The organism is Mesorhizobium sp. M0663 (assembly GCF_040320585.1).
In the GTDB taxonomy this organism is placed as follows: Bacteria; Pseudomonadota; Alphaproteobacteria; order Rhizobiales; family Rhizobiaceae; genus Mesorhizobium.
This window is the reverse complement of the sequence record NZ_JAMYPX010000002.1, coordinates 1-230,686: the sequence shown is the minus strand read 5'-3', so window position 1 is coordinate 230,686 and position 230,686 is coordinate 1. Positions and strand designations below refer to the sequence as shown.

Annotated in this window: 196 protein-coding genes, 13 pseudogenes and 1 riboswitch (1 of these 210 cut by a window edge); of the genes and pseudogenes, 80 read left to right on the top strand and 129 right to left on the bottom strand. The window is 60.9% G+C overall.

All coding sequences use genetic code 11. The annotated features are described in order from the left end of the window. Nucleotides 1–798: the beginning of an ABC transporter substrate-binding protein gene (locus NKI54_RS04325; protein WP_352690759.1), read on the bottom strand. 876 nt of this gene lie to the left of the window's left edge; the window shows 798 of its 1,674 coding nt (coding positions 1–798); its start codon is at nucleotides 796–798; its stop codon lies beyond the left edge, outside the window. A 299-nt stretch (nucleotides 799–1,097) separates the two neighbouring features. Here NKI54_RS04325 and NKI54_RS04320 point away from each other — a divergent pair, with 299 nt between their 5' ends. The 8 genes from NKI54_RS04320 to NKI54_RS04285 all read left to right on the top strand — a co-directional run bounded on the left by NKI54_RS04320 (nucleotide 1,098) and on the right by NKI54_RS04285 (nucleotide 11,503). Then, entirely contained in the window at nucleotides 1,098–1,823 is a 726-nt protein-coding gene (locus NKI54_RS04320) for a LuxR family transcriptional regulator (RefSeq protein ID WP_245274646.1), read from the top strand. A gap of 173 nt (nucleotides 1,824–1,996) precedes the next feature. Then, nucleotides 1,997–2,896 carry a proline iminopeptidase-family hydrolase gene (locus NKI54_RS04315; protein WP_023675634.1) on the top strand — a complete coding sequence of 300 codons (900 nt, stop codon included), beginning with the start codon at nucleotides 1,997–1,999 and terminating at the stop codon, nucleotides 2,894–2,896. A 485-nt stretch (nucleotides 2,897–3,381) separates the two neighbouring features. Next, nucleotides 3,382–3,630: a hypothetical protein gene (locus NKI54_RS04310; protein ID WP_156937305.1), complete on the top strand. Its 249-nt coding sequence runs from the start codon at nucleotides 3,382–3,384 to the stop codon at nucleotides 3,628–3,630. A 253-nt stretch (nucleotides 3,631–3,883) separates the two neighbouring features. Then, nucleotides 3,884–6,622, top strand: coding sequence for a non-ribosomal peptide synthetase (locus NKI54_RS04305; RefSeq protein WP_023675632.1), 2,739 nt, complete (start codon nucleotides 3,884–3,886; stop codon nucleotides 6,620–6,622). Then, nucleotides 6,619–7,602, top strand: a complete 984-nt coding sequence (nadE, locus tag NKI54_RS04300) for an NAD(+) synthase (RefSeq protein ID WP_352569191.1) — start codon at nucleotides 6,619–6,621, stop codon at nucleotides 7,600–7,602. The genes NKI54_RS04305 and nadE overlap by 4 nt, the downstream gene beginning before the upstream one ends. Before the next feature lie 3 nt (nucleotides 7,603–7,605). Continuing rightward, the gene (asnB, locus tag NKI54_RS04295) at nucleotides 7,606–9,627 is read left to right on the top strand and encodes an asparagine synthase (glutamine-hydrolyzing) (RefSeq protein WP_023675630.1); all 2,022 of its coding nucleotides are present in this window, start codon (nucleotides 7,606–7,608) and stop codon (nucleotides 9,625–9,627) included. Next, nucleotides 9,624–11,180, top strand: a complete 1,557-nt coding sequence (locus NKI54_RS04290) for a class I adenylate-forming enzyme family protein (RefSeq protein ID WP_352569014.1) — start codon at nucleotides 9,624–9,626, stop codon at nucleotides 11,178–11,180. The genes asnB (NKI54_RS04295) and NKI54_RS04290 overlap by 4 nt, the downstream gene beginning before the upstream one ends. Before the next feature lie 56 nt (nucleotides 11,181–11,236). Next, complete coding sequence (locus NKI54_RS04285) at nucleotides 11,237–11,503, top strand: acyl carrier protein (RefSeq protein ID WP_023675628.1); 267 nt, start codon at nucleotides 11,237–11,239, stop codon at nucleotides 11,501–11,503. Between the two features lie 99 nt (nucleotides 11,504–11,602). Here NKI54_RS04285 and NKI54_RS04280 read toward each other — a convergent pair whose 3' ends face one another. Continuing rightward, on the bottom strand, nucleotides 11,603–12,295 hold the full coding sequence (locus NKI54_RS04280) for a N5-glutamine methyltransferase family protein (protein ID WP_023675627.1): 693 nt from the start codon (nucleotides 12,293–12,295) through the stop codon (nucleotides 11,603–11,605). A gap of 404 nt (nucleotides 12,296–12,699) precedes the next feature. Here NKI54_RS04280 and NKI54_RS04275 point away from each other — a divergent pair, with 404 nt between their 5' ends. Beyond that, nucleotides 12,700–14,451 (top strand): type I secretion system permease/ATPase, encoded by a 1,752-nt coding sequence (locus tag NKI54_RS04275; protein ID WP_352635881.1) that lies wholly within the window; start codon nucleotides 12,700–12,702, stop codon nucleotides 14,449–14,451. A gap of 242 nt (nucleotides 14,452–14,693) precedes the next feature. Further along, nucleotides 14,694–15,992, top strand: a complete 1,299-nt coding sequence (locus tag NKI54_RS04270) for an HlyD family type I secretion periplasmic adaptor subunit (protein WP_352455326.1) — start codon at nucleotides 14,694–14,696, stop codon at nucleotides 15,990–15,992. A 24-nt stretch (nucleotides 15,993–16,016) separates the two neighbouring features. Here NKI54_RS04270 and NKI54_RS04265 read toward each other — a convergent pair whose 3' ends face one another. From NKI54_RS04265 to NKI54_RS04245, 5 genes are all read right to left on the bottom strand, one after another. Continuing rightward, nucleotides 16,017–17,279 (bottom strand): polysaccharide biosynthesis/export family protein, encoded by a 1,263-nt coding sequence (locus NKI54_RS04265; protein WP_352455325.1) that lies wholly within the window; start codon nucleotides 17,277–17,279, stop codon nucleotides 16,017–16,019. 81 nt (nucleotides 17,280–17,360) lie between these two features. Further along, a complete protein-coding gene (locus NKI54_RS04260) occupies nucleotides 17,361–18,365 on the bottom strand; it encodes an SDR family NAD(P)-dependent oxidoreductase (RefSeq protein ID WP_352635879.1) in 1,005 nt (334 codons plus the stop codon). 74 nt (nucleotides 18,366–18,439) lie between these two features. Beyond that, nucleotides 18,440–19,114 carry a sugar transferase gene (locus NKI54_RS04255; protein ID WP_023675621.1) on the bottom strand — a complete coding sequence of 225 codons (675 nt, stop codon included), beginning with the start codon at nucleotides 19,112–19,114 and terminating at the stop codon, nucleotides 18,440–18,442. After that, nucleotides 19,111–20,247 carry a DegT/DnrJ/EryC1/StrS family aminotransferase gene (locus NKI54_RS04250; protein ID WP_023675620.1) on the bottom strand — a complete coding sequence of 379 codons (1,137 nt, stop codon included), beginning with the start codon at nucleotides 20,245–20,247 and terminating at the stop codon, nucleotides 19,111–19,113. The genes NKI54_RS04255 and NKI54_RS04250 overlap by 4 nt, the downstream gene beginning before the upstream one ends. Before the next feature lie 47 nt (nucleotides 20,248–20,294). After that, on the bottom strand, nucleotides 20,295–21,017 hold the full coding sequence (locus tag NKI54_RS04245; RefSeq protein ID WP_023675619.1) for a nucleotidyltransferase family protein: 723 nt from the start codon (nucleotides 21,015–21,017) through the stop codon (nucleotides 20,295–20,297). 511 nt (nucleotides 21,018–21,528) lie between these two features. On the opposite strand from NKI54_RS04245, the gene NKI54_RS04240 reads away from it, so the two are divergent. Beyond that, the gene (locus tag NKI54_RS04240; RefSeq protein WP_023675618.1) at nucleotides 21,529–22,206 is read left to right on the top strand and encodes a LuxR C-terminal-related transcriptional regulator; all 678 of its coding nucleotides are present in this window, start codon (nucleotides 21,529–21,531) and stop codon (nucleotides 22,204–22,206) included. Nucleotides 22,207–22,389: 183 nt separating this feature from the next. Here NKI54_RS04240 and NKI54_RS04235 read toward each other — a convergent pair whose 3' ends face one another. Then, nucleotides 22,390–24,129: a PAS domain S-box protein gene (locus NKI54_RS04235; RefSeq protein WP_023675617.1), complete on the bottom strand. Its 1,740-nt coding sequence runs from the start codon at nucleotides 24,127–24,129 to the stop codon at nucleotides 22,390–22,392. Between the two features lie 286 nt (nucleotides 24,130–24,415). Between NKI54_RS04235 and NKI54_RS04230 the strand changes: the two genes are divergently transcribed. Continuing rightward, nucleotides 24,416–25,126, top strand: a complete 711-nt coding sequence (locus NKI54_RS04230) for a helix-turn-helix transcriptional regulator (RefSeq protein ID WP_023675616.1) — start codon at nucleotides 24,416–24,418, stop codon at nucleotides 25,124–25,126. Between the two features lie 245 nt (nucleotides 25,127–25,371). After that, nucleotides 25,372–26,484, top strand: coding sequence for an NAD-dependent epimerase (locus NKI54_RS04225; protein ID WP_352576395.1), 1,113 nt, complete (start codon nucleotides 25,372–25,374; stop codon nucleotides 26,482–26,484). A gap of 149 nt (nucleotides 26,485–26,633) precedes the next feature. On the opposite strand, the gene NKI54_RS04220 is transcribed toward NKI54_RS04225, so the two are convergent. The 8 genes from NKI54_RS04220 to NKI54_RS04185 all read right to left on the bottom strand — a co-directional run bounded on the left by NKI54_RS04220 (nucleotide 26,634) and on the right by NKI54_RS04185 (nucleotide 37,851). Continuing rightward, nucleotides 26,634–28,145, bottom strand: coding sequence for a lipopolysaccharide biosynthesis protein (locus NKI54_RS04220; protein ID WP_352635876.1), 1,512 nt, complete (start codon nucleotides 28,143–28,145; stop codon nucleotides 26,634–26,636). 62 nt (nucleotides 28,146–28,207) lie between these two features. Further along, complete coding sequence (locus tag NKI54_RS04215; protein WP_352635874.1) at nucleotides 28,208–30,424, bottom strand: GumC family protein; 2,217 nt, start codon at nucleotides 30,422–30,424, stop codon at nucleotides 28,208–28,210. Nucleotide 30,425: 1 nt separating this feature from the next. Then, the gene (asnB, locus tag NKI54_RS04210; protein WP_023675612.1) at nucleotides 30,426–32,423 is read right to left on the bottom strand and encodes an asparagine synthase (glutamine-hydrolyzing); all 1,998 of its coding nucleotides are present in this window, start codon (nucleotides 32,421–32,423) and stop codon (nucleotides 30,426–30,428) included. Between the two features lie 4 nt (nucleotides 32,424–32,427). Continuing rightward, the gene (locus tag NKI54_RS04205) at nucleotides 32,428–33,684 is read right to left on the bottom strand and encodes an O-antigen ligase family protein (RefSeq protein ID WP_023675611.1); all 1,257 of its coding nucleotides are present in this window, start codon (nucleotides 33,682–33,684) and stop codon (nucleotides 32,428–32,430) included. Further along, nucleotides 33,681–34,904 carry a glycosyltransferase family 4 protein gene (locus NKI54_RS04200; protein ID WP_023675610.1) on the bottom strand — a complete coding sequence of 408 codons (1,224 nt, stop codon included), beginning with the start codon at nucleotides 34,902–34,904 and terminating at the stop codon, nucleotides 33,681–33,683. Before NKI54_RS04200 ends, NKI54_RS04205 begins: the two co-directional genes overlap by 4 nt. A 337-nt stretch (nucleotides 34,905–35,241) precedes the next feature. Further along, nucleotides 35,242–35,475: a Trm112 family protein gene (locus tag NKI54_RS04195; protein WP_023675609.1), complete on the bottom strand. Its 234-nt coding sequence runs from the start codon at nucleotides 35,473–35,475 to the stop codon at nucleotides 35,242–35,244. A 292-nt stretch (nucleotides 35,476–35,767) separates the two neighbouring features. After that, a complete protein-coding gene (locus NKI54_RS04190) occupies nucleotides 35,768–37,051 on the bottom strand; it encodes a hypothetical protein (RefSeq protein WP_352635871.1) in 1,284 nt (427 codons plus the stop codon). 89 nt (nucleotides 37,052–37,140) lie between these two features. Next, the gene (locus tag NKI54_RS04185; protein ID WP_023675607.1) at nucleotides 37,141–37,851 is read right to left on the bottom strand and encodes an AAA family ATPase; all 711 of its coding nucleotides are present in this window, start codon (nucleotides 37,849–37,851) and stop codon (nucleotides 37,141–37,143) included. A gap of 425 nt (nucleotides 37,852–38,276) precedes the next feature. Here NKI54_RS04185 and NKI54_RS04180 point away from each other — a divergent pair, with 425 nt between their 5' ends. From NKI54_RS04180 to NKI54_RS04170, 3 genes are all read left to right on the top strand, one after another. Next, nucleotides 38,277–39,098 (top strand): class I SAM-dependent methyltransferase, encoded by an 822-nt coding sequence (locus tag NKI54_RS04180; RefSeq protein ID WP_084640985.1) that lies wholly within the window; start codon nucleotides 38,277–38,279, stop codon nucleotides 39,096–39,098. Nucleotides 39,099–39,192: 94 nt separating this feature from the next. Beyond that, nucleotides 39,193–40,302, top strand: coding sequence for an acyltransferase family protein (locus tag NKI54_RS04175; RefSeq protein WP_352455315.1), 1,110 nt, complete (start codon nucleotides 39,193–39,195; stop codon nucleotides 40,300–40,302). Between the two features lie 664 nt (nucleotides 40,303–40,966). Then, on the top strand, nucleotides 40,967–42,790 hold the full coding sequence (locus tag NKI54_RS04170) for a calcium-binding protein (RefSeq protein WP_352690758.1): 1,824 nt from the start codon (nucleotides 40,967–40,969) through the stop codon (nucleotides 42,788–42,790). A 160-nt stretch (nucleotides 42,791–42,950) separates the two neighbouring features. On the opposite strand, the gene NKI54_RS04165 is transcribed toward NKI54_RS04170, so the two are convergent. Then, a complete protein-coding gene (locus tag NKI54_RS04165) occupies nucleotides 42,951–43,934 on the bottom strand; it encodes an aldo/keto reductase (RefSeq protein WP_352637696.1) in 984 nt (327 codons plus the stop codon). 10 nt (nucleotides 43,935–43,944) lie between these two features. Then, on the bottom strand, nucleotides 43,945–44,100 hold the full coding sequence (locus tag NKI54_RS04160; protein WP_156937304.1) for a YjiS-like domain-containing protein: 156 nt from the start codon (nucleotides 44,098–44,100) through the stop codon (nucleotides 43,945–43,947). 231 nt (nucleotides 44,101–44,331) lie between these two features. Between NKI54_RS04160 and NKI54_RS04155 the strand changes: the two genes are divergently transcribed. Beyond that, complete coding sequence (locus NKI54_RS04155) at nucleotides 44,332–45,201, top strand: LysR family transcriptional regulator (RefSeq protein WP_352637694.1); 870 nt, start codon at nucleotides 44,332–44,334, stop codon at nucleotides 45,199–45,201. A gap of 161 nt (nucleotides 45,202–45,362) precedes the next feature. Here the strand turns inward: NKI54_RS04155 and NKI54_RS04150 are convergent, their stop codons facing one another. The 7 genes from NKI54_RS04150 to NKI54_RS04120 form a co-directional block, all read right to left on the bottom strand. Next, nucleotides 45,363–46,172 (bottom strand): MBL fold metallo-hydrolase, encoded by an 810-nt coding sequence (locus NKI54_RS04150; RefSeq protein WP_023679475.1) that lies wholly within the window; start codon nucleotides 46,170–46,172, stop codon nucleotides 45,363–45,365. Nucleotides 46,173–46,356: 184 nt separating this feature from the next. Then, nucleotides 46,357–46,548, bottom strand: coding sequence for a YdeI/OmpD-associated family protein (locus tag NKI54_RS04145; RefSeq protein WP_352690977.1), 192 nt, complete (start codon nucleotides 46,546–46,548; stop codon nucleotides 46,357–46,359). A gap of 70 nt (nucleotides 46,549–46,618) precedes the next feature. After that, nucleotides 46,619–47,413, bottom strand: a complete 795-nt coding sequence (locus NKI54_RS04140; RefSeq protein ID WP_352623095.1) for a helix-turn-helix domain-containing protein — start codon at nucleotides 47,411–47,413, stop codon at nucleotides 46,619–46,621. A gap of 75 nt (nucleotides 47,414–47,488) precedes the next feature. Continuing rightward, nucleotides 47,489–47,833 (bottom strand): hypothetical protein, encoded by a 345-nt coding sequence (locus NKI54_RS04135; RefSeq protein ID WP_023679472.1) that lies wholly within the window; start codon nucleotides 47,831–47,833, stop codon nucleotides 47,489–47,491. 145 nt (nucleotides 47,834–47,978) lie between these two features. Beyond that, on the bottom strand, nucleotides 47,979–48,749 hold the full coding sequence (locus NKI54_RS04130; RefSeq protein WP_352578217.1) for a type 1 glutamine amidotransferase domain-containing protein: 771 nt from the start codon (nucleotides 48,747–48,749) through the stop codon (nucleotides 47,979–47,981). Next, a complete protein-coding gene (locus tag NKI54_RS04125; protein ID WP_352637691.1) occupies nucleotides 48,746–50,245 on the bottom strand; it encodes an aldehyde dehydrogenase family protein in 1,500 nt (499 codons plus the stop codon). Before NKI54_RS04125 ends, NKI54_RS04130 begins: the two co-directional genes overlap by 4 nt. Continuing rightward, the gene (locus NKI54_RS04120; RefSeq protein ID WP_352578215.1) at nucleotides 50,238–50,882 is read right to left on the bottom strand and encodes an NADPH-dependent F420 reductase; all 645 of its coding nucleotides are present in this window, start codon (nucleotides 50,880–50,882) and stop codon (nucleotides 50,238–50,240) included. Before NKI54_RS04120 ends, NKI54_RS04125 begins: the two co-directional genes overlap by 8 nt. A gap of 381 nt (nucleotides 50,883–51,263) precedes the next feature. Beyond that, nucleotides 51,264–51,379, top strand: a riboswitch (guanidine-I (ykkC/yxkD leader). A 101-nt stretch (nucleotides 51,380–51,480) separates the two neighbouring features. On the opposite strand from NKI54_RS04120, the gene NKI54_RS04115 reads away from it, so the two are divergent. The 6 genes from NKI54_RS04115 to NKI54_RS04090 are packed head-to-tail and all read left to right on the top strand — an operon-like array spanning nucleotide 51,481 to nucleotide 56,670. Next, nucleotides 51,481–52,545 (top strand): putative urea ABC transporter substrate-binding protein, encoded by a 1,065-nt coding sequence (locus tag NKI54_RS04115; RefSeq protein ID WP_023679467.1) that lies wholly within the window; start codon nucleotides 51,481–51,483, stop codon nucleotides 52,543–52,545. Between the two features lie 38 nt (nucleotides 52,546–52,583). After that, a complete protein-coding gene (locus NKI54_RS04110; RefSeq protein WP_352637699.1) occupies nucleotides 52,584–53,462 on the top strand; it encodes an ABC transporter permease in 879 nt (292 codons plus the stop codon). Then, complete coding sequence (locus NKI54_RS04105) at nucleotides 53,459–54,268, top strand: ATP-binding cassette domain-containing protein (RefSeq protein WP_023679465.1); 810 nt, start codon at nucleotides 53,459–53,461, stop codon at nucleotides 54,266–54,268. The genes NKI54_RS04110 and NKI54_RS04105 overlap by 4 nt, the downstream gene beginning before the upstream one ends. Nucleotides 54,269–54,278: 10 nt before the next feature. Continuing rightward, on the top strand, nucleotides 54,279–55,487 hold the full coding sequence (locus tag NKI54_RS04100) for an agmatinase family protein (protein WP_023679464.1): 1,209 nt from the start codon (nucleotides 54,279–54,281) through the stop codon (nucleotides 55,485–55,487). A gap of 2 nt (nucleotides 55,488–55,489) precedes the next feature. Then, the gene (locus NKI54_RS04095; protein ID WP_023679463.1) at nucleotides 55,490–56,029 is read left to right on the top strand and encodes a hypothetical protein; all 540 of its coding nucleotides are present in this window, start codon (nucleotides 55,490–55,492) and stop codon (nucleotides 56,027–56,029) included. A 47-nt stretch (nucleotides 56,030–56,076) separates the two neighbouring features. Continuing rightward, entirely contained in the window at nucleotides 56,077–56,670 is a 594-nt protein-coding gene (locus NKI54_RS04090; protein ID WP_352637687.1) for a HupE/UreJ family protein, read from the top strand. Between the two features lie 873 nt (nucleotides 56,671–57,543). On the opposite strand, the gene msuE is transcribed toward NKI54_RS04090, so the two are convergent. From msuE to NKI54_RS04060, 6 genes are all read right to left on the bottom strand, one after another. After that, complete coding sequence (gene msuE / locus NKI54_RS04085; protein ID WP_352637685.1) at nucleotides 57,544–58,134, bottom strand: FMN reductase; 591 nt, start codon at nucleotides 58,132–58,134, stop codon at nucleotides 57,544–57,546. Nucleotides 58,135–58,206: 72 nt separating this feature from the next. Further along, the gene (locus tag NKI54_RS04080) at nucleotides 58,207–59,262 is read right to left on the bottom strand and encodes an aldo/keto reductase (protein WP_352623097.1); all 1,056 of its coding nucleotides are present in this window, start codon (nucleotides 59,260–59,262) and stop codon (nucleotides 58,207–58,209) included. Between the two features lie 20 nt (nucleotides 59,263–59,282). Beyond that, nucleotides 59,283–60,230: an ABC transporter ATP-binding protein gene (locus tag NKI54_RS04075; RefSeq protein WP_352637683.1), complete on the bottom strand. Its 948-nt coding sequence runs from the start codon at nucleotides 60,228–60,230 to the stop codon at nucleotides 59,283–59,285. After that, on the bottom strand, nucleotides 60,208–61,206 hold the full coding sequence (locus NKI54_RS04070; protein WP_352690757.1) for an ABC transporter ATP-binding protein: 999 nt from the start codon (nucleotides 61,204–61,206) through the stop codon (nucleotides 60,208–60,210). Before NKI54_RS04070 ends, NKI54_RS04075 begins: the two co-directional genes overlap by 23 nt. A gap of 2 nt (nucleotides 61,207–61,208) precedes the next feature. After that, complete coding sequence (locus NKI54_RS04065; protein WP_352690756.1) at nucleotides 61,209–62,207, bottom strand: ABC transporter permease; 999 nt, start codon at nucleotides 62,205–62,207, stop codon at nucleotides 61,209–61,211. Then, complete coding sequence (locus tag NKI54_RS04060) at nucleotides 62,207–63,193, bottom strand: ABC transporter permease (protein ID WP_352637677.1); 987 nt, start codon at nucleotides 63,191–63,193, stop codon at nucleotides 62,207–62,209. Before NKI54_RS04060 ends, NKI54_RS04065 begins: the two co-directional genes overlap by 1 nt. A 315-nt stretch (nucleotides 63,194–63,508) precedes the next feature. Between NKI54_RS04060 and NKI54_RS04055 the strand changes: the two genes are divergently transcribed. The 5 genes from NKI54_RS04055 to NKI54_RS04035 are packed head-to-tail and all read left to right on the top strand — an operon-like array spanning nucleotide 63,509 to nucleotide 69,915. Then, complete coding sequence (locus NKI54_RS04055; RefSeq protein ID WP_352637675.1) at nucleotides 63,509–65,119, top strand: ABC transporter substrate-binding protein; 1,611 nt, start codon at nucleotides 63,509–63,511, stop codon at nucleotides 65,117–65,119. A 59-nt stretch (nucleotides 65,120–65,178) separates the two neighbouring features. Continuing rightward, a complete protein-coding gene (locus tag NKI54_RS04050; RefSeq protein WP_352621992.1) occupies nucleotides 65,179–66,363 on the top strand; it encodes an LLM class flavin-dependent oxidoreductase in 1,185 nt (394 codons plus the stop codon). Between the two features lie 9 nt (nucleotides 66,364–66,372). Next, complete coding sequence (locus tag NKI54_RS04045; protein WP_352621994.1) at nucleotides 66,373–67,410, top strand: ABC transporter substrate-binding protein; 1,038 nt, start codon at nucleotides 66,373–66,375, stop codon at nucleotides 67,408–67,410. Nucleotides 67,411–67,426: 16 nt separating this feature from the next. After that, nucleotides 67,427–68,647 carry an acyl-CoA dehydrogenase family protein gene (locus NKI54_RS04040; RefSeq protein ID WP_352637672.1) on the top strand — a complete coding sequence of 407 codons (1,221 nt, stop codon included), beginning with the start codon at nucleotides 67,427–67,429 and terminating at the stop codon, nucleotides 68,645–68,647. A 5-nt stretch (nucleotides 68,648–68,652) separates the two neighbouring features. After that, nucleotides 68,653–69,915 carry an FAD-dependent oxidoreductase gene (locus tag NKI54_RS04035; protein ID WP_352637670.1) on the top strand — a complete coding sequence of 421 codons (1,263 nt, stop codon included), beginning with the start codon at nucleotides 68,653–68,655 and terminating at the stop codon, nucleotides 69,913–69,915. A 35-nt stretch (nucleotides 69,916–69,950) separates the two neighbouring features. Here NKI54_RS04035 and NKI54_RS04030 read toward each other — a convergent pair whose 3' ends face one another. Together NKI54_RS04030 and NKI54_RS04025 are read right to left on the bottom strand one after the other, a co-directional pair. Further along, complete coding sequence (locus NKI54_RS04030) at nucleotides 69,951–71,042, bottom strand: rhodanese-like domain-containing protein (RefSeq protein WP_352619559.1); 1,092 nt, start codon at nucleotides 71,040–71,042, stop codon at nucleotides 69,951–69,953. Further along, nucleotides 71,039–72,400: an LLM class flavin-dependent oxidoreductase gene (locus NKI54_RS04025; RefSeq protein WP_352622123.1), complete on the bottom strand. Its 1,362-nt coding sequence runs from the start codon at nucleotides 72,398–72,400 to the stop codon at nucleotides 71,039–71,041. The genes NKI54_RS04030 and NKI54_RS04025 overlap by 4 nt, the downstream gene beginning before the upstream one ends. 181 nt (nucleotides 72,401–72,581) lie before the next feature. Between NKI54_RS04025 and NKI54_RS04020 the strand changes: the two genes are divergently transcribed. Beyond that, complete coding sequence (locus NKI54_RS04020; protein ID WP_352637668.1) at nucleotides 72,582–74,006, top strand: FAD/NAD(P)-binding protein; 1,425 nt, start codon at nucleotides 72,582–72,584, stop codon at nucleotides 74,004–74,006. 79 nt (nucleotides 74,007–74,085) lie between these two features. Here NKI54_RS04020 and NKI54_RS04015 read toward each other — a convergent pair whose 3' ends face one another. Both NKI54_RS04015 and NKI54_RS04010 read right to left on the bottom strand, forming a co-directional pair. After that, nucleotides 74,086–75,681, bottom strand: coding sequence for an ABC transporter substrate-binding protein (locus NKI54_RS04015; RefSeq protein ID WP_352622002.1), 1,596 nt, complete (start codon nucleotides 75,679–75,681; stop codon nucleotides 74,086–74,088). Between the two features lie 97 nt (nucleotides 75,682–75,778). Beyond that, nucleotides 75,779–77,374 (bottom strand): ABC transporter substrate-binding protein, encoded by a 1,596-nt coding sequence (locus tag NKI54_RS04010; RefSeq protein ID WP_023679442.1) that lies wholly within the window; start codon nucleotides 77,372–77,374, stop codon nucleotides 75,779–75,781. Between the two features lie 342 nt (nucleotides 77,375–77,716). Here NKI54_RS04010 and gcvA point away from each other — a divergent pair, with 342 nt between their 5' ends. Next, nucleotides 77,717–78,727 (top strand): transcriptional regulator GcvA, encoded by a 1,011-nt coding sequence (gcvA, locus tag NKI54_RS04005; protein WP_023679440.1) that lies wholly within the window; start codon nucleotides 77,717–77,719, stop codon nucleotides 78,725–78,727. A 35-nt stretch (nucleotides 78,728–78,762) separates the two neighbouring features. Here the strand turns inward: gcvA and NKI54_RS04000 are convergent, their stop codons facing one another. The 18 genes from NKI54_RS04000 to metH all read right to left on the bottom strand — a co-directional run bounded on the left by NKI54_RS04000 (nucleotide 78,763) and on the right by metH (nucleotide 102,369). Further along, nucleotides 78,763–79,623, bottom strand: coding sequence for an NADPH-dependent oxidoreductase (locus tag NKI54_RS04000; protein ID WP_023679439.1), 861 nt, complete (start codon nucleotides 79,621–79,623; stop codon nucleotides 78,763–78,765). 69 nt (nucleotides 79,624–79,692) lie between these two features. Further along, nucleotides 79,693–80,769 (bottom strand): LLM class flavin-dependent oxidoreductase, encoded by a 1,077-nt coding sequence (locus tag NKI54_RS03995; protein WP_023679438.1) that lies wholly within the window; start codon nucleotides 80,767–80,769, stop codon nucleotides 79,693–79,695. Between the two features lie 74 nt (nucleotides 80,770–80,843). After that, nucleotides 80,844–82,199, bottom strand: coding sequence for an LLM class flavin-dependent oxidoreductase (locus NKI54_RS03990; RefSeq protein WP_023679437.1), 1,356 nt, complete (start codon nucleotides 82,197–82,199; stop codon nucleotides 80,844–80,846). Further along, entirely contained in the window at nucleotides 82,196–83,377 is a 1,182-nt protein-coding gene (locus NKI54_RS03985) for an acyl-CoA dehydrogenase family protein (protein ID WP_352637664.1), read from the bottom strand. The genes NKI54_RS03990 and NKI54_RS03985 overlap by 4 nt, the downstream gene beginning before the upstream one ends. Before the next feature lie 4 nt (nucleotides 83,378–83,381). Next, a complete protein-coding gene (locus tag NKI54_RS03980) occupies nucleotides 83,382–83,723 on the bottom strand; it encodes a DUF3088 domain-containing protein (protein ID WP_352637662.1) in 342 nt (113 codons plus the stop codon). Nucleotides 83,724–83,730: 7 nt separating this feature from the next. Further along, the gene (locus NKI54_RS03975; protein WP_352637661.1) at nucleotides 83,731–85,086 is read right to left on the bottom strand and encodes an LLM class flavin-dependent oxidoreductase; all 1,356 of its coding nucleotides are present in this window, start codon (nucleotides 85,084–85,086) and stop codon (nucleotides 83,731–83,733) included. Between the two features lie 13 nt (nucleotides 85,087–85,099). Next, on the bottom strand, nucleotides 85,100–86,275 hold the full coding sequence (locus NKI54_RS03970) for an acyl-CoA dehydrogenase family protein (protein ID WP_352637659.1): 1,176 nt from the start codon (nucleotides 86,273–86,275) through the stop codon (nucleotides 85,100–85,102). Nucleotides 86,276–86,299: 24 nt separating this feature from the next. After that, entirely contained in the window at nucleotides 86,300–87,739 is a 1,440-nt protein-coding gene (locus NKI54_RS03965; protein WP_352637657.1) for an NAD(P)-binding domain-containing protein, read from the bottom strand. Nucleotides 87,740–88,616: 877 nt separating this feature from the next. After that, nucleotides 88,617–88,871: a hypothetical protein gene (locus NKI54_RS03960; protein ID WP_352690754.1), complete on the bottom strand. Its 255-nt coding sequence runs from the start codon at nucleotides 88,869–88,871 to the stop codon at nucleotides 88,617–88,619. 549 nt (nucleotides 88,872–89,420) lie between these two features. After that, complete coding sequence (locus NKI54_RS03955; protein ID WP_352637655.1) at nucleotides 89,421–90,128, bottom strand: GntR family transcriptional regulator; 708 nt, start codon at nucleotides 90,126–90,128, stop codon at nucleotides 89,421–89,423. A gap of 106 nt (nucleotides 90,129–90,234) precedes the next feature. After that, nucleotides 90,235–91,014, bottom strand: coding sequence for an aspartate/glutamate racemase family protein (locus NKI54_RS03950; RefSeq protein WP_352637653.1), 780 nt, complete (start codon nucleotides 91,012–91,014; stop codon nucleotides 90,235–90,237). 11 nt (nucleotides 91,015–91,025) lie between these two features. After that, on the bottom strand, nucleotides 91,026–91,748 hold the full coding sequence (locus tag NKI54_RS03945; RefSeq protein WP_023679427.1) for an ABC transporter ATP-binding protein: 723 nt from the start codon (nucleotides 91,746–91,748) through the stop codon (nucleotides 91,026–91,028). Further along, the gene (locus NKI54_RS03940; RefSeq protein WP_352690751.1) at nucleotides 91,745–92,524 is read right to left on the bottom strand and encodes an ABC transporter ATP-binding protein; all 780 of its coding nucleotides are present in this window, start codon (nucleotides 92,522–92,524) and stop codon (nucleotides 91,745–91,747) included. Before NKI54_RS03940 ends, NKI54_RS03945 begins: the two co-directional genes overlap by 4 nt. Nucleotides 92,525–92,527: 3 nt before the next feature. Next, entirely contained in the window at nucleotides 92,528–93,502 is a 975-nt protein-coding gene (locus NKI54_RS03935) for a branched-chain amino acid ABC transporter permease (protein WP_023679425.1), read from the bottom strand. 7 nt (nucleotides 93,503–93,509) lie between these two features. After that, a complete protein-coding gene (locus NKI54_RS03930) occupies nucleotides 93,510–94,376 on the bottom strand; it encodes a branched-chain amino acid ABC transporter permease (protein WP_023679424.1) in 867 nt (288 codons plus the stop codon). Nucleotides 94,377–94,459: 83 nt separating this feature from the next. Next, nucleotides 94,460–95,662 (bottom strand): ABC transporter substrate-binding protein, encoded by a 1,203-nt coding sequence (locus tag NKI54_RS03925; RefSeq protein WP_023679423.1) that lies wholly within the window; start codon nucleotides 95,660–95,662, stop codon nucleotides 94,460–94,462. 640 nt (nucleotides 95,663–96,302) lie between these two features. Further along, the gene (locus NKI54_RS03920) at nucleotides 96,303–97,829 is read right to left on the bottom strand and encodes an FAD-dependent oxidoreductase (protein WP_031212556.1); all 1,527 of its coding nucleotides are present in this window, start codon (nucleotides 97,827–97,829) and stop codon (nucleotides 96,303–96,305) included. A 730-nt stretch (nucleotides 97,830–98,559) separates the two neighbouring features. Next, nucleotides 98,560–102,369: a methionine synthase gene (gene metH, locus NKI54_RS03915; protein WP_036239289.1), complete on the bottom strand. Its 3,810-nt coding sequence runs from the start codon at nucleotides 102,367–102,369 to the stop codon at nucleotides 98,560–98,562. 856 nt (nucleotides 102,370–103,225) lie between these two features. Between metH and NKI54_RS03910 the strand changes: the two genes are divergently transcribed. The 6 genes from NKI54_RS03910 (at nucleotide 103,226) to NKI54_RS03885 (ending at nucleotide 109,702) form a co-directional block, all read left to right on the top strand. Continuing rightward, entirely contained in the window at nucleotides 103,226–104,110 is an 885-nt protein-coding gene (locus NKI54_RS03910) for a sugar phosphate isomerase/epimerase family protein (RefSeq protein ID WP_023679418.1), read from the top strand. 251 nt (nucleotides 104,111–104,361) lie between these two features. Next, nucleotides 104,362–105,594 (top strand): ROK family transcriptional regulator, encoded by a 1,233-nt coding sequence (locus NKI54_RS03905; RefSeq protein ID WP_352637647.1) that lies wholly within the window; start codon nucleotides 104,362–104,364, stop codon nucleotides 105,592–105,594. 258 nt (nucleotides 105,595–105,852) lie between these two features. Continuing rightward, nucleotides 105,853–106,854 carry a tagatose kinase gene (locus NKI54_RS03900; protein WP_352637646.1) on the top strand — a complete coding sequence of 334 codons (1,002 nt, stop codon included), beginning with the start codon at nucleotides 105,853–105,855 and terminating at the stop codon, nucleotides 106,852–106,854. Then, on the top strand, nucleotides 106,851–108,164 hold the full coding sequence (locus tag NKI54_RS03895) for a D-tagatose-bisphosphate aldolase, class II, non-catalytic subunit (RefSeq protein ID WP_352690749.1): 1,314 nt from the start codon (nucleotides 106,851–106,853) through the stop codon (nucleotides 108,162–108,164). The genes NKI54_RS03900 and NKI54_RS03895 overlap by 4 nt, the downstream gene beginning before the upstream one ends. Then, nucleotides 108,161–108,889: an SDR family oxidoreductase gene (locus tag NKI54_RS03890; RefSeq protein WP_023679413.1), complete on the top strand. Its 729-nt coding sequence runs from the start codon at nucleotides 108,161–108,163 to the stop codon at nucleotides 108,887–108,889. The genes NKI54_RS03895 and NKI54_RS03890 overlap by 4 nt, the downstream gene beginning before the upstream one ends. A gap of 39 nt (nucleotides 108,890–108,928) precedes the next feature. Continuing rightward, complete coding sequence (locus NKI54_RS03885) at nucleotides 108,929–109,702, top strand: SDR family NAD(P)-dependent oxidoreductase (protein WP_023679412.1); 774 nt, start codon at nucleotides 108,929–108,931, stop codon at nucleotides 109,700–109,702. A 583-nt stretch (nucleotides 109,703–110,285) separates the two neighbouring features. On the opposite strand, the gene NKI54_RS03880 is transcribed toward NKI54_RS03885, so the two are convergent. The 6 genes from NKI54_RS03880 to NKI54_RS03855 are packed head-to-tail and all read right to left on the bottom strand — an operon-like array spanning nucleotide 110,286 to nucleotide 115,553. Then, on the bottom strand, nucleotides 110,286–111,323 hold the full coding sequence (locus tag NKI54_RS03880; RefSeq protein ID WP_352637643.1) for an ROK family protein: 1,038 nt from the start codon (nucleotides 111,321–111,323) through the stop codon (nucleotides 110,286–110,288). Beyond that, nucleotides 111,323–112,045, bottom strand: a complete 723-nt coding sequence (locus tag NKI54_RS03875; RefSeq protein WP_352524746.1) for a ribulose-phosphate 3-epimerase — start codon at nucleotides 112,043–112,045, stop codon at nucleotides 111,323–111,325. The genes NKI54_RS03880 and NKI54_RS03875 overlap by 1 nt, the downstream gene beginning before the upstream one ends. Next, entirely contained in the window at nucleotides 112,042–112,875 is an 834-nt protein-coding gene (locus NKI54_RS03870; RefSeq protein WP_023680303.1) for an alpha/beta fold hydrolase, read from the bottom strand. Before NKI54_RS03870 ends, NKI54_RS03875 begins: the two co-directional genes overlap by 4 nt. Beyond that, nucleotides 112,875–113,693 carry a sugar phosphate isomerase/epimerase family protein gene (locus tag NKI54_RS03865; protein ID WP_352457864.1) on the bottom strand — a complete coding sequence of 273 codons (819 nt, stop codon included), beginning with the start codon at nucleotides 113,691–113,693 and terminating at the stop codon, nucleotides 112,875–112,877. Before NKI54_RS03865 ends, NKI54_RS03870 begins: the two co-directional genes overlap by 1 nt. Then, a complete protein-coding gene (locus NKI54_RS03860) occupies nucleotides 113,693–114,769 on the bottom strand; it encodes a Gfo/Idh/MocA family protein (protein WP_352457863.1) in 1,077 nt (358 codons plus the stop codon). Before NKI54_RS03860 ends, NKI54_RS03865 begins: the two co-directional genes overlap by 1 nt. A 10-nt stretch (nucleotides 114,770–114,779) precedes the next feature. Then, the gene (locus tag NKI54_RS03855) at nucleotides 114,780–115,553 is read right to left on the bottom strand and encodes a sugar phosphate isomerase/epimerase family protein (protein WP_352690975.1); all 774 of its coding nucleotides are present in this window, start codon (nucleotides 115,551–115,553) and stop codon (nucleotides 114,780–114,782) included. A 495-nt stretch (nucleotides 115,554–116,048) separates the two neighbouring features. Here NKI54_RS03855 and NKI54_RS03850 point away from each other — a divergent pair, with 495 nt between their 5' ends. Both NKI54_RS03850 and NKI54_RS03845 read left to right on the top strand, forming a co-directional pair. After that, entirely contained in the window at nucleotides 116,049–117,197 is a 1,149-nt protein-coding gene (locus NKI54_RS03850; RefSeq protein ID WP_352637590.1) for a Gfo/Idh/MocA family protein, read from the top strand. 16 nt (nucleotides 117,198–117,213) lie between these two features. Further along, nucleotides 117,214–118,188, top strand: coding sequence for an alpha/beta hydrolase (locus NKI54_RS03845; RefSeq protein WP_352637588.1), 975 nt, complete (start codon nucleotides 117,214–117,216; stop codon nucleotides 118,186–118,188). On the opposite strand, the gene NKI54_RS03840 is transcribed toward NKI54_RS03845, so the two are convergent. Then, nucleotides 118,169–119,170 (bottom strand): LacI family DNA-binding transcriptional regulator, encoded by a 1,002-nt coding sequence (locus NKI54_RS03840; protein ID WP_352637592.1) that lies wholly within the window; start codon nucleotides 119,168–119,170, stop codon nucleotides 118,169–118,171. The two genes, NKI54_RS03845 and NKI54_RS03840, sit on opposite strands and share 20 nt — an antisense overlap. Nucleotides 119,171–119,679: 509 nt before the next feature. After that, nucleotides 119,680–120,441, bottom strand: a complete 762-nt coding sequence (locus NKI54_RS03835; RefSeq protein WP_023680295.1) for a DeoR/GlpR family DNA-binding transcription regulator — start codon at nucleotides 120,439–120,441, stop codon at nucleotides 119,680–119,682. A 230-nt stretch (nucleotides 120,442–120,671) separates the two neighbouring features. Between NKI54_RS03835 and NKI54_RS03830 the strand changes: the two genes are divergently transcribed. The 7 genes from NKI54_RS03830 to NKI54_RS03800 all read left to right on the top strand — a co-directional run bounded on the left by NKI54_RS03830 (nucleotide 120,672) and on the right by NKI54_RS03800 (nucleotide 128,128). After that, nucleotides 120,672–121,472 carry a beta/alpha barrel domain-containing protein gene (locus NKI54_RS03830; RefSeq protein WP_352457857.1) on the top strand — a complete coding sequence of 267 codons (801 nt, stop codon included), beginning with the start codon at nucleotides 120,672–120,674 and terminating at the stop codon, nucleotides 121,470–121,472. Nucleotides 121,473–121,475: 3 nt separating this feature from the next. Then, nucleotides 121,476–122,414: a PfkB family carbohydrate kinase gene (locus NKI54_RS03825; RefSeq protein ID WP_352637587.1), complete on the top strand. Its 939-nt coding sequence runs from the start codon at nucleotides 121,476–121,478 to the stop codon at nucleotides 122,412–122,414. A gap of 148 nt (nucleotides 122,415–122,562) precedes the next feature. After that, a complete protein-coding gene (locus NKI54_RS03820; protein WP_352457855.1) occupies nucleotides 122,563–123,708 on the top strand; it encodes an ABC transporter ATP-binding protein in 1,146 nt (381 codons plus the stop codon). A gap of 624 nt (nucleotides 123,709–124,332) precedes the next feature. Next, nucleotides 124,333–125,586, top strand: coding sequence for an ABC transporter substrate-binding protein (locus NKI54_RS03815; protein WP_352637586.1), 1,254 nt, complete (start codon nucleotides 124,333–124,335; stop codon nucleotides 125,584–125,586). A 140-nt stretch (nucleotides 125,587–125,726) separates the two neighbouring features. Then, nucleotides 125,727–126,623: a carbohydrate ABC transporter permease gene (locus tag NKI54_RS03810; protein ID WP_502898200.1), complete on the top strand. Its 897-nt coding sequence runs from the start codon at nucleotides 125,727–125,729 to the stop codon at nucleotides 126,621–126,623. 6 nt (nucleotides 126,624–126,629) lie between these two features. After that, nucleotides 126,630–127,475, top strand: a complete 846-nt coding sequence (locus tag NKI54_RS03805; RefSeq protein WP_352524729.1) for a carbohydrate ABC transporter permease — start codon at nucleotides 126,630–126,632, stop codon at nucleotides 127,473–127,475. 446 nt (nucleotides 127,476–127,921) lie between these two features. Further along, the gene (locus tag NKI54_RS03800; protein WP_023680287.1) at nucleotides 127,922–128,128 is read left to right on the top strand and encodes a hypothetical protein; all 207 of its coding nucleotides are present in this window, start codon (nucleotides 127,922–127,924) and stop codon (nucleotides 128,126–128,128) included. 79 nt (nucleotides 128,129–128,207) lie between these two features. Here NKI54_RS03800 and NKI54_RS03795 read toward each other — a convergent pair whose 3' ends face one another. The 4 genes from NKI54_RS03795 to NKI54_RS03780 form a co-directional block, all read right to left on the bottom strand. Next, on the bottom strand, nucleotides 128,208–128,963 hold the full coding sequence (locus NKI54_RS03795; RefSeq protein ID WP_023680286.1) for an ATP-binding cassette domain-containing protein: 756 nt from the start codon (nucleotides 128,961–128,963) through the stop codon (nucleotides 128,208–128,210). Beyond that, nucleotides 128,956–130,017: an ABC transporter permease subunit gene (locus NKI54_RS03790; protein WP_023680285.1), complete on the bottom strand. Its 1,062-nt coding sequence runs from the start codon at nucleotides 130,015–130,017 to the stop codon at nucleotides 128,956–128,958. Before NKI54_RS03790 ends, NKI54_RS03795 begins: the two co-directional genes overlap by 8 nt. A gap of 100 nt (nucleotides 130,018–130,117) precedes the next feature. Then, on the bottom strand, nucleotides 130,118–131,095 hold the full coding sequence (locus NKI54_RS03785) for an ABC transporter substrate-binding protein (RefSeq protein WP_352457851.1): 978 nt from the start codon (nucleotides 131,093–131,095) through the stop codon (nucleotides 130,118–130,120). A gap of 497 nt (nucleotides 131,096–131,592) precedes the next feature. After that, nucleotides 131,593–132,498 (bottom strand): sugar-binding transcriptional regulator, encoded by a 906-nt coding sequence (locus NKI54_RS03780; protein ID WP_352637583.1) that lies wholly within the window; start codon nucleotides 132,496–132,498, stop codon nucleotides 131,593–131,595. A 282-nt stretch (nucleotides 132,499–132,780) separates the two neighbouring features. On the opposite strand from NKI54_RS03780, the gene NKI54_RS03775 reads away from it, so the two are divergent. Together NKI54_RS03775 and NKI54_RS03770 are read left to right on the top strand one after the other, a co-directional pair. Next, nucleotides 132,781–133,686, top strand: a complete 906-nt coding sequence (locus NKI54_RS03775; RefSeq protein WP_352637582.1) for a tagatose-bisphosphate aldolase — start codon at nucleotides 132,781–132,783, stop codon at nucleotides 133,684–133,686. Nucleotides 133,687–133,722: 36 nt separating this feature from the next. After that, complete coding sequence (locus NKI54_RS03770; protein WP_352637581.1) at nucleotides 133,723–135,198, top strand: ROK family protein; 1,476 nt, start codon at nucleotides 133,723–133,725, stop codon at nucleotides 135,196–135,198. An 84-nt stretch (nucleotides 135,199–135,282) separates the two neighbouring features. Here the strand turns inward: NKI54_RS03770 and NKI54_RS03765 are convergent. Further along, nucleotides 135,283–135,363 (bottom strand): annotated as a pseudogene (locus NKI54_RS03765) (short-chain dehydrogenase); the annotation flags it as partial. 131 nt (nucleotides 135,364–135,494) lie between these two features. Here NKI54_RS03765 and NKI54_RS03760 point away from each other — a divergent pair. Beyond that, nucleotides 135,495–136,463 (top strand): oxygenase MpaB family protein, encoded by a 969-nt coding sequence (locus tag NKI54_RS03760; RefSeq protein WP_352648452.1) that lies wholly within the window; start codon nucleotides 135,495–135,497, stop codon nucleotides 136,461–136,463. Between the two features lie 119 nt (nucleotides 136,464–136,582). Here NKI54_RS03760 and NKI54_RS36470 read toward each other — a convergent pair whose 3' ends face one another. The 3 genes from NKI54_RS36470 to NKI54_RS03745 all read right to left on the bottom strand — a co-directional run bounded on the left by NKI54_RS36470 (nucleotide 136,583) and on the right by NKI54_RS03745 (nucleotide 138,601). Continuing rightward, the gene (locus NKI54_RS36470; RefSeq protein WP_502894702.1) at nucleotides 136,583–136,705 is read right to left on the bottom strand and encodes a hypothetical protein; all 123 of its coding nucleotides are present in this window, start codon (nucleotides 136,703–136,705) and stop codon (nucleotides 136,583–136,585) included. A gap of 380 nt (nucleotides 136,706–137,085) precedes the next feature. Continuing rightward, a complete protein-coding gene (locus NKI54_RS03750; RefSeq protein ID WP_352648450.1) occupies nucleotides 137,086–137,865 on the bottom strand; it encodes an SDR family NAD(P)-dependent oxidoreductase in 780 nt (259 codons plus the stop codon). Beyond that, nucleotides 137,852–138,601, bottom strand: a complete 750-nt coding sequence (locus tag NKI54_RS03745; protein ID WP_352690745.1) for a GntR family transcriptional regulator — start codon at nucleotides 138,599–138,601, stop codon at nucleotides 137,852–137,854. Before NKI54_RS03745 ends, NKI54_RS03750 begins: the two co-directional genes overlap by 14 nt. Before the next feature lie 149 nt (nucleotides 138,602–138,750). Between NKI54_RS03745 and NKI54_RS03740 the strand changes: the two genes are divergently transcribed. The 6 genes and pseudogenes from NKI54_RS03740 (at nucleotide 138,751) to NKI54_RS03715 (ending at nucleotide 144,681) form a co-directional block, all read left to right on the top strand. After that, entirely contained in the window at nucleotides 138,751–139,776 is a 1,026-nt protein-coding gene (locus tag NKI54_RS03740; RefSeq protein ID WP_023680812.1) for a sugar ABC transporter substrate-binding protein, read from the top strand. A gap of 132 nt (nucleotides 139,777–139,908) precedes the next feature. Continuing rightward, a complete protein-coding gene (locus NKI54_RS03735; RefSeq protein WP_352637577.1) occupies nucleotides 139,909–140,949 on the top strand; it encodes an ABC transporter permease in 1,041 nt (346 codons plus the stop codon). Continuing rightward, on the top strand, nucleotides 140,946–141,917 hold the full coding sequence (locus NKI54_RS03730) for an ABC transporter permease (protein WP_352637575.1): 972 nt from the start codon (nucleotides 140,946–140,948) through the stop codon (nucleotides 141,915–141,917). Before NKI54_RS03735 ends, NKI54_RS03730 begins: the two co-directional genes overlap by 4 nt. A 1-nt stretch (nucleotide 141,918) precedes the next feature. Beyond that, nucleotides 141,919–143,439 (top strand): sugar ABC transporter ATP-binding protein, encoded by a 1,521-nt coding sequence (locus NKI54_RS03725; protein ID WP_352457841.1) that lies wholly within the window; start codon nucleotides 141,919–141,921, stop codon nucleotides 143,437–143,439. A 67-nt stretch (nucleotides 143,440–143,506) separates the two neighbouring features. Continuing rightward, nucleotides 143,507–144,016 (top strand): annotated as a pseudogene (locus NKI54_RS03720) (transposase); the annotation flags it as partial. 401 nt (nucleotides 144,017–144,417) lie between these two features. After that, nucleotides 144,418–144,681, top strand: coding sequence for a helix-turn-helix transcriptional regulator (locus NKI54_RS03715; RefSeq protein WP_036239966.1), 264 nt, complete (start codon nucleotides 144,418–144,420; stop codon nucleotides 144,679–144,681). A 300-nt stretch (nucleotides 144,682–144,981) separates the two neighbouring features. On the opposite strand, the gene NKI54_RS03710 is transcribed toward NKI54_RS03715, so the two are convergent. Beyond that, nucleotides 144,982–146,283, bottom strand: a complete 1,302-nt coding sequence (locus NKI54_RS03710; RefSeq protein WP_352690744.1) for a DUF3363 domain-containing protein — start codon at nucleotides 146,281–146,283, stop codon at nucleotides 144,982–144,984. Then, a complete protein-coding gene (locus NKI54_RS03705; protein ID WP_352690743.1) occupies nucleotides 146,265–147,095 on the bottom strand; it encodes a relaxase/mobilization nuclease domain-containing protein in 831 nt (276 codons plus the stop codon). The genes NKI54_RS03710 and NKI54_RS03705 overlap by 19 nt, the downstream gene beginning before the upstream one ends. A gap of 528 nt (nucleotides 147,096–147,623) precedes the next feature. On the opposite strand from NKI54_RS03705, the gene NKI54_RS03700 reads away from it, so the two are divergent. Next, complete coding sequence (locus NKI54_RS03700) at nucleotides 147,624–147,986, top strand: hypothetical protein (protein WP_352690741.1); 363 nt, start codon at nucleotides 147,624–147,626, stop codon at nucleotides 147,984–147,986. On the opposite strand, the gene NKI54_RS36465 is transcribed toward NKI54_RS03700, so the two are convergent. Continuing rightward, a complete protein-coding gene (locus tag NKI54_RS36465; RefSeq protein ID WP_245274834.1) occupies nucleotides 147,983–148,384 on the bottom strand; it encodes a hypothetical protein in 402 nt (133 codons plus the stop codon). The two genes, NKI54_RS03700 and NKI54_RS36465, sit on opposite strands and share 4 nt — an antisense overlap. Between NKI54_RS36465 and NKI54_RS03690 the strand changes: the two genes are divergently transcribed. Then, a complete protein-coding gene (locus tag NKI54_RS03690; RefSeq protein ID WP_245274835.1) occupies nucleotides 148,383–148,553 on the top strand; it encodes a hypothetical protein in 171 nt (56 codons plus the stop codon). The genes NKI54_RS36465 and NKI54_RS03690 overlap by 2 nt on opposite strands. A 449-nt stretch (nucleotides 148,554–149,002) precedes the next feature. Next, a complete protein-coding gene (locus NKI54_RS03685) occupies nucleotides 149,003–149,536 on the top strand; it encodes a Ros/MucR family transcriptional regulator (RefSeq protein ID WP_023680033.1) in 534 nt (177 codons plus the stop codon). Nucleotides 149,537–149,618: 82 nt separating this feature from the next. On the opposite strand, the gene NKI54_RS03680 is transcribed toward NKI54_RS03685, so the two are convergent. From NKI54_RS03680 to NKI54_RS03670, 3 genes and pseudogenes are all read right to left on the bottom strand, one after another. After that, nucleotides 149,619–149,930, bottom strand: coding sequence for a DUF736 domain-containing protein (locus NKI54_RS03680; protein WP_023680034.1), 312 nt, complete (start codon nucleotides 149,928–149,930; stop codon nucleotides 149,619–149,621). 141 nt (nucleotides 149,931–150,071) lie between these two features. Further along, nucleotides 150,072–150,398, bottom strand: a complete 327-nt coding sequence (locus NKI54_RS03675) for a DUF736 domain-containing protein (RefSeq protein WP_352637565.1) — start codon at nucleotides 150,396–150,398, stop codon at nucleotides 150,072–150,074. Between the two features lie 552 nt (nucleotides 150,399–150,950). Further along, a pseudogene (locus NKI54_RS03670) lies at nucleotides 150,951–151,715 on the bottom strand (IS110 family RNA-guided transposase); the annotation flags it as partial. Between the two features lie 38 nt (nucleotides 151,716–151,753). Between NKI54_RS03670 and NKI54_RS36460 the strand changes: the two are divergent. Next, nucleotides 151,754–152,024 (top strand): annotated as a pseudogene (locus tag NKI54_RS36460) (IS110 family transposase); the annotation flags it as partial. A gap of 236 nt (nucleotides 152,025–152,260) precedes the next feature. Next, the gene (locus NKI54_RS03665) at nucleotides 152,261–152,482 is read left to right on the top strand and encodes a hypothetical protein (protein ID WP_023680037.1); all 222 of its coding nucleotides are present in this window, start codon (nucleotides 152,261–152,263) and stop codon (nucleotides 152,480–152,482) included. A gap of 95 nt (nucleotides 152,483–152,577) precedes the next feature. Here the strand turns inward: NKI54_RS03665 and NKI54_RS03660 are convergent, their stop codons facing one another. The 7 genes and pseudogenes from NKI54_RS03660 to NKI54_RS03630 form a co-directional block, all read right to left on the bottom strand. Then, the gene (locus NKI54_RS03660) at nucleotides 152,578–153,048 is read right to left on the bottom strand and encodes a hypothetical protein (RefSeq protein WP_352690740.1); all 471 of its coding nucleotides are present in this window, start codon (nucleotides 153,046–153,048) and stop codon (nucleotides 152,578–152,580) included. A gap of 733 nt (nucleotides 153,049–153,781) precedes the next feature. Further along, nucleotides 153,782–154,378 (bottom strand): 2-hydroxychromene-2-carboxylate isomerase, encoded by a 597-nt coding sequence (locus NKI54_RS03655; protein WP_352637562.1) that lies wholly within the window; start codon nucleotides 154,376–154,378, stop codon nucleotides 153,782–153,784. A gap of 76 nt (nucleotides 154,379–154,454) precedes the next feature. Continuing rightward, the gene (locus NKI54_RS03650) at nucleotides 154,455–156,938 is read right to left on the bottom strand and encodes an ATP-binding protein (RefSeq protein ID WP_352637560.1); all 2,484 of its coding nucleotides are present in this window, start codon (nucleotides 156,936–156,938) and stop codon (nucleotides 154,455–154,457) included. A 169-nt stretch (nucleotides 156,939–157,107) separates the two neighbouring features. After that, a pseudogene (locus tag NKI54_RS03645) lies at nucleotides 157,108–157,524 on the bottom strand (adenylate/guanylate cyclase domain-containing protein); the annotation flags it as partial. Between the two features lie 149 nt (nucleotides 157,525–157,673). Beyond that, nucleotides 157,674–157,832, bottom strand: a pseudogene (locus NKI54_RS03640) (SAM domain-containing protein); the annotation flags it as partial. Between the two features lie 147 nt (nucleotides 157,833–157,979). After that, nucleotides 157,980–158,459: a c-type cytochrome gene (locus NKI54_RS03635; protein WP_352457996.1), complete on the bottom strand. Its 480-nt coding sequence runs from the start codon at nucleotides 158,457–158,459 to the stop codon at nucleotides 157,980–157,982. Nucleotides 158,460–158,514: 55 nt separating this feature from the next. Continuing rightward, nucleotides 158,515–158,970: pseudogene (locus NKI54_RS03630) on the bottom strand (IS1 family transposase); the annotation flags it as partial. Between the two features lie 293 nt (nucleotides 158,971–159,263). Between NKI54_RS03630 and NKI54_RS03625 the strand changes: the two are divergent. The 3 genes from NKI54_RS03625 (at nucleotide 159,264) to NKI54_RS03615 (ending at nucleotide 161,020) form a co-directional block, all read left to right on the top strand. After that, nucleotides 159,264–159,515, top strand: a complete 252-nt coding sequence (locus NKI54_RS03625; protein ID WP_031212899.1) for a hypothetical protein — start codon at nucleotides 159,264–159,266, stop codon at nucleotides 159,513–159,515. Between the two features lie 66 nt (nucleotides 159,516–159,581). Beyond that, nucleotides 159,582–159,833 (top strand): helix-turn-helix domain-containing protein, encoded by a 252-nt coding sequence (locus tag NKI54_RS03620; protein WP_023680045.1) that lies wholly within the window; start codon nucleotides 159,582–159,584, stop codon nucleotides 159,831–159,833. Then, nucleotides 159,833–161,020: a tyrosine-type recombinase/integrase gene (locus tag NKI54_RS03615; RefSeq protein WP_352637557.1), complete on the top strand. Its 1,188-nt coding sequence runs from the start codon at nucleotides 159,833–159,835 to the stop codon at nucleotides 161,018–161,020. Before NKI54_RS03620 ends, NKI54_RS03615 begins: the two co-directional genes overlap by 1 nt. Nucleotides 161,021–161,731: 711 nt before the next feature. On the opposite strand, the gene NKI54_RS03610 is transcribed toward NKI54_RS03615, so the two are convergent. The 6 genes from NKI54_RS03610 to NKI54_RS03585 all read right to left on the bottom strand — a co-directional run bounded on the left by NKI54_RS03610 (nucleotide 161,732) and on the right by NKI54_RS03585 (nucleotide 168,379). Further along, on the bottom strand, nucleotides 161,732–163,933 hold the full coding sequence (locus NKI54_RS03610) for a xanthine dehydrogenase family protein molybdopterin-binding subunit (RefSeq protein ID WP_352690738.1): 2,202 nt from the start codon (nucleotides 163,931–163,933) through the stop codon (nucleotides 161,732–161,734). A gap of 3 nt (nucleotides 163,934–163,936) precedes the next feature. Next, nucleotides 163,937–164,395 (bottom strand): (2Fe-2S)-binding protein, encoded by a 459-nt coding sequence (locus NKI54_RS03605; protein WP_352467057.1) that lies wholly within the window; start codon nucleotides 164,393–164,395, stop codon nucleotides 163,937–163,939. A gap of 237 nt (nucleotides 164,396–164,632) precedes the next feature. Further along, a complete protein-coding gene (locus NKI54_RS03600) occupies nucleotides 164,633–164,929 on the bottom strand; it encodes a DUF4917 family protein (RefSeq protein WP_245278578.1) in 297 nt (98 codons plus the stop codon). 675 nt (nucleotides 164,930–165,604) lie between these two features. Beyond that, nucleotides 165,605–167,020, bottom strand: coding sequence for a mannose-1-phosphate guanylyltransferase/mannose-6-phosphate isomerase (locus NKI54_RS03595; protein ID WP_352682189.1), 1,416 nt, complete (start codon nucleotides 167,018–167,020; stop codon nucleotides 165,605–165,607). Between the two features lie 55 nt (nucleotides 167,021–167,075). Beyond that, nucleotides 167,076–167,237 carry a hypothetical protein gene (locus tag NKI54_RS03590; protein WP_352479197.1) on the bottom strand — a complete coding sequence of 54 codons (162 nt, stop codon included), beginning with the start codon at nucleotides 167,235–167,237 and terminating at the stop codon, nucleotides 167,076–167,078. Nucleotides 167,238–167,389: 152 nt separating this feature from the next. After that, complete coding sequence (locus NKI54_RS03585) at nucleotides 167,390–168,379, bottom strand: nodulation protein NodZ (RefSeq protein ID WP_352530898.1); 990 nt, start codon at nucleotides 168,377–168,379, stop codon at nucleotides 167,390–167,392. A gap of 796 nt (nucleotides 168,380–169,175) precedes the next feature. Between NKI54_RS03585 and NKI54_RS03580 the strand changes: the two genes are divergently transcribed. The 3 genes and pseudogenes from NKI54_RS03580 to gmd all read left to right on the top strand — a co-directional run bounded on the left by NKI54_RS03580 (nucleotide 169,176) and on the right by gmd (nucleotide 171,537). Beyond that, nucleotides 169,176–169,304, top strand: a complete 129-nt coding sequence (locus NKI54_RS03580) for a hypothetical protein (protein ID WP_352449730.1) — start codon at nucleotides 169,176–169,178, stop codon at nucleotides 169,302–169,304. Nucleotides 169,305–170,018: 714 nt separating this feature from the next. Beyond that, nucleotides 170,019–170,335: pseudogene (locus tag NKI54_RS03575) on the top strand (nodulation factor ABC transporter ATP-binding protein NodI); the annotation flags it as partial. Nucleotides 170,336–170,466: 131 nt separating this feature from the next. After that, the gene (gene gmd, locus NKI54_RS03570) at nucleotides 170,467–171,537 is read left to right on the top strand and encodes a GDP-mannose 4,6-dehydratase (RefSeq protein WP_023718702.1); all 1,071 of its coding nucleotides are present in this window, start codon (nucleotides 170,467–170,469) and stop codon (nucleotides 171,535–171,537) included. 124 nt (nucleotides 171,538–171,661) lie between these two features. On the opposite strand, the pseudogene NKI54_RS03565 reads toward gmd, so the two are convergent. Then, nucleotides 171,662–171,940: pseudogene (locus NKI54_RS03565) on the bottom strand (integrase core domain-containing protein); the annotation flags it as partial. Between the two features lie 922 nt (nucleotides 171,941–172,862). Between NKI54_RS03565 and NKI54_RS03560 the strand changes: the two are divergent. From NKI54_RS03560 to NKI54_RS03540, 5 genes are all read left to right on the top strand, one after another. Further along, nucleotides 172,863–173,135 carry a hypothetical protein gene (locus NKI54_RS03560; RefSeq protein ID WP_023680062.1) on the top strand — a complete coding sequence of 91 codons (273 nt, stop codon included), beginning with the start codon at nucleotides 172,863–172,865 and terminating at the stop codon, nucleotides 173,133–173,135. A gap of 123 nt (nucleotides 173,136–173,258) precedes the next feature. After that, nucleotides 173,259–173,957 carry a thermonuclease family protein gene (locus NKI54_RS03555; protein WP_352449731.1) on the top strand — a complete coding sequence of 233 codons (699 nt, stop codon included), beginning with the start codon at nucleotides 173,259–173,261 and terminating at the stop codon, nucleotides 173,955–173,957. Nucleotides 173,958–174,876: 919 nt separating this feature from the next. Further along, nucleotides 174,877–175,992, top strand: a complete 1,116-nt coding sequence (locus tag NKI54_RS03550) for an ABC-three component system protein (RefSeq protein WP_352690735.1) — start codon at nucleotides 174,877–174,879, stop codon at nucleotides 175,990–175,992. 1 nt (nucleotide 175,993) lies between these two features. Next, a complete protein-coding gene (locus tag NKI54_RS03545; protein WP_352449733.1) occupies nucleotides 175,994–176,479 on the top strand; it encodes a three component ABC system middle component in 486 nt (161 codons plus the stop codon). Continuing rightward, nucleotides 176,479–178,416 (top strand): DUF3732 domain-containing protein, encoded by a 1,938-nt coding sequence (locus NKI54_RS03540; protein WP_352541483.1) that lies wholly within the window; start codon nucleotides 176,479–176,481, stop codon nucleotides 178,414–178,416. The genes NKI54_RS03545 and NKI54_RS03540 overlap by 1 nt, the downstream gene beginning before the upstream one ends. A gap of 426 nt (nucleotides 178,417–178,842) precedes the next feature. On the opposite strand, the gene NKI54_RS03535 is transcribed toward NKI54_RS03540, so the two are convergent. From NKI54_RS03535 to trbB, 13 genes are all read right to left on the bottom strand, one after another. After that, nucleotides 178,843–180,549 (bottom strand): patatin-like phospholipase domain-containing protein, encoded by a 1,707-nt coding sequence (locus NKI54_RS03535; protein ID WP_352690733.1) that lies wholly within the window; start codon nucleotides 180,547–180,549, stop codon nucleotides 178,843–178,845. Nucleotides 180,550–180,561: 12 nt separating this feature from the next. Further along, nucleotides 180,562–181,533 carry an HNH endonuclease family protein gene (locus NKI54_RS03530; RefSeq protein ID WP_352449736.1) on the bottom strand — a complete coding sequence of 324 codons (972 nt, stop codon included), beginning with the start codon at nucleotides 181,531–181,533 and terminating at the stop codon, nucleotides 180,562–180,564. Then, nucleotides 181,533–183,563, bottom strand: a complete 2,031-nt coding sequence (locus NKI54_RS03525) for an AAA family ATPase (RefSeq protein ID WP_352690732.1) — start codon at nucleotides 183,561–183,563, stop codon at nucleotides 181,533–181,535. The genes NKI54_RS03530 and NKI54_RS03525 overlap by 1 nt, the downstream gene beginning before the upstream one ends. A gap of 797 nt (nucleotides 183,564–184,360) precedes the next feature. Continuing rightward, the gene (locus NKI54_RS03520) at nucleotides 184,361–184,633 is read right to left on the bottom strand and encodes a DUF2274 domain-containing protein (protein ID WP_352690730.1); all 273 of its coding nucleotides are present in this window, start codon (nucleotides 184,631–184,633) and stop codon (nucleotides 184,361–184,363) included. Nucleotides 184,634–184,644: 11 nt separating this feature from the next. Next, nucleotides 184,645–185,862, bottom strand: coding sequence for a TraB/TrbI/VirB10 family type IV secretion system protein (locus NKI54_RS03515; RefSeq protein WP_352690973.1), 1,218 nt, complete (start codon nucleotides 185,860–185,862; stop codon nucleotides 184,645–184,647). 10 nt (nucleotides 185,863–185,872) lie between these two features. Beyond that, a complete protein-coding gene (gene trbG, locus NKI54_RS03510) occupies nucleotides 185,873–186,901 on the bottom strand; it encodes a P-type conjugative transfer protein TrbG (protein ID WP_352690729.1) in 1,029 nt (342 codons plus the stop codon). Beyond that, nucleotides 186,891–187,622 (bottom strand): conjugal transfer protein TrbF, encoded by a 732-nt coding sequence (gene trbF / locus NKI54_RS03505; protein WP_352690727.1) that lies wholly within the window; start codon nucleotides 187,620–187,622, stop codon nucleotides 186,891–186,893. The genes trbG and trbF overlap by 11 nt, the downstream gene beginning before the upstream one ends. Beyond that, entirely contained in the window at nucleotides 187,623–188,945 is a 1,323-nt protein-coding gene (gene trbL, locus NKI54_RS03500; RefSeq protein ID WP_352622085.1) for a P-type conjugative transfer protein TrbL, read from the bottom strand. A 36-nt stretch (nucleotides 188,946–188,981) separates the two neighbouring features. Next, complete coding sequence (trbJ, locus tag NKI54_RS03495) at nucleotides 188,982–189,707, bottom strand: P-type conjugative transfer protein TrbJ (protein WP_352690725.1); 726 nt, start codon at nucleotides 189,705–189,707, stop codon at nucleotides 188,982–188,984. Then, the gene (trbE, locus tag NKI54_RS03490) at nucleotides 189,704–192,154 is read right to left on the bottom strand and encodes a conjugal transfer protein TrbE (protein ID WP_352690724.1); all 2,451 of its coding nucleotides are present in this window, start codon (nucleotides 192,152–192,154) and stop codon (nucleotides 189,704–189,706) included. Before trbE ends, trbJ begins: the two co-directional genes overlap by 4 nt. After that, complete coding sequence (locus tag NKI54_RS03485; protein ID WP_352578197.1) at nucleotides 192,148–192,420, bottom strand: VirB3 family type IV secretion system protein; 273 nt, start codon at nucleotides 192,418–192,420, stop codon at nucleotides 192,148–192,150. The genes trbE and NKI54_RS03485 overlap by 7 nt, the downstream gene beginning before the upstream one ends. Next, entirely contained in the window at nucleotides 192,420–192,728 is a 309-nt protein-coding gene (locus tag NKI54_RS03480) for a TrbC/VirB2 family type IV secretion system protein (protein ID WP_352622092.1), read from the bottom strand. The genes NKI54_RS03485 and NKI54_RS03480 overlap by 1 nt, the downstream gene beginning before the upstream one ends. Before the next feature lie 11 nt (nucleotides 192,729–192,739). Further along, entirely contained in the window at nucleotides 192,740–193,708 is a 969-nt protein-coding gene (gene trbB / locus NKI54_RS03475) for a P-type conjugative transfer ATPase TrbB (RefSeq protein ID WP_352690722.1), read from the bottom strand. Nucleotides 193,709–193,764: 56 nt separating this feature from the next. Between trbB and NKI54_RS03470 the strand changes: the two genes are divergently transcribed. Further along, on the top strand, nucleotides 193,765–194,136 hold the full coding sequence (locus tag NKI54_RS03470; RefSeq protein WP_352622096.1) for a hypothetical protein: 372 nt from the start codon (nucleotides 193,765–193,767) through the stop codon (nucleotides 194,134–194,136). 102 nt (nucleotides 194,137–194,238) lie between these two features. Here the strand turns inward: NKI54_RS03470 and NKI54_RS03465 are convergent, their stop codons facing one another. Both NKI54_RS03465 and NKI54_RS03460 read right to left on the bottom strand, forming a co-directional pair. After that, nucleotides 194,239–196,269 carry a conjugal transfer protein TraG gene (locus NKI54_RS03465; protein WP_352641434.1) on the bottom strand — a complete coding sequence of 677 codons (2,031 nt, stop codon included), beginning with the start codon at nucleotides 196,267–196,269 and terminating at the stop codon, nucleotides 194,239–194,241. Nucleotides 196,270–196,599: 330 nt separating this feature from the next. Then, on the bottom strand, nucleotides 196,600–196,794 hold the full coding sequence (locus NKI54_RS03460) for a hypothetical protein (protein ID WP_352690720.1): 195 nt from the start codon (nucleotides 196,792–196,794) through the stop codon (nucleotides 196,600–196,602). A gap of 61 nt (nucleotides 196,795–196,855) precedes the next feature. On the opposite strand from NKI54_RS03460, the gene NKI54_RS03455 reads away from it, so the two are divergent. Then, a complete protein-coding gene (locus NKI54_RS03455) occupies nucleotides 196,856–197,134 on the top strand; it encodes a hypothetical protein (protein WP_352690718.1) in 279 nt (92 codons plus the stop codon). Nucleotides 197,135–197,161: 27 nt separating this feature from the next. After that, nucleotides 197,162–197,668, top strand: a complete 507-nt coding sequence (locus NKI54_RS03450; RefSeq protein ID WP_352690717.1) for a flavin reductase family protein — start codon at nucleotides 197,162–197,164, stop codon at nucleotides 197,666–197,668. A 193-nt stretch (nucleotides 197,669–197,861) separates the two neighbouring features. Here the strand turns inward: NKI54_RS03450 and NKI54_RS03445 are convergent. After that, a pseudogene (locus NKI54_RS03445) lies at nucleotides 197,862–198,743 on the bottom strand (ISNCY family transposase); the annotation flags it as partial. Between the two features lie 651 nt (nucleotides 198,744–199,394). Here NKI54_RS03445 and NKI54_RS03440 point away from each other — a divergent pair. Next, nucleotides 199,395–199,622 (top strand): annotated as a pseudogene (locus NKI54_RS03440) (DDE-type integrase/transposase/recombinase); the annotation flags it as partial. A gap of 117 nt (nucleotides 199,623–199,739) precedes the next feature. Here the strand turns inward: NKI54_RS03440 and NKI54_RS03435 are convergent. The 10 genes and pseudogenes from NKI54_RS03435 to NKI54_RS03390 form a co-directional block, all read right to left on the bottom strand. After that, nucleotides 199,740–200,558, bottom strand: a complete 819-nt coding sequence (locus NKI54_RS03435; RefSeq protein ID WP_352578190.1) for an aldo/keto reductase — start codon at nucleotides 200,556–200,558, stop codon at nucleotides 199,740–199,742. Between the two features lie 182 nt (nucleotides 200,559–200,740). Further along, complete coding sequence (locus NKI54_RS03430; protein ID WP_352690715.1) at nucleotides 200,741–201,052, bottom strand: hypothetical protein; 312 nt, start codon at nucleotides 201,050–201,052, stop codon at nucleotides 200,741–200,743. A gap of 543 nt (nucleotides 201,053–201,595) precedes the next feature. Next, nucleotides 201,596–202,738, bottom strand: a complete 1,143-nt coding sequence (gene wecB, locus NKI54_RS03425; protein ID WP_352690714.1) for a non-hydrolyzing UDP-N-acetylglucosamine 2-epimerase — start codon at nucleotides 202,736–202,738, stop codon at nucleotides 201,596–201,598. Between the two features lie 723 nt (nucleotides 202,739–203,461). Beyond that, a pseudogene (locus tag NKI54_RS03420) lies at nucleotides 203,462–203,940 on the bottom strand (NAD(P)/FAD-dependent oxidoreductase); the annotation flags it as partial. 16 nt (nucleotides 203,941–203,956) lie between these two features. Next, entirely contained in the window at nucleotides 203,957–204,889 is a 933-nt protein-coding gene (locus NKI54_RS03415) for an electron transfer flavoprotein subunit alpha/FixB family protein (RefSeq protein WP_352496366.1), read from the bottom strand. Nucleotides 204,890–204,911: 22 nt separating this feature from the next. After that, nucleotides 204,912–205,676, bottom strand: a complete 765-nt coding sequence (locus NKI54_RS03410; protein WP_352496365.1) for an electron transfer flavoprotein subunit beta/FixA family protein — start codon at nucleotides 205,674–205,676, stop codon at nucleotides 204,912–204,914. A 19-nt stretch (nucleotides 205,677–205,695) separates the two neighbouring features. Continuing rightward, nucleotides 205,696–206,553 (bottom strand): sugar phosphate isomerase/epimerase family protein, encoded by an 858-nt coding sequence (locus tag NKI54_RS03405; RefSeq protein WP_352690713.1) that lies wholly within the window; start codon nucleotides 206,551–206,553, stop codon nucleotides 205,696–205,698. Nucleotides 206,554–206,556: 3 nt separating this feature from the next. Then, nucleotides 206,557–207,705 (bottom strand): dihydrodipicolinate synthase family protein, encoded by a 1,149-nt coding sequence (locus tag NKI54_RS03400; protein ID WP_352690711.1) that lies wholly within the window; start codon nucleotides 207,703–207,705, stop codon nucleotides 206,557–206,559. An 8-nt stretch (nucleotides 207,706–207,713) separates the two neighbouring features. Then, nucleotides 207,714–208,493 carry a 3-ketoacyl-ACP reductase gene (locus tag NKI54_RS03395; protein ID WP_352690710.1) on the bottom strand — a complete coding sequence of 260 codons (780 nt, stop codon included), beginning with the start codon at nucleotides 208,491–208,493 and terminating at the stop codon, nucleotides 207,714–207,716. Beyond that, a complete protein-coding gene (locus NKI54_RS03390) occupies nucleotides 208,490–209,632 on the bottom strand; it encodes an acyl-CoA dehydrogenase family protein (RefSeq protein ID WP_352642349.1) in 1,143 nt (380 codons plus the stop codon). The genes NKI54_RS03395 and NKI54_RS03390 overlap by 4 nt, the downstream gene beginning before the upstream one ends. 156 nt (nucleotides 209,633–209,788) lie before the next feature. On the opposite strand from NKI54_RS03390, the gene NKI54_RS03385 reads away from it, so the two are divergent. Then, nucleotides 209,789–210,805, top strand: a complete 1,017-nt coding sequence (locus NKI54_RS03385) for an aldo/keto reductase (RefSeq protein WP_352578185.1) — start codon at nucleotides 209,789–209,791, stop codon at nucleotides 210,803–210,805. 42 nt (nucleotides 210,806–210,847) lie between these two features. Here the strand turns inward: NKI54_RS03385 and NKI54_RS03380 are convergent, their stop codons facing one another. The 3 genes from NKI54_RS03380 to NKI54_RS03370 are packed head-to-tail and all read right to left on the bottom strand — an operon-like array spanning nucleotide 210,848 to nucleotide 214,489. Further along, entirely contained in the window at nucleotides 210,848–212,107 is a 1,260-nt protein-coding gene (locus NKI54_RS03380) for a glycerate kinase type-2 family protein (protein WP_352642352.1), read from the bottom strand. 40 nt (nucleotides 212,108–212,147) lie between these two features. Further along, nucleotides 212,148–212,921 carry an enoyl-CoA hydratase/isomerase family protein gene (locus NKI54_RS03375; protein ID WP_352690709.1) on the bottom strand — a complete coding sequence of 258 codons (774 nt, stop codon included), beginning with the start codon at nucleotides 212,919–212,921 and terminating at the stop codon, nucleotides 212,148–212,150. Beyond that, a complete protein-coding gene (locus tag NKI54_RS03370; protein ID WP_352690707.1) occupies nucleotides 212,918–214,489 on the bottom strand; it encodes an acyl CoA:acetate/3-ketoacid CoA transferase in 1,572 nt (523 codons plus the stop codon). Before NKI54_RS03370 ends, NKI54_RS03375 begins: the two co-directional genes overlap by 4 nt. A 138-nt stretch (nucleotides 214,490–214,627) precedes the next feature. On the opposite strand from NKI54_RS03370, the gene NKI54_RS03365 reads away from it, so the two are divergent. Further along, the gene (locus NKI54_RS03365; RefSeq protein WP_352496356.1) at nucleotides 214,628–215,446 is read left to right on the top strand and encodes an aldo/keto reductase; all 819 of its coding nucleotides are present in this window, start codon (nucleotides 214,628–214,630) and stop codon (nucleotides 215,444–215,446) included. Between the two features lie 51 nt (nucleotides 215,447–215,497). Here NKI54_RS03365 and NKI54_RS03360 read toward each other — a convergent pair whose 3' ends face one another. The 7 genes from NKI54_RS03360 to NKI54_RS03330 all read right to left on the bottom strand — a co-directional run bounded on the left by NKI54_RS03360 (nucleotide 215,498) and on the right by NKI54_RS03330 (nucleotide 224,329). Continuing rightward, nucleotides 215,498–217,150, bottom strand: coding sequence for a GMC family oxidoreductase (locus tag NKI54_RS03360; protein WP_352642356.1), 1,653 nt, complete (start codon nucleotides 217,148–217,150; stop codon nucleotides 215,498–215,500). After that, nucleotides 217,150–218,646: an aldehyde dehydrogenase family protein gene (locus tag NKI54_RS03355; protein ID WP_352690705.1), complete on the bottom strand. Its 1,497-nt coding sequence runs from the start codon at nucleotides 218,644–218,646 to the stop codon at nucleotides 217,150–217,152. Before NKI54_RS03355 ends, NKI54_RS03360 begins: the two co-directional genes overlap by 1 nt. 24 nt (nucleotides 218,647–218,670) lie before the next feature. Further along, entirely contained in the window at nucleotides 218,671–219,705 is a 1,035-nt protein-coding gene (locus NKI54_RS03350) for a zinc-dependent alcohol dehydrogenase (protein WP_352642358.1), read from the bottom strand. A 10-nt stretch (nucleotides 219,706–219,715) separates the two neighbouring features. Next, complete coding sequence (locus tag NKI54_RS03345; RefSeq protein WP_352496352.1) at nucleotides 219,716–220,657, bottom strand: ABC transporter permease; 942 nt, start codon at nucleotides 220,655–220,657, stop codon at nucleotides 219,716–219,718. Nucleotides 220,658–220,665: 8 nt separating this feature from the next. After that, nucleotides 220,666–222,171 (bottom strand): sugar ABC transporter ATP-binding protein, encoded by a 1,506-nt coding sequence (locus NKI54_RS03340; RefSeq protein ID WP_352690704.1) that lies wholly within the window; start codon nucleotides 222,169–222,171, stop codon nucleotides 220,666–220,668. An 8-nt stretch (nucleotides 222,172–222,179) separates the two neighbouring features. Further along, on the bottom strand, nucleotides 222,180–223,145 hold the full coding sequence (locus NKI54_RS03335) for an ABC transporter permease (RefSeq protein WP_352496350.1): 966 nt from the start codon (nucleotides 223,143–223,145) through the stop codon (nucleotides 222,180–222,182). Between the two features lie 68 nt (nucleotides 223,146–223,213). After that, the gene (locus tag NKI54_RS03330; protein ID WP_352578179.1) at nucleotides 223,214–224,329 is read right to left on the bottom strand and encodes a sugar ABC transporter substrate-binding protein; all 1,116 of its coding nucleotides are present in this window, start codon (nucleotides 224,327–224,329) and stop codon (nucleotides 223,214–223,216) included. A gap of 267 nt (nucleotides 224,330–224,596) precedes the next feature. Here NKI54_RS03330 and NKI54_RS03325 point away from each other — a divergent pair, with 267 nt between their 5' ends. Next, nucleotides 224,597–225,250, top strand: coding sequence for a TetR/AcrR family transcriptional regulator (locus tag NKI54_RS03325; protein ID WP_352517369.1), 654 nt, complete (start codon nucleotides 224,597–224,599; stop codon nucleotides 225,248–225,250). Nucleotides 225,251–225,603: 353 nt separating this feature from the next. Here NKI54_RS03325 and NKI54_RS03320 read toward each other — a convergent pair. Beyond that, nucleotides 225,604–226,027 (bottom strand): annotated as a pseudogene (locus tag NKI54_RS03320) (ArdC-like ssDNA-binding domain-containing protein); the annotation flags it as partial. Between NKI54_RS03320 and NKI54_RS36455 the strand changes: the two are divergent. Continuing rightward, nucleotides 225,917–226,189, top strand: coding sequence for a hypothetical protein (locus NKI54_RS36455; protein ID WP_502898203.1), 273 nt, complete (start codon nucleotides 225,917–225,919; stop codon nucleotides 226,187–226,189). The pseudogene NKI54_RS03320 and the gene NKI54_RS36455 overlap by 111 nt on opposite strands. Before the next feature lie 873 nt (nucleotides 226,190–227,062). On the opposite strand, the gene NKI54_RS03315 is transcribed toward NKI54_RS36455, so the two are convergent. Together NKI54_RS03315 and NKI54_RS03310 are read right to left on the bottom strand one after the other, a co-directional pair. Beyond that, on the bottom strand, nucleotides 227,063–227,311 hold the full coding sequence (locus NKI54_RS03315; protein WP_352578178.1) for a DUF982 domain-containing protein: 249 nt from the start codon (nucleotides 227,309–227,311) through the stop codon (nucleotides 227,063–227,065). 64 nt (nucleotides 227,312–227,375) lie between these two features. Next, nucleotides 227,376–227,711 carry a DUF982 domain-containing protein gene (locus tag NKI54_RS03310; RefSeq protein WP_352690703.1) on the bottom strand — a complete coding sequence of 112 codons (336 nt, stop codon included), beginning with the start codon at nucleotides 227,709–227,711 and terminating at the stop codon, nucleotides 227,376–227,378. Between the two features lie 892 nt (nucleotides 227,712–228,603). On the opposite strand from NKI54_RS03310, the gene NKI54_RS03305 reads away from it, so the two are divergent. Continuing rightward, complete coding sequence (locus tag NKI54_RS03305; RefSeq protein ID WP_352578176.1) at nucleotides 228,604–229,188, top strand: hypothetical protein; 585 nt, start codon at nucleotides 228,604–228,606, stop codon at nucleotides 229,186–229,188. Here NKI54_RS03305 and NKI54_RS03300 read toward each other — a convergent pair. Beyond that, the gene (locus NKI54_RS03300) at nucleotides 229,072–229,368 is read right to left on the bottom strand and encodes a hypothetical protein (protein ID WP_352690701.1); all 297 of its coding nucleotides are present in this window, start codon (nucleotides 229,366–229,368) and stop codon (nucleotides 229,072–229,074) included. The genes NKI54_RS03305 and NKI54_RS03300 overlap by 117 nt on opposite strands. 1,164 nt (nucleotides 229,369–230,532) lie before the next feature. On the opposite strand from NKI54_RS03300, the gene NKI54_RS03295 reads away from it, so the two are divergent. Further along, the coding region (locus tag NKI54_RS03295) for a co-chaperone GroES (protein WP_352690971.1) at nucleotides 230,533–230,686 on the top strand (154 nt) is incomplete at its 3' end.

Here is a 230,686-nt window from a genome sequence, read left to right as displayed (position 1 = left end):
CGCCGTCACCGCCGCCTCGTCGGTAAGGCCGAATTCATAGTCGATCTCGTCCGGATATCCGGCCGGCTGCGCTTCCTTGCTCCATTCCTTGAAGTGAGGATTGCGCACAATCTTCATTAGCTTGTTGGGGTCGTAGCTGGCGATCATGTACGGTCCGGTACCCGGGATCGGATCGGTGCCGGCGTCCTTCAGCGGCGCGCTTGCCGGCAGGATCGACGCGTGTGGAACGGCCAGCTTCTGCAGGAACTCGGCATCCGGCTGGACCAGGTTGAAGGTAATGCTTCCGGCCGCATCGTCGACCGACAGGCCACCTTCGAGGGTGCATGCAGCGGGGGCCTTCAAGCAGGCATCCGCGCCGACGATGCCTTTGTAGAAGGTCCCGGCCGTCGGCCCGCTGATCTTGAAGATGCGTTGGAACGAAGCCACCACGTCCTTCGTGGTGACATCCGAGCCATCCGCGAATTTGATGCCCTTGCGCAGCTTGAAGACGTAGGTCTTGCCGCCGTTCTCGACCTGAGGGAGGCTTTCCGCCAGGTCCGCGACGACTTCGAAGCCGGTCTTGTCCCCGGCCTTCTTGTAGGTCACCAGGCCATCGTAGAGGACATAATTGATCTGGAAATACTGCAGCGTGTAGTTGATGTGCGGATCGGCGGTGCCTGCCGCGGCATTGGCCAGCAGTCGGAGTGTGCCGCCTGGCTTGCCCTCGGTGGCCAAGGCACTGCTTGCCGGCGACATCATGGTCACGCCGAGCAGAGCCAGGCAGGGTATCAACGCTGCAAATGCTTTTTGGGGTCGCATATTTATTCCCTCATGGAGGCGTGTCGGCTTTTGCCGCGCTGAACCCGATCGATCGACCATTGCGCGGCTGAAACAGTCTGGGTTTGCGAACGGTGTCCGCTACTTGGCCCAATCACAAAAGACTACGGCGAGCGAAGCCGGACGGGATAGCTATTAAGATAGATAGGGTCGGACAGGCTTACCCCCGCCTATTTGTTGAGCAGCCGGCCGACATGGCTATTTGACAAGCAATCATCAGCGGGTAAGCTTGCCCGATGCAAAGCCTTCCAGGCGATCTAGAGAGCCGGTTCCAAACCGGAATGAGCATCGACGCTGCCATGGCGGTGGCAACGGAGGTGCTGGAGCCCATCGGTTTCACCGCGTTCATCTACGACTATACGCCCGTGCCGGTCAGTCACAAGGGCGAGCTTATCACGCCCTCGTTGATGGCTCTGCGCAACGTGCCGCGCGACATGCAGGATCTCTGGTGCAAGGGCGGATATTATCAGCTTGACCCGGTGCAGGAGGCCGCGCTCACCGTATCGAGACCGTTTCTCTGGTCGCACAGCGGCGTTCAGAGCACCGTCATGCAGCGCGTGCTCCAGTCCAAGCACGATCCTGTGGTCAGCTATTTGCTTGACACCAGGATGACCTGCGGCGTCACCGTACCCATTCGCCTTGCCGGCGGCGATCTCGCCACCTTCACCGCGATCCGTGCCGATCCGGAGGCCGGGTTCGAGCTCGAAGCCAGACCCTTGATCGCCGAGATCGGAGATCTGGGTCATCTGCTGCATGACTCCGCCTACGCCGGTTTCGACGCCGGAATCCGCACCTGCCAACATGTCCATCTGACGTCGCGCGAACGTCAGTGCCTGCGCCTGGCCGCTGCCGGACTGACGGCCAAGCAGGTCGCGCGTGAGATTGGCCGCGCGGTGCCTACCGCAACGCTGCACCTCAACGCGGCGACGCGAAAGCTTGGCGCGCGCAACCGCTTCCATGCCATCGCGCTCGCCGCCCATTACCGGCTGCTCGAACCGGAGCATTGAGGCTCGCGACCTGCGGGGGATCGGCCTTGCCTCGGGCAAACCCATAACCGGCGAACCTATAAAAAGTGCTAGCTGTAAATGCGCTGGGCCGCTTAGTACCGTCGGCCGCAAACAAGGCTTGGGAGGGGTGCACCAAAGTGGCTCCTGCCGCGCCATGATGCGGAGCTTGGACTGTGACGGCACATGCGATCACCGAAGGATTTAGCGACTACAAGGGCTATCGCACCTGGTACCGTGTGACCGGGGACCTCGGGTCGGGCAAGCTGCCCCTGGTCGTCGCTCATGGTGGACCGGGCTGCACCCACGACTATGTGGACTCATTCAAGGAGCTTGCCGGAACCGGGCGAGCCGTCATCCACTACGATCAGATCGGCAACGGCAAATCGACCCATCTGCCGGACAAGGGCGGCGACTTCTGGACCGTCGATTTCTTCCTGGGCGAACTCGATGCGTTGCTCGCCCATCTCAGCATTGCCGGCCATTATGCCCTGCTCGGCCAGTCCTGGGGCGGCATACTCTCGGCCGAGCACGCCGTGCGCCGCCCTGAGGGGCTCAAGGCATTGATCCTGGCCAATTCGCTGGCCTCGATGGCGCTGTGGGTGGAAGGAGCCCGGCAATTGCGCACCGAGTTGCCAGCCGATGTGCAAAGTGCGCTCGACCGGCACGAAGCGGCGGGAACCACCGATCACCCCGAATATGTTGCGGCGACGAAGGCTTTCTACGACCGTCATGTCTGTCGCGTCGTTCCGATGCCGCCAGAGGTCGCCCGGACATTTGCGGCAATCGAGGAAGATCCGACCGTCTATCACACCATGAACGGTCCCAATGAGTTCCACGTCATCGGCACGATGCGGAATTGGACCATCGTCGACCGCCTGCATCGGATCGAGGCGCCGACCCTGGTTTTCCGCGGCTTCTACGACGAAGCGACCGAGGCCTGCGTCCAGCCCTTTCTGGATCTTATCCCGTACGTTGAAGGCCTGGTCTTCCCGAATTCCAGCCACATGCCGCATGTGGAGGAAAAGTACGACTGCCTCAGCGCCGTCGGGCGCTTCCTGGCCAAATACGATTGACGTTCCAGCGCCAGGTCTTCTGTTCCAACGGATCGTCGACACGACGCAGTCGCGTGAGGCAGGTTCAGAAAACCTCGAACCGTCCCATTTCTCTGCCGACGCACATTGCTATGCCTCGGTGATGGCGACGCCACGCTATGTGGATGTCCCGCAAAGGCCTGCAGGGTCGTCCGATGAGGCCAAATCACGGGCAGAATGCCAGATCACGGACAGCATAAAGGAGCCCATTCGAGCGCCTTTTCCATTGCCCGCGGAGGCAGGGGCCTAACGTTGCGGCGCAGATTGGCATGTCGCCGGCATGGCCGCAATCAGCCTGCCCTCCCCTGAACTGGCATCCCGTCGCTGAAAAACCTGACGGATACGGAGGACCAAGTTGCCGGTGGGTACGGAAAGTATCGGACCCAAAGTTTCGCCAAGCAGTTGCAACCGAATTCATTAGCCGGCGTTAAAGTGCGGGTGATCTAGCGGGGCATGGGGAGGCTTTCATGCAGACGTATCTCGTCGAGCGTATGGACGGCGACGATGTTATCTCGGTGCGCGTTGTCAACGCGCCGAGTCCGTTCAGAGCCGCAGCTATGATGACGGGCGGGCGTATTACCTTCCGAACGTGGGAAAAGGATTGGATCCGCGTGACCGACGAAAATCGGGGACAGATCTATGCCTATTGTTTCGTCCCCGGCAGCTATTCCGACACCGAAGCATCGCCGGTGTCGTCCGGAAGAACCACCGAATAGGCAATATGCCTGAATAGCGGCAATTCCATCTTCGACCCCACCTTGGTCTTCGAGCCCGCCTTGGCATGTGTCCGTGTCATGCGCACCACAACAGCCAGCGAGCCCGGCATGATTGGCTCGGCCGGCGGCTTGCGAAACAGGCGAAGTGACTAACCAAGCGCCCTTGAGGGAAGATCAGGGCATCATCAGAATGATCGATGAAAAGATTGGGGCGGGGGGCGATAAGTGACCCTAATCTTAGCGTAGGCAACTCATGTCTTCGGCATATTTGGGATCAGAAGTCGCGGATCAGGATCTAGCGGTGGATTGTCAGACAACGACCTCCGATAATTGGTCCAGTGTCCCACAATACGCACTGGATCAGGGTGGTCCCGTACTGCGCCCATTTCAAAGATTGGGCGTCGATTTTACCAACATTGCGGCCTTCGATCACCTGAGAAATGTCGTCCGCCAGTACCCCGACAAGCTTGCAATCAGCGACGGCGCCAATCGTCTGACCTATTCCCAGCTCCTCCGGTCAGTCGAGACGCTGTCCCACCAGATCGCGGCGACCGTCCCAGACGGACAGGCGATAGGGATTCTTCAGGCCAACTCGGCCTGGTATCCCATTGCCATGCTGGCAAGCATGACGGCTGGGCGGCCTTCGGTGCCACTCAACGCGCGAGATCCTAGCTCGCGTATCCTTGAAATCGTGGCCGGGGCGCGGCTCTCAGCTGTCCTGGGCGAGGGCAATGTCCGACCCGATGGATTGCCCCACCTGGTCAGTTGGATCGATGTGTCGACCAGTGCGGCCTCGCAGGCTGGGCAAGTGCCTCGTTCTTATTCCGTCTCGGTCGATGCGCCCGCCATCGTGCTTTATACGTCAGGGAGTACGGGCCGGCCCAAAGGCATCGTTAACAGCCAGCGCAGCTTGCTGTGCCGGGTCCAGCAATATGTCGATGCGTGCCACATCAACTCGGATGATGTTTTCCTGCCATTGACCGGACCCGCCACAATCGCCGGGTGCCGGGAGATTCTTGCTGCTCTTCTCACCGGCGCCACCTTGCATCTGGTCGAAGTCGAAGCGGTCGGCCTGCGCGCCGTTCAACGCCTGGTGCGATCCGAAGACGTGACAATCACCTATCTGGTGCCGGCACTGCTTCGCGCGCTTATGGCAGACGGACCTGCAGAAGCGTTCCATTCACTCAGAGTCGCCCGGATCGGTGGCGAGAAGGTGCCCTGGACCGACATCGCCCTGCTGCGCAAGGCCGTCTCCGATACGTGCCTTATCCAGATCGGTTACTCGTCAACCGAGACCACCGGCTCGCAATGGTTCCTGCCGCGAGACTGGCCAGAGCATGGAGATTCGGTTCCAGTTGGCTGGCTGCTGCCTGGAATCACCTTCGCAATTGTCGACGAAGCGGGCCGCCGCGTTCAACCGGGCCGCAGCGGAGAGCTTCTGATCAGGAGCCCGTATGTCTTGCTTGGCCATTGGGAGGACGGGGCGGTTGTGCCGGCAACATCAGACCCGCACGATCCAGGCCTTCGGATTTTCGCGACAGGTGACCTCGTTCGACTTGATGATCAAGGCCTACTGCACATCGTCGGTCGCAAGGGGCGCCAGGTAAAAATCAACGGTCGACGCGTCGAGCCAGCCGAACTCGAACGGGTGCTGCGTTGTGCACCCTCTGTCGCGGATGCCGTGGCAATCGTGACGGCCGCGAATGAGCTTGTCGCCTTTGCTGTTCCTCGGCGCTCGGCCGAAGCGACCTTTTCGGACGAGCTTCGCCAGCTTGTCAGGACCAATCTGCCGCCGCCGCTGCGTCCCTTGCGGTTGCACACGATCGCCGAGATTCCGCGTCTGCCGAGCGGCAAAGTCGACATCACGACACTTGCAGAGATGGATCTTTCAGCCAGAGAGACAGCGGCGACCGCGCGTCCGCTCGAGCCGCGAGGCAAGCTGACCGCGCAGCAGGTTGTCCAGCGGGCATGGACCAGCATTCTCAATACGCGCGTGGCGGCAGGACGCTGGGATGACGCCGGAGGAGATTCGCTGAAGCTGCTGCACTGCGTCATGGAAATCGAAAGCGCCATCGGGCAGGAACTCGGCCTTGAGGCCTTCACCGTCGGGATGAGCCTGGAGCAAATGGTCAAGGCGGTCGTGTCCGCCCAGGCAGGCGATCAAAGCGCGCGCGCCCAGAAGCACGACCCTCCCATTCTTTTTCTGTTCCCGGGGTCCGTCGGCTATGGCCCGAGCCTTGCAGCCTTTGCAGCAGCGATGGGCAAGGTGACCCGCGTTGCCCCGATCAGGTATCCGGCCCTGGCTATGATACTGCGCGGACAAGACAGCCTCGCCGATATGGCCGACGCCGCCGTCGACCAGATCCGCCGCGCCCAACCCTCGGGCCATGTACGACTTCTCGGCCATTCGCTCGGCGGCGCTGTTGCCTTCGAAGTTGCGGCGCGGCTGCTGGCAGCGGGGCGAACCGTAAAGTTCCTCGGCATCCTCGACACCAGCCTCGTCGGGGAGCGAAGCGCCCGCTGGGAGACGTTTACGCGCACATTCAATCGAATCCGAACCAACCGCGTGTCCGCTTACCGGATGGCATGCCGCGCCCTCGCGAAAGTCGCCGTGGCAATGAAGCGCGAGGCACAACTGGTCCAGTTTCTCGACCGCTTCGCTCAAGGACAGTTCAACGCGACGAGCTTTAGAACCAAACTGGAACTGCAAGAGGTTTTGCGCGCGCAAGCCTTCTTCCAGTGGGTGGCCGAGCCAAAGCCGGCTCTGCCGATCACAGGCACCCTGTTCCGCTGTGCTCGACCCGGAATGCCTCTGGCAATCGGCTGGGATAGCGTCTTCGCCCATCTGGACGTGATTCCGATCGTCGGCAGCCACATCGATCTGGTTGTAGAGCCTCACCTTACCACCAATCGTCCCCTTATCGAGAAAGCGGTGGCGAAAACCTATTCGCCAATCGAGTCTCGCAAACTGGAGTACAAGCCATCGACCTGATCTCAACATTCGGCAAAGACGCCCTGGTGCTCGACGCTGGCGCGGAAGTCGATCGCATCGTCCAGATCTTGCGCCAGCAGGTCTTCGGCACGCTGCGACGTCGAGGGGTGGTTGTCGGCCTCTCAGGCGGCATCGACAGCTCCGTCGTTGCGGCGTTGTGTGTTCGCGCCTTTGGGAAAGGCAAGGTCCTCGGGATATTCATGCCGGAGCGCCATTCCTCCGGCGACTCACTGAGGCTCGGCCGCATTGTCGCCGCACACCTTGGTATCGAAACGATCCTGGAGGATATAACGCCGGCCCTGGAAGCGGTCGGCGCCTATAGACGGCAGACCGAAGCAATCCAGACCGTCGTTCCCGAATATGGGGACAGCTGGAAATGCAAGCTGGTGCTCGCCTCGGTTCTCGAGAGCAACGGTCTCAACATCACGCGCCTCACGGTTCAGGACCCCGAGGGCAGGACCGACACGGTGCGCCTGCCGTCGGCAGCCTATCTGCAGATCGTCGCTGCAACCAACTACAAGCAGCGCCTGCGCAAGATGACCGAATACTACCATGCCGACCGCCTCAACTACGCGGTAGCGGGCACGCCGAACCGCCTGGAGTACGACCAGGGCTTCTTCGTCAAGCAGGGCGACGGAATTGCCGACCTGATGCCAATCGTCCACCTCTACAAGACCCAGGTCTACCAGTTGGCCGAATATCTTGGGGTGGAGGAAGAGGTCCGGCGCAGACCGCCCACCACAGACACCTTCTCGATGGCGCAGAGTCAGGAGGAGTTCTACTTCGCGCTTCCTTATTATCTGATGGATCTGTGCCTCTACGGCTTGAACCATGGGATCGCCGACGAAGACGTCGCCGAGGCAACCGGCCTCACCGTGATGCAGGTCCAGAAGGTTTTCAAGGATATCGACAGCAAGCGGCGCGCCGCACGTTATCTTCACGCGCGGCCGTTGGTGTCCTCTTCAATGGGCGAGGGCTAGGCGATGTGCGGCATCGCCGGAATTGTGTCGCTGAGCGCCGCAGCGGCGCCCCCTTCCCGCGATGCGCTGATACGCATGGCGGGCGCGCTGGCGCATCGCGGCCCGGACGAACGCGGCCTTTACCGGGACAGACGTGCGGGATTGGCGCATGCCCGCCTGTCCGTCATCGATCTCGCAAGCGGCCAGCAGCCACTCGCCGGCGCGGGCGACACAATGTGGATCGTCTTCAACGGCGAAATCTTCAATTACGTCGAGCTGCGACAAGACCTGGTCGCGCTCGGTTATCGCTTTCGCACACGCAGCGACACCGAGGTCATCGTCCATGCCTATCATGCCTGGGGCGAGGCCGCCTTCGAGCGAATGAATGGGCAGTGGGCAGTCGCCATCTGGGACTCCGTGGCAGGTCGTCTCGTCTTGTCGCGGGATCGGTTCGGCATCTGCCCGCTGCACTTTTGCGAGCATGGCGGACGGCTTTATTTCGCCAGCGAGGTGAAGGCCATTTTCGCGGCCGATGCGGATATACCCCGCGCCTTCGATCCAGCCGGCATCGATCAGACTTTCACACTCTGGACTGTCGCGCCGCCACAAGGCGTGTTTGGAGGAGTAAGCGAACTCACGCCGGGGCATGTCCGCATTTATGACAGCGGCGTCGTCCGGGAGCGGGCTTTTTGGAAGCCTGACTATCCAGAGGTTGACGGACCCGGCGATGATGAATTCACCGGCTCGCTTGATGACGCGGTGGAGGAAGTGCGCAGCGCCCTGGAAGCCGCGACGGCGCTCAGGATAGTACGCGCCGACGTGCCGGTCGGCTGCTATTTGTCCGGCGGGCTCGACAGCTCGCTGGTCGCCACGCTGGGGAGACGCTTCGCGGGCGAGCGCTTCCAGACTTTCTCGCTGCGTTTTGCCGACGCCGAGTATGATGAGACGCATTTCCAGCGCCTGGTTGCCGGCGTGGCCGGCAGTGACCATCATGAGGTGGTTGTTTCGCGCAGCGATATCGCTGGCATCTTCCCTGAGGTGATCTACCACACCGAGCGGCCAATCCTCAGGACCGCGCCGGCGCCGCTGTTCCTGCTCTCGAGACTGGTGCGCCAGCACGGCATCAAGGTCGTGCTGACCGGCGAAGGGGCCGACGAAATGTTCGCCGGCTACGATTTGTTCCGCGAGGGCAAGGTCCGCCGCTTCTGGGGACGCCAGCCCGCCTCGACGCGACGCTCGCGGCTGCTGGAGCGCCTCTATCCCTATCTCAGCCGCTCGCCGGTGCAGCAGCAGGCGATGGCACGCCAGTTCTTCGGGCGCGACATCCACGCCTGTGACGCGCCTGGTTTTGCGCATGGCACGCGCTGGCGTACCACAAGCGCCATCAAGCGGCTGTTTTCGGCAGACATGCGCGCCCAAACGGAGCGCCGCAACGCCGTGTCCGAGCTGCTTGCCCGCCTGCCGCCGGAGTTTTCGCGATGGGGCTCTCTTGCGCAGGACCAGTATATAGAGATTCAGACGCTGATGTCGGGATACCTGCTTTCCTCACAAGGGGACAGAATGCTGATGGCTCATTCCGTCGAGGGGCGCTTCCCGTTCCTCGATCATGAACTCGTGAGACTCGCGAATTCGCTTCCTGCCGCCTACAAGCTGCGCGTGCTCGATGAAAAGCATGTGCTGAAGCGCGTAGCGCAACCGATCGTGCCGTCGGAAATCGTCACCCGCAAGAAGCAGCCTTACCGGGCCCCCAACGCGCTCTGCTTTGTCGCAGATGGCGCTCCGGCCTACATTCGCGAAGCACTTTCGGAGGCGGCGCTGCGCGAAGCGAACGTCTTCGATCCCAAGTCGGTTACCCGGCTCCTGAACAAGTGCCAGGCCAGCGCCGGCGACGGCGACCTGTCCAACTCCGACAATATGGCGCTTGTCGGGGTGCTGTCGACGCAGCTTCTTCATCGGCAATTTATCGCGAGCCTTCCAAGTGGGGCTCGCACGCTCAAGCTCAGCATCGATATCGACCGCGAACACCGCGAAGAGGTGCTCGCATGATGCATGGCGCCGTACCGCTCCTGCATGACTATCTCACCCACTCTGCCAGCCGGCTCGGCGAGAAGGTGGCCCTGGTGTGCGGCAATCAACGTGTCACTTATGGCGATCTCGATATGCGTTCGAACGCCATAGCGCACCATTTGACCGATGCCGGAATTGCGCGTGGCGATCGCGTGGTGGTCTTCGCCGACAACACTGTCGAGGCCGTCATTGCGTTCTGGGCGGTGCTCAAGGCCAACGCCGTGGTGTGCATCGTCAATCCGCTCACCAAAAGCGACAAGCTTGATTATCTGCTCAACGATTGCCGCCCGACGGCACTGATCACCGACAAACACCTGCACTCGATTTTCAGGGAGCCGGCGCGGAATTGCCCATCGTTGCGCCGCATGATCGTCTCCGGGCCGATCGAACACAGCGACCTGCAAGAATTGCCGCATGCTGTGCGCTGGGACGCCGCGGTCGCGGCAGCCCGCAGCACGCCGCCCTCGCGCCGCTGCATCGACATCGATCTCGCTGCGATCATTTATACATCCGGCTCGACGGGCGAGCCCAAGGGGGTGATGCTGACGCATCGAAACATGATCGCCGCGTGCGCCTCGATTTCCTCATACCTGGCGCTTGCCGAAGACGAGGTGATCCTCAATGTCCTGCCGCTCGCCTTCGACTACGGTCTTTACCAGATGATCATGGCATTCGGCGCGGGCGCCCGGCTGGTGCTTGAGCGCTCGTTCGCCTTCCCGGCGCAGATCCTTGGGCTGATCAAGCAAGAAAGGGTGACGGGTTTTCCCGGCGTACCGACCATCTTCGCCGCACTCGGGGAGCTCAGGTCTCTCAGGGATCAGGATTTTTCGAGTATTCGCTACGTCACGAACACTGCGGCCGCCCTGCCGCTCAAGCACATTCTCCTGCTGCAGGAGCTGTTTTCTGGCGCCCGCATCTATTCGATGTACGGCCTTACCGAATGCAAGCGCTGCACCTACCTGCCGCCGGAGGATCTGGAGCGAAAGCCGTCGAGCGTCGGGATCGCCATCCCCAATACGGAAATGTGGATTGTCGACGAGCATGACAGGCGGGTCGGCCCCGGCATCGTTGGTCAGCTCGTCATCCGCGGAGCGACGGTGATGAAGGGCTATTGGGGCAAGCCGGAGGCGACAGCCAGGAAGCTCAAGCCTGGCCCGCTGCCGGGTGAGCAGGTCCTATACACCGGCGACTACTGCCGGATGGACGCCGAGGGCTATCTCTACTTCGTCGGTCGCGGCGACGAGATCATAAAATCGCGCGGAGAGAAGATAGCGCCGAAGGAGGTGGAAAACGTGTTGATGAACATTGCGGGCGTACGGGAAGCCGCGGTCATCGGCGTTCCGGACGAGCTGCTCGGGCAAGCAGTGAAGGCATTTGTCGTGATGGAGCAGGGAAGCATGATCGGTGAAAAGCAGTTGCAGAAAGAGTGCCAGAGACGGCTGGAAAACTTCATGGTTCCGAAGTCCATCGTCATCGTACCCAGTCTGCCGATGACCGACACGGGTAAGCTCAAAAAAACGGCCCTGTCATGAGTCGGTACCAGGGCGAAGTTGATCAGCATTCATCTTTTGTACCGGAGGCGAAATCAATGTTATCTACCAAGGATAGAACCGATACCTGCAGCGAACAAATTCGCGCTTTCCTGGCTTCGAATTTCTATATAGCCGATCCCGAGAGCCTGGAGAGCGACACCTCGCTACTCGACCAGGGCATCGTGGACTCGACGGGTGTGCTCGAGGTTATCGGCTTCATCGAGGAGACCTTCGGCATCACGGTCGAAGACAGCGAGCTGCTGCCGGAGAATCTCGATTCCATCGAGGGAATTGCGCAATACGTCATGCGCAAGAGAAACTGACGCAAGAGAAACTGATCGCCGAAATCTCGCGCAACTCTGTTTCAACTTCCCGGCCGTTTCTAGCCGCGACAGCGCGTCTACCTGCCGCGGCTGCGATGCTTACGCCTGCGCCCTCGTATGTCCCACAACCACCCTGCCCTCACCGGCCTGGTTGGTGACTGCCCGGATACTCGAATAGGCCTTGGAACGCTCGAGCAAACTCATGACCTGCCGGTCCTGGCCAAGCCCCACCTCGAAAAGCAGGATGCCTCCGCGCCGCAAATAGCGCGGCGCCTCCTTGAGCACCCGCATGTGGATGCTCAGGCCGTAGGGGCCGGCTGCGAATGCTTCACGCGGCTCGAGCTCGACCAGATGCGAACGGTCGCCCTCGAGCCGTTTTTCCGAAATGTAGGGCGGGTTGCAAACGATCACGTCGATCGTGCCATCGAGCTCCAAGCCTGAGAAGGCGCTGAACAAGTCGCCCTGAAGCACCGTTACCCGGTCCTCGATTTCAAGATGGGTGACGTTGCGGCGCGCGACCTCCACGCATCCGTCGGTAAGATCGCTTGCCCACACGCGCGCGGTGGGAGCGTGGTGCGCGATGGCGCACGCCAGATTGCCCGCCCCACAGCACATGTCGACAACGCGAGGCACCGGCAGGTTCAGTTGGCTCAGGACATCGAGAGCGGCCTTGCCGAGCAGTTCCGTTTCCGGCCGAGGAACAAGCGCACCGGGCGAGACCAGCAACTGCAATCCCATGAAGGTGCTGCGCCCCCTGCCGTAGGCATCGGCAACGTTGATCTCTTCGCTCACGACACTCGCCTCCCGATTTAGCCGGCGTTGGTGGCCGACAATTGCGTACCGATGAAGTGTATCTCAAAACCGTTTAACTCTCGATCGACAAAATCAAAACCGATCCCTCCCCAGACGCTTTGAAGCCTTGATGCTACAAAGATGACCATAAGCTTCTGCGCCGTGTCATGATTAGGAATATCTCCTTACCCGACCCGGTTATCCCCAGCCTGGCGAGCCAGTTGCCGAATTCTCAGCCTGGCGTCACGATTTTGCTACATTTTAATCAAAGAAGGCACGTATGTAAGCAATTCGTAATGTTCAGCAGCGGGGCGGGGCTGCTGCTTCCCGGAAGGTTAAAGTTTGTCCCTCATCGAAAGAATCGACGAGATTGCGCGGCAATTTCGCGTCAACGAGCGCACATCATGAAGTCGACCAAAGGGCGCTCGCTCGATCTCCGCTCCGCAATGTTCGGCTGTGTGCACGGCCTCGTCGGCGTAGGCATTTTCTCGGCATTGATAAATATCCTCGCCTTGACCGGCTCCGTCTACATGCTCCAGGTCTATGACCGCGTGCTGCCTTCGCAGAGCGTGCCGACTCTTGTCGGATTTACAGTCGGGATGCTGGGACTTTACGCGGCCTATGGGCTCCTCGATTTCGTGAGGCTTCGCCTGTTGGTCCGCATCGGCAGCCGCCTGCATAGAAATCTGCAGCAAAAAGCGTTCGCAGCCTCGCTTTCCCTGCCCCTCGTCGCCGGGCCGGATGCGAACCGGGTACACCCGCTTCGTGATCTGGACCAGCTACGTGGCTTTCTTTCCGGGCTCGGGCCGACAGTCTTATTCGACGCTCCCTGGATACCATTTTATATGGTGGTCATCTATCTGCTGCACCCCGCGCTTGGCGTGCTGGCAACGCTCGGCGCATGTGCCGTTGTGTTTTTGACGGTGGTTGCCGAGATCATCGGCCGCAAACCTGCGGCTCGTGCATCTGAGACACTCGTAGCGCAGCGGCTTCTGGCCGACTCCGGCCGCCGCAACGCAGAGGTTGTTCAGGCGATGGGCCTTTCCGCCCCGCTTAGCCGGCGCTGGAACGAGATCAGTCATCTTTATCTGAAGAACCAGGAACGGCTCTCCGACGTCGTCGGCGCAGCAAGCTCACTGTCGAAGACGCTCCGAATGGCCCTGCAATCATGTGTGCTAGGGCTTGGTGCCTATCTTGTGATCGGCGGCGAGGCCTCGCCTGGCGTGATCATTGCATCGTCCATATTGCTGGGCCGCTCGCTGGCGCCGGTCGATGTGGCGATCGCAAACTGGAGAGGGTTTCTGGCAACCCGCAAAAGCTATACCGAACTGTCGGCAGCCCTGGATGCTTTTGATAGCCAGCAAGAGCCAATGGAACTGCCCGGCCCGAAGGCTGAGCTTGCGGTCGAGGAATTGACCGTCGCGCCACCAAGCCTGCAGAAGCCCACCATCTTCAATGTAAGCTTCCGCTTGGCGAGAGGCGCAGGGTTGGCGGTCGTCGGCCCGAGCGGCTCCGGCAAGACCACGCTCGTGCGCGCTTTGGTCGGGGCATGGAAGCCGCTTCGTGGCACGGTAAGATTGGACGGCGCCTCGCTCGATCAGTGGAATTCAGAACTGCTCGGCATTCATATTGGCTACCTTCCGCAGGACGTTGAGCTGTTCGACGGGACGATCGCCGACAACATTTCGAGGTTCGGCGGCAAGCGCGACGCAAAAGGCGTGCTGGCAGCTGCCAAGGCTGCGGGCGTGGACAAGATGATCATGCGTCTTCCGCAGGGTTTTCAAACACGCATCGGAGAAGGCGGCGCGGCCCTTTCGGCTGGGCAGAGGCAGCTCGTCGGGCTTGCCAGGGCACTTTACGGCGATCCATTCCTCGTCGTTCTTGACGAACCAAATTCCAATCTGGATGCAGACGGTGATGCTGCTTTGGCCGGCGCAATCCTGGCAGTGCGTCAGCGCGGCGGTATCGTGATCGTCGTTGCGCATCGCCCCTCCGCTCTCGTCAACATCGATCAGGTACTCGTCCTGTCGAACGGGATGCTCCATTCGTTCGGCTCGCGCGAAGACGTTCTGGCAAATGTGATCCGGCCCTTCCCGCGCCCGGACAAGCCAAACATTGTCGTTCCGCTGCAGCACGGTGCAAGCGGGCATGCGTGAGGTATTGCTTAGTGTCTAACGTGACCATGTCGTCATATGCTGCGGTTGGCGGCGAAGGCCAGCCGACCGGGGAGAAGCCGGAGCCGGATGGGATTCGAGCCAATCTACCCTGGGGTACTCTGGTCCGGAGCCTAGCAGCACATTGTCGTTCCGCCGCACAAAGGTGCAGCCGGACATATGCGAGGTATCGCTCTGCTGTTGCCGTGTCGTCATACGTCGCAGCCGGTGGCGAAAGCCGTTCGTTGGAGACGAAGCCAGAGCCGGATGGCATCCGGGCCAATCTGCTCTTGGGCCTGGCAACCAGCTTGCTGTTGATCTTTGGCGGAGGGCTCTGGTTGGGATTGACCAAGATTGCCGGCGCGGTGATTGCGCCCGCAACCGTGGTGGTCGAAAGCAACATTAAAAAAGTCCAGCATCAAACCGGCGGCACCATCGGCGGAATCTTCGCGCAGGACGGCGATCATGTGAAGGCCGGCGATGTGTTGGTCAGGCTGGACAACACATTGACCCGAGCAAACCTGCAGATAATCACCGAGGACCTCAATCGCGCCACCATTCGTCTGGCCCGACTGGAGGCCGAGCGCCAGGGTCTGCCGGAAATGCAGATCCCGCCCGACCTTCGCGCTCAAATGGGCGACCCGCAAGTGGTGGCACTTGTCAGTGGCGAGCGTGCCTTGTTTGAAAGCCGTGCTGCGGCGCTGGCTGGCCAGAAGGCACAATTACAAAGCCGCGCGAAGCAGCTGGAACGTCAGATCGATGGCCTCAAATCGCAGCAGTCTGCAACGGACGAGTCTCTGGATCTGCTGACCAAGAACCTTGCGGATGTCGCATCTCTCTACGCAAAGAAGTTGGTGTCCAAGGAGAGGTTGAGCAATGTCAGCCTGGACAAGACCCGGGCTCGCGGCGAATCGGGACGCCTTGTCGCAGCGATAGCAGAGGTACAAGCTCACATCAGTGAAACGGACCTGCAGGTGCTTCAGCTCGACGAACAAATGCGGAGCGACGTGACCAACGAACTTCGCGAAACGGAAGCCAAGCAGACCGAGCTCAGTGAGCGCAAGGTGGTGGCCGAAGACGAACTCAGCAGGACAGACATTCGTGCCCCGCAATCGGGCACAGTACAAGAATCCTCGGTCCATACCGTAGGAGGCGTGATTGGCGCAGGAGAGGTGCTCATGATGATTGTGCCCGATTCCGACAACCTTGTCGTCGACGCTTCCATTCCTCCGTCGCGTATCGATGAGATTCATCCCGGACAGCAGGTGTCGATCCGCTTTCCAGCGTTCGACGCCGGCACCACACCTGCTTGCGAAGGCTCGGTCAAGCGCGTCTCAGCGGATCTGATCAAGGATCAGCAACGCCAGCTTTCCTTTTTTTCGGCGCGCATCGACGTCGAGAATGAAGCGACGTGCCTGACAGGAGAGAAAATACTCAAACCGGGCATGCCCGCCGAAGTCCACATAAGAACCGACGAGCGCAGTGTCTGGTCCTACTTGATGAAGCCCCTTACCGACCAGTTTTCCAGGGCCTTCAGGCAGTAAAGCGGTTGCGAAACGCGCCCCGATCTATCGGGTCGCCGCATTTTCGAGAGCGCTGCTGAATCTGACCTCGATCGTGTCTCCCGGCATGACCTCGGTGTCTTCTTGGGCAAGCTGTTTTCGCCATTCTTCGCCGACCTTGCGAATGATCGTGACCTCGGCCTGGACCTTTTCGCCGGCAACCGGCAACGGCAGTGCGGCAGCTCCCGTGGGCTGCAACTTTTGGCTGGCGGCGCGAAGCCTTGCGCTAACGTCGGCAAGGCGCACGTTGGTATCCTTCAACTCGATCAGCAGACCCATCCTTCTTTGGTTGTCATTGCGTTCGTGCTGTCTGGCAAAATCGTCCTGCTGACGTCGTGCTCTCATAAGCTCAACCGACGTTTCGAGTGCCCGGCTGGAAGAGAGAACCAAAGCGCGCCGAACGTCGGCGAGCCGGTTGTTGGTGAGATTTCCGGACTCAAACGCTTTCCTTACGCGCGCCAGATCGTCTTCGTCCGCCTTCACCCCATCCGCTTCGGCCTGCTCGCGTTTGAGCAAGGTCTCGGTTTGTGCGGCGGCATCCTTGCCGCTTTTATCCAGAAAGCCCTGCTCTTGCTGGAAGTTGTCCAACGAGAGCTTCAGCCCTTCCGCTTCAGCCTGCGCGATCGCCGACGCAAAACTTGCCGGCAAGGGAGATCCTTGTGGTGGCTGCATGTCGAAAGTCGGTTTGTCCTGAAGTTCGGCGCGGATGCGGGCGCTATGAAAATAATCTCTCGTATATTCCCCCCAAAGCGACTCGTAATCGCGCCGCAGATCCACCGGATCTGGGCCAACCTGGTTTGCCCGGGACCGCAAAAGGCTGAAACCGCCTGACACCGCAATCGCCTGCCGCACGGTCATCAGCGGGCGGTAGGCCTGCTGTCCGGGAGTGAGCACGTCGCCGGTCACATAGATCGGTCTGTACTCCGCAACCACAGCGGTCACGTCTGTCGGCTTGATGACGATCATTTGCTCCCGCCCATCAGGCAGACGCTGGTGGAATATCTTGGTCGGCAAGATCGTCTGCATGCGCGTTTGCAGTTCAGCCGGAGTTAAGCCGCCCACCGAAACCATACCGACTTCGGGAAGCGCGATCGTGCCGTCCATCTGGACCACCGCACGTTGCGTTCGCTCCGGGATGGAGGCAATTCCAATCTCGACGGTGTCGCCGGCAGAAAGTCGATAGGCGACCCGCGGTTCCGCTGCAGCAGCCGTATCCATGGCAGCCAGCATGCCGAGCACGACAATAAGGATTCGATCAACGAGGACCATGGGCGACAATCTCCTTCTGGCTCGAATCCGGCGATACCGCGGCCGCAATCAACAGCGGAGCCAATCCTCCCGGGCGAAAGCTCATGTCATGTAACCCATTTCGTGTCGCACCCGGCCTTCGCTGAGGCGCCCTTGCCACCATCCGATGGTCCGCTCCAAGCCTTCGCGCAGGCTGGTCTGGGCACGCCATCCAGTCTTGCTTTCGAGGAGCGAAGAATCGGCCAGCAAGGCACGCACCTCGGAATTCTGCGGCCGCAGGCGGCGCTCGTCGCGGTGAATTGGTTTCTTGCAGCCACTCAACTCGATCACCAGATCCAATATGTCCGAGATCGTCACAGCGCGCTGGCTTCCGGCGTTGTAGGCATGGCCAAATTCGAGCTCGGCCGAACCTGCGGTCAAAAACGCCGCCGCGGTGTCTTCCACGAAAGTAAGATCGCGGATCGGGCTTGTGTCTCCCACCATGATCGCCGGGCATTTTTTGTCGAGAGCCTGGCGTATAATGGTCGGTACGATGGCCCGCTCACTCTGGCGCGGGCCGTACGTATTGAAGGGCCGCATGATGACCACGGGGATGTCGAACGATCTGGCGTAGGACTCCGCCATCATGTCCGCGCCGATCTTGGATGCCGAATATGGTGACTGTCCCTGCAACGGGTGGGATTCGCTGATAGGCATTGTCAGCGCGGTGCCGTAAACCTCGCTTGTCGAAGTGTGCACTACACGCTCCGTCTCCCATTGGCGCGCCGCTTCGAGAACGTTGACCGTGCCCAGGATGTTGGTCTCCACATAGGACTGGGCAGCGGCATACGAATACGGGATAGCTATCAGTGCGGCGAGATGAAACACGACCGCCTGGCCACGCACGATCCGGTTAAGGAACGCGCTGTCGCGAACATCGCCGCGGACGAGATTCAACTGGCGTCGTATGGTGTCGGGCAAATCGTCCAGCCAGCCGTGGCTGTCGAAGGAATTGTAGAGTGCCAGCGCGGTGACGTCGGCGCCGCCGCGGACGAGTGCTTCGGTGAGATGAGAACCGATGAACCCGTCGGCACCCGTAACCAGAACTTTCCTGCCCTTGTATGCCATGACCCAAGCGTTCCCCCTATGACGTGAGGCACTGACTTTGCAAATCCACGAGAGCGCGGATGTCCCACCTGCTCTCAAGGTCCAATCGGCGGCGGCGAAACCACGCCAAGCACCGCCAGCAAGCCGCGCACCATCCACACAACATCGGAGCCGATCGTGCGCTGCGGATAATAGGAAAGGTCGAGCCTGGCTTTGGCAGGAAACAGAACCTGGCGATAGAACAGTAGCGGGTCCACCGATCGCGGATAGAAACGGGCTTCATGCCGGAAGAGAACCTGGGCTGGACCCAGCAAGCCTGGCTTGTATTGTAAAACGTCTTCGAAGCCCCCGCGAAAACAATCGGCGAAGGCAAGGCTCTCCGGGCGTGGCCCGATGATTGCCATCTCGCCTCTGAAGACGTTCCAAAGCTGTGGCAGTTCGTCGAACTTGGTGACGGCGAGGAACCGTCCTATCGGCGTCATGCGGCTGTCATCGGCCATGGTCAGAGCCAAGCCACCGGGGTCGCATTGAACGCTGAACTTGCGGAACTTGTACATGCGGAATGGGCGAGCACCGGCCCCGACGCGGGTCTGTGTGAAGAAGATGGGCCGCCCGCCTTCCAGCAGCAGCGCCACGGCAATCAGCAGCATCAGCGGGGCGAAGACGATCGCCGCGGCTGCAGCAATGACGAGATCGATTGCTCGTCTCGCAGACCCATGGGCGGCGCTCGAGACGTTAGACCGGTGAATGGCTAGGTCCAGGGCATTCATGCGGCTGTTCCTGTCTGAGCGCAATTATTGACCGCCGCGGCAAGAGCGACGACTACCGATTCGACCAATGGCGCGGTGATCTGCGGATGCAGCGGTACAGTCAGTTCGCGCTGCGCGAAATCTTCAGTGCGCGGTAAGTGAGTACCGGGAATGAGCTCACGATAGAGCGTCATCTGGTGCACCGGCGGGTAGTGGATAGTGGTTTGTATCCCTTGCCCGCGCAGTGCGTCGATGACGTCTTGCCTGTCGGCGTAACGTGGCAAAAGGATAGGCATGATGTGGTAGGCCGACGTCCGCGGCTCGTGGAACGGGATGGTCACGGCCGGGCAATGCTTCGCTATGAGACGGCGATACAGCATGACCAGGATACGCCTGATCTCATTCCACTCCTGCAGATTTTGCAGCTGGACCAGTCCGATCGCAGCCCGCAATTCATCCATGCGATAGTTGAATCCGAGCATGGTGACATCATACTGAGGGGTGCGGCTGTTCAGCCTTTGACGTGTCCCGGTGGTCATCCCATGTCCACGCGCCTGGCGGATTGTCTCGAGCAGACCGGCATCCCTGGCGATCACAGCCCCGCCTTCCGCCGTGGTCATGTTCTTGTTGCCGTAGAAGCTGAAGGCGGCTGCGGCACCAAATGTCCCCACCTCCTTCAAGCCCGGCGCATGCGCCGCGTCCTCGACGATGTGCAGCCCCCGGGCACGGGCGAGCCTCTGCCATTGTTCCCGATCGGCGAGGTAGCCGGCGAAATGAACGAGAATGATTGCCTTGGTGCGGGCCGTGCATTTCGCTTCGGCTTCCACGATCGACATCAGCGGCACGTCGGCTGACTCGATGTCGACGAAAACCGGCGTCGCACCGACATAGAGGACCGCATTTGCGGTCGCCACGAACGTCAAGGATGGCACCAGCACCTCGTCGCCCGGTCCGATGCCAAGTGCGTGCAAAATGAGATGAAGCGCTGCGGTGCAAGAACTGACCGCGACGCAATCCTCCGCATCATGAACGTCGGCAAAAGCTTGTTCGAAGGCTCGTACCTGCTCCCCCATGGTCAGCCAGCCGCTGTCGATGACCTTGGTCAAAGCAGTCTTCTCCGGCACACCCAAGATCGGGGCACTGACCAAGAGCATCACAACCTCCTAGACTGATAACTGTGGGAACCGGGCTCGTGACTTCATCATGCAGCCGTCGCAGTGACCTCGATCGAGGCCGACTGGTCTTCCCAGGAAATGGTCTGTGCGTTCTGAAAATCGTCGACGCGCCCGATATCGAGCCAGAGACCCTCATGTTTGTACACGTGCACCGTTGTGCCGTTCTGCATCATCTGCAGCATCAGGTCGTCGAACCCAAAGGGTATGCCGGATGGGATAAACTGCAGAACATCCGGGTTCATGCAGTAAATTCCCATGCTGACCAGATGCGAAAGCGTCGGCTTCTCGCGAAAGACCTGCACGGTATTGTCGACTTCGTCGATGACGCCGAAATCCATCTTGATCAGGCGACAGGCTGTTGCGATCGTCACTGGATCGGTGTGCTTACGGTGCGCTGCTACAAATCGACTAAGGCTTAGATCCGTGAGGACATCGCCATTGAGAACGATGAATGGCTCCGTCAGTTCATCCCTGATCAAAGACAGTGGCCCGATGGTGCCAAGCGGCTCCATCTCCTGCGTATATCGAATTTTCAGGTTCCACTGCGAGCCATCTCCACACACGGTGCGGATCAAGTGGCCGAGATATCCGGTTGTAATATAAACTTCCTGAATGCCGTTGCGTCGCAACCATTTCAGAAGCATCTCGAGAACCGGCCGTGCGCCGATCGGCATGAGCGGCTTCGGCAAGACCGAAGTGAAGGGGCGGAGGCGTGTTCCCATTCCTCCACATTGAATAACCGCTTTCATCCTGGTCCTCCCTTGTTCATTCGGCCTGAACGCTATCGTCACGGGCCGGCTATCCTGCCCTGGTCAGCACCCGGGAAACGCGTTCTTGTCCCCTCAGAAGAACCGGTGAGATTTCCCGTAGAAGACCGGTGAGATTTCTCCACTGTCCCCTGATCCGGACATTGCATCTGGATGGTATGTGGCCGTCAGGGTGGATGTCGTCGTGCATTCGAATGGTAACAATTCAGCCGTTTTGCTGTTCTATATCTTTAGACCTATAGCACTGCTGAACGACCGGCCGGTCTGTCAGCTGTCCAAAAGGTCAGAACGTATGTTCGACGACGTTCGGCGGGTTTCGCTCACAAGGGGCAAAAAAAGAGGAGCGTTTCCCGTCATTTAAGATTATATTAGAAATCTGGCGTTTGCGGTGTTGGGGGTGCCGCAGCGTCGGCTGGATGAATCGACGAGATGATGGCCACGACTTTCAGGCCATTACCGTTCAATCCATTCAGATAGGCGTTGGGGTAGTTCAATGTATCGAATCGTCATCGCCGACGATCACGGCTTGTATCGTCGCGGCTTGCGATTGGCACTGACCGCAGGCATTCCAGGTGTGGAGATCTTTGAAGCGTCCTGTTTCGACGCGGTGCTCAGTTTGCTGGCAGAGCAGTCGTTCGTGGATCTTGCGATCCTGGATCTGAATATGCCGGGCCTGTTCAATCAAGAAGTGCTCGGCGGGATCCTGTCTGCCTATCCGGACACGCGATTTGCGATCGTTTCCGGAAACGATTCACGCTCGGAAATACTCACGGCTCTGTCGATCGGGCTTCACGGCTACATCGTAAAATCGCAGACGGACGAAGAGGTTGTTTTGGCCGTCAATGAAATCCTCTCCGGCCGCATCTATGTTCCTGCACTTCTGTCACGCCCGGGAGCGACGCAAACAACCCACGCGCATACCCATTCCGACGACAAAGGCCCACAGAGGCGTACCGCTGGCGTCAACCTTGGCAGGCTGACTTCGAGGCAAAAGGAAGTCCTCAAGCTGATGGCGGAAGGCTATTCAAACAAGGAAATTGCGCGCGATCTGGAAATCGCAGAGGCGACCACGAAAATCCACGCTGCTGCCGTTCTGCGTGAATTGGGGGTACGCAATCGGACCGAGGCTGCCGTTATGCTGAAGACTTGGCTTTCGAGACATGCCAGCTAGAGCGCCGCGCGTCCTTTTGGACGTGCAAACGGCGTCCCAAGACTCCTCATGCATTTTACTGCATATCCCAAAGCCGCGGCGCAGCTTTGGGCCGACGACATTCTTGGAAGGAACCCTGCGCATCTCAAAGGCCGCTCAGCGCGACCCGCCTTTAGATATCTGCTTTCCGATTGGAGCACTGCACTACAATCCGATTTCCTTGCGTGACAGCCGCAGCGAATACCGCAACCCTTGGTCCGATATTTCCAGCCTGGGAGAGTGACCGACAAGCGGCGCTCCATCCACTCCGATTATCATGGAACCGAAGCCATGACGGACTACGCTTGAGGTCCTACGCCGCCCCGATTCCACCCACTCGAACACGATATCGCTGCCTGTTTCTTCAGGTGCGAACGTCCAGCTTACGTCGATCCGGCCTTTTGGATCGGCAAGCGCTCCATATTTCATGGAATTGGTGGCAAGCTCGTGAACGATCATTGCAAAACTCTCGGCGGCGCCTCCCGACATCGCCACGGAAGGACCGCTGACCGATATCGCACGTGTTCCAATATATGGGTGCAATTCTTGCGCAACGAGATCGTTTATCGCCCCCGATACGCTGCCGTTGCGTGAAAGAAGCAGATGGGTTGCCTCGAGCGCGCGTATCCGGTCGATCAGCATTTCCTTGTATTTGGCGACGTTGTTTCCGGGAACATCGACCATTTTCACGAGCGCCGTGATCACCGCGAAAACGTTGCCGAATCTGTGACGCTGTTCGAGCATGATGCGCTCCCGCTTCTTTGCCGCGGCGCGCAGCAGCGTGGTTTGTCGTCTCTCGCTCAGGTCGGCAGCCACTCCAAGCCGCTGTCCACCATCATCATGTCTTTCCTCCCTTCCGCGCAGCGCAACCCAGCGGATATGTCCGTCCGGTCGGCGGACGCGTATCTCAACATCGTAATTCGTGACCGATGGTGCGGCCTTTCTCGATGCCGCCAGCTTTGGCCAGTCCGCCGGATGAACGACAGCTGACAGCTCCTCCAAACTGCGGCTATTGGCCTGGGCCAGGCCGAGAATGTCCCAGAACGTGTCCGAGCCCGTGACTATCCCGCCTTTAAGGTCTATGCGCCACGTGGCCAAGCGTCCAGCAGACAGAGCGAGGTCCAGCCATTCCTTCTGGGCCCGAAGCGCTTCGTGAACAGCGCGTCGTTCCGAAATATCGTCGACCACCACGAAGATGCTCTCCGAGAGGCCACCCTCGGGCACGGACGAAGAAAGCGTTAGCCTGGCCCAGAATGCCGTACCGTCCTTTCGTGACAGACGCACCTCCGAAACGAACGAAGAAATGTCATTGCCCAGCCTCGCCAGCAATTGCGCCAAGGTATCCCGGTCGTTCGGATGGGCGAGCGTATCGAGCTGCAGTTGGGCAAGCTCCTCCTCCTTGTACCCGGTCATCTCACAAAGGCGTCTGTTGGACTGCAGCAACTCACCTTTCTTGTTGGTGTTCGCGAATCCCATGGCAGCACGTTCGAAGGCCCAACGATAGCGGCTTTCGGTCGCCTCGACGGCAGCGAGCCTGGCCTCCGCGACTTCCAGCAACTCACGCAAGTCCTGCCGCAGACGATGGAAGGTCATGGCAATCACGCCACCCGAAACCAGAAGCAGGATTGCGCGTGCCCAATCTCCACTTGAAATCTGATCGTGTCCTCGTGCCCACAGCCCGACAGCCACCATCAGAATGGTCGCAGCGAGCGCCGGTACGCGGTCTTCGAGATAGGCGATAATAATAATAGCCGGAATAAATTCCAGAAAACTGGCGCCTTGCCCAATATAGGCTGACGATTTTATTTCAAATATCAGTGTGGCAGCTAACACCGATGCAGAGGCAATATGAGTTAGCAATCTGCCCGACGGGTTCGAATTCGACCTGCGCGACTGCGAGCTCATGGACACAGACTACAACCTTCTGACTAGCCCGTCGAGACTAGAGCAAAAAACGTACAGCTTAGTACCACTGCCGGATTGCCATACCGCTATCATAGCGCGCATTTTATCGGACGCAGCGGGGCCTAAGAGCTGCCTTAGAACTGTCGGATCATATTAAGTTTTCAAGGTGGTGATGAACGTATTATCCGTCAGCGCATAGAAGACTAGAATCCAGCTACACATAGAAGACTACATGAATCCCGAATACTTATTTCGGGCGTGTGAAACTTTGGGTTAGGGGTAGAAAATGAATCTGATCGATAGACAGGTCGATGCTTCTTCGAGCAATCGGTACATTGTTACGAGGACCAAGTATGATTTTGAAGCGCGGAATACGCGGCCCTCTTCTGGTCACCTTCCCGATCGCGCATCGGATCCATTGGACGCAAGGTTCGCCGAACCAAAAGGCCGCAGTCTGGAATCCATAACCGGCGTGCTTGATCGCATTGGCTGTGGCTATCTCGTGCTGAATCGCGAAAGAAAAGTAGTCGAGTGGAACGCAGCCGCCCAAACCACGCTTGAGCGCCAGGGCGAAGCGGCCGACACGGCGAGCGGACTTACGGCCGCCCTAAGGCGGCTGATCGCGAATGTTCCGGGCCAATTCCTGCCGGGCTCGTTGTCTTGGGTGGTGATCCGCAGCAGGGGCGACCGACCGGTGATACTGAACGAGAACGGCGTTATCGCTCCCGACGGAACGAGCATTGTGGCGCTGCTGGATCGCGACAACAGGTCGGGGCCAAATCCTCGGACGCTGCAAAGAATGTTTGGCTTGACGAGCGCAGAAACGCACCTCGCCTTGCGCTTGGCCCAGGGCGACGCACCTTTGGAGATCGCTCGCAGCTGGCGTCTCAGCCGCACCACGATCCGTTCCCAGCTTGCCTCGCTGTTCGCCAAGACCGAAACAAAACGCCAGGCGGAACTGGTGGCCCTTCTTGGGCGTATTTCGGTCCTGCCGTAAGGCCGGCCACTTAGATCCAATCGCCGGACGTCGGCAGCCGCCCGGGATTCAAACTGCGCAAGCTGGTGTGTCATGACTTGGCAGGTCGTGCACCGCATTGCGCACTCCACTAGGTTCGATGCGCCAGCGTAAATATCGGAAGCCGCAATCCCGGACCGGCTATTCGGTACTGTCGAACGGATTTCGAAAGGCGACAAGTGGACAACGATCTATGCAGCGATTCTGTCCTTGCCGCAGCGGAGAAGATGGAAATCGCTCGATCCCGTTCGGACCGCGCGGTGAAGAAACTTGCACGGACAGGACCGATCGTCGTCACCGGCGCCGCAGGCTTCATTGGTTTTCACGTGGCCTCACGGCTTTTGCGTCTTGGTGTCAAAGTCGTGGGCGTCGACAATTTCACGCCCTATTACGATCTGCGGCTCAAGGAAGCGCGGTTTGCACGCCTCTGTAGCGAGGCGAAGTTCACGCCGGTACGAATGGATCTGGCGGATGCCGCGCGCGTTCAGTTGCTGTTTTCAAACGTTCGCCCCTCACACCTTGTCCATCTCGCGGCTCAGGCCGGCGTGCGTCATTCACTTGTTGACCCGCACGCCTATGTGCAATCGAATATAGTGGCGTTTCTCAACGTCCTTGAGGGCTGCCGGCATCATGGCGTCGGTCATCTCGTCTACGCCTCTTCGAGCTCCGTCTACGGCTTGAATCGAACCATACCGTTTTCCGAAAATCACGGCGCCGATCATCCCGTCAGCTTCTACGCCGCCACCAAGCGTTCGAATGAATTCATGGCGCATTCATACAGCCATTTGTTCGGCCTGCCCGTGACCGGACTGCGCTTCTTCACCGTTTATGGCCCTTGGGGCAGGCCCGACATGGCCGTCTACTTGTTCACGCGCGCGATCGTCGAGAGCAAACCAATTGAAGTAGCCAATGCCGGCCGCGTGTGGCGAGATTTCACCTATATCGACGATATCGCTGAGGGCGTGGTTCGAGCACTTGCTACACCGCCGCAGCCGGATCCGAATTGGGACCCTTGCACCGCCGACCCTGCCACAAGTTCCGCGCCGTATCGCGTCTACAATATCGGCAACGACCGGCCCGAGGAGATCAACCGGCTGATTTCGATCATCGAGACCGCTCTTGGCAGCCGGGCAGTTCGCGTGGATGTGCCGTTGCCGCCTGGCGACGTTCTGGAGACGCGCGCCGACGTCAGCGATCTTCGCCAGGCCGTCGGCTTCGCCCCGGCAACACCGCTAGAGGACGGAGTGCGACGCTTTGTCGAATGGTACCGGGACTTTCATGGAACGGATGCCGCGGCCAGCGTACGGCAACAGACGTTGGTGAATGAGGCCACCGTGTAGGCCGCGGGCCCTGTCGGGCGATGATCTGCCTCTCGGCGCGTAACGCGTCGGCCACAAAGCCGCACTCGCCAGCCTCTATCCGACACAACCCTGGACTCGAAATTCCTGAACGCTGATGCCGTCGCGTATCGGGGCGCGACGGTCTCAAATCAGCGCAGGAACCAATGTCGCCGCTGGCCTTCGACTGCGTGTGTTCTGAACGATGTTAGCGCAAAGATCAGCCCAGGGATAATTTTCAGCCGTTTGCTGATGTAGATCGACATCGCCACATTCCAAATCGCCAACGCAAGCGCGAGGCCCACTGCGGCGCCCGGCGCGCCGTAGAGCGCAATTCCTGTGGCACAGCCTGTGATACTGGCCGCAGCGCCGACGATCATGGTTGCGGCTGCCGCCCATTCGTTTCCGGTCATCATCAAGAGGAGCATCTGGGGTCCGCACAGCGCGACAAAGACATATCCGAGAATGAGTATCCGCGCGACGGGTGCCGCGGTACTGAAATCCCCGCCGAACCAGTTCAACAGAGGTTCAATAATCGCAAGCATCGGGATGGCCATCGTTAGAGCCCCACCAGAGGAAAGTAGGGCGGCCCGTGAAAACAGCTGCTGCAGAGCCAGCCGATCGCCTCGGGCATGAAGGGCAGCCGCTGTCGGCGCAAACATCGTAGAGACGGCAACCAGGGAAAGGCTCACAAGCAAGGCGACGTTCAATCCCAATGCGAAAATGCCTGCTTCGCGAATGTGATGCGTCCAGCCCAGCACCATGACTCCGGCCCGGCTGATGAAAACATCGAGCCCAGCCATGAGCATCATTGGCGGAACCGCGGACCACCATTCCCGCGACTCGTCGCCTGGCTGAACCTGCCGCAAGCCAGGCGGCTGAAATTTTGTCGCCATGACGAACACCAGGCCGACCGTGATGGCTGAACTTGCCAGCACCGCCTGCATCACCAAGGGTGCGTTGGGGGTCCATGATCCGGATAAGCCCGCCATTCCCAGCAACGTCAACAAGAGGCCGTCGCGCACTATGCGTTCCGGCAGGAGGGCCGAGACACCGCCGCCGAAAGCACGAACAAGTGTTGCGCCCAAAGCGTAGGCGGTGACCAAAGGCACTGCTGCCATGCCTAGCAGCTGGCTGATTTGAAGCTCCTTGTGAGAAGGATCTGAAAAGAAAAAGATCAAGGCGGCGCCAACGATGCCGAATAGTGTCGCCGCCGCCAGCGACCTCTGCAGAGCAAACCTGATTACGCCGTGTACCAGGTCAAGCCGCCCTTTGGCACTGTAGGCGGAGACGAAACGCAACAAGGATACATGGAAACCAAGCGTTGCAAGATAGGCAAGCACCGAGGTCCAGGCCAGAACATAGGAGTAGATGCCATAGCTGGTGGAGCCAACGATGCGCGCAATCAATAACTGCGCCAAGCTGGTCAAGCCCGCACCCCCGATATAGACCAAAAGAGCGAAGATGCTGGCATAGCCGAGACCCCGGCCCGTGTCCTCCTTGTGCGGCAAAACCATATTCGTTGGAGCAACGGAGGCCGCAGGGAAGCGGGCGAGCTTCGGATCGCTGAAATCGTCGATGTCTTTTGCGCCGGCGTCGCGCATTTCATCGCCTTGATCGCCTTTGGCCGCGGACCCTGCTCCGGACTGCGAGATCGTCGACATTATCTTCCGCTCGACAGGCCGAATGCCGTGGCGGTCGTTACGCGGAATCCCGCATGTGACACTCATGATGTTCTCTCGAGCAAGAGATCCGCGCTGTCCCCAAACCGGTAGCCGGCGTGTTTCCTAAGATTGACCTGCGTGAGAACGCTGCCTACGGGGACCTGAGCCGTCTCGTCCTCCGTCAGCAACTGCAGAACACCACGCGCGATGCTGCGACGCGTCCTGGCCCAGCGAACAGCGAAAAGAACCGCGTCAGCCCAGCCCGTCAGTAGCCTGGCCTCAGGTCCTCCAAGTCCCAGCGGTCCATTTATGATGACGATGCTGTACATCGAGCGCAGCTCATCTGTGACCAGGGACCCGTCGATCATGGACAGTTGCGGCAGCAGATCCTCGGATGGTGCGAGTGCCATGAAGTCGATTCCAATTTCAGGCATTCCCGTGACCGCGTCGTGCAGCGGACAACGGTCGCTCATATAGTCTCCAAAGGATTTATGCGGCTTGAACGCACCGAATTCGTTCAGAAACTCGTTCGTGAGGCGGGCGCCCGTGCCGTCAAGATCGAGAAAAAGCACTCGTCCCCCAAGTCGGGTAGCTGCCAAGGCGAGGCTCCATGCGAGCTCGGTCTTGCCATCATGCCGGACGCTGGACGTGACGAGGATGACGTGCGACGCACGGCCTCTCGCTTTGTTGAGAGCCACGGTGACAAGGAGAGAAGTGACGGCTCGGCTGTAGCTGCAGTTTTGCTGGCCGAGAACCAGCTGCTGTAGTCGTTTCGCGTGTATCGTGGGCGCTTCCGGTATCAGCCCCAGGCACGGAACCCTGAGCGCGGCTTCAGCTTCGGCCCCGCCGCGCAAGGTCTGATTGAGACGGCTGCGGACCAAGACGAAGACCCCGCCAATGAGGCCAAACACGATCATGCCGGGCGGAATAAGAAAGATGGGCGGCAGTGTTTTTGGATTCGTTGGCGGCCATGCCGCTGAAAGGATCGAGACCCCGGGCAAGGGAGTTGCGATGCGCTGCACCAGATCCTGTTGTTGGGTGAGAAGCTGGTTGTATCGCTGCGTCAGGATGCTGACCTGCGGCTCGAGCGCACGCAAGCCGGAAAGCCGGCCGGCTGTGTCGGCCACCACCGCATCGAGCACATTCTTACGGCCCTCCAGAGCAGCGATCTGGGCACGGTAGATGTTCCCCTCCGCCGCAATGCGAGCAGTGCCTTGTTCGATCTCGCCGTTGATCGCAGTGCTAAGGCCCGCATCCGCATTGTCGTTGGCTTGGCGGGCCGCCATGTCGGCCAATACCGGAGACCCGATCGCTTCGGCGAGCGCCGCCACCGATGCTCCTCCCTCTCGCAAAGCCTCGATGTGCTGAAGGCGAGATTCCGTCGCTGAGAGATCCGCTTTCGACAAGGATATCTGCTGACTAAGTTCGGCTGTCTCCTTGGCAGCGTTATCCGCCGCACCTTGATCGACCGCGCCGTGGCTCAGTCGATACTTTTCCAGGCGGTCGGTCGCTTTCGCCAGGTTGCTTTGTACGACCGGCAGGCTGGCGACGATCGAGGCGAGTTCCAGCCTGTCTGACGCCCTGCGCTTCTGTGCGAGATCGTCGATGTATACTTGGACGAACGTATTGGCCACCAGGGCGGCTCGCGCCGGATCGTCGTCGGTGAAGCCGACGGTGATCACCCTTGATCTCAGTTCCTGTCCAACCCTCATGCCCTTCCGCAATGCCTTGAGTTCGGCTGCATCGGCCGCCTCCGGCCCGCCCTGCGGCCAAATCCTTTCTAGCAGACCAGCTGCGAAGGTGCGTATGTTCTGCAGGTTGCCGCCTACCGGGGCGGCGCGGGAATTTCCGACATCACCTTGCTCAGCAATGTTGCCGATCTTTGTCTCGCGTAGGGCTGCCACCAGGCGACGCAGATGCCCCTGCGAAGAGAGCATGGTTAAGTGGTCATCAATGCTCGCATCCAGCATCTCCTGAGCAGAATCCGCACCTCCGGGAGCCGCGTTCCTGCCAGGAGCATCGACAATCACCTGTGCGGTCGCCTCGAACAGGACAGGACGCACAAAACCCGCAAGCCCAGCCAACACTCCGCCCAAAATCACCATTGCAAGCAGGAACCATTTTCTCCTCGCGATGGTAATGAGGAGTTGATGGAAGGGGGTCTGCGCGTCGACCTGTTCGCGCAGGAATGGCCTCATGCGCGGATTGATCTCGCGCGTCGGCACGTGCATTTCAGTGGCGCGCGGAAGGTGAATTCGGCTGACTATGGAACCTTCCATCTCATACTCCTGTCAGTTCGAGCGCTGTGGACATGCCCGTTGCCGGCCCGGCGGACCGCCCGGCCTCGTTGCGCCAGGCCTGGAACATCAACGCGGGCCACAAATCGCGAGAATGATCCTGTCTTCCGTCAAGATGGTCGCGCCAGCAGGTTTCGACCTTCGCAAAGTCGAAGATCCCATCTCCGGAGAGGCGTATATCGGCGACTAGATCGCTGGCCCAGATGCGCAACGGGCCGCTCAGCCAGACTGCTATGGGAACATCGAAACCCTGCTTCGGCCGGTCGATCAGCCGTTGCGGAACATAGCGGCTAAGCAGCTGACGAAGAAGCCACTTGCCTTTGCCATTGCGGACCTTCGCATGTGCCGGCAGCCGCCAGGCGAATTCGACAACCCGATGGTCGAGAAGCGGGCACCGGCCTTCGAGGCTATTGGCCATGCTGGCGCGGTCCAACTTCACCAATATATCGTCGGGCAGGTAACCGGCCATGTCGTCGTACAAGAGACGGGACAGCAGGCCATCAAGCCGGGGGGACCCTTGAATTGATGTGGGCGGCGTGTGGAGTGCGAGGCTCCCGGTCGATGCTCCGGTCAGCCGTCGATGCAATTCGTCCTCATCTGGCGCAGCGAGCAGCCGAGCGAGGCGATGCAGCCGGTCGCTCCGCAGCGCGTGCCGTCCACTCGCCGAAAGCGGCAGCTTGCCGACGAAATCGTGACGCGCCGCACGGGCCAGCAATCCGACCCCTGCAGCAAGCGCGTGACGCAGCGGCGACGGCAGCGCATGCTGTCGTTTCAACCGCGCAGCCATGAAATGACGAGCGTAACCGGCGAAGCATTCATCGCCACCGTCGCCTGATAGCGCCACCGTAACGTGCTGGCGAGCGAGCCGCGCCACGAGCAAAGTCGGTATCTGCGATTCATCGGCGAACGGCTCATCCCAGATCCGCGGCAGTTCCGGAATGACTTCACGCGCAGCGGCTGCTGAAAGGTGGAGTTCAGTATGATCGGTGCCCAGGTGCCGCGCGACCTCCGCCGCGTGGGGAGCCTCATCAAACCCGCCTTCTCCGAAAGCGATCGTGAATGTGCGCACCGGTTTTGGCGATTGGGCCTGCATCAGCGCCACAACCGTGGAGCTGTCGAGGCCACCAGACAGAAAGGCACCCAGCGGCACATCGGCTATCATGCGTTCCCGGACGGCAAGTCGAAGCAGATCGTCGAGTCCATCGGTCAGTTCTTCGTCGGTACCGGCGATTGGATTCTGTCGACCGTTCGCGGCGATTTCAGACAGCGACCACCAGTGTCGGGCGCGTTGCGAAAGGGATGCGGCGCTGCGCGCCTCGGCAAAATCCGCCGCCGTCACAGACAGGACCGAGCCCGGAGGTAGCTTGAACACGCCTCGCCAGATGCAACAGTTTCCCGGTACCCATCCTTTCGAAAGCATTGTCGCGGCCGCGTCGAGATCGAGCTCCTGACAGAAACCTGGAAAACGATGGATTGCCTTCAACTCGGAGGCAAAAACGAGCGCATCGCGCGTTGCAGCAACATAGAGCGGCTTCTTGCCCATTCGGTCGCGGGCGAGATGGAGGGTCCTGGTCTTTAGATCCCACAATCCAAATGCGAACATGCCAGCGAAGCGCGTGAGTGCGGTGTCGAGACCCCAGCTCTCGATTGCGCACAGCATCACTTCGGTATCGCTGGCGCCACGGAACCGATGGCCAGCGTCTTCAAGCTCGCGGCGCAGATCGCGGAAATTGTAGATCTCGCCGTTGAAGGTAATGGCATATCGGCCACTTGCCGAATGCATCGGCTGGCGTCCTGCTTCCGATAGGTCGACTATAGCCAAACGTCGGTGGCCGAAGGCAATGCCGGCTTCGCGATTGATCCAGAAGCCTTCGCCATCAGGCCCACGATGACGAAGGGCCGTCGTCATCTGGCCAATTGCCCTGAGCGGTTTGATGTTGGCGGCATCGGGTGCAAGGAGAATTCCGGTAATCCCACACATGCCATCACCTCAGGTCGCTAGAGGTTGCCGAAATCGTTCGCGGCGTTCCGGCAACAAGGCAAATGGTAAGCGCAAACCACACGATTGGATGGCGGATGATCAGATGTGGCATTCCGAAGATGACGATCGACACCACCAGCACGAACAGGGCATCGAGCTTCGCACGCCATGCGCATAAAGCCGCCGCGCCGACAATCCAGGCCAGGGCCAGGACCGCAACCAAACCACCTTGAGTGTACAGATCGAGAATCGTGTTGTGAGCCTCGAAAGGCCGGGGCAGAAATTGGCTGTAGGAAATGGGCGGGCGCTCCAGATGCGGGCCAGGACCAAGGCCCAGGGATCCTGACGTTAGGCCCTTGCCCAATGCATCTCCCCAGAGATGGATTCGAAGTGCAGCGGTTTCGGCGGTCGCTTCGCCGCCCTTGTCCTTGGTAAGACTCAAGGCGAACTGTTCGACGCTGCCCACCTCCGTGACGATGTAAGGCGTCATCGACATGGCCAACGGAAGGAAGCCAATCATCAGCAGGAGGGTAACTTGCCGGGACAGGCTGACCTTGCCGTCACCGGCTGCGAGCCATGTCCGAACCCGCAGCCCAAGAAATATCAGGCCGACCAGGACCGTCGTGTAAAGATAGGTATCACTCTTCGTCAGCCTTCCGACATAGATGATCAGGATAAGGCTGCTGAGCCCGGCCAACCTCGCCCACGGCTTGCTTGTAGTCGTCGCAAGATGCAAGGCGAGCGGACCAAGGAGTGCGCAATAGAGCGCGAGCTGGTTGGGGTTCTCGGACCAGCCTCGGAAGCGATCCCAGTACCAGGGATCGACGCCGGATTGGTGGATCCAACCCCATCCAAGTGCCAGCTGAACAATAAAGCATGCATTCGCAATCGCGACCACCCACCAGGCAGCACTGCGCAGACGGCGATCCGCGTCGGGCTCCGCGGCGGCCAGGCAGGTGACGCAGATCAGCAGCAGGTAGGCTACCCCATCGTGCATCACCACCGACAGATACAGTACCGTGGTCAGGTAGCCAACGATGGTGCCAATACCCAGAGCGAGCGTGATGATCAGCCAGAAGCCCGCAACACGGATCAGGGCGGGCCTGACTACCAAGTGACCGCCGGCGAGCACCCGCCCGATCGACAGCATGATCCAAAGCGCGAGAAACAATTCGCCATAGCCGAAGGGCAAGCCCGGAACTGAGAGCTGCGCCGCATACGACATGGCCACGCCGCAGGCCAGGATCGCGTCCCGGATCATCGGCGCGCTCCACCCGATCCGCGGTTTGCAGCAGGCTCTTCAAGCAACACCGGCGATGCCGGTCGAGCGAAGCCGCCCTGGGATTTGGCACTAAGGACATTGTCGTAGAGATCGCAATATTGCTCGACCACCCAGGGCAGCGAGAACTGCGTCCGGACGAGCTCGACAGAGCGAGCGCCCATGGTCCGTCCTTTCCGGCGGTCGGACAGGACCTCTATAATTCGAGAGGCAAGGCCGTTCGCATCGTGCGGGGGGACGAGATGGCCGTTCCATCCGTCCTCGACCACCTCATTGCAACCAGGCATCATCGAGGCGACGATAGGCAATCCCGCGAGCCCTGCCTCCAGCAGGACGCGCGGAATCCCTTCTCGGTATTGTGTTGGAAAGGCGAACAGATCGGCCATGCCAAGAAGGGCAGGAACGTCGCGTCGTGGACCCAAGGCGATGACATGCGGCACATGTCGATCGATCTCAGCCTTGTCCACTGCAAATGGGCCCTCGGATTCCAATGGGCCGACAAGCACGAAACGGGCATTGGGCCTTTCCGACAGGATGCGAGGGACTGCCTTGAGGAGTGTCGGGATGCCTTTCTGGCGCGTTAGCCGGCCGACAAAAATTACGATCTCGGCGGATTGGAGCCCAAGCTCTTCGCGCATTTTCATCGCCGACGGGGCAAGATGCCTTGCCATGGCGAACGCATCGACGTCGATTCCAGAACTGCGGATCACTCGTCCGCTGCCGCGTCCGATCAGTCGGTAGCGTTCAAAGAATGCCTGATCGTCCCGATTCTGGAACACCGTAGCCGCCGTCCATAACGACGAAAGCCATTGCAGTCCGCAAAAGATTGGGCGCAGGGCAAGGGCGCGCGGTTCCAGGGACGAGAACGTCCAGCCCAGACCGTTGATAGTGCGCACGACTGGAACGCTTCCGCGCACCGCAAGTGGCGTCACCAGGTTGGGCTTGGTGTCGAAGCTTTGGATAATGTCCGGCCGGAGTTCCGCCATCAGCTTTCGAATGGTTCTGATGGCGGCCCATTCTCCGCTGCTGCTGGAAAATCGGTCGAAACCGTAGCTGCGATGCGGAATGCCATGCCGCAGGAATGCGGCTTCACCGCCGCTCGACACCGCAGTAACACGGAATCCCTTCTCTCGCAGCGACATCAAGAACGGAATTCGCAGGGCATGATCCTCGCCTCCGACACACACCAGATGCGGATTCATCCTGCGTCTCCTGACCGTTCGCTGTAGCCCGATCGCGCGAAGTGGCCGGCCCTTGAATTTGCTTTCATGGTGTTGGTTTCGCTACCCATCTCGCCCAGGTCACGGTAGGGGCAGGTCTTGCCACTGTCCTCGTCTGTTTAAATGACGCAAACCCTGTCCCGGCAGCGGGCCGCCGTACCCAGCCGGTTCAGGTCGCCGCGCGTTGCATCAAAGAGGTCGGCACTGCCCGGGTGCCGAGCGCAGAGTGGTCCGCAGACAAACGGCTCGCGCTCCGCGGCACACTTTCCTGTCATTGCTGGCTGTCGTCGGAAAGCCGCCTACTTTAGCGCGGCTCCCATCATCGTCTGGATGCGCGAAGTTTGACCACGCGGGAGGTGATCGTCCGTGCCTCCGAGGCTAGCAGGATTGGAATGCCGTCGCGAACCGGATAGGCAAGTCCTGCGCTCTTCGAAACGAGTTCATCGCGATCCGAATCCCAGGCAAGTGAGCCCTTGGTCATTGGGCATACCAACCATTCTAACAACTCAGGGTTGAAAGAGGCATTCTCTTCGGCTCGCTTATCCGTATCCATCTGCTATTCCTTTCTCGGCCGTGACATCAACAGTGAGCTCCGGCGCGAGCGCCCTTGGCGATACAAGCCGTCACCCGACGTCATCGCTGTAATTCGTAGGATTCCGGCAAGTGTCATAAGCCTTGCAAACTGCACAATCACGCTAGGTGCAGGCTTGGCCACTGTCGTCGTCCGTTTGAATGAATCGACATCGAACGGAGCCGTATGGCGGCGAAGTTGAACGTGAGGCGTTAAAAGCGTGAATGGAGCAAGCACGATCGGCCATATCGCCATAGGCGACCGGAAGGTTTTGTTATTGAAGACCGCTCGCGGCTAATGCTCTCGAGCCGGTGTCTGATCCTTCCGGCCAGTCAATACGGGCGACGAAATCGTAAACCGGGCCGCCGGGTACTCCCCAATTGCTTGACCAGATCACCTGTGAACCGTCCGGGGACGGCGAGGCGTGGGTCTCACTCCAGTAGTCGAATGGAACGTTCTTCGTCTGCACAATGCGCCGGACCTCTCCGCTGCCGTCGATGCGCAACGCGATGACTTCCCGCGCATACGGCGCCCAAGCCGGATATTTCGATACTTCGTCCGGATTGCCCGAATAGGTAAGGAACACCCAACCGGGCCTGTCCAGCGACCTGAGCGATGCATGCTGTGCTTCACCATATCTCATGAGCGAGGTGACTTTCCCATCTGACAGCCTTCGCTTGATCACCTGGTATATGTCTGGATCGGACTTACTGATCCCCACATAGATTTCGCTGCCGTCGGCATCGACGGTCATGTCGCCATGGCCAGGCCGATGATGCTCAGTCCATTTCTGGCGCAGAACGCCGTCAACAGAAAAGATGAGCGTCTGTTCAGTGTCGTCTTTCAGGTTCTGAATGCATAAGATGTTGACGCCCAGCGGCGAGATTGAGCAGGCGCCGTTGGCTCCGACAAGCTGTGCGAGATCGATTTCCGGAAATTTCCGCCGCTGTCTGAGATCGTAGGCAAAGACGACCGCTTTGCCGTCCCGGCGAACCGCGCGTACGGCAATACGGCTGCCATCACGGCTTGGATTACCTTTGTATGGCCCGAACTGGAGATTGCTACTGTCAGTCGAAACAAACAGGACCTCCTCATGATTGGTGCGTGGCGCCCAGGTCGAGATTTTCCGACCACCGACGCAGATCATCAGGTCGGGATCGTGAGGATGCCATTCGCATTCGGTCGATCGATCACGGCGAAAAAGCGGGGCGTAGGTGCGCCCATCCAGGAAGCATAAGCCGCCGCAGCCGTTGCTGATGACAAGAAGGCTCTGATCCGAATTCCAGGCCTGGGCGCTCGAATAGCGGTGGCTGCAATATTTGCTCCCGCATGCGATGCCGGCGCCGAGGATTCCGGGTTTGGTTATTCGGGTGAAAGTTGTGCCAAATGCCGCATCCTTCGCGGCGTGCAGGTAATCCGGCAGGTCCATGGCTACCGGCGCGACGAACTTTGTCGATGCGACGTCCTCTCCACTCACCGCCCCGTGGATAACTATGGATATCGCGCTGACAGCAGCTAACGTCAACGCCAAGGCAGTCTGGTAGCGAGAAAAGCGCATGTCATGTCAACTCGCGCGGTTTCTTTTCAATAATTCGATTTTCCATATTATTGGATATCTTCTTGTCGACGCTTCAAAACCGCATCTCTCTAAGCTTCAACTCTTTTAAATTTCGCCCGCGCCGCGCCGAACTTGTCGATTACTCCACGCGCTATCATTTCTGTGGCAGCTGTGAGCCCGTTCGAATCTAAACTTTCGACGCAAGTTGTTGGCACGGGAAACGATCCAAGTTGTTCCCCAATGAGATTAACGTGGTCAATATGATCAAGACTGCTCTGCAGATCGACTTCGAGGAACTTCTGAATGATACCGAGGTTACGCCGGCGTTCCTTCAGACGGACCTCTAGAATTTCCCTTGGCGCCTGCAATCGGACAAGCAGATCCGGTTTGGGTAGAAGCTCGAGCGCGCGCGACACCCTTTCACGATCCGTTACGCCGCTGAACAAAACCAGTGAACATACGAATTGCACCATACCCTGGTCAAAAATTGAGATCGTGTCATTGGACGCTATTGCCGCGCGCCAAGCTTGAAGAAGAGCTTCAAGATGCCAGTTCAGGCGAGCCGCCCACAGCTCATTCTTGGGTGGAAGAATCTTAAGCACTTCTGCACCGAGAGAACGCTGTCCGATCCACTTTGAATGCAAGCCGGAGACCAGTTTGAAGGCGGCCCTTCTAACCGGATGTCGGCGGTCACCGGTCTGCAAAACAACACAGTAGCCCTGAGCTCGCAAAACGTGCACCAGCTCGGACGCTAACGTCGTCTTACCAGCACCGGACGGCCCAAATAGCTCCAAGATCATCTTTCAATCCAGACTGAGGGAAGCCTACTGGCAGTGACGTCATGTCCATTTGCTGAAGCGAACGCCCATCTCTTCCTGGGATGTCTAGCCGACGAGCCAGGAATCCGCGCCATCCGTATGAATGACGGTGTGGTCACGTTAGGATATCGACGGACGCCAAAATCGTGAACGGAAGGAGTGCGTTTCGGTGACTATCCTTCCGGATTGCCTACCGTCCGTTTACCGTTCCGTCTCCGAAAGGGATGTGCAGTAGCCCTATTCCCCAGCACACTTCCGCGCGGGCGCGGCAGTCATGAGTTCGGCATGTCTCATCCGTTCGAGGGATGCGAGACACCCAGCCTTCTGGAAACCTTCTCTGTGATGGACGCAGCCAACTGGCCGTTTATCCCCTCTATCGCCAATAGGGCAGCTTGGTCGGCTATCCAATGAACGTGTCGGACAAAAATCTTCGATCTCATCTGCAGGAGAAATCGTATGAAAGCAGGCATATGAGCGAGAACCTCGAGCCACATCAGACGGCAGCGGCAAATACGGCTATACCTGCCAATTACAACGCCAAGGTCGCGGCAGTCGCGGCCTATGAGCTCCCGACAAAACAGAGATATCAAGATCCGAGTTTTGCGAGCTGGTACCTGAACGGCTATGCAGGCCGGTTGAAGCTGTCCACCGTTGCGTCATACGTCATTGCGCGACGGGAGCAACGCTGCATCGCCAAGGCGCTGGAGAGGTGCAGCCCGCCTCCATCTCAGGTGCTCGATATCCCATGCGGAACCGGGAAGCTGGCCGGCGTGCTGGGCCAGCATAATTGTCGGGTGCTGGCTGCAGACATTTCAATGGAAATGATGGCCTTGGCTAAATCAGCATATGAAGGTCAATCCGGATTTCGGGGATTCATCCGATGTGACGTGACGCAGCTGCCGTTCGCCGACGAAAGCTTTGATACGGTGGTCTGCCTTCGCCTCATTCACCTTATCCCGCCACATCTCAGGCGCGACATTATCATTGAGCTCGCGCGCGTTGCCAGCCGTCGCCTGATCGTATCCTACGGCCTTGGCACCCGCCTCCAGAGAATACGGCTAAGGCTGCGGAAGTTGATCACCGGAAGGATGTCGGCGCCTCATCCCGTCAATCTCACCGTTGCACGACAGGATTTCGCGGCGGCGGGGCTCAAGCTGGTACGCTCTTTTAGCGTCCTGCGGTTCCTGTCCTGCGAGCAGCTGTTCGTACTTGAGAAGGTAAAGGCTTGACCTGCCGCCGGTTTGCAGTCTTCGCGTTAGCACTGGTATTGCGGATCAGGCCGCTGATGGTTGTCAAAAGCTGAAACGGCTGCGGGAGGTAGCTGTGGAACCGGCAGGCAAGGCCATTCCGGCGCGCATGGCATCACTCGACCTGCTGCGCCTAGCTGCAGCCCTCGCGGTCGTGCTCTTTCACTATCTTTTTGGCGGCGCGATCGCGGGCAATCTCGACGTGGAATATCCTGCCGCAGCACCTTACGCCATCTACGGCTATCTCGGCGTCAATCTGTTTTTCCTGATCAGCGGTTTCGTCATCGCGTGGTCGGCCGAAGGTCGAACCTGGCAGGAATTCGCGGTCGCCCGCTTCGCCCGGCTTTATCCCGGATTCCTCGTCTGCATGACCGCGACGTTTGTTGTTCTCGTCGTCGCCAAAGATCAGCGTTTTCCGACCGATGTTCCAACCTATGTAGCCAATCTTTCCATGTTCGCCCGCCTCTTCGGCAGGCCGTCCATGGATGGCGTCTACTGGTCGATCATGCTCGAGATCCTGTTTTACGGCTGGGTTGCAGTGCTGATCTTTGCCGGCGCCTTTCAGCGCTGGAAAATACCCATCGCGGCCATCTGGCTCGCAATTTCGGCAACCAACGAGTTCTTCTTTGGGAACCCGGTGATACGCATTCTCTTCATTACAAACTATGCGCCTTTGTTTGCCGCCGGCATCCTCGCGGAAGACATCGTTGCAAGGGGCCGTTCACCGGCTGCGTTTCTGTTTCTTGCCGTCGCGTTCCTGGTGTCTTGCCAGACCGCAATGTTCTCTCATAACTGGATGCAGGAGCACTTTGGCGCAGCCATTTCGTATCCTGCTCTCTTCACCGCCAACATGGTGGTCTACGGAGTCTTCGCTGGCGCGATATTGCTCCGCTCCGTGATTGCTCCATCCAAGGCTATCATGATGCTCGGAGGGTTGACTTATCCGCTGTATCTTTTGCACCAGTATATCGGCTACATTTCGCTTAACGCGCTGGCGCCTCATGTCGGCAAGAACGCCGCATTCTTCGTCGTGTTGGCCGGGGTCCTCCTTGCCTCTTTTATCGTCTGGCGCTTCATCGAGACGCCGGTACGCAAGCCGCTCGTCCGCGCCCTGGTGTCTGGGATATATCGCCTTGCACCAGCCTCGCGGCCAATCCGGCCAACCTCTTCCGCGCGAACGTCATGATCAGGAGCTTTCGGCGGATGCCGCAGAAGATGTTTGAGTCCAACCGTCGCCTCGCGGAAAAGGCAACTGGGTAGCCCCACGACGCCTGCACAAGCGAATACATGATCTGTGGGTCAATCCGCAGGCGAGCAGCAGGCCGGCGATCAGGCGAGACAGCACCGGGGTTCCTTCCAAGCCGCCGATGTTGCACGGCACCGCTGTTGCGGCAATGCCGGCTGCGAGGCGCATTCGCATTTCGGAGAAGCGCCGTCTAGATCGGCAGCTTCGTCGATTGTGTCACATTTTGTTCTTGCTTTGTGCCGGCAGCTATGCTAGTAATTTGGGTACGGTGCAGATTCGCACTGACGACCCGCCGCTAGGCGGGTTTTGTTTTTGGTCTGGTTTTCAGATTTCCCGGCCGTCCTGCGTCGGACGGCTTCTCGACCGCGCCATTCGAGCCAAGCTCCACACGGTCGGATCAAGTTAGCCGAGTCTTATCCCGAATAGAACCATCCTTGGCTGGTCGTCGATACCGTTGCGGAAACGAGTTCGAAGGGAGCGCCCCTCCAACGCTCAATCCTACTTCAAACCTCAATATTTCTGTCAGAGGGTGTCGGTATGTGATTTGGCGCTAATATACGCCGTCTGTAAGTAGGCACGGTCGAAACAGAAAAAGGAATATTGGATGACAACTCTGCATTACACGTCAGGTGGATCGGGCACGGAAATTTCGCAAGCCGGATTCAATCTGGCCGACGTTTCATCTGTTGACCAACTCAATGCGCTGCCGGACGGTATGAAGGGCTTGGTCTACCTCAACGAAACCGACGGAGCGACGTCGTCCTTTATCGACAAGATCACGCCTTTCATCGGCAATCCGAAGCTGTTCGGATTCTTCCTTGTCGACGAGCCGGATCCCACCGGCCAATGGGGCACCTACGCCTCCGCCGCGAATCTGAAGGCAGAATCCGACTGGATTCACGCCAATGTGCCGGACGCCAAGACCTACATCACGATGATGAGCTTGGGGACGTCCGCGAATCCGGATTTTTCGAACACGTACAATCCCGCCAATACCGGTATCGATTACTACGGCGTGGATGTCTATCCTGTCCGCACGGATGGCGCGGTCGACTATAACATGATCGATAAATTCGTTGCCGCCGCTCAGGCATCGGGCATCCCGACGAGCAAGATCATTCCAGGCTACCAGACGTTTGGCGGTGGCGACTATAACACCGACATGGGTGGCAAATATGTCGTGCCCACCGCCGCCGAGATGGAAACCATGATGGACCACTGGGCCAAGCTGGTTCCGTCACCCGCCTTCGAGTACGCGTACGCCTGGGGTTCACAGCGAGGCGACACCGCGCTTGAGAGCTCCCCGGAACTGCAGGCCGTTTTCCGGCAACACAATCTCAGCACCGCCGGGACTGCTCCTTCCGAAGCTGCGGCCACCGATCCCATTTCTACGGCGACGGTCCCTTCCGAGGCCACCACCGGCGATAGCACCGCGACTGTCACCGCTCCTTCCGAAGCCACCACCGGCGGCAGCACCTCGACCGCCACCGCCCCTTCCGAAGCCACCTCCAGCGGCGGCACCTCGACCGCCACAGCCCCGGCCGAGACCATCACCGGCGGCAGCACCTCGACTGCCACCGCCCCTTCCGAAGCCACCACCGGCGATAGCAATCATGGCAAGACCACGCTTTCGCATCTCCTCGCCGGCAACGGCGGTTCGATTACTACCGCCGCCTCCGGCGCTACCGCCAGCGATGGCAGTCATGGTAAGACCGCGCTGTCGCCCCTCCTCGCCAGCGACGGCAGTTCGACTACTACCGCCGCCTCCGGCGCTACCACCAGCGATGGCAGTCATGGCAAGACCGCGCTGTCGCCCCTCCTCGCTAGCGACGGCAGTTCGACTGCTACCGCCGCCTCCGGTGCCACCACCAGCGATGGCAGTCATGACAAGACCGCGCTTTCTCACCTCCTCGCCAGTGATGGCAGTTCGACTGACACCACCCACGATAATGCCGGCGACAAGGTAAGCGAGGGCAGCAGCGTTGACCGCATATTGGCCTCGTTGAGCCATTCTCTTTCGGCTGGCTCGGAACTTCTCCCGACCAACGATCCATCCGACAAGACGGCAACCAGCCTGATCCGCCACGGGTTCGCGCAAACCGTCCAGCCCGATGAAAGTGTCGGCGCCCAGGCAAAAAACGGCGCCGCCGCCGAGATCATGTCTGGCCACGGAGGCAACAACGATGCCTTCGACTTCAGCAAGCTTCAGGACAAGCTCCACCTCGATCAAGCCGCTCTTACCGAGCTTAAGTCGGGCGGGCTTTCATTGCATACGTCCCCTGCTGGTACGGCTGCCGATGATGGTTCCCACCACATCATCTTTGACAGCTCAACCGGGTCGCTCTCTCTCGACAGCGACGCGGTCGGCAGCGCAGCTCAAGCGCAGCTCGCTACCCATCTCCCGTTGCAGCATCACTCTTTGATCTGAAAACCGGAGCGGCGGACCTTCAACTCGAGCGTGTCCGCCGCTCCGTCCGTGTTCAATTGCGCCACGGAAGCTTGACTAAGAAAAATGCGATATCGGCAGACATCAGAGAGATCGAAGTTGGTCGCATTATCGCCAATGCGAATTCCGGATTCACCACACCCTACGCAGTCTCGGCAATTTTCAGCACTGCGTCGATCTCGGCCATCACCGCTGCCGGCAGCGGCCCTTTCTCCAGCGCACCGAGATTGTCCTCGACCTGCTCGGGCCGCGTGAAGCCGGGAACCGGCAGGGCGATTGCCGACTTGGCGAGTATCCAGCCGAGCGCGCCTTGCGCAAGCGTGCGTCCGCCCGAGGTGAGCAGGTCGCGGATTGCCGAGAGCCTTGACAGATAGTGCGGGTTGGCGGCGCCATCCCTGAAAAACACCATCCATTCGGCATTCCCGCCGCGCACATCGTTGGTGGGCAGCCGCATGGCCGGCGTGTATTTGCCGGTGAGCAGCCCCATTGCCAGCGGCAGCCGGCTGAACGAGACGAGGTTCTCGCGCGCCGCAACGGCCATCAGCTCGTTCGCCGGGGTAAACACATTGAAGTCGTTCTCTACGGCGACGAACCCCTCGCGCGGCGCGTAGGCGGCAAGCCGTTCGCGGTGATCGGTGCTCCAGCCGAAGCCGCCGATCTTGCCCTCCTGGCGCAACAGGCCGAGCGTATCGAACACCTCGCCGGCGCGCTCGATCGGATACTCGTTGATATGTAGCAGCACGACGTCGATACAATCCCGCTGCAGGCGCTGCCGCGAATTGTCGATCGATGTCCGGATTGCCGCAGCAGAGGCATCCTCGGGTGCGATCTTACGCGTTTCGGGATCGCCGAAATAGCCGACCTTGGTGACGATGACGGCTTCGTCCTTACCCCTCAACGCCCGCCCGAGGATCAGTTCGGCATTGCCGGCGCCGTAGGCGGCAGCCGTGTCGAACACCCGCGCGCCGATCTCATAAGCCATCGCCAGCGCGGCTTGCGACCTGATATCGTCGACCTCGCCATAGATTGTCGCCGTGTCACGCCAACGCGCGGGGCCACCCGCCGCCCAGGTGCCGATGCCGATGCGCGGTACCGAGCGGCCACCCCAAAGCATCATCATCTGCATGCCCGGCTCCTCAACGACGCAAGCTGGCGTGGCGGGCACGCTCGCGGATCTCTTCGCGAGAAATGCCGGCATCCGCCAGTGTGCTGTCCCGGGCCTGCCTCAAGCTCGCAAGCGTCTGGCGATAGGCAATCCAGCGGGCGAAACGGTATCGAAGTTCATCCAACATGATCGTCTCCTTTGGCACGCAGAATGCCCGCCTGGGTTGGTCGAAAGCGCAAAGCCTCTGCGCGAATCGCATGCGCGATCGAAAGGGCTGCGCTCGCTTCTTGGCCGGCCGAGGCGCTTGTCTCTGTCCCGCCAGGCAGGATTGTCCAACGCCTCCAATGCCTGCATACTTGCGCACGATGCCCGCTTTGCGCTACAGCCACGGTCGCAAGGAGTTTTTCATTTCTGCAAAATGGATATCGGCTGGGACGATCTGAGGTTGTTTCTCGACGTTGCGCGGCTGGGTGGCTTGAGCGCAGCGACGGGAACCACGCGCCGCAGCGCAGCCACCCTTGGACGACGCGTCACCGCGCTCGAAAAGCAGATCGGCGAACCTCTATTCGTGCGCCAGCAGACCGGCTACCGGCTGACCCCGGTCGGCGAGGAACTGCTGCGGCGCGCCGAAGACGTCGAGGCGGCAATGCAGTCGCTGACCCGCTGGCGCGAGGGAAACCTGCCCGACCGCATTGTCCGCGTCTCGGCCGGGCCATGGACCTCGGCCTTCGTTTCCGCTCATATCGGCGAGATCTGGACGGTCGATGACGGCATAAGGGTAGAGCTTGTCACCACCACCGACCGGGTCGACATCGGCCGCCGTGCCGCCGACATCGGCATCCGCAGCGAGCGCCCGACCGAGCAGTGGCTGGCCGGCCGTCAGAGCGGCAAGGTCGCCCACGCCATTTATTCCGGACGTCACCTGATCAACGGCATCGCCGCCGGATTGTTCGTCGGCGTCACCGGCGAAGGCGCAAACATTGCCTCGGCGCGCTGGCTGCAAGCCCATCACGGCGACCGCATCGCCGTACGCGGCAACAACACCCATTCGGTGCGCGAACTGGTGGCCGCCGGCGCCGGCCTTTCGGTCTTTCCGTGCTTCGTCGGTGACGGCGATCCGCGGCTGGTTCGCGTTGCTCAGCCTATCCCCGAACTTGAAACCGACCAATGGATCGTCACCCATCACGAGGAACGTCATTCCCCGCCGGTACGGAAAGTCGCCGACCGGATGGCCGCCTTGATGCGGGCGCACCAGCCGCTGTTTCGCGGCGAGACGCCGATCCGGTAAGCCTCAGGCATCGATCGGCCGCCAGTGGATCAAAATCAGATATTTTGGTGGGCCGGACGATGGTAGCGCCGCCGTTGAGGACGCCGGAGTGCGACGCGCTGCTCGTCGAGATCCTTGCCTTGGGCGAAGAGAGCGGTATAAACCGATCAGCACCGGGCCGCCTATCCGGTCACTCGTCCTCCTGCCGGCTCATAGCCGTATGCTTCGCCCTTACGCAGCACGCGGCCGATGCCCGGCCAGCCAAGGTGCGCGCCGGCGATCCACGTCCCCGCCTCGGCCGCGTCACTGAAAACCTTTAGGCGGGTTGCGCGCGCGGTCAGCTGATCGTCGTCATAGCCCCAACTGAACGCGGGATTGCCGAACTGCAAGGCCGGCACATGAACGACGTCCCCGAAGAATAGGAAACGGTCCTCGTCCGAGTCGAACGCGTAGCCGGTATGACCGGCAGCATGACCGGGCAGGGCGACCGCCCTCAATCGCTCACCCACCTGGTCGCCATTCTGGACAGGCTTCAGCAGGGGCCGGAACTGCGCAAGGTGCGCGTAAGCGAAAAAGCTCCCCACAGCCGCCTCGGGAATAGCGATCGCCTTCAAGTTTGGAAAGAGCACTCGGCCGTCGGGGGTCAAAAGTCCGTGCACATGATCCTGATGGGCGTGGGTGAGCGCCAAGACCGTGATCGAAGCCGGGTCGATCTTGGCTTCCGCCATGGCCTGCTCAAGACGCCCCACTGTCGGAGCCCAGCCCCCTCCTCCGCTGTCGATCAGAACGCCGTCAACGCCTGGACCTGCGAGCGCGAAGCAATTGACAGACAGGCGAAGCGCCCCTGCCAACGCAGCTTGCGGCACCGGATTATCCTGCGGGTCCCGCAGAAGGTCCGCCGGCATCTCGATGTAACCGTCCGAGAGCGACCAGACGCGCCACCTCCCTGACGTGCTGCCGAGCACGTTATTGGTTTGCGATGTCACGATCATATGGCCACCTGCCGCAAACGAAAATGGAGGATAGGTTCGATTGTCACTATTGGCTCCCTGCATAATCTGCGCAAAAGCGTGGGGAAACCGATGAAGATCAATGCGGAAAGCACCCGATCTCGATAGGCCACGGATCGGAAGATGATCGTTGAGGGATCTGCTAGCTTCGCGGCGATGCCAGCTCTTATTGCATTCCCATGTAGATTCCTCCCTTCGTAAGCTCGTCAATCATCTGATTTATGCGCTTTCGGCGTGTTTCCGGGTGACGGGCGCGCTCGATCCAATGCAAGTAATCATTGCGCTGATAGGGAGGCCATTGCTCGAAAGCAGTCATCAGATTTGCGGCCTCGAGCTCTGCACGCAAACTGTCGGGCATCTTAGCCAACGGACGTTTCAGCAACTCACATCTCCGCCATTCGAATCCTGATGCTGGAATAGATCACAAGTCAGCCGTCGCGCCTGCGAGACCGCAGCCGGCCTGGCGACAGCCCTTTCAATCGGGTCACGACGCGATTCATATGGGCCTGGTGAGTGAAACCCGCGTGCTGAGCAATCTCGGCCAGCGGCAGATCGCTATTTTCCAAAAGCTCGACCGCGCGATCAACGCGGCGGCGTAAAATGAATTGATGTACCGGCAATTGCGTCGCCTCGCGAAAGGCGGCGGTGAAGGCGCGTCGTGGTATTCCCGCGATTCCGGCAAGATGGTCGATCGACACCCCCTTTTCCAGATCGCCGTCAATCGCAGCGAGGACCCGGTCGAACCGCTGCGAGGTTAGGACCGGAGACTTCTGCTGCCGCTGGCGTGCATGCCCGAGACGGAGCAGGTTCGCGAAAACCAGGCCCAGCGTCCATTCGCGGACGATCGGGTTGGCTGGCGGGTCGCCTTCGAGGCGTCGGCACAACTCGGCCACCAGCGAATCGCGTATCGGTCGATCGGTCAGGATTGCCAGGTCCTCGGGGGTCCCGCCTGCGGATACCAGGAGCCTTGACGCCAGCGCGGAGTCAACGGTGATCATCGTCAGCTCTCGCGGCTCCTCGATCTTGAACCGCGTGGCACGCTCGGGAAGACTGAGCAGCAGGTCGCCGGGGCGGGTGAAGACGCGCCGCAGCCCGCGGCCAAGATCGATCTCTGCATAGGATGAACCGCTGCGAATCACACGCAGCTGAACGACTCCGGCCGGCGCATGGCGATAGTCGCCGGCAGGAAAGAACAACCTCTTTGCACTTGCCGCGGTCACCATCGTTGTACCGGGCGTCCGGACGCAAGTTCCTCCAGGACTTCGATGATCGATCGCCGCATCCTCGATCCTTGATGCCTACACTTTTGCCCGTTTGACTGGTCCACCAGGCGCATCATTTGCCAGGGCAGTCAGTTCACCAATCCGGGGCACAAAGATGTTGTGCAGTGTCTGGGTCATAATGGTCATTTCACGCTGAACTTGCAGTTCCTGTGCGGCGGGAAACAATGTGTCCTGCAAGAAGAGCTCCAGGCCTGCCTTGTCGTCCCATATCTCGATGATGCGATAACCATCGTCTGTGGCATGCGCGATGTGCTGGTAGATGCCGCCAGCGGGCCGTTTCTCCACGCCGATCCGATCGAGGATGCGGCTATAATCTTCGGCCGTCAGGCCGGCAATATCAAGTGTCGTCACTACGGCCATGGTTCATCCTCGCTGCTGATAGTGGTTGTTTGAGGTGGAGTTCTTGGACGGACCCGGATCCTATTGGGCCGATGTCGTTTGGCATCGCCCGCCCTGACGGCGAGTTTGTCTCCCGAACTTCACCGACAGGAGCGGTCTTTGGTCCTCAGCCACCGAGCGCCTCGATGACAAGACGGGCGGTCGCCGCTCCGGAGAAGTTCTGCTGGCCGGTGATCAAATTGCCGTCGCGCACGGCAAAATCGCGCCACAGCCCGGCCTGAACATAATTCGCGCCGAGCGCACGCATCTCATCCTCGATCCGCCATGGCATCAGATGCGTACCGTGTGGCAGCGCGCCCATCTCCCAGACGGCATTGTCGGCGAAGTCTTCCTCGACATTGGCGAAACCCGTAACAGTGCGCCCTTTGGCCAGCAGCTCGCCGGTTGAGAGGCGAGCGTAGCGCAGCAGCGCGACGCCATGACACAAGGCGGCCGCGACCTTGCCGGCCGCGAAAAAGTTGATGAACAGCCGCTGCAACTCAGTTGCGCCTTCGAAGGTGAACATCGGCGCTTGGCCGCCAGCGACGACGATAGCGTCGAACGCGTCGACCGACAGCTCTGCGATGGGCCGGGTCGTCTCCACCAGCGCCGCCAGTTTCGGCGTCGACAGGAAACCGAGCGAGATCAGATCCGTATCCGAATAGCCGGACGGATCGCGCGGGTCGCTCAACGCATCCGCCTCGCATTTGCCGCCCTCAGGCGAGAAGATCGCGACTCCATATCCGCGCTCGGTGAAGGCGAGCCAGGGATGAGTTAACTCGCTCCACCAAAACCCGACCGGCCAGCCTGTGGTGGTTGACACAGCCGGGTTTGAAAGGACCATCGCGACGCGTTTAGGATGCCGCGGGTCGAGTGGGTTGGAATCGCGCACGCTCATCGCGCCATCTCGACTGGTTCGCCAAGATTCGCCCAAATCGTCTTGTATTGGGTGTAGCTTTCCCACGCCTCGCGGCCCTGCTCGCGGCCATAGCCGCTCATCTTGAAACCTCCGAACGGCGCATTAGGATGGTACTTGTGCCAGCAGTTCAGCCAGACCGTGCCTGCCTTGATCCGGTCGGCGAGCCGCAAGGCGCGGCCGAGATCGCTGGTCTGGATGCCCGAGGCGAGCCCGTAGCTCGTATCGTTGGCGATCCGGATCGCGTCCTCCTCGCTGTCGAATGGAATCACCGGCAGGACAGGGCCGAAAATCTCTTCGCGCGATATCCTTAGGTCGTTGGTCGCATCGGCGAAGATGGTCGGCTCGATGAAGAGGCCCTTGCCGTTGACCTGGCGGGTGCCGCCGCCCGCGGCCAGTCGCGCGGTGCGCTTGCCCTCTTCGACATAGCTCAAGACCTTGTCATACTCGCCCCGCGATGCGATCGGCCCGATCATCGTCGCAGGGTCCAGCGGATCGCCGAGCGTCGCCGACTTCGCCATGGCGCTCAGCTTCTCGACGACCTCGTCATAGCAGGCGCGTTCAACCAGCAGGCGCGATCCGGCGACGCAGACTTCGCCCTTGTTCCAGAAGATGCCCCAGAAGGCTGCCTGTATCGCGACATCGATATCGGCATCGGCGAAAACGATATTGGGACTCTTGCCGCCGAGCTCCATGGTCAGGTGTTTCATCGTCCCGGCACCGTTGCGCATGATGCCCTGGCCGACGGTGGTCGACCCGGTAAAGGCGATCTTGCCGACGCGGGCATCGTTGACCAACGCGTCGCCGATGGTGCCGCCCGGGCCGGTGACGAGATTGTAGACGCCTGGCGGCACGCCCGCGTCGAGGATCACTTGCGCCAAGGCGAGGGCCGTCAGGGGCGTGTCGGTCGCAGGCTTGTGAACGACCGTGTTACCCGCCGCGAGTGCCGGCGCGATTTTCGAACAGGACAGCGCGAGGGGAAAATTGAACGGGGTGATCGCAGCGATCACACCGAGCGGCTCGCGCCGCGTCAGGATCCTGATATTTGGTTCGTAGCTGGTACGATAGGCGCCGTCCATCGCGCTCATGGCGAGCCCGCCATGAAAGCGGAACAGTCCTGAGCAGTGCGGCATGATGATATCGCGGAAATCGCGATAGGGCATACCCATATCCATCGCCTCGCGCACCGCGAAATCCTCGGCCCGCTCGTCCATTAGATCGGCGATGCGAAACAGGATCTTGGCGCGCTCCTCATGATGCATCCGCGCCCAGGGTCCTTGCTCGAAAGCCCGCTGCGCGGCCGCGACGGCATCGCTCGTGTCGGTGACGTCCGCCTTCGCAATATCGGTGATCGCCGCCTCCGTGGTCGGATCAAAAGTCGTCGAAGTCTCGCCACTGACGGCATCGCGCCATTGGCCATCGATCAGCAGACGTCCTACTGGAATCGCCTTGCGCCGCGCGGGTAGATAATCAGTCATGAGTCCGTCCGTCCTGTCGAATGAGATTGAAGGAAATTGTCGGCCCCATCCCGCGCCGATAGGCGAGCTGGACCAATAGCAGCATCATCGGCTCGATCAGGCGCGAGGCCGTGAGATCGCCGACATCGACCGGTATTGTCGGCAGATCGGCGAGAAGCCGGCAAACCGCCGCCTTGGCATCTGCGTCATTGCCGGCGACATAGCTCGTCACCGGATCGCCGTTGAGACGCGGATCATCCCTGTCAAGCAATTCGGCAAAGGTCGGAATGCACTTGACGACAAGGGCGCCCCGCGCGCGCCTCTGAACCTCCTCGCCTACAGACGTAGTAGTGCCTAGCAGCATCGTGGAAAGGTCAGGTGCGACTGCATTGGTATTGTCCCAGACGATCTTGCCCGACAAATCGCCAAGCGCGTCCATCGCCAGCTCGAGAGCCGGCCATGGCGTCGCCAGGGCAATTACGTCGGCCCATCTCGCTACTTCGTCAGGGGCACCGAAGCCAACACGGAGGGTTGCCGCGATTGCGCGCAACTTGCCTTCGTCACGACTGAAGCTGAGGCGAATTTCGTGCCCGGCGAGGCCAAGACATTTCGCCAAGGCCTTCCCGAGCGAGCCTGGTCCGATGATCGCAACTTTCACAACTGCCTCCCGACACGCGATCGGGCTTGCCTAGCATCATTGCAGTCGCGCTTATTTCACGAATTGCCCTTGCACGATCGGGCGCACTCGTCACATGGGTCGGCGCCAATTGGCATCCGGATCCGCCGCGCGCTCACGCCCTTCCCGAACGTGTCCCTATTGGGCATGTATGTGTGGGCGACCATAGAGCAGGGTGCGATCAGCGGAGGTCCCCAGGGCACAAGCTTGCTCATATTGGTTGACGCTAGATTTTCCTTGCCTAATCCGTCGGCGTTGCGATGACTTTTGTGGCATCAGCATAACGCGATTGCCTGCAAATCCGGGGAAAGGCCGCCTCAGGACGGCTTTCCGGACTGGCACGCCCCTTGCTTCGTTATTCATGTGCAGAGCGTCTAGGGTTCCGGCCGTGTCGATCACGGTGCTGGTCCAAGAGACGCGACCGCTTGAGATGCATTGAGGCATCTGGCGGAACACGGCGGGCCAAAATCCCGGGAGAACCCTGCACGGGTTTGCTGGCGCGAACCTCTCCCGGATGCGCGCTCCGTGAACCCCCCAACAGACGTTCGGACGCAATCCGGATCGCAAACAGGGGTATGTAATGTTTCGCAAACTGGCCACAATCATCCTAGCCGCATCACTCAGCCTCCCCTTCATCTCAGCCGCGCAAGCGGCGCCCAAGAAAGACTTCAAGATTTGCTGGTCGATCTATGTCGGCTGGATGCCGTGGGGCTATCTTTCCGACAGCGGCATCATGAAGAAGTGGGCCGACAAATACGGCATCAATGTCGAGATCACCCGCATCAACGACTATGTCGAGAGCATCAACCAGTACACGGCCGGCGGCTTTGACGGCTGTTCGATGACCAACATGGATGCGCTTTCGATCCCGGCCGGCGGCGGTGTCGACACGACGGCCTTGATCGTCGGCGATTTCTCCAACGGCAACGACGCGGTCATCCTCAAGAACAAGACCGCGCTCAAGGATATTGCCGGCCAGAAGGTCAATCTCGTCGAGCTCTCCGTCTCACATTACCTACTTGCGCGCGCGCTGGAGACGGTGGAGTTGGCCGAAAAGGACATTACGGTGGTGAACACCTCCGATGCCGACATGGTCGCTGCCTACGGCACCAGCGACGTCACCTCCGTCGTCACCTGGAATCCGCTGGTCTCGGAAATCGCTGCCATGCCGGGCGCCCACAAGGTATTCGATTCGACTGAGATCCCCGGCGAGATCATCGACATGATGGTCGTCAACACCGCGACGCTGAAGGACAATCCGGCCTTGGGCAAGGCGCTTGTCGGTGCATGGTATGAAGCCATGGCGCTGATGACGTCGGGTACGCCCGAAGGCAAGGCGGCCAAGGAAGAGATGGCCAAGGCGTCGGGGACGGATCTTGCCGGTTTCGACGCTCAGCTTGCATCAACGGCGATGTTCTTCGAGCCGGCCAAGGCGGTCGCATTCACCAACGGCGCCGAACTGCCGAAGACCATGGATCTGGTGCGCAACTTCCTGTTCAGCCACGGCATTCTTGGTACCAACGCGCCGAGCGTCGACGTGATCGGCATGAGCTTCCCCGACGGCTCGACGCTGGGCGACGTCAACAATGTCAAGCTGCGCTTCGATCAGGCCTTTATGGCAGAGGCGGCGGGCGGAACGCTCTGACGCGGGAGCGCGACATGCTAGCCAGAGGAACCGGCATCATGCAGGCCGCAGCAGGCCCCGAAGTCGCGCGCCTGCAACTTAGCAGGCCGAAAGCGCGGCTTCGCCTCATCAACGCGACGGTCTCGCGCGGCGGAGCGTTGCTGCTTGGGACGCTGCCGTTTGCCGCCGTGGCGATTGCCTATCTCTTCGCTTCGTCGCAAAGGCTGGCGGTCAATCCCAGCGACAAGCTGCTGCCCTCCCCTGCACAGATGTGGTCGGCCTTTTCAGACCTGGCGACAGTGCCGGACAAGCGCTCCGGCGACCTGATCCTGTGGGCCGACACCTATGCCAGCCTGATCAGGCTGTTCGCCGGAGTCGGCATGGCCACGCTGGTGGCGCTCAGCCTCGGCGTCGCCATAGGTTTCATCCCGCGCGTCAGGGCCTTTCTGCTGCCCTTGGTCACAGTTGTCTGCGTCATCCCGCCACTGGCGCTGCTGCCGATCCTGTTCATTGCGCTCGGCCTCGGCGAAACGGCCAAGATCACCTTGATCGCTCTCGGCGTCGCACCGGTCATGGTGCGCGACATCGCCAACCGGGTGATGGAATTGCCGCCGGAGCTCGTCGCCAAGGCACAGACGCTCGGCGGCAACAGCTGGACCATGGTGCTCAGGCTGGTGCTGCCACAGGTCATGCCGCGCCTCATCACTTGCGTACGGCTGGCGCTTGGGCCGGCCTGGCTGTTCCTGATCGCGGCAGAAGCCATCGCCTCCACCGAGGGGCTCGGCTACCGCATCTTCCTCGTTCGTCGCTACCTATCGATGGACGTCATCCTGCCTTACGTCGCCTGGATCACGCTGCTTGCGGTGATGACCGACTGGCTGCTCGTGCGGCTCTCTCACATCATCTCGCCCTGGGCGCATCCGGTGCGGGCCAGATGAGCCGGATCCTCGTCCATGGGCTGGAGAAGAGCTACGGCGACGCCCGCGTGCTGGAACGGGTCAACGTCTCCGCCGAAGCGGGTGAATTCCTGTCGCTGGTTGGCGCCAGCGGTTGTGGAAAATCGACATTCCTGCGCATCCTGCTTGGCCAGGAACAGCAAAGTGGCGGCGTGGTCGTCGTCGGCGACCAGCCGATCGTGCCGGAACCGACGCCGCAGCGCGGCATCGTCTTCCAGCGCTATTCCGTGTTTCCGCATCTGACCGCGCTGCAGAACTTGCTGCTGGTCGAGGACTTCCGTTCGGGCGGACCGTTCGGCCGCGTCTTCGGCGCCAGGCGCAAAAGCGCCAGGCAAGAAGCCGAAACCATGCTGGAACGGGTCGGGCTTGGCCATGCGCGCGATCTCTATCCGGCCACGCTTTCTGGCGGCATGCAGCAGCGGCTGGCGATCGCGCAGACCTTGCTCGGCCGGCCGCAGATCCTGCTTCTCGACGAGCCGTTCGGCGCACTCGATCCCGGTATTCGCATCGAGATGCATGAGCTGCTCACCGAGCTCTGGACCGAGCACGGCATGACCGTGGTCATGGTCACCCACGATATCGGCGAGGCATTCAAGCTCGGCACCCGCGTGCTGGTCTTCGACAAGGTGCGCCACGACCCCCAGTTCCCGTCCGCCTATGGCGCGACGATCACCTACGATCTGAAGCTCGACCGCAAGCACCGGGCTTCCGCACGAGACGTGGCCGAAGTGGCCGCGATGGTCGGGACGACCCGACTGGATAGCGCAATCGCGACGACGGCGTCGTGAAGGAGGTTTCATGCACAGAGATAGTCCAGAACGCCGGCATCGTCGCGCCGGGCTCACCGACCACCAGCCACGCCAACGCTTCCACCATCCGAACTTCGAGATCCGCGACATGCAGGGCTGGAAGTCGATCGAGGCGGAAGGAAAGCTGCCCGAGGATGGCTGGCGCAAGGAACAGAAATGGGCACTCGACATGGGCCTGCCCGGATCGGATTCGATCATCGACAAGTCGATCCCGACATTCGCGCGAGGCGAGTTGCCGCATTTCGCCGGCATCAACACCTTCCTCAAGGCGCCCTATGTCGAGAACGTCCGCGATGTCGGCAGATATGACGCTGCCGTCATGGGCATTCCTTTCGACAGCGGCACCACTTACCGGCCCGGAACCCGCTTCGGGCCGCAAGGCATGCGCCGCATCTCGGCGCTTTACACGCCTTACAATTACGAGCTCGGTGTCGACCTGCGCGAGCAGATGACGCTTTGCGACGCCGGCGACGTCTTCACCATCCCCGCCAATCTCGAAAAGAGCTTCGACCAGATCACCAAGGGCGTCAGCCATGTCGCCTCGTCCGGGGCGCTGCCGATCATGCTGGGCGGCGACCATTCGATCGGATTTCCGTGCGTGCGCGGCATCGCCGACGTGACCTCCAAGCGCATCGGCATCATCCATTTCGACCGCCACATCGACATCCAGGAAAAGGATCTCGACGAACGTATGCACACGACGCCCTGGTACTGGGCGACCAACCTGCCGAACGTCTCGGCCACCAATCTGGTGCAGCTCGGTATCGGCGGCTGGCAGGTGCCGCGCTACGGCGTGGCCGAGGCGAGAAAGCGCGGCACCAACGTGCTGACGATCTCCGATATCGAACAGATGGGGCTGGAGAAGGCGGCCGAGATCGCGCTTGAGCTCGCATGGAAGGACACCGACGCCGTATACATCTCCTTCGATGTCGACAGCATCGATTGCGGTTTCGTGCCGGGTACGGGCTGGCCGGAGCCCGGTGGCTTCCTGCCGCGCGAGGCACTGAAGCTGCTCGGGCTAGTGTCGGCGCCCGGCATCTGCGGACTGGAAGTGGTCGAGGTGTCGCCGCCCTACGACACGTCAGACATCACGGCGCTGTTTGGCGTGCGGGTTGTCGTCGAGGCGCTCGGCTCGATGGTCGCGCACGGCAATCTCGGCAAACACAAATCCATCATCGACAAGCCGACGAGCTTTTGACCATGCACGATGATCATCACCACCACAGCCATGACCATGGCGACGGTCACCATCACGGGCCGAACGGTCATCATCACCATCCCCACCCCGTCGGCCACAACGGGCCGGCCGGCAAGCCGTTGCAATGGCAGACACCGCATCTACCGCACGACCATGCGCCCGAACCCGCCGACGCGCGGGCGACGGATCTCGATCTCGTCGAGATCGCGTTTCTCGAAGGGTTTTCGCGGGCGCCCGACCCGTCCAGTTTCCTGCGCCTCGCCGGGATTCCGTTCGTCGGCGAGACCGCCGACGGCGTGCGGCTGCATCTTCTGCGCGTCGAGACGCAGGACATGGTCGATGTCGGCGCCGTCATGCCGCTGATTGGTGGCGCCGGCGTCACCTATCACCCGCTGCCCGCGAAACTGACGTCGCGCCGGCGCCGCCTGGCCTTCGTCTACCATGACGTCAGGGGACAAAGACTCCTCGACTTCGGCGAGGCGCGGCTTCTGGCCGACAGGTCCGGCGCCGCACAATTCACCATGCCAGGGGCCGGACAATGAGCACCGGCCTTGAACCGATCGCACCTCTATCAAACAGGTCAAGAACCATGAACAGAACGCTTTCATTCTTCGGCAGACTCGCCCTGGCAGCCCCCACAACCCTCATCCCCTCGTTGGCCTTCGCCCATAGCGGCGGTTTTCATGCCCACGGGTTTGTAGACGGCGTTCAGCACCCGCTGGCCGGCATCGATCATCTATTGGCGATGATGGCTGTCGGCATCATTGCCGCTCGCGCCGGCGGCAAGGGGATCATCATCGTGCCGTCGTGCTTTGTCTCGGCGATGGTCGCTGGCGCCCTGCTCGGTATCGCCGGCATCGGCCTGCCCTCACTGGAAACCGGCATAACGCTATCGCTGTTGGTCTTCGGCGCCATGATGGCGCTTGCCAAGCCGCTTCCGCTCGCTGTGGCCGCCTCGCTGACGGCTCTCTTCGCCCTCTTCCACGGCAATGCCCATGGCCTCGAAATTCCCGAGACGGCCAGCGGCATCGCTTATGCGGTCGGCTTCGTGGTCGCTACTTCGGCTCTTCACGCGACCGGCGCGTTAGCCGCCCTAACACTTCGGCGCTGGCCGCGAGCCATCCGCACGGCAGGGGTCGGCACGTCGTTGGTCGGCGTGGCGCTGGCGGCACAGATCATCTGAACCGCAGCCCATTCATCTGCGATGAACAGGAGGCGAAGGCGTGATCAACCGGCTAACCGTTTGGCAGCGCATCCGAAACGTGCTGTACCAGATCCTGAAGACCCGGTCTGAGCGACTCTGATCTCATCCGGAGATTGAGGCTAGCAGCTTGCCGTACGCCGCGCGCGCGTACGGAGCGGTCCGCCGTGGGTCGCGACTAACTTCCTAGCTGCAGCCGGACGGTCTTGCCTGACGTCGCCGGCCTGTTCCCAGCTACGCCAAATGATCGCCGTCGTGAACTCCGCGCCGGCGAGCGTGACTTGGACGGCACCGCTGCTGGCGGCCTCCCGGGCGAGGTCATGAAGAACTGGCGTGTCAAAGCGCCGAACACATTCGATCGCGAATTCGGCTTCTCACGCATGGGCTAGGAGATTGCCGCAGGGTGGGGGCGGCGATGGCCGATGTAGCATCCAGACAGTAGTTCGAGGTTGATTGCGACGGGACTATGCGCGGATTTCTATTCCGAACACCGTGCCGGCGTCGTTCAAGCACTTGATAAACGATCCTGACACTCCACCGGCGGTTGGCAACACATCTGCGGCCTCCGGAGGCCCACCATAAGTCAATAAAATCAAACGCTATGGACGGCGGTTCGCCAGTTATTACTTGGCTACCCGAACCAAAACACACCGCTAAGTCATTGATAAATAATAACAATGGTGGGCCCGGAGGATGCATCAAAAGCATTGATTTCATTGACTTTTTCGTGGGCCAAAATCAGAAATCTTCCCGTATCGTTCCGTATGGTTCCGTCGCCGATGTCGGCCAAAACACCGAACGTTCTGCTTATTTGGCCGTCCAAGGCATCCGGCACCTGCTCGAACCCGATATCCGTCAGCCCGAAGCCGCCCGGACCGGTTGGCTCTTCGGCTGGCGCGCTGAAAGCAGGGCAACGAATTGATCCACGGCCTGCCCGGCCCGCGCCAGGACCAGCGGATCCACAAGCTTGCCATCGGAAAAATCGCTGTCGCTGCCGTACACGGCGCTTGGCACGGTCAGCGCCGAGTAGAAGCCGAACAGCGGGCGGAGCTGGTGTTCGACCACCAATGCATGGCGCTGGCCACCACCCGTCGCGCCGATCAGGACCGGCCGATCGACGAGTGCCAGCGGATCGATGAGATCGAACAGATGCTTGAAGAGGCCGACATAGGACCCGTTGTAGACCGGCGTCGTGACGATCAGCGCGTCGGCATGCTCGACAGCCTCCACCACATCCAGCGCCTCCGGCGTCAATTCCTTTCGAGTAAACGCAGCACCCAGACCACGGCCGGCATCGACAAGATCGAGGAAATTTACTGTGACAGACAATCTTTCGCGCAGCGCCTCGCCGAGATGATGCGCCAGCGTCCGGGACTTCGACGGCCTGTGGGTGTTGCCCGAAAGCACGACGATGTTCTGGCGCAGCCGTTCGACGTGGAAATTCATGGGCTCTCTCATCTGTCCAAAGCAATTGGAAACGGGGGCGGGGCGCCGGCCCCGCCATTTCGTCGGCGACCGTCAGGCGGCGCGCAGAGGCCGTGTCAGCGGGATCGGCGCGGCCGGCTCCGAACGCGGCACGCGGCCTTCGACCGGATGGCTCGGATCATTGAACCCATGCGTTGAGGCATGGCCGGCGGTGACGAGGCGGTCGACAAAGGCCTCGTCCTCGGCGCTCAGCCTGAAGTCCAGCGCCTTCGCATAGCTGTCCCACTGTTCCTCGGTGCGCGGGCCGGCGATCGCCGCCGTGATCAGCCGGTTGTTCAACACCCAGGCCAGCGCGAAATCGGCGGCCGAGACGCCGCGTGACTTTGCGTGCGCCGCGATCTGCCTGGCGATCTCAATCGATTCCGGGCGCCACTCGGTCTCGGCGATGCGCTTGTCGCCACGGCCGGCCCGCGTGTCGGCGGCAGGCGCCTGGTTCGGCTCGTATTTGCCGGTCAGCACGCCGCGCGCCAGCGGGCTGTAGGAGACGACGCCAAGACCGTAATAGGCGGCCGCCGGCAGCTGTTCGGCCTCGGCGGTGCGGTTGACGATGTTGTAGAGCGGCTGGCTGGCCACCGGCCGGTCGATGCCAAGTTCATCGGCCAGATGCGCGACTTCGGCGATGCGCCAGCCACGAAAGTTGGACACGCCGAAATAGCGTAGCTTACCCTGGCGGATCAGGTCGGCGATCGCCCGCACCGGCTCCTCCAGCGGCGCATCGAAGACGGCACGATGGAAGTAGAACAGGTCGATATAGTCTGTTCCAAGGCGGCGCAGGCTGTTCTCGACGGTCTGGATCACCCATTTGCGCGAATGGCCGCCGAGATTGGGACCTTTGTCGTGGGAGTTGACGAATTTGGTCGCCACGACCCAATGATCGCGCGTCGCCTTGATGCCGCGACCGACGACTTCCTCGGACTTGCCGTTGTGGTAGACGTCGGCGGTGTCAATGAAGTTGATGCCTTGCTCGCGCGCCTTGTCGATGATGCGATGCGCGACCGTCTCCTCGGTCGGCCCGCCGAACATCATCGTGCCCAGGCTGAGCGGCGAAACCTTCAGGGCGCTGCGGCCAAGATAACGGTAATCGGACATTTTTCTGCTCCGTTGAACTTTCAATTGAGGGTTGGTTCGGCGTAGTGGCAGGCGACGTGGTGTCCGGGCGAGATCGCCCGGAATGCCGGCTCCTGCGAACGGCATAGATCCGTCGCCAGCGGGCAGCGCGTGTGAAAGCGGCAACCGTTCGGGATGTTCTGCGGGCTCGGCAGATCGCCATGGATCGGCGCGGCCTGGCGGCGCCGCGACGGGTCCGGCACGGCATCCATCAGCGCGCGCGTGTAGGGATGCTGGGGCGAGGTCCACAGCGTCGAATTGTCGGCGCTTTCGACGATGCGGCCGAGATACATGACCAGCACCCGGTCGGCGAAATAGCGGACGACTGACAGATCGTGCGAAATGAAGAGATAGGACAGCCCGAGCTGACGTTTCATGTCGACCAACAGGTTGAGGATCTGCGCCTGGATCGAAAGGTCGAGCGCCGACACCGGCTCGTCGCAGACGACCAGTTCCGGATTGAGGATCAGCGCCCGGGCGATGCCGATGCGCTGGCGTTGCCCGCCGGAAAATTCATGCGGGTAGCGGCCGAGAGCATCTACAGGCAATCCTACACGCTGGACTATGTCCTCGACAATTTTCCGCCGCTCGGCCTTGTTGCCAATGCCATGGACCTTCAGGGGTGCTGTCAGGATGTCGCCGATCATGTGGCGCGGATTGAGCGATGCGAACGGATCCTGGAAGATCATCTGGATATTACGGCGCGCCGCCTTCAGCCGGCGCGCGTCGAGAACGGTGATGTCGGTGCCGTTGAACTCGATCCTGCCGCTAGTCGGGTCGACCAGCCGCATGATGGTCTTGCCTAGCGTCGATTTTCCGCAACCGCTTTCGCCGACGAGACCAACCGTCTCGCCGCGTCCGACTTCGAGGGATACACCATCGACGGCGCGCAGCGTGCCGCCCTGGGCGTGGAAATGGGTGGAAAGGTCAGAGACCGAGAGCAGTGCCATGCGCAACCTCCGGAATGAAGCTGTAGGGGCAGGCGACTAGACGATCCTCGCTCACTTCGACGAGGGCGGGTACGAAATGGGCGCAGCTGTCGCGCGCCACCGCGCAGCGCGGGCGGAACGGGCAGCCCTTTTCGCCGGCGGCCGAGACGATACTGCCGGGAATCTCCGTCAGCCTGGCGTCGCGGTAGTGGAGATTGGTCTTCAGCCGCGGCGACGCCGACAGCAGGCCGCGCGTATAGGGGTGAAGGGGTGTTCTGAACAGCACGCCGGGCAGCGCCTGTTCAACCTTGCGGCCGGCATACATGACGACGACCTTGTCGGCCCATTGTGCGACGACACCAAGATCGTGGGTGATGAGCACGACAGCCATCGACAGTTCGCGGCGCAGCGTATCGAGCAGGTCGAGCACCTGCGCCTGGATGGTCACGTCGAGCGCCGTCGTCGGTTCGTCGGCAATCAGCAGGCGTGGTCGGCAGGCAACGGCGATGGCAATCATGACGCGCTGGCGCATGCCGCCGGAAAGCTGATGCGGATAGTCGTCGATGCGCCGCTGCGGATCGGGAATACGCACCAGATTGAGAAGCTCGATGGCACGGCTCCGCGCTGCCTTGCCGCGTATGCCTTCGTGCAGCGTCAGCACCTCGGTGATCTGCCGGCCGATGGTCAGCACCGGATTGAGCGAGGTCATCGGCTCCTGGAAGATCATGGCGATCTCGCGTCCGCGCAGGTTCCGCATAGCCTTCTGGTCGAGACCGAGCAGGTCCTTGCCGGCGAATTCGATCCTGCCATTGGGTATTTTCGCCGAGCGCGGCAGAAGCTGCATCAGGGCGAGCGCGGTCAGCGACTTGCCGGAGCCTGATTCACCAACGATCGCCAGCGTCTCGCCCTCACCGACCTCGAAGCTCAGCCGGCTGACCGGCTCAGTGTTCGGGAAGCGAACCGTCAGATTGTCGATCCTGAGCAAAGGAGCCGCCATCTCTATCGCTCCTGTGAGAAGCGCGGGTTGAGCGCGTCGTTGAGGCCGTCACCGATCAGGTTCAGCGCCAGCACGGTAAAGACGATCGCCAGTCCCGGAAGCGCTGTCAGATACCAAGCGGTGCGGATCAATTCCCTGCCCGCTCCGATCATCGAGCCCCAGCTGACGACGTTGGGATCGCCGAGGCCCATGAAGGACAGCGCCGATTCCATCAGGATCGCGGTCGCCACCATCACCGACGAGGTCACGATCAACGGCGGCAGCGCATTGGGCAGGATCTCGCGGAAGATAATGCGGGCATGGCCGTAGCCGAGGCTGCGGGCGGCCATGACGAAATCCTTCTCGCGGATGGCCCGGAATTCGGCGCGGGTCAACCGCGCCACCGTCGGCCAGGTGATGACGGCGATCGCCATTGTCACGACAGGCGCGGTCGGCTGCGCGATCGCCACCAGGACGACCAGCAGCACGAAGCTCGGTATGGTCTGAAAGATCTCGATCAGGCGCACCAGCAGGTCGTCGATCCAGCCGCCGAAGTAGCCGGCGGCGGCGCCGACCAGGATGCCGAAGCTGAGGCCGAGCGCGGTCGCCACCAGGCCGACGAACAGCGAAATCCGCGCGCCATGCAGAATGCCGGAAAGCACATCGCGGCCCATGGAGTCCGTGCCCAGTGGGAAGGCTGGGTTCTGGCCCGGCCACAGGAAGGGCCGCGCCACCATCGATAGCGGATCGGCCGGATAGAGGACTGGAGCTAGCAGTGCGGCCAGCACGACCAACGACAGGAACACCACGCCGAACATGGCGTTGGGATTGCGCAGGAAAACCTTCAGCGCACGCCCTCCAACGGCTATCGGCACCGACGCTGCCGAAGCGGAGCGTGCGTCGGGCGCGTGGAGATTGCTCCAGCTCTTTGCCTCGGGTTCAGGCGGTGCCGCGGGCCCGCGGGCATCGGCATGGAGACGGCGGGAACGGGCATCGCCCGCGGCGAAATCGGTGGAAGCCATCAGCGTACTCCGATGCGGGGATCGAGCCAGGCGTGCAGAAGATCGACGGTCGCGTTGGCGATGATGACCAGCAGCGACGACAACAGAAGGATGCCGAGCAGCACGGTGAAATCGCGGCCCATGACCGCTTCGAAGGCGAGACGCCCGAGGCCGGGCCAGGAATAGACGGTCTCGACAACCACGGCGCCGCCGAGCATGCCGCCAACATGCATGCCGGCCATGGTGGTAATGGGGATCAGCGCGTTGCGCAGGACATGGCGAATGGTGATGATGGCCGGCGGCAGGCCCTTGGCTGCGGCGGTGCGCACGTAGTCCTGCGACTGGACCTCCAGCATCGCCGCTCGTGTCAGCCGCGCATAGATCGCCACGTAGAACAGCGCCAGCGACAGTGCCGGCAGGATCATGTAGCGCGCCCTGTCCCAGAGCCCGGCAAGGCCGGTCAGGTTGCTGCCGATGGTTCCCGAGCCGCCGCTCGGCAGCCAGCCGAGCTTGACCGAAAACAGCACGATCAGCATCAAGCCTATCCAGAAACCCGGGATTGAATAGAACAGCAGCGAAATAACGGAGAGCACACGATCCGGCAGGCGCCCGGCAAACACCGCCATCACCGATCCAAGGGCGAGGCCGAGCACAATGGCGACGGCCAGAGTCACCGCCATCAGCACCAGCGTGCCGGGCAGCCGCTGGCCGATCAGGTCGGCGACCGGCATGCCGTAGCGTGGCGAAAAGCCGAGGCTGAAATGCGCCAGATTGTAGAGATAGTTGAACAGCTGGACGAGAAGCGGATTGTCGAGCCCGAAGCGCTGGCGAAGCGCCGCCATCGTTTCAACAGTGGCCGAGCCAGCCTCGCCGGCCATGACATCGGCGGCATCGCCGGGCGCGAGCTGCAGCAGGAAGAAGTTCAGGATGACGATGCCCAGAACGGTCGGCACCGCCTGGATGGCGGTGCGCCGGAAGGTTCTGCCAATGCGCGTCAGGGTCGACATCGTTTTCGCTGTCCCGGCTGTGGCTGACGATGCGGGTTTGCTGTTTCCCGGAAAGTTCCGTGCTTTTTAGTTGACAAGATTTATAGACATTGTCAAACCTGATTTAAGAAATTTTATCCTGCAAACGGTTACATTGCAGAATAGAATTTTATTTCATGCTACAAAGTTAGCTGTTTGAAGTATGAAATCTTAAGCGCGGGAGCTGGTTGGCCAAATCTTTTCGCAAACGGGCCCGCTCTTGGAACAACGGATTTTCAACTCGGTGGCCGACGATCGGCCGATCGGGGCCGGCAGCAAAAAAAGGACTAGGGCGCGATGTCTCATTTCCTCATTCCGAACCGCCGCAGGTTCCTCGGCATCTCGGCAGCCGCGCTCGGAGCGACCCTGTTGCCTGCATCGCGCAGCGCCTACGCCGCCGAGCCGAAACAGGGTGGAATGGCGACGCTGGTGCTCTCGGCTGAGCCGCCTGTGCTGACGACCATCGCCCACACGGCATTCAATTCGGTCTACGTCTCGGCAAAGACCACCGAGGGCCTGCTGACCTATTATTTCGATCTCACGCCGCGCCCATCCCTGGCCAGACAATGGTCGGTCAGTGACGATGGGCTGCAATACACCTTCAAGCTGCGCGAAGGCGTGAAGTGGCATGATGGCCAGCCGTTCACCGCCGCCGACGTCGCCTATTCGATCACCACGATCAGAGAGGTTCATCCGCGCGGCCGCAACACCTTCCTCAACCTTGTAGACATCCAGACGCCGGATCCGCTGACCGTGACGCTGGTTCTGTCGAGGCCGGCGCCTTACCTGATCACGGCCTTGGCCGCGGCCGAAACGCCGATCGTGCCGAAGCACCTCTATGACGGCACAAAGGCAGCCGAAAATCCGGTCAACGTCGCGCCGGTCGGCACCGGCCCTTTCGTCTTCAAGGAATGGGTCCGCGGCAGCCACATCGTCTACGAACGTAATCCCGACTATTGGGACGCGCCGCGCCCCTACCTTGACCGGCTGATTGTCCGTTTCATCCCTGACGCTTCGGCGCGCGCATTGGCGCTGGAGACAGGCGAGATCGATCTGGCGCCGGCCACGCCGATTCCGTACAGCGATTTGCAGCGCTTCGAAACGCTGCCGCATATCGGCTTCGAGAAGCAGGGTTATCAGTATTCCAATGGCATCAGCCGGGTCGAGTTCAACCTGGAGAAACCCTATTTCCAGGATGTTCGCGTCCGCCGTGCCTTCGCCCATGTTATCGACCGCAACGTCATCCGCGAGACGATCAACTATGGCTATGGCGCGACCATTCCAGGCCCGATCAACCCCAATCTGAAGAAGTGGTACGTCGCCGACCTGAAGACCTATCCGGTCGACATTGCCACTGCCGAGAAACTGCTCGACGAAGCAGGCTTGCCGCGCGACGCCAACGGTACCCGGCTCAAGCTTGTCCACGACTATGTCCCGAGCGGCGAAACCTACAAGCGCGGCGCCGACTACATCAAGCAGGCATTGGCCGCGGTCGGGATCGAGGTCACCGTGCGCAGCCAGGATTTTGCCACCTACACCAAGCGCATCTACACCGACCGCGATTTCGACTTCACCTTCAACGGCATGAGCAATCTGTTCGACCCGACGGTAGGCGTACAGCGGCTCTACTGGTCGAAGAATTTCAAGCCCGGCGTGCCGTTCTCCAACGGTTCGAAATACAGCAATGCCAAGGTCGACGAACTTCTTGAAGCGGCCGCCGTCGAGGTCGACCACGAAAAGCGCTTCGAGCAATGGGCCGCGATCCAGCAGATCCTTGTCGAGGACCTGCCCGACATCGGCATCGTCAGCCAACCGGAAATCACCCTCTACAACAGGCGCATAGCCGGTCACACGGTGGGCGCCGAGGGCAATGCCGGCTCCCTCGCAACCGCCCATATCGTCGCCTGAGCCTGACCCGTGCGCGGTCCTTCGCACGGGTTCCCTTCCTCCACCCGAGAAAGTTCGCCATGACGCTCGCCCACAAGCCTGGTTCCATCGTCGGCACGCCCTTCTTCAAGGCGCCGACCGACTATCCGGACAGCCCGCTGTCGAAAGCACTTCAGCAGCCGGTGCTGCTCGGGCTGTTCCTGCCGATCCAGGCCGGTGGCTGGACCAACTCGACGCTGCCGCGCTCGACCGACTGGCGCTTCGACTACAATCGCGATCTGACGTTGAAGGCCGAGGAGCTTGGCTTCGACCTCGTCTTCGCGCTCAGTCAATGGCTGCCCAAGGGCGGCTATGGCGGCGTTTTCAACGGCCAGGCGCTGGACAGTTTTGTGTCCGTGGCGGCCATGGCCGCGATCACCAAGAAGATCATGCTGATTTCGACCATGCATGTTCTCTACGGCCCGTGGCATCCGCTGCATCTGGCGAAGTTCGGCGCCACGCTCGACCACATCTCCGGCGGCCGCTGGGGCATCAACGTGGTCACCGGTCATCGCGCTGTCGAACATGAAATGTTCGGCTGGAACCGCATCGAGCATGACCGCCGCTATGAACTCGCCGCCGAATTCGTCGAAGTGCTGCAGCGGCTGTGGCAGGATGATGAGAATTTCTCCTTCTCCGGAGAATCGAGCTGGAAGCTCAATGGCGGCTTCGTCACGCCGAAGCCGAATTACGGCAGGCCGATCCTGGTCAACGCCACTGGCTCCGATGCCGGCATTTCCTTTGCCGGCCGCTATTCCGACATCGTCTTCGTCACCAGCCCGGCCGGCTCCGACATCGCCAGCGCGCTGGAGGCGCTGCCGGCGCATACGGAGAAAGTGAAGGACGCGGCCCTTGGTGTCGGCCGCACCGTGCGCACTCTGCTCAATCCGCTGATCATCAGCCGGCCGACCGAGAAGGAAGCCTGGGCGGTCGCCGATGAGATCGTCGCCCATGCCGACAGCCGCACGCCGAAAGGCTTCCAGACCTTCAACAGCGACGCCCAGGCCTGGAAAGGACGCGAAGGCCGCGACGACCCCTACGCCAAGGTCGGCGGCAACATCTACCTCATCGGCACGCCCGAACAGATCGTCGACCAGTTCGTCAAGTTGAAGGACGCCGGCATTGACGGCCTGCAGCTGTCCTTCTTCGATTTCAAGCCTGACCTCGAATTCTTCGGCGAGAACATCCTGCCGCTGATGAAGCAGGCTGGCCTGCGCAACACCTAAGGAGCCATCATGACCGCGACTGGGATCTCCGAAATCTGGTACACACGCTGCCCGGTGCCGACGCCTGTCGGGCTCGCCGCACAGCTCGGGCTTCTCGACGAGACCTTTCGCAAGGAGGGGATCGAATTGAAGTCGATCATCGATTCGCCCAATCGCGACATCCGCCAGAGCCATTTCAACCACACGCTCGACTGGTCGTTCCGCCACGGCGGCAACGTGCCGCCGATCCGCGCGCGGTCCGAAGGGCGCAAGACGCGTCTCGTCGGCATCACTTGGACCGACGAATTCCAGGCAATTATCGCCCTGCCCGGTTGCGGCATCAGGACAACCCAGGACCTGAAAGGCCGCCGCTTCGGCATCGCCCGGCGCCCCGAAGGCATCGTCGACTTCATGCGGGCGACGGCGCTGAAGGGCCTGGTCTCGGCCCTCTCGCTCGAAGCCCTCAGCCATGGCGACGTCGAGATCGTCGACATAGCGTTGGCCGACAGCGTTCTCGACAGCCAGGAAGGACCGTCGCTGTTCGGCCTCAAGCGCAAGCAGGCCTATGGCGAGGAAGCCGCAGCCCTGATCCGGGGCGAGGTCGACGCCATCTATGTGAAGGGCACGGCCGGCATCAACGTCGCCAATCTGATCGGCGCCATCCAGGTCGCCGAATTCGGCTTCCACCCCGACCCGAACATCCGCATCAATTCCGGTTCGCCGCGGGTGTTGACCGTCGATGACCTGCTGGCCGAGAAACGCCCCGATCTGGTCGCGCGACTGATCGAGACCATCCTGCGCGCCAGCGCCTGGGCCGAGGCGCATCCGGAAGAGACGAGGCGCTTCGTCGCCCGCGAAGCCGGTGCCACCGAGGAGCAGGTGCTGGCCGCCAACGGCCCGGATGTCCACAAACATCTCGGCCTCGGACTGCAGCCTGAGCTGGTCGGCGCGATTTCCCACTACAAGGATTTCCTGCGCGACTGGGGCTTCCTCGCCGGCGACTTCGACGTCGAGGCCTGGGTCGATCGACGACCCTTCGATCTGGTCGATACGCGCGCCGCCGCCTGACAGGAAAGCCAGCATCATGACCTCCACGATTTCAGGATTTCCGGAACTCCTCGACAGAGTGGCCAGCCTTGCCGACAATCTCGCGCTGACCGCCGCGCATCACGACGCGACCAGGGAATTCCCATTCGCCAATTTCGACCGGCTTCACCAGGCGGCGCTGCTTGGCCTGGTCACGGCGCGCGAACATGGCGGCTTCGGTGGCGGGCTGACGGAAGCACAGGCGGTGATCGCCGAGATTGGCCGTGGCGAGCCGTCGACGGCGCTGGTGCTGGCCATGCACTACAACAGCCAGTATGCGATGCGGAAATCCGGAAAATGGCCGCGCCATCTGGTTCAGCGGATTGTCGAGGCCGGCCGTCTTGGCCCTGCTTTGATCAACGCCGCGCAAGCCGAGCCGCGGATTGGCTCGCCCGCCCATGGCAAGCCGCCCGAAACCATTGCCCGGCGCGACGGCAATGTCTGGCGGATATCCGGCCACAAGAACTACGTCACCGGCATTCCTATTCTGAAATGGGTGAACTTGCTGGCGCTGACCGACGAGCCGCAGCCGCGTCTGGCTTCATTCCTGGTGCCGACCGACGCGCCCGGATTGCGCGTCGAAAAGACATGGAACGCCGCCGGCATGCGGGCGACGGCCAGCGACGACATCATTCTGGATAATGTTGCGGTTCCTGCCGAAGACATCACCGAGGCGCAGCCGGCATCCGAGCCGCTGAGGCGCGAGGAAGGCGCGACGGCGTTCTTCTTTTCGCTGATCGGCGCTGTCTACCACGGTGCCGCCCGTGCTGCCCGTGACCGGCTTGTCTCCTTTGTCAGCACGCACGCGCCGGCAAGTCTTGGTGCGCCGCTGTCGACCGTGCCGCACATCCAGGCAGGGCTCGGTGAGATCGAGGTCAGGCTTGCGAGCAGCACGCGGCTGCTGCGTTCGCTCGCCGAAGATGTCGACGCCGGCCGGCCTGTGGGCACCGACGGCATGACGGTCAGGCATGTCGTCATCGACAATGCCGTTGCCGTCACCTCGCTGGCGCTGGAGCTTGCCGGCAATCCAGGCCTTAACAGAGATTTCCAGCTTGAGCGCCACCACCGTGATGCGCTGACCGCCCGTTCCCACGCACCGCAGAACCACATGATCCGCACGATCGCCGCCAAGGCGACGCTCAGCCGCCATACCGCCCGGCAGCTGGCCGAGACACCGGCTATTGCCGCTGGCAAGCCCAAGCTCGCGGCGGTCGGTTGAGCGCCATGACAACAGAACATGTCGAAGTCGCCATCATCGGCGGAGGCCCCGGCGGCCTGACACTGGCGCAAGGCCTGAAGAAGAACGGCATCAGTGTCGCGGTCTTCGAGAAGGACCGCGCCCGCACCGACTATGTCCAGGGTTTTCGTCTGCGCATCCGCCAGCGCGGCATCGATTCGCTGATCGCCAATTTGCCGCCGGAACTCTACGACGCTTTGGTCGCCACGCTCGGCCAGGCGCCGGATCGCAACATCCTGCTGGACGAGAATTTCAAGATCCTGGGCGAGGATGCCTGGGGCGGCGGCAACGCGCTGGGCGAGGCCGACGACACGCATATCGAAAAATCGGTAAGCCGTATCACGCTGCGCCAGGTGCTGCTCTCTGGCCTCGACGGCATCATGCGCTATGGCAAGGTCTTTTCACGCTACGACGAGCAGCCGGATGGTTCGGTCGTCGCGCATTTCGAGGACGGTTCGGCAATCCATGCCGATGTGCTGGTCGGAGCCGACGGCGCCCGCTCGCGCGTGCGCCAGCAACTGGTGCCGCATGCGCGAAGCTTCGACACCGGCGTCAGGCGCCTGGCCGGCAAGATGACGCTGCATGCCGCAGCCCTTCACCAGATCTCGCCGCTGCTACTCGACTACAATGCCGGCGTCAGGCCAACCGAAGGTCATGGGCTTATGGTCACCAGCCACAGGGTCAATGCCGACGCATTCCGAAAGCATGGACTGATCGGGCTGGACGACGCCACCCACAAGGATTTTTCCGGTTTCCATTTCAACAACACCACCAGCTATGTCTGGTGGAACACCGCCTATGAAAAGGACGAACTTGCCACGGACGACGCGCTGGCAAAGCTCTCCGGTTCAGAACTGATTGACCTGCTGATCTCGAAGATCGCCCACTGGCACCCGGAAATCCTCAACCTCATCCGCTACACCGACCCATCGACGGTGGCGCTGCTTCATGTCCACAGCTCCGAACCTGTCGATCCCTGGCCGACGAAACCGGTGACGTTGCTTGGCGATGCCATCCACGCCATGACCTATTTTCGCGCGCTTGGCGGCAACACCGCGATCTACGACGCCGGGCTGCTGGTGCCGGAGCTGATGGCCGCCAAACGCAGCGACAAGCCGCTTCTCCAGGCGCTGTCGGAGTATGAGGCCAAGATGCTGGAGCACGGCGCCAAAGCCGTGCGGTCTTCGCTGACGGCGATGCAGAAGAACGTGCTGGCGGGCCGTCGCCGCCAATCGGAAGCCGCCGAATAGTGGCCCCGAAAAAATCGCCTGACAGTGCTCCTGCCCTACGCCGCTTCCACCAGGCTGGCCGACTGGAAGTCATACAAGAGGATCGCGATCTCGAAGCCGCGCCGCTGCAGCCAATGCGCCGTCGTCGCCGCGCGGACACCGAGCAGATCGTCGATCAGCACGACGCGCGCGCCGCGCACGGCGATGGTGCGATAGGCGATACCGAGCAACTGCCCGCCCTCAGACGCGATCGACCCCGGAATATGCGCTTCGGCGAACTCGTCGGGCGTGCGCACGTCAAGCAGGTAGGTCGTCCGCTTTTCGTCCTTCGCCCAGTTCGCGGCCGTGGCCGCATCGATGCGGGGAAAGCTGTCGCCTTCGGCAAGCTTTGCAATGTGCTTCCCGGCGAAACGCTTGGCATCCTCGCTTGCCGGACCATAGATTGCGGTCTTGCCGGTTTCGAGTGCAAGACCGGCCTCGCGCCATGCCTTGGTGCCGTCGTGCAGATAGGCGACCCGGTTGGGCACGCCGGCATCGATCAGCGTCTGCGCCCCGATGATGGCGCGCGGCAGGCCGGCGCAGGAGACGACAACCTGCGTCTCCGGTGACGGCACTAGGTCGGCGAAGCGCAGCACCAGCTCGGCGCCCGGCACGCTGATGGCGCCCGGCACATGGTCCTTTTCGAACTCCGCCACCGTGCGGCTGTCGAGCACCACCACGTCGGCGCCTCGGCCTCTGAGCACCGCGAGCTCTTCAACGCTGACGACCGGGGTCCCCTTCTCGTCGCGGATCGCCAGCGAAAAATCGACGCCCGGCGTATCGAAGGTCGGCAGGCCTTCAACGCCGCTTTGCGTCCATTCCGGAATTCCACCGTTCAGCGAAAACAGCTGGGTACGGCCATACCCCACCAGTCGTTCGACAAGTTGCTCGGCAACGCCGCTGCCGTCGTCCGCCAGCACGGTGCGCACCGATTTGCGCGGGATGAAGCGGTCGATCTCGGCCTCGACCTGAGCCGCGGGCAGGTTGGTGGCGAACAGCGGCGATGCGTATCCGACAGTCGCGCTGTCGCGAATGTCTAGCACCGCCAGTTCTTCGCCATCCGCCAGCCATTGGCGAAACATTTTCGAATCGATCGTCCTGTCGCTCATGATGCTTTCCTCTCTTGCTGTTCAGCGGCGCCACGGATCGGACGCGCAAGGCCGAGGTTCTCGCGCAACGTCCCGCCTTCGTAAGCAGTCCGGAACAGACGCCGCCGCTGCAGCTCCGGAATGACGAGGTCGACAAAATCGGTGAGGCCCGTCGGCAGGATCGGCGGCATGACGTTGAAGCCGTCCGCCGCGCCACCGGCGAACCACTCCTCCATCATGTCGGCCACATCCTTTGGCGTGCCGACGATCTGGAAATGGCCGCGCGCGCCGGCAACGGCGAGATACAATTGGCGGATGGTCAGGTTCCGGCTCGCGGCCAATTCGGAAACGACTTTCAGGCGGCTCTTCACGGCATCGGAACTGCCCAGTTCCGGCAACGGTCCGTCGAGTGAATGGCCGGAAAGATCGACACCGCCGAGCAATCCTGAAACCAGCGCCACACCAACCACAGGATCGACCAGGCGCTGGATCGCATCGAACTTGCCCTCGGCCTCCGTGCGTGTCGGCGCGACGACCGGGAAGACACCGGGCATGATCTTCAAGCTGTCGGCGGAGCGGCCAAACGAGCCCAGCCGGCCTTTCAGTTCGCCGTAAAAGCCGCGCGCCGATTCGATGGTCGGGTGGGCGGTGAAAACCACCTCCGCCGTCCGCGCCGCCAAGTGCTGGCCGGCATCGGACGAGCCCGCCTGGACGATGACGGGATGGCCCTGCGGTGGGCGAGCGACGTTGAGCGGTCCCTTGACGCGGAAATGCCGGCCGGCATGGTTCGGGGCGTGGATGCCGCGCCGGTCGATGGCGATCCCCGAAGCCTTGTCGGCGACGAAGGCATCGTCGTCCCAGCTGTCCCAAAGCTTCTGCGCGACAGCGACGAATTCCTCGGCGCGGGCGTAACGGTCGGCATGAACGGGATGCTGGTCGAGGCTGAAATTCGCCGCCGCCGGCGCATCGGCTGAGGTGACGACATTCCAGCCTGTCCTGCCGCCGCTGAGATGATCGATCGAAGCGAACAGCCGCGCCAAGTGGAACGGCTCCCAATAGGTGGTCGAGGCGGTCGCAACGAGCCCGATCCCTTGCGTGATGGTCGAGAGCGCCGACAAAAGCGTCAGCGGCTCGAAATGCACGACATGGCCGGTGCGCTCGAAGGTCTCGATCGGCTGCTCGCCATTGCGCGCGCTGAGACTGTCGGCCAGAAACACCATGTCGAACAGGCCACGCTCGGCAGTGCGCGCGGCGTCCGCATAGTGCTGAAAGCTCAGGCCCGGATTGGCAGGCACATCGGGATGGCGCCAGGCAGCGACATGATGGCCCGGTCCGCGAACAAAGGCTCCAAGCCTTATCTTTCGATTTTCAGTCATCAGCGGTTCTCGGGCTGGTCGCAAAGGGCGTTCCTATCTAGCGCCTGCCAAACCCGCTGAGTGAAAGAATGCCTTTCGCCAGCTGGCAATTATTGTTTTTTGACATCGGGTTACGGGAAAGCACGATGATCGTTGCCGGGGCGATGGGCTAGAGCCACGACCACCGGCGTCGCAAAGGTTCTTGATGCTTCATACCCCTTCCTCCCCTCGCTCAATCATCATTGTCGGCGGTGGCTTTGCCGGTGCGGTCACAGCGATCAAATTGCTTGACCATTCGACCGAGCCGCTGGCGGTCACCATCATCGAGCGCCGGGCCCAACTCGGCCGCGGTGTTGCCTACAGCACCTGCGATCCGAACCATCTCGTCAACGGCGCGGCGCGCATCTTCTCGCTGCATCCGGACGATCCCGATCACCTCGTTCGCTGGCTTATGGCGAATGGGCCGGAGCACGGCTGGACACCGCCCGAGGATGTCCCGGACTCAAGCCCGCCGCGCTGGCTGTTCGGCAGCTATGTCCAGTCGGAACTGACGAGAGCGATCAGAGAAGCAGACCCGCGTTCGTCGCTGCGCCACATCAACGCATCCGCCGTCGACATGCTGACCGGCCCGTCAGGGGTATGCGTCGGCACCAGCGATAGCCAGCAATTGCTGGCCGATGAGGCGGTGCTGGCAACCGGGGTGTTCCAGAGCCAGCCGTCCACCACGGAAGCAGCCGTCGTCAGCGATCCCCGTTACGTCGCCAATCCCTGGGATTCGGCGGCGCTCGATCGGCTCGCCGGCAGCAAGGAACTGCTGCTGATCGGCTCCAGCCTGAGCATGGTCGACGTCGTCGCCAGCATGGAAGCGCGCGGCTTCAAGGGCGGTTATCGCGTCGTGTCGCGGCGCGGACAGATCGTCGAACCTCGGCGCAACACGGAAGCGTGGCGCGATTTCCTCGCCGGGCGGCCGCTGCCGAAAACCACCAGGGCGCTTCTCGCACTGGTCAAGGCCGAACGCCGGGCAATCGAAACCACCGGCCTGGACTGGCAAGGGCTGCCGCTGACGATCCGGCCGTGGATCCTGGCCTTGTGGCAAGGCGCCACCGACAGGGAGCGCTTGAAGTTCGCACGCCATCTGCGCGCCTTCTGGGATGTCACCGCGCACCGCGCGGCGCCACCGAGCTTTGAGCGCGTGGCACTGGCGCGAAGCCAAGGCCGTTGGACGGGTGGAGCGGGACGGGTGCTGGCACTCCATCCGCAGGCAAATGGGATCGTCGCTGAAATCCGCTGGCGCGATACCGGCGCGGTCGAACGGCTGCGCTTCGACGGCGTCGTCAACTGCCGCGGCCATCAGGAGCATGACTGGCGGCGGATCGCCGATCCATTCGTCCAGAACCTGCTCGAAAACGGCATCGTCAGGCCGCATGCGATCGGCTTCGGCATCGACGCCACGCATGACGGCCAGGTGATTTCCCGTGATGGCGAGACCCATGGCAATCTGTTCGCCATCGGCCATCCGCTGCGCGGTGTCGCCTGGGAATCGAGCTCAATCGGCGAACAACTGGCGCAGGCCATAGCCCTTGCCGGCCTTCTGGTCGGCGCCAGCCCAAGGCTGCGTGCTTTGGCCTGAAGTTACCGGCTTTGCGAAATGGAAGAAACGAAAAGGCCGCAGCTCGATGCGGCCCTTCTCTCATGATTGCCCGGCAGATTTAGGCGTTCGGGTCGAGATAGGCGTCGGCGAAATTCGCTGACAGGCCTTCGGCGCCAGGCGCGTAGTTCTTGACGGTTTTGCGGGCGATGATGATGGTCGGTGGCGCGATCAGATTGATGATCGGCAATTCATCGGCGATGATCTCCTGGAACTTGAAGAAGAGCTGCTTGCGCTTGGCCTCGTCGAGCTCGACCGATGCGGCTTCCAGCAACCGGTCAACCTCCGGGTTCTCATAGTGCGCGCCGTTGGAGAACGGCAGCCCTTTCTTGATGTTCTTCGACCAGTAGAGCCGCTGCGCGCCGGCGCTCGGATCGAAGATGTTGCCGCAGGATTCCGTCGACAGGTCCCATGTGCGGTCGGTGTAGATGGTTTTGACATAGGTGCCGAAATCGAATTTTTCGATCTCGGCATCGATGCCGATCTTGGCTAATGCCTGCTTGAGGAAGTCAGCATAGCCCCACGGGTTGTAGGGATTGTTGGTGAGCCTGAGCTTGAAGCGAATGCCGTCCGCTCCCCGCTTGAAGCCGGCCTCGTCGAGCAGTTTTTCCGACAATGCCGTATCGACGGTCGCGGCCTTTACGTCGGGGTCGAAATACTTCTTGTTGACGACGCTGATCGGCGTCGGCGAGACTTGGCCATAACCGTAAAACACGATTGCATTGACCGCGTCGAGGTCGATCGCGTGCGCGATTGCCTGACGGACCTTCTTCTCCTTCAGGATCGGGTTTTCGAGGTTGATGATCAGTTGGTGCAGCGGGCCGCTATAGGTGAAGACCGTGCTGTCGACGACGAATTGCGGCAGCGCGTTGAAACGCTCCAGATCGGCGAAGGCCACAGGGTTCGGTCCGATGTCGACCTCGCCCGTTTCGAGCGCCGCGGCGCGCGCGCCCGGATCGGTGATGAAGCGGAAAATGATCCGGTCGAGATAGGGTTTAGGCGCATCCCAATAGGTCGGGTTCTTTTCGACGAGGATGTGGCTGCCCTTCACCCATTCCTTCAGCACGAACGGCCCGCTGCCGATGATCTGCTCGAAGGACGGATCGTCAGCCGGCTTCAGCTTCTCGTAAATGTGTTTGGGCACGACAGGCGATTCCGTCGCGGCCAGCCCCGAAATCAGGGCGGCGGACGGCTTCGACAATTTGATCTTTACGATATACGGGTCCGACGTGTCGATGTCGGTGACGTTCTGGAAGGTGATGCGCCCGCGCGGATGCGCTTCGCGCAGCCGGGAGATCGAAAAGGCCACGTCCTCGGAGGTCAAATCATGGCCATCGCTAAACTTCACCCCCTGGCGCAGCTTGAAGACGTATTCGAGCCCGTCGTCGCTGATCGACCATTCGGTGGCCAGTTGCGGTCGCGGATTGAGATCGTAGTCGTAGGCGAGCAGGCCGTCGAAAATCTTCGGACCGATGGTGGCCGGTCCGCCAGCGCTGGTGTTGATGGAAACGATCTGGTTGGGCTCGGGATAGTAGACGAAGTTGAGCGTGCCTCCGGCCACCGGCTTTGCGTCTTCTGCGAATGCCCCGGCGGGAAGTGCTGCACTCGCGCCGGCCAGCAGCAGGAACTGATTGAACAGGCGTCGGTTGATGGTCATGGTCGGTACTCCGAATTGGCGCGATTTATCTTTCATGGAGAAAAGTCGGGATCGTCGTTTTCACGCGCCGGTCCCAACCAGAGGGCTTGCAGAACGCTTAGGCGTTTGGCGCGAGCCATATCTGCGCGAAGCTGTTGTTGATCCCCTGAGCGCCGGGCGCAAAATCCCGGACCTTCTTGTTGGCGACGATCTGGGCGCCGGCGGCGACCAGATCGACCGACACCACGTCGTCATGGATGATGTGCTGGAATTTGTGCCAGAGCTCGCGCCGCTTGGTCTCGTCGGGCTCGATTGCCGCGGCTTCGAGGATCTGGTCAACCTTGGGGTTTGCATAGTGGCTAGCGTTGGAGAAGACGAGGCCGATCTTGAAGTTCTTCGACCAGTAGGCGCGCTGGACGCCGAGCGTCGGATCGAAGGTGTTCGACAGCGACTCGACCACCAGGTCCCAGGCGCGGTCGGTGTAGACGGTCTTCAGGAACGTCGACAGGTCAAGCTTGAGGATCTCGGCATCGATGCCGACCGTCGCCAACGACTGCTTGATGAAATCGGCATAGGACGCCGGCAGGAACGCGTTGTAGGCAAGCCGGAGCTTGAAGCGCGTGCCATCGGCGCCACGCGGATAGCCGGCGTCGTCGAGCAGCTTCTCCGCCAGTTTGGTATCGGGCTCGCGCGCCTTGATGCTGCGGTCATACCATTTGGGCAGCGCCGTGCTGATCGGGCTCGGCGATACCTGCGCATAACCGTAGAGCGCGATGTCGACCAGCTTCTGCAGGTCGATTGCGTGGGCGATGGCAAGGCGCACATCGCGCTTGGTCAGGATTTCGTTCTCGTAGTTGAAGAACAATTGCTGCTGTGGGCCGGAATAGGCGTAGGTGTTGGTGTCGACGACCAGAGCGGGGTTTGCCTTCAGCCGTTCGATGTCGGCCAGCGGCACGGGATTGGCGCCGATATCGATCTCGCCGGTTTCAAGAGCCGCCGAACGTGCGGCCGGGTCGAGGATGACGTGCAGGACGATGCGGTCGAGGTAGGGCCGAGGCGCGTCCCAATAATCCGGATTGCGGTCGAAGATCAGATGGCTGCCGGGCACCCATTCCTTGAGAATGAAGGGACCGGTGCCGATCGTCTGTTCGAGCTTCGGCTGTTCCGCCGGCTTGAACGTTTCGTAGACGTGCTTCGGCACAATCGGTGATTCCGAGCTGCTCAGTGCCGTGATCAGATAGGGCGCCGGCTTTGAAAGCACGATGATGGCGGTGTGCGGATCGGGCGTCTCGACCGCGGTCACGTTTTGGTAGGTGATGCGGCCGCGCGGATGCGCCTCCTTCAGCCGGAAGATGGTGAAGGCAACGTCTTCCGACGTGAAGTCCTTGCCGTCATGCCATTTGACGCCCTCGCGCAGTTTGAAGGTGTAGCGCAGGCCGTCATCGCTGATCGACCACTCCGTCGCCAGCAGCGGTTTCGGGCTGAGGTCATAGGCGAAATCAAGCAGACCTTCATTCACCTTGGGACCGATCGCCTGGCCGGTGCCCGACGAGGTGTTGATTGCAATCAGCGACGTGGGGTCGGGATAGTAGGCCCAGTTGAGCGTGCCACCCTGGACCGGCGTTCCTTCGGCAGCGAAGGAAACCCCGGGCAATGCGAAGCTCGCACCGCCAAGCAACAGCAGCTGGTTGAAATGACGACGATTGACAGACATGGCCTTGAGCTCCGGAAAACGGCTTCGATGGCATCCGGCGGCCGAACACACTCCGGCGCCTCGACGCGATGATCTCTGCCACGCCGCAAAACCGGAAGAATGATTTTCTATCGTCTGCCGAAAGCACCGCTTCGCACGACCGTTTCATTCCAGGATCTGGCAACGCTGCTCGACGCCCAAATCAGCGCTCCGATCTTATTTCTACAAGAATTGTAGACATTACGATTTTTTAGATTTCCGTTCCCGCTGCCGCGACGCTGCGGCAAACGAAATTTTCCACCGAGCACTTTAGCGCAAAGCCCGCCCTCGTCGCGCCCGGCCTGAACGTGTTGAATGCGCTCTATGGTCGATCTCATTCGCGCAAAATCAAGGAAGCTGCGGCCGACGTTGGCGAGGCTTCCGCCGCTGACGTCGCTTCGCGCTTTTGTCGCAACCGCCCGCCACCTGAGCTTTACGCGGGCGGCCGAAGAACTCCATGTGACGCCTGCCGCCATCGGCCAGCAGATCCGCCTGCTCGAGGATCACCTCGGTCAACCGCTGTTCCATCGCAACCGCGGCGAGCTTCTGCTGACGTCGGCCGGCCAGGCGCTGATGCCCGGCCTCACCGAGGCTTTCGACGTCGTTGTCGAGTCGGTCGCGCGGATTTCCGGCGACGAGGAGGATGCGCCGATCAAAGTGTCGGTCGCGCCCTCCTTCGCCAGCAAATGGCTGATCCCGCGCCTCGACGCACTGCGCGACGCGGTACCCGGCCTAGAAGTGCTGGTCAACGCATCGACCAGGCTTGCCGACTTTGCCAGCGAAGACGTCGACTGCGTCATCCGCTACGGGTCGGGCGCCTATAGCGGCCTGCTGACGGAACGGCTTTTTTCGGAAGCGGTGCTGCCCGTCTGCAGCCCGGAATTTGCTCGCATGCACGGTCTCTATCGCGGGCCGGAGGGCCTGCGTGAAGCGCCGATCCTGCATGAGGACGGACCGGAACGCGATCCAAGCTGCCCCGACTGGAAGGGCTGGCTGAGATCCAACGGCCTGTCCGGCCGGCTTGTCGAGGGCGGCATACGGCTTAGCCAGTCCTCGCTGGTTCTCGACGCCGCTGCTGCCGGCAAGGGCATCGGTCTTGGCAAATTTCGGCTGGCCGAACCCGACCTTGCCGCGGGGCGTCTGGTCAGCCCATTCGGCTCGCCGCAGCCGGTCGAGTTTTCCTATTATTTCGCGACGACGCCGCACAAGGCGAAGCTGGCGACGGTCGAGCGCTTTCATGCCTGGCTGAAGGCCGAGGCGCGTCGGCTTGGCGCGCTCGACTTCACGCCGCCGGTGCCGCTGCCGGCTCGCATCGCCATCGTCGCTGCGGAATAGTCTCACCTCGGTCTCTCGCGAGCAGGCGCGCGCCCCTATTTGAGTTTGAAGCCGAGCGCTTTAAGCGCTTCGCCCAGGCGATCACGGCCTTTCAGCGCTGCTTTGCTGCCGATGCGGTTCGACATCAACTCCGTCCAGTCGACCACAGGCATCGCCTGCTCCTGCTGGAATGAACGAAGCGTCCGGTTGTAGGTTGCAAGATCGTCCGGATCGAGGTCTGACTGATAGCGCTCGCGGTGCAGCACCACAGCCTGGGGCAGTCTGGGCTTGATGTCAGTCGCAGCCAGGAGATCGGGATAGCCGACGGTCAGGCCGAACACCGCCACGGTTTCCGGCGGGAGGCCGAGTTCGCGCGCCACCTCCTGCGGATGATTGCGCATCGCGCCGATGTAGCAGGAGCCGAGCCCGAGCGCATCGATCGCCACCACCGCATTCTGTGCGGCAAGTGCGGCGTCGATCACGGCCAGCAGAAGACTCTCTTGGTAGTCGAGGCCCTCGCCCACCCGTCCGTTTGCCTCGGCAATAGCGCGCAGGCGCGACAGGTCCGCCAGCCAGACCAGCACCAGCGGCGCCTGCTCGATATGGCGATTGACCGCCGCCAGTCCGGCAAGCCGCGCCTTGCGCGCCGGATCCTCGACTGCGATGACGCTCCACGCCTGGAGATTGGAAGAGGTCGGGGCCGACTGGGCGGCAGCGACGATCAGTTCGAGCGTGCCATCCGGCAGCGGCTCGACGAGATAGTTGCGGACCGAGCGATGCGAAAGGATCGCCTCGAGGGCTTCGTTCCAGTTGCCGGTATGCGCGCTTTGCGGCGCTCGATAACGCCGCCGTAGCGCCGCTTCACCACGTAGGTCGGCGTCGGAAGGGCGGATGCTGAAGGCGGCCGGCTGTGACATTTTCTTCCCTATTTGGCAATCTGGCTTATTCGGTGTTCTGACGACCCCAGGTCATTCAAGAAGCGCGGCTTAGGCCCCATTGCGCAATAGCGGAAGCAACTGATCGCCTTGCCGCTTGATCTCGGAAAGATACGGCGTGTCCGAGAGCACGAAGTGTGTGATGCCCAGATCCCGGTACCTGCCGAGCGAGCGGGCGACGTCGGCGGCCGAGCCGACCAGCCAGGTGGTGCCGGCGCCGCCGCCGCCGTACTTGCCCGGCGCCGTATAGAGGTTGTCGTCCAGCACCTCGCCGCGCGCGTGCAGATCGAGCAGCCGCTGCTGACCCACCGCTACCGCCCGACCGTGATCGTTCCAGCCGGCGCCCTTGCCCTTGGCTATCTCGTCGACCTTCGCCTCGGCGTCCGCCCAGGCCTGCCCGGTGGTGTCGCGGACCAGCGTGGTGACCCGCAACCCGAATTCCAGAGGCGGGAGGTCTCGGCCAAGTTCCCTGCTCAAGGCTTTGAGCCGCTCGATCCGCTCCCGGACGCCGTCGAGCGGCTCTCCCCAGAAGAGCTGGACATCCGCCTCGCTGGCCGACACCCACTCGGCCGCCTCCGACGCGCCGCCGAAGTAGAGCTTGGGATGGCGACGATCGCCACAGACATGGATGCGGGGCATGACGGTCGACCCGGTGACCCGGAAGTGCTCGCCCGCAAAGGTCACGTTCTCTTCGGTCCAAAGTCTGCGAACCAGCCGCATGAACTCTCTGGTGCGGGCATAGCGATGTATCTGGTCGCCTTCGCTATCTCCATATGCCGCGAGGTTGTCCTTGCCTGACACTATGTTGATACGCACGCGACCGGCGGTCAGCTGGTCGAGCGTGGCTACGGCGGATGCGAAGTGCGCCGGCCGCCAGTACCCCGGGCGGATCGCGATGAGCGGCTCGAAGGAGGTGGTCCGCGCGGCGAGGGAGGCCGCGACAGTAAAAGTGTCGGGCCGACCCCAGCCGGTACCGATCAGCGCGCCCTTCCAGCCATGCTCCTCAAGCGCCTTCGCGTGGCTGGTCAGCGTCTCCAGGCTGTTGTGGTCCTCGACGGCCGGCTCGCCGCGGTGACCGGGATCGACCTGGTTCGGGATGTACCAAAGAAATTCGGTATCAGCGCTCATTGTCGGGCCTGTATTTTGGCCGGGCATGGAGGTCAATGGCAGGACCTTCCGCTCCGTTGTATTTTGATGATCACTCAAAGGGCTGCCCCTAGCAGCCCTGGCGCCTTGCTCGGCTGCGGTGCAAAGCGGCTTTCGGGCCGGGCAAGGCCGAGATGGTCGCGCAGCGTGCGCCCTTCATATTCCGTTCGGAACAGCCCTCGCCGGCGCAGGATCGGCACCACCGTATCGACAAAGACCTCCAGTCCGGTCGGCAGCACGTCCGGCATCAGGTTGAGGCCGTCGGCGGCGCCGGCGACAAACCATCTTTCGATATCGTCGGCGATCTGCTCCGGCGTGCCGACGATGGTGCGGTGGCCAGTGCTGCCGTTCAGCGCCCGGATCAGCTGGCGAACCGTGAAATCATTGCTGCGGGCGAGCGCGAGCGTGGCCTTGAAGAAGGTGTGGCCGCCGTTGGGGGGCAGTTGAGTCCCTTCCGGCAACTTCTCGTCCAGCTTCAATCGCTCGCGGTCGATGCCGAGCACGCCGGACAGCCGCCCAAGGCTGTAGTCGAGCGGAATGCGATCCCACAGCTCTTCTTGCCGCCGCTCCGCTTCCGCCTCTGTGCTGCCGATGATGGTGGCTAGGCCGGCGAGGTTGAGCGGCACGCCGCCGGTGCGGCCATAGGCGACGGCACGCGCCTTAAGTTCCCGCGCATAGCCGAGCGCTTCCTCGAAAGATTGCGATGCGGAAAACACGGCTTCGGCGTGGCGGGCGGCGAGGTCCTTGCCGTCATCGGACCCGCCGGCCTGGACGACCACCGGATGCCCTTGCGGCGAACGCGGCACATTGTGCGGCCCGTGCACCGAGAAATGTGCGCCCTTGTGGTCGATGGCGTGAACCTTGGTGGCATCGACGAAGCGCCCGCTGGCGACATCACCGATGAAGGCATCGTCCTCCCAGCTGTCCCACAATGCCTTGACGATGTCAGCGAATTCCGCCGCCCGCTCGTAGCGCCGGCCGTGATCGATGGCACCGTTGAGGCCGAAATTGCGGGCCGAGGCGGGATCGGCCGTGGTGACGATGTTCCAGCCGATGCGTCCGCCGCTGACATGGTCGAGCGTCGCGAAGCGCCTGGCGATATTGTAGGGCTCGTTGAAGCTGGTTGAAGCGGTGGCGATCAGGCCGATGCGCTCGGTTGCGGCGGCTACCGTCGCCAGCACGATGGTCGGCTCCAGCGACGTGATCGGACGATAGTCAATGCGGTCCGATATCGCCGCCTGGTCGGCAAGGAATACGGCGTCGAGCTTTGCGCGCTCTGCGATCTTCGCCACCTGCACATAGTGGTCGACGGTGAAGGCGGCATAGGGGTCGACGCCGTCCATCCGCCATGCCGCCGGCGAGAAGCCGGCATGCAGGATGTTGACGTTGAGATGGAGCTGCCGGCCGCTCATCGAAAGACGCCGGGCTCGGGATAAGCGCCGGTCAGATACCAGGTGCCGACGGTGCGGGTCTTGTATTCGGCAGGGTTGTGCAAGGTGTGAATGCGTGCGTTGCGCCAGAAGCGGTCGAAGCCGTATTTGCGCACTGCGGAGCGGGCACCCATCACCTCGAATATCTCGGTCGTGACTTCGAGCGCGACATCGCCTGCCAGCACATTGGCCGCGGCGACGGCAACCGCCGCCTCACCGCGTTCTTGCTCGGTCAGCGCCTTGCCGCGCGCGATCGCATGATCGATCGCCGCCCCCGCGCGATCGGCCAGCGCCGTCGCCGCCCGCGTCTTGACCCAGAGCTCGCCATACTGCCGCTTGATCCATGGATCGTCGATATGGCGCTCGACGCCGGAATACATCCACGGCCGCGAACTATTGAGCGTATAATCTCGCGCCGCCAGCAGCGCGCCCTGGGCCGTGCCGACAAAGACATTGAGCAACACGCTCTGCTGCTGCAGCGGGCCGATGGTGCGGATTGGCAACGACGCGTCGACCCAACCGCGCACCAACTCGCTGTCGTGGATCCTGACGTCCTTGTAGGCGACCTTGCCGCTGCCGGTCTGCGTCTGGCCGATGCCGTCCCAGTCGTCGAGAACGGTGATGCCTTCGCGGTTCGCCGGGATCGCCGCGAATTTCCTCTCGCCGCTGACCTCGTCTTCCCACGAGGTCGAAAGATAGTCGGCGACATGCGAGCCGGAGGCGAAGGGTTTGAAGCCGTTGACGATCGTCCACTCGCCATCTTTGCGGCCGAACAGCGTTTTGGAAAAACTGTTGCCGGTGTTGCCCCAGAACCAGTCGCCGGCAGCCGAACGCCGTAGCAGATCGGCTGAGCGCGGTTCGTCCGAATTGAGCCTGGCGGCGATCAGCGCGCTGAAATGGTAGCCGTAGATATGGCCGATCGAGCCGTCGACCTTGGCGAACTCGCGCCCGATCTTCAGCGCTGTCGAATAGGGTTCGCCGGCGCCGCCGAATTCCTTGGGGATCACGATGGTGAGCAGGCCGCTTTGCTTGAGCAGACGGATCTGTTCGGTAGGCCTGCCGCCAAGCTGGTCGCGCTCGACCGCATCGCGGGCAAAGATGTCGCGCAGCTCGACCGCCTTGGCGATCCATGGATTGGACGTATCGGGATCGAAGGTCATCGTCTCACTCATGCAGATGCGGGAAGCCGTGGCGCTCGGCAAGCAGTGCGAGAATGCGCCTGGTGTCATCGGCGAAGACCTTGCCCTTGGCCCTCGGCAAGTCGGCGGGCGGATCGCTGCCGATGATCAGCACCGGCAGCGACTGGTGCCGTTCGCCGAGCGCGTCGATCACCTTGCCCCTCGGCCTTGCGAACGGGACGCGTTCGACGTCTAGTCTGCTGGCGAGATCGGGAAAGGCAGCGAGCAATCCCTCAACCTGGTTGCAATAGGGGCAGACGAACGTCTGGCCCGGCTGCTTTGGGTCGGCGAAACCCGGCTGGATGAGAAAGAGCGTGTCGCGCGCCATTGCCGGCCTACTCCGCAGCCGCCGCGGCATGCCGCGAAAAGCGGTTTGCCGGCCGCTTCAGGCCGAGATTGTCGCGCAAGGTGCTGCCCTCATACTCATCGCGGAACAGGCCACGGCGGCGCAGTTCCGGCACCACCAGCTCGATGAAATCCTTCAGGCCGCCGGGCATGATCGGCGCCATGATGTTGAAGCCGTCGGCACCGTAATTCTCGAACCGCTCTTCCATGATGTCGGCGATCTGTTGCGGCGTGCCGACCACTTGCCAGTGGCCGCGGGCGCCGGCGATGCGCAGATAGAGCTGCCGGATCGTCAGATTCTCGCGTCGCGCCAGATCGATCACCAGAGCCTGCCGGCTCTTGCCGGCATTGGTCTCCGGCAAATCCGGCACCGGCCCGTCGAGCGGATAGGCGCTGAGGTCGAAGCCGCCGGCCAGCGCCGAGACCAGACCGAGGCCGACTTCCGGCTGGATGAGATCCTGCAGCTGTTCGAACTTCTCCCGCGCCTCGGCTTCGGTGCGGCCGACGACCGGGAAAATGCCTGGCAGGACTTTCAGGTCATCCTCCGAGCGGCCATATTTGCCGAGCCTGCCCTTGACGTCGGCATAGAAGGCGGTGGCTTCGTCGAGCGTGATCTGCGCCGCGAAAATCGCTTCCGCGGTACGAGCCGCCAGCTCTTTGCCCGGACCCGACGCCCCGGCCTGGACCACGACCGGATGGCCTTGCGGCGTTCGCGGCGTGTTCAGGGGACCACGCACCTTGAAGTGCTGGCCCTTGTGGTTCAGCACATGCAGTTTGTCCTTGTCGAAATAGCGCCCGCTTGCTCTGTCGCGCGGGAAGGCGTCATCTTCCCAGCTGTCCCACAGGCCGAGCACGACATCGGCGAATTCCTCGGCGCGGTCGTAGCGCTCGCCATGCTGGATATGCGTCTCGTGACCGAAATTGAACGCTGCCTCCGGATCGGACGAAGTGACCAGATTCCAGCCGGCCCGCCCGCCGCTCAGATGGTCGAGCGACGCGAACTGGCGGGCCAGATTGTAGGGATCGGAAAAACTGGTCGACGCCGTGGCGATGAGGCCGATATTCCTGGTCACAGCCGACAGTGCCGACAGCAGCGTGATCGGCTCGAACGGATAGACGCCGCTATGCGCCTTGCGGCTGGCGGCCTCCAGATCCTTCAGCCGCGCCGCCACGCCGTCGGCGAAGAAGATCGTGTCGAACTTGGCTGCTTCCGCCAGCCGGGCCAGCTCGACATAGTCGTTGAGGCTGGTCCCTTCTCCTGCCTCCGGGTGGCGCCAGGCTGCGACATGGTGGCCGGTGAAGAGAAGAAAGGCTCCAAGCTTGACCTTGTCCTTGCGGCTGGCCATGTTCCGCGCCTCCTCAGCGATACAATCCGCCGACCGGGAATTCCCCGGTCAGCAACCAGGTGCCGATCGTGCGCTTCTTGTATTCGGCCGGATTGTGCAGCGTGTGCGTGCGCACGTTGCGCCAGAACCTGTCGTAGCCGTTGGCCTTGGTGGCTGAGCGGGCGCCCATCACCTCGAAAACCTCGCTCGACGCATCGAGGCCGATTTGTCCAGCGTAGACATTGGCGGTGGCGAGATCGATCGCCGTCTGCCCGCGCTGCTCCAGGGTCAACGCCTCGCCCTGGCCATAGGCGGCATCGAGGCTGCATGCCGCTATATCGGCCAGTTCGGCCGCGGCGAGCGTGCGGATATAGAGGTCGCCATATTTGCGTTGCACGAACGGATCGTCGGTATGTTTCTCATAGCCGGAATAGACCCAGGGGCGCGATTGCGAGACCGTATAGTCGCGGCCTTCGCTCAGCGCTCCTTGCGCGCTGCCGACGAACAGGTTGAGCAGGACCGCCTGCTGGAACAGTGACGTCAGCGTCTGGAATGGCGTCAGCGGCACCGCGGGCGAGCCAATCAGTTCGTCATCACCGACATGCACGTCCTTGAAGGTGACCTTGCCGGAACCCGTCTGGCGCTGTCCGACGCCGTCCCAGTCGTCCTCAATGACGATGCCCTCACGGTCAGCCGGGATTGCGGCTGCCAGCCGGTCCTGACCGTCCTCCCAGGCGACCTGGATATAGTCAGCGATGTGCGAACCGGAAGAAAAGGGCCGAAAGCCGCTCAGGATCCAGCCCGTGCCGTTGCGCCTGGCCGTCGACGTCTTCGACATGGCGTTGCCGGAATTGCCCCAGACCCAGTTCTCCCTTGCCGAGCGTTTCAGCAGTCGGTCCTTCTGCGCCTCGGTCCCGCGAAACAGCACGCCGTTGAGCGGCAGATGATGGTAGCCGTAGAGATGGGCGAGCGAGCCGTCGGTGCGGGCGAATTCGCGCACGACGCGCAGCACCGACAGCCAGGGTGCGCCCTTGCCGCCATAGCGCTTGGGAATCTGCGCCGACGGCAGGCCGCTTTCCTTCAGCAGACGGATTTGCTCGACCGGCCGCCCGCCGGCCTTGTCGCGCGCCACGGCATCCCGATCGAAGATATCGCGCAGTTCGACCGCCGTGGCGACGAACGGGTCGGAAAGGTCAGGGCTGAAGGTCATCGGCGTTTGTCCATGGAAATGCGTCTATTCCGCCGCGATGGTCCGCGCCGGCCGCCAGACGGAAGCGGCATAGGCGTCTTCGCCGAACTCGGCCGGATGGCTCCCGGTTATGCGACTCTCATGGCTGTCGAGATCGGCGAGGAAGAGATCGCGGCTGATGCGCGCGACCACAGCCGGCACATCGCGCCTGATCGACGGCACATCGCCGATCGGCAGGCCGAAACTGACAAAGCCGCCGGGATTGAAGACATGGATATTCCTCAGGAATGGCGCCTCCCCCGGCGCCTTCTCGAGAAATTCATGGCCGAGGCCGAGATAAGGATGGGCGCCGAAAAACTCATCCCGCTCTGCTTCCGACGGCGCGTACTGGTCGCGCCATAGCCGGATGGCGGTGGCGAAATCGGCAAGTTCCGGCTTGCGGGTCGGGTCGGCAAAATAGCCGGTACCGGCGATGACGAAGTCGAAGGCAAATGTTTCGCCGGCGATCTCGGTGACGACCTTGCCGTCTTCGACATCCGCATTTGTCCAGGGGGCACCGAGATGGAGATGAAAATTCTGGTGCCGCACCGCCCGCTCCACCGCATCGAGCGGTGGCGTCGAACCGGCCTCGCGGAAGCGCAGCGCCTGGCGCCAGCGCACCGCAACGGGCAGCAGCGGATAATTGTCATAGGCCCCGGGATAGCCGCGCACGCGGTTGATCGGCACGCTGGCGATGCTGGTGCGTCTGGCGAACAGACGCACCGATTTCGCGCCGGCCTCAAGGGCAGCTCCGGCCGCATCGAATGCCGAAGCCGCCGACCCGACGACAGCGATTGCCTTTCCCTTGAGCGAGGCAAAATCGATTGCCGCCGAACTGTGTGCGACAAGGCCCTGCGGCAAGGCGGCAAGTACCGCCGGTATCACTGGACCGCCGCTGCCGCCAAATCCATTGGCCAGAATGATCTTGCGCGCCGTTTCGACCGATGGCGTGCCGTCGGCTTCGAGGTGCAGGCGAAAATGCCCGCCAGCCGGCTCGATGCGAATGAGACGTGTGCCGTAACGAATGCCGATGCCGAGAAAGTCGCGATACCATTTCAGGTAGTTCGCCCAATCCGTCCGTACGATGCGGTCGAAACCGGCATAGGCTTCCGCACCGTGGCGGGCTTCGTACCAGGACTGAAAACTCAAGCCCGGCAAGCCGAGTTCCGGCCCCGGCAAGCCCTTTGGCGTTCGCAACCGGTTCATCCGCGCATGGGAGAGCCAGATGCCAGCCTTGCTCTCGTCCGGCGCGGCATCGATGACCGTAACCTTGCCGATGCCGGCGCGCCTCAACGCGAAGGCAAAGGTGGCGCCCGTCTGCCCGCCGCCGACGATGAAGACATTGTGGTTGATGCCCTCGCGGTCCGGCACCCAGTTCTGCGGATCAGGGCCGATCAGCCGAAGTGTTTCATGGGCGTGGAAATCTGGATCGGATGGTAAAGCCATTTGGGCTCCGGCTGAAGTTCAAGCGTCGCGCCAAACTCCGCCCCAGTCGGCAAACAGTCCAGAAATGTCTGCTTTGATTGCCCGGTAGTTTTTTTCACTTGCATCCGATTTCACAATCGGGAGCGCCATCGGGCAAATGGAGATCGGAGCTTCCAGGAGACGCGATACTACCCGGCCAGCGGATGACCGGGCCGCAGCCGCGGTCTACGGACCGCCGCGGCCGGTGCAATTGGTGCCGGTATTCCGCTCGCGACTGGAGCGGCGATTGGCGAAGGGTCATGAACCTGCAAGCGGATGGATCCACACTTTGCTCCGCACAAGGGCATTTTGAGACTACGGCCGAGTTCAGAACCCGCCTAATTGCACGTCGTTGCCGCCGATTGCCGTACGCATCGCTGAAGGGTCTTTTGAAGCCGGGAGTGTTGAGCTACCTGTGACGGGTGCCATCAACGAGACGGAGAAAATCGACGAACAGGCCCAAAATCATTTCGCTAAAAGTCACGGATTTACCCGACAGCGCTCAATTCAAACCCGAAGAATTAAGCGTAACATATTGATATGTAATAATATGGTGGGCCCGGAGGATGTACCAAGATTGTTGATTTCATTGGCTTTTTCGTGGGCCAAAGTCGGAAATCTTCCCGTATCGTTCCGTATGGTACCGCGACAGCCAGACAGTCGAACATCGCGGCCCTATCCCGCGGGCTGCCGAACATGTCACAACCGCTTCGTCAGCACCAAATGGCACAGCGCGCGCCAGTATTCCGCGGCCGCCCGGTGAGGCATCATGAGAAGCTTCTTGCAGCACTTGATAAGCGCGACAGCGCCGAGGCGCGCGCAGCGATCGTCAACGACATAGCAGATGCGGCAGCCCGAATTAAGCTGCATGGCGGACTAGCTTGAGGCCCTGTTTGGGAACTGCCACACGGTAGCTCCCATAGCCCACCTTCACGAGCAAGCTTTCCTTGCACATGCGGGCGAGGTAGCAGCGAGGAACGTCGATGTCGGTCAGGTCTTTTGTCCGGACTTCGCCGTTCTCAAGAGCGAGCGAGACGGCGCGTTCCCTCAATGTCGGCTTTGGGCCACCGGCAAGCCGGATCCGCTCGGCGCGGTCGCGATCACGCTTCCGCATCCTGACGGAGGGCTCTGGCGTAGCTTTGAGGGCAATCTGCAACACATAAGTTCGCGGTTTCGTTCAGCCCGGCGAGCCCCGCCTTTTCTACGCCATGACACGATGCTGCGCGCCGGCATCCGATGTTTCCCTACGCTACGATCCGCTTCGATCCTGCCCGCTCACTCTCGGTCATTCTGTCCGCAAAAAAGTCCACCACTTCAGTCATTTAGCCTCTTCAATTGGAGTAATCGCGTCACATCGAGGTAAGCCTGCGCAGGGACCGAACCTTTCCCTTCATTGAAGTGCCCTCTTCCCAAGCTTAGTCAATGAAGCAATTGGGGGCGGAATACATCTGGGCACTGGACTTGGTCGGCGACCTGAACTACCGCCATCTCACGAGCCTGGACTATGCTAGCGCGGAGCGCGCTTGCCAATCCGCTTCTTTCGATCCGTTTCCTTGGGCGTCACTCCCACTGCATCAAGCGCCGAAAACTCGTGAGACCATAATCCGGGCAGCGCCGGCAATTGGCGCTGTTCGGGTACAGCAGTGCTGTGTCCTCTCCTGTTCTACGGACGAAGCAAATCCGAGAGGTTGTCTGACTTTTCTATTTTGTCTGTGAGGTCGAGCCCCGACAGGAGGTCGACCAGATGGCTGGTCATCAGGTCGGCCGCTTGGGAACTACGCCCTGCTTCGATTGCATCGACCAGAGCGTGATGGGCGTGTTTCTCACAGGTCGCGTCGCGCCGTTTCCAGTAGAGTGCGATGATGAGAGAAGAATGAGAGACAAGGTCGCGAACGAATTTGGTGAACACCGAATGTGCAGCGATTTCGGCGACGCCTACGTGGAAACGTGCCGACAGCATGATCGCCTCACTGTCCCGGCCGGCGTGAAGTGCTTCATGCTCCCTCTCGAGATGCTGCCGCAACTGCCCAATGTCGGATGGCACTGCTGCCTTCGCGGCAAGCCAAGCCACCTTTGGTTCAATCAGCGCTCGTGCCTCGAATACCTCTCGCGCTTCCACCGTCGATGGCTGGGCCACGAAGGCGCCGCGGTTTGGCTCCAGCCGCGCCAACCGGTCATGAGCCAGAGCTTGCAGGGCGGCACGAATGACGGTTCGGCTCACCGAATAGATCGACGCCAGCTCATCTTCCGGCAGCTTGGTGCCAGGGGCGAGACGGTGGCTGACGATGGCATCTCTCAGACCGTAGTAAATCGGCGACCAGCGGGCTGCCGGTTTTTCGTCGCGGTCTTCTTCTCTGAGCACTGTCAACATGCTTCTCAACGCGCAGGCACGATACTGCCTGATTCATCCCAAACAGCTCAACGGTCGATGCAATCTAGTATCGCTTACGTGGCGGTCAATCCCGGGACACAGTATCTCAATTTGTGGGGCCAGGCGCGTTCTGGGTCGGCGGTATAGCTGCCGCAGCGCCCGCCGGAGACAGCGATTCATAGATGCCCGAAAACCGTTTGCCGCGGGGAGCAGCGTAGCCACCAATCTTCGATGTCCTCAGACCGACTCTGAAAAGGCTCTCTGCCAAGGTGACCGCGCAGGCGACACCGTCGAGTACGGGAACGCCGTGTTCCTCCGATAGGCTGCCTGCCAGATCGGCCATGCCTGCGCAGCCAAGAACGATCGCCTCCGCCCTGTCCTCGTTGATGGCGCGCGCGATCTCGTCCGAGATTCTGGCCCTGGCGTCCGAGCCCGGCAGTTCGAGATCGAGCACGGCAACTTCCGACGACCTGACTTTCGCGCAGCGCGACGCGAGGCCGTATTTCGCCAGGTTGTGCTCGATCGCGGGGACGGAGCGGGCGAGCGTCGTCACGACGCTGAACTTGCCGGCGACGAGACTAGCGAGGTGGAAGGCGGCCTCGCCGATGCCGATGACCGGGGCCTCGGCGGCGCAACGTGCCGCGTCCAGCCCGGTATCGTCGAAACATGCGATGACATAGGCATCGATAGCGGCCGCCTTGCTCATTTCGGCGACGATACCCGGAATAGCGAAGACTTCGTCGTAATAGCCTTCGATGCTCGGCGGACCATCGCCGGGATTCACCGAAACGATTTCCGTCCCGGCAGAAGCGACGCTCGCCGCGACCTTGCCGATCTTGGCGGTCATCGATGCGGTCGTGTTGGGATTGATGACGAGTATGCGCATGCCGATCAGCCTCAAATCTCGCCGCCGAGATAAAGATGCTTGACCCGTTCGTCGGTCAGCAAATCAGCGGAGTTCCCACTCAGCGCAACGCTGCCGGTAGTCAGCGCATAGGCTCTCTGGGAAATGCGCAGCGCCATGCGTGAGTTCTGCTCGACCAGCAGAACGCTGACTTTCTCGTCGCGATTGATCGCCACGATCGAGCGGGCAAGGTCCTGGACGAGCTTGGGCGCGACGCCCAGCGACGGCTCGTCGAGCAGCAGCAGACGCGGCTTGGCCATCAGCGCGCGGCCGATGACCAGCATCTGCTGCTCGCCGCCGCTCATCGTGCCGGCGGCTTGCGAATAGCGCTCCTTGAGGCGGGGGAAGCGGCCAAGCACCATTTCCAGCGAGCCTGCGATCTCGGCCTTGTCGGATCGGGTGAAGGCGCCCATAAGGAGATTGTCCTTGACCGACATGTAAGGGAAGACACGGCGTCCCTCCGGCACCATGGCGATGCCCATCTTGACGATCGCATCGGGGGCGGCGGCGTCGATGCGCCGGCCATTGTAGTGGATCTCGCCGGACTTGATCTTGCGCAGCCCAGTAATGGCGCGAAGGATCGACGACTTGCCGGCGCCATTGGCGCCGACCAACGCGACGGTCTCGCCCTCATTGACTTCCAGCGACACGCCCTTCAGCGCGTAGACGTGATCATAGTAGAGTTGGACATCAGCAAATTTCAGGATCTGGTTCATAGCCCGATGGCCTCGTCTTCGCTGCCGAGATAAGCCTCGATCACCTTGTCATTGTTCTGGATTTCCGCTGGCGTTCCCTCGGCGATCTTCTGGCCGAAATTCAAGACGACGATGCGGTCAGAAATCTTCATTACGGCAGGCATGTCGTGCTCGACGAGAAGGATGGTGAGGCCGCGCTCGCGCAACCGTCTGACCATCGCCACCATTCTCATCGTCTCGTCGTGGTTCATCCCGGCGAAGGGCTCGTCAAGCAGCAGGATCGACGGGCTCGTGGCGAGGCCGATGGCGATGCCGAGAGCCCGCAAGTGACCGTGCGGCAAGTTTCGGGCGATTTCGCCGGCGAGCGACGACAGGCCAAGCAACGCCAGAATCTCGTCGGCTGATGTGCCAAAGGCTGCCTCGTCAGCCTTAGCCGTGCCAGTACCGAGGAAGAAGCCAAGCAGGCTCGCGGTGGAGCGCAGATGGTGAGCGATGATGACGTTGTCGCGCACGCTCATGTTTTTGAAGATCGTCGTTTCCTGAAACGTCCGGACGACGCCTTTGCGTGCGGCTATGTGCGGCGCGAGATCGGAGATGCGCTCGCCCTTTAAGCGCACTTCGCCCGATGTCGGCCTGAGGAACGACGAGATCAGCTTGAATAGCGTCGACTTGCCGGCGCCGTTGGGACCGATGACCGACAGAATCTCGTTCTCGCGCACCGAAAAGGAGATGTTGTTGACCGCGACGAGACCGCCGAAGCGTTTCGTCAGAGCCGAGACCTCAAGCAGATCGGCCATGGCTCAACCCTTCTTCCGGGTCGTGGCCGCAAGGCTGAGCAGCCCATTGGGCAGAAACAGCATCAGCACGATCATCAAGGTCGAGTAGATCAGAAGCTGGAACCGGCCAGTCTGGAACAGGAGGTCCCAGCCGAAATAAAGCACCAGCGTGCCGAGCATCGGCCCGAATACGTAGCCGAGCCCGCCGAGGAAGCAGTTCAGCATGAAGTTGACAGAGTCGGTGACCGTGAAGCTCGACGGATAGATCGACTGCGAGATGGCGGCGAAGATCGCACCGGCGACGCCGCCGAAGAAGGACGAGACGGCATAGGCTATGACGCGCAGATAGGCGATATTGACGCCGATCGACGAGGCCAGATCTTCGTTCTGCTGGAGCGACTGGCAGAGCTTGCCGACGCGCGAATGAACCAGCCGGTACACCACCGCGAAACAGACCAGCATAAGCGCGACCGCCAGCAGGTAGAAGGCCAGCCGAGAATTATGCAACGTGGCGAAATCCGGGATGATGGTGAGGCCCAGAATCGTGAGCGCCCCAGGCAGCGGGATGCTGACCATGCCCTTGGCACCGTTGGTGATCGGCAGCGCCAGCGCCAGAAGCCGCGCAACCTCGGTCAGCACCAGCGTCACCATGGCGAAGTAGACGCCGCGCAGGCGCAGGATCGGCAGGCCGATAAGCACGCTTGCGGCCGCGCAAAACAGGCCGGCGACCGGCAGCGTCAGCCAGAACGACCAGCCATAGGTCACCACAAGTATGGCCGAGACGTAGCCACCCATCAGCGCATACGCGCCCTGGCCGATATTGATCCGGCCGATGTAGAAAGTGAGCCACACGCCGGCACTGGCGATGCTAAGCAACGCCACCGAGGTGAGCGTGTAATAGAGGTCGATCCGGCCGCTGGCCGAGATCAGAACCGGCACGGCGATGAAGACGATCGCCAGAAAGGCGGCAACCGGGGCGATTTTCACGCTACGCGTCATGGCACCATCAACCCCACGGCTTGCCCATCAGCCCGTTGGGGCGGATCGACAGGAACACCATCAGCGCGGCGAAGATGACGAGGTAAGTGACGTCGCCATATTGGCGCAGCACGGTGAGGCCGACCGACTCCATCATGCCAAGGATGAAGCCGCCGGCGATCGCACCGCCGACAACGCCGGCGCCGCCGATCATCACCATCATGAAGGCCTTGATCGAGATCGGCCCGCCGATGCCGGAATTGACGCCAGTGATGGTGACCAAAAGACCGCCGACGATGCCCGCCAGCATGGCGCCCATGGCGAAGCCGATCATCGAATAGCGGTCGACCTGAACGCCCATCAATTGGGCGGCGACCCGATCCTGGGCCAGCGCCCGCATGGCTCGCCCGACCCTGCTGTACTGCATGTAGAGGACAAAGGCCGCGATGAAGACCAGTGCGAGCACGCCGACGACCATACGGTCATAGGGCATGATGATGCCGCCCTCGTTGAACACGCCCTTGACGATCTTGGGGACACCGCGCTGTTTTTCACCGAACAACAGCAGGATGACCGCGTCAAAAAAGAATGCCGTTGCCGCCGCGAGCAGCATTGTGCTTTCTTCGCGTAGACTTCGCCTGATGACAGTTCGGAAGAGGAATTTCTCCATCAGCGCGCCGACGACAGCGAGCGTCACGCCGGACGCCAGCAGCGCCACAACAAAAGGCAGCCCGAGTTGTCCGTAGATTGTGTAGGTGATGAACCCGCCCAGCACATACATCTGCCCATGGGCGAAGTTGAGCACGTTCATCAAGGCGAAGATAAGCGTGAGCCCCAGTGCGATCAGTGCATATTGGGCACCGAGGTAGAATCCGTTGGCGATGACCTGTTCCATTGACGCCTTCGATCTTCCGAGGGACCCGGAACATGCTCCGGGCCCCCGGCAACGCGGGAGGAAATAACCGCAGGAACCTAACCCTAATCAACCGAGCCGACGAACAGGGTCTGGAAGGCGCCGTCCTTGTACTCATTGACAACCATCGGCACCGCGAGCTGACGCTTCTGGCCGAAAGAGGTCGTCCCAACATAGCTCAGCTTGGCGTCGCCTTTCAGGTAAGGGTTGGGAGCCGAGAAGGTGTCGATGGTCTTCTTGAACTCCTCGACATTGTCGATTGCCGCCGGATTGGCCTTCAGCGTTTCGAGGATGTATTCGAGCGCATAGACCTTGGTATTGGACTCGTCATTGTATTCGCCGAACATCTTGGTGTAGCGGTCGACGAATTCCTTCATCGTGTCGGAGGCGATTTCCGGCGTGGAGGCGCCACCGACGGAGATGAAGCCGTTGGCGTACTCGCCAGCGCCCTCCTCCAGAACCTTGGCGTCCTGCGCCGTTTCGGTCGAGATCAGGCCCTCGAAACCGAGCTCACGGGCGGCGCGGATGAGCAGCGGCGCATTGGCGGGCGCGACGCCGGATAGCACCAGCAGGTCGGGCTTCAGCGAAACGATCGGCGTGAGCACCGGCGTGAAGTCGCGCGTGTCGTTCTGATAGGTGTCGTTCTGGGCGACAATCTCGAGGCCCAACGCCTTGGCTGCCTCGACGCCACCATCGCGCTGGCTCAGCGGATCCGATTCATTGGCGGCAACGAAGGCGATCGTCTTCACCCCCTGTTTTTCCTTGAGATATTTGTAGATCGCCGGGCCCGATTGATAGTTGGCGATCATGCCGAGCACGGCATTCGAGGCAGGCTTCTGATAAAGCGCCTTCGGGAAAGCGTACGGGAAATAAATGATGCCGTTGGCCTCGGCGACCGGACGCACGGCGGCGGCACCGTCATCGACATTCGGGCCGACCACATAGTGGATGCCCTCCTGAGCCATCTTCTCCATGCCGGCGATGGCGCGCTTTGGGTCTTTCTGATCGTCGAAGGTAACGATGTTGACGTTGTAGGTGCTGTCACCGATCTTGACGCCGCCGGTTTCGTTGAGCCAGGCGGCACGCGTCTGCATTGAACGCACATTCGATGTGCCCCAGGCGGCGGCGGAGCCGCTTGTGACACCGACGAATCCGATCTTCAGTTCCTTGTTCTGGGCCTGCACGGACGGGATACCCATGGCGGCGATGGCCAGGGTCGAGACGGCGCCAAGCGCCATCGATTTGAGAGTCGCGCGTCGGTTGATCATTCTGCATTCCCCTTCTGGTTATCGCGCTTTGTGTTTTGCTCATCGGCTGCGCGGATGCCTTAAAGGGAAACCTGGATTGGAAAATTGTCAACATTATTCTTCATTTTCGTATACAATCGTGCGCAAGGTGTGCGAAGGAACGCTTGCGGATTTAGCGTCCGATGCTGTCGTACTGTCCACCACCCGCACCCTCGTCGCGCTATGCCGACGTCGATTTGCCGTCGAGGAGACCAACAGGGTCTCTTGCGACTCTCCCGCCCGGAGCGGCGGCGACTCTGATTTCCGCCTAGGTAGAGAGGAAGAGGTGGCGAAGCCGAGCGAACGCAGCGCGCGGATTAGGTCGCGAGCGATTGCAGAACGCCGGGGTCGGGAGGAGATGCTGCGGCTGACGTCCATCGGAACGAGCGAAGCGACGGGTCGTCAACGTTCTCAAGGAGATGATACCGCTGAGATTGCTGTTCGCTTCGTTTCCGACCTGGCCAGCGTTACACGCTCGGCCCAATGATGCGATCGTTGCTGGCGATCCCCAGGAGATCATTAAGGTGATCGATGCGTGGACGTTCGCCTGTGATATCCTCGAGGAAGCGCAATTGGATGTTGATCGCCACGGAAGGCGGATAACAGCTTGCACTTCGCTAGGTCATTGGCGCTCCATTTCCACCTCTGTCTCTAGACTTTCGATGTCGCGGGAGATCGAAGCGACAGCCAGCGTGCGCCCTTTGCGCTTGAAGCGCAGCAGGCAATCTTTGGCAATGATGTCTCCATCGACCGCGATCTCGTCCCATTGTCCGGCATGACCGACATAGTTGATGGGAATATCGTAATGCTGGCTCCAAAAGAACGGCACGGCGACGAATTTCTCGCGATGGCCGAGTATGTTGAGTGCTGCGGTTTGCCCCTGCCTCTCTGCTACCACCCAATGCTCGACCCGAATGTTCTCGCCAGTGTGAGGATCGGGCCACCGCGCAATGTCACCGGCGGCGAAGATCCCTGGCGCGCTCGTCTCCAGAAACGCGTTCACGACGACCCCGTCGTCAACGGTCAGCCCTGCCTTCTCGGCAAGCCCAGTCCGCGGTCGCACGCCGATGCCGACGACGACGAAATCTGCCGTCAACGTATTGCCACTACTTAGTTTCACGTTGGTGCCGTCGATGCTGCTCGCGGTATCTTCGAGACGGAATAAGACACCATTCTGCTCATGGAGGGCGCGGATGAAGTCGCCCATTTGCGGACCAAGGACCCGCTCCATGGGCCGTCTCTCCGGTGCCACGACATGAACTTCGATGTCGCGCAAGCGCAGGGCCGCGGCAACTTCCAGGCCAATGAAACTGGCGCCAAGCACGACGGCGCGGCGCGCAGTCGTGGCTCGCTCGATGATCGCCTTGCAATCTGCGAGCGAGCGCAGCGTGTGAACCTGTGGCTGGTCGGCGCCGGGGATAGTGAGGCGGACCGGTTCGGCTCCGGTCGCAAGCAGCAGCCTGTCATAGGGGGTCCGGGCGCCATCAGCGAGTACAACCTCGCCAGAACGTGCATCGATGCTGACGACGTCCGCATTGAGATGCAGATCGATATCGTTCTTTGAGTAGAAGCTCTCCCGGCGGAGCGGGATCCAATCCTCCGGTGCTTTGCCGGCGAGGTAATCTTTGGAAAGATTGGGCCGATCAACGGGTGGCGCTTCGTCGTTGCTGAGCATGACGATGCTGCCATGATAGTGTTCGCGCCGCAGTTTTTCGGCCGCTGCGAAACCGGCCGCGCCGCCGCCGACAATGACGATATTCTCGGGAACCTGGCCGGAGCCTCTATCGCGCTGCTTCGGTGCCGTCCGCTTGCGCTTCTCGCCCACAAATATCCGTTCATCGCGTAGTTCCACCGACCAGCATGCGATTGGATTGAAGGCGGGGGCATGCAAGGCCTCGCCAGTGCGCAAATCGAAGCACGCGTGATGCCACGGACACCGGACAGTATCCCCCACCACAAGACCGTCGACGAGCGGCCCACCGTAATGTGTGCATGCCGCCCCGATGGCGAAGACCTCAGCCCCGCGGCGCACCAGCAGTACCTGCTCGTTGCCACAATGGCCGACGAACTTGCCGCCATCGGGAAGATCGGCGAACGCGACGCCCTGGACCAGATCCGGCCCTTCTAATTTGGAATGACCTTCAGCCATTTTCTTCTCCCTTGGCGATACAGTGTCAAATCGCCTGGACGGCTAAGAAGCGGGAAATCTTCAGGTCCGCCGGCCTCGGAATACCTTCCGCCTGGCTAGTGCGCCTTCAGGTGCCCGACACCGCTTTTGCCCAAACGTCCGACCACATCATTTGTTGCCAGTGGGCGGCATGCACGCTTGAATTTCCGATCTCGTGCCCTTCGGCGACGAGCTTGCGGCAGCGCCTTTGTCATCCTTGTGGGTCTGAAGGCCGTGCGCAGCCTAATAGATCGTCTGGCGTGAGGCGCGGCCCGCCAATCGAGCCAGCTTTGGGATGGACCTATCTATGGCGCGTGTAGGGAATGGGGTAAAATAAGCCGACAGCGGGCTCCGAAGGGTCGCAGTTGTTGTGAGTCTCAACGGTCGGAAAGTGCGAGCCAAGTTCAGATGTGTGAGCAGGGATTTGCATAAGTTCGTCCGTTGACTGGAAGACTGCACGAATGCGCCACGCTCGCGCAGCAAATCGATCGGCAGTCCTCGGGAGCCTACCATAAATCAATAAAATCAACGCGATACACCGTGGTTCGCCAATATTGACTTGGCCAACCAAACCAAAATATGATGCTAAGTCATTGATAAATAACGACAATGGTGGGCCCGGAGGATGCGCCAAAAACATTGATTTCATTGGCGCGCCCGGCAAGGCTTGAATACAGGACGAATTCCACTTTGAAGCTGGTACGCCGACAATCTATTCAGCGGCCTCAGCGACCTGCACTGGGATGTAATTCAGGATGGGCCCGAGCCACTGCTCGACCTCCGAAATTGACATGTCTTTGCGCCGTGCATAGTCCTCCACCTGATCGCGCTCGATCTTGGCCACCCCGAAATAATAGCTTTCCGGATGGGCGAGATAGATGCCGGAGACCGACGAGCCGGGCCACATGGCATAGCTTTCGGTCAAGGTGACCCCTGCGTTGCGTTCGCCGTCGAGCAGCCTGAACAGCGTCGCCTTCTCGGTATGGTCGGGCTGCGCCGGATAGCCGGGCGCCGGCCTGATGCCGCAATAGGGTTCGCCGATCAGATCCTCCGGGGCCAGGTTCTCGTCCGGCGCATAGCCCCACAACTCTTTTCGGACACGCTCGTGCAGCCGCTCGGCGAAGGCTTCGGCGAAGCGGTCGGCGAGCGCCTTCACCATTATCGAGGAATAATCGTCATTGGCCCGCTCGAAGCGCTCGGCGATCGCCACTTCCTCGATGCCGGCGGTCACGATGAAGCCGCCGAGATAATCCGCCTTGCCACTTTCGAGCGGCGCGACGAAATCCGACAGGGCGACGTTGGCCTTGCCGTCGCGCTTGGTCAGTTGCTGGCGCAGCGTGAAGAAGGTCGCCAGCTCTTGCGAACGCGTGTCGTCGGTGAAAAGCCTGATGTCGTCGCCGACGGCATTGGCCGGCCAGAAGCCGATCACGCCCTTCGGTGCGAACCATTGTTCCGCGATGATCTGCTTCAGCACCGCTTGTGCATCCTCGAACAGCTGGCGCGCCGCCGGCCCCTGTGCCTCGTCTTCGAGAATCTTCGGATAGCGCCCCCTCATCTCCCAGGTCTGGAAGAACGGCGTCCAGTCGATGTAGCGGGCGAGTTCGGCGAGGTCCCAGGTCTCGAAAACCTTCAGCCCAAGGAAGGAGGGGTTTTGCGGGACATAGCCCGACCAGTCGATCTTGTGGGCGTTTGCCCTTGCCCTGGCGAGCGGAAGGCGCAGCTTGTCGGCTTCACTACGCGCATGCGCGTCCGCCACCTTGCGGTACTCGGCGCGTACCATATCGACATAGTCGCCCTTTGCCTGGTGGGACAGCAATGACGAGACGACGCCAACGGCGCGGCTCGCATCTGTGACGTAGACCGTCTGGCCGCGCTCATAGCGCGGGTGGATCTTGACCGCCGTGTGAACGCGGCTGGTCGTCGCCCCGCCAATCAGCAACGGAATGTCGAAACCTTCGCGCTCCATTTCGGAGGCGACATGCGCCATCTCGTCGAGCGACGGCGTGATCAGGCCGGAGAGGCCGATGATGTCGACGTTTTGCTCGCGCGCCGTCCGCAGAATCTTAGTCGCTGGCACCATGACGCCTAGATCGATGATCTCGTAGTTGTTGCAGGCGAGCACGACGCCGACGATGTTCTTGCCGATGTCATGGACGTCGCCCTTGACCGTCGCCATCAGGATTTTTCCGGCGGTCTGGCGTTCGCCGGTGTCGATGCCGTTGGCGGCGTTGGCCAGCTTCTCGGCTTCCATGTGCGGCAGCAGCCCGGCGACCGCCTGTTTCATCACGCGCGCGGACTTGACCACTTGCGGGAGGAACATCTTTCCGGCACCGAACAGGTCGCCGACGACGTTCATGCCGGCCATCAGCGGGCCCTCGATGACATGGAGCGGCCGCTCGGCGGCAAGCCGCGCCTCGTCGGTATCGGCGTCGATGAACTCGGTGATGCCATTGACCAGCGCATGCGAAATGCGCTTGTCGACAGTCCACTCCCGCCAGGCGAGATCGCGTTCCTTGGCCTCCTTGCCGGCGGTTCCCTTGAAGCGCTCGGCAAGTTCCAGCATCCGCTCGGTGGCGCTGCCGCCGCCCGCCGGCTGGCGGTTGTTGACGACGTCCTCGCAGGCTTCGCGCAGTTCCGGATCGATCGATTCGTAGACTGCAAGTTGGCCGGCATTGACGATGCCCATGTCCATGCCGGCCTGGATGGCGTGGTAGAGGAACACGGCATGCATGGCCTCGCGCACCGGTTCGTTGCCGCGAAACGAGAAGGACAGGTTCGAGACGCCACCCGAAATGTGGACGTGAGGTAGGGTCTGGATGATTTCCCGCGTCGCCTCGATGAAGTCGACCCCGTAATTGTTGTGCTCGTCGATGCCGGTGGCGATGGCGAAGATGTTCGGGTCGAAAACGATGTCTTCCGGCGGGAAGCCGGCCTGCTCGGTCAGGAGCTTGTAAGCGCGGGTGCAGATGGCGACTTTTCGCGCCTGCGTGTCCGCCTGGCCTTCCTCGTCGAACGCCATGACGACGACCGCCGCGCCATACGCGCGGACGAGTTTCGCATGGTGGAGAAAAGCTTCCTCGCCTTCCTTCATCGAGATGGAATTGACCAGCGGCTTGCCCTGCACGCATTTCAAGCCAGCCTCGATGATCTCCCATTTCGAACTGTCGATCATCACCGGCACGCGGGCGATATCCGGCTCGGCGGCGATCAGGTTGAAATACTCGACCATCGCCTTCTTCGAATCGATCAGGCCCTCGTCCATGTTGATGTCGATGATCTGGGCACCGTTGGAGACCTGATCGCGCGCGATGTCGAGGGCGGCAGGGTAGTCGCCGGCGGTGATCAGTTTCCTGAATTTCGCCGAGCCGGTGACGTTGGTGCGCTCGCCGACATTGACGAACGGAATTTCCTTGGTGAGCGTGAAGGGTTCCAGACCTGACAGGCGCATTTTGCGCTCGATCTCCGGAATGGCGCGCGGCGGATATTTCCTCACTGCCGCTGCGATGGCGCGGATGTGATCCGGCGTCGAGCCGCAGCAGCCGCCGACGACATTGACCAGTCCCTCGCGCGCAAAACCCTCGATCTGCGCCGCCATGAATTCCGGGCTCTCGTCGTAGCGGCCGAACTCGTTGGGCAGGCCGGCATTGGGATAGGCACAGGTGAAGGTGTTGGCGACGCCGGAAATCTCGGCGACATGTGCGCGCATGGCGTTGGCGCCGAGCGCGCAGTTGAGGCCGACCGTGAACGGACTGGCGTGGCGGATCGAATGCCAGAAGGCCGTCGGTGTCTGGCCCGACAGCGTGCGGCCCGACAGGTCAGTGATCGTGCCTGAGATCATGACCGGAAGATGCACGCCCTTTTCGAGGAAGATCTCGTTGCAGGCGAAGATCGCCGCCTTGGCGTTCAGCGTGTCGAAGATCGTCTCGATCAGGATGATGTCGGCGCCGCCGTCGATCAGGCCGCGCAACTGCTCGCCATAGGCGATGCGCAGATCGTCGAAGTTGACGGCGCGATAGCCGGGGTTGTTGACGTCCGGCGACATCGAGGCGGTGCGGTTGGTCGGTCCCAGCGCGCCGGCGACGAAGCGTCGCTTGCCGTCTTCCTGTTGGGCGCGAATGCACGCCCGCCGCACCAGACGGGCACCGTCCCGGTTCAGGTCATAGACCGCATCCTCCATGCCGTAATCGGCCTGGGCGATCGACGTGGAGGAGAAGGTGTTGGTCTCGATGATGTCGGCGCCGGCAATCGCGTACTGGTAGTGGATTTCCTCGATCGCTTTCGGCTGCGTCAGGATCAGCAGGTCGTTGTTGCCCTGTTGATGGCAGGCGCAGCCGACGAACTTGTCGCCGCGGAACTGTTCCTCGTTGAAGCCATGCCCCTGGATCTGCGTGCCCATCGCGCCGTCGAGGATGAGGATTCGTTCGCGCGCGGCCGATTCCAAGGCAGAACGAATCTCCGATCCATCCGCCTTGGCGACAACGGGTCCGAAAAGGGAATCCAAGGAGGATTCAGAATGCACCACGGTGAGCCTCGGCTTCCAAGATCATACACCGTGACATAAACATATCTTTATGTCAAAATATGATGTGCTCATTGTAACCTTTGATACGTCATGGCAGGCATCACGCTGGTCGTTAGCCCCACTGCCAATGCGGCAAGGCCTATTCCGAGTTCATGTCTCATCTTTCACTCCTCCAAAGAATCTTGAATGTCAGTCCGTCATTTCGCAGTCATGGCAATGTTCCTTCTCGCCAGACCGGAAACCTCCTGGCCATCAAAGGCATTGTGGGGGCCCCGCCTCCGCGATTTCCTCCAATCGGCCCGGTGGCGCCTCCCGGCTTGATCCAAATTTAAGACGCCAACGCACGGGCACTGGCCCTATGAAGATTCATCGCTTTTCGTGCCCGCACCCGAGCAGAAAACTCCCCTCAGGTGCCGGCCTTGGGAGGCAACATTTTCTGCTGTTTCGAATTGCCGGCTTGGTCTCAACTCACGGACCGAGTTGGCCATATTCATGCGAACGAGCACAGAAGAGCGCTATCAGCCCATCTGTCGCGAAGAGCGGAGAAATTGGATCAGGGCAAGTTAATTTCCTCCTCCACGTTTCGCTGGTTGGCAGCGTTATATGTTGTTCTTGGCCACAAATTAAACGGTACGGGAATTCTGTCAAGCCAAAAAACCCGCCGAGGCAACGGCCCCGGGATTCCGCGTATTATCCTCTGCATATTTGCGTGAATGATGCTCGATCCGGTTAGGAGTTGCCGCGCGCACAAGCATTGGTTGCGCCGTCGAGGACCTTGACATTTGTCACGATGGGGGCATTTTTGTTGTCATTGTCAACATTTATAGAGTCGCCAGTACCCAGGAGGAAACAGCCGATGCGCAGATTGGGCATTCATTCGTTCGTATGGACCGGCGGTGGCACTCAGGCCATGCTTGAAGAAGCGATGGAGAATTCGGCTGCGTGCGGTTACCGGCTGATCGAGTTTGCGTATCTTCAACCCGAAAAGTTCGACATCCATCGCCTCGCCAAGAAGGCTCAGTCGTTAGATCTCGAAATCGCCCTCACCATGGGCCTGCCCTTGGGCGCCGATGTGTCGAGCGAGGACGGCGCTGTCGTGAAGGCAGGTGAGGAATTACTCGCGAATGCAGTCGCGGCGGTGCGGGACATCGGCGGCACCAAGCTCGGGGGCATTCTCTATTCCGCGCATACGAAATACTCGACAATGCCGAGTGATCGCGGCCGCAAGAACAGCATTGCAGCCATTGCCAAGACGGCTGACGCAGCAAAGAAGGCCGGCGTCGATCTGGTCCTGGAGGTCGTCAACCGGTTCGAGACGAATCTCTTGAACACGGCGGCTCAGGGCCTCGACTTCATCAAGGCGACCGGCTCCGATCACGTCACGCTCCATCTCGACACGTTTCATATGAACATCGAAGAGGCCAATCCAGCGGCGGCCATTCGTCTGGCCGGCGACAAGATCGGCTATTTTCACATCGGCGAAAGCAATCGCGGCTACCTCGGCGATGGAGTGATCGATTTCGATCGCATCTTCGACGCGCTGCTAGACATCGGCTATAACCGCGACATCACCTTTGAATCGTTCTCCAGCGCCGTGGTCGATGAGGGTCTGTCCCTCGCATGCGCCATATGGCGCGATACCTGGACCGAGAACATGCCGTTGGCAAAGCACGCCAAGGCCTTCATCGACCTGAAAATGCAAGAGGCGGTTCGTCGGCGAACGACGAATGCCCGTCCATAAGTCGAGGATAATCTGATTATGCGGCAGTGCGGACCCTCTGCCTAAGGCGCCCTGCTCCGCGGTCTTCAGCGCTGTAGTGCTGCGGTTTTTTCGCTGTTCATCGGCAGCCTCGGATCCGTGAGACAGAAGCTTCGGGGGATGCGCGTTCAATAAGATCGCGCCAGTTGCTGCACGCCTGCGCGGCGTGTACCAAGTGAGCGCGTTGTGGTTGCGTTCGGCTTGCGGACCGCAGGTAACCTGGAGAGACCTAAGTGAATGACCCGGCGCTGACCGCCAGTTCAAATCGCAGGATTCGACAAAACAATGAAGTGGCGGCTCTAAGAGCCCTTCATCAATTTGGACGTCTCACTCGAGCCGAACTCGCGCGCAAGTTACGGCTTAACCGCTCTTCGTCGGGGCATATCATCGCGAGCCTGACGGCTGACGGTCTGGTGCGCGAAGCAATTGAGGATCTGCCTGAACAAGCGGGCTGTGCCCGAGCCGGCCGTCCCGGCATCATGCTGGAGCTTGTGCCGGATGCTATTTTCTTCCTTGGGGTCGAGATCGGTGTCGAGCATATCAGTACGGTAGAGATCGATCTTGGAACCAATATCGTTTCGACGAATGTGGAACCGTTTGATGGTCCGTCGATCAACGTAGAGGCCGCGGTCGACCGCGCCGTGAGGCTGGCTCTCCAATCTATTCCTGTGTCAAAACTGGAGCGATGTGAAGGCGTTGGCGTATCAACCCCGGCGCAAATGGATAAGAATGGCTTCGTCCACTTTGCGCCGCTTCTCGGCTGGCGAAATGTTCACCTTGCAAAGCTGGTGAGAGACGCCCTGCCGATTCGTGTTCCGGTCCTTGCCGAGAACGATGCCAACGCATTCGCGATCGGCGCGACTTACGGGCGCAGCGAGGTGCATTCCGGCGTCACGCTTTTTCTCGTTATGGAGAGCGGTGTCGGCGGCGGCATTATCGTTGACGGCAGCCTTTTTCGCGGCGCCAACGGGCTGGCGGGGGAGATTGGGCACTTGATTATCAGCGACGCGCCAGGCCCGCGCCGCAATCTCGAACAACTAATCGGCCTTGAAAACATTATGGCCGATTATCGCAAGACCTCCGCCCTCAGTGATCCGACATTCGGCAACTTCCTTTCCGATGTCCAAAACCGGTTGCCCAGCGCCGTCTCAACAGCCGAGGACTGGGCAAGGGCTTTGGCAATAGGCCTGGTGCAGACTTGCCGAATCATCGACGCCGACAAGATCGTGCTAGGCGGTTCGGTCGCCGCACTCTATCCCTTGATGGCTGCCAGGGTCGCTGCACACATCCATGCCATACAGGAATCCAGTTTCCCGTTCCCATCGATCACAATGAATGATGAAGGAACTGTCGGTTCCGCCTTCGGTGCGGCCTGCATGTTACATCAGCGATACTTGTCTCTGCAAAGCCAGCGTTTCGCCGACGGTACGGCGGAACTCGAAGGGGCAGAGGAAGACGAAGACTAATGTCCAGGTTCGGCACTGCCGAACCGATGCTGCTGCTCGGGCTACCCGTCTGATCGCGATTTAGAACGCCATTGTGGCGTGTCCGTCTCGATTGATTAATATGTTGCATAAAGCGACAAACATAATTAATGTAGCCTCTGGAGGAGCATCCCGCATTCCCATCGTGGCCGTCTCGGGTTGTCGTTCGCTGTGGAGCGAGCGGCCGCAACCTCCAGGCGCGTGCTCCAGTCAAAAGATGTGCGCTAGCCGAGTTGTATGATGCCCGCAGATGCGATTTTAAGTCAGACCAAGCTCGCACCCGACGCACTAGGGCCGACGGTGGTCATCGGCGAGATCCTGGTGGAGATCATGGCTAAAAGTCGCGGCGACGGCTTTCTCGAGCCGATAGAGCTTATCGGCCCCTTTCCCAGCGGCGCGCCGGCGATTTTCATCGATCAATGCGCCAAGATCGGCGGGTCGGCGGCAATTGTCGCCTCGGTCGGCGATGACGATTTCGGCCGCATCAACATCGAGCGGCTCCGGTCTGACGGCGTGGACGTATCGGCCATCTCGGTCAGCCAGGATTATCCGACCGGAAGCGCGTTTGTTCGCTATCGCAATGACGGCTCGCGCGACTTTGTCTTCAACATCGGAAAATCGGCGGCGGCCCTGGTGAGCCTGACGGTTGAAGCGAAGGCGCTCTTCGAGCGGGCTGGACACCTCCACGTCATGGGTAGCGCTTTTGCCATCCCGGGTATCTGGGAGACGATGGATCATGCCATCGGCGTCATCAAGCGGCGCGGCGGCTCCGTTTCACTTGACCCGAACTTGCGCAAGGAATTGCTCGGGCTCGGGCAGACGCAGGAGCGCTTCGCCAAGCTCGTCGATGTCGCCGACCTTATCCTGCCCTCCGGCGACGAATTGTTCATGGCAGCTGGAGTTGATGGTGAATCTGCCGCGGTCATCGCGCTCTTTGGGCGCAGTGTGACAGAGATTGCGCTTAAACGCGGCGAACACGGATCAACATTCTTCGGTGCTGACGGCTCGCGGATTGATTGCTCGGCGTTCAGGGTTGCGGAAATTGATCCGACGGGCGCTGGCGACTGTTTCGGCGGCGCTTACGTCGCTTGCCGCCGTCTCGGCATGCCTGTGTTCAAAGCCCTAGAGTATGCCAATGCCGCGGGAGCCCGCAACGTTACTATTCAAGGTCCGATGGAAGGTGCCGCCTCGCGTCGGCAGCTTGACGAATTCATCGCCGTGACCCCGAGAAACGCTCGATGACCGGTCTCCTCAAAAGCCTGGCGGCGGCGCGGCGCAATGGTTCGCCGATAGGCGTCACGTCTGTCTGCTCAGCGCATCCATTGGTCATTCGGGCAGCAGCGCGCAATGCTGCACGCTTCTCCGACATGCTTGTGATCGAAGCAACCTGCAACCAGGTCAACCAGTTCGGTGGCTACACCGGAATGCTGCCCAGCGATTTTGTTCGTCTCGTCCAGCACATATCGGCAGAAGAAAAGCTTCCGATGGAAAGGATCATCTTCGGTGGGGATCACCTTGGGCCAAATCCGTGGCGCGGGGAACATGCCGGCGCAGCGATGGCGAAGGCAGAAGAGATGGTCACGGCGTACGTGTCCGCCGGCTTTCGAAAGATCCACCTCGATGCTTCGATGGGATGCGCCGGCGAGCCTGCCGCGCTCGACGACGCCAGAACGGCGGAGCGTGCAGCGCGGCTGGCCTTGGCGGCAGAGCGCGCGGCGCGCGCCGCAGGAGATGAGGCCCCGGTCTACATCATCGGCACCGAGGTGCCGACGCCCGGCGGCGCCAACCATGCAATCAGCGACATTGAGCCGACCAGCGTAGCGGCGGCGACGCACACGATCGATGTTCATCGCGACCTGTTCCTGAAGCAAGGCTTGGCCGATGCGTTCTCACGCGTCATCGCACTGGTGGTCCAGCCCGGTGTGGAGTTCGGCAATGAGAATGTGGTCCTTTACGATTCCGCCAGGGCACGCGGGCTGACGCGGCTGCTCGAGCAGGAGCCTGGCCTGGTCTACGAGGCGCATTCAACCGACTACCAGGGACGAACATATTTGCGCCAATTGGTCGAGGACGGCTTCCCGATCCTGAAAGTGGGGCCGGAATTGACCTTCGTCCTGCGTGAGGCGCTCTACGCGCTGGACCTTATCGCGACCGATCTTTTGCCTGAATACGGAGCCCGTCCACTCTATCAGGCCATGGAGCGATTGATGCTGGCCAAACCCGGCAATTGGCAGGGCCACTATCACAGCTCGGAAGCCGAACAGCGCATCCAGCGCCACTACTCGTTCTCGGACCGCATCCGGTATTACTGGAACCAGCCGGAGGCGGAAGCAGCGGTCGCGAGCCTGACCGCGGCCCTGCACGGCAAGACGGTGCCGCTCACGCTGTTTCGCCAGCATCTGCCCGCATTCGAGGCGTTTGCAGGCAAACCGCTCGAGCCTACCTCGTTACTGATCGCCTCGATCCAGCGCAGCCTGGACGAGTACCGCTTCGCCTGCACGGGCGAGGCACTCAACACCGAAAGCAACCCGACGGCTGGAGGACGAAGATGAGCGAACAACTCTCTGGAAAGGTCATTGCAATCACGGGCGCGGCATCGGGTATCGGCCTTGCTTGTGTCCGTGGTTGTCTCGATGCTGGCGCGCGGGTGGTCCTGATCGACTATGCGGATGAGAAACTGCGCAGCCTGGCTGCTGATCTCGGCGAGAACGCGATTCCTTTGAGGGTGGATCTCACCAATCCGGAAAGCGTGGCAGGCATGATGCCCGGCATTCTGGACAAGGTCGGTCACCTCGACGCCTTCCATGCCAATGCCGGCGCCTATATCGGCGGCGATTTCATTGATGGTGATCCGGACGCCTTTGACGGGATGCTGAAGCTGAACGTCAATGCCGTATTCCGAACGGTCCATGCGGTCCTGCCGCACATGATCGAGCGGGGCACGGGAGACATTGTCGTCACCAGTTCCGTTGCCGGCCATACCGCAATACCATGGGAGCCGATCTACACCGCTTCCAAGCACGCAGTTCAAGCGTTCGTCCATGCGCTGAGGCGACAGGTGGCGAAGCACGGCATCCGTGTCGGCGCGATCGCCCCCGGACCGGTCCTGACGCCCCTCGTCGCCGACTGGCCGAAGGAGAACCTCGACCGGGCGATGGCGGCCGGAAATCTGTTTGAGCCGAAGGAAATTGCCGAAGTCCTGCTGTTCATGCTGACCCGGCCGAGAACGGTGACAATTCGCGATATCGTCATTCTGCCGACCAACTTCGACATTTGAGACGTAGCGTCTCGGCATCGAAATTCGGGGAGGTAGGCCATGTACCAAGCGCGCTTCAGGGTGGACAACGAGGTCGCCGTGGTGACCGGCGGAGGCAGAGGTATTGGCCTCGCATGTGCCGAAGCGTTGGGCGAGTCCGGAGCGCATGTGGTCATCATAGAGCCCGACGAGCAGATCGGCAGTGCTGGCAGGGATGCACTGACTGCGAAAGGCTACTCGGCCGAGCTGATGCTCGGTGACGTCACTTCGTCAACAAGGATGAGCGAGATTGCTGACACGCTCGCCACTCGTGGCACGCCGGCTTCGATTCTCGTCAACAATGCCGGCGTCGGCAGCAGCGGCATTTCGTCGGAAGATATCAGTGATGAACTCTGGCTGTGGATGATGAACGTCAACATCAACGGCGTCTTCTGGTGCTCGCGCGCTTTCGGCCGCCACATGATCGCGGCCGGCCGCGGCTCAATCGTCAATCTGGGTTCCATGTCGGGCACGATCTGCAACCGGCCGCAGCCGCAAACACCTTACAATGTCTCCAAGGCGGCCGTGCATCACATGACCCGCTCGATCGCCGCCGAGTGGGCGCCTCATGGCGTGCGGGTTAACGCGGTGGCGCCAACCTACATCGAAACGCCGATGGTCCTGGCGATTCCGGAAAACGCGCCGCGTATAGAAGCGTGGTTGCGAGACACGCCAATGGGCCGCATGGGCCAGGCGCACGAAGTCGCCAGCGCTGTCCTGTTCCTCGCTTCCGACGCGGCCAGTTTGATGACCGGAGCCGTCGTACCCGTCGATGGGGGATTTACGTGCTGGTAGGACGGTAGCAGCCAAGAGTTTCCTCGCGGTCACTTCTCTCACCGAAGCTCGAGCTCGAGAAGGTGGATGCGGCTTCGGCCGCCGGCACATCGCCTTAGGTAACCTCGGCGCCGATCGCAGCCAGCGCGAACCACGTCGAAATCCTTGTCCCCAACCAACAGTCGAGCCGCCCGCCAGGCACCGCCGACCAATGTAGATCGGCAATCTTCAGCAAAATTAGTGACGCCTCCGCATGGGCGACGCTGGCCGAGCCCTGCTTCGAACGGTCATGCCGCCGCTGGGCAGTTCGCAGTCTCGCCGCGACTACCAGAAGGCTTGTATGCGCCCATTGCGATGGCGCGCACCTCCAGCGGTGTAGTCGAGCAGAGTCGCCTGCCTTCTAACTCATTCGAGGGAGACCGGGCGATCAGACGGCTCGCCGTCGGCTTAATGCCCATTGATATAGGTCATGGAATTTGTTTGTTGTCGCAGCCAACAAATTACAAGATCGGGAGGATAGGACGAAATGCTACCCCTTCATAATTTTCGTGGACTAATGACCTCGACGGATCTGTAGGATTTGCGCACGCCGCTCAGCTTGAGCTCAGCCATGGCCTGCCTCCCGGGCACCGGCACGTTTGGTCGTGTCGTTGTTGTTTTCGTCATCTTGCGCCATCGCCAGCGGCGCGCCTGGTTCGCCTTCCCACAGGATCAGGCTGGCGGCGCCGATCAGTCCGGCCTGATTGCCGAGTTGCGCCGGCACGATGGGTACGTCCCGGTAGGCGGGCATCGCCCGCTGCTCGACGACCGCCCTGATGCTTGGAGCCAAGAGGTCGAAACCGTTGGCGAGACCGCCACCCATTACGATCAGGTCCGGCGAATAGAGATGAAGCAGATTGGTGAAGCCGATGCCCAGCCAATTCGCCTCCGCCTCGATGAGTGTGCGCGCGCGCCCGTCGCCTGCACGCGCGGCCTCGACCACGTGCCTGGCCGAGACGTCGCCGTCGGCCGCAAGGCGACGCAGCAGCGAGCCGTCGCCCGGCGCCGTCAGCGCCGTGGCGCGCCGCCCGAGCGCGGTTCCGGAGGCGACCGCCTCGAAGCAGCCGACGGCGCCGCAGAAGCAGCGGTCGCCTTCGCCGGTGATGGTCATGTGGCCGATCTCGGCCGCCAGCCCGCGCCGGCCATGATAGATGTGACCCTCGGCAACGACGCCACCGCCAATGCCAGTCGACACGGTGACGAACACCATCGACCCGGTGCCACGCCCGGCGCCGAAGCGCCATTCGCCGAGCGCTGCGGCATTGGCGTCGTTCTCCAGCCGCACCGGCAGACCGAAATACTTGCCGAGAATGTCGATCAACGGCACGTCGTGCCAGCCAGCCAGTGTCGGCGGTGCGATCACGATCCCGGCCTTGGGGTCGAGCGGCCCCGGTGCGCCGACGCCGATGCCGGCAACCTTGGCCTGTGGGTGCTGTGTCAGAAGGTCCCCGGCCAGCGCGATGATCTGGCCGATCACCGCTTCCGATCCCGCGATCGCCATCGTCGGGGCCGAAACATGGGCGATCACGTGGCCGCCGCTCTCGACCAGCGCGCCGCGCAGCTCCGTTCCGCCGAGATCGAAGGCAAGCGCAACCTTTGTCATCAGGCGGCAATCTCCAGCCCATGCAGCCAGGCCATGCGCTGCGCAAGGTCGGGGTCGCCGAATGCCAGCGATCCGAGCACCACGGTTTCGGCGCCGGCGGCGCGCAGGCGGGGCACCGTTTCGTGGCGGATGCCGCCATCGGCAGCCAAGATGATTTCGTTCTCTCGACCTGCTTTTCGCATCAGCGCCCGTGCCTCGATCAGGCGCGGGCCGGCCTGGTCGGACAGGCTCTGGCCCTTGACGCCGATGGATGTGCCGAGAAGCGTCACGAAAGCCACTTGCGACAGGAAAGGTTTGACCGCGGCCACCGGCGTTTCCAGTCTCAGCACCACCCCGGCCTCGACGCCGAGCTCACGCGCCAGCCGCACGGCGCGTAGGCCGGCCTCGCCGTTTTCCGCATGGACGCTGACAAGATCGGCGCCGGCCTCGATGAATTGGCGCGTCTGCTCCTCGACGATCTCCGCTTCAACCATCAAATGCACATGGATCGGCTTTGCCGTCAGCATGGCAATCCGCGCCACTAGGTCCGGAAAGAACAGGAAGCCGGGGGTGAAGCGGGCGTCCGCGACGTCGATGTGGTGGAGGTCGACAAACGGATCTATGCGCTTCAGGTCGCGCTCCATATTGGCGAGGTCGGCCGACCACAGCGAAAACTCGCCGAGCAGCCGGTTGCGCGGAAGGGCGGCGATGGCAGCGGGGCCGGACAGGGATTTGGTCGTCATAACGGGACAAGGCTCCGGATGTTGAAGTGAGCGCGAAGGAAGGTCGTGATCTCAGCCTGCAGCTCGGCGAAATGCCTGACGCTGTCGAGCGCCTTGGGAGAGATTTCCGCAAAGGTTGCGCCGGGGATCGCCGTGGCAAGCGTGCGCGCAGCCGGCAGCGGATGCACCGCATCCATGGCGTTGCCGATGACCAGCGTGGGGACGCCAAGGGCAGCGGCGTTGCTTTCAGAAACGCCCGGTCCGTCGGCGGCGATGTCGGCGAGGACCTGCGCGAATGGCGCGGCGTCCGGCCGGTCGAAATAGCCGAATAATGAGGCGAGATTGTCGGGCGCGTGGCGCTGCAGGCGCTCGGCGGTTTCCGATTGCGCGAAGATCGTCCTGGCCTTGTCGGGGCCGTGGTCGAGGATGAGGCCGGCGACCTCGGCGATCGGCCGCAGGTTCACCGGCGCGCTGTCGAAAATCCAGGCCGGGCGTACAAGCAGCAGACCCGCGATGCGGTCCGGGTGGCGACAGGCAAGGCGCAAGGCAATGGCGGCGCCCATGGAAACGCCGCCGGCGACGAAACGGTCGAGACCGGCTTGATCGGCGGCGGCAACAACATCGTCCGCGAACATGCTCAGGGAAAACGGACGGCGGCTGCCCAGTCCGGAGGCGCCGTGCCCGCGGCATTCCAGCGTGATGCGCCGCAAGTCGGCACCGGCCGGGAAAGCCTGGGCGATTTGCGCCTCGCCGCCGCCCAGCCCATGCTGGAAGACGACGGCAAGCCCGTTGCCATTATCAGAAATCCGAAGCGTGGCGTCGTCGCGAAGCAGAGCGGCCAGGCGCGCCATCAGGTCAGCCCCATCAGGAAGCGAGCAACCCCTGGTGCCTCTTCGGCCGAGAGGCCATGCGTGACCAGCGGCCCGTCAAAGCCTGATGACTTCAGCCTGGCGACGAAATCCGGGAAATCGACGACGCCCCTGCCGGCGGTGGCAAAGCGCCCGTCGGCGAAGCGGTCCTTGGCATGCGCCATGGCGACGTGGCCGGCAGTGCGTTCGACGGCGGCGGCCACGATGGCGCTTGCTTCCTCGGGGCTCGCCTGTTCGAACAGGTTGGCCGGATCGAGCACGACGCGCAACCGCTTCGAGCCCATCTCGGCGATGAGGCGCATCGCATCCTGCGCCGAGGTTACGATGTTGGCCTGTTCGGGCTCGATGCCGAGATCGACGCCATGACGCTCGGCGAGTTGAAGCGCCTTTTCGATCTCGCCTGCCATGTCGTCCCATGCCTCACGGTCGGCGTTGTCGGGGTGATACGCCCATTGATCGTCCGCGTTGCGCGTTCCCGTGCACAGGGTGACGAGCGGAACAGCAAGGGACGCCGCGGCCTTGATGACCACGCCAAGCCGGCGCATGCCGTCGTCGCGCACCGCTTTGTCCGAATGGGCCATATTGTAGGTGCCCGACAGCGCCACCAGGGCGACGCCGGAGGCACCGGATGCTGCCGCGATGGCGCTGATGGCACCGTCAGGTACCGCATCCGGCATCGACGGCAGGCCGGCGCAGGCAAGATTGAACTGGGTGACGGCAAATCCCGCGTCGCGCACCGCCGCCAGCACGCCGGCCGGCTCGCTGCCCGGGAAGGTCCTGGCGAACACCCCGACCTGCATCAGACCGCTCCCGTGACGGCAGCGATCTCGACGCGCAGCCCGCTCTCCACCGAGCGGGCGATCGCCACCATGGCGCGGATCGAGGCGAGGCCGTCCTCGACATCGGCGCCGCGCAGCGGCGCGCCGTCGAGGACCGTGTTGGCGAGGCCTTCGAGTTGCCGCCTGAAGAAATGGCCGTCGGCGCCAAGCGGCTTTCGCGCCGTCGCATCCTTCTCGTGAAAGATGTCGACCTCGCTCGCTCGGAAATACCAGGGATTGAAGGTCTTTGCGATCACGGAGCCGTTCTCGCCATAGAGTTGAAAGCCTTCGTGCCAGTCCATGCGGACGGCGACGGTGAGGTCGAGATGGCCGAGCGCGCCATTGGCGAATTCAGTTTCGACGAACCAGCAATAGGCGCCGAAACGCTCATTGAGGCGGGCGCGCACCGCGACAATCTCGCCGCAGAGGAAGCGTGCTGTATCGACAAGGTGCGAGCCGTGCGCGAGCATGAAATACTGCCTGAGGTCGGCCTTCGGATTGCCGGCCGGCTTCTTTGCCAGCTTGCTGGTGACGGGCAGCGGCTGCACCGCGTCGGTGTTGGTGTAGCGATGCGTGGAATCGCAATACCAGGCCTTCAGCGCCAGGATTTCGCCCATCTCGTCGCGGACGAAATCGCGCGCCGCTTCCAGTGCCGGGTCGAAGCGCTTCATATGTCCGACCTGCAGCACCTTGCCGGAGCGCTTAACCGCATCGGCGAGCGTCTCACCTTCCTCGACCGAGACGCCGATCGGCTTCTCGCACAGCACGTGCTTGCCGGCCTCGAGCGCCTTGATCGACATCGCAACGTGATAGGCGTCCGAGGTCGCAACGATCACCGCTTCCAGCTCAGGGTCGGCGAGCATCTCATCGTAGTCGCCATACATTTTTTCGGGCTCATAAGTCGCGCCCATGCGCGCCAGCAGGTCGGGAGCGGCATCGCAGATCGCATAGAGGTCGGCATTCCTGGCTTTCACGCAGGATTCCAGATGGGCAAATTGCGCGATCGGCCCGCAGCCGAGCACACCGACACGTAGGCGACGGTCTTGCTTGCGGATCATGGTCTCTTCCTCAGGCGCCGTAGCCGCGCATCGTCTGGCGGTTGGTCTTGACCGCGGCCGCCGGATGGGCGGCCGCGGTCTCGGATTCCTCTTCCAGCACCAGCCAGCCATTGAAGCGTGGCGCTGCACTGGCGATGTCGATCACCGCCGCGGTATCGCAGACGCCCTTGCCGAGCATCGCCCATGTGCCGCTGGCATCGACATCCTTCAGGTGCACGTAGCGGATGCGGTCGCGATAGGTGGTGAGCGTATCGGCCATGTTCCGATGGCCACGCAAGATGTGGCCGGTATCCGGCACCCAGCCGACGAGCGACGGATCGACCAGCCCAAAGATCCGGTCGTAGTCGGCGCGATCGAAGAGCAGCGTGTTGTGGTGCGAACTCGGATGCACCGCGACCTGGACGCCCGCCTTGCGCCCTAGCTCCCCCGCCTTGTTGTAGACCTCCGCGGCGATGGCAAATTTGTCGTCGCGCGGGCCGTCGGAGACGACTGTCGCCGAGCCCATCGACACCAGCGTGTCCGGAAAGGCAGCAGCGAAGTCGATCCATCGCTTCGCGGTCTCGAGGTCGTTGCCGATCTTCTCCTTGAGCGTGAAGCCGCTCTTGGAACCGAAGGCGAAGGAGACGAGCGTCAGGCCTGACGCCTTGAGCGCGGTCGCGAACTCCGCCGGCTTGTCGGCATATCGGCCGATCATCGTGTCGGTGATCTCGATGCCGGCATAGCCGCCATCGGCGATCGCCTTCAAGAGATCGTCCGGGCCGCCGGCAAAGCCCTCTCCGAGCATTTCCCAGGTAAAGGTCTGGCAACCGACTTTCAGGTCTTTCACGATCGTCCTTTCATTCCTTGATGCCGCCCCGCGTTAGCCTTGCGGTCCTGCCGTTCGTTGAAGGCCTTGATTAGGTCGCCAAAGGTTTCCTTGCCGAAGAAGGCGGCGCTGGCAAGCTGATTTCGGAACGTGATTGCGCCCGCGCCGGTCGAATGCCGAGACCCGTGTCGAGCGCTGCGGCGCCCAGCATGCCGGCGCCGATGAGAAATTGCCGGCGATCGGCGATGGTGACGTGACCCACAGGCTTCGTAGCGGCGGTCGGCCGTTTTTCATGTCAGTCATTTCCTCCCCTGAAGGCTGGGGCCTCCAATGTTGCGCCAGCATTTTCGCATGTTCTGCAAAAATTTTACGCGCGTCAATATTTAAAGTGCTGTATAGCGGGCTGTGATTGCGGCTCGCGACCGATTCAGCAGGCCCGCCGAAGTGTCATCGCGTTGGGAGGCAGACTCGAAAATGCAAGCAAAATCACAGATTAAGCTCGGTATCGGCATTGTCGGATGCGGCAACATCTCGATGACTTATCTGCGCAACGCGGCGCTCTTCGGCGGCCTCGAGTTGCGTGCATGCGCCGACATTTCCACCGAACTGGCGGCACTGCGCGGCAGCGAATACGGCATCCGGGCAGTCAGCGTCGACACGCTTCTAGCCGATCCGGACATCGACCTTGTCCTCAACCTGACCGTCCCGGCGGCGCATTTCGACATCTCGTTTTCGGCGCTTTCGGCGGGCAAGCATGTTTTCACCGAAAAGCCGCTGTCAACCTCGGCTAGGGACGGCCGCCGGCTTGTCGCCGAGGCGGCGAAGCGCAATCTGCTCCTAGGCTCGGCCCCCGACACTTTTCTCGGCGCAGCCGGACGGCGGGCGCGCCGCCTGATGGACGAGGGCGCGATCGGCCGCGCCGTCACCGGCACCGCCTTCATGATGGGGCGCGGCATGGAGCACTGGCATCCCAATCCGCAATTTTACTATCAGCCGGGCGCCGGCCCAATCTTCGACATGGGCCCCTATTACCTGACCATGCTGGTCAACCTGCTTGGGCCGGTGGCACGCGTGATGGCGATGGCGACTCGGGGACAGGAAGTGCGCCTTATCACTGCCGAAGGTCCCTACAGGAACACCAGTTTCAAGGTCGGCACGCCGACCAACATCCTATCGCTGCTGGAGTTCCGATCGGGCGCCACCGTCACCTTCGGAGCCTCCTGGGATGTCTTCAGACACTCCAATCACCCTATCGAACTGCACGGCACGGAAGGCTCACTGCGCCTGCCCGATCCTGACACGTTCGGCGGCACCGTATCGCTTTCGGAACGCGGCGCCGACTGGGCCGACTTCCATAGCGAGAGCGAGCTCTACGGGGGGCGCAACTGGCCTTACGCCGCGCCCGACCGCGCCAACTACCGCATGCTTGGCGTCGCCGATCTGTCGCATGCGCTGAGGACGGGCAGAAAACCCCGCGCCTCCGGCGATCTCGCTTTGCATGTGCTGGAGATCATGGAGGCGATCCTCGCTTCGGGAGAAAGCCGCGAGTCCGTCGCCGCCAACGGGGCGGTCGACCAGCCGCCGCTTCTTGGCGAGGACGAGGCGACGAGCCTGCTTGCCTGAGGCGTAGGATCAGTCGATGGCTACGTTGCTTTCATCATTTCTCGATCCGGAAGCCCGGCATGTGCTCGACCTCGGCCGACAGGCTCCTGCGCGGCCGTTCGACGCCGGCACGCCTGAAGAGGCGCGGCGCGCCTATGAGGAGAGCTTTCCCACACTGCAGGGTGAACGCGAGCCGGTCGCCTCACTGAACGAACGCTTCATCGACGGGCCTAGCGGCCCGTTGACGCTCAGGATCTATCACGGGCGACGGGCGGCCTTGGCCAGTGCCCCAGCGTTGCTTTATCTGCATGGCGGCGGCTGGGTGATCGGCAATCTCGATTCCCATGACGAGATCTGCCGCTGGTTTGCCAACATGGCGGCCTGTGTGGTCGTCTGTCCCGACTATCGGCTGGCGCCGGAACACAAATTCCCGGCCGCCATCGAGGATTGTCGCGCAGCATTTGCCTTCATGCAAAGTGCGGCCGACGATCTCGGCATCGACGCGGAGCGGATCGCTGTCGCCGGCGACAGCGCCGGTGGCAATCTCGCTGCGGTGCTGTGCCTGATGGTGCGTAGGAGCAAGAATCCGCCGACCGTGCAATTGCTGTTCTATCCGAACACGGATGCCTCGCAGACAGCGGACAGCTATCGCCGTTTTGCTGAGGGCTATGGTCTCACCGCGGCAACGATGGCCTGGTTCCGCGACCACTATGTCAACCATGCCGGGGATATCGACGACTGGCGCGTGTCGCCGCTGAAGGTCGCCAGCCTTGCCGGCGCAGCACCAGCCTTTGTCGCGATCGCCGGTCATGACATTCTCGTTGACGAGGGTGAGGCTTACGCAAAGCGTCTGCAAGATGACGGCGTGCCTGTCGTGCTGAGGCGCTGGCCTGGCCAGATCCACGGCTTTGTCTCGATGGGCCGCCATGGTCCGGCCTCGCGGCAAGCCGTCGGCGCGGCGGTTGCCGCGTGGCGCGGCTTCGATGGAAAGCTCAGGCCGATTGACGCATAACCAGCGTCGCGTCGAGATTGACCTTAGCGGCAACCTCAGCTCCATCCTCGTTCAGCAGGGCCAGCAGCGTCTCGACGCTATATCCCGCCATGGCGGCGAAGTCCTGCGCCATGGTGGTGAGGCCTGGACATGTGTAGCGGCTCAGCGGGTGATCGTCATGAGCTGCGACACGCAGGTCGCAGTCGGCCTTGCGACCGACCTTGAGGCCTTGCGCGTAGGCGGCCGCCATCACGCCGAAGGCGAGACGGTCGTTGTTGCACAGAATGGTCTTGCCCGACAGGCCGCCATTGCCGAGCATTTTTTCCATTTGCTCGTAGCCGATCCGTTCGAAATCCCATGTGTACTCGTCGGTGTTGCCGATGACGACAGGCTCATGCCCGAGCCGCTTCATAGAAGCGATATAGCTTTTCAGTCGTTCTGGCGAGTTGTGGTTGACGTGCGGGATATCGAAATAGACCGGGGCGTCGCCGGACCGGCACAGATACTCGACGATGGTCGAGACGCTCTGGGCATTGTTGTTGCCGACGAACGGCGTTCCGCCTTCGAGATAGGTGTCGAAATAGACCACCGGTATGGCCTGCGTCAGCTTCTCCAGCGTGCGGTGGTCCGAGCGCAGGCCGAGCGGCGCGATGAGTGCACCGGAGACCTTCAGCGACAGGATGGTTCGCGTTGCCTCCACTTCGAGCTCGCGCGAGCCGTGCGAGGAGATCACGATCGGCCAGTAGCCTTCGTCGCGCAGCCTTAGTTCGATGCGGCTGACCATCTCCGAATAAAAGGGGTCGGCCACTGTCGGCACCATGATGCCGATGCTGCGGGTCCGCTTGCGGTTCAGGTTGCGTGCAAACAGATTGGGCTGGTAGTCGGACGAGCGCAGCGCCTCTTCGATACGCTGCCGTGTCGCTGGCTTGACGCTGGTCGGATCGTCGAAATATTTCGACAGCGTCGGCCTGGAGACGCCGCAAGAGCGGGCAAAATCATCCATCGTCTTGTGCGTCGTCGGCAATTCAAACGCCTCGCGTTCTGGACATCCAATCACTGGGTTGCCCTAGCGCTGCCCCAGGGTACCCGCATACGCTGCCGTGCAACGGCAAGGCAAAATTTTACAGAGAGCTTCAGCAGTTTCAACGCGTATCGCTGAATTTTTTCACGCGTAAATTTATTAGTTGACGCGAAAAGTACAAGCCATATTGACTCCGAATATCGGTTGCCGCCAGGCAGAATTGCACGCGACTGAGAGGGGTCGTTCGAGTCGGGCCCTGGGGAGAAACGCCGGGAGGTTCCGCGAGGTGAAGAAGCTGGTCTCAGCCGGCGAGATCGAGCTTCGGCGATTGACGCAGCGTCGGCACCGAGATGCTGAGGGCAGCAACAGCGCGCTTTCCAGTCTAGCGCGATATGAAGATCCTTAATGTGCTAAATTTGTCTTCGTACTCCGAAACGTCGGTTGCCAATGGGACACGCTGCCAATTCTGGGCACCACAATCCGGAAGGCACCTACACATAGCGCACTTCGACTCCCAGCTTGTCCAATCGACTGCGAATCCCATAGGGCATAGCGGTGTCGGTGATGATCAGATCGACACGTGACAACGAAAATGCCTTAGATGAGGCGCCAATATCCCATTTGCTTGAATCCGCCACAAGGATCACGCGCCTGGCCATACGAACCAGATTGCGTTTTGTGCGCGCAATGTCTTCTGAGACATCGACGACATCGAATGACTGATCGATCGCATGCGCGCTGAGGAACGCTTGGTGGGCCACAAGGCCGCCCACAGCCCTATCAAAATCCGACACGATCGTGCTGACCGTCGAGGGATAGACCCGACCGCCTATCATATGCACGTCCAGCCCAGGGCGATACATCAGATGCTGTGCAATGTTCATCGCGGTTGTGGCTACTACCACATTGTTGACCGGGGGCATCTGCATTGCGACCTGCAGCAACGTCGAGCCGCTGTCGAACACCACGGACTGGTTGTCTATGATCTGGCGCGCCGCCATCTGCGCGATACGCCGTTTGGCATCGAAATTGCGAGACATCCGCTCTTCGAAGGCCGCCGCTGGCGAATCAGCGGGCAAGGCGATCGCACCGCCATGCGTTTTGATCAACTGCTTTTTTGCATCCAGAATTTCCAGGTCGGACCTGATGGTCACCTCGGAGACGCCGAAGTTTTCCGCCAGTTGGCTGGTACGCGCCTGGCCGGTCCGCTGAAGCGCGAGCATGATCTGATGTCGCCGTTGTTCCGCAAGCATGTGTAACCCCGAATTGCTGTTTGGATAACTGCACGCCAACCTTTCGAAAATCGAATAGGAAACCGGCCTGCGTTTGAGAATTCGAGGGATACCGCCTCACCGCAGCGAACGCTAGCCGTTGCAGTTGCAACCTATATCGAAACGAAAGAAATCGAAATATTGAATATTGTTTTGCTTTCGAGTTAGGGTCCTCAACGTCAGATCAACAATTGCGAAGGGACTGCACTGATATGGGCCTTGGAACTAAAATTCGCTTGTCGCGGCTGTTCTCGCATCGATCTGGGAACCTGTTCGGTGGTGCCGTCGACCATTTCGTAGGGTACGGCAACGTCCGCGAGGGAGGCCTTGCGGATCTGCCCGGCGCGCTCAAGCGGGTGATGGCCGGAGAGCCAGATTACATCAGCATTCAACCTGGTGCGGCGCGTCATTTGTGGCCGGCTTACGCCGGCAAGGCAGCGCTGGTCATTCAGGCGGGATGCTTTACGCCCGACGATCGGATCAGTCAGTTGATCGCGACGCCCGAAGATGCAGTGCGCTATGGTGCCGATGCGCTGGCGGTCGCCATTCCGGTGCGGGGCGATACCGAGGGTCACTACATTCGTTGGCTTACCGATACGGTCAACGCGGCTGCTCGTTTCGAAATGCCGGTCGTTGCACATGTTTATCCCCGCGACTATTCAAACGGCTGCAAGATCGTCTTCACCCCCGACGAAATCGCCTACGCAGTGCGGATTGGTTTTGAGACCGGTGTTGACGTGATCAAGGTCGGATACACCGGGGACTTCGACTCATTCAAGGAAACCGTGGCAACTTGCCCGGTTCCCATCGTTATCGCCGGCGGTCCGAAGACCGAGGATCTTCTGGGCGCTCTCACCCAGACGTCTGAAGCCCTGCGCGCCGGTGCGAAGGGTGCCGTCGTGGGGCGCAATCTGTGGGGGCACGGTGACACCACGATGGCAGCGCGTGCATTCAAGTGCGTCATTCACGATGGGATGGCACCGCAAGACGCTTTGGCGGCTGCGGGCACGTGAGCTGTGACCGGCAATCTGCAGGTTTTGGGCTTCGGAGCCTTGGCGATTGACGACATCATCTATGTCGACAGCCCGCTGGGTGCTGGCAAAGGGAAGGTGACAAATCGCACGAAGGACCACGGCGGCAATGTGGCGACGGCACTCGTTGCTGTCGCCAAGCTGGGGGGGCGTGCCGGTTTCATCGGCTGGCTGAGTGATCAGCCACTTACGGATGTCGGCGCCCACGAGCTTGAACGACACGGCGTCGACATATCTTTCGCGCCACGTCGTGCCGATGCCAAGCCGATCCGGTCGGTTATTACGGTCGCGCCCGATGGTGACAGGTTCATCGCCTATGATGATGATGTGCCGCACGGGACCTCCGATGCGCTGGCCGATAGCGTCCTTGCGCAAGCCCAGGTGCTGCTGATCGACGGTTACGCCACGCACGCTGACATGATTGTTGCTCGTGCCCGTAAGCTGGGTCTGGCGGTGGTGGCCGATATTGAGTGGACTGTCGGACCTGCGACCGAACGATTGATCCGCCTGTCAAATCACCTGGTATTGCCTCTGAAATTTGCCCAAACCTATACTGGCGAGGCCAAGGCGACAGCGATCCTGCGCAAGCTGTGGTCAGATGACCGCTCCGCGGTCGTGTTAACCGAAGGCGATCGAGGAGCCTATATCCGGCAAAAGGACGATGTCGTTTTGTGGCACGTTCCGGCCTACAAGGTCAGGGCAGTGGACACGACCGGCGCGGGGGATTGTTTTCATGGCGCCTATGCCTTCGCCCTTACGCAGCGAAAGCAGCCTGTCGCCTGCGCTGTTTATGCAACTGCCGCGGCCGCGATCTCAGTGACGGGCCGGGGTGGCCGCATGGCTCTGCCGGATCACAACGCCTGTGTCGCGTGGATGGCGAAAGAAAATGCACCTGTGCCCATACCGATTACGTCGCCAGACTGAGAATTCATCACTCGGATATTGCCGCTGCTGGTGGGACGTCCGAGGCGCGCGGTTAACCGCGCAGATAGCAATGCCGGTTCGATCTGCAGTCGCGCCGCGCGGAGGCTATTCGATGTTTAGGTAGCGCTGACAATAGGGAGGATGTGACGTGGCTGTTGTTGTGTTGGACAAAATTTGCAAGACCTACGGGACGAAATTCCAAGCCATCAAGGATCTTAGCCTGACGATAAACGACGGCGAGTTCCTCATTCTCGTTGGCCCTTCGGGATGCGGAAAATCGACAGCCTTGCGCATGATCGCGGGGCTGGAGGAGATCAGCAGCGGAACCCTGACCATTGGTGGAGAGAATGTTGAGGATCTAGCGCCGAAGGACCGGGATATTGCGATGGTCTTTCAGAACTATGCCCTTTATCCGCATATGACAGTGTTCGACAACATAGGCTTCTCGATGAAGCTTGCGGGGAAGAGCAAGGCCGAGCGGACGAAGCGCGTCCATGAAATAGCAAAGACCCTGCAGCTGCACACGCTGCTCGACAGTAAGCCGGCCGCGCTGTCTGGCGGACAACGCCAGAGGGTCGCCATGGGGCGCGCGATGGTGCGCGAACCGGCAGCCTTTCTCATGGATGAACCCTTGTCAAACCTCGATGCCAAGCTGCGCGTGCAAATGCGCGCGGAAATTGTCAGCCTGCAAAGACAGCTGGGGGTGACCACGATTTATGTAACACACGATCAGACCGAAGCCTTGACCATGGGCGACCGGGTTGCGGTCTTGAAAGGCGGTGTCCTTCAGCAGGTCGACACGCCAAAGACGCTGTATAATCGACCAGTCAATGCCTTCGTCGCGGGTTTCATCGGCTCGCCGTCGATGAACCTGTTCGAAGGCCGTTTGCACAATGGCAGGATCAACCTGCCGACCTTTTCGATACCGGTGCCGACGAGTGCGTTTGAGCGCTCTCCTGGTCTGAGCGCCTTCGAAGGCAAGACGCTCATTTTCGGCATACGCCCCGAGGATCTTTACGACAGCAGTCTGGAATCGGGATCGCGACATGCCACTCTACCGGCCATCGTGAAGACGACAGAGGAATTGGGATCCGAGCTTATCGTTCATTTGAAGGTCGACGCGGTTCGAATCGATTCTGGCGACCCAGATGCTGTTGAAGATCTAAGCGGCGCAGCAAATGTCGTAGCGAGGTTTGAAGCCGTCAGCGCGGTCCGGCCGGGCGCGTTGATTGATCTGGCGATCGATGCGGCCAAGTTGCACTTCTTCGATCCCCAGACGCACCTCACAATCTAGCGTGATCCGCGATGGTTGACCCGGCTAAAGGGACGGAGACGCAAATGTCGCTTCCGTCTTCTGGTCCATTTGCGTAGGTGACGGTAGACGCTGGCTTCGCTCTCCTGGGCAATCCGACCAGTTCTCGCTCGCCCATCACAGCTCGGGCCGTCTTCGTTGGCAAATGGTGAGACTTGCTCGACATCGGTTCAGCGCGCGACAGCCGATTTTTCCACCGGAGGTGGAGATCGTCTTGTGCCCGGCGGCACCCTGTCATCGACAACCAAAACGATCGCCTGAACGCCTCTGAATTGCGACGTCTACGCGAGCGCGCGACCCCACCGAATGGCGTTTTTTCTCTTCGAATATACGACTTTCATTTGTTTTCTTTTTAGGGGAGTGGCTTTCATTTGTTTACGAAAATAGAGAAAGAAGCGGCACAAGCAATGTGCACAAGGGAAAAACTAACCCCAGAGAACTTAAGAAAACCATATACCAATCAATGGCTTACATTCAGTCATAACGTCCCGGCATCCTACCCATTTTTCACGATTGCAGTTCTTGATTGACACAAAGACCCGGAAAAGAACCTAGTTTGATCGCGATCGGGAGGATCGAGCCAAACGTCGCTCCTAGGAGGAAAACATGAACGTCAGAAGATATATTGCTGCGGCCACGTCCGCTGTGGCTGTCTGGGCACTGTCTGCTACCTGCGCCTTTGCTGAGACCAATCTCGAATTCATCCAATGGTGGGAGCCGGAAATGCCCGCCGGTGCTCTGCGTAGCATCATGGACGACTTCGAAGCCAAAAACCCTGGTATCAAGGTGACGCTCGTCAGCGGTCCCTATTCCGCCACCCATGATCAGATCGTAGTCGGCGCCGCGTCGGGGACGCTCAGCGACGTCGTCGGCCTGGACGGAGCATGGGTCAATGGCCTTGCAAAGCAGGGCGCAATCGCTTCCATGGACAGCCTGATGGCTGACGCCAAATATGATCAGAGCCAGATCGCTGACATCATCAAGGTCAACGGCCAAAGCGTCATGTTCCCGCTCGCCTCGTTCGTATACCCGGTCTTCGTCAACCTCGATCTGGCCAAGGCTGCTGGTGTCGACAAGATGCCGGCCAACCGCACAGAATTCGCCGCTGCCGCGAAGAAGATGACCAATGCGGACAAGAACGAGTACGGGTGGGTGCTGCCGCTATCGCTGCAAAACCCCGGCGGCATCCAGAACGACGTGATGTCTTGGGTCTGGGCTTCCGGAGCATCGATGCTCAAGGACGGCAAGCCCGACGTGGAAAATGAGGCCGTGGTCGGTACACTCGAATACGTCAAGTCGCTACAGGACGCCGGCGTCATATCGCCAGGCATCTTTGCCAAGAAGGAACAGGACAAGGTCGAAGAGTTCGTCAACGGCCGTGTCGGAATGATGATCGACTCGCTGGCTCATATCAATCTTATCCGCCAGCGTAACCCCAATCTCAAGTTCGGTATCTCTGCGCTTCCTGCGGTCGACGGCTATACGGGTAAGCGCGGACTGCCCTATGCCTCTTGGGGCATCGGCATTAGCAACAGCACCGAGCATAAGGCAGAAGCCTGGAAGCTTGTTGAATATCTGATGAGCCCGGAAGTGAACGGCCGCCTGGTATCGCTCGCAAATGCCTTTCCGGGCAACGTGCAAGCGAAGCCTGACTTCTCGAAATCGGACCCGCTGTTCGAGGAAGCCTTCAAGATCTTCCAAAGCGGTCACTTGGCCAATGAATTCGTGGGCTTGCCGGTGGCCGAAGACCTGATGCGCGACATGAACGTCGAAGTGCAAAAGATGTTCGACGGCCAGCAAACCGCAAAGGAGGCCGCTGCCAACACGCAAAAGCAGTGGTTGCTTGACTTCGCCAAGTAGGCGCTGCTTCAGACAATTCGGCAGCGCGATAACATCTATCGCGCTGCCGCTGCATCGGAACCGGACCATACGGTCGATGACCAAGCGGATTGTACCTCATGAGCCTCGCCAACGAAGGTTTGATCGTCACGCGAACGAAAATGCGCAAGCGTGGCATGCTTTCTTACAAGACGAGAAAGCGGCTCACTCCGCTGTTTTATGTGGCACCCGCCACGTTTTTGTTTTGTCTGCTAATGCTGTTTCCCATGATCACGGTCCTGCGCTATTCGCTGATGGACGGCGCAATCATGAAAAAGGACGCTGCTTTCATAGGGTTGCAGAACTACGAGACGATCTTCACAGATCCAGTCTTCTGGCAGTCGGTCGGGCAGACCCTCTATTTCACGGTGATGAGCGTCATTTTCCACCTTCTAATCGGCCTGGCCTTCGCCCTATTGCTGAACACCCAACGCGTCCCTCCGATGATTAGAAGCATCCTGCGTGTTCTCTACATTTTGCCATGGCTCTTTACGGCAGTCATCATCGCGATCATCTGGCGGCTGCTTTTGGATCCCAATGGCGTGGTCAACAGCATTTTGATGACGCTCCATATCGTCAACTTCAAGGTCGAGTGGTTCTCCTCGACGAAAACCGCGATCCATGCGTTGACGTTTGCGAACATCTGGGCGGGATACCCTCTATATATGGTCAGCTTGCTCGCCGGTCTCCAGGGCATCCCCAAGGACCTTTACGAAGCCGCCGGCATCGATGGCGCCAATGAGTTCCAAAAGTTTCGGTACATCACGATCCCGCAGCTGATGCCGATCATCATCAGCATCGCCCTGCTGGATTTCATCTGGACGATGCAAGTCTTCCCCCTGGTCTGGATGACAACGGGCGGTGGACCGATCCATTCGACCGAGGTGCTGAGCACGTATACCTATAAGCTTGCGTTTTCGAGTTACGAATTTTCACAGGCTTCGGCGAGCGCGATCTTCATCTTGATCATCTCGATGGGCGCGACTTACTTCTACATCAAACACCAGAAGGCCAGGTGACCGGCAATGGCAAAGCGCTCCTTCAAAAACACCGTTTTGCCGACCGTACTGACATATCTCGGGCTCGCGGCCGGTCTGGTCTTTGCAGGCTTTCCAATCCTGTGGATGTTTTTCACTTCGTTGAAATCGAACACCGAGATCTTTGCCCTGCCGCCGAGACTGCTGCCCGACCATTTCACGAACGTGGCCTATCTTTCGATCTTCAATGATCCGACCAAGGTGCGCTTCTTTCTCAACAGCTATCTGGTCGCGGGAGTGGTAACCCTTCTGACGTTACTGATCGCCATTCTGACGGCCTATGGCTTCAGCCGCTATTCATTCCGGCTTAAGAATACGCTTAACGTCTTCATCATCAGCACACAGACCGTACCGCCGATCACGCTTCTGATTCCCTATTTCGGCATGGTCGTCGCCTTCGGCATTTTCAACACCTATTTCGCGCTGATTCTAACCTACATGGTATTCACCCTGCCTTACGCAATCCTTCTGATGACCGGCTATCTCAATACCCTGCCAAAGGAACTCGATGAGGCAGTGCTGGTCGATGGGGGGTCAAGTTGGACAGCGCTATGGCGTGTGATTATCCCTCTTTCAGTCCCCGGCGTCGTCGCGACCGCGGTCTATACGTTTCTGTTGGCGTGGAACGAGTTCCTTTTTGCGCTTACTTTGACGAAGTCGACGGACATGCGGACCGTTCCGATCGGTATCGAGTTGCTTATGGGCCAACATGCGTTCGAATGGAACGAGATGATGGCGATGAGCGTGCTGGGATCACTCCCGCTTCTGATCCTGTATCTGATTGCACAACGTTACTTCCTCGCGGGCCTGGCCGCCGGGTCGGTGAAGAGCTGAGCAAACTGACTGCCAGTTCGCTGTTCGCTGCTGAACACATCAACCCATTCCGGCCCCGAAGGTCCGGTCTTTGACAGCGCCAGCGCTATGCCAAATCCTGCACGTCGAGGGTCGTGCAGGCCGAAGGCGGCGACTGATCGCGCTCGACATCTCTCCCGCGGTTTCCCAACTGTTTCGCCCCGATGGCCCGGCGCTGACGCCGCTGCCGTCGACCTGAGTGGCGCACTCGGAAGTTGAATCCGACTGCTGACCAAGCCGGCTTCTAGCCTGGCCTCGGCATCCCCTGCCTTGTCGATTTCGCCATCTGATGCCGCGATCGCTCGACACCGGTCTGCTGCAATGCAGCACATCAAAACCCGCGGCACACCATTTTAAATCTTGACGCGTGTCAAATTTTTATAAAACATGCGGAAACGCGGACAAGGCATCGATCAGCGCGGCTGGAAGTGACGAAAGCCGGCGTCGGCGGTCCTGTGACGCGGACATACGGGCCGCTCTATGGCGATGCCTTCTCCAATGAGCTCGAAAGCTTCCATCGCCACATCATGGACGGCACCAAACCTCTGACCGATCTCGCGGACTCTCGTCGCGACTTGGCGCTGATGGCGGAGATCATTGATCGCATGAAACAGACTACGGGGATTATGCGCTGAAGCTGCCCTTTTAGGGTAGATCCTACGAGGAGATTGCATTGGCTCCCGGCTGGCGGGTCTACGCTTTCCGGCTCGCGGTCTATCCGCCAACCATCAGCTTGACGACTTCGTCATGGTTGGTTTCCGATATCTTGCGCTCGCCGGCCTGGACGCCGCGCCGCAGCACGATGATGCGGTCGGACACGGCGAAAATATCCAGCAAATTGTGCGAGATGAAGATTACGCCCCTGCCTTGGGCCTTGAGTTGGTGGATGAGCGAAATGACCTTGCGCTGTTCGGGCACGCCGAGGGCCGCGGTCGGTTCGTCCATGATCAGGATCTGCGCGTCCCAATAGACGGCCCGGCCGATGGCAACAGCCTGCCGTTGACCGCCGGAGAAATTGCTGACCGGGGCATCGAGCCGGCTGACATGGAAGTCCAATCGCCCCATGGTCTTCTTGGCGGCGACGGCCATGGCCTTGCGATCGAGCACCGGCAAGAAACCGAAGGCCTTGCGCATGGGTTCACGGCCAAGGAAGATATTGGCGCCGATGGACAAATTGTCGGCGAGAGCGAGATCCTGATAGATGGTTTCGATGCCTTTTTCGCGCGCCTCATGCGGTGTCGCAAATGTCACCGGCTGACCCCTCAGCAGAATTTCACCGCCCGTCGGCTGAAAGACGCCCGATATCGCCTTGATCAGCGTGGTCTTGCCGGCGCCGTTGTCGCCCGCCAGGGCCACCACTTCGCCCGGCCGCACGACCATGGAGAAATCGTTGAGCGCCCGGACGGCGCCGAAGTGCTTGGAAAGATTCCGGACTTCCAGGAGGGGGGTGGTCTGGCCTGGGCTATTCATCCTGACGGGCTCCACTGAACCGGCGCTGCGCCTGGTCGATGAGAACGGAAATGATGATGACGACGCCGACGGCGATGAACTGCCAGAACGGCTCGACATTGACGAAAACCAGCCCGTACTGAATGACCGCGATCACCAGCGCACCGGCGACCGTCCCGAAGATCGTGCCCGATCCACCGAACAGGCTGGCGCCGCCGATCACGACGGCTGCGACGCTGTCGAGCAGCAACGGCTCGCCGGCCTGGGCCGCGCCCGCGGTGAAGCGCGCTGCATAGAGGGCGCCACCGAGGCCTGCGCACATCGCCGAAAGCACATAGAGGCGCAGGATATGGCCTCTGATGTCGATGCCGGCACGACGAGCCGCCTGCACATTGGCGCCGATGGCGTAGTTATGCTGGCCGAACCGGGTCTGGCTCAGGATGTAGTGCATCGCGACGACGAAAACGGCTGCAATGATGACGAGATAAGGCACACCGTAGAACCTGCCGTTGCCGAGCAGCGCGAACCAGGAATTCTGGACCGGCACCGTCGTGCCGCCGGCGAGCAGGAAAGCAGCGCCGCGCGCCACGCCAAACATGCCAAGCGTGCCGATGAAGGGCGGAATTCTGAGGCGCGAGATCAGCAAGCCGTTGATCATGCCAGGGACTCCCGCGACGATCACGGCCGCCAGAATGCCCACCATCATGGCCAGAGGCACCGGCATGGCGGCGCCAGCCAGATTCGTGGCATGGGCCGCAACAACAGCAGCAAGGCCCATGATGAAGCCCAGCGAGAGGTCGATGCCTCCCGAAATGATGACGAATGTCTGTCCGGTCGCAAGCAGCAACGGCGCCACGGCAAATATCGCAATGGATTGCACGTTGAACGGATTGAGCACGAAGGTCGCGCCGAAGGAGGCCCTCGACCAAACCTCGAAACAGATGATCAGGCCGGCGAGAAACAGCCAGGCGCGCCCTTCGGCGATGCGTCCGAGCCAGGTCCTGGCCGGATCACCATGGTCGGCCTGAGGGGCGACATGGGTTTCGCTCTGCTCGGTTGGTGATGTTGAAGTCATTGACACATCCGATCCGCAGCGCGGCCTCCGTCAACAGGGTCCCAGAGACCCGGCGCTGGTCTCCTCCCGGCAAGCCGGAAGGGGACCAAGCTGGTTGGAATCATTCGGAATAGAGGTACTTCGAGATGTTCGGGTCCGCGATGTTTGACTTGTCCATGATCGTAAAGCCGGTGCCGATCGCAACCGGGATCGACTGGCCGGTCAGGTGGGCGTAGGCAGAAACGACACCAAAATAGCCGATCTCGGCCGGATGCTGGGCAATCGCAACGTCCACCAAGCCGGTGTTGATGTTGTCGACGATGCTGACCGGTGCGTCGAACGCGACGACCTTGATGGTCCCGCTTTGCCCTGCCTGCTTGACGCCGTTCGCCGCGCCGATCGCCGAGAACAGATTTGCACCGAACACACCAACGAGATCGGAGTTGCGCGCGAACGTCGCTTGGAGCTGCGAGGCAGCCTTGTTGGCGTCGTCGTCGTTGAACTGCGTCTCGAGCACGGTGATGTCCGGATGCTTCGCCATCTCCTTCTTGAAGCCCTCTTCACGCTGATCGGTGGTCGAAATGCCGGGCTTGACGTTGGAAACATAGACCTTGCCCTTGCCGCCTATGGCCTTGACCAATGCCCGCGCGGCGATCTCGCCGCCCAGAATGTTGTCCGAAGCAATATAGGACAGCGGGAAATCCGCCTCACCGGCACCGGTCTGGTAGACGCCGCTGCCGATGAAAGTGTCGACGGTGATCACCGGGATGCCGGCATCATTGGCCTTGCGGAGCGGCTCGACCAATTGAACCTTGTCGGTTGGCGCGATCAGGATCGCGTCTGGCTTCTTGGCGATGACCGCGTCAAGCACGGGGACTTGCGTTACCGGATTGAAATCCGAAGCGCCCTGGAACACCAGGGTCACGCCAAGGGCATCGGCCGCCGCCTGAGCGCCTTTGCGCATGGTGATGTAGAAGCCGTCGGTGGTAAGGCCCGGAACGAGAGCAATGGTGAACTTCTTGTCCTGCGCCAAAGCGGGCGTGATCAGCGCCGTTGCGCAGATGGCGAGAGCCGCCAGGGCGGCAACAATCTTCTTCATAACATCCTCCTCATAATTGTTGGCAGATTTGCCGTTGCGATTGATATCGGGAATGGCCGTCAATCTGTTCAGGCTACGAATCGTAAATGCGCTGACGGCCGGAAAACGGGTTTCGCCTGCTTGCTGTTACGGGCAGCTCCTCCCAGGCGCCCAGTCATTAGATCAGCCAGTCGAAACCGACCAGCCCTGCTGCCCGCAGTCCCGTTTCCTCGCATCCGCAAGGTCCAGAGAACTGCGCCGCGCGGCGCGCATGCCCGCCTAGCGGCAGGTTGTAACACTTTGCTGAAAGAAATTGCAACCGGTACTTCCCTGGCCGGAACGCTTTTCAAACCGGACAACATCTGTCTGCTCCGCAGGGCCCGCACGGCAGACTATTGCCCCCAAGTCCCTGACGAGACAACAGGTGATTTCGGGGCCCCAGGCTCCCGGACCGCGTGGCGTCAATCGGTTCAGGATTGATCAGGCGCGCCGATGTCGCGCATCATGGTGTCCGCCTTCTATCGAGGCACGAGAGCCACGAGGATGGCTTGCGCCGTTTTCGTGTCCGTTATCAGGGCATTGATGAGTCTCGCGCGGACGGCACCGATGATGGCCGTCGCCTTCTCCGGCGAGGCGGCAACGCCGATGACCAAGGGGACGGTTCGAAGCTGGGCCGGCGACATTGCGATCATCCGGCCCTCCCCTTCCCACGGGATAAGGGTGCCTTCGGCGTCGAAGTAATGGCGGATGACGTCTCCAGCCGCATGAAACAGGGCCTGTTCGCCCAGTGTGGCCGCGCTCGCCTCGGGCGGATTGATGGCATGGGGCAGGCCGATGCCGACGATCGCAACGTCGGTCCGGTCCCAAAGCGCGACGCTGTCGCGGATGGCCGCATCGCCAAGGAAGACCTCACGCAATTCGGTGGACGGCAGATAGGGCGCATGGATGAAATGCGGCGTCCCGCCGAACTCTTCGGCGGCCAGCCGTACAAACTCGTTGATCTGGAAATGCGCCGCCTGCTGCTGCATGCCGCCGGTGGCAGCGACGGTAAGGACCCCGGGAATGCGCGGCAGGCCTGCCCGGATCACCTCGCGGATGGCTCGCCCCCAGCCGACGGCAACCACCGAGCCGGCCGTCAGTTCCGCTTGCTTGAGCAAGGCGCCGAGCGGTGCGGCGAGCGCCGTCAGCGCTCCGGCTGCCGGCGTTTCGACGACCGCGGCGTCGCGCAGCCCCAACCCGTCAATCAACTGCCTGGTGATGTCCTCGGGCGTCACAAGATCGAGAACCTCGATCCGCACGATGCCCTCTGCTCTCGCCCGCTGCAGCAAACGCGATATGGTGGCGGTGGAGACACCGAGCCGGCGCGCGATGTCGACCTGCGACATCTCCGCCTCGTAGTGCATTTTGGCGACCGTATGCAGCATCGTCCGCGATGCGGCCGCATCTTGTGTGGGAGGGACAGACAGCTTGCAATTCCTTTCAGCAATGTGTTACAGACCCATCAACCGATGGGAGTTATCGCGCAATTCCGGCAGACTCGCAACTCGGGTTCGTTTCCACCGAACGTTGCGGCCAAGCCAGATTTCCCGGTTCGATAGCGCATCAAAGCGGCAAACCTTCCTGCCGGCGGGCAGGCAAAAACTGAAGATTTCTTGTTCCACGGATCTGCGCCTTGGTGAATGGGCGCCAACATCGGACAAAAGACCATGACAAAGATGACGACGGCGGAGTTACGCGGCTATCAGCAGATATGCGGCAAGGACGGGGCCATGATGGCCATCGCCTGTGACCAGCGCGGCGGCATGCGGACCTTGTTGGCGTCGGACCCTGCCGAACAGGCCAAGATCACCAACGACATGCTCGGCGACACCAAGGCGGACATCACGCGATACCTCGCCAGCCAGGCATCCTGCGTGCTGCTCGACCCGCTCTGCGCGGTGCCGCGGGTTGTCGATGAAGGGGTGCTGAACCGAGATACGGCTCTGCTCATCGGCCTCGACGCCTCGGGCTTCGACGTCTCGCCCGCCGGCTACCGCCTGTCGCGCCTCGTCCCCGACATCGACGCACGCCGCGTCCGCGAACTCGGTGGCACCGGCGGCAAGATCATGGTCTATCTCAGGGCCGACAGACCGGAGGCGAACGAGCATAACGTCGCCATTCTGCGCCAGTGCATCGCCGACTTCGGGCAAGAGGACCTGCTGCTCGTCGTCGAATTCCTGACCTACCAACTCGAAGGCGAAAGCCTTGAAGATCATGCGGCCAAGATCCCCTGGCTTGTCGAAGAGGGCACACGGATATCGCTGGAATGTGGGGCAAAGGTACTCAAGCTTCCTTATCCCGGAACGCCGGAAGCCTGCGCCAGGATCACCAGCATGGCTGGCGAGGTGCCGTGGGCGGTCCTCTCCGCCGGCGTCAACCACACGACCTTCCTGGGCCAGGTCGAGATCGCGATGAAGAACGGCGCGTCAGGCGTCATCGCCGGCCGGTCGCTGTGGAAGGACTGCATCTCGCTGGACCGTGACATTCAGCGGGAAAGGCTTAAGACCATCGCAGTGTCGAGATTGCACGAGCTTCAGGCCGTGATCGGAAACTACCGGCAGAAAGCCGCTTAGTCATTCGCCGTTCACACCGGGCACACACGGGACGTCATGCCTCATAGTTCGATGGCCATCGGGATCGATATCGGCGGCACCAATCTGCGCGCCGCCCGCATTTCCGGCACAGGCGAAATCCTTGACCGCATGTCCGAAAAGAGCGCGCCGGACCCGGCGCTCATGCTCTCCCGGATCGCCGAGATGGTGCGCCGGCTCGATTCTCCGGAGGTTGCCGCCATCGGCATCGGCGTCCCGGGACGCGTCGATGTGCGGCGTCGCGCCGTCTTGTCCGGAGGCTATGTCAACCTCGCCTCGGTCTCCCCGGCACAACGGCTGGAAAGCCTGGCGGGCAAGCCCGTCGTGATCGACAATGATTGCAACATGGCACTGGTCGCCGAGATGGCTCGAGGCGCCGCCATGGGTCACGAAAACATCGTCATGTTCACCATCGGGACCGGCATTGGTGGTGCCGTGGCTCAAGACCGGCAGATCGTCCGCGGCAAGGGGACGGCGGGGCAGCTCGGCCATATCACTGTCGACATATCAGGCGAAGCCTGCGTCTGCGGCCGGCGCGGCTGCGTTGAAACCACCAGCTCCGGTACAGCACTTGGCCGTCACATCTCACGCGCAGGCCTCGGTCCGGATATCTCGGTCGATCAGCTTTTCGCCCGGGATGCGAGCGGCGACATGCCGGTGCGCGGGATACTGGAAGCCTGGGCCAGACCGTTGCGTGCGGCAATCGATACAGCGGTGGCGATGTTCGCCCCCGATCTGGTGCTGCTCGGCGGCGGACTTGGCCAGGCGGCCCATCAGGCGCTTGCCAAGGCTCCGGCCTTGGCTCCCTGGTACCAATGCCCGGTTGAACCGGCGCAACTCGGCGACGACGCCGGCGTCATCGGCGCCGGTCTGCAAGCGCTGGCAGGGCAGGCGGCGGTTACGGCCTCGCCGGTGACCTCGCCATCCGCTGGACTCAACCCGGGCCGGCGTGCCGTGCCCGGCCAGCGCGCCGTGCTCGTCAACGGCATCCCCGCCAGCGGCAAAAGCACGGTCTCGCGCGGTATCGCCGACCGCCTAGGGTGGCCATTGCTTACGCTCGATACCATTAAGAACCCGTTCCTCGAAGTGCTCGGCGGCGGCGATCGTGAATTCAACCGCTCGCTCGGTCGCGCCAGTTATGAAGCCATCTGGTCGGTCGTCGGCGAAGCTCCCGCGGGCACAACAGTTGTCGTCGATGCCTGGTTCGGCTTCCAGCCGCGCCAGGTGCTCGAGGATCACCTGCGAAGGGCTGGTGTCGAGCGGACCGCCGAAATCTGGTGTCATGCACCCGGCGAGGTTCTTGCCGAGCGCTATCGCGCACGGCTCGACCAGCGTCCCGCTGGCCACCCCGGGGCGGCCTATGTCCCCGAGCTGATCGAGCTGGCCAAGCGCGCCGAGCCGCTGCGGCGTGGACCGCTCTTTGATGTCGATACGACAAAACCAATCGCTTTCGATGCCATCACGCAATGGCTGCGGGCGACGATTGACACATAGGCAGGCGAAGCTTGCGCGCCTGAAATGATGATCCGCGCGCGACTTATCCGCGGCGTGATTCACTCGTGCTCTTGATTTTGATGCCGGGAGCGGAAGCTCGCGCTGGATCGAGGTGACATGGATGACCACGCCCGAGCCTTGCTCCATCATCATCGGCAACAGGGCAGATCAAGCAGGGTTCATCGGCTTCGCGCGAGGATGATTTGGAACAACGGGAAGACCAAAGACGTTCGTGCATATTGCATCCGCCAGCCACAGGTCTAACGCTTGCTATTCTCAGTAGTTCGAGGCGTACCATGTTTCGCAACTCGGGCATCATTTCTCTGCCTCGCCCGCTTGAGCGTCGTGTGGACACTCTTGCCCAGTCGTTCATGCGCCAGCGGCTCGGATCTCAGATGGACTTCTCGACTCCGGAAGGCGAGCCGGCGCTGTTACCACCCAATTCCGTAACCTGGCGCATTTTCAAGAACCCTGTTGCGCTGTTCATCGGCGGGGTAACGGCGGTGCTGCTCGAATTGGCAGAGCCGCGGGTTCGCGACGCCATTTGGCAGCACAGCAGCTTCCGCTCCCTCGCGCTCCGACGATTGCAGCGTACGGGCCTCGCTGCTTTGGTCACGGTCTACGGCCCCCGATCCAAGGCTAAGGCCATGATTGAAGATGTGGTCAGGATGCATGGGCGCGTTTCGGGTCGAACCAGCGAAGGCGAGCCATACCACGCCACCGACCCGGAGCTGCTGGACTGGGTGCAAGCGACGGCCGCGTTTGGTTTCATGGAGGCCTATCACACCTATGTGCATCGTCTGCATTTTTTCGAACGGGACGCGATGTTTGCTGAGGCTCGCCCCGTGGCGCTTCTCTATGGTGCGGTCGGCGCGCCCACGTCTCAGGCCGAGCTTTACGCGCTGTTCGACGTGATGAGGCAAAGACTCGTCGCGTCGCCGATCGTCTCGGAGTTCCTGCAGATCATGGAAGAAGTTCCCGCCTTGCCGGGAGTTGCTCGACCCCTTCAGCGGCCGCTTCTGAAGGCGGCCGTCGAGATCCTACCCCAATGGGTCCGCAAGCGGTTGGAACTCGGCGACCGCTGGACCTTGAAGCCGTGGGAGCGTGCTGTTGTGAAGACGACGGCTGCAATTTGCGACAGCACCGCGCTTCATTCATCACCAGCCGTCCAGTCGTGCCGCCGCCTCGGCCTTTCCGAGAGCTATCTCTATCGCCGAACGGCATCCGAAAACTTACACAGAACCGGACAGTGTTCCTTGACCTAAATGTCAGGCCCGCGTCGTGCAGACGTTCAGCTTCTAGTTAACGCGTCTTGAAGGCACGAACTCGATAGCCCACTGGACGGTGGGGCGTGACGGAGGCCCGCCAAGCAGATGCGAACAAACTACCGGACGGCTGCCGGCAACAGTGAAGCCGTCGTACCGTCAAAACCGGCATGGGCCGGCTCGTGGCCGGAGCCGCCGCCCGAGATGACCGTGTAGCCCTTCTCGGTGACTGTCAAAGTCACGATCCTGATCCGCGGGTCAAAGAGCGCCTCCAGCAGCTGAGCGGGGCCCTCCGGTGCGACAAGAATATGGCCGATAGAACCGACTATCCGAAGGCTCGTCTGTTCATCTTGACGACTGACAACTGTGTACAAACCATCTTGGGGAGCAAGCGCGTCCCGCGTGTCCGAACTCCGGGGGAGGCTGCAATGATGCCCCAATCGAGTTGTCCCGCGGCCAAGCAATCACCGTATAGATTGCCTGATGGGCCCTGTGGAAGTTGCCGATACCGAGATGCACGATTCCGGGCGTCACACTCCGTCGATCGTACCGATGAATTTGGACACCGGCTGATGCGAGCGCCAAATTGGCGTAAGAACGACGATTTTCCATTGTATGCAGCTCAATCGAAATGGAGACCACCGTTCATGTCGATAACCTCACCCGTGATGAACCCGGCTAGAGGTGACGCGAGGAATGAAACGGTGTGGGCGACTTCTTGAGGTTCGCAAAATCGCCCGACCGGGATTTGAGCAAGCTGGGCCGCGCGCTGTTCGTCGTTGAGCTGTTCGGAAACCATCGGCGACATTACGTAGGCGGGGGCAATTGCATTCGAGGTTACGCCCTGGCCAGCGGTCTCGCGGGCAATCGAAAAGGTCAACCCTATCATCGCGCTTTTCGAAACTGAATACGCCGTCCCTGCGGTCAAGCCTCCGCTTTTGGCGGCATAGGAGGAGATATTGACCACCCGACCCCACCGCTTCGACCGCATCCCTGGAAGAAATATCTGGGCGAGAAGGAATGCGGCTTCTACGTTGACTATGTTGACCCTTCGCCATTCCTCGATCGAGGTATCTGCCATTTTGTGGTTCGACAGAATGCCAGCATTGTTGACCAAAATGTCGACCGAACCGAAGTGCTGAAGAACCTTCTCCGCCGCCGCGCGCGTTGAACTCTCAACTGCCAGATCAACACCGACGGCAACGGCGCCATGCCCTATCCGCGACGCCAGCGCCTCTGCGGCCTTGGGGAGCAGATCCAGGACTGCTACTTGAGCGCCGGCGCGCGCCAGTTCCACTGCGATTGCGGAGCCGATAGCGCCTGCGCCTCCAGTTACGACAGCGGTTTTTCCTTCTAGCGATTGCAAGCGGGAATTCTCCATTGCTTGGTCAGACCGCGGCATGACGTGTCTCCGACGCATGCGCGTCGAAAAGGACAAAGATTTTATCGAGATGGGCGACCAATGCGGCTTCCGCACCGGGTCCGTCATTGGCATCCAGCGCATCCAGAATTGCCAAATGCTCCTGCAGCACAACCGCAAACCGTGCGGCATTGCCGGAGAAACGAATAAAGCGAGTCAGCTTGGCTTTAGCAGCGTGGATGGTCGTCCAAACTCCCGGTCGCTGCGCGAAAGACGCAAACAATTGGTGAAAATTCTCGTCATTGTCGTGAAATCCGTCAATATCGCCCTCAGCGATACTCCGTTCTTGAGCCGCCACCAGTGAACGCATTTCAGCGCTCATCGCTGGCGTCCAACGCGGCGCAACTTCGCGAAGAAGGCAAGTTTCCAGAGAACGGCGGACAAAATGGCTGTCTTGGATGCTGACGATATCAATTTGCGAAACAAAACTGCCGAGCTGCGGAAAGACACTTACAAGTCCGTCTTCGGCCAATCTTTGGATCGCTGCCCTCACAGGTGTGCGAGACACATTGAACTGGCGACACACCGCGTTTTCACTAATCGATTCGCCCGGCAAGAGCTTCGCACGCACGATTGCCTCGCGCAGGACGGAGTAAATTTGCTCACTCGCCGAACTGCGCCGGTTCAAAAACACGTCTAGTTCAACCAATCCGGAAGACATGGCTTTCGCTCCATTCTGGTCGAAACGCGATATCGCGTTCCGCTCGCCTTCTTGCACAATGTCCTCCGAAAAATGCCATCAACAAAAAAGCAGTTGCACCTTGTATACAAGTGTACTAGAACTTCTGCGGTGAATGCAAGGCATTTGCGCTGGCGGTCTCGACAATTTTAAGCGGGAAGGCGGCGCTCTCAACGGGAGGAGTTTTGATGTCGAACTATTTGCGTCGCGTGCTCGCGATTGGACTGCTATCCGCAATAGGCGTGGGGTCCGCCTTCGCCGCTGGAGATTCAAAAATTGCGCTGGTTCCCGGAGGTCCGCACCCCTACTTCGCGGCGTGGGAGCAAGCTGGTAAGGATGCTGCCAAGGATTTTGGCCTGGCCGCAGCAGACTATAAGGTGCCGCAAAAGTGGGAACTCAGCCAGCAGAACCAGCTGCTCGAGAGCCTTTTGACCCAGGGTTATAACGGCTTTCTGATTTTCCCAGGTGACCCCGTCGGATCGGTCAGTACCGTCGACGAGCTCGTGTCCAATGGCGCGCCTGTCATCGGCGGCGCAGGGTGCTTCAAGGATCCTTCTTCAGCAACCTTCTGCCTCGGCACCGACACTGGCAATTCAGCATACATTGGAACCAAGGAGCTTTTGAAAACACTGACGGGCACCAAGAAGCGCATTGCTCATTTCACCGGCTTCCTTGTTGATCCGAATACCCAGCTTCGCATCGACGCCGTCAAAAAAGCGGCGGAGGAAGAAGGCGCAACGGTCGTCCAGGTCATCGCTGACATTGATGCGCCCGAGCCAGCCGAGGAAAAGATTAATGCCTACCTGGCAGCTCACGCCAACGACGTCGATGGCATCATCACGACCGCTTGGGTCCCTGCGGTTGTAGCCTCGAACGCAGTCCGAAAGATCGGCGACAAGCGGATCAAGATGGTAGCCATTGATCACGATCAAGTTGTGTTGAAGGCCATCAAGGATGGCTTTGTGAATGGCACAATGCTGCAGAATCCGTATGGCCAAGGCTATATCGGCACTTTCGTTCTCGACAAGCTTCGTTCGGGTTGCGCGGTCAAGACCGATGCGCCTTTTAAGAAGAATGCCCTCACTGACAAGTTCATCGACTCGGGAACCGTCTATGTCGCGGCCGACAAAATCGACACTTATGTTGACGCCATGCGCGACACGACCAAGAAGCTCTTTGAAACCTTCCAGGCGACTTATCTGACCTGCAAGTAACGAGACTTCCGCCAATGCCGCCGGGCTGCGTTCAAGCAGACCCGGCGGTCGTCCAACCAAATTGCACGGTGTCTGTCGTGACCCAGAGCCAGGCCTGATAAGATGGCAGCCTAGCCATTAAGGTGCGAAACCATGTCTTATTCAGATGTGCCGGCGAAGGGTCCCAGTGGCGACATCGTCGGCAAGCCGCGCAGGAATGCCACCGAGACGCGATTCTATCTGACCAATGAGTTTGGGCTCATTGCCCTCATTGTGGTCTTTGCGCTGGGCTTCAAATTCACAACAGAGGGTTTCTTTTCGGCCTTCAATTTGTTCACCCTCGGTCGTATCGCAGCCGTCAACATCATGATCGGCTTGGCCATGATGGTCGTCGTTATAACTGGGGGGTTGAACCTTGCTGTAGGGGCGATCGGCGTTTGTGCCGCAATGACTTGCGGCTATCTCATTGAGGTCGTCGGGCTTCCGTGGCCACTCGCAATTCTCTCAGCCGTGGCCCTTGGCGCCTTGCTGGGCTTTATCAACGGATGGACTTCCGTTCGCACAGGATTGCACAGCTTCATCATCACGCTCGCGACAATGAGCATTTTCTTCGGCGTAATGATCTTCCTGACGCGTGCAGAATCCTATCGCGCTCTGCCACCCGTCTTTGCAGCGTTCGGACGCATCAAGCTGTTGGGTTTTTTCTCTCCGCTCCTCCTGGTTAGCCTCATGGCTGCATTGGTTCTAGGATATCTTTATAATTTGACAGCGGTTGGGCGGGAGATGCTGGCTGCTGGCGCCAAGCCCGAAGCGGCGGAGATGTCCGGCATAAATGTCGGGCGCATCTTCATATACTGCCACATGCTGTCTGGCGCGCTCGCCGCCTGCGCGGCTCTGATGCTAGTCGCACGCAATGGAGCGGCGATCCCATCAATGGCGGGACAACTCGGACAGGACTGGCTGCTCATCGCGTTCCTTGGTCCTGTGTTGGGGGGAACACTTTTGGCGGGCGGCAAGGCATCGGTGCTGGGGACGTGCCTAGGTGCGTTTCTGGTGACGATGCTGACTAGTGGTTTGCTTCTATTACAGCTGGGCGATTTCTGGATTCAGAGCTTTTTGGGTCTGCTTTTGCTGGCTGCGGTATTGATGGACAAAACACGCCGAACCTTTCTGGCCCGGAGGAACATGGCATGAACGGCTCCTTCGCCAACGCCGTGCGGAGCGACTGGTTTGGGCCGCTGCTGGTTACGATCGTCGCCGTTGCGATCGTGGGGGGCTTCAACCCATCATTCCTATCGCCATTGAATATTCAGGTGCTGCTGCTCGCAATTGCAGTAAATGGCCTGATCGCGTTTTCGCAAATGCTCATCATCGCTATCGGTCAGATGAATTTGTCTGTCGGGGCTATCGGCGGTCTTTGCGCTATTGTTTTCGCCGGCATGATGGACGCGTGGCACGTGCCCGCATCCCTTGCCGCCTTAACCGCGCTGTCGCTCGGGGTCATATGCGGCGTAATAAACGGATTTCTGATCGCCCGAACTGGCATTTCGGCGTTCGTAATTACCCTCGCCAGCCTGTCCGTTTACAAGGGCATCAATTTGGGCATCACACATGCCCAACCCTTTTATGATATCTCAGACGGCGTGAAATCCATCGGACAGGGCGCGATCTTCGGGATCATTCCTTGGTTGATGCTCCCGACCATGGCTGTCGGGCTAGCCTTGTGGTTCATGCTTAATCGGCAACCCATAGGGCGGTTTATTTTGGCAGTCGGCGGCAATCAACATGCCGCAGAATTGTCGGGAATATCGATTGCAAATACAGTTGTCATCGCGCACGCCCTTTCGGGGTTTCTTGCAGCGCTTGCCGGTCTTCTCCTTGTTGCCCGTTTACAAATGGGTCAACCGACGATCGGCGACGACTGGCTAATTTTGTCTTTTGCCGCGCCCGTGATCGGCGGCGCGGTCTTGGCCGGCGGACACATCAGCGTGCCCGCTACGCTGCTCGGGGTGGTGATCGTTGCAATAATCACACAAGCCCTAGTGCTTTTCGACATCGACCCGTTCCTCGTGCAGGTCGTGCTGGGCGCAATGATCTTGGCGGCAGTCGGCGCCAATCGTTTTCGCGAAAGTCGTTTGTCACGAAATCTCAAGAGGCTCTGAAATGGCGAGCGAGATAGCGTTCCAGGCTCTGGGCATTGAGAAGTCCTTTCCAGGCGTAAAGGCCCTAAAGGGCGTTTCCCTGACACTTAAAACTCATTCCATACATGCTTTGCTCGGCGAAAACGGCGCAGGGAAGTCAACGCTTATCAAGATCATTACCGGTGTTCACCACCCCGATGCCGGCCGCCTCATCCTGGAGGGCCAAGAGGTTCATTTCGGCTCGCCGCGCGAGGCCATCGCTCATCGTGTTGGCGTCGTACATCAAGAACGGAATCTTATCCCGAGGTTTTCTGTTGCGGAAAATATCCATCTCGAGCAACTTGGGGCTTCGTTGCTAAAGCCGGTGGACTATGCCGACTTGAACAAGCAGGCCGCGCGTTGGCTTGAGGCCCTCGGCCTAGACATCGACCCAAGAACCCCGGTATCGCGCCTTAGCGTCGCCAAGATGCAGCTGGTCGAAATCGCCAAGGCCTTGTCTCTGCGCTCGCGAGTGCTTCTCCTGGATGAACCAACCGCATCACTTACCTCGAGTGAAACTGATCTATTATTCTCGTTTTTGCGAAAGCTGCGAGACCAAGGCGCCAGCCTGCTATTTGTCAGCCATAAGCTGGAAGAAGCGCAGGAGCTTTGCGACAGCGTCACAGTGCTGAGGGATGGGTCGAATGCCTGTGAAAGCCGGCCAATGGAGGGCCTGGGGCGGCAAGACATTGTCCGATTGATGATCGGCCGGGCCGAGGGTGAAGGCGGCTGGCGGGAGCGCAACTCGACTGGGGCTCCTCCGGCCATCGAGCTCAAGAACATTGAAACATCTTTAGGCCATTCGGACGTCAATCTGCATGTCCGACAAGGCGAGATTGTGGGCCTCTATGGCCTCGTGGGCGCCGGAAGGACCGAGCTTGCAAAATGCATCCTGGGTCAGTTTCCGCTGACGGCTGGTACCGTCGAGATCGACGGGAAGCCGGTTAAGATCAGGTCGGTCGGCGAAGCCATCCACACGCATCGTGTGGGATACGTCAGCGAAGATCGAAAGGGCGAAGGTCTGGTCTTGATGCATTCGGTGCTGTCAAATGCTGGAATTGCAGTGTGGCGCCCCCTTTCGGCACTTCTCGGATTCCTCACCGACCGCCTCGTGCGACACAAGGTAACGCCATACATCGAGAAGCTTGAGGTGAAAACACCCAGCCTCGCGCAGACGGTGGCCAACCTTTCGGGTGGCAATCAGCAGAAAATCAGCGTCGCCAAATGGCTGGCAGCAGGCGTCAAGATCTTGCTGGTTGACGAGCCGTCAGTCGGCATCGACATCAAGACCAAGGCTTACCTGCACGATTTGCTGCGAGAACTTGCCGACAACGGCACTGCCATTTTGCTGATCACGAGCGACATGCCTGAAATGATCCTGCTCGCTGACAGGATTCTGGTCATGAACGACTACCGGCTTCAGGGCCAGTTAATCAATGACGGATCCTATGCCGGCATGAGCGAGGGCATCATGAATCTGATCCATAGGGCTGAGGCCGCCTAAGCTCCTCACACTTTCAGGACTTTTCACCATCGGCCAAGAGGATCCCGTGGACAGGCGTGAGTTCGATCTCGAACAGATCATGGAGCCACTGCTGGCCGCCAGGCGGAAGCTGCGCGAGGAATTTGCGCACCTGCACAGACAAGTGCTGGCGATCGCCAGGGGCGATGCTACCTGCCGGCGCTTGATGACGGTCCCTGGTGTCGGCTCCATAGTGGCGCTCGCGTACACCGCGACGATCGACATTCCACAACGGTTCAGAAACTCCAAGGCGGTAGGGCCGATCCTGGGGCTGACACCGAAGCTCGACGAGTCCGGCGAAAGCAAGCGCGTTGGAGGCATCTCACTCTGCGGGGACGGCATGATGCGAACATTGCTCTATGAAGCAGCCCAAGTCATGCTGACGCACGTGAAGAAATGGTCATGGCTGAAGGCCTGGGCGATGAACGTCGCCAAGCGGCGCGGCTTGCGCAGGGCGATAGTCGCGCTCGCACGTCGCCTGGCGGTCGTCATGCACCGCATGTGGCTGGACAACAGCGAGTTCCGCTGGACGCGGGAAACCATGGCGTCAGCCGTGTGACAAAAGGCCGGGAAGAAGAGGTAGAGAGTTCCGCCCAGCGCGGAAGCACGTCCTTCGCGGGACGAAGGATGAGGTGAGTTCGCGATCATGGGCGCACCGGTCATGTCATGCTGGCCAGGACGCGAATCAGATTGTTCCGCCTTATTCTCTGAATCCCATCAAGGCAGGGCCAATGGGCCGATCCCGGAGAGAAGCACGAACCCGCGAATGATGTCAGAAGCTGGTAAGGCAGAAAATGACAAAAGCGCTTGACCCCAAGCCGCCGAATAGAGAAGCCATGATCCGAGCTCCAATCAGCTTGGGTAGTGGTTAGGCCGTGCAAGGTGTAACGAGCACCTCGTGCGGCCGCATCTTTGTCTTCCAAAATGTCACTTTTTGTGACTTTTAACAAGCAGAATATCATGAAAAAAGACATATCGCCCCAGCAGCTCCGCGCCGCCCGAGCCTTAATTGATTGGACGAGAGAGGATCTGGCTAACGCATCGGGGATAACCGTTCGCACGCTCGTCAGAATTGAGAATGCCCAAACCACTTCGAGGCAAACCACGTTTGACGCGTTAGTTGCGGCGCTCGAAACTGCCGGGATCGAATTCATCCCGGAAAACGGTGGTGGTGCTGGCGTTCGCCTGGCGCGTAGATCTAACAGTCCAAAAGGCCAAATGTGACCGTTTTGCATAGACCGGCTGTCGTTCGTAACCGTGGCCTGCGGGATTGCCGAAAGCCGCAATTGCGTATCCGACCTGTTGGAGCGGCGCTCGACTGGTCAGAGGGAAGGCTTGGCGCGCTGCTCCTCAATAGGTGAGCTAGCAACAGCTCGTCTGGACCGAAGACGATCCGCTCCGAGGCCGCCCGAAACGGCGGCGAAATTCTCAAGGCTCTGACGGATGGAGCAACAGAATTCCTTGTGGAGCGCGGCAGCGGAACCTGGAGTAGGAAAGGCCTTGGTGAGCACCATACCTCAGCCGTCACATCCCGATTCCGCGCTTTCTGCCGAAGCTCCAGTCGATGCCGCCGCTGTTTTGCACGAGGCCGGTGATGTGCTGGCCGATGCGCCCTTCCAGCATCGGCTGCCAGGGCACGAGCCGAAAGCCGAGACCATTGTCCAGCATGGCGAAGCGCCCGCTCGCAAGACTGACGGGGCCAAGCAGCGTGCCGCCGACATGATTGCCGGGCTGGACGGGCGCGAAAGTGAGGCCGCGCGCAGCGGCCATTTCCTTGCCGACGCGCGCGACCTCCTGACGCTCCAGCGTAGCGACCAGGTCGCGCGAGAAGGTGATTGTCCCGCTCGTCGCATCGCGTGCGGCATGGCCCATCCCGACAAGCTGGGCAGCCCGTTTATCGAGCGCGTTGTCGACGTCGAGACCAAAGCCTGACCTCACCAGCGGCATGGGGATCCTGGCCGTAAGCTCCCGGTCGAGCCAGGTGGCGCCGTCGCTGCCGATCTGCGCGTCGAGGTCAAGCGTCGAAAGCACGCGGATGGAGAAGTCCTTGCCGCGGCTGCGGGCATCGTAGGCGATGCCGCGCTCGGGCAAGTTTTCCGGAATGCGCCAGTGGTCTTCGTCGATGCGCTCGACATGGCCGGCCCGGCGCAGCGCTTCGAGACGGCGGACATGGAAGCGGACGAAGGCGTCCGGGTCCTTGCCCTGCTGCAAAAATGTTTCCCGGATCGCCTCCAGGTGCCTGCTCGGCCGATAGATGCCATCCTCGCCGGCTGCGACGCCGATGTTGCGGTCGGCGGCACGCGGCTCCTCCTTCGGCGGGATCGGATCAAGCGCTACGATATGGCCGCGCTGGATGTCTTCGAGCTTTGCCGCATCGGCGGTCTCGACATAGTGGGTGCGCCCGTCGACTCCGTTGATGACGAGCGACAGCTTATCGCTCATCTCGTCGCCGGCAAGACCCTTGGCGAGCACACGGCCGACGACCGGCTCGGTGATGGTCTGCCGGTGCATGACATATTGCGCCGCGCCCCGTTCATCGGCGAGGCCGTGCTCCTCGAGTGCCCGGTGCATGGTCTTGATGATGTCGTTGCGCTCGCCAAGCGCGCGCAGCGTGCTTTCGGCTTTGTCGGAGATCAACCACCGGCCGGGCTCGATCTCGCTCGCCAGGCCGAAGTGCTGCAGCTTCTTTGCCCGATCGATCAGCAGATAGCGATTGCTGGAAATGGTGTAGCTGTCGCTGGCATTGGGACGGAGGTCGACAAGATCGTGCTCGTGCTGTTCGGCGATCAGCATGCGGTCGAGCCGGGTCAGCCGTTCGGCACCCACTTCGTTGGCCAGCTTGCGGGCGACCTCGACCTCGCTTTGCAGGCCGAGTTCCGTTCGACCAGCTCGCTTGCCCGGTGACGAATGCCATGGGCGATGTAGTCGCCGGCGATGTTCAGGATCTTGCTGTCATCGGTGACGCCGCGCACCAGGATATGGGTGTGCGGATGACCGGTGTTGTGGTGGTCGACGGCGATCCAGTCGAGGCGCGTGTTGAGGTCGGTCTCTATCTGCCGCATGAGATCGCGGGTGAAGGAGCGCAGGTCTTCCATCTCCGCGGCATCCTCCGGCGCGACGATAAAGCGGAACTGATGCCGGTCGCCGCGGCCGCGCTCGACGAAGGCCTTTGCGTCGGCCTCGTCGTCGACGGCCGAGTACACCTTGCCCTTCTCGCCGTCTCTGGTGACGCCGTCGCGCTGAAGATAGCGCAGATGCGCATCGACGGCCTTGCTGGTCGTCACAAACTTTTGGCCGCGCCCGGTGGTCCCCTTGCCTCGTCCTGGCAACTTGACGACGCGCGCCTTCACGACGACGCGGCGGGAGCGAAAGCGGACGCCATTGCCGTCCTGCTTCCAACCGCCACCATCCCTTGGCAACTCTGCTGCCAGCTTGCCGCCGCGGCCGCGGGCGTTGAAGCGGCCACTCCCCTTCCCGGCACCGCTGCTTGCACCGAGGCGATAGGGATTGCCGCCCTGCTTGCGGATGGCAATCTCGACCTGGCGCACAAAGGGCAGCGTGCGAGAATTGACCGGCGCGCCGCTACGCCGCGTCCGGCCGGTGCGAACCTGGAATTGGTCGCTGTCACGATCTGCCATGACGGCAGCATCGGGCGTCGGGATTCGCTCTTCAAGACGGCCGGAACGCTGAGCGTGCTATGGAGCGCAAAGACTTGCTGTGGCGTATAAACGGCGGATCGCACATCGCCCGGGCACCGCACCTTTACTTTTCAGATCAGCAGGATAGCGGACCAACCGGCACCCGCCACACCTCGCGTGGTGCCTCCCGGTGTCCGCATGTGCCGGAAAAAACAATGTGCAGACACACACTTACGAGCGAAGCGAGGGCGAACGCCAGCTCGCTTTATCTTGCTGTCCCCCACCACCCTCGCTGTCCCCCACCACCCTCGGTAACCGTCCGGATCCTGCACATCTTTCGGGTCGTGCAATCTCGCAACATGTGACGTTCCTTGCTATTGAGAGATTTCCGGCGGTGCCTCAACGTTCCTGGGACAAGGCCAACAACCCGTGCTGGTCGACGCATGACGCGACCTGGTATCGGGCCGTTTTGAGGCGGAGGAATATTGCCGCCGGCGCAAGCTTTCGACGAAGACTTTTGAGCTGTGAGTGCGCCATCTGGTGAGCCCGGAAGATCGGCGCAAACGTGCGGAATATCTGCGGAAATTGCGCCAGGAAAAGCCGGAAAAGCGGGGCAAGAAAGGGCCGCCGAAGCGACGCAAGAGCCCGCGCCGCTACCGCTACAGCGTGCGTACGGACACCGGTCCGATTGCCCTGCAGGCGTTCTGGGGCAAGCATGTGGAGGCGATGAACTGGAGCGGGTTGGGGCTTGCCGAATATGCCGCGGCGCTCGGACTTTCGCCCCATGCGCTGCCCAAATGGCGCGCTCGTCCCCGAGGAATTCGAGGCCGAAGTGGACTGGCGATCTCTGTTGCATCCGAGTGCGCGGGCTCAATTCAGCAGCGCTGCTAATTGCGTACGGCGCCAATGTCACTTGACACCGCCGTTGACGGGCGGTCGAACCGGCGCCGCTTCAGCGACGCACAGAAGCAGGCGATCGTGCAGGAGACGGAGAAGCCCGGCGTCAGTGTGGCGGAGGTTTGCCGCCGCCATGGGATGGCCACCAGCATGCCTTCGGCCGGCGTGTCCAGTTCGGCGTGACCGCTCGCAAGGCGCCGCAATTGGCAACGGTTGCACTCATCCATGGGACGGAAACCGAACCGCCGGTACTGACTGCCCTGCGCAATCTCGTACGACCGCCGGACGGCGTGATGACAGCCCAACTGGACGACGGGCGGCGCGTCTTTGCATCCGTCGGCACAATGCAGATGCAGTCCAGCAGCATCTCGCGGCGAGGAAGAACGCATCATGATCGTCGTTCCGACGGGGGTGAAGGTGCATCTGGCGCTCGGTCATACCGACATGCGCAAGGGGCTCGATGGGCTCGCGGCGCCGTGGTGTCAAACGAGTTGTCAGCTGCGGGGTGGCAAGCGCTTCAAAAGCAGCACGCCGTTCATCAGATATTCGTTGAGCCAGTAGGCGGCAGCCGTTCGGGCGCATGCCGGCTGCCATGTCAGCAACATCCATCCTGCCGATCGGCGCGAGGCGGTGCAGCCCACCTGAATGAGTCCCACAAGAGGTACACGCGAGGGCCAATTCATGCCGGGGCGAGACCAGGACCGCGGCACAGAGTGTCGCGACGACAATTGTTCATGGCTCAATCCTGCGACGCAGGAGCCATGATTCATGGCGCTGGCTTGCGTTGGGCTGTGCGCTTGGCGCGCGGAGAAGCGAGGGGGAAAGCCTTCCTGCTTCCCCGACGCGATCGGCAACTTGTCTGCAGCCGGACCGAACGATCGCAGCGACACTTGCCTGCTTGATATTTACACGGAATGAGGTTTGTTGGCGGAGTAACGAATTATTTGCCTGGATTGGCGAATAGACAGACCATCCGTTTTCAAAGCGCGCTTTGGACAAGAGGAAATTCGATGACCGTTTCTCCAGACCCAAGCGACCAGGCTGATCTCGTATCAATCACCGCTGACATCGTTTCCGCCTACGTTTCGAACAATCCGTTGCCGGTCGGCGAGTTGTCGAAGCTGATCGGGGATGTCTATGTCGCTTTGCAAGGGATCGGCACACCTGTGGCTCCGACCGCAGCCAAACTGGAGCCGGCGGTGTCGATCAAGAAGTCAGTGTCACCTGATTTCATCATATGCCTGGAAGACGGGAAAAAGTTCAAATCCTTGAAGCGGCATATCGGAACGCACTACAATCTGAGTCCGGACGAATACCGCCAGAAATGGAACCTGCCCTCCGACTATCCTATGGTTGCGCCGAACTACGCGGCGACTCGCTCGGCCCTGGCAAAATCAATAGGATTGGGCCGCAAGGCGGCAGCGCCAGCGACAGCTGCGGCGGAAAAACCAAAACGAGCTGCTCGCGCGCCAGCGGCGGCAGCAATTGCCACGGCAATCAAATCGCCGGTGAAGAAGGCGCGCAAAACACCCGTCAAAGCATAGCGTGCTGCACCAGATAGAGGTGCAGTGGCGAACCTGAACATGGCGAAGCCCCGCCTTGCGCGGGGCTTCGTGTTAGCTCGGATCACTCGGCGGCGCGGCGGGACCAGATGAGCGAGAACTCGCCCCCGGGGTCGGTTTCGACCAGGCTCGCATAGATCGGAGCGGGGAAGCTGGGATCGTCGAGCTTGACTGAGTGATAGTCGCGGCCCTCGCGCGAGGTCTTCTTCCATGCCGCCCCGAACTCGATGGCGCCGGCGAAGATGCGGAAGTCCGGACCTTTTTCATTGTCGCCGTCGACCGGGGTGAACGACACTGTCTTGACGTTGAGGTTGAGGGTTTTGACTGAGCCGGAGAAGCCGTTCGCGGTGCGGGAGAATGTGCCGATCGTCGCCATTGTGGTGGTTCCTTCTGTTTCTCGGGCCGCGCCCATTGCGGCCTCACATGAGGGACCACTCGTCAAGCTGTGGCTCTGAGCTGCTGAGTGGTCGTTTCTGGAGGACGCTCCGCTCGGTGCGAGGCGTCCTGTCAAGGGTGCTCAATCGCCGTTGCGGCGGTTCGGACGTGACCAGATGAGGCTGTAGCCCTGGCCGTCCTCGCCCACGACGAGGTTGGCGTAGATCGGAGCGGTGAAGCTCGGGTCGTCGAGCTTGAGACCCAGGTAGCTGCGACCCTCGTTGGACTGCTTGGACCAGGCCGCCCCGATTTCGATGCGGCCGACGAAGACCCGGTGGCTGGGAGCGTTTTCGCCGCTGGCGCGCGTATCGGGTACGATACGGACCTTCTTGGCCTGGAGGGAGAGGGTGACGATCTCGCCGCTGAACTCGTTGTTGTCCGATTGCTGGAAGTTGCCGATGGTAGCCATTGTCGTTCTCCTGACTGGTTGCCGAAGCCGCCCTGTGCGGCCTCGATAGCGGTCGTGAGGCGACGATCGGGCCGACTGCATCCTGTGGACCGCAGCGCCAGCGGAGGACGGCGGCAGCCGAGCTTGTTGTCCCGCGAGGAATGCGGCAAAGCCGCAGGGGAAGAAGGTCGGGGAAGCCGTTGCAGGCAGAGGCCCGACCGGCGCCAGACCAGCCAGTAGAGAGGCCGTATAGGGAGGATTTCAGCATCAGTCTCTCGAGAACGATGCTGGCCATCGGCCCTTCAGCCACGCATTCGGCACAAGCAGCGCGATCCCTACCGCCACATGAACCTGAGGTCTGAGCCCATTCCTGATCCGCGCGTTTGCACGTATCAACCTCACATCCGGTCGCCGCTCGAGCGGCCGCACCATAATCCCGCCTGCGGCGGCAAGGGCTCAGGAGGACGAGACCAGTCTCGATGACGGCGTTCAAAGCCATGCCGCAATGCGGTCGTCCACCTGGTTCCGGCGGGGCTGATCAGGCCCTGGCCGAACTGGAATGCGGTCAGATCGTCATGGTCTTACAAACGCTCCTTCGATCACCACGCCGGCGCGGACGTATTTCCACAAAGCCACGATCAGCTTGCGGGCCAGCGCGGTAATCATCACCTTCTTGAAGCGTCCGCCATTCTGGGCAACTCGCTCGTTGAACCAGCGGCTGAGCGCCGAGGCGGGCTGGTGCCGCAACCAGAGCCACGCCATTTCCAGCAGCGTCGATCGCAAGCGTGGGTTTCCGGACTTTCCGATCCCCTGTTCCCGGTCGATCGACCCGCTTTGCCATGGCGTCGGCGCAAGGCCGGCATAGGCCGCCAGCTGCCGGCGATTGTCGAAGCACCGAAACAAGCCCTCTCCCCACAGCACGGCCGCAAACTCTGGTCCGATACCGACGACTTTCGACAGCATAACCACTTCACGCGCCGATTGGCGTTCTTCGGCGAGCATGGCGTCCCGTTCCGCCTCGACTGCCTTGATCTGATCGAGCAACATTTCCATTCGGTCGACCTCACGCAGAACCTGGCGCTTCATATTTGCGGGCAGATCCCGTCCATCGCCGGTGTGAAGAGTTTCCAGCCGATCGCGACGATCACGCCGCAAAGGATCGTAGCCGGTGATGCCCTGCGAGAAGAGCAGACCCTTGATCCGGTTGCCGTGCCGGATGCGTTCTTCCATCAACACCTTGCGCTCCCGGACGATGCGGCGGCGATCCTCCTCATAAGGGCTCGGCACGCGTAGCATGGAGCAGACTCGCGGTTCGCCACGCTTGAACGCCAGCAGCGACGCCGAGTGGTTTTGAAAGCAAGGCAGCGCACAAAGAGCTGGACGAGATCTTTGTTTCGGTGGAGTTGAGCAAGAAGTCCTGGCTGGTCACCTCGATTCGCCGGGAGCTGGCGGGTTATCGCGCCATACCATCCCCGGCGCGGATATTGCCGGGCTTCTTGGCCGCCTCGCTCAGTTGAAGCAAAGGCTCGTAGCCGAACCGGCCGCGACTATCCGTTCGTCATCATTCAAGGGGCCGGCCTTGATGGCTTCTGGGTCCACCGAGTTCTGGAAGCAGAAGGCCACGACACTCATGTCGTTGACGCGGCATTTTGAACATCACTACGGTTCGGTCGCTCCTCCAAGCGCCCGCCGTGCGGGTGGCGGAGGAGTTGTATGGCCTCATGAGGGTTGAACGAATGTTTCGGGCAAGTTTGCAGCCAGCTCCGCCGACTGAACCAAGTCCGGAGATTCCATATCGACGCTTGGGTTGGACGCTCGCGCCAGCCGGAACCAACGGCGGCCACAAGCGGTTTACCAATCGAAGGGACTGCAATGGCAGGATAATGGAATTTTTGGATATGGAACTGGCGAGAGCCCGACAGCGGCTCAACGGAGCGCAGCTTTCCCTTAAACGTGCGAATGAAATGCTGGATGAAGACTGCGGCGTCGGCATCAATATCGCGCTGTGCAGCAGGATACGGGCTGCGCAACGGCGCGTGGTGGAGGCCAGATCGCGGTTGACGAAGATCGATCCCACCAGCGCTGACGGAGTTCGCACACGTTGAACCATCCGGGCCGTGAAAGCCTTCCGATCCGCCGCTGCCCCATGTCGTCACGGCTAGCGCCTCAGACCGCGCAGCAATATGTGAGGACCGGCCTCTCATTCGTCACGGCCCTCCGGCCAGCTCTTTGCGAGCGTAAGATCGGACAGCGGAACCAAAGGCGGATTCGCGAATTCTACCGCTAGACAATTGGATTGTCGCCCATGAGGCTCGCGACCCTCCACCTTGAAACTGCGAGATACGGCGATGTATATCGCGCCGCCAGGCTCGCGCGACTGACGCGGCAAATGATCCGGCACATCAAGCGCACTGACACCTCGGCTCAAAACGTCGAGCAAGCGCTGGCTAGGTTGGCCGAAGCAAACGCGCCCATGGACCGGCTCACGCTGCATCAGTAAGGCCGCCACGCTCATGCCCGCCCCCGCATCGGCACGATGTGCGGCTGGTTGTTCGGTTACTGCATGTGGCGTTCCCTCCACATCCGTTTCGCGGTGCCGGGGATGGCGCTGATGATCTTGGCGATCGGGCGCTCGCTGCCCAGTCGAGTAGATCGAGCTGCGCTGGGTCATGATATCGCTTCTTCGTGACTCCGCTGGTCCTTAATCGGTTGTTCTTGCGAGACTTATGTAACATCGTGCCAGCGCCGTTCAGCGCATCGTTGCCGCCACGGCCTCGGATGATGTCGGCGACATCGAAAGAGCCGAGCCGTTGATGCAGCCCAGTTCGCTGCTACGGTCAATGATCCTGGTCGGCGGCAGACTTAAAAGCGCTGACGGGTGGCTAGAATGTATCACGTCCACGGATATGCCTACGAGAACGTCTTCCCCTTCGCGGGTGACTTTACGCGGCTTCCTCATCATCGTCTGACTCGTACTTTCGAGCTCGTGACGCTAGATCCCGGGTGCTGTCAGGCCGCATGCCGGCGATAGCAAAAGAACGCCCCCTCAATAGTGGGTCTTGCGATGTAGCGGTCTCCCACCCTCAAATTCCAAACAATTCTCTGTTGGAATACAGCGCGCTCTGAAGCCCAGGATGGCGCCGAAAGCTGTTTGCTGGGCCGTGCGCCAAATCAGCCGAATTGCTCTCTAGAAAGCCGTTCTTCTCCATACCTCTGTGCTACGCTATTGAGCACACAGGTTGGCGATCTCAATGAATTCAAGTGCTTGGCGCATAGCGCCTAGCATCGAGTTTGCGGCCTGCTGCGCTGGAGCGAGAGAACCCGACGACGAACGCGAACGCCCATCGACAGGTTTGAGAGATTTTGCTCTAGTGAGAGTATGATCCACGCCGCATAGACCGGTGTTATTTCGCCTGGCGATTCTTCCAAGAGATCGCGTCCTCAAGCCGGTCGTCACCCCAGAAAATCTCCTTGCCGACGACGAAAGTCGGCGAGCCGAAAATGCCGAGGCTCTTGGCTTGGTTCGTCGCGTCAACAAGCCCCGCCACGGCTTCTTCCGCGTCCGCGCGTGCCAGCACATCCTCCACATCGGCGCCGGCCTCCGTGATACTCTGGCTGATGTTCGGCTCATTTCCGGCAGGAAGTCCTTGTTCGATCCATCGCCTGTAGCTTGCCCGGACATAGGCGGGACACCAGCCTTCTGCTGCCCCCACGATCGCTACACGGTTCGCCCGTTCCAGCTCCGCTAGAGGGTACGGCGCCGGGAGCTTCGGCGAGAGCCCGCGCATTTGCGAGCGCCGCTCGATGTCCCTCCACATATAGGCGGCCTTTGCCGGCTTGTTCACAAAGGGGACGTTGTTCATCTCGATCATCACCACCCGCACATTGAAGGGTTTCCAGACGAAACGAACGCCAGTCTGCTTCTCGACCTGCTCGATGCGCATGACCGACAGGTATGTGTAGGTGCTGCCTATTGAGAACCAGAAGTCGATGATTGGCATTACCTAAAACTCCAGAGCATGACCCGCCTTGTCGCCAGCGAGGTGTGCTCCCACCGCGGCGATCCCGCTCCCGACATTAAGGCAGGCCTGGCTTCGTTGCCATTGTAGTTACCAATACGTCACCGGAAACATGCGAGGCCAGGAAATTGCGAGCGTCGCGTATGTCCCGAGAGAACTCTGCATCTGCAAAGGGAACCAGGAGTTGCTCCAGCATCGAGCAGGGATAGAGCCCAGGGCTGGCCTCGTGTGCGAAACGCGCGAGATCTGTCGCGGCTCGAAGTTCCAACATTCGGGCGTCCTGCTGCCGCGCAACCTCCATTGCGGCGAGGAGGCTGGTTTCCACCCGGGAGAGGTCCGGCTGTGGTTGCTTCAGTGCCACCAGGCCATCGAGCCGATGAAGTTCAGCCAGCCAGAACTGCTCGCCCGACCGGCCAACGAAGGCGAAACCTTCCCGCACCGCAGCCTCTGCTGCCACCGTATTGCCGGCCTTCAGAAGGCATTCGGCAAGCTGCGCGACGAACACTGACTCGAATAGGTGAGCGTCGCGCGTTCGATTGGAATCGAGCGCCTGACGGATCGTCGCTATGTTCTCGTCGGTTGGCTCGCGCCGGGCTCGCACACATGCATGGCATAGAACGCCGTTTCGCTTCAGGTGCTCGACCTTCCGTTCGCCGCAATAGGTGACGAGCGCAACAGCATCGCTCTCGCAAGCGTCGAGATTGCCGAACAGAAATTGTGGCCACACGATCGTGTAGAAGTTGCCTGCCGCGACGGTGTGAGCGTTGCCATGATTTAACAGCTCTGACCGCACCTGTTCACTGGATTTCGCGACGCCCTCGTACTGTCCCAGCAGAGCTAACGCCATTGTCTTCCAGTACAGGACGTTCAGGCCGGGGTCGATGCCAAACCAGGAGCTCAACACCTTCTGGCGGTCGGGGTCACGATATCTTTCAGCCGACTGCAGACTTTCCAGAGCCTCGCGAGAACGTCCGGTCAGGACCTGGGTCGTCCCGAGAAGCCGATAGGCGACCAACTTGAATGTCGGGTCGACCTGGCGGTCCGCAAACTCTACAATCTGCCGCGCTAGGGCGAACGCATCCTCCATCTTCCCCGCGAAATAGCTGCTCGCGCAAAGGCCCTGCGGAACCGAGAAGCGTTGCAAGTCGGAACCGACGCCTGCGTCAAGCAGTGATTTGGCACTAGTCAACGCCGCAACTGTTTCCTGGAACGGCAGCAGCGAGTTGGCGCGGGCGACCAATAGAGCCAGTTCAAGTGGTCGACGCACCTGCTCGTCTTCGATTTGCCGGGCTGCCGTCAATCCGGCCCCGGTGTGCTGAGTGGCCTCGGCAAGAGCTGACCGCGACAGGGCCAATTCCGCAGCAGTCAGCCAATAGTGCGCCGCCGGCTCCGAGAGTCCCGCCTCAGTGTAGTGATGGGCGATCACCGCCGGCGCGGATTCGCTGCTATCAGCAAAGCGCTCGACAATTGACCGGGCGATGTCCGCATGGATGCGCTGTCTGCGGGAGCGAAGCAGCGAGTTGTGGGCTGCATCCTGCACGAGCGCGTGTTTGAAAACATAGATCGTGTCACCTATGGCGGCGCGAGAGAATACCAGCTCCGACTCGACCAGCTTGTGTAACGCCTCCTTAAGCGCGGTTCCGGTAATCGGCGAGATCGCTTCCAGCAGACGGTACGAAAATTCCCGGCCGATCGCCGCGCCAATCTGTGCGATTTCCCGGATCGACCCGAGCCTATCCAACCGCGCCATTAGGGAGTCCTGCAGCGTCGATGGAATCGCCAGTGCCGTCAACGGCGCGGCCAGCACAAAACACTGGCTTTGCTCGCGCAGTTGCCCCGATTCAAGGACCGCCTTGGTCAGTTCCTCAACGAATAAGGGAACGCCGTCAGTCTTAGAGATTATCGCGCTTTGCACTTCTGCAGGAATCTCCTTGCCGCCGGTGATGCGATCGATCATGGCTGCAGCGTGACGCCGTCCGAATCGGTTGAGCGCCAGCCCTGTCACATGGCCTTGACCGACCCAGGGATTTGTAAACTCCGGGCGAGAGGTCACTATCAACAGCGCCCGCAATCCCGGTACTCGCTCGACGATGCCGCTGAAGAAATCCAGCGAGGTGGGGTCTATCCAGTGCGCGTCCTCCAGCACGGCAAACACGGGCGCCTCTCGCGTCAGCCCGGCGAACAGCTCAATCAACGCGGCAATCGTCTGCTCCTTTGCCTCGCTCGGCACTACTCCGAGGTCCTGAAAGTGTCCCTCGGTCGAGATCGACAGAAGCGAGGCGAGATAGGATGCGACGCCCCGGCCACCGAGGCCCGAGCGGGCGATTAAAGCTTCGAGCCTTTCGATTTGCGCTGTCGGCGGCTCGCCGGACCTAAGACCCAGCGAAGATGATATCTGTCGGACGACCGGATACATCGAGACGTTGCGATGGTGCGGAGAACACTGGTAACGCACAAGGCCATAAGGTTGACCCACGATCCGTTCGCGCAGTGCCTCCAACAGGCGTGACTTGCCGATGCCTGCCTCGCCGGTCAGCAACACTACTTGGCCTTCCCCCGCACGCGTCGCTCCAGCGGTCGGCAAGCAACGCCACTTCCTGATCACGTCCCACCAGGGGCGCGTTCGACCGGGACGCCTCGAACCGATTGACGTTCTCCGTCTCGCGGAGGACCTCCCAGGCCGAAACCGGAGCATCAAAGCCTTTGATGACGTGGACGCCCAGGGCCTTGAGCTCGAATACCTCGCCAAGTAGTAGGCGCGTCGAAGACGCGATGACGATGCGACCTGCGTTCGCCAGACCCTGAAGCCGGGCCGCGAGATTCGGCGTATCGCCGACCACCGCATGCTCGCGCGATGCACCATGGCCGATCACGTCCCCCACCACCACCAGGCCAGTCGCAATTCCGACGCGCGCCTGGAGTGTGCCTGCTGCCGCCGTTTCAACCGTGGCAACCGCAGCTACGATCTCCAGAGCGGCACGCACGGAACGCTCCGCGTCGTCTTCATGGGCAAGCGGATAGCCGAAATAGGCCAACACGCCGTCACCCATGAACTTCGCAACAAACCCCCCGTACCGGGCGATGATGACGGAGCAGGCTTCTTGGTAAGCGCGCAGTACGTTGCGCATCTCCTCGGATCCAGCCGTGTCGACATTTGCGTCGAGCCGACGAGATCGCAGAACATAACTGTAATCTGACGTCGCTCAGCTGTGTCGACATGCGGCGTCGTCGGCTCTATGGGCTCGGGTTCCAATTGCCGCGCACCAAGGCGTTCGATTGCCTTCAACAACCGCTTGCGATGCCCGAGAAGCACGCCGATCTTTTCCAGGTCGGCGTCCGTAAGGTCAGGCAGCACTTCGCTGTCTATCCCGTTCTCACGGAACGAAGCTTCATATTGAACAAGACCGAGGCTCTGCAGCCATTTCCCTAAATTCATGGACGTATCGCAGCCCGATTGGACCAATAGTCCTCAAACGGGAGCCGGATGTCTAGTGAAGAGAATTCCGGGTAGTGGGTCAGTTTGAAATCTGACGCTGCGCTTTTTGCCGGGGCGCCGTTCTTCGCTCAGCTCTGGGCATATTTGTCAGTTCTTCGGCATTTGGGGTGGCACAAGTTGAACGTATGGCGTCGTCGGTTCCTTATCAGGGCGAATGCGACTGGGGGCCGGCTTCCCGTGTTTGCCGAGCGACCTAATGTATTGATAGAGCGATTGCATATCGCTCTCGTCCATCGCTCGAAGATTGTACCAAGGCATCGGTGGAGACGTTCTAATGCGCTTCAGCATCCCTACAAATCCACGCTCGGTCATTACCGAAGCATCTATCCGAAGATTGGTCGCATAGGTCGTGCCCCAAGGACCGCGCCAACCGACCGAGTTGCCCATTAAAGCCTTTTCAGGATCAATCTTGCCTTCTGTTTCCCGGTAGCCTTCGGTATGGCAATCGTGACACCCGCCGATGATTGATACCTGCAACCCTCGTTCGACCGATACTTCGCCTTGAGCGAAGGCTGCAATTGGCATCGTGAGACCGGCTAATAGGAAAAACAGGCTTGTGACACGCATCCTTCCCTCCCATGCGTTCCGCTAAGCAGTATGAGCCAACGTCCGAAGGCGACGGCTAGCTTGAAAGGCTCTTTTTGTAAGGGCCGCGAATAGCCGGTTTCTCGGCTTCTCTCGCTTCGATCAGCGCAACGATGTCACCAATCTCCCAAAGCTTGTCAGTGACGCCAGTGGCCATCGCAGGCGTCATGCGCAACGTGGCATGGATGCGAACAAAATTGTAGTACATGAAATGCAACGCCACCGCATTGGCGTGAGCCTCCACCTTCTTGGAAAAGCCATTGGTCAGGCGAGTGAAGCGGCGCATGTGCATCCGCATGGTCAGGTTCTGGCGTTCCGCAAATGACGTGCTGACATGCTTGATGTCAGGATTTCCTTCGATCCGTTCTTTCCGCGCGCCAGTGCATTCGGCGGGGCTATAGCGGCCCTTGGCGCTGTCAGGCGAAGTGCCATAGAGCTTGATCAGCATGGCATAGTCGATATCGCCGCCGAACGCACCTTCAACAGCCTCTAGCGACTTGAACCCCCGACGTCAGCACCGAAACATTCTGCCGCATCTTACCCTGTCCGATTTGCACGTCGCTACTCGCCTTTCCCGAACGAGCCGGCCAAGCAGCTTCCGCACCACGCAACATCTCTTATCTTGGGCAACACGGTCTCTTCATTGCCGGATGTGCGGGATGTGGATTTGTTGTGCCGAGTGCAATATGGCCCCGTTTACCGGGACCGAGGCTTGTCGAAACAGTCAACCGCCTGGATTTGATATCGTTGTGCTGTTTCAGTACCGACGTTCTCGAGGCCGCGTCTATGAAGAGTGACGCGCTTTCGTACCCGCCCCGCGGCCTCTCTCGTGAGGAAGCAGCGCGCTATGTCGGCGTCGGATCGACACTATTCGACGACATGGTTGCTGACGGCCGCATGCCGAGGCCTAAGCACGTCAACAGTCGCGCGATCTGGGATCGTGTGGCGCTCGATATCGCTTTCTCCGCCCTGCCAGACAAAGACAATGGTCTCCAACAACTATTGGAGCGGAGCAAACGAGAGCCGACAAGGAGATAAGCAACTACGCACATTGCGTATACGCTGCAGGCGTAGTACAGTCATCGCCTGAGCGGATGAGATGACGTGAACGACAATGAAAAGCTCGCGCGAGAAGTGAAAGCCTGGCGGGCGAAGGGAGGATTCACCGCCGAGAGTGCAGCCAAGGTCTTGGGAATACCGAAACGCACTTTTGAAGGCATAGAGCAAGGTCGGGGCTTCCCTTACCCGGTACTCCTGCGCGTTGCTATAGAAAGCAAGACCCTTTCGCTTCAGGCAATGCTGGAGGATTCCCCGCCTGTTGAGCAACGGCAGCGGAAAACTCAAAGGGAGATTTAATGGCCAGGCCATTCAAAGATATCCGCTACCCCGGCGTTTCGTCGCGCATCAAGAACGGAAAGCTCGTCTATCGCTATCGCGGCAAAGGAATGCCCGAAATTCGGCTTCCTGGCGGACCAGGCGATCCTGAGTTCGAAGCCGCCTATGAACAGGCAACGCAAGGCCAAGGTCAAAAGGCCGTCATCATTGACTTGCCCGGTCGGGCGTTGCCAAAGACATTTGGTCATGCTGCGCGCCGACTTGAAGCGACGATGGAATGGCTGGACTTCGACGAAGCGACGCAGCAGAAGAATGCTCGGCTTATTGAGCGCTTCCTTCAGATGCAGGTCGATCCTGCCTATCCGTTGACTTGGCGCAACACGCCGGTGGAACATCTCGATGCCGACCATCTGCGTGCGATTATCGAAAGTGTCTTTGCCACCAACCGGACGGTTGCCAAGCACCTGCTGGTGGCAATCAAGAAGCTCCTGTGGGTGGCGATCGAAGTTGAGAAATGGATCAAACCGCAGGACGATCCCTCGCTGTCGATCCGCGTCCGTATTCCAAAATCGACTGCCAATCCCGCCTGGCCGATCGCCATTCGTGAAAAGTTCGAGGCGCACCATCCAATCGGCTCAGCGCCGCGCACCTGCTATGCGCTCGGTTTCTGGCTCGGCAACCGACGCGGCGATATCGCCTCACTGGAGTGGGACGATTTGGTCTTCGAGGAGGAGATCGAATTGTTCGATGGCTCCTTGGAAACAATCGAAGCCTTCGACTTCCGACAGCAGAAAAATCGTCATGGCGGGCGCGAGATGTTCATCCCTGTTGTGGACAAGCTGGCGCAAGCTTTAGTGCCACTAGATCGCTCTAAGGGTGGCACGGTATTGAAGAACGGCTATGGGCGTCCGTTCTCCGAAAAGAGCCTCACCGGCATGATGGCACATTGGAACAAGCAAGCCGGCATCCCGGAGGGCTACACCCTGCACGGGCTGCGCCGTACCTTCGGTACGTATCTCGCCGAATGCAACATCCAAGCGCGCGCTATCATGGAGGCGATGGGGCATTCTTCAATGACGGTAACAGACGAGTATGTGCGAGAGGCCAATAAGAAACGGATGGCTGTCGATATCGCCCGCGCCATTAACGAGCGGGAGGCCAAACGCGACGCCATGAAGCAACGGACACCGCTGCGCGTCATCAAATGAGCGGTTTCAAACCGACCACATGCAGGGTGGCCTATCGGCCGCCCTTTTTGTTGGGCCCATAACGGGCCCAAAACGTTTTTGGGCCGAGGCCACTTTTTATAAACAAAATCAATGGTCATGGTGGGCCCGGAGGGTATTCAGAAAGCCATAAAAATCAATTGGTAAGAGATCAGTGGGACTTCAGAGCATTCAAATCTTTTCCAATGTTTTTCAATGTTGTTGTCCCACTCAGAAGTGCCTCAGTCCACCAAGCCGACGCACTGAACGCCTCACTCGGAAGGGAGGTTTGCGCAAGGTGAAAGGAAGATCGCGTCGGTGTGCAGCCTTCCTGAGAAAGGTCGCGGTAGAGCCAACTGCTGACGCTCAGCGCGAAGACATCAATGTCCTGTTATGGGGCCGTCAGAGGACCGGCCGCTTCTCGCGCCCAGAAAGCGATAGCAGACATGCAATAGGTGGTACAAAAGTCTCTAGCGTGACCCTTTCGAGACATTTGCGTGCGGCATTTGCGTCTCGAAAGCGGTTCTTCAGTGCTACCAGCACCAACGACCGTCTGCGGTCGTTCAGAACACGGGTTACCGTCTCTAAACCGGATATTGGACCGGGCAGCCGCCGGAAATTGATCGAATGGAGGTGATCGCCTGTCAGGACGCGTTCAAAAACGACCTACGACCGCGATCTTCATCGCGGCCGTTTTCATGGTGTCATTCCCGGCTATGCTGACAAGTTCTTTATGATCGGCAGCTTGCGGATCGTCTTGCCCGTCGCCGCCCGTAGCGCGTTGGCGACGGCCGGGCCGATCGGCGGCACACCGGGCTCGCCAACGCCCGTGGGCGGCTCGTCGGACGGCACAATGTGCACCTCGACGCGCGGCATCTGCTCGATCCTGAGCGGCGTATAGGTGTCGTAGTTCTCTTGGTCTATGACACCGCCCGTCAGGGTCAGCTCCTCCTGGAGGATCGCGCCTAGCCCGAAGCCGATACCGCCCTCCATCTGAGCGCGGATCTGGTCAGGATTTATCGCGGTGCCGCAATCTACCGCGCAGACGACGCGGTCGACTTTGAAATCATTTCCATCGTTGAAGGTGATCTCCACCACCTCGGCGACATAGGTCGAGAGGCTTTCATGCAGGGCCACGCCGCGGAAACGGCCTTCCGGCAGAGGCTTGTCCCAGCCTGCCTTCTCAGCAGCCAATTTCAGCACGCCGGCATGCCGTGGATGGTGACCGAGCATCGACAAGCGGAAATCGACCGGATCACGGTTCGCAGCGGCGGCGAGCTCATCGATCAGGGTTTCCATTGCGTAAGCGGTGTGGGTGGAGCCTACCGAACGCCACCACAGCACTGGGATGTTCACGTCCGTCGTGGTCAGCTCGACCTTCAGGTTCGGGATCGCATAGGGCAGGTTGGTGGCGCCCTCCACGGAGGTCGGATCGATGCCGTTCTCGATCATCGCCGCAAAGGGCGAACCGCCCGCGATCGATTGGCCCACGATGTGGTCATGGAGAGCGACGACATTGCCTTCCTTGTCGAGCCCCGCCTTGACTGCGTGCACATAGACCGGCCGGTACCGCCCACCCCGCATGTCGTTCTCGCGGGTCCACTGCACCTTCACTGGCTTGCCGGGTCCCAGTGCACGCGCTGTGGAAACAGCTTCGATAATGAGATCTGCGTCCGAGACCGCTCGGCGGCCGAAGCTGCCGCCGGTCTTCATCACGTGCAGCCTCACCTTGTCCGGCGTGGTGCCGCCTACTTGAGCGGCAGCCGCCTGATAAAGGTCGGGCATCTGGTGTCCGCCCCAGACGTCGATGGTGCCGTCTTCGTTGATTCGGGCGGCCGCGTTGAGTGGCTCGATCGAAGCATGGACAAGATAGGGGAATTCGTAGTGCCCTTGGATGACTTTCTCAGCACTGGCCAACGCTGCGGGAGTGTTACCGTCGTCGCGCGCGGTGGCCGCGCCCGGATCGTCTGCTGCCTTAGTGTATTCGGCCATGATCTCGGCCGTGCCGCGCCTTTCGGCCTTCTCTTCGTTCCAGGTCACCTCCACGAGATCGCGGCCCTTGAGCGCCGTCCACATGTCCCTGCCGACCACGGCAATGCCGCGCGGCGTCTGGACGACATCGACAATGCCGTCGAGTGCCTTGGCCTTGGAGGCGTCGAAGCTCTCGATCTCAGCGCCGAATTTCGGCGGATGGATCATAACGGCCGTATTGAGTCCATCCATCTTGAGGTCGATCGTGTAGGTCTGCGCGCCATTGGTCTTGCCGGCGGAATCGTAGCGCTTGAGGCTGTCCGATCCGATCTGGGCCCACTTGTCGCGCGGCTTTAGCGGCACGTCGTCGGGAACCGGCATTCCCGCTGCGGCTTCAGCCAGGTCACCGAAGCGCGCCTGCATCCCTGAGGCGTGCGACACGACTCCGGAAGCGACTGTGATCTCGCCGGCTGGCACGTCCCACCGCTGCGCCGCGGCCGCCACCAGCATGGCCCGTGCGGCAGCACCCGCCTTGCGGTAGCGCTCCCACGACGAGCTCATCGACGTGGAGCCACCGGTTCCCTGCGCGGCCCCTCCCCAGGCGAGATTGCCGTAGAGCGCGGTATTGCCATATCCGCCGACCACGTGGACCTGCGCCCAGGCGCCGTCGAGCTCTTCCATAACCAGGGTGGCGATGCCGAAATAGGAGCCTTGTCCCATCTCGAACTGCGACGAGTGGACGACGATTCGGTTCTCCGGTGTGATCTCGACATAGGTCTGGAAGGGGTTCGCCTGGACCGTTGCAGGCGTCGTTTGTGCGTTGGCGGGCGCGGCCATCATTAGCCGGTAGCCCACGGCGAGGCCCGCGGTGGTGACGGCCGTGCCGAGGAGGAACTGGCGGCGCGTAGGCCCCACGGCATTATGCTTCGGGAGAAACTGCAACATGCCTCAAGTCTCCAGCCGGTTGGCGGTCTCGTGGATGGCCGCGCGGATGCGATGATAGGTGGCGCAGCGGCAGAGATTGCCGCTCATCGCCGAATCAATATCATCGTCCGTCGGCTTCGGCGTCTCTGTCAGGAGGGCCACGGCCGACATGATCTGGCCAGACTGGCAATAGCCGCATTGAGGTACGTCGAACTCGGCCCACACGGCCTGGACCGTTTCGCCGATCTTGCCCGACACGCCCTCAATGGTGGTGATCGAGGCTCCTTCGATGTCGCCGACTGCGGTCTGGCACGAGCGCGTCGGCATGCCGTTAACGTGAACCGTGCAAGCGCCGCACTGGGCAAGGCCGCAACCGAATTTCGTTCCTGTGAGTCCGATGCCGTCACGGATCGCCCAGAGCAGCGGCATCTCTGGATCGACGTCGAGTGTTCGCGCCTCGCCATTGAGGGTAAAAGCGACCATGGTTTGCTCTCCTTGTCCTGAGCTGGCTATCTCGTTGCGCCTCCGCCCGGCTAGGAACCGGATTCTTATTGCTGAGGCATAGCGACCACAGACTAGGATCGCGCAGCTCGAGCAACAAGCCGCTAGCTGGCAATCGCGAGATCGTGAAGTGGCTCGTGTCGAAAGGCTGGAGGCAACTGAATGTCATTTTTGGGCCGACCGGCCGGTCAGTTTCCGGCTCGATGACCTGGTTGGCAGTCATTCCGCTTCTAAGCCTAAACCCCAGACATGAACTGTAGCAGCATCATAAAAGACGACATCAAGCGGCGATTTTTCGTTGCGCTGCACCGCTAGCTCGTTCGCGTGGTTCATGATCCGCTGGTTATCCGCGGATGCTGGTTCACCATAGATGCCAACACAGAGCTTGCGAAACTTGCCACGCGCTATGCGGTTAAGGATGTGGTCGTCATTCGTAGCGAGCGAATGGCCGAAAATGAAGAAGCAATGGCTGGCGGTCTTCACATTCGCGGTGAACTGCTTGAAGCCTTGGTACAGGTAGGCATTGTGACGGATCTTCGCCTTCTTCTCGGCGCTGGTGGGCTGATGAAGGGCGGCTTAGGGTCATGATTTCCGGTTCATCGCGCTGCAATGACCGATGAGTCACAGACGCTGCATTTCGCGCTAGACCGCAGCTGCGGTATTCTCGATCATACGCTCAGCCATCCTATTCGCACCTCGTCGCCGCCGTTCGCCGCACCTATCGATCGGAGGCCTTCCAGCCTCGCGATAGCCGCGCTATGTGGCTGCACACAACCTGACGACGAACAGGAGCAAGATTGGACACATAGAAGCCAGCACAAGATCGCCTCCCCCTGTCCTTGCTCGTTTTCAACGAAAACAATCAAACTGAGTGCTGCGGGGATAGCGAGCTCGATTTGGCCCACTTCAGAGCGAAGTCGGCCATAAGCCCATTGATATAATTTTGGTGGGCCCTGAGGGTGCTTGGAAAGTCAGAAATATCAAAGGCTATTCGACAGTGGGACTGTGTTGCGTTACTATGCTCTCCGGTCTTTTCCGGTTGATTTGTCCCACCCTGATGCCGATTGCGGTCATTCGCCGCTGCCTTGGTCAATTCCCGATTCCACAAGCATCCGGTCCTGAGTGGGCAGACGGCCTTCCTAGTGGTAATTAGTCAGCGACACGTTGACCGTTCTCGTCATGCGGGTGAATCTACGTTCGACCATATACGTCGTCGAAGCGAACGATATCATCCTCGCCGAGATAATCGCCGCTCTGCACTTCAATGATCACCAGGTCAATTCTGCCTGGGTTCTCCAGCCGATGCTTATGGCCGCAGGGGATGTAGGCTGATTGGTTTGTCGCCAGGAACAACTCCTGCTCGCCATTGACGATTTTCGCGGAGCCGCTGACCACGACCCAGTGCTCCGAACGATGATAGTGCATCTGCAGGCTCAGCCGCCGACCGGGCTTCACCTCGATGCGTTTGATCTTGAAGCGCTCGCCTTCCTCGAGAACCGTGTAGGTACCCCACGGCCGGTGTACCGTGCTATGGACCAGGTGAGCTTCATGTCCTGAAGCCTTGAGGCCCTCGAACAGCTTCTTGACGTCCTGAACGCGGTCGCGGGATGCGACAAGCAAAGCGTCCGGGGAATCGACGATCACCAGATCGCTGACACCGACCGTGCCGATGACGCGCTTGTCGGAGCTCACATAGCTGCCGGTCGTGTCGACCATATGCACATCGCCGCGTATCCTGTTCCCGCTTTCGTCGGGGGCGATCAAATCGGCCATTGCGTTCCAGGATCCGATGTCGTTCCAATCCATGTCGCAGGCAACCACGGCAAGTTTGTTCGTCTTCTCCATGACAGCGTGGTCGAGCGAGATTCGCGGGGCGGAGCCGAAATGCTCAGGCGCGAGTTCGATTTTGGCAAAGCCTTCGCCTTGACTGAAGCGCCCGTTCTCGTAGCTGTCGGAGACGGCCTGGATCACCGCGGGGCAATGCGATGCCATCTCGTTGAGCATGGTTTGTGCGCTAAAGCAGAAAATGCCGGCGTTCCAGAAGAAGCGCTTGGACGCGACATAGGCTTTGGCTGTGTCCAGATCCGGTTTTTCAACGAAACGGACGACTTTTTCACCATCCGCTTCGATATAGCCAAATGCCGTGTCCGGTCTGGTTGGGGTGATGCCCAATGTGGCGATCCGCCCGAGCTTCGCATGTTCGATGGCCCGGCACATGACGTCTAAAAATGCAGGCAGGTTGCCAACCATGTGATCGGCTGGGAAGACGCATAGAATCGCGTCAGGGCCTTGCGTTGCCTTGGCATGGATGGCGGCTGCCGCAACGGCTGCGGCCGTATCCCGGCCTTCAGGCTCGAGCAGAAAGGTGCGTGGCAGGACCACGGAATCTAGTTCGTCGAACTCGTCCTTGGTAAGGAAGAGGTGTTCCCCAGATGTCACGGCGACGAGTTCCACTACGCCCTTTATCGAACCGACGCGCAGGACAGTGTGCTGAATGAGAGAATGTCCATCTGCTACTTTAAGGAAAGGTTTGGGGTGCGATTGCCTCGAAGCGGGCCATAGCCGCGATCCGGCTCCACCGCTGATGATGACGGGAACCACTTTCATTAAACAACCTCGATTTCGTCTCTGGACGTCATTGCCCGCGCCCTTAGCGTCAGCGTCACGACCGCCGTCGCTCTAGGATGGTCTTGCGGCGCTCCGAGTAACAGCGAAGTTCTGGCGCGTTGCCGGACGGCCGCAGATGAATGATCTCGTCATTCTGTATTCGTGCCCTAAGGCCGTTGGTTTCATCGACGTCGGCAACAGTCCCGAATGGAGCCAAGAACTGCTGCAGTGTGTCCGGATCCTCAAGCCTGCGGATCAAGCTGAGCAGCTGCGGGACATTTAGCGTATGCCATGGCCCGCCTCTCGTGGATTGCGGTCGATGTCTCTATGCCTGTTCGTTCCATTTGCCGAATTGCCCAGGTAGCGGTCTTAATCAAGATGAGAGATTCTTTGGCTGCCTTCTATCAAAATCAAACGACTTGGGTCCTTCAGATCGAACTCAATTACCCGCGGTACGAAAAGGCGTGCATATCGTGTAAAGGCGCTCGTCGGAGGAAACCGAACTACAGTATCGCAGCGCCCGAGAAGATACATCTCAACGAGGGCGGAAATTGCGCCGTCCATCCCAAGTGCTGCAGTGTGTAAGGGGCCGTCTTGATCGGATCGGAAATGCTTGGGGACGGTGAGAAGATCGGGAAACTTGGCCGACAGATGATCCAGGATTTGCGCGCTGTCCGTGCACAAGAACAGCCGCACAGGCTTGGGGTGCGGTAACGCTTTAGCCTTATCAACCGCAGTGCACACTTGTCGAACGGCGAACTCCGGATCGGCCCAGTAGGGCGCATGGTCCATGATGTCTTCACCGTTACCATGTCGAACATGAACCCCGATGATGCTGTGCCCCTCAAAACATTCTTGGTAAATGGCATCTATGCGTGTTTGAATTTCAGACCGAGGCTTGACACTCTGGAAGACCTGCCGCTCGGCATCCTCATCGCAGCGCCACATCAAGCAAGCGTCACACACTACTGTGTTCGCTTCGACATCGTGTTCGGCCTGAAAGAGCTCGCCCAACTCGTCGCGCTCTTGGAAAATCTGCTCATCTGGGCGGTAAAGGCAGTCGATCGCTGGCCTATTCCACCACTCCGGGAAGAATGGACCCGGGAAGGAAAAGTCGTTGATCCGGTCGTCGCAAATAGCCGGTACGCCAGCGATGTCATTGATCGGTTGGAAGAACACCGGAAAGGCATTTGTGAAGGGTTGGTCGAGATAGCAGGACCCGCGCCAGTCGACGGCTAGCGTTCGTCCCGACCGCTGAGCGTAGCGCCAAGCGGCCGCCAGCGACCACAGACAATCACCGAACCCCGTACGCCTCTGAGAGACGACGAACCTGCGCTTTACCAATCCACTGACCTGCATTTTCGGAAATCTCGTTTCAGAGACGAGGTTGCATCTGGCTTGGGATCTCTTAATCGATACTAGTCGACCGTTACGCCGGGCGATTTGGTAGAGGCTGCGCGTGGGGCAGAAGAGCTCCTCAGCACTGCCTATCCTTATCTCTGTGACGCTCGCAAATCTTGACGCCGGGTACGCTCGCTTCCGGTTTAAATTCAGCGTTCTCTAATGCGCCCGGCGACATGTGTAAAATTGATTGCGTGAATGTGGCCCATCCATGTGATGGATACTAAGGCGTTCCTTGACCATGAGCCTCTGCTGACGTGGGGCCGCGCTTTGCTAAGCGAAACAACCGGTCGAGACAGTCCACAAAGTCCCTTTTTCAAGTCCAATTCTTAACTGCCTCAACGTAACATGGTCATTTGCGGGCGTTTCCTGAAGGACGGATGTGCAGGACCCGCCAGCCGTGAATGTCAGGCGCAGGCCATCCACGTCATTTATGGCCATCATGGCGTCCGGTCCCATCGAAAGATGCGACACGGCGCCCTCTGACGCTTTCAAGTGCGCCAACATGGCGCCATTCCTGCCGGATAGCTTTCGAGCCGGCTGGACTGAGCGACTGGCACGCGATGCTGTGCGACGATGTCCGGGAGAGGAATTTTGGCGTCTGCAGCCATGTGGAGGATCGTTCCGACGGTTCTGCGGGTTCTCGGTGTCAGAGCGGACACCTGTGCAAACCCGCTCTCGTCCGTTTTCGACAGGCCCTTGAGGTTCATGACCCTGTTGTTCGCCGAGATCACCCGCCAGTTCAGCGATCCAGGTGAAGATCGGCACGCCTGTCGATGCGGCGATCATCGCCTCGGCCAGCGAAGATGATGAAGAGGGCCATTGGGTCAAGTACAAGCGCCGACCAGCGTTTCATTGCTTCAAAGCCCATTTCGGTGCCTAGGCCGATACGGCCCTTGTCGAGGAGATCGCCGTCACGGCGCCCACACCGAGGACGGCAACGCCGTTCCTGATGCTCTGCCCGACAATCCCGGCGAAGTGTTTGCCGACAGCGCCTACCGAGGCAATCATCTCGGCGACGCGGTGCGCGCCAAGGGTGGAAGGCCGCGCATCGTCGCAACCGCTATGTGGGGGCGCGACGAGGCCGAGAGCTTGACGCCTGGAACCAACCGATCCACAGAATTTGTACTCGAATCGAGAAGATCTTCGGCACCTGTAGCCGGATGCGATGGCGAGGGCTGGCAAAGGCGGCCGTTCAAATTCGCCGCACTGCGATCGCCTCCAGTATGAATCACAGTTTGATGGTCGCCTCGTCCCGCCCATCGTTGAAGCCCAGCCACCGTTTTCGGGCTAGCGCGCCCGAAATTCTTTGGAGGTCAAATACGTAATGCCTACCCGGCTTTTCCCCGCCGTCTCAGATGTGCGGTTCGCCCAAAGCCCCCGACTGCCACGAACTTTGTCTTCGCGCGGAGCGAAACCTCGCGCCCACGACTTTGTGCCGCCGATGTGCCGCGCTGCCCTGTCAAACAATCCATTTTATGGATGCACCTCATCCAAACAATCGATTTCACTGATCAAAACAATTTCCATTAGAAGACGCTGAAGCAGGCAAAGATTACTTGGTCAGCGCAAAAGAGGGATGGTGGAGTTCTAGTGTGGCTTGGACCCACATGCTCGCCATTTTATCTGGGAACGGCTACGTGCCCTGCTGGCGCAGGGCAATACGATTCTAGTGGCCACCAACTTCGTGGAAGAAGCGGAGCGGCTATGCAACCGACTGTGCGTGCTTGAGAACGGATGTAGAATCCCAGAAGGGCGTCCTAACTCGCTGATTGATGAGCAAATCGGGTGCGACGTGATTGAAATCTATGTCGCTCACCCCGTGAGCTGAGTTCGGCACTCAGGCCGCATGTGCGACTTAGGCAGGTTAGCGGCGAGACTCTGTTTTGCTATGCCTCCAAGCAGGAGCAGGTGTGCTCGCTGGCTGACACTGTCAATGACGAGCTCCGCGCCACATCTGTCGAAATCCTACCATAGGGTATGAGGCGGGCCGCCGGTGTGGCGAGCCAGATTCGAAACTTCAACTACCATAGAGCAGGAAGAAAATGGGCGAGAACAGGAAAGTTGCTCTGGTTACGGGCATAACGGGACAGGATGGTGCCTATCTCACGCGTCTTCTGCTGGAAAAAGGCTACGTCGTTCATGGGATTAAGCGACGTTCCTCTTCCTTCAACACGGGTCGCATCGAAGACATCTACCAAGACCCGCACGATCCCGATCCGCGCCTAATTTTGCATTACGGTGACCTCACTGATGCGACTAATCTCATCCGAGTAGTTCAGGAATCCCAGCCAGACGAGATTTACAACTTGGCCGCTCAGAGCCATGTCCAGGTGTCGTTCGAAACGCCGGAATACACAGCAAACGCCGACGGTATCGGAACATTGCGACTTCTTGAGGCGATCCGCCTCCTCGGTCTGAAGGACAAGACCCGCTTCTATCAGGCCTCGACTTCAGAGCTCTACGGCCTCGTGCAATCCGTACCGCAGAACGAAACAACGCCCTTTTATCCGCGCAGCCCTTACGCCGCCGCCAAGCTCTACGCCTACTGGATCGTGGTCAACTATCGCGAGGCCTATGGTATCCATGCTTCCAACGGCATTCTCTTCAATCATGAAAGCCCACTGCGCGGCGAAACTTTTGTGACGCGCAAGATCACCCGCGCCGCCGCTGCTATCTACCTCGGCAAGCAGGACAAGCTTTATCTCGGCAATCTCGATGCTCAACGCGATTGGGGCCATGCGCGTGAGTACGTGCGTGGTATGTGGATGATGATGCAGCAGGATCAACCGGATGATTACGTGCTGGCGACGGGCAAGACGACCCCTGTCCGCCAATTCGTCGAATGGGTTTTCGAAGATGTCGGCGTCGAGCTCGAATGGCGTGGTGAGGGAGTCGACGAAAAGGGCTATGATGTCGAGACCGGCAGATGCCTAGTCCAGGTAGACCCACGCTACTTCCGCCCCACGGAAGTCGATCTTCTCCTGGGCGATGCCACCAAGGCGAAGGAGAAGCTCGGCTGGGTGCATGAGACATCCGTGCGCGAGCTCGCCGCGGAAATGGTGCGGGAAGACCTCAAGGTCATGCAGACATCGGTAATCATGAAGGAAGCATAATGTACGATCTGAAGGGAAAAGCCGTGTGGGTCGCGGGCCACAAGCATGGTGGGCAGCGCTGTTGTAGGCCGCCTCGCGTCTGAAGACTGCAAAGTTATGGCCGCCCTGACGTTTCCCCCAAATTTTATCCAGTCGTGAGTTCGTTTCCGGGGGTGGATTTGCCCTGATGGCCGGTGGACGCGACGGGTGCTGGCGCGGAGCGTTTCACGTTGCGCAGCGCGAGCGACCGTCGCGGGTTGAAGGTCGATGCACATTCGTTGGGTGTCTGCCATCCGATGTGCGAGTGCGGACGCGCGCCGTTGTAATCGGCGCGCCATACATTGAGCCTCGCGCGGGCCTGGGCCAGGGACGTGAACCGCGTCTCGTTGAGGAGTTCATCGCGAAGGGGGCCGTTGAAGCTCTCGCGTTAGGGTCCTAGCCAACCTCCGACTGTGAACTCGCGGAAGCGATTTACGGCAAGCGCACACAGCAGCTCGTCCACGGCGTTCGTACATGAAGTTTGGAAACTTATAATACTGGTACACACCTCCATGGGCGAACATTATCTCCAATATCTCAGCGATTGCCGGATAGCTATCTGCCTTCACCTACCTCGGCCTAGTGCAGAATCTTGGCCGAATGAACTCGGCGCTCTTGCTGCACACCAATGGTCCGTCCCGCGCGAAGTGCGATCATACCGCCGCAGCTTACCTTCAAATCCGGCACTGGCGAGGATCTAGATCCAAGCCGACGGCGCCGGGCATCAAATAAAAAGCCGCCGACCGAAGCCAGCGGGCTTGATTGGGATGGCCCGCGCGGACGGTCAAGACTGCGCCGGCCGACCATGGCGGAGGGACCACCTTGGTCAACGGCACGGCCCGATGACGGCGTGCCGATGTACCACAACATGCGGCGAGATAGAGCCTTCCGGCGTCGCGGAAAAAAAGCCCGCCGGTTTTGAGCCAGCGGGCAAGTTCTGGAGTGGCTGAGATCAACCCAGCATCAGTCAACGACCGGCGGAAGGGTTGGTTGCAGTGGATGCCAGCTAGCCGCAGCATGCTGTGAATCGTAGCAAAGTGAAAAACAAAACTCTGGACTTCTAGGTCGGACTCGCCCCAATATTTGTTTGGGGGATTCACATGAAAATTGGAGCACTCATCGCAAGTGCAGCCCTGTGCGTCAGCGGCTGCTCTACGAGCGCTGTCGTGTCGGACAGCGATCTCACGGCAATGAATACCGTTGCGCTATGTCACGTTCTCGCCAGCAGCACGGACGAACAGTATCGTAGCAGGGTAGCGGCCCTTCTAGTGCGCAGGGGCGCAACAGCAGAGAAGTGCACCAGGCTTGTGCAAACCGACAATGCTGTCGCGACAGGCATAGCGATCGCGGCTGTCGGCGGCGCAGCTGTGGGTGTCGCTGCCAACAACGGCTATGGAGGCGGAACATATTACCGGCCACCGCCACCACAAACCTATGGCGTCGCGTGGGACCAATTCTATGGCCAGAACTACAGCGTTATCTGGCGCTGCCGCGACCGGTCCACCGGGCGGTTCCTTGACGATTACTATTGCGCCGGCCTGCCCATGGTCGACAGCGCATGGCCGGGCTGGTCGGCGTAGCGGATGAGCAGGCCATACCGCAAATATCGATCCAATCGGTGGCAGAGACCCACCGGTGCCAAGCTGTGGCGGCGCCAACTTGCGAGCGTGCCGGCAATGCTCGGTCTTACGGCAGCGGCGGCGGTGGCCGCCTTCCTGGCGCCGTCGGGCGCGCAACGTAGCGACGATGCATCAAAGGCCAGCCCACGAAGGGCGGCGCCCGCCTCGCTTACCGGTGTCGCTTCCGTCATTGACGGCGATACGATCGAAATCCACGGCCAGCGCGTCCGCTTCAACGGCATCGACGCGCCAGAGAGCCGGCAGCTGTGCCGCGATGCGAATGGCGCCGAGTATCCTTGCGGCCGGCGATCGGCCGAAGCGCTGGACACTTTCCTGGCCGCGTCGAGGCCGCTCGAATGCACATTCGCGACGTGGGACCGCTACCACCGCTTTGTCGGCGATTGTCGGCGCGCCGACGGCGCGGGCGTGGCCGCCTGGATGGTCAAGCACGGCCAGGCGCTGGATTGGCCTCACTACAGCCAGGGCGCCTATGGGGGGCAGCAGGCGCAAGCCCAAGCCTCAAAGATCGGCCTGTGGGCCGGGACGTTTCAGGCACCCTGGGAATGGCGCGCTGCGCACGCCGACGGCGCGGCGCCGTCGAGTCGCCCGCTGGGCATCATCAGCCGTAAGCTGGTCGCGCAGAGCGGCTATTCTTGCGAGCCGCGGAGAACGTGCAAGCAGATCGGTTCCTGCGACGAAGCCAACTGGTACCTGCAAAACTGCTCATGGGGCGGAAAACTCGATCGCGACAAGGATGGGATCCCATGCGAAACACTCTGCTAGCTGAAATGTAACGGAGTAAGCGCGCTACGGCCTGTTCGGCTTTCCGCTTACACCGATCCAACGAAGACCATGCATGGGCGACGCGGTCTGCTAACCCCATTTTTTGACGAGGTATTCTATATCTGAAGGGCAGAAAAAGTTATTGCGACAATAGAGAGAAGACGCCTTAACTAAGACTTTCAAAACCGTTAAGTGTATGCTGGCAGGCGATCAAGGCGTGATGTGGCCCTGTCGGGGGGGGCGAGTAAAATGCAGACTGTGATGAGTCAAAAGCTGGCAAGCTATGGCCAGTGGACCTACCGTGGTGCCTGGGCCTAGAGATTGCGGCCGCAGCGATTGGTCTTACGACAGGTGTAGCATTAGGCGTACAAGCGTTTTCTGCAAGCGAGTCTGTCACTGCAATGGATTTGACGCTCGCCAGTGCACCCTTTCTCATGGTGGCAATCGCGGAGCTCACCAAGATACCGATAGCTACCCACCGCCAAGACCTTGGATCGGACCTAAGTGTTCGTCCGTTGTCGGAATCCAGCTAATTTGGCCCTGTCTTCCTGAAGATTTTACCAAAAGCGCCTTCAGGGAGGAGGTGCCCATCTTGCGGATGAGAAATCAGTGGCCTGTCAATGTAATGTATTTCGCGGGTGGCGCAGCCGGTTGTCGGAGCACCTTTTGCTGCGCAATTCAAATAGGATTGAAACCACCTGTTTTTCCTATGGGAAACACTCCAGAAATATCGGCTTGAAATTGCAATTGCCGCGAGAGATCGCCAAGCTGATGACAAGGTCGATTCGACTTGGGTGGCAGGTAGCGATTGTCTGGGATAGAGAGTTTTTCTGCAGCAGACTCCTTGGTGGGATATGTCTACCAATGTGAGTATGCGCTATTTCGAGCCCTGGATACGGATGATCCCGCGGAAGGCTTCATGGTGGAAACCTTCGACGACGTGGTCGTCGGAGGGAAGGACGAGGCGTTTGAGCTTTTGCAGCTGAAACACCACGACCCCGCCAAGGCAAAGGCCTTCACCGACAAAAGTGCGGATTTGTGGAAAACGATCCGCATCTGGTCCTCTCTCGTCAGGGACGACGCTGTCGATCCAAGCAAAACCGCGTTCTTTTTGCTCACCACTGCCCAGCCCTCGTCCTCTGCGATGCTTGTGGATTATCTAGCGCCCAAGGGAATCACGGGAGGAACGAGGCACGTAAAGGCTGCTAAAGGCCTTCTCATGCAGATCGCGAAGGAGATAGAGGCCGGAACGACGGGTAGCATGAAGAAGAACGTCGAGCCTTTCTTGGCATTACCAGAAGCCGCCCGCGACGTGCTGATTGGAAACATGACCATAGTGCCGGGAGTGGCGGTTATCGAGAGCCTTCGCCAGAAGATCGTCAAGCGATTAAGCCTGACGGGTGCTACGACCGGAAATCTGGAGCGCTTGGCGCAGTCGCTGGTTGGCTGGTGGTACTGGGTTTTGATCGAGCGCCTCAGAACTAAAGAGAAAGTGCCGATCAGTAAAGAGCTGCTCCAAGAGAAAATTACGGATTTGGTTTCCCAGTATGTCGTGTCGAGCTTGCCTATATTCGAAGACATCACGGACCCGAACGCCGACCAAAAGGCTCGCCTGTTGCAGAGGCTGTTCGTTCGGCAATTGATGGCTATCGGGCACGCTCCGGACAAGACGGCGGTCGCCGGGGCGCTACTTGATGTCTACAAGGCTGATGGGCACATAAAGCGCTGGATTGAGAGCCTGCGGCTGCAGCCAAAGGAATTACAAGAGTTCAAGGATCAGCTTTACGGTCACTGGGCAGCGAAATTCGGTGCGATCGAACCTGACGCAGACGCTTGCCTTGGCCGGGACGGCGTAGAATTTGAGCTAGAAAAGCTCGGCCGAACCGCTCTAAGCGGCTCACTCTCGGGAAGTCAGGCAAAGCTCAAGGACGTCGAGCTCGATTATCTACGGCGCGGCGTCTTACACCTCATGGCGAACGAACCAGTGATCGGTTGGCACCCTCACTGGACCGCGAAATTCAAGCCGGACGAATAATATGGCGTTTGCTCCCTGGAACGATCGGCAGACAGATTTCGCCAACTATTTTAATCCGGGCTATCTCGGCGTCCTCGTGTATAGCATGGCCAAAGGCTATAGCGTTACTAATGGGGGCATGTCGCTGGCCCTTGCGTTTCCCGGCATCGCCATAGCCTTGCATCCCGATATCCGGAATGCCCTTCCCCGCACTATCGCTACCCGATTTTCGAAGTGGCTGAGGGATCACCCAGAACTTCGAACCGACCTGATCTCATCTACGCAGTCCCTTGTTCCGCAGGTCAAGGAGGCCGTTTTGACGTCGCTCCGCTCGAACTGGGTCTCGACTGAGAACGGCCGCCTGATTGCGGCCACCAAGGGGCCTCCGATCTTGAAGTCGGACAAAACCCTTGATGACGACCAGAAGGCGGCCGCATTTGTCGGGAAGTGGTTCGCGAAGGTAGGAGACGACAGAGAAATCTACCAACAGGTAGGAGTAAAACCATAATGCAAATCCAGAGCGTGGTCCTTTACTCCCTTGACGGCAGGATCAACGAAATCTCGTTCGACCTAGGTCGCGTGAACATCCTCACTGGCCCAAGCGGTCGGGGAAAGTCTGCAATGCTAAGCGTCGTCGATTACTGTCTTGGAGCATCGCGTTTCGAGATCCCGGCAGGTGTGATCTCGAATGCCGTGTCATGGTTCGCCTTGAAACTGGATTTTGGTGCGGAAAGGTTATTCGTGGCCCGCCGTAGCGTCCCCGTAGGGAGGACGGCGAGCAATGAGTTCTTCGTGCGGCCAAACCCGGACCACGAAACGCCGCCTATGAGTGATTTGAAGCCGAATGCTCGTCGGGATGATCTTGTAGAAAAGATCGGATCGCTTCTAGGCGTGGGAGTCACACTTCTTCCTCGGGCCGACGGCACGGCTGACCGACAAAAGCTTACCTTCCGGTCAGGTCTTATCTACAGCTTCCAAAAGCAGAATGAGATCGCCAACCCGGACCTGTATTTCCATCGTCAAAGCGAACTCGCTCAGACGATAAGAGATACGTTGCCATACTACCTCGGGGCAATCTCCCCTGCCATCATCGAAAAGCAAGCCGAACTCCGCAATAAGCGGAAGAGACTGCGAGAGGTCGAGCGTGCGCTTGAACGCGGCGTATCGATCGCCGCCAATCGTGACACGGAACTCGTATCAATTGTGGCGGAAAGCACCCGGCTGGGTTTGATTGCGACATCCGACATCCCAGCTAGGAGGTCGACGGCACAGATACTCGAGAGAGTTTCTTCGGCCCTCCAAACCACTCTTTTCGCCGGTAGCCAATTAGCGGACGGTCAGGACGTTGACGTCCTCAAGCAGATGAATACTGAGCTACTGAATAAAACTCGTGAAAGGTCAGATCTCAAAAAAGAGATTGACGCTCTGGAGCGTTTTGAGAACGACCAAAACGTCGTCGATAGCGCGCTCAACGAGCAGCGGCGACGTTTGACGGCGTTGCATCTCCTCGCAGATGACCACGATTCCAAGCAATGCCCGGTTTGTGAAAGCTGGCTAGAGGGTGTCACGCCGGCTGTAGCGGATATGAAGCAATCTTTGGAAACGCTTGCCGTCGAACTTGCGATGGTGAATTCGGACAAGATCGATGTCCGGGAACAACTCTCAAAGCACCGTGCCGCCGTTACCAATCTCACGTCGGAAATCGCTTCGCTTAGGCGCGAGGTTCAACGCTTGAAGGTCGAGGAAGACTCCATCAAGTCGCTATTGGAGCAGAAACACGAGGTTGCCCGGCTTTCTGGCATGATCGACATGTTCCGCAGGCTCATATCGGTCGACGACGACGAGACACGTGTCGCGATGGAACTTGAGAGGGCCTCCTTGGTCACGGACATCGAAGAACTCGAATCAGAGACTAACCTGTCAGACGTACGTGCGAAGACCGCGACCTTCCTCGGCGGTATCGGGCAGCAGATCACCCGCTGGGCTCGCGAGCAACGTCTCGAATACGCGAACGGTTTTCTGACATTTGATCTCCGCGGGCCGAGGCTTGTCAGCGAGACTGCAGACGAGACGATTCCGTTTTCGCGCTTTGGCAGCGGACGGAACTGGGTCTGGTATCACTTGCTCGGCCATCTGGCTCTCCACGAATGGTTTGCCTCGAACAAGCGGCCCGTACCTAACTTTTTGATCCTCGATCAGCCGTCACAGGTCTATTTCCCTTCAGCTAACGGGGAGACAGAGGACAATGACTGGATGGAGGTCCGCAAAATCTACGAGTGGCTTTTCGACGTCGTCGAAAAACTTGATGGCCAGATGCAGATTATCGTCACCGACCACGCGAAATTCGAGAACGACTCGCGTTTCACAGACCACCTCAAGCACGACTGGTGGGAGGGAGGATCCCTGGTGCCCCAAGATTGGTTGAAGCAAAACCTGCAGTCCTGATGAACCCCCGACGTCATGGTCGCCACGTAAGTCGATGACAGTCATAGTGGTGGGCCTGCCTGCCATCAACTTTGTTTGGCGCGACATCGCTCTGCCACGAGAAGAATATTCCGATCATCGTCTCACCAATATCGCCTTCAACAACCAGCGAAATGCCGTATCAACCGGCCGGGAGGCATTTTGTCGATTGTGAGGTTTTCCCTGCCACCCTGTCGTCACGAGATCATGCTTTTTTTCGCCGCATTCTGCCGGATGCGATGCCAATAAATTTTGGACCGCTGCACCTCTAAACAAGTATCCCCCGGCACATGGCGGTTCGATATGATGAACATAGACACCGCACGGGGATCGATGAGTTTGAAACAACCGCGACGTCTTGACCTTTGTCGATCAGACATCTTCGCGGTCCGGCTGCGATTGTCGCGGTCAATAGTCCATCCGGGCAACAGAGCGGATCCGGCTGCGGCTCTTCGGCATATGATCGTCGAAGCTTTCCAGACGCTGTTGCTTCTGAAACGCTTTTCCAAGAGCGGCGATCGCCTCCGCTCGTTCTCGCAAGATCTGCCGTTCGCTTACCGAGAGATCCTTGTAGGATGACGGTTCGTAGCTGGTTGCGATCTCTGCGTATCCAAGCGAGCCCGGTTCGGGTTCTTCTGCGTAGGCATCGGCGAATTGGCGCAGCATCTCGTCGAGCGCGCGGACTTCGACTAGATACCGACGCCACTTGTGCTCGTTGAGTTCGAAATCGTTTGTGATGAGGTCGCCGGCACGTTCGCCGAAGCCGGTGAGCTGGTCTATGCGGGCGGGTGGCATATCCAGGTTGAGGCCGCCCTCCTCCGGTTTGAGGTCGACCGTCACGATCCGTTCGCGATAGCCGGCGAGGATCGACTGGAGGGAATCCTGCCAGTCCTTGGCGCTGTCAAACAGGGCGAACACGAAGGCGACCAGGCCGGAAAAGCCTTGCGTTGGCAGGAGTTGCCCCTGTCCCGCCTTTGTCGGAAGAAATACGCGGGTTTCCCCGGTGCTTTCCGGCTTCTCCCGCCGGCGGTCATATTCGCCGAGAGAGATGCCAAAGGTCGGGCGCGACGGCAGGAAGCGGTCGAAGAAATGTACCGGAAAATTTGACGACAGCCCTCCGTCGGAGAACATGCAGCGCACCAACCTGTCCTGTTCGGGGACGCCGACCAGCGTATAGTCGATCCTGTAGAGCGGCACCGCCGAGATCAGTGCCGGGAAGCTGAGGCTCATACGGGCGAGGACCACTAGCGGAAGATTGTCGATCTTGAACGGATAGAGGTCGCTTGACCCCTCCTTTGGCGTCGTCAGCATCGCGTCGACGACGCGAGCAGGAAAAAGCGAACGGAACTCCCGCTCGGAAAAGAGATGAAGGTTATTCTCCATCGGCAGCACGTAGGGGCGATGCGAGGTGATATCGGTGGTTACCGTTTGCACCTTGATCTGGCGGGATTGAAGATCCTTGACCCCAAGCGGTGCCCCGGTGGCCGAACGCCCGGCGACGAGATCTATCGTGTCGGCTAGCCACTCCGTCAGGGCGGGATGGCCGGCCGTCATATAGGGTTGGGTCATTCCGTTGCAGAGGCCGTAATCGGCTTGCGGGAGCCTGCGGGCGACATCGCGGGCGGCGACCAAAGCCGCTGTGGCGGCCGGCAGAAGAAGGAGCAGAAACAGGAACAGCAAGACAACGAGCAGCGCCGCTGGCAGGGAATGCCAGGTGAACGGGATCATGATGGCGATTATGATCGCAGGGATGGCACCAAAAAGGGCTGGCACCGGGTAGCCCTTCAAAAGCGCGAAGACCGTGCCCGCGATACTTTTCGACATCGCCGCCAGCACTAGATTGAAGACCGGGCGAAGCTCCTGGCGAGGCTGGAATTTCTCCAGGAGCGTCGCTGACAGCTGCTTTGGGAGCGCCTCGATCTTTTCAAATCCGCCTTCGGCGCGACCGAATTCGGCGGCGGCAGTGACCACCGCGGCAATCGCGCCGGCCGACGTACCGCCGATATTGCGGAAGCGGTACTTGCGCGAAAGTTTCACGACGGCCTTCGGGTAGACAACCCCACTTGTGATCCCGCCCTTCATGACGAGGTCGCAGCTCAGTTCAGGCGCGCTCATGTCCCATCTACCTCAATTGATTTTAAGCGTGTCCGACCAGGCCTTCACGAGGCTCGAATAGGGTTGGCCCGGCTCCGCCATCGTGCGGATTTCGTCGAGGATTTGGTTGACCAGCAGGTCGAGCCGCGCGCCCATGGTCTTGGTCTGCTGATCAAGGCTGGCAAGCAGCGTCTCCGAAATCTTGCCGATCTCGTCGATCAACCGGCTCAGGAAATCTAGCTTGCGCAGGACCCGTGTTCTCTCCTGAACCAATCCGAGCCGGTTCAGGCCGTAGACATGGATCGATGTCAGGCCACGCCTGGAAGGGACGTTGTCCTTGAAGGTCGGAAGGACGAGGCCGAGAGGGTCGCCACGGTCAATGTGAAACACCAAGTGCTCTTCCGGAACGTCAACGCAGGGGTTGATCAGGTCGGGCTGCTCGTCGATACCGGGAAAGTCCGCCGTCGCCCTGGCTGCACCGGCGATCGGAAACAAATCCTGCTTGCCAAGCGATGCCTTGACACCTTGCATTTCAGGAGCCGCCAGCAGTTGCGCGAGACTCTCGGGGAATCTCGGCAAGTCCTGCCAGCGCCGCCGATTGCAATCGATGCAACTTGGCAGCAGGTTGTCCCACACCATGGCAAGCCACCAGTAGCCGGGATGATTGGCAACTCGGGCGATGCGTCCCTTTGGCCGGTAATGTTCGACATCGACCGGCGCTTGGTTGGCATACCGGCTTTCGCAATAAGCGCATTTGCCGAAGAACAGCTTGTCGAGCGCGTATTTGACTGCTTCGTCGGAATAGGCGCTGAAACTAAACGTCTTGTCCTTCTTTTTCCTGGTTTTCGCACCTGGAGCCGCAGCGCCGGCGGCCGCTGTCACAGCTTGTGCCTTTGCCTGCGCCGCGAAGAAGATCTTCGCCTTTGCCAGTTCCTTGCCGCCGCGGCTTTTCTCACCGACAAGAACAGCCGGCGCCGAAACCAGGGTCCGATCGACGCGCCGCATCAGATGCCCTCCAGGACGGCCAGGATCCGCCTCTTCGTTTCATCGCGCAGGACCTCGCGTGGCCGGCCGGCAAGGTTGCGCCGCTTGACGAGGTAGTCGGCAACGGCCTCCTGCACGAGGCGGGCAGCCTCGCTCATGCCGACCGGAAGGGCATCCACTACCTGCCTGCGGATCGCGTCCATCGCAGTTCTGACGTCCTGGTCCGGCGCACTCCCGTCCTTTCTTGCGAGATAGTCGCCAAGCCTTGCGAGGCTTGCCTCGATCTCGGGGTCGTCGGTGGAAAACAGGCTGAACAGGTCCGAGGTCAGGAGCTGCTCGATGGTCAGCGCCGACACCTTCGGCAACTGGGTGAGGCTGTCGACCATGAGCGGGATCTGGCCGCTGCCTAGCTGCCTGGCGACCTTGCTCAACACCACCACTTCACCGTCGCGCATTCCCCTGAGGCACAACGGATCATGCGTCGTGACGATGAAGGTCATCGACGGCAATGCAGTGCGCAGGCCCTTCATGATGTGGATCTTCCAGCGCGGATGGAGATGGGCCTCGACCTCGTCGATCAGCACGATCCCTTCCGCCGAGGTCAGCGTTGTGAAGTTCGGATTGATGTCGCGATCCATGAGCCATCGCAGGATGTCGCAGGACAATGCGAGAATGGTACGGAAGCCCGACGAGACGTTTGAGAGCGGGGTCCTGCTCTTCTTGCCGGACGCATCAATCTGCATCTCAACGAAGCATCGCCTCTTGGCCTCGTCTCGATGGATGACTTCGATCTCTTCGGCCGCCCCGAAGATCACTCCCAAGGCCTGGACGACGGCCCGGTACTCGGTCGGCGGCAACCCGAGAAGCCAGTGCTCCGGATTGCTGAGCAGGCTGTCGGTATGGAACAGGCTGAGCACCGGTCGTGACGGTTTCCAGTCATGCAGGTCGCGCACATAATGACGGTAGGCGCCGTAGCCGAAGACCAAGGGCAATCGGTTCTCGCCGATTTGAGAATAGCCCTTGACACCGACCGTGAGTGTCGAGACCTGTCCATTGTCGAACTGAAGGCGAACCTTGGCCGATCGCCTTTGCGGCAGGTCCTCGGCACCCATGAAGCTGGGGTTGAGCCTTAGGCTACCCGGTTCTTCCACCAGGTCGGGGCGCGCGTCGGTGCCGATGAGGGCAAGCGCGATCGCCTCTAGGATGGAGCTCTTGCCAGCAGCGTTTTCGCCAAGGATCAACAATGCCTGCGCCATGCGTTCGGTCGAGTCTGGTGCAGCAGGCAGTTTGATCGACAGCGTCTCAATGGCCTTGAAGTTCGTCAGCCGGATTTCCTTGAGGCGGGGGGGTGCTCCCGCTATGTCGTCTTCCTCGACGATATTCGCAGAAGCGGCAATCCGCACAATTTCCGCGTCGCTGGCATCGACCTGGCGCCTGAGTATCCGCCAGAGGCCTACGAATTCATTGGTGTCGTTCGGCCCATCGCCTTCAAGTTTTGCATAATCGTCGAAGGCCTGCTTTCGTCTGGTTCTCAATCGCGTCCGATTGAGCCGGAAATGCTTGATGGTTTCCTCGCCCTGTGGACTTGCAGCTTCCATCGATCCGTCTTTCCGCGGGACGAGATGGCGGGCAATGTCGTCGGCACAGGGATCGACCAGGAGCGGTGCCTCGTTGAGGACCATGTCCGGCCACGTCCCGTCGCCTTTCTCGACAAACCGGGCATATTCTTCCGGCGTCGGGATAGGCGTCCTCTGTCCGTCGACCGGGAAGTAATTGGTTCGTTTCGGCCTGCAGTCCCCGCAGCTCGGATAGAGATTGATCCAGGCATCCGACAGCCAGCCGTAGTAGAGATGGGCATCGCGTGCCCGCCCGTCCTCCTCGCTGCCGATCGTTGGCTCGGCATCGTTCATCGGCCTGAAGCGGTGCAGGAACATGCTTTTCGAAGCCTGTTCGCAGAACGCGCACTTTCCCAGGAACATGTGCGAGAGATCGCGCATGATCTCCCGTGACTCGAGCTGCATGATCGGAACGCGGGTCTGTTCGCGTTTCATCGGATCCAACTGAAGATAACGGAGAAAGGATTGACGTCTCTCCGTAGCGAGCGAGCCCCCCAAGGCCGCTGGCGGACTTGGTGCCCGCGCGACGTTTCGCATGATCTACTCCAAGTGATTCGGTGTCGGCACGTCAGGCTTCATTTTAGGCTAAAAGACGATTCCTCGGCGGGCAGCGTTTTCTACCTTTTAGAGCCAAGGCTGATCATGTGAATATCGCGAGAAACTTGCAACCATAAAGTTTCTTCGAAGAATAACTTCTCGCCTGCTGCGGCTCATAGCTGTGACTTGCCTCATCTAGTCGGGAGAGAGCAGCGGAGCCGCGAGGTTATCGGCCCAACGCCCCGCCCGTCGAAGCCCAGTAAGTTGCAATATCATGATCTACCTAGGCCTGATCGGCATCACGATCACGCCACAAGCTCACGTGTCGTGTCTGCGGCATCATGTCTGCTTTCAGTGGATATTGTTGAAAAAGTCCGCGTCGCGGTCGCCCGTGGCACTTTCGTAGCATGGCGTTCCGCAGAGACCCCAAAATTGAATCCTGATTCCATGCAATGCGCCGGGGTGGAACTGGATTCTAATATCGATGGCGATTTGCGGTGCGCCGGACTTTTTCAACACTATCAGTGCACGTCTGACGTCGACGGGGTGACCGACATGAGGCGCAGAGCCGGCATTGGTTCGGGGCAGATCAGCTCGACTATTGTGCCCTATGTTTCGGCTTGCCGCCGGCAAGTTGCTTCAATGCATTCGCCCGCCTAGAAAGGTGCCCCCTCGGACTCACTGGTCGCTGTGACTTATTCGGACCCTGAAATTGGCTGCCGCCGCGATTTCTCTGACTTGTCGACGACAGGGAGCCCTTCCTTTCTGGCCTTGGCAAACGCTCGATCGCTCTCCAGGAACGCCGCCAGCATGAACGGGATCAGTTCCGCTACCGATTCGGACTCGCCATAGGTCTGACGATAAAGCGCCGCATAGTCCTGCAGTGCTTGGTTCAGGTCTGCACTTACGCTTATGGTGATCTTCGAAGGTGTCCGATCCGGAAGTTTGCCGAGTTTCAGATTGGTCATGATGACTCCAGTCAATTCGGGTACGGCCGTAGCACAAGATCCTTGTGCACGATGACGCGCAGTGGCCAACCAGGGCGGACGGTGATCGTGGGCTGAATATTGAGGTTCTTCTCGGTGATGCGCTGGCCAGCTTGACTGACGTTCTGCTGAGCGGATTCGCGGATTGCTTTGACCAGGTCGCTTTCGTCTTGCCCGAGGCTCAGCTCCGTGCCGACCCCCAGCAACGTGGCCAGCGCAACGCCTTTCATCAGCTGCCAGGTGTGGAAATCCACCTTGTCCTCAAGCCCGGCATAGCCGGCGGTGTCCGTCGCCGGCAGATTGTCGATTTCGATCGAAGAGCCGTCGGGCAGCAGTATCCGTTGCCAGACCAGCAGCGCGCGCCTTTGTCCAAAGGCCACGACGCTGTCATAGGCGCCAATCAGGCGAGAGCCTTGCGGAATGAGCAAGGTACTGCCGGTGACTGTGTCGTGCACATTCTCGGTGACCTGCGCGACGACGAGGCCGGGCAAGTCGGAATTGATGCCAGTGATCAGGCTCGCTGCGATGACGCTGCCGGCCATCAGCTGATACGGCGAAGCCGGCGTCTGCAGTGCATGCAGATTATAGATTCCACTTGTGTTCCGCTGGCTGACAAAATCGAGCTTGCGCTCTTGATTGTTTTGGTCGCCCTCGGCCGGTGCTACGGAAGCTGAATCGCGTGCGGCATCGGATTGTGGAGCCGTTGCCTCAAAGGGTGGACGCCCGCCCTGCCCGTTGCCGGCGGCATCCGCTTGCCGGGGTCGATTTTCGATCCGGAAGAAGACTTGCGATTCGCGCGCCTCGATCGCCTGCTGTGCAAGGCGCTGCTCCTCCGCCGAAACCTCCTGGCCCGGCGCGATGCCCAGCTGGCGTTGGTGCTCAAGGATGGGGCGGCCGAGGTCGCCGGGCAGCGGTGGTCCAAGCACCGGAGGCTTGGGCTTGATCCCGGAATAGTCCTTAGGCAACCTTTCAATTGCCTCCGCGGTTGGCTTCCGCTCAGTGTTGTAAAGCTCTTCAGCCTGCTCTTTGATGCGCAGCGCCGGTCCTTGCAGCGCCATCATGGTGACGCCTAGAACGGTCCCGGAACCAACAGCAGCAATGGCGACAATAATGCCGCGCTTGAAGCGCACAGCGCGGCGAGGCGAGGCTCGCAGCTGCAGCTGTTCTGGATCGAGTTTCGATGGAGCATCGGAGCGGGAAGTATCCGTCATGGGCCGTCCCTCACCTGCTGGAACGCGAAAAGAGCAATATCCGCCGCGGCGCTTGCCTGCCGTCGGTCCTCGTGATGCGCACCACCTGCTGCTGCTTGGTGCCGAGGCGCAGTTCGGCCGCGGCGAAGAGGCGATCGACGATGTAATAGTTGCCCCGTATGCGGTAGTTAACGAGCTGGTTGTCCCCGTCAGCACCGACGATGAAGAGCGGCGGGGCCTCGCCCTGATCAATGCGGCGCGGGAACTCGATGTAGACCTTGCTGCCATCATCGAACGCGCGCGTCGGCCTCCAGGGCGGCATGTCGCCGGTAATCGAATAGCGGAAGCGAATATTTTCGAGAGCCACATTCGACGCCACTGGCATAGCAGCCTCGGCCTGCGCATTGCGCCGGCGTAGCGCGATGATCTGGTCCTCGCTGTAGGTCCAGGAGATTGCCGCCATGGCGGTCTTATCCGTGCTTTGAAGCTGCAGGTGATAGCTTCGCCGGTCCGTGGTGATCACCAGATTGGTGGCAAGTCCTGGCGCGAAGGGCTTCACCAGCACATGGGTGCGCTGATCATCGCCGGAGCCACTGACGGTGTCGCCAATTACCCAGCGCACTGTATCGCCGGCCGACACGGATTGGAGTTTCTCGCCTGACTGCAGAGCGATATCGCTGACGCGCTCCGGTGCGGCATAGAGCTGGTAGAGCGCGCCTTCGGCAAAGGGGTAAACCTGCACCGCATTCACATAGCCATATTTGGTGGGTTGCTGCGTCGCCGCCTTGTTGGCATCGGCGACACGTTCTTCAGGCGAGCGCCTGTCTTCAGCAGCCTTGCCCGGCTCGGGCTGCAACTGGCCGGGCAGCGGCAGCGGTTTCGGCACTTCCACGACTTTGACGGGCTTCTCCGGCGCCTTCTCAATCGCCGCCGGCTTGAAGTCAGCATGGTCATAGGAAATCTGCGGCGGCGGCACCGGCTTCGAGGCACAGGCGGAGATGACCGCAGCCAACGCCGAGAGGATTAGCGCAGTGCGGAGCGACGAGAGTCTATTTATCATTGGCGGGCTCCTTTGGGGGAACGGAAGTCTGCGCGGCACTGTCGAGCTCGCGCGACCAGTCGATGGCATTGATGAAGACGCCGAGCGGGTTTTTGCGCAGCTGATCGGCATTGTTCGGCGGCCGGATCACAATGGTGAGGATCCCGGTCCAACGAGTTGTGCTGGCGAGGCTGCCGCGCTCAAAGACCTGCTCGGTCCATTTGACTTGAAAGGAGCTGTCGGACGCTCGAACCACGCTCGTCACCTGCACCGAGACGCTGCGCGTGCCGATCTTGCCGAACGGGTCATTGGCCTTAGCGTACTCATTGAGAAAGAGGGCTGCACGGTCGGTGGCAAAGTCGTAGGCCGAGAGCCAGTTCTGCCGCACCAGCACCGGATCGGTGGAGATGGAACGGACGTTCTGGATGAAATGGCCGAGATGCCAGGCAATCTGGGCATCGTCGGGCTCGTAGGTTTGGATTGCCGGCGCGACAGCCCGTGTTTCACCGAAACGATCTACCTCGACGACATAGGGCACGACGCGGCCCTGCATCGACTGCCACAAGAGTCCACCAGAGAGCCCGGTGGCCAGAGCGAGGCAGCCGAAGGCCATCAGGCGCCAGTTCCTTGCCTGCACGCGCGCTGTGCCGATGCGCTCGTCCCAAAGTTGGGCGGCCTTCTGGTATGGTGTGACGGGGTGGGGCGTCTTCGCGTAACGCTGAACAGGTCGCTTGAAGAGCATCTAGTCTTCCTTATCGTTGAGAGAGGGGTTGGCGCCGCTTCCGCCACGATCGCCATCGCGCACCGCTTGCGTGGCGGCGTGGCGATGGGCGCGGGCTGTCTGTTCGGAACGCAGACGCCTTGCCCATGCAGGCGCCGCGGCTGGATCCGCAGCGGGGGAACTTCCGTTCATCGAGCGGGTCGGCGTGCCGCCGGTCGCTGTCCAGGCAGCCTCGCGACCGGCATCGGCACTACGGCGGAATGGTTCTGCTGCGGATCGCATTCCCCGCATCGCGGCGCCGCCAGCGGCACTCGCAACACCCTGCAGCCCAGCAGCTACCCCGGAGAGGCCGGAGTCAGGCGCTGTTGCACGGCCCATATGCCAGGCCGTGGAAGCAGCCGACCCCATAGCTGTGCCGGCACGGATTGCACCAAGACTACCGCCGGCCGCCATGCCCGTGGCGGCAAACGCGGCGCCTCCGGCAACGAGCGTTGATCCGGCTGCAGCCGCCGTTGTTCCAAGTGCTGCGCCCGCGCCAAGCTGCGGCGCGCCGGAGACAAGTCCCGAGGCAATCCCGGGCCCAAAAATGCCGAGCCCAAGCAGCGCCAGCGCACCCAGCACCTGAGACATGGCCGCCGCCAGGTCCGGCTCCTTGCCCTGCAGGGCGGAAACGAACTCGCCAAAGAGCGTGGAGCCAATGCCGACGATCACGGCCAGCACCATTACTTTGATGCCCGACGAGATCACATTGCCGAGCACGCGCTCGGCCAGAAACGCCGAGCGGTTCCAGAGCGCGAAAGGCACTAGAACAAAACCGGCCAATGTGGTGAGTTTGAACTCCAGGATGGTGATGAAGAGCTGGATGGAAAGAATGAAGAAGGCGATGAGGACCAGGAACCAGGCGAGAAGCAGCACGAAGATGGTCAGCGCGTTGCCAAAGATCTCGGGGAAGCCGACTAGCTGGCTCGCTTGATTGAGCAGCGGCCAGGCGCCCTCGAAGCCGGCCGCGGCAATGCGGCCTGGCCGCAGGAGACTGTCGGCGGACAGATTGCCGGCCGATGCGTTGATGCCGAGCCCGGCAAAGGAATGATAGATGATGTCGGCGAGGTTCTTAAAATTGTTCAGGATGAAGGCGAAGGCGCCGACATAGAGCACTTTTCGGACAAGCCGGCCAAGAACATTGGGCTCGCCGCCGAACCCCCAGACCAGGCCTGCCAGCGTGATGTCGATACCGATCAGGATGGTGGTGAGAAAGGCGACGTCGCCGGAAAGCAGACCGAACCCGCTATCAATATAGCGGGTAAAAGTCTCCATGAAGCGATCGATGACGCCGAGGTCATTCATGTCGCCGCCTTCCTCGTTGTCTTGAAGAACTGCTGATCAGTTGCCGGGATAGGCCGTACCGGTGCCCAGGAAACGCTTCGTCGTCTCGCGGGCGGCTTCCTCGGACTGCGCCTTGCGGGCAGCATCTTCGGCTTCAGCCCGGAACTGGGTCGCGAGCAGCGTCTGGATCTGCATCTGCTGCTTGGTCGAAAGCGCGATCAGCTGATTGGTGGCCTGGCTTGCCTCAAGGGCACCTGCCGCGCCCTGACTGCGGTTGACTAGGTCGGTAAGCAGGTCGCCGTCGCCCCGCACGTTCTCCACGATCTGCGACTGCGCGCTCATGGTTTGGCGGAACGCCTGCATGGCGTTTTGCCAGCGCTCGCGCGCGGCGCTCGCCACATCGCTGACCTCGATTGTGGCGTCGTAGCTTTCCGGATATTGCACACGCCACTGGTTCTGAAGCTTGTCGAGATCGAAGCTCAGGCCGCTGGCCTGGGTCATCAGGCCGTCGATCCGTTGGAGCGAACCTGTGAGCTGGCCCACGGAAGAGAAATCCAGGTGCTGAAGGTTGCGCGCCATGTTCTGCAGCATGGTCGCCTGGTTCTGAAGCGACTGGATCTGGTTGTTTATCTGCTCCAGGGAACGTGCCGCTGTCAGCACGTTCTGCGCATAATTCGACGGATCGAACACGATTAGGGCGTGGGCCGGCTGGACGTAGTCGGCCATCGGTTTTGCGATTAGGGAAACGGTGATCAGGCTGGTGAGAAGGCGGCGCCGCATCATGACGATTGCTCCTTGTCTGGTTGAGGGAATTGCTGGAGAAGCTCGGCAGCCCAATCGAGGCCGCGCGCACCCAGGAACCGGGCGGCAAAGCTGTCCTGTCCGTGCTCCGACAGGACCCTGTCGATCAGGGTCTGCGTGGCCGGGTCGGAGGCTCCGCAAAGCGCAAGCGTGATCGGGCCGAGCCCGAGCTCGAAGAGCCGGTTGCCGCGACGCGACTGCAGATAGTATTGCCTCTTCGGCGTCGCCCGGGCGACCAGTTCTATCTGCCGCTCGTTCAGACCAAATCGCTCATAGGCCACCCGCGCCTGCGGTTCCACGGCACGGTCATTGGGAAGAAAAATGCGCTGGGGGCAGCTCTCGATAATCGCCGGCGCGATTGTTGAGCCAGCAATGTCAGCCAGCGACTGCGTGGCGAAGATGACCGACACGTTCTTCTTTCGCAGCACCTTCAGCCATTCACGGATGCGGGCGGCAAAGAGAGGGTTGTCGAGATAGACCCACGCCTCGTCGAGCATCAGCAGCGTCGGCCGTCCGTCGAACCGCTCCTCGAGACGATGGAAGAGATAGGTGAGCACCGGCAGCACAGCGCCTTGGCTGTGCATCAGCTCTTCGGTCTCGAAGCACTGCACATCCGACAAGGCCAGCCGATCGTCATCGGCGTCGAGCAGACGCCCGAACGGGCCATCGAGCGTGTACGGCATCAACGCGGATTTCAGCGCATTGGACTGAAGCAGGACCGACAACCCAGTGAGCGTGCGTTCCTGCGCCGGCGCGGTGGCAAGGCTGGTGAGGGCCGACCAGATCGCCTCCTTCACCTCCGGCGTGACGGTGACATTCTCATGGGCGATGAGGCCGGCGATCCATTCGGCTGCCCAGCTGCGGACAGCCTGGTCGTTGACATTGCGCAGCGGTTGGAAGGCAAGCGCACCGTCCGCACCAAGCGCATGGTGCTCTCCACCCGTGGCGAGTGTCGCCGCGCGGGCCGAGTTGCCCTTGTCGAAGACATAAACCTGTGCGCCGGCATAGCGGCGGAACTGCAGAGCGATGAGGGCAAGCAGAACCGACTTGCCGGCACCAGTTGGACCGACGATCAGCATGTGACCGACATCGTCGACATGGGTGGAAAGCCGAAACGGGGTCGACCCGCTGGTCTCGGCAACAAGAAGCGACGGTGCCTCCATCCGGGTGACTTTCGCGAGATGCTCGTTTGTCGCCGGACCGGCCCAAACCGACGATAGCGGCATGAGATGGGCAAGGTTCAATGTATGAATGAGCGGCTGGCGAATGTTGGCATAGACATGGCCGGGCAACGAGCCGAGCCACGCCTCGACCGCATTGACGCTTTCACGGATTGTGGTGAAGCCGAGTCCGTTGACGATGCGCTCGACCGCGCGAAGTTTCTCCGCGGCGGCTTGGCGATCCTCGTCCCATACCGTCACGGTAGTGGTGAGATAGCCGAAGCCGACATGATCGCCGCCCAACGCCTGAAGTGCTTCGTCGGCGTCGAGCGCCTTGTTGTCGGCATCGCTGTCGACGAGCGGGACCGGTTCGTTGGTCACAACTTCGCGTAGGATCGCGACGATCGATTTGCGCTTGGCAAACCACTGCCGCCGCAACCGGGTCAGTGTCTTGGTGGCTTCCGTCTTGTCGAGCGGGATGAAGCGCGTCATCCAGCGATAGGCGAAATCTTGATTGTTAAGGGGATCCAAGATTCCGGGCCGGGTGAGGCTCGGGAAGCCGAGAATGGTAAGGGTACGCAGATGCTGCTCACCTAGCATCGGCTCCAAGCCGCCGGTGAGCGGTGCATCGACCAGCACGCCATCGAGATATATCGGCGTCTCCGGGACGGTGACAGGATGGCGGCGGGGCGAGATTGTGCCGTGTAGGTAAGTCAGCGTCTCGGCATCATCGAGAGCGCGCACTTCGGGCATAAAGCCCGACAGGAGATCCAGGACGCGGTCGGTCTCATCACGAAATCGCGCCAGTTCCTGGCGCCAGTCTCTTACGCCCTGGGAATGACGAAAGTCGACGAGTGCGCTTTCCGCCCGCGCTTGGGCGTCTGGCGGCGGCATAAATAGCAAGCTCAGGTAATCGCGGCTCTCGAAGTGCTCGACCTTGCCCTCGAAGGCCGCACGCCGTTCTTCATCGACCAGCCATGAAGCCGCGTCGGGAAAACGCGAATTCGGATAGCCCAGCGCTTCGACGCGCTCGGCTCCGAAGAACAATGCCCAGCCGGAGCCAAGCCTTCTCAGCGCATTGTTTGCCCGCGCGCAGATGCCGACAAGTTCGGCTTCCGTCGCGCTTTCCAGATCGGGGCCGCGGAACCGGAAGGTCCGTTGAAAGCTGCCGTCCTTGTTGAGAACGATGCCCGGAGCGACCAGTGCGGCCCAAGGCAGATGATCGGCAAGCCGATCGGCCTTACCGCGATACTCCGAAAGGTTCAGCATGCAAGCCACCCCTTCAGGCGAAGATGACGGACAAGCACGCCGGCGAAGTCCGGATCGCGGCGAGCGGCAAAGACCGCGAGCGTGTGGCCGGCGATCCAGAGCACCAGCCCGGCAATCCACTGCTGCAGGCCAAGGCCTATTGCCGCGGCCACCGTGCCATTGAGGATCGCCACCGCTCGCGGTGCGCCGCCCAGCAGGATCGGCTCGGTCAATGCCCTGTGAACGGGAACCTCGAAGCCTGCGATATGCTGCTCTCCGGTGGCCATCAGACGAGTGCCCCGCCGCCGAAGGAGAAGAAGGAGAGAAAGAAGCTCGATGCCGCGAAGGCGATCGACAGGCCGAAGACGATCTGGATAAGCCGGCGGAAACCGCCTGCCGTGTCGCCGAAGGCGAGCGTCAGGCCGGTGGTGATGATGATGATCACCGCGACAATCTTGGCGACCGGTCCCTGCACCGATTCCAGGATCTGCTGCAGCGGCTGTTCCCATGGCATGCCGGAGCCCGCTGCGTAAGCTGGGGCCGTAATAAGAAACGCGAGCGCGGTGAACGAAAGAAAGCGAAGCTTCTTGCGCATGAGGTGACCTTTCAAAGCTGCTGGAGTTGCGAAAGCGTGAGCGGGGCGACGACGTAATCGCCGCTGCCGTCGAGACCGGTGACCTCGGCGATCGCGTCGATGCGGCGCGAGGATCCGCGCCCGGCGATGAACACGATTAGATCGATGGCATCGGCTATGAGACGGCGGGGAACGGTGACGACGGCTTCCTGGGCGAGTTGCTCGATCCGGTAGAGGGCGGAGCGCGCCGAATTGGCGTGAACCGTGGCGATGCCGCCGGGATGCCCGGTGTTCCATGCCTTCAGCATGTCCAGGGCCTCCGCGCCCCTGACTTCGCCCACGATGATGCGGTCGGGTCTGAGCCGCAGCGTCGAGCGCAGGAGATCGGCGAGCGTGACCGACCCCCGCCTCGTCCTCAAGGCAACGCAATCCTTCGCCGCGCATTGCAGTTCGCGCGTGTCCTCGATCAGGATCACCCGCTCGTCGCAATCGGCGACTTGTGCCAGCAGCGCATTGGCAAGTGTTGTCTTGCCCGACGACGTGCCGCCGGCGACCAGGATGTTGCGCCGCTCGCGCACCGCCTTCCTCAGGGCATCGGCCTGCACCTGCAGCATGATGCCATCGGCGACATAGTCGGCCAACGTGTAGAGTTTTGCCGCAGGCTTTCGGATGGCGAAGCATGGCGCCAGCACGACCGGCGGCAGCAGACCCTCAAAGCGCTCGCCCGACGGAAGTTCGGCACTGACAATCGGATTGTCCGCATGCGCCTCGTCGCGCACGTGTGACGCGACCAGGCGAATGATGCGTTCCGCCTCGGACGGGTGCATATGCACGCTGGTATCGCCCCGGCCTTCACCCAACCGGTCGAGCCACAGCGCACCGTCGGGATTGACCATCACCTCAATGACGGTCGGATCGGCAAGGGCTTCGGTGATCGCCGGGCCCATGGCGGTGCGCAGCATGGCGCGGCGGCGATGCTCGGCTTCTGGATGAGAACTCATCCTTCCCCTCCCCCACGATTGTCTTTGCCAAGAGACCGTTTCCCAGAAGCGAGCTGGTGGCCGACCTGTTCGACAAATTTGTCGAAACGCTCCTGGGCAATCGCCTGCGTCGCCCTGTCCGGGACCGGCGTGTGCGCATGAAGCGTGATCGAAAAGCGGATGAAGAGCGCCAAGCTCTCCAGGATCACCTCGACATCGCGCCTGACATGGCCGAGGTCGCGGGAAAGACGGTCGAGCCTCACACCGTAGCGCTGATCGAGCTCGTTCTCACCGCGCCGCTCGATGAAGGCCTCGACCGCCTTTGCCACGATCGCGGATTTGGTGGCCGAGGGATCACGACTAAGTTTATCCAGCCTCTTGCTCAACTCGAGTTCGAGCAGAAACTGGTGGCGAATGCGGTGGGGCTTCATGAAGCTCGTTCCAACTGACCGACGCTGACGCGCCAGCGGCAGGAACAAGCATCGGCCAGACACCCCAAATTGCTTATGGCCGTTATCTACGCTGAGATGCGCTCTGCCTTTGAGCGCCGTTCAGAAGCCGGGCACGATGTCCTTGTCGTCGCCCATTCCCTCGTTGAGGCCGTACGCACGTGCTGCGGTGGAAATCCGGTCCATCACGCGTTGGTCGGCAGCCGCCTCGCTATCATCGTCAGCAGGCTTGAGCAAATCCTCCTGATCAGGCTCTTGGGCAAGGAGGGGATGGTCTTCGGGCAGACCTGGATGACGCTGCTGCTGGAGACCGCCGTCCTCTTCGATTGCTGCGCCGGTGCTGTCGCCCTCGGCAGCAAGACGGCGGTCAACGCCGCGCACCTGTCCGACCCAATCGTCCGGGCGTGACGCAGGGGAGTCCGCGTAGGGACCCTCGCGTAGCGCCGGCGAAGGCAGCACCCGTTCGGTGAAATTCTGATCCTGGTAATAGCGCAGTTTCTTCGCGCGGATCGGCGGCAACCCCGAAACCAGTATCAATTCGTCTTCCTGCGGCAGCTGCATCACCTCGCCCGGCGTCAGCAACGGCCGTGCGGTTTCCTGGCGGCTCACCATGACGTGCGAAAGCCAGGGCGCCAGCCGATGGCCGGCATAGTTGCGCATGGATCTGAGCTCCGTCGCCGTACCGAGCGCGTCCGAGATACGCTTGGCCGTGCGCTCGTCATTGGAGGAAAAGGCAATCCGCACATGGCAATTGTCGAGAATGGCGTTGTTCTCGCCATAGGCCTTGGAGATTTGGTTCAACGATTGCGCGATCAGATAAGCGCGGATGCCGTAGCCTGCCATGAAGGCGAGCGCAGTCTCGAAGAAGTCGAGCCGACCGAGCGCCGGGAATTCATCCAGCATCATCAGGAGCTGATGCTTGCGGCTCTTCTTTGCATCGCCCTCCAGCCGCTCGGTCAGCCGCCGGCCGATTTGATTGAGCACCAATCGCACCAGTGGCTTGGTGCGCGAGATATCCGACGGCGGCACGACCAGATAGAGCGACATCGGTCGCTCGGCATCCACAAGGTCGGCAATGCGCCAGTCGCAGGCCGATGTTGCCGCGGCCACGGTTGGATCACGATAGAGCCCGAGAAACGACATGGCGGTCGAGAGAACGCCTGAACGCTCGTTCTCTGATTTGTTCAGCACCTCACGGGCCGCCGACGCCACAACGGGATGGGCCTCAGGCTTGTCCGCCGCGCCGAGGTGGTTGGTCATCATCATCTGCTGCAGTGTCGCGACAAATGAGCGTTGTGGGTTCGACAGGAAGGTGGCGACGCGGGCAAGCGTCTTTTCCTCTTCGGCGTAGAGCACGTGCAAGATGGCGCCAACTAGGAGTGAATGACTGGTCTTCTCCCAATGGTTCCGCCGCTCCAGCGCGCCTTCCGGATCGACGAGAATGTCTGCGATGTTCTGAACGTCGCGGACCTCATCTGGACCTTTGCGCACTTCCAGCAGCGGGTTGTACCGCGCCGATCTCGGATCGGTGGGATTGAACAAAAGGGAGTACGAGAACTTCGACCGCCAGCCGGAGGTCAGCTGCCAGTTCTCGCCTTTGATGTCGTGAATGACGGCCGAGCCGGTCCAGGAAAGAAGGGTTGGAACAACGAGTCCGACGCCCTTGCCCGAACGTGTCGGCGCAAAGGCCATGACGTGTTCCGGTCCGTCATGGCGCAGATAGCGATCCTTCAGTTCGCCAAGCAAAACGCCGGCCGGCTGAAACAGCCCTGCCTTCTCGATCTCCCGAGTCGCGGCCCACCGTGAGGAACCATAGGTGGTGACCAATCCGCGCTGCCGCGCGCGCCAGAGGGAGCCAGCTATCGCGGCGGCACAGCCTAGGAACCCACTGGCTCCAGCAAGCATGCCGGCCTTGTCGAAAACCTCAGGCGCATAGGCGTCGAATTGAAACCACCATTCGAACAGTTTCCACGGCTTGTAGACCGGCCAGGCCGCCGCGACAAACCATGGCGCGCCGAGTGGCGGCTGATAGGAGAGCATGTGGGCGCACCATTGGGTTGCAGTCCACACGCCAAGAATGACAATTGCGAATACGACAGCGATCTGCCCAATCAGCAACTTCGTGGGTGTCAATGGCTTGCTCCGCTCTTCTGGGCAGACGGACCAAACATCGCGCGGAGCGATGAGAATTCGAACGGCCTCTACGTGCGACTAGGTGCGATGACAAGGTTGATAGGTATTGTTCAGCTGCGAACAGCGAAAATCCGCCGCAGCAACCTATCGGCGTGCCAGGTACGCGGTTTGGTTGCAGAAATGTTGGCATCTGCGCGGGGCACATTGAAGAAGGCTGTGTGTGGTGAGGAAGGCGCATCCGGGCCACGATGATGCCAAGCGTCAGGGGACTGGCACCCGGTGCTTGATGCCGTCCGGCGTCGGGGACAGGCCATCTGGCAGGCCTTGCCGCTAGCCGAGCAGCGCCGCGTGGTGCGTCATCTTCGTGCGCTGTGGGATGTGCATCGCTTCCGCATCGCGCCACAGATCGCGGCCGTGCTCGATCGCCGCGTTGCCGAGGGCAGGCTTGCCTATCGCGCCGCATCGATTGTCGGCGCCGAACAGGCAGACGGATGCATTCGCGTGCGGCAGCGGCTGCGTGGCCAACGCAGCCTCGTTGTCGATGCTTTCGACAGTGTGATCGTGACGACCGGACCGGCGCACGCCGATGTCTTGCGGACCAACACAGCGATTGCGGCGCTCGAGCGGATGGGATTGGTCCGGGCTCGACCCGATTGGTCTTGCTTTGGAGACCGACAGTCAAGGCCGTGCGGTCGGCACATCCGGGCGCCCGACCGACAGCATTTTCGTCAGCGGGCCACTGGCGCGCGGCAGCGTTGGCGAATTGATGGGAATTCCCGAAGTCACCGCGCATGCCGAGCGCATCGCCGCTGAAATCGACGAATGGCTTGGATATCAAACGGCGTTGCGCCACAAGGTGTCATGAAGCTGCAAACACGATAAGGCTATCCAGATGACACTGACCGAACGCGTTCCCCCAGTGGAAAACCGGATTCCCCTGAAATTTGCGATGCGACACTTGGCCGGAGCTGTCTCCGTGGTGACCGCAGGTGTTGGCGACGAACGGACGGGCGCAACCGTTACTACCGCCCATTCCCTATCGGTCGAACCAGAGGTGATGGTTGTGAGCATCAACCTGAACTCGTCTACCTGGGCAGCCATCAGCCGGCATGGGCATTTCTGCGTGAATGTGCTGCGTGCCGACCAGATGGCGATTGCCGACCGTTTCGCCGGACGCGGTGACCTGAGGGGGGCGGCGCGTTACGAGGGAGCCCGCTGGTCTAGCCTTACAAGCGGCGCATTGGCACTCGACAGCGCGCTCGCCGCGGTCGACTGTACGGTCGAGGACACGATTATTCGCCACAGCCACGCGCTGATCCTCGGCAGCGTCCGGCAGGTGGTGAGCGGAGAGGCAGGCCCGGCGCTGATCTATCATCACGGCGCATACGGATCATCGTGAGCTTGTTGGGTTCGGCTCCTTTCCAAACAGCTTGATTAAGCTAAACCGCGCGAAGCGATGTAAAGCGCCATCAGCCTGGCACTGGGCCACGGCGCCCCATCGCGCGAAGGGCAAGGTCGAAACCTTCGTCCACCGAGTTCACGATCCGGCCACTCAGTTCGTATCCAGGCAGACATCGGGATGGCGGGACAGGAGGCAGGGCAATGCCGTCGTGCATGACCTCGAGGCGACCATCGGGGTAGTCGCAGACGACGACCTTTTTGCGGGCAAGTCGCCTCGCGGTATCGGTCGGATCGAGAATGAACAGCACCTTGTCGTAGCGCAGTGTCAGGGCCTGAGACAGCGTGCGGACCTCCTTGCGGCACATGGCGCCGACCAGATTCTGGTGATCGGGGCGGCGCATGTCCTTCGGGTTGCGTGGTTCTTTGCGAAAACGTGCGTTAAAGTCCGCCATGAATGCCGGCGCAAAGGCGTTGGCCGCCTCGATGGTGTTGATGCCGCGAAGGCGCAGTTCCTTCATAAGCCGGTCCTGCAGCGTCTGATGGGCGCTTAACACGACCTTTTGCCTGTGGGGAGTTGGCGCAGATTATTCGGATGTTGAGCTCGTAGAGAGCCCGGCCGAACTGCGTCAGGCCACTGCTTCTATCCTTCTCCGAACATGTGTCGTCCGGAAGACGCCATGCTTGTCCCTGTAGAAAGAAAGCGGCTTGCCCCAGCGCCTTGCGGCATGAAAATAGTCGCACGTGTTCTCCGACCCCGCAAAGCGCAGATGCAGCAGCTTGCCGGTCGCGTCGTCTATGAAGACGAGCATGGCGCATTTGGGGCCACGATTCTCGAACCACCAGTGATGCGAGCCGTCGATCTGCACAATCTCGCCGAGACAGTCGCGCCGTCCGCGCGGCTGGTGCACGCGGCGCTTGCGTTCACGGCCCGATGTCCAGATCCCGGCCTCCGTCATCCATTTGCGCAGCGTCTCTGCTGACGGCGATTTGATGCCGCTCGATCACTCTTCGTGGGCAAGCGTTGGACCGAAGTCGACATAGTGTTCGCGGATCAGCTCCAAAGCGAAGTCGCGAATGCCATTGATGATGCGGGTGTCAGAGTCGGAAACGACAGCACATCGCGATGCCGTTGGGGGGGCGTCCACCGCATCGAGTAGGGCTGAGCATGAGGGGGAAGGCGGATAGCCGAAGCGTGACAGCGCGATGACCCGAAAGCCCTCGCCAACAGGGCGGCCGTAGGAGCACCGGCATACCGTCAGGCGCGATGCGGACCGACAGCCCCCCGGCGAAGGGCGCTGATTGATCGATCGAATTTGAATTCGGATCGTTTTATCAGCTGACATAATCCAAATCGAATTCCTCACGATGTTTCAGCACGCGCCTGGATTTTTCTGCATTTGGCTCCGGCGAAGACCCCGGTGGTGCGGTGTAAGCGCGCCTCCGGCATCTTGGACTTGTTTTCATTAGCCATCCAGGACTGCTGCATTGCCGCAGCGATGGTTCCAACCTGCTAGGCGTCGCCAAACCGCGCATCATTGGGTTGGATGCCGGATCCCCGTGGGCGACGTTGCCGGATCCAAACCAACCATGGCCGCGACCAGAGTTGCCACGTCGGAATGGCCAAGCACCTTGCCGTCGCCGGACTTGATGGTTTCGCCGACATTGCCCGGCCCGGCGAACAGTCATTGATCAGCCCTTGTCGGTGGTGCCCAGTACGCTGGCTGAAACCGATCACGATCAGGAAAAGTCGATACTTGAACAACAGGATCGAGCAGGACCATCGGCGCATTCAATCGCCGTGTGCGGCCGATGCTGGCCTTCAAGTCGCCGGCCACCGCCAGCATCATCCTGTCCGGGATCGAAATGCTTCACATGATGCGCAAGCGACAGGCAAGTACGCATTCAATCCAAATCCCTCCCTGGCCGAGCAGTTCGCCATGCTGGCGGCATGACAGCGGCCGGTCTCGACCACCTTCATGACGCAGAAAAAACTTTGGGACCGAGCAGGGAGATTTTGCAGAGAGACAGGAAGCAGCGAGCGGTTGCTCATGGCATACTCATGCAATCGGTCAATCCCATTCCGGCGTCCACGGCACCTTGTTCTTGTCCACGCACCTGAAGTTCGTGCATGTGAGAGCGTCGATCCGCTTCATGTCGACGCTAGATAGAACGAAATCCATGACGTCGAAGTTCGACCGCATGTTTTCCGGCTTGGTTGACATTGTATTGACGGCGACGCCTTTCTGCAGAATCCATCTCAACACCACCTGCGCAGCCGACTTTCCGTAGGCTATGCCGATCTGGCCAAATTGCGGATATTTGAAAACCTCCCCCCTCGCGACCGAAGAGAACGAAGCCAGCGGAACGCCCGTCTGAAAGGACATGTCGAGCAGAATTGACTGATCGAGAAGCGGGTGGAATTCAACCTGGTTGATCGCGATTTCGCCATTGGTGAATGATTGCGCGTCCCGCATCATTGAGGCCGTGAAATTAGAGACGCCGATCTCGGTCGCGATTCCCTTACGCTTCGCGTCCTGAAGTAGGGCGAGAGACTTGCGATTGTCCCCGGACGGATCCGGCCAATGAAGGAGCAGAAGGGCGACCTTCGACACGCCAAGAGCGTTCAGACTCGCCTCCACCGATTTCAGGAACTGTTCCTCGGTGTAGTTCTCGGGATGCACTTTCGTGGTGATGAGAAGGTCGTCTGTCGAGACGTTAGCCTGGCGGATGGCCGCGCCCAAGTCGGCCTCGTTTCCGTACAGTTGAGCTGTGTCGAATGATCGATAGCCGACCTCGTACGCAGCGGCAAATGCCTTCTCCAAATCCTCGCCCTTGAGCGGATATGTTCCAAACGAACGTTCATGTCCCGGCCGAAAGCAGATCGACATTTTCCTTTCCTTTCCCAGGCGCCGTAGCGAACCGTGTGCACATTGAGCTGCTATAGATGGATGCTGTCCCAAACCACGGCGCGATCGATCGACTGGATCACCTTCCTCTCTGCCACGGCCATTCTCCGACTGACGTCCTTTCATAATGCAGTGGTCAACCTCCGTTGTGGATGGAGCCGACGTCAATCATGCGATCCAGCGAACGGATGAAGCTCCAAAGCTAGCCACATGCAATCCGTATCCGCGTAATACTGATGCCATGGGTAGAGAAACCCGCCAATACTATCGCTTGTGCAATCGAAGAATGGCTGGGCGAAGCCCGGAGCCATCAGGATTTCTTCGGTCAGTGTTTCCCGCTGCTGCGTCTGAAACTTCTGCATCCGTCCCACTCCCATGATCTGCACATGGGTCTCGATGAATGGATGCAGATTGTGGATCAGGCAGTCCGTCGCTTCCGGAGCAAACCAAAGATTGGCTTTCGCGGCAAAAGTCATGCCGTCGGTCTCCGGGTTCCCGGCAAGCATTGCCGCTGCACCGCTCAGACGAATTTATAAGGTCGTCCTGCGATGAGCGGTAGAGCGGCAGTCCGAGAATTTCCGCGGTCGGGTCGGTGATCGTCTCCGCATATCGCGGCCACCCTAGAGTGCTCGCCCTGGCGCCTACTGTCTCGAGAACACGGATCACAATCATTGCCTGTGCGTTCTCGATGACCGCGTCGATGAGCGTGGTCGATGAAAATGGCTGGATTGTTTGCCGAGGCTTACCAGCGATCTCAACGACGGTATCACCGATGTTGAAGACGATATTGCGCCCGTGAAGTGCGAATGACGAAGCGCCCTCAATCAGTTCGGCGTCAACCACAGCGTTGGAGAAATTGAGATCTCGCCGGTTGTTACGCCTAGCCATGAGCTTCCTCTCTTGCCATCGTCGCCCGGTCCGGTCCGTCCGACAGGGACATGGTGGTGTTCGTGGGAGGGCGTGGATCGCAGCGAAATCCAAAGATCGGTGCGCGCCACGCCGCTGACATCTGGTGCCCATCAGCTGGCCAGCCGCGCCTCGCGTGCCGTCTGTGCAGCGAAATATCTCGCGATTGCATCGATAACCCGAGTTGTCGCCTTTCCATCGCCGTAGGCGTCCACGGGCCGGGCCATTCGTGAATATTCGTCCGGATCGCGCAGCAGTCGGGTCGCTTCACTCACGATGCGGGCGGTGCTGCGGCCCACAAGGCGCGCTGTGCCAGCTTCGACAGCCTCCGGCCGCTCGGTGATGTCCCTTAAAACAAGCGTCGGTTTGCCGAGTGAAGGGCCTTCTTCCTCTGCGCCGCTGCTGTCCGAGATGATGATGTCCGAGCGCAGCATAAGGCTGCAGAAATTCCGGTACGGTAGCGGATCCACCACCGTAATATTCGCCTGGTTGCTCAGATAGGGCAACATGACTTCGCGCACTGCCAGGTTCTTGTGCAATGGGATGATGACACGCACGTTCTCCTGGGATGATAGCTGCACCAGAGCTCTTGCGATCTCGTGCATCGGTGCACCCCACGACTCCCGTCGATGTGCTGAGGCGACCACGATTCGCCGCGTATCGTTCTTGAGGTCGGCAAGTGCGGGCTCGGCGAAGGCGGGAGCATTTTCGGCCGCCCAATGAAGTGCATCGACGACCGTGTTGCCGGTGACCGTGATACGATCCTCACGGGCACCTTCGCGGATAAGGTTCTCGCTGCTCCGGATGGTCGGCGCCAGGTGGAGATCCGTTATCTGGGCAACGAGGCGCCGATTGGCCTCCTCTGGATATGGTGATGCAATGTTGCCGCTGCGTAAGCCCGCCTCGAGATGGATGATGGGGATACGGTGCTGGAAGGCGGCCAGGGCGCCTGCCAGGGTGCTCGCGGTATCGCCATGAACGATCACCGCGTCCATTCCCCATTGTTCCATTTGCACGGAGAGCTTTTCCAGTATTCGATGTGTGACCTGCGACAAGGTCTGGCGAGGTTGCATGACGTTTAGTTCGATGTCCGGTCGAATACCGAATTCCGGTAAAGTGATATCAAGCATCTCGCGATGCTGCCCCGTGGAAACAACGAGTGGCTCGAACCTGCGGTCGAGCTTCATAGCGTTGATGACTGGGGCGCATTTAATCGCCTCAGGACGAGTACCGAAAATGAATGCCACTTTGGACATGATCGTCTCTCCAGAAGAATCTGAGGGGTCGCCGGCGACCGCAGTTGCCAAGGACTTGCATAGGGGGGCCATCCATCAGGGCCTAAGCGAACCACGTGTTGGCCAATCACAGCGGACAACGAGAATCCTCTAGCCGAGGTCGACTGGAATGCGAGCGTCGCTTTCTGGTGGACGGCGATGCGCCCTTCCCACAGAATGCCGTCTGACGCAGATCTCCTTCTTGTTTCATCCATCGCGGCTAACCGCGCCATCAATGCTGGTCGGCAGTTGCTGCCGCCACTCCTCAACGAAGAGACACAAAACTCGTGCCAATTTGGCTGATCGAGCTGAAGAAAAAACTTTGTGGTTGCTTTACAGCTATTTAGCCAAAGACAAAGGATCGGCTAAACAAGACTGTGTGTGACGGATCCGACAAAGAGACTGAGTGTCACGGACCCGACAAGGCCGACAGAAGGCGCGGATCTGGTGCAACGAAGAAAAAATTGGCCGCGTTGGTCCACGTTGGCGTTGGACCGCCCCTCAAAGCGTCGCTGACTCTTCACTCTTTCCCTGATCGCCCACCACAGTCCCGGCAGTGATTGGCGGAGAATGGCTGTGGGGTTCTGGATTGGCTTTTCGGTCGAAAAGCGAAGGGGATTTCGGGCTGATAGAATGGGAACTCTCGGAACGAGGTAACCCGATGATGGTCTATCGCAACAGAGGACTAACCATCTTTCCGTGCTGGTCGCCGGTGGCGACACCGATCACCGCGCCCTCGTCGTTGTAGAGCACTTCGGTTGCGGCAAAGCCGGGATAGATCTCGACGCCGAGCTCTTCCGCCTTGGTCGCCAGTCAGCGACAGACATTGCCGAGCGATACGATGTAGTTGCCATGATTGTTCATCAAGGGCGGCATGGCGAAGTTCGGCAGGCGGATCGAGCCGGCCGGGCCGAGCAGCGGAAATGGTCGTCCGTCACCGTGGTCTTGAACGGATGGCTATCGTCCACGCACCAGTCAGGCAGCAGGCGGTCGATGCCGATGGGATCGACAACGGCGCCCGACAGGATATGGGCGCCGACTTCCGAGCCCTTTTCCAGCACGAGGAGGGTGAGATCAGGATTGACCTGCTTCAACCGGATCGCGGCCGACAGGCCCGCAGGCCCCGCGCCGACGATCACGACGTCGAATTCCATGCTCTCGCGTTCGGAGAGTTCGATCGTCATCGAAGCAGCTAAGTCCTCAAAGCGCCTTTTCGAGTTCCGGCAGGGCCTCGAAGAGATCCGCAACGAGACCGTAGTCGGCAACTTGGAAAATAGGCGCCTCCTCGTCCTTATTGATCGCGACGATGACCTTCGAATCCTTCATGCCGGCCAGATGCTGGATGGCCCCGGAGATGCCGCAGGCGATGTAAAGGTCCGGGGCGACCACCTTGCCGGTCTGGCCGACCTGCCAGTCGTTGGGTGCATAGCCAGCATCGACGGCCGCACGCGACGCACCGACGGCGGCGCCAAGCTTGTCCGCAACGGGAAGGATGACTTCTTTGAATTTCTCCGACGAGCCGAGCGCCCGACCGCCGGAGATGATGATCTTCGCCGAGGTCAGCTCCGGTCGGTCCGAGGTCGAAAGTGCGTTCGACACAAAGGTCGAAAGCTCTGAAGAAAAGGCTGCCGTCGAGATTTCCTCGACGACAGCAGATGGGCCTTGGGAGGCATGGGAAAAGGACGCCGTGCGTACGGTGATCACCTTCTTGGCGTCAGTCGACTGCACCACCTGGATGGCATTGCCGGCATAGATCGGCCGTTTGAACGTGTCGGCAGAGACGACCTCGACGATTTCCGAGATCTGCGCGACATCGAGCAGCGCAGCAACGCGCGGCAGGATGTTTTTGCCGACCGAGGTCGCGGCCGAGACGACCGCATCGTAATTGCCGGCGATCGACACGATGAGCGCCGCCAGCGGTTCTGCGAGATTGTTGGCAAGACTGGCGTCGTCGGCAAGCAGCACCTTGGAAACGCCGGAGAGTTTTGCAGCCGCATCGGCCGCAGCCTTGACGCCGGAGCCGGCGACGAGCACATGCACGTCGGAACCGATCTTCGACGCGGCCGTCAGCGCCTTTGCGGTCTGGTCGGAAAGGGTTTCATTGTCGTGATCTGCCAGAAGAAGAATGGCCATGGTTTAGTCTCCCTTTCCCACCTTAGAGCACGCCGGCTTCGGTCTTGAGCTTTTCAACCAGTTCGGCGACCGACTTAACCTTGACGCCTGCCTTGCGGCCGAACGGTTCCTGGGTCTTCAGCACCTTGAGGCGCGGGGCGGTGTCGACGCCGAAGTCGACCGGCGTCTTCTTGTCGAGCGGCTTTTTTTTGGCCTTCATGATGTTCGGCAGCGACGCATAACGCGGCTCGTTGAGGCGAAGGTCGGTCGTAACGACGGCCGGAAGCTTCACGTCGATCGTCTGGAGACCACCGTCGACTTCGCGCGTCACCCTGGCTGTGCCCTCTGGCGCCTTGCCGTCGTCGATCTCGACCTTGGAAGCAAACGTCGCCTGCGCCCAACCAAGAAGGGCCGAGAGCATCTGGCCGGTCTGGCTGCTGTCGTCGTCGATCGCCTGCTTGCCGACGATGACGAGGCCGGGCTGTTCGGCCTCGGTGACACCCTTGAGGATCTTGGCGACGGCGAGCGGCTCGACGGCGTCGTCCGTCTCGACCAGCAAGGCGCGATCGGCGCCCATGGCGAGCGCGGTGCGCAGCGTCTCTTCGGCTTTCGCAGGACCGATCGACACCACAACCACTTCCTCAGCCTTGCCGGCTTCCCTGAGGCGTAGCGCTTCCTCAACCGAAATCTCGTCAAACGGGTTCATCGACATCTTGACATTCGTAAGCTCGACACCGGAGCCATCCGCCTTCACGCGGATCTTTACGTTGTAATCAACAACGCGCTTGACTGGGACCAAGATCTTCATGGCTCGACTCCAAAATTCGTCAGCAGAGGGCGTGGAAACGTTCGACCATGACGTCAAGCACCTCGCCGGGATCACGCTTCCACCAATTGTTAGCGGAGAAAATCTCGACCTCGCAGGGACCGGTGTAGCCGGTGCCTTCGACACTCGCGCGGATCGTCTTGAGATCGGCAACACCGTCGCCCATCATACCGCGGTCCAGCAGCACGTCGCGCGTGTCGGCAAGCCAATCGCAAAGGTGATAGCCCAAAATCCTGTCCTTGCCGGCGCGCTGCAACTGGGTGTCAAGATCGCAGTCCCACCAGACATGGTAGACGTCAACGGCAATGCCAAGGTTCGGCGCATCAACCGCCTCGCAGATATCGACAGCGTCACGCACGGTCGTCAGGCAGGAGCGGTTCCCGGCGTAGACGGGATTGAGAGGTTCCAGCGCCAGCTTGACATTGCGGTCCGCCGCATAGAGTGCGAGGTCGGCAACACGTTCAGCGACAATCTTCAAGCTCTCGGCAGTGCCCTTGGTGCCGGGATGTACGCCGCCCACCACAATCGTCAGCACAGTGGCACCCAGACCGGCAGCCATATCGATGGACGCCCTCGCCTCATCGAGAACCGCTGTCCTGTCGATCGCTTCGCTACCGACAAGGAACGGTGTGCGGCAAAGTCCGGCGACGGAAAGGCCTGCCGAGCGCACCCGCTCGCCAATCTCGTTCGCCCGCGCACCGACTTCGCGGCGCCAGAAGACGATCGAGCCGAAACGACGGGCAGCACACGCATCAATCACCCGCTCCGGTGACCAGCCTGCACCGTGGCCATCCAAGTTGTGTCCGAGGCTGGCGGTGTTGAGCGCGAGCGCCAAATGGTCCGTCGAGAAATCGCGCATCGCCTACGCCCCGTAAACAGCGAGCAACTTCTTCATGCGCTCGACGGCGCGGTTGGGATCGCGCAGCAGGCCGCACTGGTCCGCCTGACGGAACACCTCGACGAAATACGGCAGCGGCCGCATCGCCTGGGCGCCGTTCAGCATCACGAAGTGATCCTGGAAGCCGTTCAGCCAGGCGAGGAAGACGACGCCGGTCTTGTAGTATTGGGTGGGCGCGCGGAAGATCAGGCGAGCGAGCGGCACGGTCGGGTCGAGCGTTGCACGGAAGCCCGCCTTGTCGCCGTCGCCCAGCCGCTCCACCGCATAGGCGGCGGCCGGCGCGAGCGGGTCGAAGATGCCGAGAAGGGCGTGCGAAAAGCCCTCGCTGTCACCTTCGATGAGTTCCGGATAGTTGAAGTCGTCGCCCGTATACATTTTCACGCCGGCGGGCAGACGACGGCGCATGACGGCCTCCTTTTCCTTGTCGAGAAGGGAGATCTTGATGCCGTCAACCTTGGCCGTGTTCGGTTCGATGACGGCGAGCGCCGTCTGCATGGCGGGGTCAAACGCCGCGTCGCCCCAATAGACGGCAAGCTGCGGATCAAACATATCGCCGAGCCAATGCAGGATCACCGGCTGGTCGCAGGCGGCGAGCACATCGGAATAGATCTTGACGTAGTCTTCCGGCTTTTTTGCGACGCGCACCAGAGCACGGGAGGCCATGAGGATGAGGCGGCCGCCGAGCTTCTGAATGGCTTCCGCCTGTTCCAGATAGGCCCGGCGCACATCGTCCAGACCCGCCACTGCCGCGGGGTCGAGATGATCCGTGCCGCAGCCATTGGCGACCACCGCATCCGGGAGTTCCTCGCGGGTGCGGCGGATCAGCTCCAGTGCGCCCGGCCAGTCGAGACCCATGCCGCGCTGCGCCGTATCCATCGCCTCGGCAATGCCGAGGCCGAGGCCGGCGAGATAGCGGCGAAACTCCATCGTCTTGGCCCAGTCGACCGTAGCGCGACCCGACGGATCGTTCGCAGTGAAGGGATCGGCGACGACGTGGGCGGCCGAGTAGACTGTTCGCGCCGGGTTCCTGCCAAGCGTGGCGGCGGCGATTGGCTTTCCGGTCAGGGCATAGTGCGCAAGGCGGCCAGCGGTATCGGGAAGGGCGATTTTCATGAAAAACCTCAGAAGCGCGGGACGAGCATGCCGGCATCGGCTGAGATCGACAGTCCGGTTGTGTACGGAAGCCTGCCAGTCGCAAGCGAGGCAATCAGCGCACCGACCTCCTCCGGCTCGCCGACACGCGGGAAAAGCGTGAGGCCCTGCGCGGCCCGTTCGCGATAGGCCTCGATAACCGGCGCGGTCATCTCGGTGGCAATCAGGCCCGGCTGGACGTCATAGACGGCAATGTTCTCGCGCCCGAGACGGACGGCGAGAGTCTTGGAGACCATGGCGGCGGCGGCCTTCGAGGCGCAGTATTCCGAGCGCTGCTCCGCCACCGCGACCGCATTCGAAGACGTGACATTGACGATCGAACGGAAGAGTGGCGGCCGCGCGCGTGCAAGCAGACGACGCGCGAATGCCTGGCTCAGGAAGAACATAGCCTTCGTGTTGACGGCAAAACACCGGTCCCAGCTCTCCTCGGAGACCTCCATCATGTCTCCGCGCTTGAGCACGCCGACACCGGCATTGTTGACGAGCGTGGTAAGCGGCCCGAGCTTTTCCTCGACCGCATCGATCGCCGCACCGTGACCGCCGATCGCAGCGACATCGAACGCGGCGGCGACGACGGGGACGCCATGGGCGGCGACGCGATGGACCGCGGCGGCAAGTTCGGCGTCCTCAGCCGGCCCGTTGACGGCGACCGCAAATCCTTCCTTCGCCAGAGCTTCAGCAACGGCAAGGCCGATGCCGCGCGAGGAGCCGGTGACGAGCGCGACCGGCCGGGCGGACGCGGCGCTCATGCCCTAGCGCCTTTCTTCAGGAGTTCGCGCGCGATGATCATGCGCTGGATCTGGTTCGTGCCTTCATAGATCTGTGTGATCTTTGCATCGCGGTAGAGCCGCTCCACCTCGAAGCCGCGGATATAGCCGGATCCGCCAAAGACCTGCACGGCATCGGCGGTACGCTGTACAGCCATGTCGCCGGCAAAGCACTTGGCGATGGAGCAGGCTTTGGTCGCATCCGCGCCGCTGTCGATTTTCGAAGCGGCAGAATGGACGAGCAGGCGTGCGGCCTCGATGTCCTTCGCCATGTCGGCCAGAAGCCATTGCACGCCCTGGAAGTCGGCGATCGCCTTGCCGAACTGTTTGCGCGTCCCGGCATAGTCGAGGGCGGCCTCCAGGCCGGCCTGTGCGATACCGACGGCGAGTGACGCAATGCCGACGCGCCCCTTGTCGAGGACCGACATCATCATGTGGAAACCGCGCCCCTCGGTGCCGAGCAGGGCATCTGCCCGAAGGCGCACATCGGTGAAGTTCAGCGCGCCGACCTGGCTGGCGCGCTGGCCCATCTTGTGCTCCTTCGGCCCCTTCTCGACGCCGGCCGCATGCAGGTCGACGATGAAGATCGACATGCCGCGATTGCCGGCTTGCTTGTCGGTTCGCGCCAGCACGAAACCGTAGTCGGCCACCGGCGCATTGTGGATCCAGATCTTGCCGCCGTTCAAACGCCAGCCGTCGCCGTCGCGCTCGGCCGTCGTGCGGATGCCCGAAACATCAGTGCCCGCCTCCGGCTCGGTGATGCAGTAGGCGACCTTCGAGCGCATGCCGAGTATTTCCGGCAGCAGGGCCTGCTGGCTTTCAGTGCCGTGGCGCACCAACAGGCTTGAGATCAGTTCGACCAGGCCGCACTGGTCGGCGACGGAAGCATATCCGCGGCTCAACTCCTCCATCACAAGGGCATAGGTCAGCGTGTCGAAGCCCGGCCCGCCGAGGGCTTCCGGCACGCCTATGCCGAATAGGCCGAGCTTTGCCATTTCGTCGTAAAGAGCCGTCGGGAAGCGTTCCTCGCGGTCCAATTCCTCGGCCACGGGCCGGATCATTTCGTCGGCAAAGGCGCGCGCCATCTCTCGCACCTGCTCCTGCGTTTCAGTGAGATACATGGCCCTCGACTCCCACTTAGTAACTATCCGGTTATATACATTCCCCAGTCTCAAGACGTCAAGTCGGAAAAATCGGAGACTGGGAAGAAAGCTGCTTGCACAGGCGTTTGGTCCGTGCTTATTTATTCACCAACTGGTTACTTATGGAGGAGAGGCATGCACCCTGGCGAAAAGAGGAAATTCGGCCGAACAGAACTTGACGTCACGACGTTCGGCTTTGGGACCGCGCCCCTCGGCAACATTTTCCGCGAGATCGACGAAGCCACAGCCGGGGATATGTTCGAACGCGCATGGGCCGCCGGCGTACGGTTCTTCGACACCGCGCCGATGTATGGCCACGGGCTTGCCGAACTGCGCACGAGCCACGCCCTGCGCTGGAAGGAGCGAGACGATTTCGTCCTCTCCTCCAAGGTCGGGCGCCTGCTGCGACCGGCCCGGCGCGACACCATCGATTTTGCGCCGTGGACGAATGCTGCGCCCTTCACCATGCATTTCGACTACAGTTACGACGGCACGATGCGCGCCTTCGAGGACAGCCTGCAGCGGCTGGGGTTGGAGCGGATGGACATGTGTTTCATCCATGACATCGACGTTTTCACACGCGGGAGCGAGCAGCCGGAAGTGTTCGAGCAGGCGATGGACGGCGCCTGGCGCGCGCTGGAGCGGCTGCGCTCGGAAAAGGTCGTGAAGGCGATCGGCGTCGGCGTCAACGAATGGCAGGTCTGCCATGAGGCCCTCCGCCGTCACGATTTCGACTGCTTCCTGCTGGCCGGCCGCTACACCCTCCTCGAACAGGACGCGCTCGACGCGTTCCTTCCGCTGTGCGAGGCACGTGGCGCGGCGGTCGTCGTGGGCGGCGGCTTCAATTCGGGAATCCTTGCCACCGGCGCGAAGGAAGGGGCGAAGTACAATTACGCGCCGGCGCCGCGCGACATCCTGGAAAAGGTCGCGAAGATCGAGGTGGTCTGTGCGGCGCATGGCGTGCCGCTGGCCGCCGCCGCACTGCAATTCGTGCTCGCCCATCCTGCCGTACCCTCTTTCATGGCGGGCACGCGCACGGTCGAACAGCTTGACCAGAACCTTGCCTGGTTCTCCCATCCGATCCCGGCAGAGTTCTGGGCGGATCTCAAGAGGCAGGGCCTATTGCGCGAGGACGCACCCGTTCCGGGCTGAGCTCGCATCAGCCCGCGCTGCAACAAGCGGCGCGGGCAACCTCTAACGGATCAGGATTGCCCTGAAGTCATTGACATTGGTTCCTGTCGGGCCGGGCACGAACAGGTCGCCCAAACGATGAAACGCCGTCCAGGCGTCGTTGCCGGCAAGCAGTGCGGCAGGATCCGCCCCCAGTTCCCGCAGGCGCCCCATGCTGGCGCCGTCGGCAAAGGCCCCCGCATTGTCCTCTGAGCCATCGATACCATCCGTATCGGCGGCAAGTGCTGCAAACGGCACACCTTCGCCTGCGAGCGCGAGCGACAACAAAAACTCCGTGTTGCGTCCACCCTTGCCACGTCCCTTGATCGTCACCGTCGTTTCTCCGCCGGAGAGGATGACGACGGGACGCAAGAACGGGCGGTCACGGCTGGCGACCTCGCGAGCGATAGCGGCGTGAACACCCGCGACGTCGCGTGCCTCCCCCTCTATGCAGTCCGATAGAATGACGGCGGGCACGCCGAGCGCCTCCGACCGTTGCGCGGCAGCCTCCAGTGAGAGGCGTGCAGAAGCGATGATGTGGACCTCATGACTGGCAAAGGCTGAGTCATGAGGCGATGGCGGCTGGCCCACGTCTTCATCAAGCCAAGCCAGGATCCGCTCGGGCAGCTTGACACCCCATGTCTTGACCAGTGCGCGCGCCTCTTTGCGATTGCTTGCATCCGGCACGGTCGGTCCACTGGCGACCTGCGCCGGGTCGTCGCCAGGCACATCGGAGACAACGAGCGTCACAACCCTTGCAGGATGACATGCGGCGGCGAGCCGCCCACCCTTAATGCCGGAGACCTGCTTGCGAATAGCGTTCATGACGGAAATCGGCGCACCGCCCGCCAGCAGCGCGCTGTTTAGAGCGGCTTCATCCTTCAGCGTGAGATCGCCGGGCGGGGCTGGGAGCAGGGCGGACCCGCCGCCACAGATCAGCGCCACGACGAGATCATTCTCACCAAGCCCCTTTACAGCGTCGAAAAGCGATTGAGACGCTTCAAGCCCTGCAACATCCGGAACGGGATGGGCAGCCTCCAGCACACGGATCCTCTGGCAGGCCGCCGAATAGCCATAACGCGTCACCACAACCCCTTCCAGTGGGCCATCCCACAGCCTTTCGAAAGCCGCGGCAAGCTGCGCGGCGCCCTTGCCCGCGCCGATGACGACGGTCTTTCCTTTGGGTCGGGTCGGTAGATATGTGCTTAAGGCCTTTTCGGGAGCCGCGGCTTCGATCGCTGCGCGAAAGAGTTGTGCGAGAAAATCTTTGTCTTCAGGCTTCATGAGACCGCCAAACGGATCAGGAGTATGCGATGACCGAAAGCTATCTGTCGAAACGCGCCGGCCGCTTCTGCCTGTGGGCCGCCAGCCCTTCCGTGAGATCTTCGGATGCAGCCGCCACCGCGCCGGCCAAGGCCTCTACGACCCGTTCGCTCTCCTCGTGCTCGGCGGCATTGATCAGCATCTTCGTCAATTCTGTCGCCCTTGGAGATCGCTTCAGCACGCGGGCCGCGGCGGCCTGTGCGGCGGCGCCACCCTCGCCCGTGGGCACGACCTGATCAACGAGCCCGAGCGCGATGGCCTCATCAGCTGAGTAGACTTCGCCAAAAAGCGCCATGCGGCGGACAAGCTGCGTGCCGAAGCGGCGCGAGGCGCGCTGCGTGCCGGACCAGCCGGGAATGATGCCGAGGCCGGCCTCCGGCTGGCCGATCTTCACATGCACTTCGGCGATACGCAGGTCCGCGCAGGCAGCAAGCTCCAGCCCGCCGCCGAGCGCGTGGCCGTTCAGCACCGCGATCAGTGGAACCGTGAGGCGGGCCAGCGCATCGAAGGCGCCGTGTCCGTCGCGCAGCCAGCGGCGCGAGAACGTGTCGGCGTCGAGGCTGCTCCACGCCTCGATATCGCCCCCCGCGCAAAAGGACCTGCCGCCCTCTCCCGACAGGATCGCAACTCGGGCATCCGAGCGCTCGATGGTACGGCAGGCCCGCAACAGCGCATCGACCATGTCCTCGTCGATCGCGTTCAGCTTTTCCGGCCGTCGCAGGGTGAGCCGCGCAAGGTGTCCCTCGATTCGGAGTTCGATGCGCGGATCGCTCACAGCGCCAGCCCCATGGTGCCAGCGCGGAATAGCGCATCGTCCATCACCCTGAGCGTCTGCGAGACGCGTAACGGCGTCGCCGCCTGGTCGAGGACGTCACGCTGAAGGTCGAGGCCGGGGGCGATCTCTGTTATCACAAGTCCGTGCGTATCAAGCTCTATTACGCAGCGCTCCGTGACACATGTGATCTCCTGCCCCTGCGCGCGGGCGCGCTTGCCAGAAAAACTGACCTGATCAACTTTTGGCACGAACTTGGCGATGCGGCCCTCCATGTCGATCACCAACCGGCCGTCCTCGATGTGCATCTTGGCGCCTGCATTGAAATTGCCGGAGAAGACGATTTTTTTCGCACGCGACGTGATATCGACAAAACCGCCGGCGCCAGCGGTGCGGTGTGGCGTTGCCGCCAGGCGGCTGACATTGACCGAGCCCTCGGCGTCGATTTCCAGGAAGGACAGGAGCGAGCAGTCGAAGCCGCCCGCCTGGAAGTAACAGAACTGATGGGGCGAGGCGACGAAGGCCTCGGCGTTGGAGGCACAGCCGAACTTGAAATCGAGAAGCGGCACGCCGCCGACGGCGCCCTGCTCGATCACCCAGGTGATTTTGCCGTGCAGCCCCTCCTCGATGAGGATGCGCGGCACGTTGGCCGAAATGCCGAAGCCGATATTGACGGCCCAGCCATCCTGCAGTTCCCGCGCCACGCGGCGGGCGATGACCTTGCCAACATCGAGGGCCGGCAGGCGGAAGGTTTCGAGCGGCCGGAAGAGCTCGCCGGAAATCGCCGGGTCATAGGGCGTCGCCGTCGTCTGCAATTGATCGGGCGCCTCGACGATGACGTCGACGAGGATGCCGGGGACGCGCACGTCATGGGGCCGCAGGGTGCCGCTGGCCGCCACCCGCTTGACCTGCGCTATGACCAGACCGCCGGAATTGCGGGCGGCCAGCGCCATTTCCATAGCGCCGAGAGTCGCACCCTCCTGTTCGAAGGTGAGGTTGCCCTTCTCGTCGGAGGTCGTCGCACGGATGATCGCAACATCGGGGCGAAGCGCCGGGAAATGCAGCCAGTCCTCTCCCGCGAACGAAACCCGCTGAACGATCGGCTCGGCGCGCGCACTCGCATTCATCGCGCAGCCTTCCTGATCGGGATCGACGAAGGTCTCCATGCCGACCTTGGTGAGCACGCCCGGACGCTTGGCGGCGCCCTCCCGGAGCATGTCGAAGACGATGCCGGAGGGCACGTTCCAGGCGGCGAGCTCCTCCTTGAGGATCATCTGCCAGACCAGCGGCGGCTCGGCATTGCTTGGCCCCGAGGGATAGGAGCCGCCGATGATCTTCTTCAGCATGCCCGGCTTGGCGATGTGGTCAACACCACGGGTGCCAAAGAAGTCGCCGGCCGCGATCGGGTGAATGGAGGTGAGACCGCGCGGATGGCCTTCGCGATCAAAGCGTTCGCCTAGCGCCTTGAGAACGGCCTCAGGGCAACACAGGCCCGACGAAGAGTTGACTGCAACGACCGCACCATCCCTGACGAGTTGGGCCGCCTCCTCCGCCGTCTTTACCTTCTTCATCGACTTCACCTCCGTTCCGCATTGCATTAAGTAACTAACTAGTTATAGATTAAACACGGCCTGCGCAATCAGGCAAGCAGGTTTTTCGCGTCGACGCGCATGGCGCCATCGATGCTCCCAGACAGCCAAGGAGGAGGCATGAACATCTATTTCCAGAAGAGCTTTCAGCGCGGCTTCGGCACCTTTCCGCTGAAGGGAAACGACCTCAGACACGCGATCGCTGCCGCCATCGGCGCCGGTTACCGAGCGTTCGATACGGCGCAGATGTACGGCAATGAGGCCGATACGGGTGCGGCACTCGCAGTCTGCAGCGTCGCGCGGGAAGAGCTCTGCATTACCACGAAGGTGCATCCGGACAACTATTCAGAAGAAAAATTCCTGCCCTCGGTCGAGGCCAGCCTGAAGTCATTGCAGATCGATCGCCTCGATGCGCTTCTCCTGCACTGGCCGCCGGCAGACGGTGACGTCGCGCCATCCCTGCGCCTCCTGCAATCCGCCCGGGACAGGGGTCTTACGGATACCATCGGCGTCTCGAACTATACCGCACGCATGATGCATGTGGCGCGCGCCGTGGTCGAAGGACCGCTCGTCACCAACCAAGTGGAGTTTCACCCGCTGGTCAACCAGCAGAAGCTCCTCGCCGCCGCATCGGAGACGGGCATCCCGCTTTCCTCCTACGCGTCCATCGCCCGCGGCGAAGTGTTCAAGCACCGTCTTTTCGCCGAGATCGGCAAAACCTACGGAAAATCTGCTGCACAGGTCGTGCTGCGCTGGACTCTCCAGAAGGGTGTGCCGCTCAACACGATGTCGACTAAGCCGGAAAACATCCGGGGGAATTTCGACATCATGGATTTCACGCTGTCGTCCATCGACATGGACAGGATCGACGCCCTGAACGCGACCGGTTACCGCATTGTCAAGCCGGGGCAACTGCCCTGGGTCCCCCAATGGGACTGACGCAAAAGGGCGGCCGCAAGGCCGCCCTTTTGCTTGAGACGCCTCGATCGATCAAGCATTGCCGCGGATCATGTCCGATGCCTTTTCGCCGATCATGATAGTCACCGCATTGGTATTGGAGCCGACGAGGCTCGGCATGATGGAACTGTCGCAGATGCGGATGCCATCGAGGCCGTGGACGCGCAGTTGCGGGTCGACCACCGACATCTCGTCCCGCCCCATCTTGCAGGTGCAGGTGGGGTGATAGGAGGTACGCCCGTATTGACGCGCATAGGCGACATAGTCTTCCTGCGTGCGCACGTTTCTATCGGGAAAATGCAACGTTTTGATGCATTTCTGCAGGGAAGGCTGGCCAAAGATTTCCTGACTGATCTTCACGCCTTCAGCGGAAATCCTTACATCGTCGGGGTCGCCGAGGAAGTTCGGATCGATAACGGGCAAGGCGCGCGGATCGGCCGAGCGCAAGGTCACGGTTCCGCGCGACTTTGGCCGAAGCGTATAGGAGTTGAGCGTGATGCCGGACGCGCCCTTCGGCACGCTCGGTACGCCTGCCTCCGCCCCCGCGCCCGCAAGGAAGTGGAACTGCAGGTCCGGGGTCGGGCTCGCCTCGTCGCCATACCAGAACGCCCCACCCTGCACGACGTTGGAGGTGATGCGGCTCGCCTTGTCGCCATACCAGAACGCCCCACCCTCCACGAGGTTGGAGGTGATGGGGCCGGACTTGAAGAGTGTGTACTGAATGCCTGCCCAGATCGACCAGTGCAACTTGTTGTATTTGTCGAGGCTATCGTGGTTCTTCAGTTCCGCGACGATGTCGACGCCAAAATGGTCCTGGAGGTTCTGCCCTACGCCGGCCATGTCCTGCACCACCTCGATGCCGTGGCTGTTGAGCGCATCGGCCGGCCCGACGCCGGAGAGCATCATCAGCTTCGGCGTGCCGATGGCGCCAGAGGTAAGAATCACTTCGCTTTCCGCCCGCGCCGTCGTGCGGTAGCCGCCGGCCTCATAGTCGACGCCCACCGCACGGAGTCCCTCGAAGACAATGCGCAGGACAAGCGCACCGGTGACGACCGTCAGGTTCGGACGCTTCAGGGCTGGACGCAGATAGCCGACGGCCGCCGAGCAGCGCCGGTTGTCGCGCGTCGTCGTCTGGTAGACGCCCGCCCCCTCCTGCACCGGGCCATTGAAATCCGGATTGTAGGGAATGCCGAACTCCTGGCAGCTCTGCACGAAGGCGCGCGTCATGCGTTGCGGCTCGGGGATGTTGGAGACGCCGAGCGGGCCATCCGTTCCATGCCAGGCACCGGAGAGGATCGAATTGCCCTCCGATCGCAGGAAATATTTCTGGATGTCCTTGAAGCCCCACCCTTCCGCGCCTTCCTCGACCCAGCGATCATAATCGGCGGGCACACCACGCGTGAAAACCTCGGCATTGATCGACGACCCGCCCCCGAGCACCTTGGCCTGCGCGTAAAGGATCTCACGGTTGTTGGCGTGCTTCTGGGGCGCGGTCTTCAGGCCCCAAGTGAGCGGCCCCGTCGTCATCTTAGCGAAGCCAACGGGCATGTGGATGAGCGGATTGGTATCGCGCCCGCCCGCCTCGATGAGGCACACTCGCGCGGACGGGTTTTCCGAAAGCCGCGCCGCCAGCACGCACCCGGAGGTACCGCCGCCGACGATCACATAGTCATAGCCAGCGGCCATCATGCGATCCAATGCGTGCGCTTGCCGATCTCGACATGAACGGACTTCACCTGCGTATATTCCTCTACCCCATACATCCCGGCCTCTCGGCCCCAGCCGGACTGCTTGAAGCCGCCGAGCGGCATTTCGGGACCGCCGGCCATGATCGTGTTGACCCAGAAGCGCCCGGCGCGAACCCGGCGGCTCACCATCAGTGCCTTGTCGATATTCTTCGTCCAGACGCTCGCCGCAAGACCGTAAACCGTGTCATTGGCAAGCTTGATGGCTTCTTCCAACGTATCGAAATGCATGGAGCACAGCACGGGGCCGAAAATCTCGTCGCGGGCGATGACCATGTCGCATGAAACGCCGGAGAAGAGCGTCGGCGCGATATACTGGCCGCGACCAAGATTGATCGGCCCGCCGCCGGTGAGAAGTTTTGCGCCCTCAGCCTTGCCCTTCGCGATGTAGTCGAGGATCGTGGCGTTCTGCGCCTCTGTCGTAATGGCCCCGACCTGAGTCGCCTCGTCCAGCGGATCGCCGACGCGGATCTTCTTCATTTTTTCGACGAGCAGCTTTTCGAATTCGGCGGCGATGGAGCGCTCGACGATCAGGCGCGAGGAGGAGACGCAGCATTGCCCGGTGTTACAGCTGATGCCGAAGGCCGCGCCGTCGGCGGCGTCTTCCAGATCGGCATCGGCGAAGACGATGATGGGGTTCTTGCCGCCAAGCTCCAGGCCGAGCTTCTTGAAGTTGCTGTCGGCTGCCGCGTGGACGCAGGAGCGGCCGACGGCTGTCGAGCCGGTGAAGGACAGCATGTCGACGTCAGGATGCTCGGACAGCGCCTGGCCAATCCTGCGGCCGGCACCGGTGATGACGTTGTAGACACCGGCCGGAAGGCCCGCTTCCGCCAGCACTTCGGCGAGCAGCAGCGTCGTTGCAGCGGTGACTTCCGACGGCTTCACGATCATCGTGCAGCCAGAGGCGAGGATGAAGGGCACGCGCTCGCAGAGGATCAGGAACGGGAAGTTCCAGGGCGTGATGAGGCCGACGACGCCGATCGGCTCGCGCAGCACCATGCCGAAGAGATCGTCGCCGAGCGAGTTGAAGCTGTCTCCGTGCAGCATGCGCGCCGCACCGGCGCCCGTTTGGAAGCAGGCGATGCAGTGATCGATTTCACCTCGCGCTTGGGAGATCGGCTTGCCGTTTTCCAGCGCCTCCCAATAGGCGATTTCGTCGCGACGGCGGCGCAAGATTTCAGCAACGCGCAACAGGACGCTTCCGCGGGCCGCACCCGAAAGGCCAGCCCAGCGGCGATCTTCGAAGGCGCGGCGCGCCGCGGCGACGGCGGCGTTCAGATCATCGACCGTGCAACGAACCGTGCGCGTGACAGGCGTGCCGTGGCCGGGCGACGTGCGTTCGAAGTATTGCGCGCCGTCTTTCCACTCGCCATCGACGAAAAAGCCGAAGGTGCGCGCTGCGGCCGGGGCAGAAAGGAACGGGTTTTTCTGGTCCACGGGATACCTCCACTTCGATAGGTCTTACGCCGCAATGGCGATTTGCGTCTTCAGGTCGTGCGGCCGTTCCCCGAGGGTGTCGAAAGCCGCCTGGATATTCTCCAGGGAGTAGCTCGCCTTGGTGAAATCATCCGTGCGGAACCGGCCATGCGATAGAAGGGTCAATGCGTCATGCATATCCTCTCCCATGCCCGCGACGGAGCCCTTGAGGCTCGTCTCCTCCAGAACCGTGCGGAGGATATCGAGGGGGACCGTCTCGCCCCGCGACGTGATGCCGAAGAAGGCGATGTGCCCGCCGCGGCGCGTCAGGTCGAAAGCCTGTTCATAGAGCTTTCTGTTGCCGACGCTTTCGACCACCAGATCCGCGCCGCGTCCGCCGGTCATCCGCAGCACGGTTTTCTTGAGCTCGGCCGGATCGGACACCGCCGCATCCGCGCCGGCTTCGAGAGCCATCCGGGAGCGCTCGGCGGACAGATCGGCGACGATAATGGGGGCCGCGCCGACGAGCCGCATCATCTGCACATGAAGATTGCCGATCGGCCCTGCGCCGAAGATTACGACCGACTGGCCGAAGGTCGCCCTCGCCTTGCGCGCGGCGCGGACGACGCAGGCGACCGGCTCGGTGAGGACGAGAACTTCGTCAGCGATGTTAGCCTCAACGGGGATCGCGAGGCGCGCGGGCACGGCGACGAATTCGGCGAAAGCCCCATCCCTGCCGATGCCGACCTGGGTGACCTCGGCGCAGTTCAACACCTCATTACGCCGGCACCAGAAGCATGTGCCGCAGCCGATATTAATGTCGACGACCACGCGCGTACCAGGCGCCAGATGGCGCACATTGGTGCCCATCTCAGCAATCGTGCCGCAGAACTCATGGCCGGGGATCAGCGGCAACTGGTCAGCGGCGTAGTGGCCGTTGAAGATATGGATATCCGTGCCGCAAATGCCTGTGCGCGTTACCCGCACCAGTACATCATCCGGCCCGACGGACGGCACCGGAACGTCGCGGAGTTCGAAGCGCTTCGGCGCAGTGAGGACAGCGGCGCGCATGGTGCTCATGGCCAGATCCTCACTTCACGGTGCGCAGCTTTGCGCGGTCGATGGTCAGCGCGATGGCGACGATCAGCACGACGCCGAAAACCATCTGCTGGCGCGTCGCGTCGATCTCGAAATAGAGCATCGAGGCGCGGATGACGGCAACAATGAGCGTACCGACCACGGTGTTGACGACACCGCCGACGCCACCTGTCAGCGGCGTACCACCGACGAGCACCGCAACGATGGCCGGCAGCAGGAAGCCGTTGGCGATCGTCGGCGCACCGCCCGAAAGCTTTACCGCAAAGAGGAGGCCGGCAATGGCGGCGAGTGCGCCCGAGATCGCGAAAGCAAGAATCTTGTAGCGGGCGACATTGAGGCCTGAGGCCGCGGCCGCGAGTTCGCCGGCACCGACGGCCTTCAGGGCACGGCCAAGCGTCGTGCGTCGCTCGATGAAGAGGCAGATCGCGACGAGGGCCGCGGCAATCAGCAGCTCATGCGGCACGCCCCAGGTGCGGCCGATCATCCAGCCGAAGGTCTCGTTGCGCTGTGTGGCATCCATGTTGAGTGCGCGCTGCCCGGAGAGCCATTGCGCAATAGAAAAGGCGACACCGCCGACAGCGAGCGTGGAGATGAAGGACGGCACGAAAAGCCGCGTCGTCACATAACCGGAGAGCATGCCGAGCAGGAAGCCGGCAAGCACGCACAGCACGGCGACCCACGCCCCCATGGAGGCGAGATATACCGAGGCGACGACCGTCACCATGTTCGCCATGGACTGGGCCGAAAGATCGATGCCCCCGATATAGATAGCAAAGGTGAGCCCGAGCGCCATGATGAAGAGCGGCACGATATCCCCGGCGATGCCGAGTAGGTTCGAAGGGCGCAGGAAGCCGGGATCGTTGACGCCGACGATCGCGACGAGCACGACCAGCGTGATCCAGGGTAGGTGCGGTTTGAGGCGCTGAATATCCATCTCTTCCCTCAGATCATATGGTGCAGCAGGTCGAAGGGCGTGGGCTTGGCGCCCGGCTTACAGGCGAATTGCTTCTGGATGCGCCCGTCCTTGACGACGATGATGGTGTGCGACAGGCCGATCCCTTCTTCCAGCGTATCGGCGACGAGCACGATGCCGACGCCTGCCGCGCCCATCGCGCGGATCATGTCGTAGACGTCTTCCTTCGCGCCGATGTCGAGGCCGCGCGTCGGGTGGTCGAGCAACATGATGTCGGAGCCGGCGGAACGCCATTTGGCCAGCACGACCTTCTGCTGATTGCCGCCCGAGAGATTGCCGCAATCGGCAAATTCCGAATGTGCCTTGATCGAGAGTTTCTTGATCCAGTCGCGCGCCAGCGCCCGCTCCTCGTTAACGCGCAGTACCCCCCCGCTCGAATGGTTCCGCATCTGCGAGAGCGTCATGTTCTCGTAGACGTTCATGCCGGCGACGATGCCTTCGATCTTGCGTTCGCGCGGCACATAGCCGACCCCATGGGCGACCGACTGGCGCGGCGAATAGCCTGTGGCGTCAGCGCCCTTGATCTTGAGACGGCCGGTCGCCGGCGTCAGCATGCCGTAGATCGTGCGCAGGATCGCCTCGCGCCCGGAACCTTCCGTGCCGACGAGACACAGGACTTCACCGGCATGCACTTTGAACGAGATATCCTGGATGCTGCCCGGCAGTCCGACGGCCGCCATCTCGACCAGCACCTTCGAGCCATCGAACGGCTTCTGCAGGTGTTCTCGGTAATATTGCTTGTCGACGTTGCGGCCGACCATCTTGTGCTGGATGGCCTCCGCCGTCGCGCCGCCCCGCTCTACCACGTCGACCACCTCGCCGTCCTTCATGACATAGATGCGGTCGGAGAGCTCCATCACCTCTTCCATGCGATGCGAAACGAAGATGAAGGAGGCGCGCGTCGTCAGCTCCCGCACAAGCTTGAAGAGCAGCTCGACCTCTTCCTTCGATAGAACCGAGGTCGGCTCGTCGAGCAGGATGACGAGGTCGCCCTTCACCCGCTCCTCCAGTGTCAGAACCTTGGCGAGTTCGACAAGCTGGCGCTGGGCGAAGGAGAGTTTCGAGGTCACCGTCAGCGGGTCGATGTCGAGCTTCACCTTGGCGAGCTGCGCCTTGGCCGCGCTCGCCATCGCCTTCCAGTCGACCACGCCGAAGCGGACGAACTGGCGCTCGTAGCCGAGAAAGATGTTCTCCATGACAGAGAGGTTCGGGATCAGGGATTGTTCCTGGAACACCATCCCGATGCCCTTTTCCATCGCCTGGCGCGGATTGGCGAAGCGAACGGACGCGCCGTTGATAAGGACCTGGCCGCCATCCGGCTGGTAGGCGCCGTAGATGACCTTCATCAGCGTGGATTTGCCGGCGCCGTTCTCACCGACGAGACCGACGATCTCACCGCGCTTGATGTGGAAATTGATAGACTTCAGCGCGTGGACGCCGGGGAATTTCTTGTCGACGGCTTTCAGCTCGTACATGGCGCTCCTCACTTAACGAAGGAAACCATCTTGCGGTCGGTGGAAAGCACCACCGCAAGAATGACGAGAAGGCCCAGCACTCCGTCCTGGAGGAAATCGGGCAGACCGATGACGACCATGCCGTTGTCGATGACGTTGACGATAAGAACGCCGACGAGCGCGTTCCACACGCCGCCGATGCCGCCCCAGAGCGCCACGCCGCCGACGACCACAGAGGTGATGGAGACGAACATGAAGTTTGCGCCCGTCACAGATTCCGCCTGCCCGATGCGGGCGACGACGAGGATCGCGGCGATGGCGTAGAAGACGCCGGCGAGCGCAAAGCCGGTGACGCGGACGCGGGTGACGTTGAGGCCCGAGGCGTGAGCGAGGTCCTCGCCGCCGCCGACAGCGTAGAAATTGCGGCCGAGCGTCGTGTGGGTTTGGATGAACCTGCCGACGAACAGGAAGAGGGCCGCGACATAGACCATCAGCGGGAAGCCGAGCCAGCGCACCGTGAGCAGGCCGCGGAAGGTGGCATCGCTGACCTTCACGATATCACCGCCGGTCAGCAGGATCGCGGCACCGGTGCCGACAAAGCCCATGGCGAGGCTTGCCATGAAGGACGGGATCTTCAGTTTCACATGCACCAGCCCGTTCAAGAGCCCGAGCATGCCGCCGAGCACGAGCACAAGCGGAATGGCTATCCAGCCGAAGCCGGCGAGCGTGCCGCCAAGCTGGGCGAAGATGAAGGCGAAGGAGACCGCCGTGAGCGAGACCGTTCCCTCCATGGAAAGGTCGATCGAACCCATGACGATGATGAAGGTGACGCCGACGGCGACCATGAGCGCCGGGGCCGCCGCGATCGCGATACGGGCAAAGTTCCGCAAGGAAAAGAAGGTCGGGTTGAGTGCGGTGAAAAAGATCAGCAGCGCGATCAGCACCAGTAGCGGCGCCCACTTGATCAAGGTTTCGCGCGAAAGGCGACGTGTCACGTCAGACACCCCTCTAATGGTTTCGCAGGAGATGTGGCGGCAGCGTACGGCTGCCGCCCTGCCTATGGTCAGGACTTGTACTGGATCTGACCGTTCGACGGGCCCCAGAAGTCCTTCCAGTCGTAGGTCGGCACGGAATCCAGGTACTTCGCCTTGAATTCCGCCGCGTCCTTGGCCGTAACGAGAATCGTCGGGCCATAGAATTCGCGATGCTCCTTCGGCTCCTCGGAAGGTTTGAAGGTGCCGATGGCGGCATGGTAGGCGAGTGCAGCGCTGATGCCGCCGCCCCAATGCGGATTGGTGAAGACGGTGGCGAGTAGCTGACCATCCATGACCATCTGCACGGCTTCCGGATTGCCGTCATAGGCGACGATCGGCATGTTCTCGATGCCCTCGGCACGCAGCGCCTCGATGACGCCGTAGGCTATGTTGTCATTGGCGCAATGCACGCCCTTGATCTTGTCACCGTAGCGCGTCAGGAACGAGGCCATCAGTGCCGCGCCCTTCTGTGTGTCCCAGTCGGCCGGCTCGGCATCGAGCAGCTCGACCTTCGGGAAGTCCTTCAGTGCGTTCTTGAGGCCGTTGAGGCGCTCGACGGCCGGATTGTTGGCTGCGATGCCGCCGAGATGGACCACGCCACCCTCACCGCCCATGGCTTTGAAGAGGATGCGGGCGGTTTCTTCCGCCGGCTTTTCGTCCGACCAGGTCATGTGCGAGACATAGTTGTCGCCGATGTCCCAGGGGTGCAGGTCGTCGGTCTTGTTCCAGATCGTCGACACATAGGCGCCGGCAGCTTGAACGGCCTCGACGACCGGACGGGCGTTCGGGCTGTCATTGGCATCGCAGGCAATGGCGCAATTGCCATTGTTCTTGGCAAGGAAGGCCTTGATGTCAGCGAGCGACTTTTCCGTCGAGCCCTCGTTGATAAGGCTGATGAGTGTGCTCTTCGGCTTGCCGAGCGACTCCACGAAGGCCTCGCCGCCGGAGACGACAGAGTTCCAGTATGCCGAGGCGCGGTCGCGGTAGCTCCAGGCAATCGCCGGGTCTGTCAGCGCGGCGCGTGCGATGCCGCCACCGAATAGTCCCGGCACGGCAGCCGCGCCCATGCCGGCCGCAGCTGCGAACAGAAAATTGCGACGGCTGACCGTTTCGCGCTCGATGAAATCCTTGATAAAGGTCGACATTGGTTCCTCCCAATCTTCGATTGAAACGCTTCGCGCGTCACGACTAGCGCTGCTGTCGACAGGAGAGCCTTGCCTTCGGGCGAGGCGCTCCGGCGTGACCTACGCCATTTAACGCACTAACCAGTTACTTCTTTTAGTTTGCCCAAGTCAAGCGGTTTCAGTATGATCAAGACAAGCAATCGCGTCGAACGGCTGTGACGGACGGCGACGCGCGTGTATGAGTTGCAGGGAAGAAATCCCGACCGCGGCAGAGGGCAGGCGCAAAACATGACGGGCGAACGAAACGAAAAACCGGGACGAAAACCGCGCATCCGCGACGCGGAAGCCACCAAAGCGCGCATCCTCGAGGCGGCAAAAAAAGAATTTGCAAAGAAAGGCTTGGGTGGGGCGCGCGTCGACGACATCGCAGAGAAGGCGAAGGCCAACAAGCGCATGATCTACCACTATTTCGAGAGCAAGGAGGGCCTGTTCCAGACCATTCTCGAAGAGGCCTATCTCGATATTCGCAACGCCGAGCAGAAGCTGCACCTAGAAGATCTTGACCCGAAGGCAGCGCTCGAAAAACTGGTGCGCTTCACCTGGGAATACTACCTGAAGAACCCGGAATTTCTGACGCTCGTCAACAGCGAAAATCTGCATCGAGCCAAGCACCTGAAAAAGTCGGAGATCGTCAAGGTCTCCAGCAGGAAGCTCGTGAACTTGGTCTCGAGCATCCTTGAGCGCGGGGTGAAGGCGGGCGTCCTCCGCGACGGCATCGATCCCGTGCAGCTCAACATCACCATCGCGGCCGTCGGCTACTACTACCTGACAAACCGCTTCACCGGTTCGATCATCTACGAGCGGGACCTGATGGCCAAGGACGCCCTGGAGCAGCGCATCCAGTTCAATATCGATACGATCATGCGGCTCGTTGCCGCTTGACGTTACCGGCCGGCGGCACATTCCCTGAAACGGTCCGGAATCAAGGAAGTCGCGGCGGTGGCAGGCGTCGGTCGCAACGGCATCTTACGTGCTTTCGGGAACCGGCCGACCCTCCGAAGCGACACGCAAGCAGGTGCTGGCGGCGGCGGATGGGTTGTGTTGCAAAGTTTTTCTGCGTCATGAAGGTGGTCGAGACCCGCCGCTGTCATGCCGCCAGTATGGCGAACTGCTCGGCCAGGGAGGGATTTGGGTTGAACGCGTACCTTGCCTGTCGCTTGTCCGCGAGGCCTCGGCAAACAAACGGGCTGCGGCGGCAGTTGGATGAAGTCGCCGCCCGGCGTGTAGAAGGCGCGATTGCCGCCGATGCGAATTTCTGCGCCGCTGGGAGCGATGAACGCCTCGGCCTGCGGGATGATTTCGCGTTTGGGCAGCGGCTCAGACTGGGTGTAAAACTGCTCGGGCAGGCCCTCGCACTGCGCGACATTGAAGACGGTGAAACGCTTGAGGAAGGGCACCGCCTGCGGCTCGGTGTCTTCTTTTCTAGCGCGTTCCTTCTCGTTCTTCGGGATGAAGCGATCGGCATGAACGATAGTCGAGCCGTGCTCGCCTTTTCGACATTGCCGCAAGCGAAAGCGCCTGCCGGAAGGTGAGCCAGTTCTGGCCGGGGTGGCCGCGCTCGATCAGCGCGCCCCACAGGATCAGGATGTTGATGCCGGAACGTTGCGACCGGTGGCGGCATTCTTCGGCAAGCCAAGAGCTGATTTGGCGCTGCCCCAAGGGTTTGACTCAAGGCAGCGAGCCCCGCTCCAGATCTGCGATGATGCGGTCGGTGATCTCGCAATAAAGGCTCGCCCTTGGAGCCTCGTTCTTGTTCCCGCCCACTTCGCCACGGGCACCACGCTTGCCGGTCTGCGCATGATCTTCGTTTCCGGTCGCTAATCTCCCGCGCCTTACCCGTGAGTGGGGTGGGCGGCAGAAAGCGACTGGCTTGGCCCGCTGAACGAGGCGGGCCGCACCCGGAGGGCCGCAACGGAGTGGAGAATGTGAGCCAAGCAGGCATTGCGGCACGCCGCAGCGGGCTTAGAAAGGAGCGTCGCCCACCCCGCGAGCGGGGGCTGGCAACACAAAACAAAACCGCATCGCGAAGCGATGGCCTGAAGCAGCTATCAAATCGCCCTGACCGGCATATCGCTCAAGAGCGACTTGCAGGGCTACATTTGCTTTGAACGTTCTGGGAATGGTGCCGAGCGGTGATCATCGCGCTGACGAGGAGCTCCTGACTATGCCGTAGGATAAGTTCATCACGGCGTCATTGAGGAAGCCGTGGTGACGCCGGCCTGATTCCGTCCACACCTTTGCGCCAGATTCGACCGTTCCCGGCTACTCCGGAGTTTCGTTCCGAGCCCCTTGCCGGCGAAAGCGGGATATGGTGCAGCTGCCATAACATAGCGACGGTATGTGATGAGTTTAGTTTGGGCCGGTGCTTTAGTTGAGAAGCCAAGCCCCGCCCGCGCTCTCCACGCCGGATCGGACCGCAGCGCTGCGCCGGCTCCCGCTCAGCCTCCAACGAATAGAAAGTCTGCTGTCCGGCGCTCCAGGAAGTATGCGTCTCAATCCGCAAACAGGATAGGCGGCAACGCGAGCCGAGGGCGCAGCGCAGTTGGCCAGTTGGCCTATCGCTTGGGCTTGCGGGTCGCTCGCGAGCACGGCGACGACGCGCTTCAAACTCCCTTGCCGCGCTCGGATGGGTCATATCCGACGGCTGTACCAGGCAGCGAGAGGCCGAGGAGATGACCCGTGCCAGAGCTCGGTTTAATCGCCGCGCAGTATCTTTGCTTCGAGTGCGGCCACGACGAAAGCGCCTCGAGCAGCTGGCGACCGAGCCTTCCCACGCAGCACCTGCAGACACACGTCCATTGCTATCCTACTCTTCTCGGTCTGACGACCAATATCCCGCAGCAAGATAGCGGCGGCGTCATTGACGTCGAGCACGATACGCTCTGAGCCATGGCGGCCGACCTGCACAATGACTGGCCTTTCGAATCTGCTCGAGCCGGCCATCTCCCCTCCCCCTTCCCTCCTTGACAGCCAGTCTGCGGCGACAGGCCGAATGCTAAACCGAATGTTACTCGCGCCTGGCCCCAGTCGCATCGGCGAATAGGATTAGACTTTTGCGGTGCCCGCTTTGCAGGCAGCAATCCACTGCATCGCAGAGGTCGCATCCTCTAATATGCCAACCTGCTTTGCAAAGTCGTAAAGCGGCGTTACGCGCCGCACCTACAGGCTTGTGCCCATCGTAGGCATCATGGCACGTCCTAAGGGCAGTTTCGTGGGCACGATCTCTGCGATCTGGCGGCCATTCATCGAGAAGATCGATGGCTTCGGCAAGACTTGCAATCTCTTGCACGATGTAGGTGGAGCGCTTCACGAAAATGGGGCTGCTGAAAGCCTCGGCCTTCATTTGTTCCTCCCGACCTGCTGAACAGCCAGTTCACGTGAGGCAGGGGCCACATCGGCGCCCGCCGATCGTCGCACAAAGTGTTGTCGGCGCGATGACGCTTCAAGAGGGAAACGCGGGCGTGATGCCATCGGCCATTGGCCGAAGCATCTCAAGGCGCTCTCAATGGTCAAGCGGTGGCCGGTTCTCTCCGCTTCGTTCGGTATGCTCTGCATTCGAACGGCAAGTTGCAGTTCCTTTGCGGCGGGATCGACACCCCAGCCGAGGGAAGCTCGAATCCTTGCCTACCTCATTGACGAGCTCAACCCGGTCAGTGATGCAGATTGCATAGAAGAAAACTCGCCAAGTTCGCCGACACAAAACGCCTGCGGTATGCGCACGGCGCCCGCGCCTGGGAATGGATTGAACCAGCCCCTGGAATGCTACCAGGCACCCTCGGCCCGTAGTCGAAGTCACGCATGGAGAGGCGGATGCGGTAAAACGCGCACGCCGGGGTTCGCAGCGGAGATGAAGAAACCGCCTCGGTAACGAGGTAAGGCGCTTTATCCCTACTCAAGCCAGGCCAAGCGCCGGGGCTGCGGCAGCGGGTGCGTCAGGGATGCGTGCCCGAAGGGGTGAAGACGACCGCAGGCCGGCTTCAGCGAAGCCCGCAGCCCGGCCCGCAGGGAGACGCCCACCTGATCTCTTCCCGCGCCGATCCGCGAGGCATCGATAAGCCAGGCGCGGCATGCGCCCTTCTCATCCGTCGAGAACCACTGCGGTCGCGTCGACGCAGATCCCCACTGCCGCAGGTCTTGCTCGGAATTGCGATAGCGATGCCAAGAAATGGAAAGTGCCGAAGAATACGATTGTTCGCTCTTTACCAAAACTTCTGCGTGGCATTTTAATTGCATGAATGGAGATTGAAGAACGAAAATACCCAGGAGAGCTAGCCTTCCCGCTGCAGATCCACGAGCTTGCGGAAGAGTACCGCAAGGCGGCAACCCTGCTGCTTCGGCTCGGCCGGCCAGGCAAGCCGCTCACTCGAGCGCCGTTCAGATTGTCGGCAATCCATGCGATCGAACTCTATCTGACCGCGCTTTTGCTCCACCGTGGGCACAGCCCCAATCAGATCCGCAAAATGCAGCACGATCTGTCGGCGCGCACGGAACTCGCCTTGGAAGCGAGGCTGCGCCTTCGCGCGAAAACCGCCCAACATCTTCACTCCCTCAGCCAGAACCGGGAATATCTCGTGACCCGTTACGGCCCGGAGCTGGCTGCAACCGCCTCGCAGATAAACCGGCTTACCGCTACTCTGGACGAGGTGGCGGCAAAGTTAACCATATTGATCGGCTTGTCCTCAACTTTGCCGCAGCCGTCGGTCTTACGCCGAAGACCTCGCCTTGATGCGCGCGATGCTGTCGGGATCCGAGACGAAGTCATCGAGGAAGTCGCTCCACTTTTCGGCCGAGCGGCGAGCATGGGTAAGCATCTGTGTTAGCTCGTCAATGCCGTCGTCGGTGAGAGCGGTTATTGCCTTCTCCGTACTGTCATGGACACTGATGATACTGCCAGAGCTGAGATTGTCATCGTTGCTGACGATCGCCTGAAGGAGCTCGAGATCCTCCCCGATCATTTGCGAAACGTGGTCGATTGTGAAGACGTGGGTTATTGTCGGCATCAAGCGGCCTCGGCGTAGGTCACGGTGACAGGTATCCAACTCCAGGGAAGAGTTTCGTCAAGGTTGATGCGAAGTCAAAGGTGTCCAGCCGTCTTCTGCCAGTGCGCCACGGCTCTCGGGCGTCTATATAACCTCGGCATGGAAATTGCGCCGACACTCAAACGTGCTTGAACGCGCGCACCTTCGCTACCTGTGCACTTGCACAGGTTGTAGGCAGGCCTGCCGAAGGCGCGGATCGAGTGTTCCTGCGCATTTGTTCATTGTTGGCACCCCGGACACTCAACCGTGTTGCTAGAACAACCCACCTGCTCCGTTCCAACAGCAGCATTGGCCACCGGAACGCTCCCCTTGCGCGCACTGAAAGGCGATGCCGGCGCTCAGGCAGTCGGAGTCAGTCATGCCGAGGCGCCATTTCCTTTTCCTCTCAAGTCGCTCGAGCCGCACGCGCTCTATTCGCTCTGGAGTCCAGTAGGTTGGGTCGCGGTTGGCTCGATCGGGGGTCCGGCGTCTTTCAATTTAGCTATAGGCTAGGAAAAGCTCCTTAGATCCCGCAGTCAGGAGTCCACCAATCGGTCGAGATGGCTGCGAACCGCGTTGCGGGCGGGATTGGGTGCTCCGACGGATCGATACCCAATACCTGCGCCATTTCTTCTTCGATGGCATATTGTCGCCCCTAGCTAAGCTAAGTGGTGTGGACAAACCTGATCCACACGACCTAGCGCGATTGGAGCCAACCGGCCTGGGACCTGGCGGCCGGCCTCTGGCTCTACGCCGCAAAGATCGGGCCGATTCCGCGCGTCTGCATCGAATGACGGAAGTCAAAGGTGGTCTCGGAACGGGGTGCTCGGCATTTATGATCCGACCGAGCGCCAGCGAGTGACCCGTCAAACGTTTGCGGATCATCCGCTGCACCGATCGTGCCAAATGAATAAAGCCTTCAATTACAAATGGTGAGCCGCCTCATCCATGTCCTATCTCCGACGTCGTTCACGTAAAAGGCTCGGTGCTTCCACGCTCTTTTGCTCTTCGCCCGTCCCTCTTCCGTCTTGACTAGCAGGAGCCTACGGCCTATCTCACTGCCGCGTTAGCACTCGCTTCTGGTGAGTGCTAACCACGCTCCGGCAACGGAGAACCGTTCAACATCCGCACCAGGGAAATCCAAAAATGGCAAAGTCGAATTTCCGGCCGCTGCATGACCGCGTGGTCGTTCGCCGGGTCGAGTCCGAAGCGAAGACCGCCGGCGGGATCATCATCCCCGATACGGCGAAGGAAAAGCCGCAGGAAGGCGAGATCATCGCCGTCGGTTCCGGCGCCCGTG

Coding starts and splice junctions, on each gene's coding strand:
- NKI54_RS04320 (WP_245274646.1), top strand. CDS start 1,098: ATGAGCATCGACGCTGCCATGGCGGTGGCAACGGAGGTGCTGGAGCCC.
- NKI54_RS04310 (WP_156937305.1), top strand. CDS start 3,382: ATGCAGACGTATCTCGTCGAGCGTATGGACGGCGACGATGTTATCTCG.
- NKI54_RS04305 (WP_023675632.1), top strand. CDS start 3,884: ATGTCTTCGGCATATTTGGGATCAGAAGTCGCGGATCAGGATCTAGCG.
- asnB (WP_023675630.1), top strand. CDS start 7,606: ATGTGCGGCATCGCCGGAATTGTGTCGCTGAGCGCCGCAGCGGCGCCC.
- NKI54_RS04290 (WP_352569014.1), top strand. CDS start 9,624: ATGATGCATGGCGCCGTACCGCTCCTGCATGACTATCTCACCCACTCT.
- NKI54_RS04285 (WP_023675628.1), top strand. CDS start 11,237: ATGTTATCTACCAAGGATAGAACCGATACCTGCAGCGAACAAATTCGC.
- NKI54_RS04275 (WP_352635881.1), top strand. CDS start 12,700: ATGAAGTCGACCAAAGGGCGCTCGCTCGATCTCCGCTCCGCAATGTTC.
- NKI54_RS04265 (WP_352455325.1), bottom strand. CDS start 17,279: ATGGTCCTCGTTGATCGAATCCTTATTGTCGTGCTCGGCATGCTGGCT.
- NKI54_RS04260 (WP_352635879.1), bottom strand. CDS start 18,365: ATGGCATACAAGGGCAGGAAAGTTCTGGTTACGGGTGCCGACGGGTTC.
- NKI54_RS04255 (WP_023675621.1), bottom strand. CDS start 19,114: ATGAATGCCCTGGACCTAGCCATTCACCGGTCTAACGTCTCGAGCGCC.
- NKI54_RS04250 (WP_023675620.1), bottom strand. CDS start 20,247: ATGCTCTTGGTCAGTGCCCCGATCTTGGGTGTGCCGGAGAAGACTGCT.
- NKI54_RS04245 (WP_023675619.1), bottom strand. CDS start 21,017: ATGAAAGCGGTTATTCAATGTGGAGGAATGGGAACACGCCTCCGCCCC.
- NKI54_RS04240 (WP_023675618.1), top strand. CDS start 21,529: ATGTATCGAATCGTCATCGCCGACGATCACGGCTTGTATCGTCGCGGC.
- NKI54_RS04235 (WP_023675617.1), bottom strand. CDS start 24,129: ATGAGCTCGCAGTCGCGCAGGTCGAATTCGAACCCGTCGGGCAGATTG.
- NKI54_RS04230 (WP_023675616.1), top strand. CDS start 24,416: ATGAATCTGATCGATAGACAGGTCGATGCTTCTTCGAGCAATCGGTAC.
- NKI54_RS04225 (WP_352576395.1), top strand. CDS start 25,372: ATGGAAATCGCTCGATCCCGTTCGGACCGCGCGGTGAAGAAACTTGCA.
- NKI54_RS04220 (WP_352635876.1), bottom strand. CDS start 28,145: ATGTCGACGATCTCGCAGTCCGGAGCAGGGTCCGCGGCCAAAGGCGAT.
- NKI54_RS04215 (WP_352635874.1), bottom strand. CDS start 30,424: ATGGAAGGTTCCATAGTCAGCCGAATTCACCTTCCGCGCGCCACTGAA.
- asnB (WP_023675612.1), bottom strand. CDS start 32,423: ATGTGTGGGATTACCGGAATTCTCCTTGCACCCGATGCCGCCAACATC.
- NKI54_RS04205 (WP_023675611.1), bottom strand. CDS start 33,684: ATGATCCGGGACGCGATCCTGGCCTGCGGCGTGGCCATGTCGTATGCG.
- NKI54_RS04200 (WP_023675610.1), bottom strand. CDS start 34,904: ATGAATCCGCATCTGGTGTGTGTCGGAGGCGAGGATCATGCCCTGCGA.
- NKI54_RS04195 (WP_023675609.1), bottom strand. CDS start 35,475: ATGGATACGGATAAGCGAGCCGAAGAGAATGCCTCTTTCAACCCTGAG.
- NKI54_RS04190 (WP_352635871.1), bottom strand. CDS start 37,051: ATGCGCTTTTCTCGCTACCAGACTGCCTTGGCGTTGACGTTAGCTGCT.
- NKI54_RS04185 (WP_023675607.1), bottom strand. CDS start 37,851: ATGATCTTGGAGCTATTTGGGCCGTCCGGTGCTGGTAAGACGACGTTA.
- NKI54_RS04180 (WP_084640985.1), top strand. CDS start 38,277: ATGAACGTGTCGGACAAAAATCTTCGATCTCATCTGCAGGAGAAATCG.
- NKI54_RS04170 (WP_352690758.1), top strand. CDS start 40,967: ATGACAACTCTGCATTACACGTCAGGTGGATCGGGCACGGAAATTTCG.
- NKI54_RS04165 (WP_352637696.1), bottom strand. CDS start 43,934: ATGCAGATGATGATGCTTTGGGGTGGCCGCTCGGTACCGCGCATCGGC.
- NKI54_RS04160 (WP_156937304.1), bottom strand. CDS start 44,100: ATGTTGGATGAACTTCGATACCGTTTCGCCCGCTGGATTGCCTATCGC.
- NKI54_RS04155 (WP_352637694.1), top strand. CDS start 44,332: ATGGATATCGGCTGGGACGATCTGAGGTTGTTTCTCGACGTTGCGCGG.
- NKI54_RS04150 (WP_023679475.1), bottom strand. CDS start 46,172: ATGATCGTGACATCGCAAACCAATAACGTGCTCGGCAGCACGTCAGGG.
- NKI54_RS04145 (WP_352690977.1), bottom strand. CDS start 46,548: ATGCCCGACAGTTTGCGTGCAGAGCTCGAGGCCGCAAATCTGATGACT.
- NKI54_RS04140 (WP_352623095.1), bottom strand. CDS start 47,413: ATGGTGACCGCGGCAAGTGCAAAGAGGTTGTTCTTTCCTGCCGGCGAC.
- NKI54_RS04135 (WP_023679472.1), bottom strand. CDS start 47,833: ATGGCCGTAGTGACGACACTTGATATTGCCGGCCTGACGGCCGAAGAT.
- NKI54_RS04130 (WP_352578217.1), bottom strand. CDS start 48,749: ATGAGCGTGCGCGATTCCAACCCACTCGACCCGCGGCATCCTAAACGC.
- NKI54_RS04125 (WP_352637691.1), bottom strand. CDS start 50,245: ATGACTGATTATCTACCCGCGCGGCGCAAGGCGATTCCAGTAGGACGT.
- NKI54_RS04115 (WP_023679467.1), top strand. CDS start 51,481: ATGTTTCGCAAACTGGCCACAATCATCCTAGCCGCATCACTCAGCCTC.
- NKI54_RS04110 (WP_352637699.1), top strand. CDS start 52,584: ATGCAGGCCGCAGCAGGCCCCGAAGTCGCGCGCCTGCAACTTAGCAGG.
- NKI54_RS04105 (WP_023679465.1), top strand. CDS start 53,459: ATGAGCCGGATCCTCGTCCATGGGCTGGAGAAGAGCTACGGCGACGCC.
- NKI54_RS04100 (WP_023679464.1), top strand. CDS start 54,279: ATGCACAGAGATAGTCCAGAACGCCGGCATCGTCGCGCCGGGCTCACC.
- NKI54_RS04095 (WP_023679463.1), top strand. CDS start 55,490: ATGCACGATGATCATCACCACCACAGCCATGACCATGGCGACGGTCAC.
- NKI54_RS04090 (WP_352637687.1), top strand. CDS start 56,077: ATGAACAGAACGCTTTCATTCTTCGGCAGACTCGCCCTGGCAGCCCCC.
- msuE (WP_352637685.1), bottom strand. CDS start 58,134: ATGAATTTCCACGTCGAACGGCTGCGCCAGAACATCGTCGTGCTTTCG.
- NKI54_RS04080 (WP_352623097.1), bottom strand. CDS start 59,262: ATGTCCGATTACCGTTATCTTGGCCGCAGCGCCCTGAAGGTTTCGCCG.
- NKI54_RS04075 (WP_352637683.1), bottom strand. CDS start 60,230: ATGGCACTGCTCTCGGTCTCTGACCTTTCCACCCATTTCCACGCCCAG.
- NKI54_RS04070 (WP_352690757.1), bottom strand. CDS start 61,206: ATGGCGGCTCCTTTGCTCAGGATCGACAATCTGACGGTTCGCTTCCCG.
- NKI54_RS04065 (WP_352690756.1), bottom strand. CDS start 62,207: ATGGCTTCCACCGATTTCGCCGCGGGCGATGCCCGTTCCCGCCGTCTC.
- NKI54_RS04060 (WP_352637677.1), bottom strand. CDS start 63,193: ATGTCGACCCTGACGCGCATTGGCAGAACCTTCCGGCGCACCGCCATC.
- NKI54_RS04055 (WP_352637675.1), top strand. CDS start 63,509: ATGTCTCATTTCCTCATTCCGAACCGCCGCAGGTTCCTCGGCATCTCG.
- NKI54_RS04050 (WP_352621992.1), top strand. CDS start 65,179: ATGACGCTCGCCCACAAGCCTGGTTCCATCGTCGGCACGCCCTTCTTC.
- NKI54_RS04045 (WP_352621994.1), top strand. CDS start 66,373: ATGACCGCGACTGGGATCTCCGAAATCTGGTACACACGCTGCCCGGTG.
- NKI54_RS04040 (WP_352637672.1), top strand. CDS start 67,427: ATGACCTCCACGATTTCAGGATTTCCGGAACTCCTCGACAGAGTGGCC.
- NKI54_RS04035 (WP_352637670.1), top strand. CDS start 68,653: ATGACAACAGAACATGTCGAAGTCGCCATCATCGGCGGAGGCCCCGGC.
- NKI54_RS04030 (WP_352619559.1), bottom strand. CDS start 71,042: ATGAGCGACAGGACGATCGATTCGAAAATGTTTCGCCAATGGCTGGCG.
- NKI54_RS04020 (WP_352637668.1), top strand. CDS start 72,582: ATGCTTCATACCCCTTCCTCCCCTCGCTCAATCATCATTGTCGGCGGT.
- NKI54_RS04015 (WP_352622002.1), bottom strand. CDS start 75,681: ATGACCATCAACCGACGCCTGTTCAATCAGTTCCTGCTGCTGGCCGGC.
- NKI54_RS04010 (WP_023679442.1), bottom strand. CDS start 77,374: ATGTCTGTCAATCGTCGTCATTTCAACCAGCTGCTGTTGCTTGGCGGT.
- gcvA (WP_023679440.1), top strand. CDS start 77,717: ATGGTCGATCTCATTCGCGCAAAATCAAGGAAGCTGCGGCCGACGTTG.
- NKI54_RS04000 (WP_023679439.1), bottom strand. CDS start 79,623: ATGTCACAGCCGGCCGCCTTCAGCATCCGCCCTTCCGACGCCGACCTA.
- NKI54_RS03995 (WP_023679438.1), bottom strand. CDS start 80,769: ATGAGCGCTGATACCGAATTTCTTTGGTACATCCCGAACCAGGTCGAT.
- NKI54_RS03990 (WP_023679437.1), bottom strand. CDS start 82,199: ATGAGCGGCCGGCAGCTCCATCTCAACGTCAACATCCTGCATGCCGGC.
- NKI54_RS03985 (WP_352637664.1), bottom strand. CDS start 83,377: ATGACCTTCGATCCCGATACGTCCAATCCATGGATCGCCAAGGCGGTC.
- NKI54_RS03980 (WP_352637662.1), bottom strand. CDS start 83,723: ATGGCGCGCGACACGCTCTTTCTCATCCAGCCGGGTTTCGCCGACCCA.
- NKI54_RS03975 (WP_352637661.1), bottom strand. CDS start 85,086: ATGGCCAGCCGCAAGGACAAGGTCAAGCTTGGAGCCTTTCTTCTCTTC.
- NKI54_RS03970 (WP_352637659.1), bottom strand. CDS start 86,275: ATGACCTTCAGCCCTGACCTTTCCGACCCGTTCGTCGCCACGGCGGTC.
- NKI54_RS03965 (WP_352637657.1), bottom strand. CDS start 87,739: ATGGCTTTACCATCCGATCCAGATTTCCACGCCCATGAAACACTTCGG.
- NKI54_RS03960 (WP_352690754.1), bottom strand. CDS start 88,871: ATGCGGAAGCGTGATCGCGACCGCGCCGAGCGGATCCGGCTTGCCGGT.
- NKI54_RS03955 (WP_352637655.1), bottom strand. CDS start 90,128: ATGTTGACAGTGCTCAGAGAAGAAGACCGCGACGAAAAACCGGCAGCC.
- NKI54_RS03950 (WP_352637653.1), bottom strand. CDS start 91,014: ATGCGCATACTCGTCATCAATCCCAACACGACCGCATCGATGACCGCC.
- NKI54_RS03945 (WP_023679427.1), bottom strand. CDS start 91,748: ATGAACCAGATCCTGAAATTTGCTGATGTCCAACTCTACTATGATCAC.
- NKI54_RS03940 (WP_352690751.1), bottom strand. CDS start 92,524: ATGGCCGATCTGCTTGAGGTCTCGGCTCTGACGAAACGCTTCGGCGGT.
- NKI54_RS03935 (WP_023679425.1), bottom strand. CDS start 93,502: ATGACGCGTAGCGTGAAAATCGCCCCGGTTGCCGCCTTTCTGGCGATC.
- NKI54_RS03930 (WP_023679424.1), bottom strand. CDS start 94,376: ATGGAACAGGTCATCGCCAACGGATTCTACCTCGGTGCCCAATATGCA.
- NKI54_RS03925 (WP_023679423.1), bottom strand. CDS start 95,662: ATGATCAACCGACGCGCGACTCTCAAATCGATGGCGCTTGGCGCCGTC.
- NKI54_RS03920 (WP_031212556.1), bottom strand. CDS start 97,829: ATGGCTGAAGGTCATTCCAAATTAGAAGGGCCGGATCTGGTCCAGGGC.
- NKI54_RS03910 (WP_023679418.1), top strand. CDS start 103,226: ATGCGCAGATTGGGCATTCATTCGTTCGTATGGACCGGCGGTGGCACT.
- NKI54_RS03900 (WP_352637646.1), top strand. CDS start 105,853: ATGCCCGCAGATGCGATTTTAAGTCAGACCAAGCTCGCACCCGACGCA.
- NKI54_RS03895 (WP_352690749.1), top strand. CDS start 106,851: ATGACCGGTCTCCTCAAAAGCCTGGCGGCGGCGCGGCGCAATGGTTCG.
- NKI54_RS03890 (WP_023679413.1), top strand. CDS start 108,161: ATGAGCGAACAACTCTCTGGAAAGGTCATTGCAATCACGGGCGCGGCA.
- NKI54_RS03885 (WP_023679412.1), top strand. CDS start 108,929: ATGTACCAAGCGCGCTTCAGGGTGGACAACGAGGTCGCCGTGGTGACC.
- NKI54_RS03880 (WP_352637643.1), bottom strand. CDS start 111,323: ATGACAAAGGTTGCGCTTGCCTTCGATCTCGGCGGAACGGAGCTGCGC.
- NKI54_RS03875 (WP_352524746.1), bottom strand. CDS start 112,045: ATGACGACCAAATCCCTGTCCGGCCCCGCTGCCATCGCCGCCCTTCCG.
- NKI54_RS03870 (WP_023680303.1), bottom strand. CDS start 112,875: ATGGCGCGCCTGGCCGCTCTGCTTCGCGACGACGCCACGCTTCGGATT.
- NKI54_RS03865 (WP_352457864.1), bottom strand. CDS start 113,693: ATGCAGGTCGGGGTGTTCGCCAGGACCTTCCCGGGCAGCGAGCCGGCC.
- NKI54_RS03860 (WP_352457863.1), bottom strand. CDS start 114,769: ATGATCCGCAAGCAAGACCGTCGCCTACGTGTCGGTGTGCTCGGCTGC.
- NKI54_RS03855 (WP_352690975.1), bottom strand. CDS start 115,553: ATGCTCGGAGAGGGCTTTGCCGGCGGCCCGGACGATCTCTTGAAGGCG.
- NKI54_RS03850 (WP_352637590.1), top strand. CDS start 116,049: ATGCAAGCAAAATCACAGATTAAGCTCGGTATCGGCATTGTCGGATGC.
- NKI54_RS03845 (WP_352637588.1), top strand. CDS start 117,214: ATGGCTACGTTGCTTTCATCATTTCTCGATCCGGAAGCCCGGCATGTG.
- NKI54_RS03840 (WP_352637592.1), bottom strand. CDS start 119,170: ATGGATGATTTTGCCCGCTCTTGCGGCGTCTCCAGGCCGACGCTGTCG.
- NKI54_RS03835 (WP_023680295.1), bottom strand. CDS start 120,441: ATGCTTGCGGAACAACGGCGACATCAGATCATGCTCGCGCTTCAGCGG.
- NKI54_RS03830 (WP_352457857.1), top strand. CDS start 120,672: ATGGGCCTTGGAACTAAAATTCGCTTGTCGCGGCTGTTCTCGCATCGA.
- NKI54_RS03815 (WP_352637586.1), top strand. CDS start 124,333: ATGAACGTCAGAAGATATATTGCTGCGGCCACGTCCGCTGTGGCTGTC.
- NKI54_RS03810 (WP_502898200.1), top strand. CDS start 125,727: ATGCGCAAGCGTGGCATGCTTTCTTACAAGACGAGAAAGCGGCTCACT.
- NKI54_RS03805 (WP_352524729.1), top strand. CDS start 126,630: ATGGCAAAGCGCTCCTTCAAAAACACCGTTTTGCCGACCGTACTGACA.
- NKI54_RS03795 (WP_023680286.1), bottom strand. CDS start 128,963: ATGAATAGCCCAGGCCAGACCACCCCCCTCCTGGAAGTCCGGAATCTT.
- NKI54_RS03790 (WP_023680285.1), bottom strand. CDS start 130,017: ATGACTTCAACATCACCAACCGAGCAGAGCGAAACCCATGTCGCCCCT.
- NKI54_RS03785 (WP_352457851.1), bottom strand. CDS start 131,095: ATGAAGAAGATTGTTGCCGCCCTGGCGGCTCTCGCCATCTGCGCAACG.
- NKI54_RS03780 (WP_352637583.1), bottom strand. CDS start 132,498: ATGCTGCATACGGTCGCCAAAATGCACTACGAGGCGGAGATGTCGCAG.
- NKI54_RS03775 (WP_352637582.1), top strand. CDS start 132,781: ATGACAAAGATGACGACGGCGGAGTTACGCGGCTATCAGCAGATATGC.
- NKI54_RS03770 (WP_352637581.1), top strand. CDS start 133,723: ATGCCTCATAGTTCGATGGCCATCGGGATCGATATCGGCGGCACCAAT.
- NKI54_RS03760 (WP_352648452.1), top strand. CDS start 135,495: ATGTTTCGCAACTCGGGCATCATTTCTCTGCCTCGCCCGCTTGAGCGT.
- NKI54_RS03750 (WP_352648450.1), bottom strand. CDS start 137,865: ATGCCGCGGTCTGACCAAGCAATGGAGAATTCCCGCTTGCAATCGCTA.
- NKI54_RS03740 (WP_023680812.1), top strand. CDS start 138,751: ATGTCGAACTATTTGCGTCGCGTGCTCGCGATTGGACTGCTATCCGCA.
- NKI54_RS03735 (WP_352637577.1), top strand. CDS start 139,909: ATGTCTTATTCAGATGTGCCGGCGAAGGGTCCCAGTGGCGACATCGTC.
- NKI54_RS03730 (WP_352637575.1), top strand. CDS start 140,946: ATGAACGGCTCCTTCGCCAACGCCGTGCGGAGCGACTGGTTTGGGCCG.
- NKI54_RS03725 (WP_352457841.1), top strand. CDS start 141,919: ATGGCGAGCGAGATAGCGTTCCAGGCTCTGGGCATTGAGAAGTCCTTT.
- NKI54_RS03715 (WP_036239966.1), top strand. CDS start 144,418: ATGAAAAAAGACATATCGCCCCAGCAGCTCCGCGCCGCCCGAGCCTTA.
- NKI54_RS03705 (WP_352690743.1), bottom strand. CDS start 147,095: ATGGCAGATCGTGACAGCGACCAATTCCAGGTTCGCACCGGCCGGACG.
- NKI54_RS03690 (WP_245274835.1), top strand. CDS start 148,383: ATGATCGTCGTTCCGACGGGGGTGAAGGTGCATCTGGCGCTCGGTCAT.
- NKI54_RS36465 (WP_245274834.1), bottom strand. CDS start 148,384: ATGATGCGTTCTTCCTCGCCGCGAGATGCTGCTGGACTGCATCTGCAT.
- NKI54_RS03685 (WP_023680033.1), top strand. CDS start 149,003: ATGACCGTTTCTCCAGACCCAAGCGACCAGGCTGATCTCGTATCAATC.
- NKI54_RS03680 (WP_023680034.1), bottom strand. CDS start 149,930: ATGGCGACGATCGGCACATTCTCCCGCACCGCGAACGGCTTCTCCGGC.
- NKI54_RS03675 (WP_352637565.1), bottom strand. CDS start 150,398: ATGGCTACCATCGGCAACTTCCAGCAATCGGACAACAACGAGTTCAGC.
- NKI54_RS03665 (WP_023680037.1), top strand. CDS start 152,261: ATGGAATTTTTGGATATGGAACTGGCGAGAGCCCGACAGCGGCTCAAC.
- NKI54_RS03660 (WP_352690740.1), bottom strand. CDS start 153,048: ATGACCCAGCGCAGCTCGATCTACTCGACTGGGCAGCGAGCGCCCGAT.
- NKI54_RS03655 (WP_352637562.1), bottom strand. CDS start 154,378: ATGCCAATCATCGACTTCTGGTTCTCAATAGGCAGCACCTACACATAC.
- NKI54_RS03635 (WP_352457996.1), bottom strand. CDS start 158,459: ATGCGTGTCACAAGCCTGTTTTTCCTATTAGCCGGTCTCACGATGCCA.
- NKI54_RS03625 (WP_031212899.1), top strand. CDS start 159,264: ATGAAGAGTGACGCGCTTTCGTACCCGCCCCGCGGCCTCTCTCGTGAG.
- NKI54_RS03615 (WP_352637557.1), top strand. CDS start 159,833: ATGGCCAGGCCATTCAAAGATATCCGCTACCCCGGCGTTTCGTCGCGC.
- NKI54_RS03610 (WP_352690738.1), bottom strand. CDS start 163,933: ATGTTGCAGTTTCTCCCGAAGCATAATGCCGTGGGGCCTACGCGCCGC.
- NKI54_RS03605 (WP_352467057.1), bottom strand. CDS start 164,395: ATGGTCGCTTTTACCCTCAATGGCGAGGCGCGAACACTCGACGTCGAT.
- NKI54_RS03595 (WP_352682189.1), bottom strand. CDS start 167,020: ATGAAAGTGGTTCCCGTCATCATCAGCGGTGGAGCCGGATCGCGGCTA.
- NKI54_RS03585 (WP_352530898.1), bottom strand. CDS start 168,379: ATGCAGGTCAGTGGATTGGTAAAGCGCAGGTTCGTCGTCTCTCAGAGG.
- gmd (WP_023718702.1), top strand. CDS start 170,467: ATGGGCGAGAACAGGAAAGTTGCTCTGGTTACGGGCATAACGGGACAG.
- NKI54_RS03550 (WP_352690735.1), top strand. CDS start 174,877: ATGGTGGAAACCTTCGACGACGTGGTCGTCGGAGGGAAGGACGAGGCG.
- NKI54_RS03545 (WP_352449733.1), top strand. CDS start 175,994: ATGGCGTTTGCTCCCTGGAACGATCGGCAGACAGATTTCGCCAACTAT.
- NKI54_RS03540 (WP_352541483.1), top strand. CDS start 176,479: ATGCAAATCCAGAGCGTGGTCCTTTACTCCCTTGACGGCAGGATCAAC.
- NKI54_RS03535 (WP_352690733.1), bottom strand. CDS start 180,549: ATGAGCGCGCCTGAACTGAGCTGCGACCTCGTCATGAAGGGCGGGATC.
- NKI54_RS03530 (WP_352449736.1), bottom strand. CDS start 181,533: ATGCGGCGCGTCGATCGGACCCTGGTTTCGGCGCCGGCTGTTCTTGTC.
- NKI54_RS03525 (WP_352690732.1), bottom strand. CDS start 183,563: ATGAAACGCGAACAGACCCGCGTTCCGATCATGCAGCTCGAGTCACGG.
- NKI54_RS03520 (WP_352690730.1), bottom strand. CDS start 184,633: ATGACCAATCTGAAACTCGGCAAACTTCCGGATCGGACACCTTCGAAG.
- NKI54_RS03515 (WP_352690973.1), bottom strand. CDS start 185,862: ATGACGGATACTTCCCGCTCCGATGCTCCATCGAAACTCGATCCAGAA.
- trbG (WP_352690729.1), bottom strand. CDS start 186,901: ATGATAAATAGACTCTCGTCGCTCCGCACTGCGCTAATCCTCTCGGCG.
- trbF (WP_352690727.1), bottom strand. CDS start 187,622: ATGCTCTTCAAGCGACCTGTTCAGCGTTACGCGAAGACGCCCCACCCC.
- trbL (WP_352622085.1), bottom strand. CDS start 188,945: ATGAATGACCTCGGCGTCATCGATCGCTTCATGGAGACTTTTACCCGC.
- trbJ (WP_352690725.1), bottom strand. CDS start 189,707: ATGATGCGGCGCCGCCTTCTCACCAGCCTGATCACCGTTTCCCTAATC.
- trbE (WP_352690724.1), bottom strand. CDS start 192,154: ATGCTGAACCTTTCGGAGTATCGCGGTAAGGCCGATCGGCTTGCCGAT.
- NKI54_RS03485 (WP_352578197.1), bottom strand. CDS start 192,420: ATGGCCACCGGAGAGCAGCATATCGCAGGCTTCGAGGTTCCCGTTCAC.
- NKI54_RS03480 (WP_352622092.1), bottom strand. CDS start 192,728: ATGCGCAAGAAGCTTCGCTTTCTTTCGTTCACCGCGCTCGCGTTTCTT.
- trbB (WP_352690722.1), bottom strand. CDS start 193,708: ATGAGTTCTCATCCAGAAGCCGAGCATCGCCGCCGCGCCATGCTGCGC.
- NKI54_RS03455 (WP_352690718.1), top strand. CDS start 196,856: ATGTCTTGCGGACCAACACAGCGATTGCGGCGCTCGAGCGGATGGGAT.
- NKI54_RS03450 (WP_352690717.1), top strand. CDS start 197,162: ATGACACTGACCGAACGCGTTCCCCCAGTGGAAAACCGGATTCCCCTG.
- NKI54_RS03435 (WP_352578190.1), bottom strand. CDS start 200,558: ATGTCGATCTGCTTTCGGCCGGGACATGAACGTTCGTTTGGAACATAT.
- NKI54_RS03430 (WP_352690715.1), bottom strand. CDS start 201,052: ATGACTTTTGCCGCGAAAGCCAATCTTTGGTTTGCTCCGGAAGCGACG.
- wecB (WP_352690714.1), bottom strand. CDS start 202,738: ATGTCCAAAGTGGCATTCATTTTCGGTACTCGTCCTGAGGCGATTAAA.
- NKI54_RS03415 (WP_352496366.1), bottom strand. CDS start 204,889: ATGGCCATTCTTCTTCTGGCAGATCACGACAATGAAACCCTTTCCGAC.
- NKI54_RS03410 (WP_352496365.1), bottom strand. CDS start 205,676: ATGAAGATCTTGGTCCCAGTCAAGCGCGTTGTTGATTACAACGTAAAG.
- NKI54_RS03405 (WP_352690713.1), bottom strand. CDS start 206,553: ATGCGCGATTTCTCGACGGACCATTTGGCGCTCGCGCTCAACACCGCC.
- NKI54_RS03400 (WP_352690711.1), bottom strand. CDS start 207,705: ATGAAAATCGCCCTTCCCGATACCGCTGGCCGCCTTGCGCACTATGCC.
- NKI54_RS03395 (WP_352690710.1), bottom strand. CDS start 208,493: ATGAGCGCCGCGTCCGCCCGGCCGGTCGCGCTCGTCACCGGCTCCTCG.
- NKI54_RS03390 (WP_352642349.1), bottom strand. CDS start 209,632: ATGTATCTCACTGAAACGCAGGAGCAGGTGCGAGAGATGGCGCGCGCC.
- NKI54_RS03385 (WP_352578185.1), top strand. CDS start 209,789: ATGCACCCTGGCGAAAAGAGGAAATTCGGCCGAACAGAACTTGACGTC.
- NKI54_RS03380 (WP_352642352.1), bottom strand. CDS start 212,107: ATGAAGCCTGAAGACAAAGATTTTCTCGCACAACTCTTTCGCGCAGCG.
- NKI54_RS03370 (WP_352690707.1), bottom strand. CDS start 214,489: ATGAAGAAGGTAAAGACGGCGGAGGAGGCGGCCCAACTCGTCAGGGAT.
- NKI54_RS03365 (WP_352496356.1), top strand. CDS start 214,628: ATGAACATCTATTTCCAGAAGAGCTTTCAGCGCGGCTTCGGCACCTTT.
- NKI54_RS03360 (WP_352642356.1), bottom strand. CDS start 217,150: ATGGCCGCTGGCTATGACTATGTGATCGTCGGCGGCGGTACCTCCGGG.
- NKI54_RS03350 (WP_352642358.1), bottom strand. CDS start 219,705: ATGAGCACCATGCGCGCCGCTGTCCTCACTGCGCCGAAGCGCTTCGAA.
- NKI54_RS03345 (WP_352496352.1), bottom strand. CDS start 220,657: ATGGATATTCAGCGCCTCAAACCGCACCTACCCTGGATCACGCTGGTC.
- NKI54_RS03340 (WP_352690704.1), bottom strand. CDS start 222,171: ATGTACGAGCTGAAAGCCGTCGACAAGAAATTCCCCGGCGTCCACGCG.
- NKI54_RS03330 (WP_352578179.1), bottom strand. CDS start 224,329: ATGTCGACCTTTATCAAGGATTTCATCGAGCGCGAAACGGTCAGCCGT.
- NKI54_RS03325 (WP_352517369.1), top strand. CDS start 224,597: ATGACGGGCGAACGAAACGAAAAACCGGGACGAAAACCGCGCATCCGC.
- NKI54_RS03315 (WP_352578178.1), bottom strand. CDS start 227,311: ATGGCCGGCTCGAGCAGATTCGAAAGGCCAGTCATTGTGCAGGTCGGC.
- NKI54_RS03310 (WP_352690703.1), bottom strand. CDS start 227,711: ATGAAGGCCGAGGCTTTCAGCAGCCCCATTTTCGTGAAGCGCTCCACC.
- NKI54_RS03305 (WP_352578176.1), top strand. CDS start 228,604: ATGGAGATTGAAGAACGAAAATACCCAGGAGAGCTAGCCTTCCCGCTG.
- NKI54_RS03300 (WP_352690701.1), bottom strand. CDS start 229,368: ATGCCGACAATAACCCACGTCTTCACAATCGACCACGTTTCGCAAATG.